Below are 230201 nucleotides of genomic sequence, written 5' to 3' on the forward strand. Positions count from 1 at the left end.
GGGGTGGCGGCCCGGTTCGGTGGCGGCCGGCGTTTGAATGTGTCGCATGCTTTCCATTCTGGGTTTATGGCTCCGGTGGCGGGTGAGTTCGCGGATGTGGTGGCTGGGTTGGAGTTCGGGGAACCGGCGTTGACGGTGGGTTCCGGGGTGGATGATCCGGCGTATTTCACGGCTCAGCTGACCGGGACGGTCCGCTTCGCCGACAGCGTGGACCGCCTGCACCGGGACGGTGTCCGCCGCTTCCTGGAAATCAGCCCTCGCTCGGTGCTGGGCGCCCTGATCCCGGACTGCGTACCGGAGGAGGTGCTGATCGCGCCGGCTTCCCGCCGCCCGGCCGGCGAGGTGGCCGGCGTGCTCGAGGCGGCCGGCCGGCTGTGGGTCTCCGGTCTCCCGATCCGCTGGACCGCGGTTCTCGACGGCCGCGGCTACCGCTGGGCCGACCTGCCCACCTACGCGTTCGACCACACCCGCCACTGGCTGACGACCCGGGCCTACCTGGCCGACTCCTGGCTGGCCGGCGGCGGGACGCACCCGTTCATCGAGAACTCCACCGATCGGGCCGCGGGGGCGCTCCTGCTGACCGGCCGCCTTTCCGCCTCGTGGCTGGCGGGACACCGGGTCGGCGGCAACGTGCTGGTCCCGGGCACGGCGTTCGTGGAGCTGGCCCTGGCCGCAGGGGCGGCCGCCGGAGCGCCCGAGGTGCGCGAGCTGACCCTGACCGCCCCGCTTCCCTGGGCGCCCGAGGGCGTCGGTGTGCGGGTCACCGTGGATGCTCCCGGAAACTCCGGCAACCTGCCCTTCACGATCCACGCCCGCACCGGCCCGGCCGATGACTGGGCGATCCACGCCACCGGGCTCCTGGCGGCCTCCACCGCCGAGCCGGCCGAACCGTCCGGACCCGCCCGGCCCGGCAGCGGGGAGCCGATCGGCCTGGACGGGTTCTACGAGGAGCTCGCCGAGGCCGGACTTGCCTACGAGGGCGCCTTCCGCGGATTGCGGAGCGCCCGGCGGGACGGGGGCGGCGTCGTCGCGGAGGTCAGCCTGCCCGGAAACCTGAGCGGAGACGGCTTCCACCTGCAGCCCGCGCTCGCCGACGCGGCCCTGCACGCGATCTTCCTGCTTCGCGGCGAGCAGGACGAGGCCGCCCTGCCGCACGTCTGGCGGGACGTGGTCGTCCACGCGCCGGGCGCCACGGCCGTCACCGCACGCGTCGAACCCGCCGGGCCGGACACCTATGCCCTGCACCTCAGCGCGGCCGACGGCACGCCGGTCGCCGAAATCGGGGCGATCGTGCTGCGCCGGACGACCGTGCCGCCGCCGGGAGCCGACGCCCTCTTCCGGCTGGCGTGGCGGCCGCTTCCCGACGTACGCCCGCGCCGCGCCGACGCCGTCGTACACCGGGTCGAGCAGACGGACGTACGCGAGGCCGTCGACGCGGTTCTCGCCCGCCTCCAGGAGCATCTCGACGACCCGCGGCCGCTCGTCGTGCTGACCCGGGGCGACCTGGCCGGTGCGGCCGTCGGCGGCCTGGTGCGTTCGGCGCAGTCGGAGAGCCCCGGGTCCGTCCTGCTGGGCGAGGCGGCCGACGAGAATCTCGTGCTCGGGGCGGGAGAGCCGGAGATCCGAGTGATCGACGGTCAGGTGTTCGTCCCCCGGCTCGTACGGGTCCCAGTGGAACCGGCCGAGGGCGACTTCGTGCCGGGCGGAACCGTTCTGCTGACCGGCGCCGGCGGGGCTCTCGCGCATCACCTGGCCCGGCATCTGGTGGCCGGGCGCGGCGTGAAAGAACTGCTCCTGGCCGGTCGGCGCGGACCCGATGCCCCGGGCGTCGGCACGCTCATCGCCGAACTCGAGCGGCTCGGGGCCCGGGTCACCGCGTACGCCTGTGATCTGTCCGACCGGGACGCGGTCGCGGCGCTGATCGACGGCCGGGACATCACCGGGATCGTGCACACGGCGGGCCTGGTGGACGACGGGATTGTCGCCCTGCTCACGCCGGAGCGGATCGGCCGGGTCTTCGCGCCCAAGGTCGACGCGGTCCGCCACCTGCACGAACTGGCCGGTGACGTCTCGCGCTTCGTGGTGTTCTCCTCTGCGGCCGGCGTGTTCGGCAACCCGGGGCAGGGCAACTACGCGGCCGCCAACGCGTTCCTCGACGCGCTGATGGCCGAGCGTCGTAGCGCGGGCCGGGCCGGGCAGTCCCTGGCCTGGGGACGCTGGGACGAGGGCATGGGCGGCGGGCACGGCGGGCTGACCGTTGCCGAGGGGCTGGCCCTGTTCGACGCGGCCACCGCCCGGGACGAGCCGGTGCTGGTGCCGATCCGACTGGAACGCGGCCGGGACGAGGTGCCCCCTCTGCTGCGGGAAGTCGTCGCGGCACGTGGTCGCGCCGGGCAGGATCCCGATCCGGTAGGCCGGGACTTGGCCGGACTGGATCCGGCCAGGCGTGAGGCGTACCTCCTCGACCTGGTGCGACGGAGGGCGGCCGCCGTGCTCGGTCACGCCGGTCCGGACGACATCGCGCCCGACCGGGACTTCCTGGAGTCCGGCTTCGACTCGCTCACCGCCATGGAGCTGCGGGCCGAACTGAACGCCGCGACCGGGCTGACCCTGCCGTCCATGGTGGTCTTCGACTGCCGGACCGCCCAGGGACTGGCCCGGTTGCTGGCCACCGAGGTGGCACCCGCGCCCGAACCCGCGCCGGACGCGGAGACGCTCAGCGACCTCTTCCGGGTCGCGGTCGCCGGCGGCCTGCTGCAGACCGGACTGACGCTGCTGCGCGCCGCGGCCCAGCTGCGTCCCGAGTTCGCGACCACGGATCGGCTTGACACGGTTCACGGGCCGGTCCGGCTCGCCGAGGGGACGGCCGAGACCATGCTGATCTTCCTCAGTACGCCGATGGCGACGGCCGGCGTCCATCAATACGCGAGGATCGCCGGCCACCTGCGGGGCAAGCGGACCGTGCTGGCGCTGCCGGTGGTCGGTTTCGAGGCGGCGGAACCACTGCCGGCGACCGTCGAGGCGGCTCTCGACGCGATGACCATGTCGGTCGGCCGGGCGGCCGGGGACCGCCCGTACGTGCTGGCCGGCTACTCGTCGGGCGGCCTGTTCGCACAGGCCGTGGCCGGTCGCCTGGAGCGGGAGGGGCACGGGCCGCAGGGCGTGGTGCTCCTGGACACGTACCGGATCGAGGACGACGACAAGGAGGACGTCTTCGGCCGGCTCGCCGCCGGACTCCTCGACGCGGAGTCCGCGTTCGGCGGCTTCACGGCGGCGCGCCTCACCGGGATGAGCCGGTACCTCGACCTCATGCCGGCCGTGCCGCTCGACGACATCGCGACACCGGTGCTGTTCGTGCGGCCGGCCGAGCTGTTCTACACCCCGCAGGACGCGGAACAGGTGTGGCAGGCGGACTGGGACTCGGCCGAGAGCGTGGTGACCGTGCCGGGCAATCACTTCACCCTGGTGGAGGACGACGCGGCGAGCACCGCGGCGGCGATCGAGAGCTGGCTGACCCGATGACGGAGGGGCCGGCGGATGGTTCCGCCGGCCCCTCCAAGTCGTGATCGGGTCAGAGCATGTTCGCGAAGACCTCGCGGGCGCTTTTCCCGTGCAGCGTCAGCGGGAACTCGGCCAGCACCCGGCACACGGACGGAACCTTCGCCGGCTCCAGCCGGGACCGCAGCTCCCGCAGTACGGTCTTGGCGGTCACCTCACCCTCCACGAAGAGCGCGAGGTCGTGCCGGTCCGAGGGCGGCACCGCGGCGGCGGCCAGCACACCCGGAACGTCCATGGCGGCCGCCTCGATCTCCAGGACGCTCATCCGGATGCCCTTGCGTTTGAACATGTCGTCCCGGCGTCCCTGGAAATAGAGATAACCGTCCTCATCGAGGTGGCCGTAGTCGCCGGTACGCAGCAGCCGGCCGGTGCGGCCGAACGTGCGCTCGCTGATCTCGTCCGCGTTCCAGTAACCGGGCATCACGTGGGGGCCGGACACCACGATCTCGCCGATCTCGCCCGGCGGCAGAACCTCGTCGCCCGGGCCGAGGATCGTGACCGTCGTGCCGGGCAGCGGGCGGCCCACCGATCCGGGCCGCTCGAGCTCCTCGTCGGGCGGCATGATGCTGATGCGTTTGCACTCGGTCTGGCCGAACTGGCGTACGACACGAGCGCCCGGGAAGCGCTCGCGAAGCGCCTCCACGATCGAGGGGGACAGGGCGGCCCCGGTGTTGGTGAACATGCGGATCGGCGGCCGGGCGCCGGTGTCCCGCTTGGTGAGGGTGGCGATCATCTTGGCCAGCGACGGCACGATCGGCACGATGGTCGCGGCGGTATCGCGCATGCGCCCGAGCAGGCTCAGGTCCGACTCCTCGCCGGCCAGCACCACCTCGGCGCCTACCGCGCAGGTCATCAGTACCTTGTAGAGCCCGTAGTCCCAGGACATCGGGAACCGGCACAGCACCACGTCGTCGGCGCGGTAGCCGAGCATCGTGGTGATCGCCCGGGTGGCGAAGACGACCTGCGCGTGCGGGCAGACGACCGCCTTGGGCCGGGCCGTGCTGCCCGAGGTGTAGACCAGCGCGGCCACGTCGGACGGCTCGACCGGGACCGGTGCGGCCGCCGGCACCCGGTCCAGCTCGGCGGTCACCTCGGGCAGCGGGCGAACCGGTGCCGAGGTGAGGGCCGTGAACGCGGGCGCCCTCTCCTCGTCGGTGATCACGAGTTCGGGCTTGGCATTGGCCGTCACCCAGGTCAGGTGGTACGGCTTCATGGCCGGGTTGATCGGGACGAAGATCGCTCCCCGCGCGACCGTGCCGAAGAACATCGCGACCAGTTCCCGGGTCGTCGGCAGCTGGACGAGCACTCGGTCACCGGGACTGGCGCCCTGAGCGGACAGCCAGCCGGCGAATCGCCCGGCCTGATCGGCCAGTTCGGCGTACGTCCACGCGCCGGTGGCGTCCCGGACCGCGACCGCGTCCGGTGTCCGCCGAGCGGTTTCGGCCAGAAGATCGTGTATGAGATCCACGGATGCGGCTGCCCTTCGTCGTAGTGGTCAGCCCTGCGGCCGGGCCAGGTCGGCGGCCATGGCTCGGAGGTACTCCCCGTAGTCGTTGCCGCCGTAGCCGGCGGCGAGGCGCTGGCAGGACTCGTGGTCGATGAAGCCCATACGCAGCGCCACCTCTTCGAGGCAGGCGATGCGCAGTCCCTGGCGCTGCTCCATCGTCTGTACGTACTGACTGGCCTGGAGCAGGTTGTCGCGGGTGCCGGTGTCGAGCCACGCGAAGCCTCGGCCGAGGTTGACCAGGCGGGCCCGGCCCTGCCGGAGGTACTCCAGGTTCACGTCGGTGATCTCCAGTTCGCCGCGCGCCGAGGGCCGCAGGTTCTTGGCGATGTCGACCACGTCGCTCGGGTAGAAATAGAGGCCGGTGATGGCCAGGTCGGATCGCGGCCGGACCGGTTTCTCCTCGATCCCGATCAGCCGCCCGGCCGCGTCCAGTTCGGCGACGCCGTAACCCTCCGGATCGTGCACCCTGTAACCGAACAAAACGCAACCGTCGACGTGGGCGGCCTGCTGCACGAGGGTTTGGGAGAAATTGAGTCCGTGGAATACGTTGTCGCCGAGAATCAGGGCGACATTGTCGTCACCGATGTGATCGGCGCCGATCAGGAATGCCTCGGCAATGCCATTCGGCCGGGGCTGCTCGGAGTAATCGATCTTCAGGCCCAGGTGGCTTCCGTCACCCAGAAGAGCCTCGAACATCGGCAGATGAGCACGTGACGAGATGACCAGGATCTCGCTGACACCGGCCAGCATCAGTACCGACAACGGGTAATAGATCATCGGTTTGTCGTAGACCGGCAGCATCTGCTTCGAAATGACTTGGGTAAGCGGTCGTAGCCGCGTGCCGGATCCACCGGCCAGAAGGATTCCCTTCATGGACGACGAAGCTATCAGCCGGCGCGCCCGGTGCGAACCTTTCCGGCCGTTGTTAGGGGCTGTGCATGGGGTAGGGGTTGACAGTAGGAGCGATTCCGAAACTATTTTTTCCAGGTTCGGTGGCCACAGATCCGCGCGGGGTGGGTTGATGAGAAAGACGTCCGATCAGCACGGTCCGGATCTCGCCGGGCTGCCGGCCGGTGAGCAGCATCGGGTGCTTCTCGACCTGGTCCGTGAGCAGGTCGCGGAGGTGCTCGCCGGTATCGACCCGGAGGCGCCACGGGACGCCGACCCGGATCGGCCGCTGCTCGAACAGGGTGTCGGCTCGCTCGGCCTGGTCGCTCTCCAGAGCCGGCTGGCCGAGGCGACCGGCCTGTCCCTGCCGCCGTCGGTCGGATTCGACCACCCCACCCCGGCCCGGCTCGCCACGCATCTGCGCGAGCTGCTCGCCGGGGACACGGCCGGGGAACCGGCGCCCGCCCCGGCCCCGGCGCCGAGCGGCGGTCCGATCGCGATCGTCGGCGTCGGCTGCCGTTTCCCGGGCGGAGTCGGGTCGCCCGAAGACCTGTGGCGAATGCTCGTCGAGGAGCGGAACGCGTTCACCGGCTTCCCCGAGAACCGTGGCTGGGACCTCGGTTCGCTCTTCTCCGACGATCCCGGGACACCCGGCACCACGTACGTGCGCCGCGGCGGCTTCCTGGAGGGAGCCGGCGACTTCGACGCCGCCTTCTTCGGCATCGGGCCGCGTGAAGCGTCCGCAATGGACCCGCAGCAGCGGATCGTGCTGGAGACCGTGTTCGAGGCGCTCGAACGAGCCGGCATCGACCCGGAGTCGTTGCGTGGCAGCCGGTCCGGCGTCTTCGTCGGCGCGGAACCCCAGGACTACGCGATGCGCCTGCACGAGGCGCCGGACGGGCTCGACGCCCACCTGCTCACCGGCAACGCGCCGAGTGTCATCTCGGGCCGGGTCGCGTACACCCTCGGACTGGAAGGCCCGACCCTGACCGTCGACACCGCCTGTTCCGGCTCGCTCGTCGCCCTGCACCTGGCCACCCGTGCGCTCCGGCAGGGCGAATGCGGCCTCGCGCTGGCCGGGGGTGTTGCCGTCATGGGCTCGCCCGGCACGTTCACCGCGTTCAGCCGCCAGCGGGGCCTGGCCCCGGACGGTGTGCCGAAGCCGTTCGCCGAGGCGGCCGACGGCACCGGGTTCGCCGAGGGCGCCGGCATGCTCGTCCTGGAACGGCTCGAAGACGCCCGGCGCAACGGGCATCCGGTGCTGGCCGTGATCGCCGGGTCGGCGGTCAACTCCGACGGCGCCAGCAACGGGCTCACCGCGCCCAGCGGGCGCGCACAGCAGCAGGTCATCCGGCAGGCGCTCGCCGACGCCGGACTCCGGCCCGGCGACGTGCAGGCGGTCGAGGCGCACGGCACCGGCACCGAGCTCGGCGACCCGATCGAGGCGCAGGCGCTGCTCGCCGCGTACGGACCGGACCGGCCGGCCGGCCCGCTGCGGCTGGGGTCGGTCAAGGGCAACCTGGGACACACGCAGGCCGCCGCCGGCGTCGCCGGAGTGGTCAAGATGATGGAGGCGATGCGGCACGGCCTGCTGCCGCGAAGCCTCTGGATCGACGCCCCGACGTCGCGTGTGGACTGGAGCTCGGGTGCGGTCGAGCTGCTCGCCGAGGCCACCCCGTGGCCCGCGGGCGACGCCCCGCGGCGTGCCGGGATCTCGTCGTTCGGCGTGAGCGGCACGAACGCCCACCTCATCCTGGAATCGGCGCCCGAGCACGGGGGCGACCCCCTCGACGAGGACCCGGCGCCGGCCGGGTGGTCGGCCGCCGTCGTCTCGGCCCGCGACGAGGCCGCCCTGCGTGACCAGGCCGCCCGCCTCGCCGACGCGGTCCGGGCCGACGAGCGGATCACCCCGGCCGACCTCGCGCACTCGCTGGCGACGACCCGGGCCACCCATCCGTTCCGGGCCGGGATCGCCGCCCTCGACCGCGACCATCTCCTGCACGAGCTCGCCGCGGTGGCCTCCGGCGAACGGGCGCCCGACCTCGCCGAACCTCTCGGCCCCGCCCTCCTCTTCACCGGGCAGGGCAGCCAGTACCTGCGGATGGGGCGCGAGCTGCACGCCGCCTCCCCGGTGTTCGCCGACGCCTTCGACGACGCCGTCGGCCACCTCGACCTCCAGCTGCCACGCCCGCTGGCCGAGATCCTCGACGGCGACGACCCGGAACCGCTCGACGGGACCGCGTACGCGCAGTCCGCCCTGTTCGCCGTCGAGCTCGGCCTCTATCGGCTGCTGGAGTCGTACGGCGTCCGTGCGGGCTACGTCGCCGGCCACTCGCTCGGCGAGCTGACCGCCGCGCACGTCGCCGGGGTGTTCGACCTGGCCGACGCCGCCCTGCTGGTGGCCACCCGTGGCCGGCTCATGCAGGCGCTCCCCGGAGGCGGCGCGATGGCCGCGGTGGAGGCGTCCGAGGACGAGGTGCGGCCCCTGCTCGGGCCGGACGTCGACGTCGCCGCGATCAACGGGCCCCGGGCGGTCGTGGTGTCGGGATCGGCCGGCGCCGTCACCCGGGTGGCCGCCCATTTCGAGAGCCTGGGTCGCCGCACCAAGCGGCTGCGGGTCAGCCACGCGTTCCACTCGCCGTTGATCGAGCCCATGCTGACCGAGTTCGAGCAGGTCGCGTCGCTGCTCGATCTCCGGGCGCCGAAGATCCCGCTGGTCTCGACCCTGACCGGCGCGATCGCCTCGGCCACCGACCTCACCGCTCCCGGCTACTGGGTGCGGCACGTCCGCGAGGCGGTCCGGTTCCGCGACGCCGTCGGCTGGCTGTCCGCCCACGGCGTACGCACGTTCCTCGAGGTCGGCCCGGATCCCGTGCTGACCGGGCTGGCCGCGGAAATGGACGTGACGGTCGTCCCGACGCTGCGCCGGGGCCGCGATGAGGCCCGCGCGGTCGCCACCGCTGCCGCGACGGTGATGGCGCGCACCCCGTCGGCCGCCACCGATCGGCCCGGCCGCCGAATACCCCTGCCCACCTATCCTTTCCAGCACCGCCGGTTCTGGCTGGCCGACGTGCGCCGGACGGCCGGATCCGATCACCCCCTGCTCGGTGCCCCGGTCGGGGTGGCCGGCACCGGCACGGTCGTGCTGACCGGGATGATGGCCCCCGGGTTCTTCGCCGACCATGTCATCGCCGGGACGAACCTGGTGCCGGGGACCGCCTTCGTCGACCTCGCACTGCGCGCCGCGCAGGAGGCCGGCTGCGGCACGGTCGACGAGCTCGTGCTCGGCACCCCGCTCGCCGCGCCGGCCTCCGGGCAGGTCGCCCTGCAGGTGACGGTCGGTCCCGCCGACCCGGACGGGCGCCGCGAACTGGCCGTCTGGTCCCGCCGGCCGCAGGGGGCATGGACCCGGCATGCGCACGGAACGGCCCGGTCCGGGCACGTACCGCAGGACGTCTCCGACGTCGCATGGCCACCACCCGGGGCCCGGCCGGTCGAGGTCGGCGACCTCTATCCGCGGTTGGCGGCCCAGGGGTACGAGTACGGGCCCGCCTTCCAGGGGCTGCGTCGCGTGTGGAAGACGGCCGGCGCGGCGTACGCCGAAGTCGTGGTGCCCGACGGCGAGCCGGCCGGGTTCGGCCTGCACCCCGCGCTGCTCGACGCGGTTCTCCAGGCCGCCGACTTCGCCCTGCCCGAGCCGGGGACGACGGGCGTCCGGATTCCGTTCTCCTTCGGCGGCGTCACGCTTCACCGGCCGGGCGCCACCATGGTTCGCGCCACCATCACCGCGACCGGACCGGAGACCGTGGCGCTGAGCCTCGCCGACGGGCGCGGCAACCCGGTCGCCACGGTGCTGTCGTTCACGGTCCGCCCGGTCGACGGGGCCGTGCTGCGGGCGGCCGGCCTGGTTCCCGACGACCTGCATGTCGTGCGCTGGCACCCGCGGCCACTCGCCGCCGCCGAGGCGCCCGGCGAGATCGTCCTGCACCACTGCCCGCCGGCCGCCGCGACCGGCGTTCCGGCGGCGGCCCGCGAGGCCGTGGCCGGGGTGCTGGGTGCGATACAGGCGTGGATCGCCGCCGATCACCCGGCCGCCGACCGGCTCGTGGTCGTCACCCGTAACGCCACCGGTGATCACCCCGACCCGGCCCAGGCGCCGGTCTGGGGCCTGGTGCGGGCGGCGCTCGCCGAATACCCGGGCCGGTTCGGGCTCGCCGACGTCGACGGCACGGATGCCTCGGCCGCGGCCCTGGCCGACGCCGCTCGCACCGGCGAGCCCGAGTTCGCGCTGCGCGACGGGCGGCTGCTGGTGCCCCGGCTGGGCCCCGCCGCCCCGGCCGGGCCGGGCGCACCCTGGGATCCGGACGGCACCGTCCTGGTGACCGGTGGAACCGGGGGACTCGGCCGGCTGCTCGTCGAGCACCTCCGGAGCGTCCACGGCGTCCGCCATCTGGTCGTCGCCGCCCGTACGCCCGCCGACATCCCGGGCGCGCGGGTGGTCGCCTGCGACGTGGGCGACCGGGACGCCGTAGGCGCACTGATCGACAGCATCCCCGACGACCGTCCGCTCACCGCCGTCGTGCACGTGGCCGGCGCCATCGACGACGGCGTGATGACCGCGCTGACGCCGGACCGGTTCGAGACCGTGTTCCGGGCCAAGGTCGACGGTGCGTGGCATCTGCACGAGCTGACGCGCGACCGGCCGCTCGCCGCGTTCGTGCTCTACTCGTCCACGGCCTCCCTGATCGACGGGGCCGGCCAGGGCAACTACGCCGCCGCGAACGCGTTCCTGGACGCGCTGGCCGCGTTCCGTGCCGCCGAGGGGCGGCCCGCCACCTCGCTGGCCTGGAACCTCTGGGCGGACGCCGGCGGTATGGGCGCCGGCCTGGACGCCGCCGCGCGGGCCCGGATGGCCCGGTTCGGCCTGCATCCGTTGCCGGCCGACGCGAACCTCGCCCTGCTCGACACCGCGCTGGCCGGTGCCGATCCGGCGGTGGTGCCGATCCGGGTGGACGTGCGGACCTCGCGCACCGATGTCCCGGCCGTGTTGCGTGGCCTCGTTCCGCGGGCCCCCGCGGTCGCGCGAACGCCGGTCCGGCTGGACGCCGAGGCGCTGCTGGACCTGGTACGCGCCGAGGCCGCCGCCGTGCTCGGCCACGACGGCCCCGGGGACGTCCAGCCGGGCCGCGCGTTCCAGGAGATCGGCTTCGACTCGCTCGCCGCGCTCGATCTGCGCAACCGCCTGATCGCCGCCACCGGCCTGCGGCTGGCGCCGACCGTCACGTTCGACTTCCCCAACCCGGCCGCGCTGGCCAGGCACCTGAACGAACTGTCCGGCGGCGCGGCGACGGCCGAGACACGGCCGGTGACAACGGCGAACGACGAGCCGATCGCCATCATCGGCATGGCCTGCCGCTACCCGGGCGGCGTGGAGTCACCCGAGGATCTCTGGCGGCTGGTCCGCGACGGCGGTGACGCCATCGGCGACTTCCCGGACGATCGAGGCTGGACCGTGGAGGGAGCCGGCGGCTTCCTCCACGACGCTCCGCTGTTCGACGCCGGATTCTTCGGCATCTCGCCGCGGGAGGCGCAGGCCATGGATCCGCAGCAGCGGCTGCTGCTGGAGACGGCCTGGGAGACGATCGAACGGGCTGGCCTCGACCCGCACACGTTGCGCGGCAGCGACACCGGGGTGTTCGCCGGCGTGATGTACCACGACTGGGGACTGCGGCTCGGCCCGCTCCCCGAGGACCTGGCCGGCTATCACGGCAACGGGAGCCTCGGCAGCGTCGTGTCGGGCCGGGTCGCGTACGCCCTCGGCCTCGAAGGGCCGGCTGTCACCGTCGACACCGCCTGCTCGTCCTCCCTGGTCGGGCTGCACTGGGCTGCCCAGGCGCTGCGCCACGGCGAATGCGGACTCGCCCTCGCGGGTGGTGTCACCGTGATGTCCACGCCGGACACGTTCATCGACATGCGGCGGCAGGGCGGGCTGGCCCCGGACGGGCGCTGCAAGTCGTTCGGGGCCGGGGCGGACGGCACCGGCTGGAGCGAGGGTGTCGGCCTGCTGCTGCTGGAACGGCTCTCGGACGCCCGCCGCAACGGTCACCGCGTGCTGGGCGTCGTACGGGGTTCGGCGGTCAACTCGGACGGTGCGTCCAACGGGCTGACCGCGCCGAACGGGCCGTCCCAGCAGCGGGTGATCGGGCAGGCGTTGCGGGCGGCCGGCCTGGCTCCGGACGAGGTGGACGCGGTGGAGGGGCACGGTACGGGTACTCGGTTGGGTGATCCGATCGAGGCGCAGGCGTTGCTGGCCACGTACGGTCAGAACCGGCCGGTTGATCGGCCGTTGTGGCTCGGCTCGGTCAAATCGAACCTGGGACACACACAGGCTGCGGCGGGCGTGGCCGGCGTGATCAAGATGGTGCTCGCCATGCGGCACGGCGAGCTTCCCCGCACGCTGCGCGCGGAGACGCCGTCCGGCCAGGTGGACTGGGATGCGGGCGCGGTCCGGCTGCTTCACGAGCCGATCCGGTGGCCGTCGGTGGGCCGCCCGCGCCGGGCCGGTGTCTCCTCGTTCGGGATCAGCGGCACCAATGCCCACGTCATCCTGGAGCAGGGCGACGCCGTTGCGCCGGAGGGCCCGGTGCCGGACCACCCGGCGCCGGACCACCCGGTGCTGCCCTGGCTGATCTCCGGTGCCACGCCGGCGGCGCTGCGGGCCCAGGCCGGGCGGCTCGCCGGCGTGAGCTCCGACGTCCGGACGGCCCGCGCGCTGGCCACCACCCGGGCGCGGCTCGCCTGCAACGCGGTCGTGGTCGCGGCCGGCGACGACGAGCTGGCGGCCGGACTTGCCTCGGTGGACGGCGGACGGACACCGAGGGACGGGAAGCTCGCGTTCCTCTTCACCGGCCAGGGCGCCCAGCGGCCGGGCATGGGGATGGAGCTGCATCGGCACTATCCGGCCTATGCGGCCGCGTTCGACGAGGTCTCGGCCGAGCTGGACCAGCATCTGGACCGGCCGCTGGCCACCGTGCTCGGCGAGGAGGACACGAAGTACGCCCAGCCGGCGCTGTTCGCCGTCGAGGTCGCGCTGTTCCGCCTCCTGGAGTCCTGGGGCGTACGGCCCGACCTGGTGGCCGGACACTCGATCGGCGAGCTGGCCGCCGCGTACGCCGCGGGGGTCTGGTCCCTCCCGGATGCGGCCCGGTTCGTGACGGCTCGCGGACGGCTCATGTCCGAACTCCCCGGCGGCGGTGCGATGGCCGCGATCCGGGCGTCCGAGGCCGAGGTCACGCCGCTGCTCGGCCCGTCCGTGGGCCTGGCCGCCGTGAACGGGCCCGAGTCGGTGGTGATCTCCGGCGAGGCGGACGCGGTCTCGTCGGTGGCGGCCCGATTCCCCGGTTCGCGCCGGCTCTCCGTCTCGCACGCGTTCCACTCCGCGCTCATGACGCCGATGCTGGACGAGTTCCGGGCGGTGGCGGCCGGGCTGACCTTCCACGAACCGCGGATCCCGATCGTCTCCACGGTCACCGGCGAACCCGCCGACCCGGTCACGCCCGACTACTGGGCCGGGCAGATCCGCGAGCCGGTACGGTTCGCCGACGCCGTCCGGAACCTGACCGAGCGCCGCGTCACCACGTTCCTGGAGCTCGGCCCGGACGCGGTGCTGTCGGCTCTCGGGCCTGCCTCATCGGACGGGGACGCCGTTTTCCTCCCGCTGATGCGTCGCGATCACCCCGAGCCGCGAACCCTCGTCCGAGCCCTCGGCGACCTGCACGCGACCGGCGGCACCGTCGACTGGGCCGCCTTCTTCGGGGGCCCGGCCACCCCGGTCGAACTGCCGACCTACGCCTTCCAGCGCAGCCGCTACTGGTGGGACGGCGTCGGCGGCCCGGACGTGCGCGAGGCCGGCCTCGAACCGGTCGCGCACCCGCTGCTCACCGCCGCGATGACCGCGGCCGGCACCGGCGAGGTCACGTTCACCGGTGTGCTGGCCGCGGACGGCCGGTCGTGGATCGGCGATCACCGGGTGCTCGGCCGCGTGTTGCTGCCCGGGACGGCGTACGTCGATCTGCTCCTGACCGCGGCGGCCCACGTCGGCTGCGGCCGGATCGACGAGCTGGTCCTGGAGAGTCCGCTCGTCCCGGCCGCTCGTACGCTGATCCAGGTCGTGCTGAGCGCACCCGGCGCGGCCGGGAGCCGGCGGGCCGCCGTCCACGCCCGCCCGGAGGATGGCGACGCCTGGATCCGGCACGCGACCGGCCGCGTCGGGCCGGCCCGGGCGACGGCCGGTGATCCGGTCGCCTGGCCTCCGGCCGTCCCGGAGATCGCGGTCGACGACGCCTATGCGTTCCTGGCCCGCCGCGGCTACGACTACGGGCCGGTATTCCAGGGCCTGCGCCGGGCCTGGGCCGGCGAGGACGAGCTGTTCGCGGAGGTTGAACTGCCCGCCGACCGGCACGCCGAGGCCGCGCGCTACGCCCTGCATCCGGCGCTGTTCGACGCCGCTATGCACGCCGATCTGCTCGAGCCGGGCGAGACGCTGCTGCCGTTCTCGTTCGCCGGCGTCACCCTGCACGAGCGGGGTGCCACCGGCCTGCGGGTGCACGTCCGCCGGATTCGCGGGGCCGAGGTGTCCGCGATGGAGTTCGCCGACCGTACGGGCCGGCTCGTGCTCACGGTCGAGTCCATGGTGTCCCGGCCGGTCACCGCGACCGCCGCGGCCCTGCACGAGATCGTGTGGGAGCCGGCCGGCCCGGTGTCGCCGGGCCGCCGCCTGGAGTTCTTCCGGGTTCCGACCGGCGACTTCCGGGAGACCACGGGCGCGACCCTCGACGCGGTCCGCGCGTGGCTGCACCAGGACTCGGGCGACCGGCTGGCCGTGGTCACCGACGGCGGGGATCCGTTCCAGGCCGCGGTCTGGGGGCTGGTACGGGCCGCCCAGGCCGAGAGCCCGGGGCGTTTCACGCTGCTGGAGGTGGACGGCGAGCCGGGCGCACTTCCGGACGCACTTCCCGACGAGGACGAGCTGGCGCTGCGGGGTGGCCGTTTCCTGCGCCCGCGTCTCGTCCGCGTCCCCGACCCCGAGCCGGCCGGCAACCCGTGGAACACCGGGACCGTACTGATCACCGGAGGCCTGGGCGGGATCGGTGCTCTGCTGGCCCGCCATCTGGTCGGCAAGCACAGTGCCCGGAGTCTGCTGCTGGCCGGCCGCCGCGGGATGGACACGCCCGGCGCGGCCGAGCTCGTGGCCGGGCTGGAGGCCGAGGTCACGGTCGTCGCCTGCGACGTCACCGACCGGGCGGCGCTGGCCGCTCTTCTGGAGCGCACCGACATCACCGCGATCGTGCACGCCGCCGCCGTGGTCGACAACGGACTGGCCGGCGATCTCGACCGGGAACGGCTCGGTGCGGTGCTGGCCCCCAAGGCGGAGGCGGCCCGGCACCTGCACGAACTGGTCGCCGGCCGGCCGCTGACCGCGTTCGTGATGCTCTCCTCGGCGGCCGGCCAGGTGCTGGCCGCCGGGCAGGCCGCCTACGCGGCGAGCAACGTCGCCCTCGACGCCCTCGCCGTGGAGCGGGCCGCCGGCGGGTTGCCGGCCACCTCGATCGCCTACGGCATGTGGGCGTACGACACCGGGCTGGGCGGAGCACTCACCGACGCCGATCTGGCCCGGATGCGCCGGCTCGGCCTGCCCGCGCTGACCGTGCCGCAAGGCCTCGACGCGTTCGACCGGGCCGTGGCGTCCGGCCGTCCCGTGGTGACCCCGCTCGTCGTGGACCTGGCGTCCCGGACCGATCCGGTGCCCGCGCTGCTTCGCGGCCTGGTCCCGGCCCGGCCCCGGCCGGTGGCCACCACGCCCCGCGCCGAGGTTCCGAAACGTGATCTGCTCGACCTGGTGCGCAGCGAGGCGGCTCGGATCCTCGGCCACCCCGGGCCGGAGGCGATCGAGCCTGGCCGGGCGTTCCGGGACCTGGGTGTCGACTCGCTGGCCGCGGTCGAACTGCGCAACGCACTCGGCGCCGCGACCGGCCTGACCCTGCCCGCCACGCTGGTGTTCGACCAGCCCCACCCGCGGGCGGTGGCGGAACTGCTCAGCGGGATGCTGGCCGGGCCGGCCGCGCCCCGCGACGGAACCACGGCCACGCCCCGCGACGAAACCACGGCCGCGGTGGACGCCGCGGAGCCGATCGCGATCGTCGCGATCAGCTGCCGTTTCCCGGGCGGTGTACGGTCCGCCGAGGATCTGTGGGCGCTGGTCGACCAGGGACGCGACGCGATCGGCGAGTTCCCGTCCGACCGCGGCTGGGACACCGCGGCGCTCCACGATCCGGAGCCTGGGACCCCCGGCCGCACCTACGTGACGAGCGGCGGCTTCCTCTACGACGCCGCCGAATTCGATCCGGAGTTCTTCGGGATCATGCCTCGGGAGGCGCTCGCCATGGACCCGCAGCAGCGGCTCCTGCTCGAGTCCTCGTGGGAGGCGCTGGAGCGCGCGGGCCTGGATCCCCGGGCGGTGCGGGGCAGCCGCACCGGCGTGTACGCGGGCCTGATGTACCACGAGTACGGCAGCCGCCTGCGCGAGGTACCCGACGACCTCTCCGGCTATCTGGGCAACGGCAGCGCGGGCAGCATCGCGTCGGGCCGGGTCGCGTACGTGCTCGGCCTGGAAGGACCGGCCGTCACCGTCGACACCGCCTGCTCGTCCTCGCTGGTCGCGATGCACATGGCCGGTCAGGCCCTGCGCGCGGGCGAGATCGACCTGGCGCTGGCCGGCGGTGTCACGGTGATGCCCGACCCGGACATCTTCGTCGACTTCAGCCGTCAGCGCGGGCTCGCCCCGGACGCGCGGTGCAAGGCGTTCGCCGCGGCCGCCGACGGTACGGCCTGGGCGGAGGGCATCGGCATCCTGGTCCTGGAACGGCTGTCGGACGCCCGCCGTAACGGGCACCCGGTGCTCGCCGTGGTCCGGGGGAGCGCGGTCAACAACGACGGTGCGTCCAACGGGCTGACCGCGCCGAACGGGCCGTCCCAGCAGCGGGTGATCGGGCAGGCGTTGCGGGCGGCCGGCCTGGCTCCGGACGAGGTGGACGCGGTGGAGGGGCACGGTACGGGTACTCGGTTGGGTGATCCGATCGAGGCGCAGGCGTTGCTGGCCACGTACGGTCAGAACCGGCCGGTTGATCGGCCGTTGTGGCTCGGCTCGGTCAAATCGAACATCGGTCACGCGCAGGCCGCGGCCGGCGTCAGCGGCGTCATCAAGATGGTGATGGCACTGCGGAACGGCCGGCTCCCGCGAACGCTGCACGTGGACGAACCCAGCCCCCAGGTGGACTGGAGCGCGGGCGCGGTACGGCTGCTCACCTCGCCCGTCCCGTGGCCGGTCACCGGCCGGCCGCGCCGTGCCGCTGTCTCGTCGTTCGGGCTGAGCGGTACCAACGCGCACGTTGTGCTGGAGGAGGCGCCGGCGACGGAACCGGTCGATGCCGGCCCGGACACTCTGCCGATCGTGCCGCTGGTCCTGTCGGCCGCCGGGCACAACCTGCCCGAGCAGGCCGCGGCGTTGCTGGAGCAGTTGGAGGCACGGCCGGAACAGCGGCTGGCCGACGTGGCGTACGCCCGTGCGACCTCCCGCAGTGCGCTGCGCCACCGGGCCGTGGTCCTGGCCGCCGACCGTGCCGGCGCGCTGGCCGGGCTGGCGGCGCTGGCGTCCGGAAACACCGTGCCCGGCGTCGTCACCGGCGTCGTCGCGCCTATGGAGGCCGCGCCCGCCTTCCTCTTCTCCGGGCAGGGCGGCCAGTGGCCCGGTATGGGTCATGACCTCTACCGCGATCATCCGGTGTTCGCCGACGCCCTCGACGAGGTCTTCGCGCTGCTCGATCCAGGGCTGCGCGACGTCATGTTCGCCGAGCCCGGTACCGCCACCTCGGCGCTGCTCGGCGCCACCCGTTGGACCCAGCCGGCCATCTTCGCCCTTCAGGTGGCCATGTGCCGTCTGCTCGAGTCGTGGGGCCTGACGCCGGGGGCCTGTCTCGGGCACTCGATCGGTGAGATCGCCGCGGCCCACGTCGCGGGCGTCCTCGACCTGGCCGACGCCTGCGCGATGGTCACCGCCCGGGGCGCCCTGATGCAGGCGCTGCCGGAGGGCGGTGCCATGGTCTCGATCCAGGCCACCGAGGACGAGGTCACACCGTTGCTCGGCCCGTCGGCCGGCCTGGCCGCGATCAACGGGCCGCGGTCGATCGTGGTGTCGGGGGATCGGGCGGCGGTCGAGGAGATCGCGCTGCGGTTCCGGGCCGAGGGTCGCAAGGTCACCTACCTGGACGTGTCACACGCCTTCCACTCGCCGCTGATGGCGCCGATGACCGAGGAGTTCCGCGCGGTGGTCGAGCGACTCGCCTTCCACGAACCATGCGTCCCCATCATCACGGACGGCGACGTCACCTCCCCGGAGTACTGGGTCCAGCACATCCTGCGCCCGGTGAGGTTCGAGGCCGGCGTACGCCGCCTGGCCGCCGGACCCTGCCTCGAGATCGGCCCTGACGGGGTGCTCGCCGCCCTGGCCGCCGCGATCCGCGGCGAGGAACTGGCCGTGCCGGCCCAGCGCCGGGACCGTCCCGGCTCGGCCGTGCTGCTCGACGCCCTCGCCCGGCTGCACGTCGCCGGGGCCGGACCGGACTGGGCCGCCTACCTCGCGCCCGACCACCCGCACCGGGTCGACCTGCCCCCGTACCGGTTCGAGCGCCACCGGTTCTGGCTCGACGCCGGCCCCGAGGCCTCCGGCGACCCGGCCGGGCTGGGCCAGACCCCGGCCGGCCACCCGCTGCTCTCGTCCGTGGTCCCGGCCCCCGGCGAGGACACCGTGACCCTGACCGGCCGGCTCGCCGTTGCCACCCACCCGTGGCTCGCCGACCACGACGTCCTCGGCACGGTTCTGTTGCCCGGCACCGGCTATGTCGAGCTGGCGGTCCGGGCCGGCGAGGAGGTCGGCTGCGACCTGGTCGAGGAGCTCACCATCGAGGCGGTGATGCCGCTGCCGCCGCGCGGCGGGGTGGCCGTCCAGACCGTGGTCGGCGCCGCCGACCCCCGGGGCCGCCGCACGTTCGTCGTCTATTCGCGCCCCGAGACCGCGACGTCCTGGTCGCGCAACGCCTCCGGTGTCCTCGGCCCGGACGGCGCCGAGGTTCCGCCTCCGGTCCTGCCGGACGCGACCTGGCCGCCGCCCGGCGCCGAGCCGGTGGACATCAGCGGCGTCTACGACTATCTGACCAGCCAGGGCTACGGCTACGGCCCGATGTTCCGCGGCCTGCGGGGCATCTGGCTGCGGGGCGAGGAGACGTTCGCCGAGGTCGCACTGCCCGACGGCGCCGCCGCGACCGGCTTCCGGCTGCATCCGTCGATCCTGGACGCCGCGCTGAGCGCCACCGACTTCATGTACGGCCGCCGGCCCCAGGACGTCGGTGGCACCCAGCTGCCGTTCGCCTGGGCCGGAGTGACCCTGCACGCGACCGGCGCCACCCGGCTGCGGGTACGGATCACCGCGGCGCCCGCGGCCGGCCCCGGATCGGACGCCGTACGCCTGGAGTTGTTCGACCCGGCCGGCCGTCCGGTGGCCACCGTCGGGTCGCTCGTGGTCCGACCGGTCACCGCCACACGGGTGAATCAGGCCGCGGCCGCGATCGGCGGACGGCACGACGCGCTCTACCTGCCGGCCTGGCAGCAACTGCCGCTGGGGGCGGCGATCCACGCCGCACCCGACCCGGAGGTAACCGTCCTGCGTACGCCGAAGGGCGACCTCCGCGACGTGCTCGCCGGGGTGCTGAGCGCGATCCGCGAGCTGCCGGCGCGCGGACGTCTGCTCGTGTGCACCCTCGACGCCACGGCGGACGTCCCGGATCCCGCGCAGGCCGCGGTCTGGGGTCTGGTCCGGGCCGCCGCCGAGGAGATGCCGGACCGGTTCATCCTGGTCGACACCGACGGTACGGCCGAGGCGGACCGTCTCCTGCCCGCGGTGACCGCCACCGGGGTGACCGAGGCTGCGATCCGGGGGAGCAAAGTACGCGTGCCGCGGCTGGCACCGGCTCCCCGCCGGCCGGCCACGCCGGTGGTCTGGCCCGCCGACCGCGCGGTCCTGATCACGGGTGGAACCGCCGGCCTCGGGGCGCTCATCGCGCGGCACCTGGTCGCCGAGCACGGCGTCCGGCGGCTGTTGCTGGTCAGCCGGCGCGGCCCGGCGGCCCCGGGCGCGGCCGAACTGGTGGCCTCGCTGGACGCCGAGGTCACCGTCGCCGCGTGCGACGTCGGCGACCGGGACGCCCTCGCCCGCCTGCTCGACGAGCACCCCGTCGGCGCCGTCGTGCATGCGGCCGGAGTCATGGACAACGCCCTCGCCGGCGACCTCACTGAGGACCAGATGGAGGCGGTGCTGCGGCCCAAGGCCGACGCCGCCCGGCACCTGCACGAGCTCACCGCGGACCGGAACCTGACCGCATTCGTGCTGATGTCGTCCTGCGCGGGCCTGCTGGTCGGGGCCGGTCAGGCCAACTACGCGGCCGCCAACCGCTATCTGGACGCGCTCGCCGTCGCACGCCGGGCCGCGGGACTGCCCGCGACCGCGCTGGCGTTCGGCCTCTGGCGGGAGCGGACCGCGCTGGGTGGCGGCGTCACCGACGAGGATCTGCGCCGGATGAGCCGGCTCGGCCTGCCCGCGCTGGACACCACCGACGCGCTGACCCTGTTCGACGAGGCGCTCGCCCTGGACGAGCCGGTCGTGGTGCCGATCCGGATCGAGCCGGCCACCGATGAGCGGCGGCCGGCGCTGCTGGCCGGCCTGGGTGCGCCGGTCCCGACCCGCCCGCAGCCGGCGGCGCCGGCTCCGGCCACCGGGCTGGCCGCGAGGCTCGAGGCCCTGGACGACGGTGGCCGCCGCCGTGCGGTCGCCGAGGTGGTACGTGCCGAGGTCGCCGCCGTTCGCGGGAACGATCCGGCCGAGGCCGACATGACCCGGGGCTTCACTGAACTCGGCCTGGACTCGCTGGCCGCGATCGACCTGCGTAACCGGCTCCAGACCGCGACCGGCCTGCGGCTGCCCGCCACCATGATGTTCGACTACCCGTCCCCGGCCGTGCTGTCGGACTTCCTCCTCGCCGAGTTGAGCGAGGAGTTCGCACCCGATGCCCCGGCACCCGATCCCCCGGCGGACGAGGCCGCGGTACGCGCGGCGCTGACCGGCATCCCGCTCCAGCGGCTGCGCGAGAGCGGCCTGCTCGACCGGCTGCTCGAGATGGCGAACCCGGCGCCGGTCCCGGTCGAGGAGATGTCGGTGGACGACCTGGTCCGCGCCGCGCTGGCCGCCGACGAGTGAACGAGAGGCTGTCATGGAGAACTCGGTCAATCAGATCGTCGAGGCGCTGCGCCGGTCGGTACGCGACAACGAGAACCTGCGCCGGGCCGCACGTGAGCCGCTCGCCATCGTCGGCATGGCCTGCCGCTATCCCGGTGGAGTCACCTCACCCGAAGAGCTGTGGGAGCTGGTCGAGGCGGGCGGTGACGCGGTCACGCCGTTCCCGGACGACCGGGGCTGGGACGTCGTCGGCACCTACGACCCGGAGCCCGGAAAGCCCGGCCGCACGATCACCCGCGAGGGCGGATTCATCGAGAACCTTGCCGACTTCGACCCGGAGTTCTTCGGTATCTCACCGCGCGAGGCCCTGGCCATGGATCCCCAGCAGCGGGTTCTGCTGGAGGTGGCGTGGGAGGCGGTCGAACGGTCCGGAATCGAGGCGCGTTCGCTGCGCGGCAGCCGGACCGGGGTCTTCGCGGGTGTGATGTACCACGACTACGGCCCGGGCACGAGCGACGGCAGCATCGTGAGCGGCCGGATCGCCTTCCACCTGGGTCTGGAGGGACCGGCCGTCACCGTCGACACCGCCTGCTCGTCATCATTGGTCGCCCTGCACTGGGCCGGCCAGGCGCTGCGCCGGGGCGAGTGCGACCTGGCCCTGGTCGGCGGCGTGACCGCGATGACCACGATGGACATGTTCGTCTACTTCAGCGGTCAGCGCGGGATGGCGGCCGACGGGCGGTGCAAGTCCTTCTCCGCCGCGGCCGACGGCACCGGCTGCTCGGAGGGGGCCGGCCTCGTCGTACTGGAGCGGCTCTCCGACGCCCGGCGCCACGGCCACCGGGTCCTGGCCGTGGTCACCGGCAGCGCGGTCAACTCGGACGGTGCGTCGAGTGGCCTGACCACTCCGAACGGGCCCTCCCAGCAGCGTGTGATCAGGGCGGCGCTGGCTTCGGCCGGGCTCGCGCCGGCCGATGTCGACGCGGTCGAGGCCCACGGCACCGGCACGCGGCTCGGCGATCCGATCGAGGCTCAGGCGATCCTCTCGACGTACGGGAAGGACCGTCCCGCCTCGCTCTCCCCGCTCCTCCTCGGCTCGGTCAAGTCCAATCTCGGCCATACGCAGGCAGCGGCCGGAGTCGCCGGGATCATCAAGATGGTCAAGGCGATCGAGCACGGCGTCCTGCCCCGGATCGTGCATCTCACCGAACCGACCCCGCACGTCGACTGGAGCGCCGGGCCGGTGAGCCCGCTGACCGGGACCGTCCCGTGGCCCTCGCACGGTCGTCCGCGCCGCGCCGCGGTGTCGTCGTTCGGGATCAGCGGCACCAACGCCCACGTGATCATCGAGCAGGCCCCGGCCGCCGAACCCGGCCGCTCGGGCAGCGAGCGGCGGCCGGTCGTGCCGTGGCTGGTCTCGGGCCGGACGCCGGCGGCCCGCGACGCCCGGCTGGCCCGGCTGCCGGCCGCCGGATCGAGGCCGGCCGGGCCGGCAGCGTCCGACGTCGCATTCGCGCTCTGGTCGACGAGGACCGCCTTCGAGCACCGCGCCGCCGTCGTCGGCCGCGACGTCGCCGATCTGCGAGGTGCGCTCGAGGCGCCTCTGCTCGGGGACGCCTCCGAGCCCCGGACGGCGTTCCTCTTCGGCGGCCAGGGCGCCCAGCGGGCCGGTATGGGGGAGGGCCTGCGGCGTGCCTTTCCGGTCTATGCGACCGCGTTCGACGAGGTCTGCGCCGAGATCGACCGGCACCTCACCGCGCCCGTGGCGGAGATCATCCGTACCGGCGGTCCCGCGCTCGACCGGACCGAGTTCACCCAGGCCGCCCTCTTCACGCTCGAGGTGGCCACGTTCCGCCTGCTCGAATCGTGGGGGATGCGGCCCGACCACGTGGCCGGTCATTCGATCGGCGAGATCGCGGCGGCCCACGTGGCCGGGGTGTTCACCCTGCCCGACGCCTGTGCGCTGATCGCCGCGCGGGGGCGGCTCATGCAGGCGCTGCCCGAGGGCGGCGCGATGGCCTCGGTGCGCGCCTCGGCCGAGGAGGTGCGAGCCGTCCTGCCCGGCGGGGCGGTCATCGCCGCGATCAACGGGCCGCGGGCCGTCGTCGTGTCCGGTACGGCCGAGGCCGTTCAGGCCGTGGGTGGCCGGCAGCTGCGGGTCTCGCACGCGTTCCACTCCCCGCTGATGGAGCCCATGCTCGACCGTTTCCGGACCGTGCTCGACGGGCTCACCCCGGGCCCGATGCGCATCCCGGTGGTTTCCACCCGGACCGGATCCCCGGTGACCGCCGAGGAGCTGGGTTCGGCCGACCACTGGATACGCCACGCGGTGGAACCGGTCCGGTTCCTCGACGCCGTACGGCGGTTGCGTGAACTCGGCACCGGCACGTTCGTGGAGATCGGGCCGGACGCGACGCTCAGCACGCTGGGCGAGTCCTGCGTCGAGGGCGCCGCATTCGTGCCGGTGCTGCGGCGCGAGGGCGATGAGGAACATCACGCCGTCACGGCGGCGGCGACCGCCTACGTACGCGGCGTGCCCGTCGACTGGTCGGCGTTCTTCACCGACCGCCCGTACGCCCACGTCGACCTGCCCACCTACCCCTTCCAGCGGCGGCGGTTCTGGTCCGACGAGCATGCGGCCGGCCACCCCGGCCCGTCGCTCTCCGGTTCGCCGGCCGCCGGGCACCCGCTGCTCGGCGCGGCGATCGCGAACCCGGCCGACGACGGGATGATCTTCACCGGGCGGCTCTCGCCCGGCAGCGCTCCCTGGTTCGCCGACCACCGCATGCTCGGATCGGTGGTGCTTCCCGGTACGGCGCTGGTCGAGCTGGCCTGCTGGTCCGGTGCCCGCTGCGGGAAACCGGTGCTGGCCGAGCTCGTGCTGTCGGCGCCGATGGCGGTGCCCGCGCTCGTCGACGTACGGGTGGCTGTGAGCGGGGACGGCCGGGTGAGCATCCATTCCCGCCCGGCCGGCGACGAGTCCGGGCCGTGGACGAGGCACGCGACCGGTACGGTCACCGCCGACGAGCCCGCGCCCGGACTCGAGATCGGGCCGTGGCCACCCGCCGCCGAGCCGGTCCCCGTCACCGGGGTCTACGACGAACTCGCCGGCCGTGGCTATGCCTACGGCCCGTCGTTCCGGGCCCTCACCGCACTCTGGCGTTCCGGTGACGACACCTATGCCGAGCTCGAACTGCCCGGCGTGCTGGCCGCCGACACCGGATACGACCTCCACCCGGCGCTCTTCGACGCCGTGCAGCACGGCGGGATGGTGACGGCGGGCGACGAGAGCGGGGTCATGCTCCCCTACGCGCTCGCCGGTGTACGGATCGCCGCTCCCGGTGCCACCTGGCTGCGGGTGCGGATCCGGCGCCACGACGGCGACCGGGTGTCCATCGCGATCGCGGATGCGGACGGTCGGCCGGTCGCCCAGGTCGGCGAGCTGGTCTCGCGGGCCGCCGGTGCGGTCGAGGTGGCCGCGGCCGGCGGCACCGGCTTGTTGCTGAGGCTGGACCGGGTGCCGTGCCCCGAAGGTCCGCCGATCGGGGAACACGAGATCGTGACGGTGGAGACGGGTGACCTGGCCACGACGGCCGCCTGGGCCCTCGAGACGGTTCAGGAGCGGATCGCGAGGCCCGGCCCGCTCAGCGTGATCGTCACCCGGGGCGCGGACGTCGATCCCGCGCAGGCCCTGGTCCGGGGTCTGGTCCGGTCGGCCCAGCTGGAGAACCCGGGACGCTTCCTCCTCGTGGACACCGACGGCAGCCGGCCGGACGACGAGCTGCCGGCCGGGGAGCTGTCGCTGCCGGCGGGGGAGACCGAACTATTCGTACGCGAGGGCCGGCTGCTCACGTCGCGCCTGGTCCGGCTGCCGGCGTCCGGTGGAAGCGGTGGCGGCTTCGGAGACGGGACCGTACTGATCACCGGTGGCACGGGCGGGCTGGGCGCCCTCACGGCTCGCCACCTCGCACGGCACCATGGCGTACAGGACATGCTCCTGATCAGCCGGCGGGGGACCGCCGCGCCCGGGGCGGACGTCCTGGCCGCCGAGTTGACCGCTTCAGGCGTACGAGTGGAGATCGCCGCCTGCGATGCGGCCGACCGTCCCGCTCTCGCCGCGCTGCTGGCCGGTCGGGCGCTGACCGCGGTCGTGCACCTGGCCGGTGTCCTCGACGACGGCGTGCTGACCTCGCTCGACCGGTCCCGCCTCATGCCGGTACTGCGGGCCAAGGCCGTCGCCGCCGAACACCTGGACGAACTGACCCGCGACCAGCCTCTGTCGGCGTTCGTGCTGTTCTCGTCGGTCGCCGGTGCCCTGGGCGCGGCCGGTCAGGCGGCTTACGCGGCGGCGAACGCGGCCCTGGACGCGATCGCGTGCCGACGCCACGCACTCGGCCGGCCCGCGGTCGCGATCGCGTGGGGGCCCTGGGCGGAGAACAGCGGGATGACCGCCGGCCTGACCGACCGTGACCGGTCGCGGATGGCCCGGGCCGGGATCGGCGCCCTGTCCACCGAGGAGGGCCTGGCCCTGCTCGATCTGGTGATGGCCGGTCCGGAACCGGCGGTCGTGGCGGCCCGGCTCGACCTGCGTGCGATGGACTCGGAGCAGCCGGTGTTCCGGACTCTGCTCGCAACCGGGGCGGCCGGAACTGGGGTAGCCGGAACCAGGGCGGCTGAGGCCCGGGGCGATCGAGGGCCGGCCGGCGGGAGATCGCCGCTGGCCGCGCGCTTTGCCGGCGTGTCCTCGATGCCGCCCGCCCGTCGCCGCGAGGAGCTCCGGGCATTCGTGCTCGACGAGGCCGCGGCGGTGCTCGGATACGGCGACGGGAGCGACCTCCCGGCCCGGCGGGGCTTCCTCGATGCGGGCTTCGACTCCGTCTCCGGCCTGGAGCTGCGTAACCGGCTCGCCGCGGCCACGGGAACCACCCTGCCGGCCACCCTCATCTTCGACGCTCCGACCCCGGAAGCGGTCACCGAGCTGCTCGACGGCTTGCTCGCGCCGCCGCCGGCCGCGCTGCTCGACCGGGAGCTGACCGCGGTTCGCGACACCCTCGAGGCCGCGTTGAGCTCGGGCCCGGACGCCGAGCAGCACCGTCGGATCACCGACCACATCCAGTCCCTGGCCGCTCGCTGGGCGGAACGCGAATCGCCTCCGGAGAAGGACGGCGACATTGCCTCGGCGAGCGCCGGCGAGCTCTTCGACATCCTCGACCGCGAACTGCGTGCCTAGTCGCGCGTCAGTGCCCCTAAGTCTCGTAGTGGTCGGGTTAGGGGCCGGATCCGAAGTGGATCGTTGTCCAGGGCGTTCGTCGGCTCGGTGCCGCGTCGAGGGGTGAATTTCGGTCGTCCGCTCTTTGCCGACGCTGCCTATATAAACGTATGTACATCTGGCCGGCGTCCGGCGTGACTGAATGTGAGAGACGTGCGACGGCACTCGCGCCGGCGACGTCGGATCGTTCACTTCGGGTCGTGCGTCGCATTAGTCCATTTGGCCGCAGGGCGTGCAGTAGCGCTGCATGTTCACGTTCCGTGAGCGTCGGGCGCTGCCTCGCGGTAAGTTTCCGTGCTCTGGTGACACTGGGTTATTTGAAAGTTTGGCTACATGGGATCACATCGACCGGCCGGCCGAAATGGATTCGTGTTACCGGCTAATTTCAAGCTCTCATTAATTGTCTTTGGTCGATCACAAATAATGACCGGCGGGGCGCGGCAGATTCTCGGTCGTTCGTCGGGACGGTCTCGGTGAAAAATGGTACGAATGAAAGGCCGGGACATTTGACGACGACGTAGACGGTTCGCAGAGTCGGCCGAGTTATGGCCGTTATTATACTGGCAATTCCGGTATTAAACGGACAAAGCTCGTCCTTATGCAGGTTCAGTTCAACGCTCTCATAGAAGTGTCGAGCATCGCGTTTCCGACCCCTAAAGCCCTTGTTTATCGCTCACCGAATAGGCTAGCTTCGCTTCGAAAGCGATGTTGACCGTCGTGCTGCGTGCACGAGTTCAGCCGCCAACGGGGGAATGTAAGTGGACGACAACGAGTTCGCGGCCGTCACCGATGTGCTCTTTCAATTGTTGATCATCTGTGGGGCCGGGCAGGGACAGGTGGCACTCATTTCCGGCCCGGGTGCCACCGGAAAGAGTCAGCTGTTACGGGACTTCAGCGACCACTCTCGGCAGCGAGAGGCACTGGTCCTCACCACGTTCGGGTCGCGCGCCGAGAAAGGCCGGGCGCTCGGCCTGCTTCTGCAGCTCTTCCGCACGCCCGGCCTGCCGCCCGAGATCGAGGAGCGGGTCCAGGAGATCGTCGGGTCGGCCGGCGCCGATCTGTCGAAACTCGAGGAGCAGCTCTGCGCGCTGCTGCTGAGCATGGCCCGCGATCGCACAGTGGTCCTTGCGATCGACGACGTGCAGTACGCCGACCCGGAAAGCCTCGACGCGCTGCTGTACATCCAGCGCCGCATCGCGTCCGCCCGGGTGATGATGGCGATCACTGAGTGGGGTCACCCGGGCGCCGAGCGGCAGGCGTTCCACGCCGAGCTGACCCGGCTGCCGCGCTGCACCCGGCTCCGTCTCGCTCCGCTGGCGCCGGCAGGGGTCGGCGCCCGGGTCCGCGAGGCGCTGGGTGAGCGGGTGACGCCGCGGCTGGCGAGCGGGTTCGCGGCGATGAGCGGGGGCAACCCACTTCTCCTGTCCGCCCTGATCGAGGACTACCGGGCGGCGACGACCGGCGGGGAAGAGCTGGCCGTTCCGGCTCCCGGCCCGGTCTTCGGCAGCACCATCGCCGACTGCTTCAATCGCTGGGGTCCGCAGGCGCGCGACGTCCTGGGCGGCCTGGCACTGCTCGGCGACTCCGCGTCGCCGGCCGCGCTCAGCCGCCTGCTCGGGGTCGACCAGCTCACCGTCCGGCAGATGGTCGAGGCACTCGAAGCGACCGGCATGGTGAAGGGCGGCCGCTGCTGTCATCCCGCCGTACGCGAGGCGGCCCTGCAGGGCCTGGTGCCGGAGGCGGGTCCCGAGCTCTACCGGCGAGCCGCCGTTCTGCTGTACGAGGAAGGGGCCGGCGCCTCGGCGGTGGCGCGCCACCTGCTCGCGGCGGACTCCGTCGGCGACCTGCCCTGGGCGGTCGACGTCCTGCAGCGCGCCGCCGGCCAGGCGTTGACCGGGCGCGACCTGCAGCGTGCCGTCGACTGTCTCGACCTGGCGATCCGGTCGTGCCCCGGTGGCCCGTCGCAGGCGGTGGTCACGGCCGCGCTGGCCCGGGTCCGCTTCCTGATGAACCCGGCGTCGATCGGGGGCCTGGTCGACTGGCTTCGCGAGGAGATCGAGGAGCGACAGCTCTCCCGGTCCGACATCGCGTTCTACGCCGGTTGCCTGCTGTGGCGGGGTGAGGCGTTGGCCGGCGGCCCGGTCAGCGGGCTGCCACCCGAGGTGATCACCGAGAGCGACCACCGTCTCGGGCTCGATGTGCGGATGGCCGAGGACTGGCTACGGCTCACGTTCCGGGCCGAGCGTGGCGCCGGCCTGGGCGACGACCTTGCCCGGCAGGTCGCCGACGGCATGACCACCGAACACGTACGCGCGGCCGAGCAGGTGCTGCAGCGGGCGACCGTCCACGGCACACCGATCGAGGCGGTGCTGTCCGCGCTCTTCACCCTCCAGCACGGGGGACGGGCGGCCGAGGCGGCCCACTGGTGCGCCGTACTCACCGGTCAGGGCGAACGCCTCGGCGCCGCTACCTGGACGGCGATGCTGCATGACTTCCGGGCCGAGACCTGCCTCGGCCGGGGCGATCCGGCGGCGGCCGAGGTGCACTCGCGACGGGCCCTCGCGCTGCTGCCGCCGCAGGCGTGGAACTGGGCGATCGGGCTGCCGGCGGCCCATCTTCTGATGGCCCTGACGTGGCAGGACAAGCACGGCGAGGCGGAGGCCGAGGCACTCGCGTCCACGGTGTTGCCGACCGGTGTCGCCAACACCCGCTACCGGCTCGATTTCCTGCGGGCCCGGGGGCATTACCATCTGGCACACCATCGGGCCTACGCGGCGCTGGCCGATTTCGAGACGTGCGGGGCGGCGGCCGCCGAATGGGAGCTGGACGTGCCGGTGCTGGTCCCCTGGCGGGCCGACGCGACGCACGCGCTCATCGACCTGGGCCGGCTGGACGAGGCCAAGGCGCTCGTCGAGGAGGAGGCGGCCCGCCCCGGGGGTGGCTCGGCGGCGGCCCGTGCGGCGGCGGTGCGGCTCCAGGCGGCGGTCTCCGGCAACGCCGACCTGATCCGGCCCCGGCCGGCGTTGCCCGCTCTGGTGGGGTCGAGCCCGGTCGCCCGGGTACCGCGGGAGTTCCGGCCGCACGAGCACCTGTTGACGGCCGCGGAGCATCGAACGCCCAGTCTGCTGAGCCAGGCCGAGCAGCGGGTGGCCACGCTGGCCGCCCGGGGTTACACCAACCGGGAGATCAGTCGCCTGCTGTTCATCACGATCAGCACGGTCGAGCAGCATCTGACGCGGGTCTATCGCAAGCTCAACGTGCGCCGCCGGGCCGACCTGGCGGAGCTGTCCCCCCAGGCGGACAGCGCCTGACCCCGCATGAGCGGCATCCGGGTGCGGCCGGCTCGACCGGCCGCACCCCGGACGGTCAGGCCGGCGGCCCGAGATCCTGGACGGGCAGCATCAGCCGGGCGCGACAGAGTTCCTCGACGAAGTCGGCTAGATTCCGGCGTAACTGATCGGGCGCGCGGTTCCAATGGGGAGCGAGCGCTTCGGCCGCGAGGTCCACGTCGCCGTTGTGCTGACGCAGCGCCATCCACATCGCGGCGGAGGGCTCGTCGATCACGACCCGGCGACCGGTGTGGCGCACGAGGAGCTCGAGCGTGCCATCGGCCCGCAAAGCGACGGTGACGTCCGAGACTGGCCTGAATCGCACGATCCCACCCCGATCGATCAATCGAGCCGACGTCGCGGAACTCGGCTCGTGGTCCGATCATACACACGTATGTATAGGATTGGACAAGGGAGTGTCCCTCGCTCGAGCTAGGCCCCGCCCGCCGGCTAGTCCGGGGACGCCTGGAGTTCGATCAGCGTGCCGGCCGGGTCGCGCAGGTAGGCGATGCGGATCTCGGGACCCCACTCCGGCCGGTCGGCCGCCGGGCTGATCACGTGGCCCCCGTGCGCCTCGCAGAGCGCTTGAGCGGCGTCCACGTCGGCCAGGCGGAACACCAGGGCGGCGCGATCGGCCGACGGGGCGGTCGTCTCGCCGCCCACCATCGCGGCCATCTCGACGTTGTCGAGCAGCGCGAGCACGGGATTCCCGTCGCGGTTCCACCGGGCGTACGGCCCCGCGGCGCCGCCCTCCGACAGGTGGGCCCTGGCCAGGACGGGCAGCACGTTGTCGTAGAACACGAAGCACTTGTCGAAGTGGTCCACCAGCAACCGTGGGTGGAGTGTCTGCACGAACAGGGGCGGGCGTCCGGTCATCGATGACTCCTCGGGCGGGGGACGGGGCGATCCGAGCGTAAGTGCACCGCGAACAGGCCGAACCCCTGAACGGACCCCTCACGCACCCCTCCGGGGGCGGGGGCCGAAAGGGGATGCCGAAGTGGTGCGTACGTATGTTCATGGTTGCTTCGCGTTGGGGTACCGTAGCCCGCGTGGGACACCGTGAGGATCTGCTTGAGGGTGCGAAGCGCTGCCTGATCGAGAAGGGTTTCGGGCGGACGACGGCCCGCGACATCATCTCCGCCTCGGGGGCCAACCTGGCCTCCATCGGCTATCACTACGGCTCCAAGGAAGCGCTCCTCGGCGTGGCGATGATCGAGGCCACCCGGGAGTGGGGCGAAAAGATCGCCGCGGCGACCTTCAAGTCCGGCGAGCCCGCCACCCAGGAGCGCTTCGAGCAGTTCTGGGACGAGCTGATGAAGCCCCTGGCCGACAACCGCGCGCTGTGGTCGGTCAACTTCGAGATGCTCTCCCAGATCGAGCGGGTCGAGACACTGCGGGCCGGCCTCACCTCCGGTCTTGAAGAGGCACGCCAGGGCCTGGGCGGGGTGTGGAGCGGCGACCAGGAGTCCGATCCGGCGACCGTCGCGGCCGTCGGCGCGGTCTTCCAGGCTCTGCTCACCGGCGTGATGGCACAGTGGCTGGTCGATCCGGACAGCGCGCCGAGCGGTGCCGTGCTGACCCAAGGTCTGCGTGCACTCGTCGAGGTGCTCAGCCGGCGACCGGCGGCGGCGCAGCCCGCAGGGGTCGAATAGGGGTCGCGCGTTCTCGACGGCCGATCCGGCGGATCCCTACTGTTCGGGGCATGGCTGACCACGACATCGACCGGGCCGAGTTCGACCGGCTGCTGCTTCCTTTCCTCCCGTTCCTCGAGCCTGGAGAGACGCTGACCGAGGATGCCGACCTGCGCGATCTCGGCCTCGACTCGCTCAACGCGGTGGAGCTGCTCGCCCGCCTCGAGAACCACTTCGGCGTCCGGTTCGTCGATGACGCGTTGCGGCTGGAGACGTTCGCGACCCCGCGGAGGCTCTGGTCGGTGCTCGGCTCGCTGCGGACCCCCGTGAGCTGACGCCGATGACCACGGTGTCGAACACGGATCTGTGGTTCCGGCGTTTCCGGCCCGCGGAGCGCCCGGCCGCCCGGCTCTTCTGCTTCCCTCACGCCGGCGGCTCGGCGACGTACTTCTTCCCGGTCGCCAAGGCGATGCCGGCCGGCGTCGAGGTCGTCGCGGTGCAGTACCCGGGCCGCCAGGATCGGCGCGGCGAGCCCTGCATCACCGACCTGCGAACCATGGCCGACGCCGTCGCCGCCCGGCTGGATGATCTGCTCGGCGTCCCGTTCGCCCTCTTCGGCCACAGCATGGGCGCGACCGTGGCGTACGAGGTGGCGCTGCGGCTCGAGAAGGGCGGCCGCGATCCGCACGCCGTGTTCGCCTCCGGCCGGCGCGCACCGTCGAGGTTTCGCGACGAACGCGTCCACCTGCGCAGCGACGACGGGCTGCTGGAGGAGATGAAGGCGCTCGGCGGCACGGATCCGCGGATGTTCGACGACGAGATGATCCGCGCGATGCTGCCGTCCCTGCGTGCCGACTACCGCGCCGTGGAGACCTACCGGGGCGATCCCGGCGAGAAGCTGACCTGCCCGCTGGTAGTACTGACCGGCGACGCCGACCCGCACGTCAGCGACGACGAGGCGCGGGCCTGGCGGGAGCACACCACCGGCCGGTTCGAGCTGTTGCGCTACCCCGGCGGTCACTTCTTCCTGAACGATCACGTGTCCGCTGTGCTGGCCGCGATCTCCGGGCGACTTCCGCTCTGACTGCCCTCCCACGTGCGGCGCGAACCGCACGGCATACAGGGTCGACGTCCTATACGGACGTATGTATTATCTCCTCGAGAGACGCACGGCTCACCACAGATAAGGGAGATGCCATGAACGTCGATGGCAACGACGGGGCTCTGGCCGGACGTCGCGAATGGGGCGGCTTCGCCGTCCTGATGCTCGTCCTGCTGGCCGTCTCGATGGACACCTCGGTGCTCTACTTCGCCGCCCCGTTCATCAGCGAGCAGATGCATCCGTCCGGTTCCGAGCAGCTCTGGATCTTCGACATCTACGGCTTCGTGCTTTCCGGCCTGCTCCTCACCATGGGCGGCCTGGCCGACAAGATCGGCCGGCGACGCCTGTTGCTGCTCGGCGCCCTGGGCTTCGGCGCCTTCTCGGTGATGGCGGCTTATTCGTCGAGCACCGAGATGCTGATCGCCGCCCGGGCCCTGCTCGGCATCGGCGGTGCCACGCTGATGCCGTCCACGCTGGCCCTGGTGCGCAACATCTTCACCAACGAGAAGCAGCGGGGCACGGCCGTCGTGATCTGGACGAGCGTGCTGAGCCTCGGTGTCACCATCGGCCCGGTGGTCAGCGGTGCCCTGCTCAACCACTTCTGGTGGGGCTCCATCTTCCTGGTCAACGTGCCGGTGATCGCGCTGCTGCTCATCCTCGGCCCGATCCTGATCCCCGAGTCGCGGAATCCGGCGGCCGGCCGCTTCGACATCCTCAGCTCGCTGCTCTCGATGGCCACGGTCCTGCCGATCATCTACGCGATGCAGCATGCCGCCTCGAACGGATTCAGCAACGACCTCTACCTCTACATCGTCGGTGGCGCCGTCTTCGGCGCACTGTTCATCCTGCGGCAGTTCAGGGCCCGTAATCCCCTGATCGACATCCGGCTGTTCAAGGATCGGGGTTTCAGCGGCTCGGTCGTCATCCAGACCCTGGCGATGTTCGTCCTGATCGGGTTCGTCGTCTTCACCACCCAGTTCCTGCAGCTGGTTCTCGGCCTCAATCCGCTCCAGGCGGCGCTCTGGGCCCTGATCCCCTCCGGTGCGATCATCGTGGCCGCACCCATCGGGGCGATCGCCGGCATGAAGCTCAAGCGGTCGCACGCCATCGCGGTCGGATTCCTCATTGCGGCGGCCGGCTACTTCGGCCAGTCGCGGGTCCAGCCCGACACCAAGTTGTGGTACCTGCTGGTCGTCGCGTTCGTCTCGTCGGCCGGCGTGATCACCCTGCTTGCCCTGGTCGGCGATCTGATGCTCGCCAGCATCCCGGCCGATCGGGCCGCCTCCGCCTCCTCGGTCTCCGAGACCGGGCAGGAGTTCGGCGGGGCACTGGGCACGGCGGTGCTGGGCAGCATCGGTGCGCACGTCTTCCGTGAGGCCGCGGCCGACAAGCTGCCGTCCGGCCTTCCGGCCGACGTGGCGGCCAGCGCCGGACAGACCATCAGCAACGCGGTCTCCGCCGCGCAACAACTGGGCGGATCGGTGGGTGACGAGCTGCTCCGGGCGGCCCGGTCGGCATTCTCCGACGCGATGTCAGTGGCCGGCCTGACCGCCGCCTGCGTGATGGTCGCCGGTGCCCTGCTGGCCCTGGTCTACCTGCGCAACGTCCGTGTCGCCGCGCCGGCCCAGCCCGGGGCGGAAGACGCCACGGCCGTGCAGCCCGAGCCGGGCGACGCCACGGCCGTGCAGCCTGACGAGGTCCGGCCGGGCGTCGTGAGCGAGGCCTCCTGACCCTCTTCGCCCCCGATGGCCGCCGCCCATCACCCTCTTCATCGGGTGGTGGGCGGCGGCTGTTTCGCGCGTCCGTCCCCTACTCGCGTTAGTGGACGGGTAGGGGCTGCCAAGCCTGGTGGCGCCCCGTCCGCGGCCGGTTCAATGAGTGCTGAGCCGGCCGTCGAGCCGCTCGTCCCGCGTGAGTGTCCCGCGAGGGATCCGAAGAGGACGGTGCCTCCCATGACGCAGACCAACGGGGTGGATCAGCTGCCCGCGTTCCCGATGCCGCGCGGCTGCCCGCTGCACCCGCCGGAGCCATATTCGCAACTGAGGGAGCATGCGCCGGTCTCCCGGGTGATGCTGGACGTGACCGGCCGCCCGACCTGGGTGATCGCGCGGCACGAGCACGTCAAGGAAGTACTCGCCTCGCCCGCGATGAGCTCGAGCTGGAAGGACCCGGGCTATCCGCTGCAGGTCGCACTGCCCGCCGAGTTCCTGGAGAACTACGAGCTGCCGCTGATCGCGATGGACCCGCCGGACCACACGGTGCGCCGCCGTCTGATCATCCCCGAGCTGACCGCGCGCCGCATGCAGGACCTGCGGCCACGCATCCAGCAGCTGGTCGACGAGCGGATCGACGCGATGCTGGCCGCCGGTCCGCCGGCCGACCTCGTCACCGCGCTCGCCGCGCCGGTGCCCGGCCAGGTCTTCGCCGAACTGGTCGGCGCGTCGGCCGAGGACGCGGCCTTCTTCCGGCGGCACGCCGAGGCCACCATGACCCGGGGCGTGAGCGGAGAGACGCTGGCCTCGATGCAGGCCGAGATGGAGGCCCGCCTGGACGCCATGGTGACCGCGAAGGAGAAGACGCCGACCGACGACGTGCTCGGCCGGATCGTCCGGCGCAACCAGCAGGACGGCGCGCTCGCGCACGAGAGCGTCGTCGCGGTAGCCCGGATCCTCATGTTCGGCGGGTTCGACACGGTCGCCAACATGATCTCGCTCGGCGTCGTGACCCTGCTCCGCCACCCTGATCAGCTCGCGGAGCTGACCGCGCAGGAGACGTTGCTCCCGCAGGCGATCGGTGAACTGCTGCGCTTCCTCAGCATCAACGACTCGGCAAGCCGTCGTGTGGCGGTGGCCGACGTCGAGATCGGCGGGCAGCTCATCCGTAAGGGCGAGGGAGTCATTCTGCTCTACGGATCGGCCAACCGCGACGAGCGGGTCTTCACCGACCCGGACGCGTTCGACATTCACCGCGACACCCGTCACCACGTCGCGCTGGGCGGCGGCATTCACCAGTGCCCGGGCGGCAGCCTGACCAAGGTGGAGCTCGAGGTGGTCTTCGGCACGCTCTTCCGCCGGATCCCCGGCCTGCGCCTGGCCGTGCCGTTCGAGGAGCTGCCGTTCCGCAACGAGACCCTGATGTACGGCCTGCACGAACTGCCGGTGGAGTGGTGACCGTCGAGGTGGACCGCGAGCGCTGCGCCGGCACCGGCGGCTGCGTGTTCGCGGCGCCCGGCGTCTTCGACCAGAACCCGGAGGACGGCCGTGTGGTGGTGCTGGACCCCGAGCCCGGCCCCGCGCTGCGGGACGAGGTGCGCGAGGCAGCCGAGGTGTGCCCGGTGCAGGCGATCCGGCTGAGTGCCTGACGCGGCCCACCGGCGATCGAGACACGAAACCCAGCCGGCGCACGCGCCGGGAAGGAGAGCCGATCATGACTACGGTTGCAGTCCTCGGTGGCGGGTTCGCCGGCATGCTGGCCGCGGCGGCCCTGTCCTGGAAGGCCGACGAGATTCTGGTGGTCGAGGAGGATCAGCTGCCCGACCACCCGCAGCCCCGCAAGGGCGTGCCCCAGGGCCACCACAGCCACATGCTCATGGGCGGTGGCGCGGACGCGCTGGAAAGCATGCTGCCGGGGATCCTCGACGAGATCTACGCCGCCGGCGGGTTCCGGCGCGGCATGCCGGAGGGGATGCTGACCCTCTCGGCCGCCGGCTGGCATCGGCGGCACGACGGCCCGGCGTACGTGGTGATGTGCAGCCGCCCGCTCCTCGACCAGCTGATCCGGCGGCGGGTGACGGCCCGGCCCGGTGTCACGGTGCTGACCGGCGTCAAGGTGACCGGGCTGACCGGCTCGGCGGCCCGGGTGAACGGCTTCCGCACCGAGGGCGGTGCGAGCCCGGTCATCGAGGCCGACCTGATCGTGGACGCGACCGGCCGGCGGTCCAAGGCTCCGGAGTGGCTCGCCGAGCTGGGCCTGACGCTGCCGCCGGACGCCGTGGTCGATCCCGGCATGGCGTACGCCACCCGGCTCTACGACGTACCCGAGGGGGTCGGCGACGACTTCCCCGCGGTGCTGATTCAGCCCGAGGTGGCGACCGGACGGCCCGGGCGCGGTGCGACGCTGTTCCCGATCGAGGGCCGCCGGTGGATCGTCACGATGTGCGGCACGCGTGGCGGGGAACCACCCTCCGACGACGAGGGCTACCGGGAGTTCGCGTCCGGCATGCGGCACCCGATGATCGCGAAGCTGATCGCCGGAGCCGAGCCGATCGGCGGGGCCCGGCCCTATCGGGGCACGGCCAACCGGCGGCGGCACTTCGAGCGGCTGGCGATGCCGGACGGGTTCGTGGCGGTCGGCGATGCGGTGGCGGCGATGAACCCGGTCTACGCGCACGGCATGTCGGTGGCCGCGCTCGGCGTACGGGTGCTGGCCGCCGAAGTGGCGAGCCGGGGGTTCACCGACGGCCTGGCCGCCGCCGCACAGGCCGGTATCGCCGGTGTCACCGAGATGCCGTGGGCCATGGCCTCCGGGCAGGATCTCGGGTTCCCGGGCGTGACGACGAATCTGACGCCCGAGCCGCCCGACCCGGAGATGACCGCTGTCCACCAGCGGATGGGTGTCCTGGCGCTGACCGAGCCGCCGGTCGCCAACGCGGTCTTCGGGATGTACACGCTGTCGCTGGCCGCCGACCGGATGGTCACCCCGGAGGTGGCCGAGGCGCTGCAGAACGGTGCCGGCCGGCCGCCCCTGGACGCGGACGAGGCGATCGCCCAGTTCCCGGTGGTCGAGAAGCTGCTGTCCTGACCGGAACGTAGGAAGGGCCGGCCCGGATAACCGGACCGGCCCTTTACGCGTGCTACGACTTCCAGCGCAGGTAGATCACCGGCGGCTCGCGGCCCGGGATCTGGTGCAGAGCGGATTCGCCCAGGTCGAGCGACTCACGGATGGCGACCGTCTCGCCGGGCCACTTGGGGTGGATGAACTCGTCGAACGCGACGATGCTGCCCTTCGCCAGGTAGGGCTGGATCATCTGCAGCACGTCCCGGGTGGGCTCGTACAGGTCCATGTCGAAGTACGCCATGGCGATGACCGTCTGCGGGTTCTCGGCCAGGTACTGCGGCAGCGTCTCGCGTACGTCGCCCTGGATGGCGAACGAGCGCTGCACGTGCCCGAGCGGCTCGCCGAGCTCGTGGGCCCGCAGCACCGCGCGAAGGTGGTCAGGATAGCCGTCGGCCGTACGGAACCGGCCGACCACCGCGCTCGAGCTGACGTCGTCGATCTCGTTGATGTCGGGGAAGCCGGTGAACGTGTCGAAGCCGACGATCCGGCGCAGGGAGTTGTACGGCTCGTAGATGCCGCGCAGGGCGGTGAACGCCGCCAGGTGCCGCCCGTGCAGCACGCCGAACTCCATGATCACGCCGGGCAGCGGGACCACCTGCTGGTACAGCTCGTTCATCGTGAGCAGATCGCTGAGCTGATGGCGGCGCAGATAGACCGGCAGGTTGTCGATGAGGTACTGCGGCGGGATCGGCGTCTCCTCGAGCAGCGCCGCCATCTGTTCTCGTGCCTCGCGTTCGGTAACCGACTCGTGCGGCACGATCCGCGGGTCGGTGTGGGTCGATTTCGTGGTCATGTGCGGCGTGCCTCCCGTGTATCCGGTGGTCAGAAGAGCCAGGCGTCGGGTGCGGGGCCGCCCCGTCCGACCGGCGGAAACGTTTCGTCGAGGCGGCGCAGCTCGTCCTCGCCGAGCGGCCGTTCCCCGGCCGCGACGCTGTCGTCGACATGCCCGGTGGTGCGTGGCCCGACGATCGCGCCGGTCACGCCGGGCCGAGACAGCACCCAGGCCAGCGCCACCTCGGCCGGGTTGCGCCCGAGGTGGTCGCAGAACGTCTCGAACTCCTCGACCGCGGCCCGGTGTGCGGCCAGCGCGGTCTGCGCCCGCCCCTGCGCCGATTTCACCGCGGTGCCCGCCCGCTGCTTGCGGAGAGCACCGCCGAGCAGCCCGCTGTGCAGCGGCGACCAGACCAGGACCCCCATGCCGTACGCGGTGGCGGCGGGCAGGATCTCCAGTTCGGGCTGTCGCGTGACGAGGTTGTAGAGACACTGCTCGGAGGCGAGCCCCGGCCCGTTCCGCCGCGCGGCGGTTTCCTGCGCGGCGGCGAGGTCCCGGCCCGCGGCGTTCGACGAGCCGACGTACCGGACCTTGCCCTGCTCGATCAGGATCTCCATCGCCTGCCAGATCTCGTCCCAGGGCACCGCCCGGTCCATCTGATGCAGTTGGTAGAGGTCGATGCGGTCGGTCCGCAGCCGCCGCAGCGAGGCCTCGCACCCGGCGACGATGTGCCGCGCCGACAACCCGCGGTCGGCCGGGTCGTCGCTCATCGGGCTGCCGACCTTGGTGGCCAGCACGACCTCGTCGCGGTGCCCGCCGGCGGCGAGCCAGCGGCCGATCAGTTCCTCGGTGTAACCGCGGTGCTCGCGCCAGCCGTAGTTGTCGGCGGTGTCGATCGTGGTCAGTCCCCGGGCGAGGGCGTGGTCGAGCAGCGCGCGGGCGTCGTCCTCGCCGACCCGTCCGCCGAAGTTGACCGTGCCGACCACCAGGCGACTCACCTGCAGGTCGGTATGCCCCAGGCGAGCGAGCATCAACGGTTCCGCTCCACCAGGCGCTCGAGGTCGATGACCAGGTCGTGCGGGGTCGGCGTGGCGAGCACCTCGTCGCGCAGGAAGCGCGCGCCCTCGGCATAGCCCGGGTCGTCGAGCAGCGCGACCAGGTTGTCTCGGACGGCGGCACCGGCGACCTCGTCCGGCATCACGTGCCGCCCGGCGTGCAGGCGATCGAGGTGCTGGAATTTCAGCGGCGCGTCGAGGGCCGTACTGATCAGCAGCTGGGGCACGCCGTACAACGTCGAGGTGTTGAACGACCCGGTCCCGCCATGATGAATCACGGCCGAGCAACTGGGCAGGATGGCCGGCATCGGCACGTACGCGACGACCCGGGTGTTCTCCGGCGTGCGCAGCCGGTCGCGCAGTTCGTCCGGCACCGTCAGCACCAGCTCGATGTCGAGACCGGCGAGAGCGTCCAGGATGTCCTGGATCCGCTCCAGGCCGACCACCCGCAGCTCGGGCCAGTCGTTCACCGACAGCCCCGAGGTCATCAGCACCCGCCGCTTCGACGGTGGCTCGGAAACCCACGCCGGCACCACGGCCGGGCCGTTGTACGGCACGTACCGGCAGGGGAGGACCGGCAGGCCGGTCGGCAGCCGGAACGCGGGCGGCATGGGATCGATGGTGACCTGGCCGTTGACGAGATCCTCGGAGAACTCGGCGCCGTACTTCTCGACCCAGCCGGTCATCCACTCGCGCAGGCCGTCGCGACGTTCCTCCGGCGGCTGCTCGGCCTGGACGACCAGGTAGTCCTCGCGGATGCGGGTGTAGACGTCGATGGAGTAGAGGACGCGGGCCTGCGCCGCGCCGACCGCCGCGGCGGCGATCGGGCCGGCGAAGCTGGCGGCGTTCCAGACGACGAGATCGGGCGTCCACTCGCGGCAGTACGCGACGAGGTCGTCGATCATCGGGTCGTTGCTGAGTTCGGCCCGCGGAACGACCAGAGTGTCGTAGAGGCGCTGGAGCTCTTTCCAGTCGAGGCGGGGACGATCGGGGGAGAGGTCGAACAGCTCGACCGGCTCGCCGAGCGGCGGCGCCTCCTCGACCGGCGGCAGCGTGTGGTCCTCCCACGCCTGCCGGATCCGGTCGCCGATCGGTTCCGCGCCCGCGCCGACACCGACCGCGGTCAGACCCGCTCCGGTGATGGTGTCCAACAGGTACGGTTCGCTGGCCACCCGCACCTCGTGACCGGCCGCCCGCAGTGCCCAGCCCAGCGGCACCAGGCTGAAGAAGTGGGTTTTCCAGGGGAAACACACGAGAAGGACACGCACCGGGAGTTCTCCTGTCGGCTCCGGGGACCGGGCGCTTTGGACGCTAGACGCGGCCGGTTGCCCGGCCAACCCCGGAACCGCGCCGCCCGGCCCCTAGCCTCGCGCAACCCCTAGCCGCGGCCCTTAAAGGGCTGTGCCGGACGGGGATCGGGCCGCTAGAACTGAATTCCGATGGCGATCCGACGGGAGTGGTCGACGATGGCGGTGAACAAGGGACGGGTACCCTTCCGGGGCTTCCAGACCTGGTATCGCCGGACCGGAACGCCGGGCGGCGACGCGCCGGCCGTGGTGGTGGTCCACGGCGGACCGGGAAGCACTCACGACTACCTGCGAAACCTGGCCGGCCTGGCGGCCGCCGGCTGGCCGGTCGTGCACTACGACCAGCTCGGCGGCGGCGGGTCGACCCGGCTGCCGGACGCCGATCCCGGTTTCTGGACGCCCGAGTTGTTCGGCGACGAGCTCGACAACCTCCTCGTCCGGCTCGGCATCGACGGGAACTATGTGCTCTACGGTCAGTCCTGGGGCGGCGTCCTCGCGGCCCGGCACGCTGCCACGCGACCGGCCGGTCTGCGGGGTCTGGTCATCGCCAACGCTCCCGCGTCGTACCCGCTGTGGCGCCGGGAGATGGAGGTGCTCCGCGCGCAGTTGCCTCCCGGGGTCGACGAGGTGCTGCGCCGCCACGAGGCGGCCGGCACCACCAGCGACCAGGAATACACGGACGCCATGCGGGTCTTCTACGCCAAGCACGTCTGCCGTCTGCGCCCCTGGCCGGCCGATTACCAGGCGTCGTTCCTGGAGGTCGCGGACAACCCGACGGTGTACGCCGTGATGAACGGCCCGAGCGAGTTCCACGTGACCGGCACGCTGCGCGACTATTCGGTGATCGACCGGCTCGCCTCGATCGCCGTGCCCACGCTGCTGATCTCCGGCTGCTACGACGAGGCCGGCCCGGCGGTCGTGCAACCGTTCCAGGACCACATTCCCGACGTGCGGTGGGTGATGTTCGAGGAGTCGAGCCACCTGCCGCATCTGGAGGAGCCGGAGCGCTTCTTCCGCACGATGATCGAGTTTCTGGGTGGTCTGCCGCGCCGGGCGCCCACGAGCGAGGGGATGGTGACCCATGGAGGCTGACCGACGACCGGCGGCGATGCTCTTCCCGGGCATGGCACCGACCCGCTTCGCCGATCTCGGGCGGTTCCTCCTCACCAACCCGATCGCCCGCGACATGGTCGCTACCGCCGACGAGCGGCTCGGCTGGCCGGTCCTGGAGAGGTTCCGGGCCGCCGACGGGGATTACTCGGCCGCCGGGCAGGTCGCGTTCCTGCTCAGCTGCCTGGCCTGCGCGAGCTGGGCGGAGCGGGAACTGGGCATCGAGACGACGTTCTGTGCCGGGGCGAGCTTCGGGGGAAAGGCGGCGGCCGTCCACAGCGGTGCGCTGGACCTGGCCGATGCGATCTGGATGACGGCCGGGCTCGCCCGGTGCATGGAGGAATACTTCGCCGCCGAGCATCGGGACGTGGTGATCCACTCGTTCGTCCGGATCGGGGCCGGGACGCTGGCCGAGATCACCGCCGAACTCGCCGCCCGTGGTGAGTGGAGCGAGGTGGCCTGCCACGTCGACACCGAGATGTACATGCTCTGCCTGCGGGAGCACAACCTGGAGTGGCTCGAGCGGCGGGTCCGCGCGGCCGGGGGGCTGTCGCTCTACACGATGCGCCCGCCGCTGCACTCGCCCGCGTTCGAAGGGCTGCGCCGGCTGGCCGCCGAACAGGTGCTCGACCGGATCACCTTCGCCGATCCGGCTCGCCCGGTGATCTCCGACCGGGACGGCGCGGTGCTGAGCCTCGGCGACGAGATCCGCACCCTGCTGCTGGACAGCATTGTGGCGCCACTGGACTGGCCCGCCGTGGTCGCCTCGCTGCGTGCTCAGGGCGTACGTCGGGTCTGCGTCGCCGGCCCGGACAGCCTATTCGGCCGGGTCCGGGTCACCACCGAGGCGTTCGAGGTGATTGCGGCGAGTCCGGTGGCCGCCCTGCGTCCCCGCCGCGCCCGCGCCGGCCGGCCGGCCGCCTGACCCCGGAGGACGCTGTGCCGTACTCGAGATTCCTGCGCGGGCTGGCCCGCAACCCCGGCGGCGTCGCGCTGCGCACCGAGGCCGGGACCACGACCTACACCGAATTGCATGCTCTGGCGTTGAGCTGGGGCGGGGCGCTGGCCGAGATCCCGGCCCGCACGGTCGGCGTGCTCGCCGGCAAGAACCTCACCGGCTACGCGGGTCTGCTCTCCGTGCTGTACGCCGGTGCCGCCGTGGTCCCCGTGCGCGCGGACGCCCCACTTCCCCGGATCCGGCAGACCTTCGACGCCGCCGGAATCGACGCGGTGATCGCCGACGACGAGGGATTACGCGCGCTCGACCGGCTGGATATGAAGCTGCCGGTGCTGGCCCCGCCGGCGTCCTGTCCTCCGGGCAGCCTCCGGGCCGGCCGCGGCCGCCGCCTGGCCGAACCGGTCGGTGTCCGCGCCGAGGACCGGGCCTACCTGCTCTTCACCTCCGGCTCGACCGGGCGGCCCAAGGGCGTGGCGCTCACCCACGGCAACATCGACCACTACTTCGGGCTGATCGACCGGCGCTACGACTTCCACGCCGGCGATGTCTTCTCGCAGACGTTCGACCTCAACTTCGACTGCGCGATGTTCGACCTGTTCGCGGCCTGGGGCGCGGGCGCCGAGGCGTGTGTGGTGCCGCCGATGGCGTACCGGGATCTGCCGGACTTCCTGACCGGGCACGGGGTCTCGGTCTGGTTCTCCACGCCGAGCGCGATCGATGTCGTCCGCCGCATGGGTGGCCTCGCCCCGGGCGCGCTTCCCACCCTTCGCTGGAGCCTGTTCGCCGGCGAGGCGCTGCTCTGCCGGGACGCCGCGGACTGGGAACGCGCCGCACCGGGTTCCACCGTCGAGAACCTCTACGGTCCGACCGAGCTGACCGTGACCGTGGCGGCCTACCGCTGGGCGGCCGCCACCGCGGGCGTCGCCGTGAACGGCGTGGTCCCGATCGGCCGGGTGCACGAGGGCCACGCCGTCCTGCTGCTGGACGAAGCCGGGCGGGCCGCGGCGGCCGAGGGCGAGCTGTGCGTCGCGGGCCCGCAGCTGACGCCGGGATACCTCGACCCGCAGGACGCGGCCGGACGCTTCTTCGAGCACGAGGGCCGCCGCTACTACCGCACCGGTGACCGCGTCCGGCTGACCGGCGGCGGCCTGACCTACCTCGGCCGGCTCGACGGCCAGGTGCAGGTGCGCGGGGTCCGGGTGGAGGTCGCCGAGGTGGAGAACGCCATGCGCGCCTGCGGCGTGGACGACGTGGTGGTGGTGCCGGTCCGCCGGGCCGGGACGACCGAGCTCTTCACCTTCTACGCCGGCCCGGAACGACCCGTACGCGCACTGGTGCGCACGCTGCGCGAGGTGCTGCCCGCAACGATCATCCCGCGGTACTTCCGCCACATCGGGGAGTTCCCGCTCAACGGGAATCGGAAGATCGACCGCACGCTGCTCGCCGCGACGGCGCAGCGCGAGGTCGACGCGGAACCGGCCGATTCGCTCGCCGCCCGCTGACCTCTCAGGAGCCTGCCATGCCCACGATACTGATCACCGGAGGCGCCGGGTTCATCGGTGCCAACTTCGTTCGCTACACGGCGGAGAACCGGCCGGAATACACGATCCGGGTTCTCGACGCACTCACCTACGCCGGTGATCGGAGCAACCTGACGGGCGTTCCCGGCCGGGTCGATCTCGTGCACGGTGACATCTGCGACGCCGACCTGGTGAACGCGCTGGTCGCCGAATCGGACACGATCGTGCACTTCGCCGCCGAGTCGCATGTGGACAACTCGCTCGACGATCCCGAGCCGTTCCTCCGCACCAACGTGACCGGTACGTTCCGCCTGCTGGAGGCGGTCCGGCGGCACGACCGGCGGCTGCATCACATCTCCACCGACGAGGTCTTCGGCGACCTGCCGCTGGATTCGGACGCGCGGTTCACCGAACAGACCCGGTACGACCCGTCCAGCCCGTACTCGGCCACCAAGGCGGCCTCCGACCTCCTGGTCCGCGCGTGGGTCCGGTCGTACGGCGTCCGGGCGACCCTGTCCAACTGCGCCAACAACTACGGGCCGTACCAGCACGTCGAGAAGTTCATCCCGCGCCAGGTCACGAACCTGCTGACCGGGGAACGCCCGAAGCTCTACGGCGAGGGGATCAACGTGCGCGAGTGGACGCACGTGGACGACCACAACGCGGCCGTCCACCTGATCCTCGACGGCGGCCGGATCGGCGAGACCTACCTGATCGGCTCCGGTGACGAGCGCAGCAACCGGCAGGTGCTCGATCTCGTGCTGACGCTGATGGATCGCCCGGCGGGGGAGTACGACCACGTCGGTGACCGCCCCGGCCATGACCTGAGGTACGCGAACGACAGCACCAAACTGCGTACCGAGCTGGGCTGGCGTCCCCGCTACGCCGACCTGGCCGACGGCCTCGCCCCGACCATCGACTGGTACCGGACGAACGGCTGGTGGTGGACCGGGCCGAAGGAAGCGGCGGAGGCCCGTTACCGCCGGCAGCTGGCCGGTCGGTGACGCCGTGACGAGACGGAGGTGTGTGCCGTGGTCCACGTCCTGACCCTCACCGATGACGACGTGACCGGGGCCGTCGCGTGGTACGCCGACCTGTTCGGCGCCGTCGAGATCGGCCGCGAGTGCCTGCTGGACGGCTACGTCCTGAGTGCCGACATCGCGTTCGCCGGTCACGTCCTGACCCTGACCGGCTTTCCCGAGCCGTCCGACGTCCCCGGCGACGTACTGCCGTTGTCCATCGAGCACGACGACGCCCGCGGGCTGGTCGCGCGCATGCGGCGGCACGGCGCCCGGCTGGTGCCCTCGGCCGGCGGGGCGGGTGTCCTGGTCAGTGACCCGTTCGGCCAGCGCTGGCTGGTCGTCGAGCACCCCTAAATGGTGACTTAGGGGCGTGCGAAAGCGGCCCCGACCGCTAGGAATTAGCTGCCGACCAGCGAAGGAGTTGTGCCATGGGCCGAGTCGAGGACAAGATCGTCGCCATCACCGGGGCCGCACGTGGCCAGGGCCGCAGCCACGCGGTGCGGCTCGCGGAGGAGGGCGCCGACATCATCGCCGTGGACGTCTGTGCCGACCTGGACGTCACCGACTACCCGCTCGGCACCACCGACGAACTCGCCGAGACCGCGCGGCTGGTCGAGAAGGCCGGCCGGCGGGTGGTCGTCCGCGAGGTGGACGTGCGCGACCGGAAGGCGCTCGCGGAGGCCCTCGCGTCGGGGGTGAACGAGCTCGGCCGGCTCGACGCGGTCGTGGCGAACGCCGGGATCCTCCCGATGGGACCGGGGCGCGGGATCAACGCGTTCGTCGACACCGTCGACACCAACCTTCTCGGCGCGATCAACACCGTGCACGCCGCGCTGCCGCACCTCGGCCCCGGCGGGTCGGTCATCGTGACCGGGTCGGCGGCTGGCCTCATGCCCGGGCACGGAGACGTCGGCAGTGCCGGATCGGGCTTCGCGGCCTACAAGTACGCGAAGCGCACCCTCGTCGACTTCGTGAACACGCTCGCGGTCCAGCTCGGCCCGACCGGCCGGCGGATCAACGCGATCCACCCCACCAACGTCGACACCGAGATGCTGCACAACGAACCCATGTACCGCGCGCTGCGGCCCGATCTCGACGAGCCCACCCGGAGCGATGTCGAGCAGGGTGTCATCGGCATGCACGCACTGGCGGTGCCTCACGTGCCGGTGGGCGACGTCTCGCACGCGGTGGTCTACCTGACCTCCGACGAGTCCCGGTACGTGACCGGTATGCATCTGAAGATCGACGCCGGGTCGCTGGTCAAGAGCGGACTCTGAATTGACTACCAGCCGCCAGGCGGAGCTGGCCGAGCGCTTCGGTACTCCGCTGTACGTCTACGACCTCGACGAGGTCGACGCCGCCCGCGACGAACTGATGGCCGCGCTGCCGGCCGAGTTCGAGCTGTTCTACGCGCTCAAGGCCAACCCGCACCCCGACCTCGTCCGTACGCTGGCGGCCGGGCCGGGCCGATCCTGCCGGCCGGAGATCAGCTCGCTCGGTGAGCTGGACGCGGTGCTCGCGGCCGGCCTCCCGGGTGACGGCTGTCTCTACACCGGACCGGGCAAGACCCCGGACGAACTGGAGACCGCGCTGCGCCGGGGCGTACGCCTGTTCTCGACCGACTCGGTCAGCGACGTCGAGCACGTCGGCGCGGCGGCCGGCCGGGCGGGCGTGCTCGCGGACTGCCTGCTGCGCGTGAACAGCGCGTCGGCGAGCGCCGCCACCAGCATCCGGATGACGGGTACGCCCTCCCAGTTCGGGTTCGACAGCGAGGAACTGCCGCGGGTGCTGCCGCGGCTGCGTGAGATCGACGGCGTACGGCTGGCGGGTCTGCACTTCTTCCCGCTCAGCAACGCCGCCGACGATGAGAGCCTGATCGGGGAGTTCCGGCACACCATCGGGCTCGCCGCCGAGCTGGAGAAGGATCTCGGTCTTCCGCTGCACGTGCTCGACATCGGCGGCGGCTTCTCGGCGCCCTACGGGGTCCCGGGCGACCGCGGCCGTTATCCCGAGCTGGCCGGTGAGCTGGCCACCACACTGGATGCCCACCTGCCCGGCTGGCGTTTCGGCACCCCCCGGATCGCTTGCGAGTCGGGGCGGTTCCTCGTCGGGCGCAGCGGCACCCTTCTCACCCGCGTCTCGAACGTGAAGGTCAGCCGGGGGCGGCGCTTCGTCATCCTCGACGCCGGGATCAACGTGTTCGGCGGCATGTCCGGCATCGGGCGCCTGCTCCCGGTCGCGGTCGAGGTCGTCGCCGAGGGGGAGCACGGCAGCCTGGTCGGCCCGCTCTGCACGCCGGGCGACGTGCTGGGCCGCGAGATCACGGTGCCCGCCGGCCTGGCGCCGGGCGACCTCCTGGCGATACCCAATGCCGGTGCGTACGGTCTCACGGCCAGCCTGCTCGCCTTCCTGAGCCGCCCGGCGCCGGCCGAGCTGGTGGTACGAGGTGACGCGGTCGTCTCCGCCACCCGGCTCGGCCTGGTCCGCGCCGGACTGCCCGCCCGCGAGATGAAGGAATCGGTGGCATGAACAACACCGTGGTCGTCAGCTCCCTCTCCTCCGACGCGCACACCTGGAACCTCGTCTTCCTCCAGCTGTTCATCGAGGAACACGGGTACGACGTGGTGAATCTGGGCCCGTGCGTCCACGACGATCTGCTGGTCGAGGAGTGCCGTGCGATCCGGCCGTCGATGGTGGTGCTCAGCAGTGTGAACGGGCACGGCTGTCTGGACGGGATGCGGGTCGCGCCCCGTCTGCGCGAGGCGCTCGGCGGCACTCCGATCGTCATCGGCGGCAAGCTCGGGGTGACCGGCGAGCTACGCGAGGCGAAGACCGCGGCGCTGCTCGAGGCCGGATTCGACGACGTCTTCCCGGACGACGGGTCCGCGCTGCACCGGTTCCGGGAAATGCTCGAGGCGGTGCCGGAGGCCGCCGCCACGGCGGCATGAGGGCGGGCTTCGGGTCGCTGGTCCGGTCGATGAGCGCCGGGGGCGGCCTGGTCGTCCAGCCCCGGATGGGCTTCAGCGATCCGGTCCGGATGCGGGCCGCGCTGCTCGCCACCAAGCGCGCCCGTGGCGGCACCGTCGGCACCATCACCATCGACGCCTATACCCGGGTCGGCGACCTCGAAGCGGCCCGGGAGGCGGTGCGGGCGCGGGCGCCTCTCAACGGCTATCCGATCGTCACCCATCCGGTCGAGGTCACCCGCGGCGTGCTGGCCGGGGTGCGCGACTCCGGGTTCCCGGTCCAGGTGCGGCACGGATCGGCGGCGCCGCAGGACATCTTCCGGGTCATGACGAGACTCTCGCTGGATGCGACCGAGGGCGGGCCGGTCTCCTACTGCCTGCCCTACGGGCGTACGCCGCTGGAGGCCGCCGTACGCAACTGGAGCGAGGCGGTCAAACTCCTGGCCGGCATGCGGAGTGAGGGGTTCGAGCCGCATCTGGAGACCTTCGGCGGCTGCATGCTCGGTCAGTTGTGCCCGCCGAGCCTGCTGGTCGCCATCAGCGTGCTCGAGGCCCTCTTCTTCCAGCAGCGCGAAGTGCGGTCGGTGTCGGTCAGCTATGCCCAGCAGACCCATCCCGGGCAGGACGAGGAGGCCGTGGCGGCTCTGCGGCGGCTCTGCGCGGAACTGCTCCCGACGCTGGACTGGCACGTGGTCATCTATGCGTACATGGGGGTCTATCCCGCGACCGAGCACGGCGCGTACGGACTGCTCGGGGAGGCGGCGCGCCTGGCCGTCCGCACCGGGGCGCATCGGCTGATCGTCAAGACGGTGGCCGAGTCCCGGCGCATCCCGGAGATCAGCGAGAACGTGGCCGCCCTCGAGTACGCGGCGGCGGTGGCCGCACGCACCCGGCCCGAGTCGGCCACCCTCGCCGTCGACTCCCAGTGCTACCGGGAGGCCCGCGCGCTGGTGGGGGCCGTACTCGACCTGGACCCGGACGTCGGTGTGGGCCTGCTCCGCGCGTTCCGGCAGGGCTACCTGGACGTGCCGTACTGCCTGCACCCCGACAACCAGGGACGCACCCGCAGCTATCTCGACGACGAGGGCCGGCTGTGCTGGGCGGCCACCGGCTCGCTCCCGATCGGCCACCTGGTGCCGGGCGGACTCGACCGCGTCGCGACCTCGACCGGGCTCCTGCGCGACCTCAACTACGTGCGGTTGCGGTTCGACGAAGCGCGGTAACGTCGAATAGGGGTGCCCAGCCGCGCCCGCGGTGAGAAGGATCGGTGCGAGCAAACACTCCGACGGAGGGAAACCCATGCTCGTCTACGACACCCCCGCCCCGATTTCGGTGAGTCTCGGCCTGGGCTTCGCCGCCGCGACCGTCCACGTGGTCGCGGAGGCCCGCGGCGACACCGAGGTCGACGTACGACCGGCGAAAGCGGGCCGCTCGGCCGACCGGAAGATCGCCGAGCAGACGGTGGTGGAGTTCGCCGACGGGGTGCTCAGCCTGCGGGCACCGAAGGTCGGCGTCGTCGGCCGGCACGGGGCCATCGACGTCACGCTCAAGCTGCCGGAAGGATCGGCGGTGCACGGCGAGACCGGCATGGGCGAGGTGACCAGCCGGGGCCGGCTCGGCGAGTTCCGGTTCGTCTCCGGATACGGCGACATCCGGGTCGACGACGCGTCCGTGCTGCGTGTCGAGAGCTCCAGCGGCGATCTGGCCGTCGGCCGCGCCGACCGCGCCGAGATCGTGGTCCGCGACGGCACGGTGCAGGTGGAGGTGGCGGACGGGCCGGTCACCGCGGAGACCAGCAACGGCGACATCCAGATCGGCGAGGCCCGCGGCGAGGTGCGGGCGACGAGCGAGAACGGGCGGGTGGAGGTGGGCCGGGCGCTCGGTGACGTCATCGCCCGTACGGTCAACGGGAACATCCGCATCGGCGAGGCGCGCGGGGGCGAGGTACGCCTGGACAGCTCCGACGGGTCGCTCGATATCGGCCTGGCCGAGGGGGTGGCCGCCCGGCTCGACCTGGACACCACCGGCGGCCGGTTGCGCAACGAGCTGACGAACTCGCCGGCCCCGGCCGCCGGCAGCGGCACGATCTCGGTCCGGATGCGGACGTCGAACGGTGACATCGTCGTCCGCCGGGCCGGCTAGACGATTCAGACCGTGGGTGGCTCGCCGGTGGTCGCGTAGGACTCCAGCAGGTCGGCCGCCCGGGACGCGCCTCCGGCGGCCACGATGTCCTTCTTCATCCCCGCCACGGCGGCCTGGACCTCGGCGTCGTTGCGGAGTCCCACGACGGCGTTCCGGAGGCCGTCCGCGGTCACGTCGCCCGGCTCGATCATCTCGCCCAGGCGAAGCTCGGCGACCCGTTCGGCGACCGGGTGGCCGTCGCGGGCCTGGGGGACCACCACCACCGGCACGCCGATCGCGAGCGACTCCATGAGGCTGCCCATCCCGCCGTGCGTGACGAAGGCCGCCGCGTGCTCCAGCACGGTCAGATGCGGCAGCCACCGGTGCACCTCGACGTTGGCCGGGAGCGGGCCGATCTCGCCGATGTCGAAACCGTCCCCGGTGGTGATCACGACGTGCCACGGAACGCCGGTGAACGCCTGCACGACCGTACGGAAGAACTCGGGCTGGCGGTTGTTGACCGTGCCCAGCGACACCAGGACGAGCGGCGCGTCGCCGGCTGGCGGTGTCCACTCGCCGAGGAAGGAGCGGGTCGCGAGGCTGGGCCCGACGAACGCGAACCGGCCGTCGAAGGTGTCGCCGGCGATCTGGAATTCCCTCGGCACCGACACGATGTTGAACCGGTGCGGCGCCATCAGCACCTTCTCCGGATCGACCATGCCGTGCTTGGTGGTGAACTCGACCACCTTGGCGTAGAAGGCCGCGAAGCTGCTGGTGTCCATCTGGGCGGCGTGATCGGCGTCGATCATGGCGCTCGCGTACGACCAGTGCTCGTTGGACGCGAGCGACGGCGACAGCTCGACCGACGGGACCTTCCACTCCTGATCGAGGACGCGGGCCGGCTGGAACGTGAACTGGTCGAACGCCAGCAGGTCGGGCCGATCGCCGTCGAACCGGGAGGTGATCGCCTCGTACATGGCGACGCTGTCGTCGAACATCAGGTTGAGGATCGTGGCCACGTCCGGCGAGGTCACGGCGTCCCGGACGTTGACCTCCTCCATCCGGGACGGGCAGATCAGCGGTGTCCCGCCGGCGTCCTCGATCGCCTTGGCCATCGACGCGCCGGTGGCGAAGGTGACGCGATGCCCGCGGCGGACCAGCTCCCCGACGACCCCCAGGTGCGGGAAGATGTGCCCGCGCTCGGCCAGGCCCATGAACACGAAGTGTTTCGGCATCTCAGTCCTTTCGAAGGGGACCCTGGTTCGCCGGAAACGTATCGGCCGCTCAGCGCGGGCCGGTACCCCTATAGGGCCCCTCAACGGACTCGTGCTTCGCGGCGTCGGCGAGGATGTCGACCAGGCCGAGGGCGGGACGCCAGCCGAGCATCTCGTGGATCGCGGAGATGTCGGCCACGCTGGCGTCGTTACGCGGCGGGCTGGGCTTGACGACCGCGGGAACGGTCCGGCCGAGGGTTTTCTCGAGTCCTTCCAGGACGTCGGTTGTGGTCACACCGGCGCCCGACCCGACGTTGACCACCCGGTGGACGCCGGCCACTGGGTCCGACTCGAGAGCGAGCCGGAACGCCCGCGCGACGTCGGCCACGTGACAGTAGTCCCGCACCGATCCCGGTGACTCGATGGTGGGCGGCGGCACCTCGCCCCGAACCGCCGCGAGCAACCGGGGGATGAGCCGGTCGAGGTCGGGATCGGTGATGCCGGCCAGCCCGCCCGAGATGTTGAAGCAGCGCAGCGACCACGCCGACATCCCGGACTCGGTGCAGAGCAGGGAGACGAGCCGCTCGCAGAGAACCTTCGAGACGCCGTACGGGTTGGACGGGCTGGTCTCGGCCGTCTCCGGGGTGCCGGTGGTGCCTCGAGTCGAGTAGACCAGCCGGCTGGACGCGAACACGAGGGCCGGACGTTCCCCGGGCGGCAGCATCTGGACGGCGGTGAGCAGCCCGATCACGCCGCCTACGTTGACGTCGAAGTAAAGTCCCGGCTGGGTCACGGAGTCGCGTACGCCGGTGAGCCCGGCCAGGTGGCAGACGCGTTCCACCTTGGCGTTGCGCATGACCTCGAGCAGGATGCCGGCGTCGCGTACGTCGCCGCGGACGATGCCGTGCATCTCGGAGCCGGCCGGTTCGGGGTGCTGGTGGAGCATGAGCGTCAGCTCGTGCCCGGCTGCGGCCAGTTCACGAGTTATCGCACGGCCGACGAAGCCTCCGGCCCCGGTGATCAGAATTCGCACGGGCTCCTCCGCATCGCCGCGCATCAGCGTAAGGCGGGTGCCGGGGCGGTCAGATACCCCGGAAACCCCTGAAAAGCCCGGTGTTGTCCCCGGTGACCGCAAGGGGTTGCTATCGGGGCTCGAGGGCGTTCACAATGCCGACCCGCACGGGACGCGAGGGCCGGGAACGACGCCTGTTCGTAAAGTGCCGGTAACAAGGTCTTGAGCCATCGCCAGATCGGGGCGTAGCCTCTGCTTAATCGATGAAGCAGCCGTGAGCTGCAGATTCGGTACCCCTTGCGTGCGAAGAAACGGCCAAGGCCGCGCCGTCGGCGTGCTGGGCTGTCATGAAGGAGAGCCATGAGGAACAAGCGAGTCTTTGCCGTCCTGGCGAGCGCCGCCGCGGCCGGCCTGCTGCTCAGCGCCTGCGGAAGCGGCGGCGGCGATTCGGGATCGTCGGGCCCGGTGAGCCTGACCGTCTGGACCGGGTTCACCGGCGGTGACCGGCCCGGCTACGAGCAGATCGTGAAGGACTTCAACGCCGCCCACCCGGACATCAAGGTCACCATGACCGTCCAGCCGTGGGACACGATCACCCAGAAGCTGCCGTCGGCCTGGCTGACCGGCCAGGGACCGGACATCGCGGCGCCGTCCTCCGACCCGAACGCGATCGCCCAGTACGTCAAGACGAACTCGGTGCTGCCGATCACGGCCACCGGCACCGGCGACGACAAGGTGAACGTCGACCAGTTCGCCCCGGCGCTGGTCAAGGAGTTCACCTACAACGGCAAGCTGTACGCGGTACCGGCCAACTACGCGACGCTGAGCCTGTACTACAACAAGAAGCTTCTGCCCACGGCGCCGACCACGGTCGCCCAGATGCAGCAGGACGCGGCCACGGCGACCACCGGCGGCAAGTACGGCCTGGTCCTGGCCGACAACAACACCATCCAGATGTGGCCGGTCCTGCAGTGGCTCGGCGGTGGTGACATCGTCGGCACCGACAACTGCAGCACGATCTCGTCGGCCGAGAGCGTCGCCAGCCTCCAGCCCTGGGTCGACCTCGTCAAGAACAAGAAGATCTCCCCGGTCGGCCTCACCGGCGCCGAGGCGGACTCGATCTTCTCGGCCGGCAAGGCGGCCATGGAGATCAACGGTCCCTGGGCCGCGCCCGGCTACAAGTCGGCCGGCATCGACCTCGGCATCGCGACGATCCCGGCCGGCGCGAACGGCCAGTCGGTCACACTCGGCTCGACCGCGCCGCTGGCGATCTCGGCCAAGACCAAGCACGCCGCCCAGGCGCAGGAGTTCCTGGCCTACTGGACCAGCAAGGCCGCCCAGCTCAAGTTCTCGACCACGACCGGCTTCCCGCCCCTGCGTACCGACCTGGCCGACGACGCCACGCTCAAGGCCGACCCCACCGTCAGCGTCTTCGCCGGCCAGGTGCCGAACGCGAAGCTCTACCTGCCGCAGGTGCCGAACGCCACCAAGGTCGACAGCGACGCGTACGTGCCGCTGATCCAGAAGATCACCCGGGACGGCGACGTCGCCGGCGGGACCGCCGCGGCCGACAAGCAGATCAACCAGCTCACCGGTTGCAACAAGTGAGTAGGGCTCGCCCCTGGTTCTTCATGGGTCCCAGCCTGCTGATCCTCGGCGTGTTCGTGCTCTGGCCGATTCTGCAGTCGCTCTGGTACAGCCTGCACGACTGGACGGTCGGGGCGAGCGAGCAGCCGTGGGTGGGGCTCGGCAACTACACCAAGCTCGTGCACGACCCGCAGTTCCAGCGCGCGCTGGCCAACACGCTGATCATCACGGTCGCCTCGACGGCCGTGCTGGTCGTGGTCGGCCTCGGCCTGGCCCTGGCGCTCACTTCGGAGAACGTCGTCACCCGGGTGATCCGGTCGGCGTTCTTCTTCCCCACGGTCATCTCGCTGACCACGGTCGGCATGGTGTGGCGCTTCCTGCTCGACCCGGACATCGGCCTGGTCGGCGGGATCAGCCGGGCGCTCGGGCTGGGCGCGGTCAACTGGCTGCAGTCGACCGCCCTGGCCCTGCCCACGGTCATCTTCGTGAACGTCTGGAAGAACGCCGGCTTCGTGATGATCGTGCTGGTGGCCGGGCTCAAGGCCATCCCGCGCGAGCAGTACGAGGCGGCCGGGCTGGACGGCGCCGGGCGTCTCCAACTGCTGCGGTACGTGACGCTGCCGGGGCTGCGCCCGACGATGCTGTTCGTGACCTTCATGGTCACCGTCCAGTCGCTGCAGTTGTTCGACCTCGTCTACGTGATGACCGGCGGCGGGCCGCTGTTCCACACCGAAACCCTGGTCACCAAGCTCTATCGGGACGGGTTCACCAACTACGAGACCGGCTACGCGGCCGCCACGTCGTGGGTGCTGTTCATCGTGGTCGTGCTCGTCTCGGTCTTCCAGCTGAGGATTTTCAGGTACAACGATGCCGACTAGAACCGCCAAGTGGGTGTACGTAGGCATCGGTCTCGTACTCGCCCTCGTCCCCATCATCTGGACCGTGGCCGGCTCGTTCCGCACCGAACAGGACCTGTTCGGGCACCCGGCCGGCCTGATCCCGCATCAGTGGACGCTGCACGGCTACAAGGGCGTCTGGGACCAGTTGCCGTTCCTGCGGCTGCTCGGCAACAGCGTGATCTTCGCGGGCGTCACGACCCTGCTCACGCTGCTGTTCGACTCGCTGTGCGCGTACGCCCTCGCCCGCCTCGAATTCCGCGGCCGTAACCTCGCCTTCTGGCTGGTTCTGGTGACCCTGATGGTGCCGTTCCAGGTCACGCTGATCCCGGTCTTCGTCGAGCTGTTCCACCTGGGCTGGCTCAACACCTACCAAGGCCTGATCATCCCGCGGGCGACCAGCGCGTTCGGCATCTTCCTGTTCCGCCAGTTCTTCATGAGCATCCCGCGCGAACTCGACGAGGCCGCGCGCATCGACGGCGCCGGGCACCTCCGCATCTACTGGCGGGTGATCCTGCCGCTGGCCAAGCCGGCCATCGCGACGGTCGCCCTGCTCAACTTCACCAATCTCTGGAACGACCTGCTGTGGCCACTCGTGGTGAGCAGCTCACCCGACATGCAGACGCTGCCGGCCGGCCTCGCCCTGTTCGGCGGCCAGCACGTCACCGATCACGCGGTGCTGCTGGCGGGCGCCGTCATCTCCCTCCTACCGATCGCGGTCGCCTTCTTCCTCGCGCAGCGCTACTTCGTTGCCGGCATCTCGACCAGCGGCCTGAAATGAGCGCACAGTGCCCGATTTAAATGCAGGGTCATATCTGAACAACGACGATCTCCGCTGGCTGGTGGGGATCGAGGACACCTGTGTCTACCCACCGGCCGGTTCCGCGATGGCCCGGCTCGACGAGCACGCGCTGACCGGGCACGACCGCCATTGGGCTTCGGACATGGGTGCGGCTTCGCGCTTCGGCGCGAGCGGTTTGCGGTACGGCGTGAGCTGGCCCCGGGCCTGCCCGGCGCCCGGCGTCTACGACTGGGCGGAGCTCGACGAACGGCTCGGGTACGCCGTGCGCGAGCTCGGCCTGACGGTCATCGCCGACCTCGTGCACTACGGCACCCCGACCTGGCTGGACGGCGCCTTCGCCGACCCGCTTTACCCCGGGGCGATCGCCGATTTCGCGTCCGCGTTCGCCGCCCGGTACCGCGGACTGGTCGACCACGTCACGCCGCTGAACGAGCCGCTGACCACCGCGTCCTTCGCCGGCCTGCGCGGCGTCTGGCCGCCCGCTCTGACCGGCTGGCCGGGCTGGGCGACGGTCACCATGTCGATTGTGGACGGAATCCGGCGCACGGTCGCCGCGGTCCGGGCCGCCAACCCGGACGCGGTGATCGTCCACGTCGAGGCCGCCACCCTGTACGAGACGCGCGACGAGTCGCTGACCGACCACACCCGACTGCTCGCCGGGATCGGTTGTCTGCCAACCGAACTGCTGCTCGGCCGGGTCACAGCAGACCACCCGATGCGGTCCTGGCTGTCCTCGCAGGGTGCGCCCGAGGCCGTACTGGACGGCTTCCTGGCCGATCCGCCCGCGCTCGACGTGCTCGGGGTCAACTACTATCCCGACCTGACGCCCCGGGTCGTCGACCGGGTGGACGGTGCGATCCGGCAGGTCACCGCCAACCGCTGGACCGAGGGCCTGGAGCACGCGCTGCGCGCCGCGGCCGACCGGTTCGGCCTGCCGATGATGGTCACCGAGACGAGCATCGAGGGCGACGAGAGCGTCCGTCGCAGCTGGGCCGAGGAATCCATCGCCACCGTGCGGCGGCTGCGCGAGGAGGGCCTCGACATCCGCGGCTACACCTGGTGGCCGCTGCTCGATTTTGTCGACTGGTCGTTCGCGTCCGGGGGCCGTAACGTCGAGGAGTTCGTGCTCGACCCGGCCGGCGGTGCTGCCCCGACCACCGAGATGTATGGCGATGTTGCCGACGGCGTCACGCCGTTCCTTCGCCGGATGGGGCTGATCGCGTTGACGGAAGACGCCGGGGGAGACCTTCTGCGCTCGGACACCGAGGCGGCCGCCGCGTACACGAAGGAAGCCGACGCATGACCGCTCAGCGTGCCTCTCGCCAGGTTTCGCCGGCTCCGCGGCCGCAGCTGATCCGGGAGCACTGGACCGACCTGTCAGGGGAGTGGCGTTTCGCCTACGACGATCCCGGCGTCTGGGACCGGACCATTGTGGTGCCTTTTCCGCCGGAGTCCGCGCGGTCCGGGATCGGTGACCCCGGTTTCCACGATGTGGTGTGGTACCAGCGGGGTCTGAGCTGGGACGACATCGAGGCGGCGGGGTTCGACGCCGCCGCGCGGCCACGGCTGGTGCTGCGCTTCGGCGCGGTCGACTACCGCTGCACGGTCTGGCTCAACGGGGTCCGGCTGGGTGACCACAAGGGCGGCCACACGCCGTTCGGCTTCGACATCCAGGACCACCTGCTTCCCGATCAAGATCAAATCCTTACGGTACGCGCGGAGGACCGCGCCGAAGATGTCGGACAGCCCCGGGGCAAGCAGGACTGGCAGCGGGACGCGCACGTCATCTGGTACGACCGCACGACCGGTATCTGGCAACCGGTGTGGCTCGAGGCGACCGCAGCAGTGGCCGTCGAGAGTCTGCATTGGACCGTCAACGTGCCGGACGGGACCGTGCGCGCCGAGATCGGGCTCAATCGGCCGCCGCCGCCCGGAACCACCTGCGACATCGAGCTCCGGCACGACGACGAGGTGCTGGGCGCGATTCGATTCCCGGTCGCCTCCCAGCGGTCCCTCGCCACGGTCACTCTTCCCGCCCTGGCGAACGGTCAGGCGTCCGAGGAACTCCTCTGGTCACCCGCGCGGCCCACGCTGATCGACGCGGACGTGCGAGTCGGTGGCGACGCTTTGTCGTCCTATGTGGGTCTGCGCTCGGTGGCGGTGGCCGACGGGCAGTTCCTGCTCAACGATCGCCCGCTCTACCTGCGATCGGTGCTGAGCCAGGGATTCTGGCCGGAGTCCCACCTGGCCGCGCCGTCACCGCAGGCACTGGAGGACGAGGTCCGGCTCATTCTCGACCTCGGCTTCAACGCGGCCCGGGTGCACCAGAAGGTCGAGGACCCGCGCTTCCTCTACTGGGCCGACCGGCACGGGCTGCTGCTGTGGGGCGAGGCGCCGGCCGCGTACGAGTTCTCGGCGGTCGCGCTCGGCCGCACCACGCGTGAATGGCTCGAGGTGCTCGAACGCGACCGCTCGCACCCCTCGATCGTCACGTGGGTGCCGCACAACGAGAGCTGGGGCATCCAGCAGATCGCCCACGATCCGCGGCAGGCCGCCTTCGCCCGGGGACTGGCCGAGCTGACCCGCGCCGTCGACGGCACCCGGCCGGTGATCTCCAACGACGGCTGGGAACATGCCGGATCCGACATCGTCACCGTGCACGACTACGAAGCTTCCCCCGCGGCCCTGCGCGGGCGGTACAGTTCGCGCGCCTTCCTGGCGAGCGGCATCGGTCCGGCGGGGCGGCGGATGAGCGTACGGGAAGAATTTGATCCTTCGGCCCCGGTGATGCTCACCGAGTTCGGCGGCATCAAATACGCGCCGGGTTCTTCGTCGTGGGGCTATTCGGTTGCCGCGTCCGACTCGGAGTTCGAGACACAGCTGCGGGCGATGTACGAGGCGCTGCGGGCGTCGCCGCTGCTGGCCGGCACCTGTTACACGCAGCTGACCGACACCATGCAGGAGGCGAACGGCCTGGTCACCGCCGACCGGAAGCCGAAGATCGACCTCGCGGTGATCCGCTCCATCGTCGAGGGGCTCTAACCACAACCGCACGAGGCCCGGTAGCGGAAGGTGACGTCCATCTGCTGCCGGGTCCAGCCGCCGGCGCGGCCGTCGACGAGTTCCAGCAGCCGGGCGGTCGCCACCGCGGCCATCTCCTCGGCCGGCACCGCCACCGTGGAGATGGCCGGGGTGGTGACCCGCGACAGACCGAAGTCGTCGAACCCGATCAGCGCCACGTCTTCCGGCACCTCACGGCGCTGCTCGCGCAGCGCGGTCAGGGCACCGAACGCCATGTCGTCGTTGGCCGCCACGATCCCGTCGAAGGCGTCCGTCCCGCCCTCTTCGATGAGCCGCCGCCCGCACTCCTCGCTGAAATCACCCTCCAGCGCTTGCGCCTGCACGCCGTGGGCACCGACCGCGTCGTAGAAGCCGTCGCGCCGGTCGACGCCGGTCTGGTGGTCGAGCGGGCCGGTCAGATGCAGCAGACGCCGCCGGCCGTGCGCCACGATCAGGTGCTCGGTCGCCATTTTCGAGGCCGTCCGGTCGTCGACCCCGACCGTGATCGCCTCGGCCAGCTGCGGAAAGTTGCCGATCAGCACCAGCGGCAGCCCGCTCGCCAGCAGGCGGTCAACGGTCTCGTCGGCGATCGCCGCACTGGTCAGAATCGCTCCGTCGGCACTGTGCGACCGCATCACCCGCTCGTACGCCGTGAGGCCGCGCGCCTCGTCGGCGTTGGTCGCGATGAGAACCTGGGTGTCGTGGTCGTTGGCCACCGACGTCACGCCGCTGAGCACATGCATGAAGTAGCTGTGGCCGAAGACGTGCTTCGAGGTGGTCGGCACGATCAGGGCAACCGCGCCGGCCCGCTGCCGCCGCAGGGCCCGGGCGGCGGAGCTGCCCACGTAACCCAGCTCGGCGGCGACGGCGCGCACCTGCTCCTTGGTCGTGGGGCTGATCCGGTCGCTGTCCCGCAAGGCCATCGAGCAGGCCGCCGCGGTAATGCCGACGCGGTCGGCCACATCCTGCAGGGTGACCCGCTTCATCGATTAATCGTAGCCGGTTCTCACCGGTTTTCCACGAAGCCCAGTTGTGTAAAATGGCCGCGTGTTGGAGCGCCCGCGCGGCCGCCGGGCCGAGGTTCTGGCCCTCATGCGAGAGGCCGGTTCGGCGATGAGCATCGTCGAGATCGCCGAGCGCCTGGACGTCCACCCCAACACGGTGCGCTTCCACCTCGACACGCTCGTCCGGGGCGGTCAGGTGGCCCGGGTCGAGGTGCCACCGGCCGGGCCGGGCCGCCCACCGCAGCTCTTCCAGGCCCATCCGGGCATGGACCCGGCCGGCCGGCGCAACTATCTGTTCCTCGCCTCGGTGCTGGTCGAGAACCTGGCCGACGGGCCCCAGCCGATCGGGCGGGCAACTGCGGCCGGCGAGGCCTGGGGCCGCAAGATGGCCGCCGAACGTGGCGTTCGGCCTCACCCGAGCCGCCCGCAGGCGGTGCGGGCGCTCGTCGATCTGCTCGACGAGGTGGGCTTCGCACCCGAACAGGCGCCGCCCGGGCGGCGGCGCGAGATCGGCCTGCGGCACTGCCCGTTCCTCGACCTGGTCGACTCGCGCGAGATCGTCTGCGCGATCCACCTGGGCGTGATGCGCGGGGCGATGGAGGCGGTCGACGCGCCGGTCGCCGTCACCCGGTTGCAGCCGTTCGAGCGCCCGGACCGGTGTCTTGCCTATCTGGGTGCGCCCTAGTCCCGGCGCCATGCAGGGGTGGTGCCGCCGGTGGCGGCTAGGCCGCGTTTCAGAAGTCGCTACACGCCGGTCGTACCATCGATGCGCTCGCGCAGGATGTCGGCGTGACCGTTGTGCCGGGCATATTCCTCGATCATGTGCAGATAGACCCAGCGCAGATCCATGGTAGTACCGCGGGTACTGATGAACTTTTCGTCCAACGACCGATCTGCCGTGGTCACCCGCGCGGCCTGCACTTCTGCGGCGTAGGTCGCGAAGTCCGCATCCACGTCCGCTTCGTCGACCGCCATGAAGTCGCCGTCGTTGTCCCAATAGATGGCGGTGACAGGCGCCGCGGCGAACTGACGCCGGAACCAGTAACGCTCCGAGTCGGCCATGTGCCGGACCAGGCCGAGCAGCGTGAGCGAAGATGGCTCGGCGGCGCGCATCTTGAGCTGGTGCGCGTTCAGCCCGGCACACTTGATCAGCAGCGTGCTCCGATGGAAGTCGAGCCAGGCGTCGAGTTGCACACGTTCGTCGCCGTGTCGGGGCGGATCAACCCGGTTGATCTCCTTAGGTATCGCCACGCTGCCACGGTACAGAAGACCAGCTGTTTCCTGGCGACCCGCAAGTCCTGCCCAACCAGTGTCAGGGCGTGTCCGTGATCGATAAATGGCGAGGTGACCAATACCCCGGAGACCTCGTGGACACCATACCGGTTGCCGCGCGGGCGGACCTGACTGACGTGCAGTGGGCGGTGCTGGGGCCGTTGCTGCCTGAGGGCAGGAAACAGGGCCGCCCGCCGAAGTGGACCAAGCGGCAGCTCATCGACGGTATTCGCTGGGGAATACGGGTGGGTTCACCGTGGCGGGAGGTGCCCCCGCAGTACGGACCTTGGCAGACGGTGTGCGGCCTGTATCGCCGTTGGCAGCGCGACGGGACCTGGGTGCAGGTCCTGACCGGATTGCAGGCCCACGCGGACGCGGCCGGGCTGATCACCTGGGATGTGAGCATAGATTCGACCATCGCTCGGGTGCATCAGCACGCGGCGGGTGCACGTAAAAGGGGGATCTGCAGATCGAACCACCCGGCGGAGCCGGTGCAGTCGAGCCTCCGGATCACGCGTTGGGGAGCTCACGGGGTGGGTGGACCACGAAGCTGCACCTGGGTTGCGAACAGGGTCGCAAGCCTTTGTCGCTGCTGATCACCGCCGGTCAGCGCGGAGACAGCCCGCAGTTCGCCGCCGTTCTCGAACGCATCCGGGTTCCCCGCCTGGAAGTGGTCGGCCACGTACTCGACCGGACCGGGTATCGCCGTGCGCTACGAAGCCACCATCCACGTCGCAGCGATCAACATCTGGCTCCGCTGTCTGGAACGGAACTTATGAAACGTGGGCTAGCTCGACAGCAGGAGCACGCCGCCGGTGACCAGGGCGGCAACCTTGACGATCTCGGTGGCCACGTAGGCGTAGTGGCTGGTGGAGCGGGGCGCTTCCGCCCCGCCGAGAATGCGGTCGGAGCGCCGGGTCAGCCGCGGCCGCACGACGAACATCTGCAGCACCAGCACGACGACGGCAACCGCGCCGGCCACGACGGCGCCGGTGCGCAGCGGCCCGGCGATCGCTGACACCAGCCACGCCGCGGCGAGCACCGCCTCGACGGCGTTCAGGGCCCGGAACACGAGCCGGCCGATCGCGACCCCGATGGCCAGGGTGATCCCGGGCGCCCGGAACTTGAGCGGTGCCTCGAGGAACGAGATCGCCACCACCATGCCAGCCATACGTACGTGACCGCGACTGCCTGCTTTTACACAACTAACACTTGAATAAAAGCCGCCAGGGCAGTTCGGGCAAGTCATGGTGACGAACGGTCATGGGCTCGATCTGGACGTGACCGGAGGCCGAGTCATGCTGAGATCATTGACCGTAGTCGATTTCCTTCGGACGGAGGCATGCGATGCCGGGTCTGCAGCTCTTGGTCGCCGCGGCGCTGGTGGTGACGGGCACGGCCGACCCCGCGGCGGCCACGACCGCCGGGCTCGACTACGTGGCGATGGGTAGTTCGTTCGCCGCCGGGCCGGGGATTCCGCCGGCGCAGTCCGGAAACGGGGCCGCTGCCTGCTCGCGCTCGGCCAACAACTACGCCGGCATCGTCGCGCGGGAGATCGGCGCGAACCTCACCGACGTCTCGTGCAGCGGCGCGACCACGGCCAATGTGCTGACCGACAGCCAGTCCGGCCAGCCGCCCCAGATCAGCGCTGTGACCAGCGCGACCAAGGTGGTGACCGTGACCATCGGCGGCAACGACGTCGACTACCTCGGCAGCCTGGGCGCCTACACCTGCCAGGACGACGGCGGCAGCGGGTGCGCGGGCGTCGACCGGAACGCCATCGACCAGGCGTTCACCGCGCTGCCCGGCCGCATCGAGAACGTGGTGAACGCCGTGCACGGTGCCGCCCCGGGCGCCCACGTCTACCTGGTCAACTACTTCACCATCCTGCCGGACTCCGGCGCCTGCACCGGCGTCCCGCTCACCGCCGACCAACTGGCGTACGAACGCAGCATCGCCTCCCGGCTCGCGACCGCCACCTCCACGGCGGCCGCGGCCACCGCGTCGACCCTGGTCGACCTCGCCGCGGCCAGCCACGGGCACGACGCGTGCTCCGCCGCACCGTGGGTGGAGACCGGGCATCCGGCCGCCGGCCGATCTCAGTACCACCCGAACGAGGCCGGCATGCGCGGAGCGGCCGGCGTGGTGGAGACCGCTCTCGTCTCGGCCGGGCAGTTGCACACCGGCCCGGTACGCTCCGGCATCGCCGGCAAGTGCGCGGACGTCTCCAACTCCGGCACCGCGGACGGCACCCCGGTGCAGCTGTGGACTTGTAACGGCACCGGCGCCCAGGCCTGGACGTACGCGCCCGGCGCCGGCGGGGCCGTCCGAGCCCTCGGCAAATGCCTCGACGTCAGCAACGGCGGAACGGCGAACACCACCAAGGTTCAGCTGTGGACGTGCAACGGATCGGGCGCCCAGCGCTGGGTAACCGGGGCGAACGCGGCGCTGGTCAATCCGCAGTCCGGACGCTGCCTCGACGACCCGGGCAGCTCAACCGCGGACGGCGCGCGGCTGCAGATCTACGACTGCAACGGCACGGCCGCGCAGCAGTGGACGCCGGCGACCTGACCAGCCGTGCTCCGGTGACCTTCGCGCGCGGGAGCATTCAGGCGCGGCGGCGGCCGGCCGATGACGATGGCGCGAAACCTTCACGGTTGTCTCACCAAGGCCCTCGTACTGTCCGGCGCATGAGAAGCGATGCCGTGTACCTGCACGTCGGCGCCTTCCTGTTGGGGATTGCCCTTTTCCTGGCTGTCGCCGAGTGGCGACCGTGGCGGCGCCGACGCAAATAGCGCAGATATCAGACAGGCGCGACGGGCGCCGGTGAGCTGCAATGGGGGTGGGCGGCGAACGGGGACGACGATGCGGGTCTACTACCAGGATTCCGAAATCTGCATCACCCCCTCGGCGTTCCGGGTCGGCGGCCAGGCTTACCCGCTGCGCGACATCGAGCAGGCGTGGCGCGTGCGCCGGCGGGCCCTCGGCAGCCGGGTGAAGGGCGCCGGGTCGGTGCTCGGGGTGGTCGTCCTGATCCAGGTGGTGCTGGTCCTGATCGGACGCTGGGTGCTGGCGCTGACCAGCGGCGGCATGGTGCTCGTCGGCGGGGTCGTGCTGTTCGTACGGTGGATGATCCACCTGGCGGCGGGCGCGCCCGCCCTCAACGCGCTGGAGGATCTTCGCCGCTACGGCTCACGCCTCGAGCTGTGGGCGGTGGTCGCCGGCGCCGACGTGCTGCTGTTCGACACCGACGACGCGGTACGGCACGGCCAGGTCTGCCGGGCGCTGTCCCGCGCGATAGCCGACCGCCACGCTGCCCAGCGGGCCTGGCGGAACCGCAGACGAAATACGTAGACCGCCGGCCGGCGGTCGCGCCGGTCGCCCAGCGCATAGGCCGAGACGCGGAGCCCGGTGGCCCGCCCGAACGTCTGCGGCCGCCTAGCGCAACCATCAAGGGGCGGGCCACCGGGGCGTGCTCAGACGGTCGCGCCGGGCCAGCGGTCGACGTGGACCGCAGCCTGCCAGGGGCGGCGCCGGCGCCAGCCGTGCTGTTCCAGGTCGGGGACCTCGTTGAGGTGGCTCACCGGACCCAGGCAGAGCCAGGCGACCGGCCGCACCCGAGCGGGCAGGTGGAGCAGTTGCCGCAGGAACGGTTCCCGATAGAACGAGACCCAGCCAACCCCCAGCCCCTCGGCGGTGGCGGCCAGCCACAGGTTCTGGATGGCCAGGCAGACCGAGTACAGCCCGGCGTCGGCGATCGCGTGCCGACCGAGGACCGCTGGGCTGCCCCGGTCGGGGTCGTACGTCACCGCGATCGACAGCGAAGCCTCCCGGACGCCGTCGATCTTGATGCGGGCGAACCGCTCGGCCTCGGCGCCGGTCAGACCGGCCGCGAAGGTGTCGCGCTCGTCCTGGACGTGAATGTGGAAGGCCGCCCGCAGGCCGGCATCCTCGACCAGGATGAAGTCCCACGGCTGGGTCAGCCCGACGCTGGGCGCGGCGTGGGCGGCGGCCAGGACGCGGTCGAGGGCATCGCGGGGGATCGGCGCGCCGGTGAACTGAGCGCGCACGTCGCGCCGGCGGTGAATGACGTCGTAGAGGTCGCTGAGATGGTCGGACATGGGCAGGCTCCCGCTGCGTCATGGGCCCTGGGGCATGCCCCAGGGCCGGTCAGACGCGAGGCCGGTCTTCGGACTCCCGGATCTTCACCTGACCGCCCGCCTTCCCAGCCGTTCGGCCAGTGGCTGCGCTTGTCGCGCGTGGGCGGCGGCTCCCCGGTCACCGCGGCGGGCCCGTGCCGGATTCACACCGGCTTCCCGATTCTCCCCGCCCGAGGGTGGGGCACCTCGCTGACTAGTTCGTGCCAACGGGCACTCTACGTGTACAGGTTGAGCTCGGCGATGGACCACCACGACGATGCCGAGCCGGTCTGGGTGATGCGCAGATAGCGGGCGGTCTGGCTGCCGATCGTCGCGGTCACCAGGGCCGCGCTGCCGGTGCCCGAACCCGCGGTGCGCCAGGTGCTGTTGTCGGTCGACACATCGATGCGGTAGCCCCGGGCGTAGTCGGCGGTGCTGCCGCCCGAATCCATCACGACCTTGCTGAAGGTCCGGGCCGCACCGAGGTCGAGCGTGACCGTGTTGCCGTTGGCCATCGGCGTTCCCGAGCTCCAGCGGGTCCCGTTGTCACCGTCCAGCATCCGGGCCGGCACATCGGAGGCACTCGACGGCGATGCCGTCGCGGTCCATCCCGTACGCGCGAGCGCCGTCGACCCCGAAGACCCGGTCGTCACCGAGCCGGTCAGGCGGATGTCGCGCGACGAGGCGCCGACCAGGATCTGGCTGGTGCCGCCCGCACCGGCCCAGCCGCCGTTCCAGTACTGGAAGCTGCGCGGGTCCAGGGTGACGGTCACCCGCTGGGACTGCCCCGGGTTGAGGCTGACCTTGGCGAAGCCGCGCAGGTTCCTGGGCGGCTCGCCGGTCGAGGCCGGTTGGCCGACGTAGACCTGGGCGACCTCGGCACCGGCCCGGGTGCCGGAGTTGGTGATGTCGAACGAGACGGCGACGTTGCCGGCGGCGTCGGGTGCGGCAACGGTCAGATTCGCGTACGCGAAAGAGGTGTAGGAAAGGCCGAACCCGAAGGGGAAGGCCGGGGTTTTGTTCTGCCGGTCGTACCAGCGGTACCCGACGTCGATGCCCTCGGAGTACTGCACGGTGTTGTTCTGTCCCGGCCATTGGGCGGCGGTGTGCGCGGGCACGTCGGCGAGCGAGGCCGGGAAGGTGACGGGCAGTTTCCCGGACGGGTCGACGTCGCCGAACAGCAGCGAGGCCAGGGCGTTGCCGTACTCCTGACCGGGGTACCAGCTCTCGATGATGCCGCGGACCGAGCCGGCCCACGGCATGACCACCGCGGAGCCGCTGTTCACCACCACGACCGTGTTCGGGTTGGCCGCCGCGACGTCGGTGACCAACTGGTTCTGGTCGGCGGGCAGGTTGATGTCGGACAGGTCGCTGCCCTCCGACTCGAACTTGCCGACGAACACCACCGCCAGATCGGCGGCCCGGGCGGCCGCCACCGCCTGGTCGTGGGCGTTCGTGCTCGGCGGCGTCCACTTCTGACCGGCCGAACCGTTGCACGTGCTGATCTGCAGCTGGGTGCTGTTGGTCGAGGCCGGCGCGGTGAGGCACTTGCCGGAACCGGTGTTGACCAGGGTGCCGCCGGTGGCGGTCCACTTCTGGGCCGGACTGCCGTTGCAGTCGTAGAGCTCGATCCTGGTGCCGTCGGCGGTGCCGGCCCCGGTCACGTCCATGCACTTGCCGAGCGCCTGCAGGCTGCCGTCCGCGGCGGCGGTCCACGACTGCGCGCCGCTGCCGTTGCAGTCGTACAGCTGAACCGCAGTGCCGTTGGCGTTGTTGGCTGCGGCCACGTCGATGCACTTCCCGGCCAGGCCGGTGATGCCCGCGCTCGCGGTGCCGGGGGAGTTGGTGACGGTGACGCCGCTGCCGGCCCGGGTCACGATGCCCTGGTACGGGCTGACCGAGCCGGACGAGTTCACGCCCGCGCTGCCGCCGCCCTGATAGAGAGGCGCGCCCAGGACCGCGATCGACTTCGTGGTCGCCGGCACCGGAAGGACGGCGTTGCTGTTCTTCAGCAGGACGCTGCCTTCGGCCGCGACCTGCCGGGCCAGGGCGGTGTGCGAGGCCGAGGTGACGGTCGCGGCCATCGTTCCGGTTTGCGTACGGTCGAACAAGCCCTGCCGGAACATCGACGTAAGAATGCGGCGGACGTGGTCGTCGATGGTCGCCTGCGAAACCTGCCCGTTGGCGACCGCCGTGGTCAGGGCATTTCCGTAGTAGGTGCTGCCGGGCATCTCCATGTCGAGACCGTTGTTGGCCGACGCGACCGTGGAGTGGGTGCCGCCCCAGTCCGAGGTGATGAAGCCGTCGAAGCCCCAGTCGCCTTTGAGAACCTGGTTCTGCAGCGGCCCGTTCTCGCAGGCGAACGGCCCGTTGATGGCCGAGTACGAGCACATCACCGAGTCGGCGCCGCCCTGCTTCACCGAGGTCTCGAACGCGGGCAGGTAGATTTCCCGCTCGGCCCGGTCGGAGACGATCGCGTTGTCGGCCGAGCTGTTGCGGCTGGTCTCCTGGTTGTAGACGGCGTAGTGCTTGACCTGCGCCATCGGCCCTTGGCTCTGGATGCCCTGGATGTCGGCGGCACCCATCTGCCCGGCCAGGTAGGGATCCTCGCCGAACGACTCGAACGCGCGTCCCCACCGGGGGTCACGGACGATGTTGATGGTGGGCGCGAGCACGACGTTCGTGCCCTTGCCCCACTGCTCGGCACCGAGCGTGCTGCCGTACTGCTTCATCAGTGCGGTGTCCCAGCTGGCCGCGCCGGCGACCGGGGCGGCCAGCTGGGTGACCCCGGTGGCGCCGTCGCCGACGCCGACCGGGCCGTCCTGCAGGCGCAGGGCCGGGATGCCGAGGCGGGTGTTGGCCGGTATGCAGCCCGCATAGCCGCAGGAGCCGCCGCCATGCAGCATGGTCAGCTTCTCGGCCTGGGTCATGGCCGCGAGCAGGAGGTTCGCCCGGTCGACCGGGGCGAGTGCGGTGTTCATCCAGGGCTGGTCGGCCGCCATGGCCGGGGCAGCGGGGAGGGCGACGATCGCCAGAAGGACAGCGAGGATCGCCGCGAGACGACTTCGAAGCATGGGGGACTCCGAGCATCGATGCGGTATGTCGACGGGGAAATCGACCGGATTTCCAGCATCGCTTCTTTTACGCCGCGATGGAAGTGGGCCGTGGTTCCGGGATTGCGACCAAGAACTCCAGCTTCGGGATGTTCAGTGACCATCCGGCGCGGCAAGATGACCATAGATGCCCGGTGGAGAGGCGGTCGGCGATGGCCAGTACGCAGACGATGGCGGGCGGTCCCGGCGGGATCGAGCTCAAGGGCATCGAGATCGTCGCCGAGCACGAGCGGTCCGGAACACCGCGGTCACTGTTCTGGCCCTGGTTCGCGTCCAACATCTCGGTGCTCGGCGTCAGCTACGGCGCGTTCACGCTCGGCTTCGGCATCTCATTCTGGCAGGCCGTGATCGCCGGGGTCGTCGGCGTCGTGGTGTCGTTCGCGCTGTGCGGCGTGATCGCGCTGGCCGGCAAGCGCGGCTCGGCGCCGACCATGGTGCTTTCGCGGGCCGCCTTCGGGGTCAACGGCAACCGCCTCACCGCCGGGCTGTCCTGGCTGCTCACGGTCGGCTGGGAGACCGTGCTCGTGATTTTGGCGACGCTGGCCACGGCGACCGTGTTCGACCGGCTGGGCTGGGGCGGCGGCACCGGCACCAAAGTCGTCGCGCTCGTCGTGGTCTCGCTGGTCACCGTGCTGGCCGGGGTGGCCGGTTTCGCCGCGGTCATGCGCCTGCAGACGATCATTACGGTGGTGACCGCGGTTCTCACAGTGGTCTACATCATTCTGGCGGCCGGGCACATCCACTGGTCGACGGTGTCGGCCCTGCCCTCCGGGTCGACGCAGCAGGTCATCGGCGCGCTGGTGTTCCTGATGACCGGCTTCGGACTCGGGTGGGTCAACGCGGCCGCCGACTACTCGCGCTACCTTCCGCGTACGGCATCAAGCCGAGGCGTTTTCGCCTGGACCACCTTCGGGGCCGCGCTCGGACCGGTCGTCCTGCTGATCTTCGGCCTGCTGTTGGCCGGCTCGTCCAAGGACCTGTCCGCCGCGGTCGGCGCCGACCCGATCGGCGCGCTGACCACGATCCTGCCGACCTGGTTCCTGGTGCCGTTCGCGATCGCCGCGGTGCTCGGCCTGATCGGCGGCGCCGTCCTCGACATCTACTCGTCCGGGCTCGCCCTGCTCACCGCCGGCGTCCGCATCCCGCGCTACCTGGCCGCCGGCGTCGACGGCATCATCATGATCGCCGGAACGATCTACGTGGTCTTCTTCGGCAGCAGCTTCATCGGCGAGTTCCAGGGCTTCCTGATCACCCTCGGCGTTCCGATCGCGGCCTGGTGCGGCGTCATGCTGGCCGACGTGGCGCTACGCCGCCGAGACTACGCCGAGGACGAGTTGTTCGACCCGCGCGGCCGCTACGGCAGCGTGCGGCCGCTGCCCCTGGCGCTCGTCATCGTGGGCACGGCGATCGGCTGGGGCCTGGTCACCAACACGTACGCGGGCTGGCTCAGCTGGCAGGGCTACCTGCTCGGACCGTTCGGGCTCGGCGGCAAAGACGGCGCCTGGGCCTTCGCCGGGCTGGGCATTCTGGTCGCCCTGGCGATCGGCCTGCTGGGCACGCTGCTCGGCAGCGCCCGCCGGGTGCGTCAGGAAGAAGCGTCGCGGGCCTGACAAAGATTGGCGAGCGTTGCCGCGGCGCCCGCGCGCTGATCGCCGAAAGTGGCAGGCTGCTCTGCGCCGAGTTCGTCGAAGTACGCGACGCCTTCCGCCGTCAGCGCGATCACGTCATCGTCGATCTCGCCGGACACGAGGGCGATAGAGCCCACGTTCCACAGAGCGTTGGCCAGGCCGGGCAGGTGGGCGTCGCGGTTATCGGCGACCAGCTCCCGGTAGAGATCAACGGCTTGCCGGCCGGTCACCAGCGCTTCACCACCCTGACCGGCCCGCCCGAGCTGGATGGCGTGGTTTCTCACCGAAGTGGCCAGGTCGGGCAGGTAGACGTTGCGGTTGCTCGTGGCCAGCTCCCGCCGCAGGTCGACGGCCTGTCGGCTGGCCACCAGCGCCTCAGCGTCCCGGCCCACCCCGGCCAGCTGGGCGGCGTAGTTGTTCACCGAGGCGGCCAAGCCGGGTAGGTAAACCTCGAGATTACCCTCGGCCAATTCCCGGTGAAGGTCGACGGCCTCCTGCCCTGCGGCCATCGCCTCGACGGGACGGCCTGCCTCGACCAACCGGATGGCGTGGTTGTTCAGCGAGGAGGCGAGATCGGGCAGGTAGGCGTCGCGGTTGTCCGCGGCCAGCCTCCGCCGCAACTCGACGGCTTGCCGGCTTGCCTCCATCGCCTCGACGCGACGGCCTGCCTCGGCCAACCGGACGGCGTAGTTGCTCACCGACCAGGCCAAGTCGGGCAGGTGGGCGTCGGGGTCATGCTCGGCCAGTTTCCGGTACAGATCGACGCCCTCCTGGCCGGCGGCCAGTGCCTCAACGCGGTCTACGTTGGCCAATCGGACGGCGTGGTTGTTCACCGACCGGGCCAGGGCGGGCAGGTGGGCCTGCGGGTTGTCCGCGGCCAGCTCTCGCCGCAGGTCGACCGCCTCCTGGCTGGCCGCCATGACCTCATCCCTCCGGCCCGCGTCGGCCAACCGGCCGGCGTGGTTGTCCAATGAGGCGGCCAAGTCGGGCAGGTGGGCGTCGCGGTCATGCTCGACCAGTTCCCGGTACAGGTCGACTGCTTCCTGGCTGGCCGCCAGCGACTCGGCCCGCCGACCTGCCTGCGCCAAGTGGATGGCGTGATTGGCCACCGACCCGGCCAGGTTGCCAAGGTGGGCCCCCCGGTCATCCGCCGCCAGCTCCCGCCGCAGGCCCACTGCGTCCTGGCTGGCCGCCATCGCCTCATCCCGCTGACCCACCTGATTCAACCGCATCGCATGCCGATGCACCCACCGGGCACGCTCGGCGGCCGAGGTGCCGGACGGAAAGGTAGAAACGATGCGGCTGGTCAGCGCGGCCGCGAGCCGGCCCAGTTCCAGCGTCGGATAGGGCACCTGCTCGGCCACGGCGCACAACGCGGGCCAGTCGATATCCGCCGTGGCGAGCAGGACTGTCATCCGGGTCGTGAAGCGGCCCGGAAACTGGACCGCCACCCGCACAACCGCCCGGGCCATCAAGACCACGTCCGCCGCCAGCACGACGTCGATGATCGCGTCAGCACCCGGCTGATGAGCGCATGCCCGGCCCAGCACCGTCAAGGCCCGCACGGCCTGTTCCAGGCTCGCCCCGGTGAAGAGCGCCGAAAGCATCACGGGCCGATAACCGCTCAACACTCGTACGGCGAGAGCTTCGGCCAGCAGGTCAGGCTGCACACCGACCCATCCGCCACCGGCCGGGTCCCGCGGGTACAACCCGGTCAGCCACCCGGTGTACCGGTGCACCAGCTCCTCGTCGGCGTCCGACAGTGCCGGCACCCGTCCCACCACGTCGGCGGCCTGCTCGTCACCGTCGGCGCCCAGCAACGCCGCCAACCCGACCAACTCCTGCAGGACCGCATCGGAACCCGGCTGTGCACCGGCCACCAACCCCGCCCGGCGGGCCGCGCCCCGCCAGTAACGAGCCTCATGCCCCAGCACCTCGGCCAGCACATCGACCCGGTCCTGGCGGTACGCACCGCCCAGCACTGCCACCAGCGCTGCAGCGTGCAACCGCAACACCGGGGTGTCCACATCCCAGCCGCGCGCCGGCACCGCCACGGCCGGCCGGCCGAGACGGTCGGCGAACGCGGCCGCCGCCTGCGCCACGACCTGGTCCGGCGAACCTTCCTCGACCTGCGCCGAAAGCTCCACGACGCCGGCTGGCCCGGTCAGCGCGTCCACCAGGTGCGCCTGCTGCGGGTACGCCGCCGACAACGTCTCCCACCACAAGCCGGCAACGCGGCTGAGCAGCAGCACCCGCGCCCCCGCCTGCTGCGCCGCGCACAACAGTGCCGCCAGCCCAGCCCGATCCCGTGTCTCGGCATAGTCGACCAGTAGCAACTGGCGTTCCCTCGACGCACCGGACACGATCAGCTCGGCGGTCTCCGCCTCCGCTTCCGGCCGGACCAGAATCACCTGCCAACCGGGGACCCGGCCGGCGAGTTGCAACGCCAACCGGGTCTTCCCTACGCCACCGGCACCGACCAGCAGCCGCACGGCTGTCGCAGCGCGATCAGTGAGCCAGCTCTCCAGCTCTCGCAGGATCCAGCCACGACCGAAAAATGGCACCACCTGCCGACGTGGATGCAGCAACCACGCCACCGACTCGGGCAATTCTGCCGACACCACGCGCTGCAGCGACCGCGATCGCTCATCGCTGCGTTCCCGCCGTCTCGCCCATCGATCAGTGACTGTCGGGCCGAACGCACCGAGGACCGCGGCAGCCGACGCGGATACCACGGTCCAACCGGCCTTGTCGTCCGCGAGCGCCGCCCACGCGCCTGCGCCGGCGACCAGCGCGGGCACACCGGCCCACCACAGCCGCCGCCCGATCCAGTCCGACACGCCGCCACGCACCCCTGAACCGTACTGACGGCGATCGAAGAAACACAGCAACGTGGTTGTCGGCGATCGTTCTGCATGAGGGCCTCACGGGCAGCCGCGGGCCGGTCCGGGCGTGGGCGGTCCCGGCGCGGCGGCGTTCTCGGGCCATCTGACCTGCCAGATCTTCGGCTTGCCGGGGCCGGTGACACGGTAGATCGCCGTCTTGTTCGCGAAGCACAGTTTGTCGACGACCGAGGGATCCGGCATTTGCAGAACCAGCTTGGTCGGACGGGCGGCGTCCGGGTTCTGGTTGCCGGCGAGCACCTCGAGCTGTTCGCCGGCCGGATCTTTGGCCGACTTGCATCGCATGACGAGGAACACCTCGTCGCGACTGTCCCCGTTCAGATCGTAATGGTCCTCGCGGACCTTCAAGACATCGCCGAGACAGCTGATGTCCGCCTTGTGGAACGTCGCCAAGTCGGTCCTGGCGGAGGCGTCCGGAGTGCCGAACTGGCACCCGGCCAGCAACCCCAGAGCCGCAATTGTTGTCACCGATGCCAGACGACGCATTTCATCAACCCTTTCGCTTCCGGTGTGGTCACCTTTCAGGCTGTGACCGCCGGGAAGCCGCGGGCCAGGGATGCGCTGTCAGTTGCCAATCGCCTGCCAATGAACGATCAATCCAGCACCACGTGATCGGTTTCGCGGTAGGCGACCTCGGCGCCGTCGAAGCGCACCACCGTCCAGGCGAAGAGTGCGCCGTTGCCGGTGATCAATATATCGCCCCAATGGTTGTCGGCGCCGTAGTCGGTCCGATAGCCCAGGCGCTGGTCATCGGCGTCTCGCGCGATGCCGATGGTGAGATCCACATGGTGGCGATGCGCGGCCAGCCAATCGAGTCCCTTCTCCCCCTGGAACCGGCCCCATGCGGCATGCCACCGCGGGGAGTATCGCAACTCGACCCGCCCGATGATGTGCCGCTTGGTTTCGAGGGAGACCCGCGCGACCCGGACCGTGATCGCGTCGGCGTCGCATCCGGCGTCCATCGGATCGCTTCCGTCCGCGACCGCCTGCGTCGGCCACGGCGAGGCGGCCCGTTCGTTGAGCGCCGCATAGACCAGCCTCCATCGCCGCTCCCATTTCTCCAGGTCGCCGCCGCACGCCTTGACAATGGCCAGTGTCACGGCCAGCGAGGGAAGTTCCTTGCCTGACTCCGCGGCCCAGATGGTCGTGTGGGAGACAAATGCGCGGCGGGCAAGCAGACGCTGGCTGGTGATGCCGGCCGACCGACGCAGCTGTTTCAGATCGTCGGCGAACAGCTGAAGATCGGCGCTCATGGTCGGGCTGCTCCGGGGTGAGTCCGTCGTTCCGCCAATTGCATCCCGGAGCCGCCTCGCGTGGCAACCGTTTGGCAGCCTGCCACGAGATCGCTTTATTCGACCTTGCGGACCTGGGAGGCTGACGATCCCTTGACAAAGCGAGGATCAAGCATGAGAACGCCGACCCGATGCCGCGCGCTAGTCGCGATCCTTGCCGTCGCGTCGGTGCTTTTCCTGAGCCCTGCGCCCGCCGTCGCTGACATCGGCGGCTACACCGTGACCGGCACCGGCGGCCAAGGGCTCAAGGTCCGGGCCGATCCGTACGATGCGACGACGCAGCCGGTCTCGGTGCTGGCCGACGGGACGCCTTTCTCGGCGGTGTGCGCGGTACGCGGGCGCGATGTTTTCGGCAACAACGTCTGGCACCGCATCAGCGTGCCGGTCCAGGGCTGGATCGCCGACTTCTACACCACGACGCCGGGCTTCAACCAGTACCTGCCGGGCGAGCCGGAGTGTTACCACCGCACGACCGCCCGGGACTGGGCCTACGCGCACTACCTGGACGACGAACGATTCCCGGGCAACGACTGCACCTGGTTCGTCTCACAGGCCCTCTGGGCCGGTCAGGTGCCCCGCACCAGTGCCTGGACCGATCAGCCGGCGCCGACGGTTCCCGCTGTCCGCGCCGACGCGCTCAAGAACACCGTGGTCCAGGCCGGATACGCGACGATCCGCGAGGTCGGGTGGACCGATGTCACCGCCGGAGGGGCGCAGGTCGGCGACCTCATCGCGTACGACTGGGCCGGCGCACCCGACGGCGTGATCGACCACCTCGCGATCGTCACCTCCCTCGACGCTCAGGGCGCCCCCTCGGTGACCCAGCACAGCCTGGCCCGGAAGGATCGCTACTGGTCGTGGGACCCGGGCGAGAACAAGCCCATCAGCGCAAGCCATCCGGGCTCCCGCGTTTACCTGATCCACGTAACCCGATGACGTTACGGATCGGCGTCGTTATCGGTCAGCCGAAGTTGGTGCCCAGCCATTTGCCGAGGCAGTTGAAGGTCTCCCCGACGGTGTCGCCGAACTCGCCCGGGGTGGTGGCGCAGGCGGCGCACGGGGTGACAGGAACGATTTCGCGCTGAAGTCACCCTTCGAGCGGTCCCGGACGTTGTTGTCGGCCGGGTCCGCCGGCGGCACCCGCACCGAGGCGACGACCTCTGGGGCACTGCCGTCCGGGTGCTCCGGAGAGAGCAGCGGATAGGCGCCCCGGGTGTGGGCGATCAGCGCGGTGCCGGCCTCCCAGATGCGGGCACTGTCCCGGCCGACCGGCATGGGGGTGTCGTCGGTGTACTGCCCGTTGCCGCCGGTGATGATGGTCTGATCATTAGGTCAGAAGTCCTCGATGATGGTCAGCCGCTCACGTGGGCCGTGTTGTCGAGCCAATGCTGGGCCAGGCCGGTGTCGCCCTCGACGCTGATGCCGGTGACCTCGCGGCCGGTGAGCGGGAGCCGCCGGGTCAAGGCCAGCAGCAGCGATCGTGCCGGGCCGGTCACCGTCACCTCGGCCGGGCGGGTTGCGGGCTGCCAGATTGCCCCGTCCGGCCGCCGTTCGACGAACCAGGCGTCCGCGGTGTCGGTGGCCAGCCACTGCAGGGTCTGTCCGGTGCCCCGGATGGCGTGGGCCGATTGCGGCCGCTGCATCTCCCACGTGGGGGAGGTGAGCATCGCGAGGTGGTTGCTGATGAGCGCGGCCGCGATGTCGGCGTCGACGTCGGCCGGCCGGCCCGCCGCGCCGGCCGCGTCGGAGCCGTGGACGACGGATTCGTTGAGCATGCTGGACATCCAGAATCGCGTGCCGGACCGCCCGTCCGCCGCGGGGTTGAACACCGGTGCGTCGAGTGCGTCGTCCGAACAGGCCCTCACGACCCGCTGCGCGGCCTCCGACAGCCACGCCGGCCACTCATCGGGCCCGGCGGGCAGCGCGGCCATCTCCGTGGGCAGCCGTGCGGGGTCGGTGATGCGACGCTCGATGATCTCGGCGACCCAATGCTGGGTCTGACCGACGTGCTCGACCAGGTCGGTGACGGTCCACTCCGGGGCGGTCGGCACGGCGGCATCGGGTCCGGCCGTGGTGGCTGACTCCGCCAGCCGCCGGGTGTGTTCGACGATCGCCTGCCGGGCGCGTTCCGCGTTCAGCTCGGTCACCGGATGTCCTCTCCGTAGGTGTCTGTGCCGGGTATGACCCGGCGGCCCGGACGAACTCATCGGTGACGCGGCAATTGACTGCGGGCCGCTTGCTAGGTTGCGGGCTATGGCTGATGGTAAGCGGACGGGCGGGATCGCCCTTGCGGCCGCGATCGGCGCGGCGGCCGGCGCGACGCTCGTCCGGCGGCGGAAAGGCCGCGCGGCGGCGATCGGAGCGGCGGCTCTGGCCGCGACCGACCTCGTGGCGCGGGCCCGGCAGCGGCCGAACGAGATTCCGGCCTGGTGGTCGCGGGTCGTCATGAGCGGGGCGCTCGCGGCCCCGGCGGGCTGGGCCGGCGCGAAGGCGACCGGAGCCGGGCCGATCGCGGTCGGCGTCGCCGCCGGCTCGGTGGCCGGTGGGCTCGGGCTGCGGCCGCAGAAGGTGGCGCTGGGCCCGGTGGTCGGTGCGGCCGTCGGCGCGGCCTGGCGCCTTGCCGCCGGGCGGGACGCGCCGCCCGCCGCTGTCGCCGCGTCCGCGGTGGTCGGCTTCCGGGCGCTCTCGGCCGCGGTGTTCCGCGATCCGCAGGTGAGCTTGCTGGCCGAGAGCGTGCCGGCCCGGGAACTGCCCTTCGTGGTGCCGCTGGAAGCGCGCACCGGCTACGTCGGCACCGGCTACGTGCGGCAACTGGCCGAGGTGATGGGTGGGAAATATCAGGCCGACGCCGCCGACGTCGGGATCGTCGCCTCGCTCGACGACCTGGCCGGGCCGCAGTTCGACCCGGCCGGGGTCGGCCCGCTGGTGCGCGAGTTCTACGAGCACACGACCCGTTTCCGGCTCGACATCGTGCCCGAGTGGCGGCTCTGGGTGCGGCCCGGCTACCTGCTCTATCGCACCCTGGTCGCGCGGCGGCTCGGGCAGGCCAACGTGCCGATGAACCAGCGCGAGGCGCTGCGGGGCGTCCGCAGCCGGATCGACACCATCACGCCGGACGACAGCGACCTGATCGGCGTACGCGGGTGGATCCGCTCGTTCGCCGACACCGACGAGCCGATCTACGTCGGCATCTACACGACCTACCGCCACGAGGGTCGGGGCTACGTGAGTGTCGGATTCCCGGTGCCGCAGGGCAACTTCACGGCGACGCTGCTGCCGCTGCCGCGTCCGGATGGCGGCCTGGTGCTGACCAGCCGGGGCGATCTGGCCCACCCCGGGCACTACATGTCGTACGTGGATCGCGAGACCAGGGAGCTCACGACGCTGGCCGTGCACGGTTTCGCCGAGCGGCTCGACGTCTATGTCAAGGACGGCCAACTGCTGGCCGAGCATGCTTTTTCGGTCTATGGCCTGCCGTTCATGGTTTTGCACTACACAATTCACCGCAAAACCGCAGCATAGCGCGACAGCCTAGCAAGCCCGGTCCACATCGGCCGGTGTGATTTCGATCAGCTCGTCGCATGCCCGACTTTGCCGTCCGCCGACCGTGTCGACGAGGTTACTGTCACCGGGTGCCCAGCCATACCGAGGCAGTTCAGGTGCGGTTGCTCGGCTCGGTCGACGTTGTCGTCGGCGGTGAGGCCCGTCCGCTGCCCGGGCTGCGACGCAAGGCGCTGCTGGCCGCGCTCGCGCTCGAGCGTGGCCGGATCGTCAGCGCCGACCGCCTGATCGACATCGTCTGGAACGACGAGGCGCCGGCCGGCCGGGCGAACACGCTCCAACGCCATGTCTCCTACCTTCGGCAGATGGTCGGCGGCCGCGACGCCATCGTGTCGCGCCCGCCCGGCTATGTGATGGACCTGCCGCCCGGCTCGGTCGACGCCGAGCAGGCGGCCGGCCTGGTGCAGCGCGCCCAGCAGTCGTCCGATCCGGACGCCCGGGTCCGCTGGGCACAGGAGGCGCTGCGGCTGTTCCGCGGTGCCCCGCTGATCGAGGTGAACGACCTGCCGTGGCTGCGCGAGGAGGCGCAGCGGCTGGACGGGCTGCGGGTGCAGGCGGTCCGGACGATGGTCGACGGCCGGCTGGCCCTCGGGCAGCACGCCGAGCTGCTGCCCGAGCTTCAGCGGCTGGCCCGCGAGTTCCCGCTCGACGAGCACGTGCACGGCCAGCTGATCCTCGCGCTCTACCGGTCGGGACGGCAGACCGAGGCGCTCGACGCGTACGGCCGGGTGCGCCGCACCCTCGACGACGAGTTCGGCATCGAGGTCGGCCCCGAACTGCGCCGCCTCGAGACGGCGATCCTGCGGCAGGACGCCGGATTGACCGTGCCGGTCAAGACGCTCGAGCCGGCTCGTGTGCCGGCCGTGGGCGGCTCACCGCTCATCGGCCGGGAGCGGGAGCTGACGGCGCTCAAGGACATGGTGGACAGCGCCGCCAAGGAGACCGGCGGGGCCGCGTTTGTCGTCGGTGAGGCGGGCATCGGCAAGACCCGGCTCGTCAGCGAGGTGGCCCGGTACGCCGAGGAGCGGGGCCTGCGTGTGCTCCGGGGCCGTGCCGCACTGCCTCAGGTGCAGTTCCGGGCGTTCACCGAGGCGCTGCAGTCGGCGGTGCGGCGGTTCGGTCTGCCGGCCGACGAGGCGCTGCCGGTCGACGAGACCCTGCTGCCGTACCGGTCGACCCTGGCGCGTCTGGTGCCGCAGCTGCGCAAGATCGATCCGGCCCACCCGACCGGGTCGGCGGTGATCCTCGGCGAGGCGGTGCTGCGGCTGCTCACGGTCCTCAGCGGGGGCGACGGCTGTCTGCTGGTGCTGGAGGATCTGCACGACGCCGATGCGGACACCCTCGCGGTGGTCGACTACCTGGTCGACAACGCGCATGCCGAACGGTTCCTGCTGCTCGTGACCTGCCGGCCCTACCCGCGGCCGGCCCTGACCGTCGCCCGGTCGGCCCGGCGGCGCCGCGCGGCCCACCTGGCCGAGCTGTCCCGGCTGGACGAGGAGGGCGTGCGTGAGCTGGCCGCGGCCTGCCTCGGCGTGTCCACCGGGCAGGTGCCCGAGCCGGTTCTCGCCCGGCTGCTGGGCAGCGCCGACGGCGTGCCGCTGCACGTCGAGGAGTTGCTCGCCGGGTTCGCCGACGAGGGCACGCTGAGCTGGGACGGCCGGGGCTGGGCGGTCAGCGGGCCGGTGGGCTCGGCGGTTCCGCCCAGCCTCGGCGAGACGCTGGCCGCCCGGGTCGACCGGCTCGGCCCGGCCGCCCGGGGCGTGCTGCGCTCGGGCGCCCTGTTCGGGCGGCAGTTCCCGGCCGCGGCGGCCGGCGCGGCCGCCGGGCTCTCCGAGGCGGAACTGTTCGACGGGCTGACCGAGGCGGCCGCCCATCAGCTGGTGTCCGTTCAGGACGATCCCGAGTGGTACGCCTTCCGGCACGCCTTGACCGCCGAGGCGTTGCGCGCGTCCATGCTGCCGACCGAACGGACCGGCCTCGCCCGGCGGGCGGCCCAGTTCCTGGCCGCGCCGGCGGTCGGCCGGTTCTACGGCAGCGACCAGCTCCTGGCCGAGCTGTGGAGCACGGCCAGCGAGCCGGCGCAGGCCGCCACCCGGCTGGCCGCGGCCGGGCGGCAGGCCGCCACCCAGGGCGCGGTCGCGACCGCGATCGTCCTGTTGGAACGGGCCCTTTCCATGGTCGATCGCGACCTGAGCGGCGAACTCGCGTCCGACCTCGGCGAGGCGCTCGTCGACGCCTACGCCGCGGCGGGACGGATCGGCGACGCGTACGCCCTGGGGGACCGCCTGGCCGTCGGCGTGCTGCCGGGCCGCCAGGCCTCGCTGCACCTGCACCTCGCCGACGTCGCGACCGCGGCCGGCGACTGGGCCGAGGCCCGGCGCCGGCTCGGCGAGGCGCGGCGGCATGCCGGCACCGACCCGGCGCGGTCCCTGGCCGCCCGCCTCGACGCGATCGAAGCGCAGATGACCGTCGGCGACGCGGCCCTGCCCGATCGGCTGAACCGCGCCCGGCGCCTGGCCGACCGGGCGCTCGCCACCGCGATCGACATCGGCCGGCCGGAGACCTCGTGCAGCGCACTCAACACGCTCGGACGCTGTGCCCGCCTGCGGGACCTGGCCGAGGCGGACGTCGTCTACGAGCGCGGGCTGACGATCGCGACGGCCCACGACCTGACCGGCTGGCGCATCAATTTCCTCTACCAGCTGGGCACCGACGAGGGCATCCGCAACGGCGACCCGCGGCGGCTCGTCGAGGCGCTGACGGTCGCCCGGGAGGCCGGTGCCGTCATCACGGCCCTCGACATCGAGCTGGAGCTGTCGGTGGTGCGGCTCTGCCGGGGCGAGACCGCGGTGGCCGCCGAGGGCGCGGCCCGCTGCGAACGGGACGCGATCCGGCTGCGGCTCGGCCACATCCGGCTCGAGGCGCTCGGCGTACGCATCATGGTCGCGGCCCACCAGGGGCAGCGGACGGTCGTGGCCGAGTTGCTGGAAGCGTTCCACGAGCTCGGCGGCGAGCGCGACGACCTGGCCAGTGCCGTGCACGGCTTCGGCGTCGTCTTCTGCCACCTGCACCACGACGATCTCGACCAGGCCCTGGCCGAGGCCGACCTGGCCGCCGAACAGGAGTCGCGCCGGCCCGCCGCGTACGTCTCCTATCTGCACGGACCGCGACTGTTCCTGCGGGTGCTGGCCGGCCGGGCCGGCGCCGCGGAATGCGCCAAGATGGCCTGCTCGGCGCAGGCGCAGGCGCGCTGGAACCGGCAGTTCGTGCCGCTCGCCGAGGCGGTTCTCGCGGGCCGGGACGGCCGGCACGCCGACGCCGAGGCGGCGATCACCGAATTTCTGAGGCTCTCCGAGCCTTACCCGCTCGCCCGCCGGCTGGGACTCCGGCTGGCCGGGCCGATTTCCGACAGGAGCACACCATGAAAATACGTATGGCCGGGGCTGCGGTCGCAACCCTGGCGCTCGTCGCCGCCGCGGGGGCGGCGACGCCCAAGTGGAACCTCCTGCCCGCGGTGCCGTTGCCCGCGGGTGCGAGCAGCAGCCAGCTGCAGGGCGTGACCGTCGTTTCCCCGCAGGACGTCTGGACCGCCGGTGCCTGGTGGGACAAGACCGACGTGCATCCGCTGATGACCCACTGGGACGGCGCCGGCTGGAAGACCGCCGACCTGCCGGCGCTACCGCACGACACCTACCTGGGCGGCGTCGACGCGCTCGGCCGCTCCGACGTCTGGGCGGTCGGCAGCACGGACACGAGCGTCGCGGCCAGTTCGCCGGGGGCACCGAGCGTGTTGCACTACGACGGTTCCTCGTGGCAGACCGTCCCGACGCCGGCGTTCCCGGCCGCGACCGACAACGACCTCGACGGCCTGGACATGCGCACCCCGGACGACGGCTGGGCGGTGGGCGAGACCTCGTCCACGACGCTGACGCTGCCGCCGCCCCCGAAGCAGCCGCTGATCCTGCACTGGCAGGGCGGCAAGTGGAGCGGCTCGGCGGTGCCGAAGTCGGCGGTCGGCTCGGGCGGGCTGGTCGCGGTCGCCGCGGCCTCGGCCGATGACGTCTGGGCGGTCGGGAGCCGGGCCGGTCTGTCGCCGGTCTCCCGGCTCACCTTCGGGCTGGTGATGCACTTCGACGGCAGCACCTGGTCGGCGGTGAACGTGCCGACGCCGCTCGGCACCTCGTTGAACGCGGTCGCGGTGGCCGGTCCCGGCGACGTCTGGGCGGCCGGCGAGATCTGTGTCTCCGGCTGCCGCGGGGCGGTCTGGCACCTCACCGCGGGCGTCTGGCAGCAGGTGCCGACGAGCGCCGCCGCCGATCTGCTGGCCGTCGTCGCCCAGGCGCCGGACGATGTCTGGGTGCTGGGCTATTCGCAGCTGCTCAGCGGCGACAAGGCCGACCACGTCGAGCACTGGGACGGCAAGCAGTTCACGGCCGAGGACACCGGCCTGCCGCCGATGACCGGAACGATCGGCAACAACGGCGAACTGGGGTCGGCCACACCTATCTTCGCGGCCGACAACGACGCCGCGAGCGGTGAGCTCTGGGCCGTCGGCTGGTCCAACCCGCCGTCGATCACCCCGCGGGTCATCCACCGCGGCTGAGCCGCTTCCGCGCCGTTTCAGCGCCGTTTCAGCCCCTCCTGCCACCGTGTTGTGCGCGCCGCGAGAAGTGGCGGGCCGGCCAGGAGGGGGGCCGGTCCTCCGATGAGGTCACCCCTACCGGACGGGGGGTGACCTCATCATGCGGTTCTACCGGCAGATGGACGCGTCGACCGCGTCGTCGACGTCGATGACCATCTGGTCGGTGGTCGGCAGGCCGGTGACCGCCACGACCGCGCTGCGCCCGTCGGTGGTGACCAGATCACGGCTCTCGAAGCCCTGGATATCGCCGCCGTGGCCCCAGGCATAGCCGCCGCAGGACAGGCGGTAGCGGGCGAGGCCCAGGCCGTACTGCCAGTCGCCGGTCGGCTCGAAGCCGGGTGCGGGCACGGTCGTCGTCATGGCCTTCTGCTGGGCCGGCTTGAGCAGCCGGCCACCGACCAGCGCCTCGAAGAAGGCCCGCAGGTCGCTGGGCGTCGAGACGATCTCACCGGCCGACCAGCCGAGGGAGGGGTCCATGTCGGTGACGTCGACCCACGGCGAGCCCGTGGCCACGGCGACGTAGCCGCGCGGGTGGGTGCCGCGGATGCGCTGCTCGCCAACGCCCGGCCAGTACGTGTCCCGCAGCCCGAGCGGCTCGATGACCCGCTTGGTGATCTCCTCGCCGATCGGGCGCTCGGTGACCTGCTCGACGATGAGCCCGGCGAGGATGTAGTTGGTGTTGCTGTACTCCCACTTCGAGCCGGGCGGGAACTCGGCGGGCCGGGTGAGCGCGGCGTCGAGCAGCCGGCGTGGCTCGTAGTACGAGTGCGCCTTGTCGACCAGGTCCTGCGGCTTGGTGAACAGAACGTCGTCGTAGTCGGGCAGACCACTTGTCTGCTGCAACAGCTCGCGGACGGTGATGTTGCCGCCGTTGGGCACGAGGCCGGGCAGGTAGTGCTCGACCGTGGCGTCCAGGTCGATGCGGCCCTCCCCGACCAGCTGGAGCGCGACGACGGCGGTGAACGTCTTGGTGTTGCTGCCGATGCGCACCTGGCCGTTGACGGGAACCCCGGGCCCCGAGGTGTAGTTCCGCACCCGGCCACCGGCGTCGCGGACCGAGGCCAGCGCGCCGGGGAAGCCGTCCTTGTTCACCAGGCTGTTCAGCTGGTGCTGAACCGGGTCCGGCCGGGCGCCGGTCGAGGCGGACGGGATGGCGAGGGTGGCGGCGGCCAGCGCACCGGCGAGCAGACGTGAGACGAGCATGGGGACCTCCTCGAAGGAATCGGTTGAACACCTTCGATCCTTCGAGAATCGGGGCCCGATCACGATCCCGCCTGCTGCCCGACCGGGGTACAGCCTGCGCTACCTCAGTCGATGCGCACCGGCAGCGCCTCGAGACCGACCTCGCCCATCCCGTCCATGGTCATCACGGCTCCGTCCTCGGGCCCGGGGTCGTCGAGGCCGCCCCGGCCGCTGGTCACCACCAGCCGGTCGCCGACCAGGCAGACGCTGGTCGGCTGCCGCGCCGGCACCGCGATCGTGCGGTCGAGCACGCCGTCGGACCGGTAGCGGTGAACGGCCGCTCCGCCGAACAGTGCAACCCAGAGATAGCCGGCGGCGTCAACGGTGATGCCGTCCGGCGAACCCTGGTCCGGGTTGATGCGCAGGAAGGGCGCCCGGCCGCTGAGTTCGCCGGTGGCCGGGTCCACGTCGAAGCGGTCCACGTGGCCGAGCGGGGTGTCCGACAGGTACATCACGCGGCCGTCGGGGCTGAACGCGGGCCCGTTCGCGATGGTCAGGTCGCGCAGCACCGTGTGCACGCGGCCGTCCGGGTCGAGCCGGTAGAGCGCACCCGCACGCGGACTCTGGTCGCATGCCATGCTGCCGGCCCAGAAGCGCCCGGCCGGGTCGGCCACGCCGTCGTTCATCCGCCACGGCCGGTCGGTCACCGGAGGCGGTGCGGCCAGCGGGCGTACGCGGTCGCCCTCGATCAGCGAGAAGCCGGTCCCGGCCGCCGCCAGCCACGCATCCGGCCGGCCCGAGACCGGCGCGACCGCGGCGAGCGGCACCGGCAGCTTGGCCAGTTCGGTCAGTGACCGGGTGCCGGCGTCGGCCGGGGCGCTCAGCAGGCGGCCGGCCGGGATGTCGACGAGGACGATGCGGTCGCCGACCCAGCGCGAGCCCTCGCCCAGTTCGAGCCGGTCCGGGGCCAGTATTTCCACGTGGTTCATGCCGGACGGTGTTGCCCTTTTTCCGCGGTCTAATCATCGCTGTTCCCGACCGTATGACTGTCATACAATGTGCGGATGGAGCTGAGCGCTATTGTCACCGGGGCGGCACGGGGGATCGGGCGGGACGTGGTGCTCCGGCTGCGCGCCGCCGGTTACCGGGTCGTCGCGGTCGACATCCGGCCCGCGGTGAGCGACCTGGCCGAGGCGGGCCGGGTCGTGCCGGTGGTCGCCGACGTGACGGCGGACGGAGTTCCACCGGCCGTGATCGACCGGGCCTGGACCGAGTTCGGCCGGCTCGACCTGCTGGTCAACAACGCCGGGCGGTTCCTGCGCCGCCCGTTGCTCGAGACCACCGACGACGACTTCGACGCGCTGTTCGCGGTCAACGTGCGGCCGGCGTTCCGGTTCAGCCGCGCGGCCCTCCCGCACCTGATCGACACGCGAGGGTGCATCATCAACACCGCCTCGATCTCCGGGCTCGTCGGCATCGGCAACCAGAGCGTCTATGCGATGACCAAGGGCGCCATCGTCCAGCTGACGCGGCAACTGGCCGTCGAGTGCGCGCCCCGCGGCGTACGGGTGAACGCCGTCGCGCCGGGCGCGGTCGACACCGATTTCATGGCCGAGGCCCGCGCCGCCGACCCGGATCCGGCAGCCAGCCTGGCCGCCACCCTGTCCAACCATCCGATCGGCCGGATGTCGACCTCCGACGAGGTGGCCCGTGCGATCGTCTTCCTGGCCGCGCCGGAATCGGGCGGCATCACCGGAACGATCCTGAGTGTGGACGGTGGTTATGTCGCCCGCTGACGAATACCAGGTCACGATCGTCAAGTACGGCACCCGGCAGACCGTCCGCAGCGACGTCTTCCTCAACTACCACCTCTACGACGAGCCCGACGGCCCGATCGGCATGGACTACTTCTTCTGGGTGGTGCGCAACGCTTTCCGTACGGTCGTGGTCGACACCGGCTTCTCGGCCGCCGGCGGCGCGCGGCGCAAACGGACCACGCTGATCGAGCCGGCCGCCGCCTTCGACGCGCTCGGCGTCGATCGGGCGGCCGGGCCGACGGTCGTCGTGACCCACGCCCACTACGACCACATCGGCAACCTCGACCTGTTCCCCGCCTCGCCGCTGGTCATCGCCCGCGCCGAGTACGACTTCTGGACCGGCCCCTACGCCGATCGCACGCTGCTGCACCACTCGGTGGAGGACGAGGAGATCGCGTCGTTGAGAACGGGCCGCCTGGAGACCTTCGACGAGGAGCTCGAGGTGGCGCCGGGCATCCACGCGATCCGCATCGGCGGCCACACGCCCGGCCAGTCCATCGTCACGGTCGACACCAGCGACGGCCTCGTCGTGCTCGCCTCCGACGCGGTCCACTACTACGAGGAATACGAACGCTCGATGCCCTTCACCCAGGTCGCCGATCTGGTCGGTATGTACGCCGGGTTCGAGCGGATCCGCGCCCTGGCCAAGCGCCACCTCGTCGCCGGACACGACCCGGCGACCCTGGGCCTGTTCACACCGGTCGAAGGCTCACTGCGCGGCCTCGCCGCCACCATCGGCGACCTCCGCTAGGAGAATGGGCGCGGCCGCCAGTACGCCGTGGATGCCGAGCACCGACGCGATCTCCATGACCTCGAGGATCTCCTTGGGCGTCGCGCCGTAGCCGATGGCGTTCTCGATGTGCAGCTTGAGCCCCTTCACGTAAAGGTGCGTCGCCGCCGTGTCGAAGGCGATGTAGATGAACTCCTTCACCTTCGGTTCCAGCGTGCCGGTGCGCCACGGCACCGACGAGAACTCGGTGTAGGCCGCGAACATCTCCGGGTCGAGCTCGAGCATCTCGTCCCAGAAGCTGTGCCAGTAGCCCCGCGTGCGGGTGAAGTCGACCTTCAGCCGTTCCTGCTCCTCGGTCAGCGGCGCCGGGCCGGTGCGCAGCCCCTTCTCGGTGAGCACCTCGACCAGGATCGGCACGCCGATGTTCATGGCGTGGATGCCGAGCGTCGCCGACAGCTCCAGCACCTCCATGATTTCCGCCGGGGTCACGCCCAATTGGAGTGCGGCCCGGATGTGCTGGCGCACGCCGGGAAGGAACATGTGGGTCGCGTTGGCGTCGACCGCGATGTAGATGAGCTCCTTGACCTTCGGGTCGAGCACGCCCGACCGCCACGGCACGGCCGAGAAATCGAGGTACGCCAGGAGGAAGTCGGGGTCGAGGCGGAGCACGCCCTCCCAGGTGTCGCTCCAGCTTCCGCGTACCCGGATGAACTCCTGCTTGATCTCTTCCTGCCGGGCCGTGAGGCTCATCGGGTCTGATCCTTTCGCAGCCAGTTGACGATTTCGGTGTGGTCGGCGCCGGCCTCGAGCACCTCGGCCGCCCGCGCCCAGAGCTCGGTGGCCGCCCGCCCCAACGGGTCCGGGGTGCCGACCTGCTCGGCGAGCCCGACCGCGATGCCCATGTCCTTGAGCATCAACCGCAGCCCGAAGCCGGAGTCGAACGTGCCCGGCAGGATGAAGTCGGGCCACTTGTTCTCGGTCGAGCCGCTGCGGCCGCTGGAGCGGTTGAAGATCTCCAGCATGACCTCCGGGTCGAGGCCGAACTTCTCGCCGGCCAGCATCGCCTCGCTGGTGACGAGCAGGTGGGTGGCGGAGAGCAGGTTGTTGAGGGCCTTCACGGCGTGGCCGCTGCCGACGTCACCCGCCCGCGTGGTCGTTCCCATGGCCGAAAGGACGGGCGAGACCCGGGCCAGGTCGGTCGGATCGCCGCCGGTCATGATGGTCAGCGTGCCGGCGCGGGCACGGGTCACGCCGCCGGAGACCGGCGCGTCCAGCAGCGTGACGCCGCGCTCCTTCAACTCGGCCGCGAGTTCCCTGGTGCGCAACGGTTCCGACGAGCTCATGTCGACGACGACCGTGCCGGGCCCGGCCACGAATCCCTCGTCGCGCACCGTCGCCGAGACGATGTCGGAGTTGGGGAGCATCAACACGACGGTCGCGGCACCGGCGACGGCGCCGGCCAGCTTCGGTACGGCGGTGCCGCCCGCCTCCGTGAGGGCGTCCCGGGCGTCGGCCGCCGGGTCGAAGCCGTTCACCCGGAACCCGGCCCGCACCAGCCGGGCCGACATCGGGCCGCCCATGTTGCCCAGCCCGACGAAGCCGACGGTCTCACTCATCGGCGACCTCCTCCTCCCAGCGTGTGGTGCCGAGCGAGATCGCGGTGTGCGACATGAACGAGCCGGGGGCGGCGCCGTGCCAGTGGCGTTCACCCGGCGGCACCCAGACCGTGTCGCCGGCGCCGATCGGGCGCGGCTGTTCGCCGGCCGTGCAGATCAGGCCGCGCCCGGACAGCACCTGGAGGATCTGGCCGTTCTCGTGGCGGTGCCAGAACGTGCGGGCGCCCGGGCTGAAGAACACCGTCGTGATCATGGTCCCGTCGGTGGCCGGCAGCACCGGGTCGAACCAGGCCTCCCCGCTGACCGTTGCCGGGCGCTGTTCCGACTCGGCCGACTCGGCCCGTCCGTGCACGATTCTCATGCGTCCTCCCCGGTGTGCAGCCGCACGCCGCCGGAGAGGTCCCCGATGGCGTCGACGACGGTGTTGCTGATCTCGTCGGCGTACCCGAGCGCGCGGGCCATGCCGAAGGTGGCGACCGGCCCGGCCGAGTTGAGGCTGGCGACGCCGAGCTTGGCCGCCAGTTCGACGTAGAGGTTGACGTCCTTGAGCATCAGCGAGTTGGTCAGACCGCCCTTGAGGTAGTCGCCGTGGATGATCTTCGGGAACCGGTTGAGCGTGGCGAAATTGACTCCCGAGCTCGCGTTGAGCACCGCCAGCAGCACCTCGAGGTCGAGGCCGGCCTTCTTCCCGGCGACCATCACCTCGGCCGTGGCCGCCAGCGCGGTCGCGTTCAGGAAGTTGTTGAGCAGCTTGACCGTGTGCCCGGCCCCGCTCGGTCCGCAGTGGAAGACCTTGGCCGAGAACAGATCCAGCACCGGGCGGGCCCGCTCGAGAGCCTCCGGCTCGCCGCCGACCATCAGTGTCAGCGCGGCCTTTTCGGCGGCGGCCGCGCCGCCGGAGATGCCGGCATCGAGGTACGCCGTGCCGCGCGCGCCGAGCAGCCCGTGGATGCGGGTCGTCGAATCCGGCGACGAGGTGGACAGGTCGACGACGATCTGGCCGCTTCTCGCGTGTGCTCGCAGCCCGTCCTCGCCGAGGACCACGGCCTCGACCACGCCGCTGTCGGGCAGGGAGAGCAGCACGATGTCGGAGCCGTCGGTCACCTCGGCCACCGAACCGGCTGTTTTCAAGTCGGCGGCGTGCACGTCATAGCCGAGCACCGCGTGGCCGGCCCGCACGATACAGGCGGCCATCCGGCCGCCCATGTTGCCGAGTCCGATGAATCCGATCCGCATGGCGGTGATTGTATGATCAGCCGACAACTTTAGCTAGTTTGCTGGGAGGCTCAAATGCGCGGTCTGGCTGGGAAAGTCGCCGTCGTGACCGGGGCGGCCGGGGGAATCGGGGCGGCGACCGCTCGCCGTCTGGCTTCGGAAGGGGTGCACGTCGTAGCGGTCGACCTTTCCCAGGCCTCCGCTCTGGTCGAATCGCTCGCGTCACCCGGTCTGGCCGTCAGTGCCGACGTCTCGACCCCGGAAGGCGTTGACGCCTACATGTCGGCCGCCGTCGCGGGTTTCGGCCGGGTCGACCTGCATCACCTCAACGCGGGCATCGCGGGGTCACTGACGCTGTTGCCCGACCTGTCGGTCGAGGAGTTCGACAAGGTGATGGCGGTGAACGTGCGCGGGGTTTTTCTCGGCGTGCGCGCGGCCTTCCGGCAATATGCGGCCCAGGGCGGTGGCGGCAACATCGTGCTGACCGGGTCGATCGGGAGCCTGCGGGGGAGTGCCGACCTGCTGGCCTATCAGACCTCCAAGCACGCGGTGCTCGGCATCCTGCGGGGCGCGGCGGTTTATGGGGGCCCGCTCGGCGTACGCGTCAATGCCGTGGCGCCGGGCATCGTCCCGACCGAACTCTTCGCCGCCACCCCCGGCGCCGCCGGCGGCAAGGACGACATGTCGCGCCGGGCGAGCAGCACGCCGCTGCGCCGGGCCGGGACCGGGGACGACATCGCCGGGGTGGTGGCGTTCCTGCTCAGCGACGACGCGGCGTACATGACCGGGGAGGTGGTCTCGGTCGACGGCGGCGCGAGCATCGTGAGCACCGTACGGCCGTCGGGGGGCGCGGGCGCGTGGGACTTCGCCGCCTACGACCGCGCCCTCTACGGCCGCGACCTCCCCGGCGGCCCCTGAGCTCAGCCGGTCAGTTCGACCGCGGCGTGCTCCTGCTCCTGGCGGACCTCCTCGATGACGCGGGCGGCGAGCCGGAAGGACTCCAGGGCGGCCGGTGCCCCGCAGTACGCCGCGGTCTGCAGCAGGACCTCCTGGATCTCGGATTCGGCGACACCGTTGCGCAGGGCGCCCCGCACGTGCACCGAGAACTCGTGGGGCCGGTTGAGCGCGGTCAGCATCGCAAGGTTGAGCAGGCTGCGGGTGCGGCGGTCGAGCCCCGGCCGCGACCAGATGTCACCCCAGCACGCCGCGGTCACATATTCCTGGACCGCGCGGGTGAAGTCGGTGGCCTGCGTCGTCGAGCGGTCCACGTGGGCATCGCCGAGCACCTCCCGCCGCACCCGGTCACCACGTTCGAGGCGGCTCTGGTCATCGCTCATGGACCGCTCCTCAGTTCGGTTTTACGTACGATCATCATACAATCTGCGGCCTTCATCGGAAGGGCCCGCCGCTTCTGTACGATTGTCAGGCCATCAGACGCGTGGAGGATTCATGACCAACGCCCCGTCGCTGCGGGTCGAACGCACCCCCGCGCCGGTCCGTGCCCAGCTGGTCGACAACCTGCGGCAGGCGATCCTCGACCACCGGTTCGCCCCCGGGCAGCGCCTCATCGAGCGCGAGCTGGTCGAGTTGACCGGGGTGTCGCGCACCAGCGTCCGCGAGGCGCTGCGCGAGCTGGCCGCCGAGGGCCTGGTGCAGACGATCCCCAACCGCGGCGTGGTCGTGGCCACGCTCGAGGCCGACGAGGCCCTCCAGCTCTATCAGGTGCGCGGCGTCCTCGAAGGCCTGGCCGGCCGCCTGTTCGTGGAGAACGCGTCCGACGCCCAGCGCAGGGCGCTGCAGAAGCAGATGGCCGTGATCGAGCGCCTGGCCGCCCGCGAGCAGTCGATTCTCGAGCCGAAGGACCGCTTCTACGAGATCCTCTTCACCGGCGGGGGCAACCTGGCGCTGCACCAGACCGCGAGCAGCCTGCACGCGCGGGTGCGCGCGCTGCGGTCGCTGTCGTTGTCCGTGCCGGGCCGCACCGACGAGAGCCTGCGCGAGCTGAAGGAGATCATGGCCGCGATCGACGCGGGCGACGCCGAGCGGGCGGCCCAGGCCTGTCAGCGACACGTGGCTCGAGCGGGCGCCGTCGTCGCCGAGGCGCTGGATTCCTGAGGGCCCGGGCGCCTGAAGATTGTTTCCGGTCCCCCGCGGCGGGGAAGAGCTAGGCGGAAGGGTGATTCGGTCGTTTTGAGGAGATGAGATGACTGCTGTGGCCAACCCCGCAACCGTCGGTGAGTGCCTGCGAGTCGGTGCGGGATTCTCGCAAGGGGACCGGAACTGGATCGCCGAGCAGTTCGCCACCCTTGACGGCCGCTTGGCGTCGTTCTACGCCGACACGACCGAGCTCGAGGTGTCGGTGAAGGACCGCGAGGCGAAGGGCCAGAAGGTCACACTGGAGTGCTGGATCGCCGGGCGGCAGAAGATCGTCACGACCTCGTCCGAGGAGGTCCTGCACGACGCGCTCAACGACGTCCGCGACGACCTGCGCCGCCGTCTGAACGACTCGAAGAACCGGCAGGAGCCGCGGCACAACCGCCACCTGCGGGAGCACGTCGAGCCCGAGTCCACCGACCTGGTGGAATGAGCCTGCAAGGAGAAAGACCGGTCACACCACCGGGACCGGGGCGATGACGTCGATGTCGGTGTGTACGTCGATGACCACGGGGCGCCCGGCCGACAGTCCGCGGTCGAGCGCCCCGGCCAGCTCCGACGGCTTGTCGACGCGGATGCCCAGGGCGCCCATCTCCGAAGCGATGCGGGCGAAGTCGACCGGGTGGAAGGTCCACATCTCGCGGGAGCGGTCGGTCGCCGCGCCCTCGTAGGCCCGGTCGAAGCCGCGCTTGCTCTGGTTGCCGCCGTCGTTGTTGTTGACCACGATCACGGTGGCCAGGTTCCAGCGGACGGCGGTCTCGATCTCGGCCAGGTGGTAGTAGAGGCCGGAGTCGCCGGTGAAGACCACCACCGGCCGTGACCCGGCGGCCGCCTTGGCCCCGATGCCGGCCGGGACGGCCCAGCCCAGGTGGCCCGCGCTGCGCAGATATGACTGGCCGGCCGCGGTCATGTCGTGGAACTGGGCCATCCACATCCCGGCGTGCCCGGTGTCGGTGACGAGCACGGCATCCGAGGGCAGCCCGTCGGTCAGGGCGGCGCAGATGCGCTCGGGCCGGATCGGAATCGCGTCGCTGGTCAGCACGTCGCGATAGCGGGCCGCCCAGGACGCCTTGATGCGGCCGACCTGGGCCAGCCAGCCGTCCCGGGCCGGGGTGGCGGGAGCGAGACGCAACAACTCTTCCAGCGTCCTCCGGGCGTCGCCGGCCAGGGCGACGGCAAGCGGATAGTTCTGCCCCAGGACCGAAGGGTCGATGTCGATCTGGATCGCCCGCACGCCGGGCGCCGGTACGGTCCAGAAGTGTGTGGTCATGCCCCCGGCCCGGGTGCCGACGAAGCACACCAGGTCGGCCGCGTTGACGACCTGGTTGGCGCTTTCCCGCGAATAGGTTCCGGCCACGCCGACCGACAGCGGGTGGGTGCCGGGGATGGTGTCCTTGCCGTTCGGCGACGTGGCGACCGGAATCGACAGGGCCTCGGCCAGCGCCACCAGCGCCGCACCGGCGTGCGAGGAGCGGACGCCGCCCCCGGCGACGATCACGGGTCGTGCGGCGGAAAGCAGGGCCTCCAGTGCCGCGTCCAGCGACGCCTGCTCGGGCAGCGGCCGAAACGGTGGCACGGCGGCAAAGAGCGGATCGATCCGGGCTGGCTCGTCGGTGAGGCCGGTGTCGAGCTGACCCTCGTTGCCCTGCACCTGAAGATGCACCGGGCCGGGCCGTCCGGACACCGCGACCCGGAACGCCTGGCGCAGCATGTCGGGGAACCGGTCCGGGTCGTCGATCGACGCGTTGAACTTGGTGACCTCGTCGAACGCCGGCCGGTCGTCGACCTCTTGATAGACGTGCCTGAAGGCGGTTGCGGGCAGCCGGCCGCCGGTCAGGGCGAGCACCGGCGACCCGGCCAGGTGCGGCTCGCGCAGCCCGGCCGCGAGGTTGAGGGCGCCGACCACCTGCGCCGCGCACACGCCCGGTCGCAGCGCGACCCGCGCGTATCCGTCGGCCATGTAGGCCGCCGCCTTCTCACCGTGCGTGGTGATGCGGGCGATGTCGGGGTGGCGGCGTTCCAGCTCGGCCAGGGTGCGGCGGAGAACGGCCGGCACCTGGAACAGATGGGTCACGCCGTAGGCGGCCAGCATGTCGGCCAGGACGATCGCGGCGGGCGCAGGCATGAGATCTCCTCTTGAAGTTCCGTCTGACTGTCATACAATCCTGGCACCGCGAGATGGCGGCCGCTAGATGTCAAACCTGTGTCGAATCAATTTCAAAGTCGACCGTGTGGGTCTTGACGATTGTCCGACAATAATGCAAAGCTGTGCGCAAATGAAGGCAGCTGTGCGCACTGCGCACAGCGGAGAAGGCGTCCAGCTCGAAGCCGAGAGGACCGCAAGCCATGACCGAGGTGCACCAGACTTCACATAACCGGCGATGGATCGCAGCAGTTGGCGGCATCGTCCTGGCCGGGTCGCTCGCCGCGTGCGGCTCGAGCGACCCGACCGGCAGCAGCGGCGGCAAGGGCGGCACCGTCAAGATCGGGCTCGCCATCGGCAAGACCGGCTATCTTGCCGCGGTCGACACTCCGTTCGGCAACGGCGTGCAGCTGGCCGCCGACTACCTCAACAAGAACGGCGGGATGGGCGGCAAGAAGGTCGAGGTCGTCCCGCTCGACATGCAGTCCAACGCGGCCAAGGCCGTCCCGGTCACCAACCAGCTCATCAACCAGCAGAAGGTCGGCGTCATCATCGGCGGCTCCACCTCGGCCGCGACCGCCGCCGACGCGCCCATCATCGCACCGCGCAAGGTGCCGATGATCGCCGCATCGGTCCTGCCGGCCGGCTCCAAGTGGGTGTTCTCGACCCTCCAGCCGGTGTCGAAGACCAACCAGATCGACCTCGACTTCGCCAAGTCGCTCAAGGCCACCAAGGTCGCGGTCCTCTACTCGCAAACGCCGTACGGTCAGAGCGCGGCCGCCTCGATGGGCGCGGCGGCCAAAGCCGACGGCCTGACCGTCGTCGCGTCCGAGGCGGTCGAGACCAGCGCCACCGACCTCACGCCGCAGCTGTCGAAGGCGAAGGCGGCCGGGGCGCAGGCCATCATCGACGTGCTGTCCGGCCCGGTGCACATCGTCGAGGCGAAGGGCGCGGCGACGCTCAACCTCACGGTCCCGCTCATCATGGGCACCGACGAGGTGGCGACGTTCGAGCCGGCCGCACAGGCGTACGCGGCCAGCTACATCACCGGCATCGCGCCGCAGGTCTACCCGAAGAACACCGACCCGCAGATCAAGGCGGCGAACGAGAAGTTCCTGCCGATCTACCAGGCGGCGTACGGCGACAAGCCGGGCATCGCCTCGGCCGGCCGGGGCTGGGACTCCGTGATGATCCTGGCCGAGGCGGTGAAGGCGAGCGGCGCGACCACCGGCGACAAGCTGCGCGACGCGCTGGCCCAGGTGACCTACACCGGCACGATGTCGGCCTACAAGTTCTCCGACGACGACCTCACCGGTCAGGTCAACACGCCGAACCCGCTCGGCATCGTCAAGGAGAACGCGGGCAAGCTCGAGGTCGTCTTCACCCCGACGGCGTCATGACGGCCCCCGCGGAGGCACCCGTCCTTCAGGTCGACGAGGTCGGCGTGCGCTACGGCAACGTACACGCGCTGTCGCCGCTGAGCTTTCAGGTGCGGCCGGCCGACCTGGTCCTCGTCCTCGGCACCAACGGCGCCGGCAAGACCAGCCTGGTCAACGCGATCGCCGGCCTGGTTCCGGTGTCGCAGGGGGACGTGCGGGTCGAGGGCGTCCGGGTCACCCGGGTGCCGGCCTACCGACGGGTGCGCCGCGGGATCTCGCTCGTGCCCGAAGGCCGCGGGCCGCTGCCCGGGGTCAGCGTGTCCGACAACCTGATTCTCGGCTGGCGGGCCCGCAAGCGCGGGTCCTACCGGAGGCACCTCGACCGGGTGATCGGGCTGTTCCCCATTCTCGGCCAGCGGCTCGACCAGGACTGCGCGACGCTCTCGGGCGGCGAGATGCAGATGCTCGCGATCGCGAGGGCGCTGCTCAGCGATCCGTCGGTGCTGCTGCTCGACGAGCCCTCGCTCGGCCTGGCGCCGCAGCCGGTCGGCCAGGTCTACGCCGCCCTCGGGCAACTCGCCGCCGAGGGCCTGTCGATGATCGTCGTCGAGCAGAAGGCGGTGCCGCTGCCGGTGACCCCGGCGCTCACGATCGTGCTGCACCACGGCGAGGTACTCGAGCGCCGGGAAGGCGGCCGGCCGTCGGACGCCGAACTGGCCGACCTCTATCTGGGCGGAGGTGACGGGAATGCGCGTTGACTTCCGTAAGTACGTCGGCCCGCTGCTGGTCGCGATCGTGCTGCTGGTCTTCTACGCCGGCAACGACTCGTTCTGGATCTACAACCTCACGCTGGTCGCGATCTACGCGATCATCGTGGTCGGGCTGAACGTCTTCGTCGGTTACATCGGCCTGGTGACGTTCGCCCAGACGGCCTTCATGGCCGTCGGCGGCTACAGCCTGGCGATCCTGACCGTACGCCACGGCTGGAACCCCTGGGCGGCCACGCTCGCCGGGATCCTGCTGACCGTGGTCCTGGCCGCGATCGTCGGCGTACCGCTGCTGCGGCTGCGCGGGCACTACCTGACGATGGCCACGTTCGCCCTGGCGCTCGGCACGTTCGGCTACCTCACCGGCGCGACCGGGTTCACCGGCGGCAGCGTCGGCATCTCGGGCGTGCCGCCACCGGCGATCGGCTCGTTCTCGTTCGCCGATCCGCGTCAGGCCTTCATCGGCTGCTGGGTCGTCCTCGCGATCGCGACGTGGATCGGTGTGCGGCTGCGGGATTCGCACGTCGGCCGGGCCTGGCAGACCATCGCCAGCCGCGAGGAGGCGGGCACCAGCCTCGGCCTGCGCGTGCAGCGCTACAAGGTGATCGCGTTCATCCTGGCCGGGGTGTTCGGGTCGGTCGGCGGCGCGCTCTACGTGGGTTTCACGACCTATGTGAGCCCCGACCTCTACGACTCGACGATCGGGGTGAACCTGTTCGTCATGCTGTTCCTCGGTGGCCGGGGGCGAACGCTCGCCCCGGTCGTCGGTGCGGCCGTGCTCCTGCTGGTGCCGCAGGAGTTCGCCTCGATCTCCGACTATCAGGCGATCCTGTTCGACTGCGTGCTGCTGCTCATCATCCTGTTCCGGCCGGGCGGCCTGCTCGAACCTCCACAGTGGCTGCTGCGGTTGGGGCGTAGGGACGGGCGTACGGAAAAGGAGCCGGCGGCGGCCGGCGAACCTCTCCCCACGCCGATCGGAGCCGACCGATGAACCTCACCGCGACCGCGGTCGGCAAGCGCTACGGCGGCGTGCACGCGCTGCGCGGCGTCGACCTGGCGATTCCCGAGCGCAGCATCGTCGGCCTGATCGGGCCGAACGGGGCCGGCAAGTCGACGCTGCTCAAGTCGCTCTCCGGTTTCGTGGTGCCGGACACCGGGACCATCATGCTCGATTCGCTCGATGTGGCCGGCCTCGCGCCGTCGCGCATCGCCCGGGCCCGGCTGGTGGCCACCTTCCAGCACGCCACCCCGATCGCCGGGCTCAGCGTGCTCGGCAACGTGCTGGTCGGCATGACGGAGAAGCACACCGGCGGCCTGTTCGCGGCGCTCTGCGGCACGCCCGGCTATCGGGCGAGCGAGCGCCGGCAGCGTGAGCGGGCCCTCGAACTGCTGCGCTCGTTCGGGCTCGAGCGGATCGCCGGTCTGGACGCCGGCGGCCTGAGCTTCGGCCAGTTGCGGCTGCTCGAGATCGCGCGCGCGGTCGCGGCCGAGCCGGCGATCCTGCTGCTCGACGAGCCGGCGGCCGGGCTCAACCGGGTCGAGATCGACCGCATGAGTGCGGCCATCCGCAGCCTGCGCGACGAGCACGGGATGAGCGTGCTGGTCGTCGACCACGACGTGCCGTTCGTCTTCGGCATCTCCGACCGCATCACCGCGATGAACTCGGGCCGGGTGATCGCCGAGGGCACCCCGGCCGAGATCGAACGGGACGACGCGGTGCGAGCCGCCTATCTGAGCGTGGGAGGGGACTCATGACGGTCCTGGTCATCGGCATCGCCACCGGATTCGTCTACGCGCTGGTCGCGGTCGGCTACTCGCTGATCTACCGCACGACCGGCATCGTGAACTTCGCTCAGGGTGCCTTCGTGATGGTCGGCGGCATGGCGACCTGGTGGCTGACCCGGCACCACTTCCCGTACGCCCTGGCGGCGCTCGGCGGGGTGGTCGTCGCGGCCGCGGTCGGCGGCGTGCTCTGGGTGGCGCTGGTGTCGCCGCTGTGGCGCCGCAACAGCCCGGCGGTCGTCGTCATCCTGGCCACGCTGGTCTTCGGCGACCTGGTCGCCAACGTCGTCGCCAAGGGCATCAGTGCCGACCCGCAGACGTTGCCGCGCTGGATCCCCGGCTTCCGCATACCGATCGGCGGCAACAGCATCGACGGGCAGTACGTCATCGTCATCGCGGTCGCGCTGGTGTCGATCGTCGCGATCGCGGCCGCCCTGCAGCGATCCAACATCGGCCGGGCGATGCGGGCCTGCGCCGCCAACACCCAGACCAGTCAGCTGCTGGGCATCGCGCCCCGCCGGGTCGGTGCCGCCGCGATGATCTTCACCGCGGGGCTGGCCGGGCTGGCCGGCGTGGTGTTCACCCCGGTGCAGTACACCGACTACAGCTCGGCCCTCAACTTCGGCATCTACGGTTTCGTGGCGGCGACCATCGGCAGCTTCGGCGACCTGTGGGGATCGCTGCTCGGCGGCCTGCTCCTCGGCGTGGTCACCCAGCTGACCGGCCGCTACATCAGCACCAACTACGAACTGGTCATCGCCTTCGCGATCCTGCTCGTACTGCTGGTGCTGCGGCCGCAGGGCCTGCTCGGGCGAAGGAGCGCGGTCAGTCATGCCTGAGATCAACCCCCGGGACCGCGTCATCTCCCTGGAACGCGGCCTGGACGTCCTTCTCGCGCTGGGTCAGGGCGAGCGGATGAGCCTGCGCGAGGTCGCCGAGGCGGCCGGGGTCAGCCGCGCGGCGGCACGGCGGTCGCTGCTCACGCTGATGAACCTCGGGTACGTGGGTGAGAGTCCCGACGGCTACGAGATCCGGCCACGGGTGTTCCAGTTCGGGTACGCGTACCTGGGGCGTCAGCCGTTGACCGCGGTCGGTACGCCGTACCTGCTCGAGCTGGTCGGCCGGATCGACGAGTTCGCCTCGATCGCGGTGCTCGACGACGCCGACATCGTGCACATCGTGCGGGAGACGCCGGCCAACCGGCTCATCTCGGTCGACATCAACGTGGGCAGCCGCTTCCCGGCGTTCTCGACCGCGCAGGGCCGGGTGCTGCTGGCCGGCCTGACCGATGAGCAGTGGAAACAGGAGTCGAGCCGGCTCGAACTGCGCCGCTACACGCCGCACACCCTCGAGACCATCGACGAGCTGGAGAAGCAGCTCGATTCCGTACGCCGCCTCGGCTATGCCACCAACGACCAGCAGATGGCGAGCGGCGTCCGCTCGGTCGCCGTCCCGATCATCGAGAAGTCCGGTACGACCGTGGCCGCCCTCGGCTCGATCGTCAACGCCGCCAGCTGGACCTTCCGCGCGATCCGAGCCCAGCTCGTGCCGGAGCTGCGTCAGGTCGCCGAAAAGATCAGTGACGACCTTCGCGCCGCACCCGTTCAACGCCGCAGGACCCGTTAAGAAAGGCGCTTTCATGCCCGACGCCATCGACAAAGTCCTCCACGGAGCCGTCGACCTGCACTGCCACTCGGGTCCGTCGCCGATGCCCCGGCGCCTCAACCACGTCGAGGCGGCACGGCAGGCCCAGGCGGCCGGCTTCCGGGCCATTCTCGTCAAATGCCACTACCACAGCACGGTGTTCGACGTGCTGGCGATGGAGGACGAGCTGTCCGGCCTGACCACCCAGGTCTTCGGCGGCGTCGCGCTCAACAGCCAGGTCGGCGGCCTCAACCTGCACGCCGTCGACCTGAACCTGAAGATGGGCGGCAAGATGATCTGGTTCCCGACCATCTCGTCGAGCGCCCACCTGGAGAACTCGGAACGGGACCCGCACATCAAGGAGCACTTCGTGCCGCGCGGGATCCGGCAGAGCGAGCTGGTCGACATCCTCGACGAGAACGGCGACCTGCGCCCCGAGGTGCCGCAGATCCTCGACCTGGCGCTCGAGGCCGGAGCGTTGGTCAGCGCCGGCCACATGGCTCCCGACCGCACGCTGGCCATGCTCACCGAGGCACACGACCGCGGGTTGACCCGGCTGCTCGTCAGCCACCCCAACTACGTGGTCAACGCCGAGACCGGCGACGTGCAGAAGTTCGCGGCGCTCGGTGCGGTCATCGAGCACTGCGTCGTCATGTACGACCACGAGCGGCACTTCCCGTTCCAGACCCTGCTCGACTGGATCGACCTGATCGGGCCGGAGAACACCTCGCTCGGCTCCGACCTCGGGCAGGTCGGCAACCCGCTGCCGATGGAGGCGTTCCGGCGGGTGGTCGGGCAGTTGCTCGACAGCGGGATCGGCGAGAAGGACATCCGCACGATGATCGTCGACAACCCGGTCCGGCTGCTGGGGCTGGACGCGTGAGCGCCCTGGACGTGCTGCGGGGCGGCGACAAGCCGGCGCTGGGCACCTGGGTGAAGCTGCCCAGCCTGGAGATCGTGGAGATCATCGCGCGGACCGGGTTCGACTTCGTGGTGGTCGACAACGAGCACAGCCCGCTCAGCCTGGAGTCGACCTACAACGCGATCGCGCTCGGGCAGGCGCTCGGCCTCACGATGCTGGTGCGCGTGCCCGACCGCAGCGGGAGCACCGTCCAGCGGGTGCTGGACGCCGGGGCCGACGGGCTGCTGGTTCCGCAGGTGGCCGACCAGGCCACGGCCGAGGCGGTGGGCGCGCAGATGACCTTCTCCCGCCACGGCGGCGTCCGCGGCATGGGCTCGACCTCGCGGGCCGGTCTGTGGGGCCTGCGGTCCGGCGCCGAGTACATGGAACGGGAGACCGTGCACGCGATCCAGCTGGAGGAGGTCGCGGCGCTGGAGAACGCTTCCGGGTTGCTCGACGCGCCCGGGGTCAACGCGGCCTTCGTCGGCTACGGCGACCTCGGCCTGTCGTCCGGGCTGACCGCCGACTCCCCGACACTCGAGGACCTGGTGCGGCAGGTGGCCGATGCCGCCCGCAAGCGCAACATGCCGCTCGGCACCGCGGTCGGCACCGCCGCGGCGGCCGCCGCCATGGCCGCCCGCGGCTTCACCTACGTGCTCGTCAGCAACGACGCATCACTGTTCGCCTCGGGCGCCCGGAAGCTGGTCGACGAGGTCCGGGGCGCGTGGTGACGTCGCTGAAGGAAGCTCAGCCACAGTATGCCGTGACCACCGGCGACCTCGACCACCTCACCACGCAGCAAGCCCAGGACTACGTGCGCGGGGTGGAAGAGGCGGGGTTCGGCATGCTGTGGCTGGCCGAAGTGCTCGGGCGGGAGGCGTTCACCACCGCGCAGATGGCCCTCTACGCGAGCGAGGCGCTGACCGTCGGCAGTGGAGTCGCGCGGGCCCTGGAACGGGTGCCGAAGAACGCGGCCGCCGCGGCCGCCGGTCTCAGCGAGGCGTTTCCCGGACGCTACGTGCTCGGCCTGGGGGTGAGCGGAGCCGTTCGGGAGCGCGGCATCGGGCCGGTGCCCTTCATGGCCGACTACCTCGACTCACTGGGAGCGCCGAGCACGTGGCGGGTGCTCGGTGCCTACTCGAAAGGACTTACTTCGCTGGCCGCCGAGCGGGCCGACGGCCTTCTGACCTTCCTCGTCACTCCGGAGCACACCACCTGGGCCCGGTCGGTGCTCGGCCCCCGGTCGTTCCTCTCGGTCGCGCAATGGGTCGTGCTCTCGACCGATCCCGACGAGGTGCGTGCGGTGGCCCGGGAGAAGCTTGCGTACTACCTCGGACTGCCGCACCAGATCGCCAAGCTGCGCCGGCTCGGCTTCGAGAACCGCGACCTCGAGCCGCCCGGCTCGGACCGGCTGATCGACGAACTGGTCAGCTCCGGCACCCCCGACGACATTGCCGCCTCGCTGCGCAAGCACCTCGACGCGGGCGCCGATCAGGTCGCCGTCTCGCTGCTCGGGCCGGCGCTCGGCAAGGACTACCGCGCCCTAGCGAGCCTGCTGTGACTCCGCCTCGAGCGCGGCCAGGGCGACCCGGCCGGCCTCCTCGACATGACGGGAGCAGGCCGCCGCCGCGGCGTCCGCGTCGCCGGCCCGCACCGCGTCGACGATCGCATGCAACTCGGCCAGACTGTGCGCGGTGCGGCCCGGAACCGACAACGACAGCGAGCGCAGGACGCTCACTCTGGCATGCAGACCCTCGACCACGGCACGCAGGGCGGCATTGCCGCCACCCTCGAAAAGTACGTCGTAAAAGGCGTCCTTCGCGGCCAGTATCGGGGCCTTGCGTGCGGCCAGGCGGTCGATCCGGTCGAGCGCGCGGACCAGGGCCCGGCGCTGGGCCGGCCCGGCGCGCTCGACGAAGAGCCGGCCGGCCAGGGCTTCGAGCGCCGAGCGCACCTCGTAGAGCTGGCGGGCGTCCTCGGCGCTGACGCTGGTGACCACGGTGCCCCGGTTGGGGATCGCGGTGACCAGGCCCTCGGCGGCCAGCTCGCGCAGCGCCTCGCGGACGCTGGTGCGGGACACACCGGTCAGCTCGACCAGTTCCCGCTCGATCAGCCGCTGACCGGGCACGAGACGCCGGTCGAGGATGGCCTGCCGCAAATTGTCCGTGACCTGGGAGCGGATCAGGGCCGGCGCCCGCTCCACACGCAACCCATCGGCTCGTGTCATGACTTCAGATCGTATGACAACTAGGGGGAATCCCGTGGCCTACGACGCCTCAGATCTGCGTTCCACCCTCCCGTCGAGCACCGCGACCGTGGCCGCCCCGGAGCGGTTCTCCGGCTCCGAGCACGTCCAGTTCCGCGACCTCGCCCCGGTCGAGAAGGGCACCGGCGTCTCGACCTGGTACGCCCGCGGCCAGAACTTCGTGGTCGGCTACTCCGAACTGGACGGTACGGCGACGTTCAGCCGCCGCGACCAGCCCGACGAGTACGTCGTGCTGCTGACCGACGACGACCTGAGCGCCACCGTGCAGGACGTCTCGGTGAGCGGCAAGACGATGATCGTGGTGCCGCCCGGCGACAGCACGGTGACGATCACCGGGAAGGGCCGGGTCGTACGCCTGCTGACCACCCGGTCCGCCGACATCGCCGCGTTGGCCGTCAACGCCGGTTCCTATGACGAGCCGCACGAGAACATCCCGCCCTTCCAGCCCTGGCCGGAGCCGGTCGGTGGCTATCGCGTCCGCACGTACGACCTGACCGTCCCGCCGCTGTCCAACCCGCCGTTCCGGCTCTACCGGTGCACCACCTTCATGGTCAACTTCATCGACCCGAAGCAGGGGCCGCGCGACCCGGCCAAGATGTCGCCGCACAAGCACGACGACTTCGAGCAGTGCTCGATCGTGCTGGCCGGGCAGTACGTGCACCACATCCGCTGGCCGTGGACGACGAACAAGGCCAACTGGCGAGCCGACGAGCACGAGAACGTCTTCGCCCCGGCGGTCACCGTGATCCCGCCGCCGTCGCTGCACACCAGCGAGGCGATCGGCCCCGACACCAACCATCTCGTCGACGTCTTCTCGCCGCCCCGCTTCGACTTCTCGGCCATGGAGGGCTGGGTCTTCAACGCCGACGACTACCCGGCGCCGAGCGGCGCATGAGGGTCGCGATCATCGGGGCCGGGCTGGGCGGCATCGCGGCGGCGGTCAAGCTCCGGAAGCTCACCTCGGCGACGTTCGTGATCTACGAGCAGTCGCCGGGTGTGGGCGGCACCTGGTTCGACAACCGTTACCCGGGGTGCGAGGTCGACATCCACTCGCACGCCTACTCGTACTCGTTCCTCAGGTACGACTGGCCCCGCACCCACGCCACCCAGCCCGAGTTGCTGGCCTACGCCGAGCACGTGGTCGACCGATTCGGGCTCCGGCCGCACCTGCGGCTCAACACCCGGGTCACCGACCTGGTGTGGGAGGAGTCGACCAGCACCTACCGGCTGCAGACCGAGCACGGCGAGAGCGCCGAGTACGACGTCGTCATCTCGGCGCTCGGCCTGCTCAACGTGCCCCGCTACCCGGACTGGCCGGGCCTCGACACCTTCGCCGGGCCGTGCTTCCACACCTCGCGTTGGGAGGAGCACGACCTGACCGGCAAGTCGGTCGCGGTGGTCGGCACCGGCTCGACCGCCGTGCAGGTCGTCCCGGCGATCGCGCCGGCGGCCGGGCAGGTGTACGTCTTCCAGCGTCAGCCCGGCTGGATCGAGGCCAAGCACGAGCGCGAGTTCACCCCGCGCGAGCGCTGGGTCTATCGCCACGTGCCGCTCGCCCAGCGGCTGCACCGGGCCCGCATCTTCCATCAGGGCAACCGGCGGTTCCGCGGATACGACGTCAATTCCGGGCACCAGCAACGGATGCGGGCCGGGTGCGAGAACTTCATCGCCGAGGCGATCGACGACCCGGCGACCCGGGCCGCGGTCACGCCCGACTACCCGTGGGGCTGCAAGCGGCCGGTCATCTCGTCGACGTTCTATCCGTCGCTGAACTCCGACAACGTCGAACTGGTGCCGCACGCGGTGAGCCGCGTGACCCCGACCGGCGTGGTCGACGCGACCGGCCGGACCCGCGACGTCGACGTGCTGATTCTCAGCACGGGATTCCAGCCGACCCGGTTCCTGGCCGGAGTCGACGTCAAGGGCCGCGACGGGCGGAGCATCCACGACGCCTGGCGGGAACGCGCCAGCGCCTTCCTCGGCATCACGGTGCCGGGTTTCCCCAACTTCTTCATCCTGTACGGCCCGAACACCAACGGCGGCACCTCGATCATCGCCCAGTTGGAGCGGCAGGCCGATGTGGCCGTGCGGGCGGTGCGGCGTCTCGAAAGGAGCCGGAAGCGCAGCGTCGACACGTCGCCGGTGGCGGCCCGGCGGTTCGTCGACTGGATCGATCGCCGGATGGCGACCAGCGCCTCGGCCATGAACGCCGGCTGCCACAACTATTACCACGACGCGGCAGGGCACAACGTGACCCAGTGGCCGGCCGGCCACTTCACCTACGCCCTGGCGACGAAGCTGGTGAGCCGTCTCGGCCTGAAAACGGCACGCTAGCCTCGTTCAGCTCGCCATGCTGGTTCCGTGGATGACTACGACCGGCTGGTCGAAGCCCGGGCTCGGCTACGTGCGTACGGTGAAGACCCGGACCGCGACGCTGAGGCCTTCGAGGCGACCGGCGACGGCGGTTGGGCGAGCTATGGCGTCGACGACGAGCGGCTGCTCGCCTCGGGCTGGAGCGGCGCGGAGCTGTACGAACACGACCCCACGCTCGTCTTGGCGCTGGCCGACGCGGACAAGCGCACCCCTGGCCGTGGCGGCCGCCATCACCCTGTACGCCCTCCGGCGAACCGCCCGGTCCAACAGGTAGGGCCATACTGGAACGGCTCAGCCGACCTCGCCGCCCATGACAAGGATCCCGCCTCATGTCGTCCATAGCCGGCGAGTTCGTCACCGAGACGCTCGAGTACGACGGCGGACGCCAGGTCACGGCCTACGTCCCGGCGGACGCGGCCGAGGCCGTTGTCTTCTCCGGTGACGGCCGGCTGATCAGCTCGTGGGGAGGCGTTCTGGAGGCCGCCGGCCTGCCGCCCACGATGATTATCGGCGCGCACCGGCTCGACGACGAAACGCTGCGGCTGCAGGAATACTCGCCGGGCGAAGACACCGAGGCGTTCGCCTTCGATCCGCGGCGGTTCGCGGCGCACGAGCGGTTCTTCTTCGAGGACGTACGCCGATGGGCCGCGGCACGCCTGGGTGTCGCGCTGCCGGCCGACCGGACCGCGGTGTTCGGCGTCTCGGCCGGTGCGGAGCTCGCGCTGGCCATGGGGATCCGCCATCCCGACGTCTACGGCGCGGTGTTCTGCGCCTCGCCCGGCGCGGGGTACCGGCCGCCGGCCGTGCTGCCCGGCAAGCTTCCGCGCACCTACCTCGTCGCCGGCACCCAGGAGCCGTTCTTCCGCCGCAACGCGACCCGATGGGCGAACGCGCTGCGCGACGCAGGCGCCGAAGTGATCATGACCGAACGGACCGGCTCGCACGGCGACGCGTTCTGGAGACAGGAGTTTCCACTGATGGTGGCGTGGGCCTTCGGAGCTGACCGCGACGAGGGCATCGATGGGAAAGGACAGATCAGCGTATGAAGGCAGCGGTCGAGTGGATCAGCGTGGACGATGCCCTACCCGGTAACAGCGCGTCGGTTCTGGCGGCCGTAACCGGTCGCTATCCGAGCGGCGAGGAGTTCTGGCTCGTGCTTCCGATGTTCTTCCGGTGGCTCCACCCGGTGGAAGCGACCGGGGAAGTCCTGGAGAACTGCTTTGTCGACCCTGACTACGTCGTGCGTTTCCCCCGCGGCGGTCCGAGCGGCGAGGTGGTTACCCACTGGGCGGAGCTGCCGAATCTTCCGGGTATGAGCGTCGGCGAGATCCGCGGTGACGGCGTCGAAGACGCCCTTCGCCGGGTGTGCGGTCATGACTGATGGACCGGCTCGCTTTGGTGGACGACAAGACGTGGAGCTGGTGGTGGTGCTGGACTGTTCCGACCTGGATCGGTCTGCCGCCTTCTGGTGCGGTGTGCTCGGATACCGAGCCGCGCCCAGCTCGTCCGGCACCTATCGGCAGTTGACGCCCGCCGACGGCCACGGCGTTGAGCTGCTGCTCCAGCGGGTGGCCGAGCTCAAGGTGACCAAGAACCGGGTGCATCTGGACCTGCGCGTACCCGACCTGGCCGCGGAGACGGCCCGCGTGATGGCGCTCGGTGCGCGGCGGGTCACGGACGACCCGATCGAGGAGTACGGCTGGGGCTGGCACGTGCTCACCGATCCCGACGGCAACGAGTTCTGTGTGCTTCAGCCCCCTGGCGACGGCGACGGCGACGGCTGACGGCCGCGGAGGACGCTGGGGTGGCCGGCGGCCAGGGAAACCTCGGCCAGGTGCAGGCCGTCGGAGAAGGTGGCCGAGGGAAAGACGTCCCAGACCGCCGCCTCGTGGAACGGCAGGATGCGGCGGGCCTCTCCGCCGACCGTTGCCAGCATCTCGTCGGCCAGGTCGAGCCACGCGGTGGCGCTGCCGGTGGTCATTGCGATCGGGGCCAGGACGCCGTCGCCGTGGAGGCCGTCGAGGTTTTCGTAGGCGTAGACGTTGTCGCCGGCGAAGAGCCAGGTGCCGTCGGCCTCGTTGTCGACGACCACGAGCTGGGAGCCGGCGGTGTGGGTGTCGTGGGCCGGCCGCAGTGACAGGCCGGGCGCGACGACCGCGGGGCCGTCGGCCAGGGTTGACCGGCGGGCGGCCAGTTGGTCCGGCAGGCCGGCCTGGCACGATCGGGTCAGGAACTCGAAGCGGGCGGGCCGGGCCGCCGCCGCCTGGTAGGCGGCGATTTCCCGCTGCTGGATCCAGACGTGCGCGGCCGGGAAAGCATCGACGCAGCCGGCATGGTCGAAGTGGTTGTGGGTCAGCAGGATAGTGTCGATGTCCGAGGCCGCGAGGCCCATCCGGGCCAGCACGTCGACCGGCGCCGCCCAGCGTGTCGAACCGTATTTCGCGGTCAGCCGGTCGTAGACCACCGGGTCGGCGAATCCGGTGTCGATCAGCACGGTGCGGTCGGCCGAGCGGGCCAGGCCGAAGCAGTACGGCATGCGCCGGTGCCCCTGGTTGGGCTGGGCGGCGAACAGGTTGCTGGCCGGGAAGCGGTCGACGTAGCCGTATTCGAGGATCCAGAGCGACCAGTTCACGACGGCCGCACATCGAAGACGGCGAGCTGCCAGGCGACCATGGTGTACCAGCCGACGATCGTGACCAGCTCGAACAGGCCGCCCTCGCCGAGCACGCCGGCCGCCGAGCGGAACTCCTCGTCGGTCAGCGTCCCGCGGTCGAGTACGGCAACGGCCGTACGGAAAACGGCGGCCTCCAGGTCGGAGGCGGAGGCGAACAGCGATCCGGAAGCCAGGGCGGCGAGATCGGCCTCGGAGAGGCCGGCCGCCGCGCCGGCGAGCCGGTGCGCATAGAGCTCGAACGGGCTGTTCTGGTGATGGGCGACCAGCAGAATGGCGATCTCGCAGGCCCGGGCGGGCAGCTGCGAGCCGAACCGGACCGCCCCGCCGACCTGCTGCAGCGCCAGGCCGAAGCGCGGGCTCAGCATCCAGACCGCGGGCGGCCCCTGCAGGCGGCCGTCCGGGCCGACCAGCGAGAACGGGCTGTCCGGGGCCGCGCGACGCCCCGACGCGAACTGCTCGTAGAGGGACCGCTGGTCGTCGGTCATGTCCGCGGGATCGACATCGTCGACTCTCATGCCGGTTCTCCCAGAAACGCTCGCGGATTGGTGGACACCATCGTGGCGATATCCTCGGCGCTCCAGCCGAGGTAGGCGAGCTGTTCGACGAACATGCGCAGGCACTCCGGCTCGGGCGGCACCCAGCGCGAGAACACGTCGGTGCTCAGGATCGCGCGGGACGGCCCGATGAGCGACAGGGCCGCGTGCACGTCCCGGATCGTCAGGTGCCCGTCCGGATGCAGCAGCGGCGCCGCGGCGAACTCCACGAAGGCGCCCATGTCGGCGAACTCCCGCAGGTCGGTCGTGTAATGCAGCGGGTGGGTGATGAGCAGCTGCTGCCCGACCTCGGCGCAGTAGGCGGCGACCGCCCGGCTCTCGCCGACCGAGGCGTGACCGGTGGCCAGTGAGAGGCCGAGCGCGTGGCAGGCGTCGATGACTGCCCGCGCCCGGCCGGTCAAACGGCCGGCGCTGTCACACAGCTCGATGACCGATCGCTCGGCGTACTCCCGGAAAGCGGGCGAGATCCGGCCGAGCAGATCGGCGATGTAGCCGCCGCGGGCGAAGTCGGCGGCGGCGCCCCAGGTCGGCAGGAAGACCACCCGGGCGCCGTGCGCGGCCGCGAGCTCGACGACGCTCGGTTCGAGACCGCCGGTCGGCGGATTGAGCGTGATGCTGCCCCAGACCGGGAACCCGAGCTCGTCCCGGATGCGGCGGGCCCGGTCCATCGTGGACCACAGATGGGATTTGAGGACCCAGCCCGCCATCCCGTACTCCTGGGCCATCCGGGCGACCTCGACGTCGTCGCCGCGGTTCTTCAGCGACTCGGACAGGTCCGGCTGACCGTGGACGTGGACGTCGATCGCACCGTGGATCAGCCGGTCGAAGCCCTCGGGGTTCATCCGGGATCCCCGGCGTGTGCGTGCTCGAGGATGTCGAGGAGCAGGCCGTGCGACGGCTCGATCGGGGCGATCGCGATCAGCCGCCGGGAGGCCAGGGCCAGCTCGGCGATGCGCGGGAGCTGCTCGGCGCCGACACCGATCTCGGCCAGCGTCGACGGCACGCCGATGGCGCGGTTGACCTCCGTGACCCGGTCGACCGGATCGCCGTCGAAGAGGGTGGCCAGGCGGGCGGCGACGGTACGGTCGCGGGTGAGGGCCCGGATCGCGTACGGGAGGAGCAGTCCCGTACCCAGCCCGTGTGGTGTCTTGGTGAGCGCGCCGATCGGGTACTGCAACGCGTGGCAGAGGTGGGTTCCGGTCGATCCGAAGGCGATTCCGGCCAGCAGAGCGCCCTGCGCGACCTCGTGCCGGGCCAGCCGGTCGCCGGGCTGCGCCACCGCGACCGGCAACCAGCGGGTGATCTGCCGGGCGGCCTGCAGCGCGATCGGTTCGGTGAGCGCGTTGCGCCCGGTGAAGACGGGCGGTGTCGCGGTCCAATCCGGGTCGAATGCCCGGGCCGTGTAGGACTCCACGGCGTGCACCAGCGCATCGATGCCGGAGAACGCGGTCACCGAACGCGGCGAACCCAGCGTCAGCTCGGGGTCGACGAGGGCGGCGGCCGGCACGAGGAACGGGCTCGAGATGCCGACCTTCACCTCGCGGGCCGGATCGGCGACCACGGCGACCGGGGTGACCTCCGAACCGGTGCCGGCCGTCGTCGGCAGGGCGATGACGGGTACGCAAGGGCCCGGCACCTGATTTTCGCCGTAGTAACGACTCAGCGGCCCCCCGTGGGCGAACAGCAGCGCGATCAGCTTGGCCGCGTCGAGCGCGCTGCCACCTCCGATCCCGACGACCACCTCGGGTTCGAAGTCGCCGACCAGGGCGACGTCGAGCGAGTCGGCCGGCAGCTCCGGGGTGACGCCGTCGAAGACCCGGACGTTGCCGAGGTTGCCGACGGTCTCGTCGTAGAACCGGGTGCCCTTCAGGAACGGGTCGACGACGGCCAGGACGCGGCGGCCGCCGACGAGGGCGGCCAGCTGCGCGCGTACGCCGAAACCGAAATGGAGACGGCCCGGCAGCCGGAGGGTGCCGTTGGCGTCCTCAGGCAAGGAATCCGCCGTCCACCGGAAGGACGACGCCGCTGAGGTGGCTCGCGCGGTCGCTCAACAGGAAGGAGACCGTGTCGCCGACCTCGGCCCCGGTGCCCGCCTTCCGCAGCGGCGTCGCCTTGATGCGCGCCTCGACGCCGCCCGGCAGGTCGCGCCGCAACTTCTCGAGCATCGGCGACTCGGTGGGCCCGGGTGCGATCACGTTGACCCGGATGCCGAGCGGCCCGAAGTCGTGGGCGGCGGTGCGGGTCAGGCCTATGACCGCATGTTTGGTGGCCTGGTAGACGCCCATGCCGGGGCTGCCGCGCAGCCCGCCGATGCTGCTCACGTTCACGATCGAGCCGCCGCCGGTCATCGCCTTGACCTCTTCGCGCAGGCAGAGCCAGGTTCCCTTCACGTTGACCGCCATGATGCGGTCGAACTCGTCCTCCGGCACCTGGTCGAGGCGCCCGGCCTGGCCCATCGCGGCGTTGTTGAAAGCACCGTCGAGCTTGCCGTAGCGTTCGACCGTGGCCCGCACGAACGCGGCGACGTCATCCGCCTTCGAGACATCGCCGACGTGGTAGGCCGCTCCGAGTTCGGCGGCCAGCTTGGCCAGGGGCTCCTCGGTGCGGGCGACCAGCATCAGTTTCGCGCCGTCGGCCGCCAGCACCCGGGCCGCCTCGACGCCGATTCCCGCGCTGGCCCCCACGACCAGCACCGCCTTACCTTCCAGCATGGGTTACCTTCCCTTGAGGGCCAGCATGGCCCGGGCGTCGGCCGGTTTCGCGATCTCCTTGCCCAGGTCCTCGACCGCGGCCCGGATCTTCTCGACCTGCTGGGCGTTGCTCTCGGCGAGCCGCCCCTTGCCGATCCACAGGCTGTCTTCCAGCCCGACCCGGACATGCCCGCCGAGCCAGGCGCTGTGGGTCGCGAACTGCATCTGGTCGCGCCCGGCCGCAAAGGCCGAGAACGAGTAGTCGTCGCCGAACAGCTTGTCGGCGATGCGGACCATGTGTTCCAGGTTCTCGTGATCGGCCCCGATGCCGCCGAGAATGCCGAAAACTCCCTGGATCAGCAGCGGCGGCCGGGCCAGGCCCTTGTCGACGAAGTAGGCCAGGGAGTAGAGGTGGCCGATGTCGTAGCACTCGTACTCGAAGCGGGTGCCGCGCGCGCCAAGGGTCCGCAGGGTGTGCTCGATCTTGTCGAACGAGTTGATGAACGGGTGGGCGTACGTGTTGAGCACGTACGGCTTCTCCCAGTCGAACCGCCACTGTTCGACCCGGTCGGCGATGCCCGAGTAGACGAAGTTCATCGAGCCCATGTTGAGCGAGGCCAGTTCCGGCTCGAACCGGTTGGCGGCGGCCAGCCGCTGCTCCATCGTCATCGCCGACGAGCCGCCGGTGGTGATGTTGATGACCGCGTCGGTGCGCTCCATGATGCGGGGCACGATCTGGTCGAAGATCTCGGGTTCGAAGGCGGGCCGCCCGTCCGGATGCCGGGCGTGCAGATGGACGACGGCCGAGCCGGCCTCGACCGCTCCGAGCGCGGCCTCGACCACCTCCTCGGCCGAGAGTGGCAGGTAGGGGCTCTGGGACGGGATGTTGACCGAGCCCGTGACCGCCGTGGTGATGATGACCTTCTCGGCGCGGCGCATGCGGTCCTCCTGACGTTCGGATGCTGGACCTGTTGTTCAACATACGGACGAGTTTTCCCGGCGTCCAGCCCTGGTTTTCCCAGCTAGAGATAGTGCCTGTTCGCTATGCGCACACGACGTTTGTAATATGAACGCCATGAGCATCCAGTCCATCGACCGGGCGGCCAACGTGCTCGCGCTCCTCGACCAGAACACGCGCCGCCTCAGCCCGGCGCTGGTCGCCGAGCGGCTGGGGCTCAACCGCAGCACCGCCCACCGTTACCTGCTGTCGCTGCAGCACGCCGGCTTCCTCAGCTCGTCGTTCGGGCCCGGGCCGCTGCTCGACCAGCTGGCCTCGCTGGCCTCGGTGCGCCAGCAGATCCTCGCGCTCGCGCCACCACTCATGCGGCAGCTGTCCGAGACGACCGGCACGACGTCCGTGCTCAGCTTCCTCGGCCGCGACGGCGCCGTGGTCACGCTGGTCGAGGAGCCACGTGAGGGCACCATCATCCTGACCGTGCACGTCGGCACGGTGCTCGAACCCAAGGCCGCACAGACCCGCATCCTGCTGGCCTTCCAGAACGATCCGGCGGTCGCCGAGCGCCTGCACGACCCGCTGTCCGGCGGCGAGGCGCGGGTCCTCGCGAACGCCCGCCGCAACCGGCTGGCCTGGGCCGAACTCGACCACGAGGGCCTGGCCTCGGCCGCCGTGCCGATTCTCGCCGGCGACGAGGTGCAGGCCGCGATGGCGCTGCTCGGCACGATCCCGATGCTGCGCCACAACGCCGAGCGGGTCGAACAGCTGCGGGAGGCCGGCCGGTCCCTGAGCAACACGCTCGCCGGAAGCTTCGGTTAGGCCTCTCGCCAGGCCCCGCGTTCGGCGGCCGCCGCCGCGACCAAGTGGGGTAGTAGGCCCCCTTCGGAACGGGACCCAGCACCAGTGTCCGCATCGGCCGGGGCGAGCAGGCTGATCCCTGACATCGGCACAGGCGGACAGGGAGAGCCTCATGCAACGGCGGACCATTCTCACCGGCACAGCACTCGGCGTCGCGGGCGCCGCCTTCGGAGTCTCACGGCCGGCTGCCGCCCGGTCCGGCCGGTCGGCCACCGAGGTCGTCGCGGTGCGGGGCGTGACCGTGATCGACGCGTCGGGCGGCGTCCGGCGCGGCCAGACCGTGCTCATCCAAGGCGACCGCATTCTCGACGTCGGCCCGGTGCAACGGGTGCCGGCGTCGCACGCCGGCACGGTCATCGACGGCTCCGGGAAATATCTCATCCCCGGCCTGGCCGACATGCACACCCACGCGACCGGCATCGACGACACCGACCCCGAGCTGTACGCGGTGAACGGCGTCACGACCACACGGCAGATGTCGGCCAGTTCCGACGCTCGCGAGTGGCAGCGGCAGATCGCCGCCGGCACCCGTCTCGGTCCGCAATGGTCGATCGGCAGCAAGATTGTCGATGGTTCGCCGTCGTTGTGGGACGGCCTGGACGCGGACGGGTCGGTGCACCTGACGGTGGCCGACCCCGGGCAGGCTCGAGCCGCCGTGCGGCAGCAGCAGGCGGCCGGTGCCGCCTTCATCAAGACCTACACGCGACTCACCCGGGAGTCCTTCCTGGCCATCGCCGACGAGTCGGCCCGGGCCGGCCTGCCGTTCCTCGGCCACGTGCCCGACTTCGTCCAGCTGACCGAGGCCAGCGACCGCGGCATGCGCACGGTCGAGCACCTCTTCGAGATCTGGTACGACACGTCGGCCGAGGAGGACCGTCTGCGCCGCGGCGTCACCGCCGTCCCGATCGCCGGCGGTGACTACAACGGCTGGTTCAACCGGATGCAGCCGTACGAGTACGCCGCGGCCCGCACCTACGACCGGCGCAAGGCGGAACGGGTGTTCCGCCGCGTCGCCCGCAACGGCACCTTCGTCACGCCTACGCTGGTGCTGCACGAGACCAACGACATGCCCGAGCGGATCGACCGGCAGGACCCGCGGTTCCGATACTTCAGCGCCGACATGATCGGCTACTGGGACTGGGCGCTCGACAACCTGTACCTGCCCGGCCGTACCCCGGCCCAGATCGCCGAGTCGCGGGACCTCTTCCGGCGCCGTCTCGGCCTCACCGCCGAGCTGGCCGCGGTCGGCGTGCCGCTCATGACCGGCACCGACCTCGGCACGACGTACCTCATGCCCGGCTTCAGCCTCCACGACGAGTTGGCGCTGTTGGTGCGAGCGGGCCTCCCGCCGATTCAGGCCCTCGCCGCCGCGACGCTGCACCCGGCGCGCTACCTCGGCCGGCACGACCAGGGGATGATCGCCCGGGGCGCGGTCGCCGACCTGGTGCTGCTCGACGCCGACCCGCTGCACGACATCCGCAACACCACCCGCATCAACACCGTCTTCGTACGCGGCCACCGCATCGACCCGGCCGCGCGCGCCCGAATGCTGGCCGACATCGAAGTCGCGGTCCAGCAGCCGAGGCCGCCCGCCACGACTCCGGTCGCCTACCGTGGCTGCCCCTGCCACGGCGGCGCCACGGCGTCCACCCGCGTGGCCGGGCGAGTCAGCCGATAGTCCGAAAGGCGTGCTCGTCGGCCGCCGGGCGTAGCCGCCTGTGCAGGGTGTCGAAGAGCTGGCCGGCCGCGATGCCGTTCCAATCCGGGGGCAGCAGGTCGAGGGCGGAGGCTCGGGTCGCGGTGGCTCGGGGCGACCCAGGCGCCGACCCGCTATCCTTTCCGGCATGAAAAGCCCTTTTTGCACTTTTCTTGAGTGCTCCCGGAAGGTCTTCGCTGCGGCGTTGTGCCAGCGGCACTACAACCGGAACCTCAAGTACGGGCATCCAGGGTGTGAGCGCTGCCGAATCAATGACCCCCGGCCGAACCAGGGTCTGTGTACCCCCTGCGTGGCAGCGGAGTTCGTCGAGTACGGTCACGAGCTGATCAACCAGCAGGACTACCGCACCAGCAACAAACCCGTTCCGGTCCGGTGTCTCGCGTGCGGGGTGCAAAGCACCAAGTGGCTGAACAACCTCCGGGCCGGCCACGGCTGCGAGTCCTGTTACGCGCCGACGCGGGCGGCGATCGGCGACCAAAGTCGGTTCAGCCAGGCCGACGCAGAGGCGATCGCGATCAGCATCGGGCTCACCCCCACCGGTATCTACGTCAACGCGCTCACCCCGTTCCCGTGCCGGTGCGGTCGGTGTGGCCGTGACGCCGGGCCCCGGCTGGGAGATGTCACGGCGAAGCTGCGAGCGGGTAAACGGGTGTTCGGGTGCGAGCCCTGTGCCCACCTGCAGGTCGGCATCGACGCCCGAATCGGTGAGGCCGAGATCCGCGATGATCTGCTCGCCGCCGGCATCGAATATCTGGACGGATATGTGAACACCCAAACCTCCGTCCGCGGCCGATGCCTCACCTGCGAGCGCATCGTGTCCGTCCGGCCCGGGCACATCCGCGCCGGCCACAGCGGCTGCTTCAACTGCGCCGCAACGGGATACTTCAGCCTGCGGAGGCTGAAGCGGCGAACCGACCTCGCTCAGCGTCCCGCATACCTCTACCTCGTGGAATTCGTCGACTACAACGGCACGACGTTCCACAAGATCGGCATTTCCACGACCGCGGATCGGCTCCACCGACACATCGTCCTGAGCGGCGGGACTCTGCTGGCTCGTCAGGATGACAATTTGCTCACCTGCTGCCAAGCGGAGCAGTTGATCCTTCGCCACGTGGAGCAGCGGGCCTACCGCCCCGGTCAAGGCAGAATCAAGGGCGGTGACACCGAGTGCTTCCTCCCCGGCGAGCCGATCGATTTGCCGCGGTGGATTGCCGCTGCCCACGCCGTGACGACACCGTCACCGGCCGCAGGCGCGTTATCGGGGAGGGGCGCTGCCCCGGCCCGTACCGCCTAGACCGGCATCGCGGGCCTTCGCCACCGCGGCCGCTCGGTCGCTGACCTGAAGCTTGAAGAGGATCGCTGCGACGTTGTTGCGGATCGTCTTTTCGGACAACGTGAGCCGGCGCGCGATCTCATGGTTTCGCTGCCCGGCGGCGACCAGCTCCAGGATTTCCCGTTCCCGGCCGGTGAGCTCGGGGAACACGGCCTTGGCGTAGTTCTTGTGGGTGCCGGTGAAGAAGTCCACGATCCGCTGAGCGACGCCGGTGCCGTAGACGACGTCGCCACGGGCCACGGTCAGCACCGCGCGGACGATGTCGGCGCTGTCTGCTCCCTTCAGCAGATAGCCTCGCGCGCCGGCCCGCATGGCCCCGAACAACGCCTCGTCGTCCTCGTGCATGGTGAGGACGAGAACTTTGACCTGGCCGTGCCGCGCGGTGATGGTGGCGGTGGCAGTGGCGCCGTCGGTGCCTGGCATCGCGAGGTCGGTGACGACTACGTCGGGCGGGTCCCGGTCGACCAGTTCGATCAGCTCGGCGCCCGACGCGGCCGTACCGATCACGTCGATCTCCGGTGCCGCGCCGATGGCGGCGTTCAGCCCGAAACGGAACATGGGGTGGTCGTCGGCGATCATCACCCGTACGCGATGGGGCGCGGACATCAGGCCCTCCTCAGCGGAAGCGTGGCGGTGATCGTCGTTCCGGCGCCGTCGGTGCGGACGGCGAAGCCGCCGCCGAGCGCCTCGGCCCGGCGGCGCATGGAAGTGAGGCCGACGCCGGCGCTGCTGGTCGCGTGGATGCCGCGGCCGTCGTCGCTGACCGCGATGTGCAGGGCGTCGCTCGCTCTGATGACGACGCGTGCGTGGTGGGCCTGTGCGTGCCGGGCCACGTTGGTCAGCGCTTCGGTGACGATCCGATAGGCCGCCGTCTCGACGTCGGGGGTCAGCACGGGCAGCTCGTCGGCGGTGACATCCACCGGGACCGCGGCGTTGAGGGTGCCGGCGTGGCGTTCGATGGCTTGAGCCAGCCCGACCGTGTCGAGAATGCTGGGCCGGAGACCGTCGATGATGCGGCGGATGTCCTGCACAGCGACGTCGGTCTCGGCGCGCAGCCGCTCGACCAGCGTCGCGGCGGGCGCCGCGGGAACCATGCCGGTGAGCGCCTGCAGGCCGAGACTCATGCCGGCGAGCGAGGGCCCGAGGCCGTCGTGCAGATCGCGTCGCAGGCGGTCGCGTTCGTCGCGGGTGGCCTCGACGACCCGGTTCCGCTCGGCATCGAGGGCCTCGGTCAGCTCGGTGGCGCTCGCGACCACGGCCAGCTGGGCGGCGAGGGCGGTCAGCAGGCGGCGGTCCGCCTTGGAGTAGGGCTCGCCGGCCTGCGGCTTCGCGAGGCGGAGCTCGCCGATCTCGCGGCCGCCGAACCGCAGCGCGAAGGCGACGTGGTCGTCCAGGTCGACTCCCGTGCGGGCCAGTGTTCTGCCGTCCGGGCTGATCACCGCAGCGCCCTGCGCCTGTACCGAAGCGGCGACGGCGGCGACCGCGGTCGGCAGCAGGCCGGAATGGTCCGTTACGGCGACACTCGTGCCCAGGTCGTTCAGAGCCCTAAGGGGGTCGCTGCGGGCGCCGAAGACGAGCCGGTCCACGCCGCGCTGGATCCAGTCCCGGGCCGGCAGCAGGACGACGGCGACTACCACCCCGGTCAGTACGCTCGGCAGCGCGCGACCGAGTGCGGAGGTGAAGGCCGTGGTGAGGAAGAGGTAGAGCCCCAATACCAGCACGGTCAGTGCGCCGTAGACGAGACCCCGACGCAATACCGCCCGAATATCGAGCAGGCGATAGTGCAGCACGCCGAAGGCCACGGCAATCGGCATGATCAGTAGGGGATCCAACAGCGTATTGGAAAGCGTATAAAAACCACCCATGGCGGCGATATTCGACAAGCTGAAGGGTCCGACCAAGCTCATCAAGAACCAGCCCAGTTGCTGGCGATACGGGTAGACCGCGTGATTCCACCGCATGACCGTGCCGATCAGGATCGTTGCCGTCGCGGGTAGGAGCAGCGTGAAGGCGATGACATCGCCCAGTAATCCGAGATGCCAGCTCTGCAACTGCGGCTCGGCGAGGTCGAACGCCGCTATCAGCACGAGCCCGGCGACGGCGGCGACCATCGGCAGACGCCACCGCCGTGTGGGCAGACGCCCCTGCGGATAAAGAGCAAGCACCACGGTCAGCAGGCCCCAGAAGGTCACGGTGTTCAACTCGTCGGAGATTCGTGTCGCCCACGAGCCCGGCGGTTCGTCGGCCATGTGCACGATCAGCGACCGAGTCGTCGTACCGAACGACAGCATCGCGCCGTAGGCGAGGAACAGCCAGCCGAGGGCGTTACGCGGTCGGAGAACGGCTAGCGCGCAGCCGGCCGCACACCAGGCCAACGCGGGCAGGATTCGAGTCAGCTCAAGAGGCAGTGAACCGTGGAAATCGCTCGCGATCTGCGTTGGATACCACCGCAGAGTCTCCACGGTACGAAGCGTGACACCGGCCGCTGTGACCAGCACGAACGCTCCGATCGCCAGCCATCGCCTCATGCACACAGTCTGCGGCTGAAATCTCCCTTAGAGCCATATTTTGCCCCGAACTGGTCGGGCGCTTGCCCGGGCAACCCGGGACACCTGCCTCTCGCGCCCGCGGACGCGGGCGCCCGAGAGTGGGAGTCACCCCCCACCCAGCAAACTCTAGGAGCATCCCATGGAAGCGCTGCTTGACCGCGAGACCGAACTGCGCAGCTTCATGACCATGGCAACCCACGACCTGAAGTCGCCCCTCGCCGCCGCCTCGGCGCACCTGGAGATGCTGCGCGAAGACCACGCCGCGATGCTCGGCGAGCAGGGCGAACGGGACCTGAACGGAATCGAGCGCGGCCTGCGCCGGATGGACCGGCTGGTCGAGGATCTGCTGCACTACGCGAAGGCGGACCAGGCCGCCGTCGCGCTCACAGCCGTTTCATTGACCGATCTGGTAGCCGAGGTAATCGCCGATCACGCCACGACCGGCAGTGCCGAGGTGCGAGTCATCGGTGATCTTCCGGCGGTCCGCGGCGACGCGAAGCTGCTGCGCCATGTCATCGACAACCTGATCGGCAACGCCGTCAAATACACCCTCGCCCGGTCGGTGGCCGAGGTCCGGGTCTCGGCCCGGGCCGAGACCGATGGCACCGTACGGGTGGAGGTGGCCGACGACGGCATCGGCATCCCGGAAAGCGACCGCCCGCACGTGTTCGACGCCTTCCACCGCTCGGCGAACAGCGGCGCCTACCGCGGCACCGGGCTGGGCCTGGCCATCTGCCGCCGCATCGTCGAGCGCCACCACGGCCGGATCGGAGTCGAGGCGAACGCGGGCGGCGGCAGCCGCTTCTGGTTCACCCTGCCGGCCTGAGGAGGCGGATCGGGTTCATGTCGCTGGTTGACGGTGGGATCAGCCGATGGTCCGAAAGGCGTGCTCGTCGGCCGCTGGGCGTAGGTCCTTGTGGAGGGTGTCGAAGAGGTGGCCGGCGGCTACGCCGTTCCAGCCGGGGGGCAGCAGGTCGAGAGGGAGACCCGGGTCGCGGTACGGCAGGCGGCGCCACTGGCTGAGCATCGGTACGTAGGTGCGGAACGCCTCCAAGGCCGTCGCGGCCGGGGTCAGGCGGTCGTAGCGCTGGAGGAACTCGTCGTAGAGCGCCGCCAGTTCGGTCAGGTCCCACCACTCGCGAACCTTCGTGGGCAGGTCGCCGAAGGCGAGGTGGCGGGCCGCGAAGACGTCGACGTAGGCGGTCAGCCCGCGGCGGTCGATGGCCTCGCGGACCGGTTCGGACAGGTGGCCGGGAGCGACCCAGACGCCGGCCGTCACCGTGCCGAAGCCCAGGCGGGTCAGCGTGGTGCGCAGTTCGTGGCGTTTCTCGCGGTCGGACTCCGGCACCGAGAAGACCACCATCACCCAGCCGTCGCCGGTGCCCGCGCGGTCGTGCTGGAAGATGCGGACGTCGCCCTCGGCCAGCAAGCGCTGGGTGGGTTCGGCCGGCGAATATCCGGCCACCCCCGAACGCTTCTCGCCGATCAGGATGCCGCGGCGCTTCAGGCGCGAGATCGAGGAGCGTACGGCCGTCCCGTCGACGCCGAGGTCGGCCATCAGCGAGACCACGGCCCCGATCGGCAGCCAGTTGTCGTCGAGCCGGGCGTACATGCCGAACAGCGTGATGATCCACGGCGTCGGTCGGCCGGGTTCCGCGGGATCGGCCGTCAGCACCGGCCTACCGTACGGGATCACCGCGCCGGCACCCAGCGCACGTGCACGTTCCCGGCGCGGTCGCCGGCCCGCAGCAGCGCGAGCCGGGGCGGAATCTTGTCGGTGCGGGATGCGGGCGGCCTGCGGCGGCCGGCCTCGAACGGCTTCGGCCACTCGGCCCCCGGCCCCCGATATCCCTGTTCGGCCGCCGCCTGAAGCGTCCACTGCGGGTTGTAGAGGTGGGCCCGGCCGAGCGCGCACAGGTCGGCCCGCCCGGCCAGCAGGATCGAGTTGACGTCGTCGTGCGACGAGATGGCGCCGACCGCGATCACCTTGACCCCCGCGGCGGCGGCCACCTCGTGGCGGATCAGGTCGGCGAACGGGGTCTGGTACGAGCGGCCATATGCTGGTTTCTCGTCCTTGACCACCTGGCCGGACGAGACGTCGATCGCGGCGGCGCCGTGCGCGACGAAGGCCCGCGCGATTTTCAGCGCATCGGTGGCGGTGTTGCCGTCCGGCGCCCAGTCGGTCGCCGAGATGCGCACGGTCACCGGCAGCGTCGACGGCACCGCGGCCCGGACGGCGTCGAACACCTCCAGCGGGAAGCGCAGGCGGCCGGCGAGCGATCCTCCGTACTCGTCGGTCCGCCGGTTGGCCAGCGGCGAGAGGAACGAGGAGAGCAGGTAGCCGTGCGCCGCGTGGATCTCGACCAGGTCGAAGCCGGCGTCCACGCCGCGCCGCGCGGCCGCGGCGAAATCGGCGACCACCGCGTCCATCTCGGCTCGGGAGATCTCGCGCGGGACGTGCGCGTCCACGCCGTACGGAATCGGAGAGGGACCGACCACCTCCCAGTTACCGTCGTCGAGGGGTTCGTCCATGCCTTCCCACATCAGTTTGGTCGAGCCCTTGCGGCCGGAGTGGCCGAGCTGGAGCCCGATTTTCGCGGTCGTGCGCCCGTGGACGAAGTCGGTGATGCGGCGGTAGGCGTCGCGTTGCTCGTCGGTCCAGAGACCGGTGCAGCCGGGCGTGATCCGGCCGTCGGCCGAGACGCAGACCATCTCGGTCATGACCAGTCCGGCGCCGCCGAGGGCTTTCGAGCCGAGATGGACGAGGTGGAGTTCGTTGGGTACGCCGTCGCACGCCGAGTACATGTCCATCGGTGAGACGACGACGCGGTTCTTCAGTTCCAGCGGGCCGATTCGCACCGGCTGGAACATCGCCGGGACGACGTCGGCCTGCCCCTGCGAGCGCGCGAAGTCGGCCTCGATGCGGGCCGCGAACTCGTCGTCGCGCTCCTTGAGGTTCTCGAACGTGATGCGGCGCGAGCGGGTGAGCAGGTTGAAGCAGAACTGGGCCGGTTCCTGGCGGGCGTACATGCCGATGTTCTCGAACCATTCCAGCGACGCCTGGGCGGCGCGCTGGGTCGACTCGACGACCGGCTTGCGTTCCGCCTGGTAGGCCTCCAGGGCGGCGTCCACGTCCGGTTGCTCGTGGAGGCAGGCGGCCAGCGCGAGGGCGTCCTCCATCGCGAGTTTGGTGCCCGAGCCGATCGAGAAGTGCGCGGTGTGCGCGGCGTCCCCGATCAGCACGACGTTGCCCTCGTGCCAGCGCTCGTTGCGTACGGTCGTGAAATTGAGCCACCGCGAGTTGTTGGTCAGGACGTGGTGGCCCGTCAACTCGCCGGCGAAGATCTCGGCGATCCGCGGTACCGCGTCGGCGTCGTCGAAACCGGCCTGCTGAAAGACGTCCTCGTGCATCTCGACGATGAACGTGGATCCCCGGTCGGAGAAGGGATACCCGTGGATCTGCATGGTGCCCCAGCCGGTCTCTTTGACGACGAACTGGAACGCCTCGAACACGAGGTCGGTGCCGAGCCAGATGTACTTGTTGCGGCGGCGGTCGAGGGACGGCCCGAACGCGTCGGCGTACTTGGTGCGGATGCGGGAGTGGACACCGTCGGCCGCGAGCACCAGGTCGTGGCCGGCGCGCAACGTGTCGGCGTCCGGCGCCGGCGTACGGTAATGAACCGTGACGCCGAGGTCGGCGGCCCGCTCCTGCAGGATGTGCAGCAGTTCCTTGCGGCTCATCGCCGCGAAGCCCTGCCCGCCGACGGTGAACCGGTGGCCGTGGAAGTCGATGTCGATGTCGGTCCAGCGGGCGAAGCGCGCGGCCATCTTCTCGTAGATGACGGTGTCCGCGTTCTCGATGCCGCCCAGGGTCTCGTCGGAGAAGACGACCCCGAAGCCGAACGTGTCGTCGGGCGCGTTCCGCTCGAAGACGGTGACCTCGTGGGCCGGGTCGAGCTGTTTCATGAGGGCGGCGAAGTAGAGACCCCCGGGGCCGCCGCCCGCGATGGCGATCCTCAATGGAGCGTTCCTTCCACGATCCGGCGGAGCATGAAGTGCTGCAGTTTCCCGCTGCTGTTGCGCGGAAGCACGTCGATGAAGCGGACGTCGCGCGGGTACTTGTAGGGCGCGAGCTGGTGCTTCACGAAGTCCTGCAGCTCAGCGACCTTGGCCGGGTTCCGGTCGACGCCGTCCTTGAGCACGACGAAGGCGCAGACCACCGCGCCGCGCTCGGAGTCGGGCCGCGCCACCACGGCCGCCTCCACCACGTCGGGGTGGTCGTCGAGCGCGGCCTCCACCTCCGGGCCGCCGATGTTGTAGCCCGACGAGACGATCATGTTGTCGGTGCGGGACCGGTAGTGGAAGTAGCCGTCCTCGTCGCGCAGGAAGGTGTCGCCGGTGACGTTCCAGCCGTTCACCACGTACGCCTTCTGCCGCTCGTCGTCGAGATAGCGGCAGCCGACCGGCCCGATGACCGCGAGCCGCCCCTCGACGCCCGGCCCGGCCTCCTCGTCGTCCGGGCCGAGGATCGTGGCGCGGTAGCCGGGCACCGGCTTGCCGGTCGCGCCGGGCCGGATGTCGTCGCCGGCCGCCGAGATGAAGATGTGCAGCAGCTCGGTCGAGCCGATGCCGTCGATGACCCGCAGGCCGATCTCGTCGCGGAGCCGGGTCCAGACGCCTTCCGGGATGTGTTCCCCGGCGCTGACCCCGGCTCGCAGCCCGGCGAGCTGCTTTGCCTGGCCCGCCTTGAGGATCTGCTTGTAGGCGGTCGGTGCCGTCGCCAGCACGGTGACGCCTTCGCGCTCGACCAGGTCGGCCAGTTGCACCGGCGTCACCGTCTCGGTGAGCAGCGAGCAGGCCCCGGCGCGCAGCGGGAACACCATCAGCATGCCGAGGCCGAAGGTGAAGGCGAAGGGAGCCGAGCAGGCGACGACGTCGTCCGGCGTGAGTTTCAGGTAGTGGCGACCGAACGTGTCGTCGATGGCGAGGATGTCGCGATGGAAGTGCATCGTGATCTTCGGAACGCCGGTGCTGCCGGAGGTCGGGCAGAGCAGCGCCACGTCGTCGGACGAGGTCCGGACGTCGTCGAAGGTTTCCGGTTTGCCCTCGGGAAAGGAGGTCACCACCGGCAGGCCGGGTGCGGCTGCGACGACGTCGTCCACGAACCGTGGGTCGACGAGCGCGACTTGGGGGCGCGTCTTGGCGATGATCGGGGCGAGCTCGCGGGCCCGGATCGCGGCCATGGTCGTGACCACGATGCCGCCCGCCTTGAGCACACCGAGCCAGGCGGCCGCGTTCCACGGGGTGTTCGGCGCGCGGAGCAGGACCCGGTTTCCCGGCACCAGACCGTAGTCGTCGACCAGCATGTGGGCGATCTGGCCGGCCCGGCGGCGCAGATCGGCATAGGTCCACGTCTCGCCGTCGGCGGTGCGCAGCGCGGGACGATCGAGGCCGGCCGGGGCGCGGAGAAGCTCGGTGGCGGCGTTGATCCGTTCGGGATAACCCGGCGCCTCGATGACGGGCCACAGGTGATCGGGTGGCAGGTGGTCGCGCGCGAACGTGTCGACGTGCGCGGACGGTAAGAGATCCATCGGGACGTCCCTTCCGCTCAGGCGGTGCGGATCATGCCCTCCTGCGCGACGGTGGCGAGGTGGTGGCGATCGGGGGTGAAGAAGCGGCCCGTACCGAGGCCGCGGCCGGCGCCCGCGGCGCCCGCCTCCTGCAGGTAGAGAAGCCAGCCGTCGAGCTCGCCGGGCCGCGGCGGCCGGTGGAACCACATCGAGTGGTCGAGGCTGGCGGTGACGAGCCCGGGCCGGGCCCACGGCAGATCGAGGACACGCAGAACCGGTTCGAGAACGGTGTAGTCGCAGACATAGGCCAGCGCGGCGAGGTCGCGTTGCTCGTCGGTCAGCCCCTCGACCGGCCGCAGCGGGTCGAACGGCCTGACCCAGACCGCCTGGTGCGGCGCCGATCCGCCCTCGACGTCCAGATAGACCGGTCCGGGCACGTGCCGCATGTCGAAGCTGCGCCCGCCCGACCAGTAGGCCTTCGACTCGTCGGTCATCGTGCCGCCCTTGCGGTCGGCCAGATAGTCGGCGGAAGTCGGGAGTCCGGCGGGACCGGGCAGATCGCCGGGGAACGCGGCCTCGTAGGTGCCGCTCCGGCCGCCGGCCGTGAAGTTGGTCAGCGAGGCGTAGACCGTCTTGCCGTGCTGGTAACCGCGGACGCCCCGGGTCGAATATCCGCGGCCGTCGCGCATCACCTCGACCTCGTAGCGCACCTCGGCGCCGATGTCGGCGGGTCGCAGGAAGTAGGAGTGCGTCGAGTGCAGGGTCTTGCCGTCGGTCACCGATCGCATGGCCGCGGCGGTCGCTTGCGCGACGAGGTCGCCGCCGTACGCCTTGGGCCACGGGCAGTCCTGGGTCGTGGCCGTGAAGGCGAGGTCGGCGTGTTCGGGCTCGCAGGGAGACAGGCGCAACGCGTCGGTGAGGATCGACGACGTGGTCACGGGCGCTCCAGCCAGTCGCGGAGCGAGGCGTCCGGCACGTCGTCGAGGTTGACCACGATGTTGTCCGGCGTGCGGGTGGTCATCCAGGTGAGCGGGTGGTTGCGGTCGAGGTTGCACTCGACGTGGGGCATGTTGGGCGGCACGAAGACCCAGTCGCCCTCGGCCATGTCGAGGTAGTCCTCGAACTTCTCGCCGAAGTAGATGCGGGCGCGGCCGGAGAGCACGTAGCCGCCGGTCTCGGCCTCGCCGTGGTGGTGGGGGACCGAGCGGAAGCCGGGTTCGTTGCGAACCTTGCCGAACCACAGTTTCGTGGCCGGGGTGTGCTGGATGCTGACGCCCGAGATCCGGCTCGCGCCGCCGGACTGTCCGGCGCTGTCGGGTTCCTGGCCGCCGCGGGTCACGACCGGTATGACGAGTCTTTGATGCGCGTCCATGATCGGCTCCTCGTCGTCGAGGTTGTATGTTGTTTTTCTCACGACCGTCACAAGACGTCAATAGGAGGTCCGGTCGATGGCTCCGATGCCGGTCAACCCTTCCGCGCTCCCCAAGCCCCGCGGTTACTCGCACGGCACCCTGGTCGGCAACACGCTCCATCTCGGCGGCCAGACCGCGCTGACGGCCGATATGAAGATCGTTCCGGGCGGCATCGTCGAGCAGTTCCGGCAGGCATTCGGCAACGTCCTGACTACTCTCCGTGAGGTTGGCGGCCGACCGGAAGATCTGGTCAGCATCACGATCTATTTGACCGACATTCCCGACTATCAGGCGCACGGCCAGGAAATCGGGCAGGTGTGGCGGGAACTCGCCGGCCCGGTCTATCCGGCTATGGCCGGCGTTGGGTGCACCACGCTCTGGCAGCCCGAGGCGATGATCGAGATCCTGGGCGTCGCAGTGATCCCCGACGATCGGCTCGTCGCGCCGGAGAACTGAGGATTGAGTAGTATCGTTCGGGCGCGATGGTCACCGAGCGTATCGGGGAGCAGTATCCATGAGGGGGCAACTGCGGCCGACCGATCCGCGTCGGCTCGGGCGATACCGTCTGGAGGCGCGTCTCGGGCAGGGCGGCATGGGCACGGTCTATCTCGGCCGCAGCCGTGAGGGACGGCCGGTGGCCGTCAAGGTCATCAAGTCCGAGTTCGCGTACGACCACGAGTTCCGTGGCCGCTTCCGCAGCGAGGTCAACCGGGCCCGTCAGGTCCCGCCGTTCTGCACCGCCGAGGTGATCGACGCCGACGCCGACCACGAGACCCCCTACCTGGTCACCGAGTACGTCGACGGGCCCAGTCTGGCCGAGGTGGTCGCCGAACAGGGCCCGCTGACCGGGGGCAGCCTGCACAGCGTCGCCGTCGGCGTGGCGACCGCGCTGGCCGCGATCCACGGCGCCGGCGTCATCCACCGCGACCTCAAACCCCGCAACGTGCTGTTCGCGCTCGGCACGCCCAAGGTGATCGACTTCGGGATCGCCCGGGCGTTCGAGGCGACCAGCCAGCACACCGCGACCGACCAGATGGTCGGCACGGTGGCCTACATGGCGCCCGAACGCTTCGACACCGCGACCGACCGGGCGCTCGGGCCGGCCGCCGACGTGTTCGCGTGGGGCGTCGTGGTGGCGTACGCGGGCACCGGCCGCACGCCGTTCAACGCCGACTCGCCGGTCGCCACCGCGGCCCGCATCCTCACCCAGCCCCCCGACCTGAAAGGTCTGCCCGAGCCGCTGCGCGACCTGGTCGCGGCGTCCCTCGACAAGGACCCCGATCGCCGGCCCACCGCAACCGAACTGCTCGAGCGGCTGGTCGCGACCGGCGCGCCCGACCCGGTGGCGGCCGATCTCGCGACCCGGGCCGTTCAGCAGTCCCGCCCGCCGGCCTGCCCGAACGGGTCCGGTGGCGATCGGGACCCGGCCGAGTCGGCGACGGTCACGCGGACCACGTCCCGGCGGTGGCGCCGCGCCGCGCCGGCCCTCACCGCCGCCGCGGTCGTCGGGATCGTGGCTGCGCTCTTCGCGTTCACCCCCATCCGGGACCTGCTGTCGACGGCCGGGTCGCCGGGACCGCGCAAGAGCGCCCCGGCCGCACTCGCCGTACCCGAGCCGATCGAGAGCGCATCCCCGAGTGGCCAGGTCTCGGCGAGCACCGGTCCCGAGCCCACCCGGGTGACGTCGCGGAAGACCACCTCGGCGCCGAAACCGGCCGGCGGCGGCGTGACCGTCACCGCGGCCCCGCCGACCAGGGTGCGGCTGTGCGGCAACGGCGACATCACGGTCGCCATCTCCGCCCAGAACGACGACATCACCGTGATCGGCACCCAGAAGGGACTGGTCAACGTCGTCAACCGGTCCCACACGTCGTGCCGGGTCGACGGGCGCGCCTACTTCCGCCTCTACAACGCGGCCGACGAGCGGGTCGACGTGCCGACCAGACCGGTCGACGAGCCGGGCGAGGCCCTCGACATCACCCTGCGGCCGGGCGGCGGCGCCTTCGAGGGCATCAAGTGGCAGGCCTGCGACCGGGACGACGCCGACTGCCCGACCGGCAACACGATCCGGGGCAGCCTCAGCTCCTCGAGCGCCGGCGTCGTCGCCGACCTGGACGGCTTCCCGGCCGACGAGGACAGCCGGATCACCATGAGCTCCCTCCAGTTCGGCACCTTGCAGCCGAGCACGGAGGGAGTCGTGGCGTGGTGACGCGTCAGCCCAGCCGGAACTTCTGGGCCGCCGAGGTGTTGCAGTCGTAGATTTCCAGGGCGTCCCCGGCCTGCTGCTTGTTGCCGGGATCGTCGAGGCAACGCCCCGACTGCGGGTTCTGCAGCGTGCCGTCGGACCGGCTCGTCCAGGTCTGCGACCCGGTCCCGTTGCAGTCGTACAGCTGCACCGGGGTTCCGTTGGCCGAACCCGCGTTGGCGACGTCGAGGCACTTGCCGAACACCCGGATCGTGCCGTCGCCCGGCGTCGAGAAGCGCTGGGCGTCACTGTTGTTGCAGGTGTAGAGCTGTGCCGCGGTCGCCGATGACGGATCGGCTCCGGCGATGTCCGCGCACAGGCCGCCCGGTCCGGTGACCGGCCCCGGCGGCAGCCGCCAGATCTGGCCGTCGGTGTGCACGCAGTCGTAGATCTGCAGCTGCACCGCCCCCGGCGTGCTGTTCGAGTCCGGCACGTCCAGGCAGCGCCCGGAGGCCGGGTTGAGCAGGGTTCCGTCGGCCCGCCGGGTCCACAGCTGCGAAGCGCTCGCGGCGCAGGCGTTGGTCGTCACCAGGGCCCGGTTCGCGGTGCCGCCCGCCGTGAGGCAACGGCCGAGCACGCGCACGGTGTTGTCGGCCGCGTAGGACACCTGCTGGGCGGTCGAGTGATTGCAGCCGTACACCTGCAGCGCCTGACCGTCGGCCGCGGTGCCGCCGCGGACGTCCAGGCAGAGCCCGCCGACGCCGACGGTCTCACCGCTGGTCGGGTTGTCGGTCGCGCTGCCGCTCAGCGCGACGGTGTGCGCCGAACCCACCGGGAGCTTGGCCGTGGTCACGGTGACCGTGCGGCTGTCCTTGTTGTAGGCCCAGGCCGTCTCCGGCACCTGCACCCCGTCGACCGCCACGGCGGTCGGCGCGGCACTGCCGCTCACCCGCAAGGTGTACGCCCGGGAAGCCGGAGCACCCGTGAAGGTGCCCGTGGTGGCGCCGACGGTGAACGTCTTCGAGCCGTCGTTCCAGGACAACGGGGTCGTCGTCGACGCGCTGCCGGTCCCTTCGCCCGCGTCGGCGTACAGGGAGAAGCTGCCGTTGGCGCCGGCCGCGACGTTCACGGTGAGCTGATCCGCGGCGCCCTGCTTCTGGTTGTTGACGTAGTCGGTGCGGGTCGGGACCATCCCGCCCGCCTTGACGAGCACCGGCATCCGGTCGAGCGGCGCCGTCATGGTGACCGTCGCCGGGCCGGTGTAGGACGCCCCGGTGAAATAGTCGTTCCACGTGCCCGGCGGCACCCAGACCGACGTCGAGCCGGCGGCGCTGGTGATCGGGGCGACCAGCATGTCGTCGCCGTACATGTATTCGCCGGTGGCCGAGTAGGCCGCGTCCTGGCCCGGGTAGTCGAGGTACATCGGCCGGACGATCGGCAGGCCGGTCTGGTTCGCCTCCCGCGCCATCGTGTACGTGTACGGAACCAGGGCCTCCCGCAGCCGCAGGAACTTCTCGGCGCTCGCCTGCGCTGCCTCCGGGTAGTCCCACGGCAGACGGTCGCCGTGGTCCGAATGCATCCGGTCGACCGGCTGGAAGGTCGCGAACTGCATCCAGCGGGCGTACATGGTGTCATCGAGATGGCCGCCGTGGAAGCCGCCCATGTCGTGGCTGACGTTGGAGATGCCGGCTGCCGCCTCACCGGCCGTGTACTTCACCTCGTAGGCGAGAGTGTCCCAAGTGGAGTAGGTGTCGCCGGTGAACGCCAGCGAGTTGCGCCGCTCCGACCACGGGCCGGAGGCGAAGCTGGTGCTGTCGCCGGTGCCGTGCTCGGTGCCGCCGATCCGGCTGAACGCGAAACCGCGCAGGCCACGGGCCCGGTCGTGGTCGGCGTAGGCCTGGTTGATGAGGTTGTCGGCGCCGATGTGCGGGTCGGAGGAGATGGACGCGCCGCAGCCGCCGCAGTAGTCGAGCCACCAGGCGCGGACGCCCTGCTGCTCGAACGGCTGGTGCAGACCCTGATAGGTGGCGAGGTGCGCGGGGTTGGCCCAGTCGAAGTAGTGGGTGTGCCCGTCCGACTGCACGGGCAGGCCGCCGGCGGACGAGTTGGCCGACGCGAACTTCGGGTCGGTCTGATCGATCTCCGGGTGGACGTTCATGCTGACGTCCAACCCCTGCTGCTTGGTCCAGTTGAGGAACCCCTGCGGGTCAGGGAACAGGTCGGTGTTCCAGTTCCAGCCGTCCCACTCGACCGGCTTCTTCCAGTCGGTGTCGACGACCAGCCAGTCGAGCGGGGTGAAGTTGTTGCGGAAGGCGGGCAGCAGCGTGTTCTGGTAGTCGGCGGTGCTGTAGCCCCAGAAGCGGGAGAACCAGACGCCGTACGCCGACTGCGGCAGCAGATCGATGCCGCCGGCAAGCGCGTTCAGGTCGTTGAGCGCCTGCTTGTAGTCCTGGCCGTACCCGAAGAAGTAACCGTCCTCATAGGGCTGCGTGCCATGGCCCGGCCGGTCCTTGAGCGGCAGCAACGCCGTACGGGTGTCATCGAGCAGATACCAGCCACCCCGGTTGAGCACCCCCGGGTGCAGGCTCTGCGGCAGGCCGCCCGGCAGGTTGTCGAGCGAGCGGTACCAGCCGCCGAGCTGACTGTTCGGCCCGGCGCCGTAGCCGGTGGTCTGCAGATCCGTTGCCCCGGCGGGATAAGAGGTCGTCGACGTGGGCGTGACGGCGAGGCTGTCGACGTTCACCCGTCCGCTGTCGGCCGAATCCTGGTTGACCGCGATCGAGTTGATGCCCGCCCGCAGGGTGACCGTCACCGCCGCGGTCGACCACGTGTCCCAGCTGGCCGTCGGGGCGAGCGAGAACCGTGGCCCGGTCGTGCCGTTGACATGCGCGGTCAGCGTGCGGGTGGCGCTCTGGTTGTCGCTGCCGACCGCGTTGGCGTAACGGATCGCGAGCCGCCAGCTGCCGGCGGTCGGCACGTCGACGTCGTACTGGACGCCGCTGCCGGTGCTCTCGAACCCGGCGGCGAACCCGGTGCCGGTGAAGCCGGTGTGGTCGTAGCCGGTCGAGGCGTTGCCGGTCAGCAGCGCGTTCTCGCCCTCGCAGGCGGTCGAGACCGCACAGTAGGACGGAAATCGCGGGTGCGCGGTCGCGCCGGTCGAGTTGATGGCGACACTGAGGTTCGAGGCGGTGAACGGGCCGCTGTTCTGCTTGTAGCGCAGGGTCAGCGCGCTGGTCCGGATCTCGCGGTAGCCGTCCGAGGTGACGGACGTGGTGTAGGCGGCCGCGGGGAACGACCGGTTGATCGCGTTGTACGTGGTGGCGTCGTTGAACACGCCGTCACCGGCGTATTCGGTGCGGATGAGGGTCGGGGTGAGGACCTGGAACCGCGCGTTGCCGTCGGTGACGGCGACGGTGGCGGCAGCGGTGGCGGCATGGGCCGGGCCTATGGGGACGACGATCGCGGTGGCGGCGAGGACACCTGCCGCCACGGCCAAGCGGGAGAGGCGCATACCGACATCAGAACACTTTCCATCGATGTAAATGGATTTTATGGCCGAGTGTGCCGTCATTGTGTCCCGCCGGGCAGTCCACCACGCCGGCCGCGAGCCGAGCCCGCCGCCTCAGCTCCCACGGACGATTTCCCCGGCCGAGCAGGGCTGTCTTCGAGGGGCGTGGTCCTCGTGGCGATCCTCGGTTGCGTCGGCTTGTTCACGCCCGTGATCGGCGGCACCGCGAAGGTGGCCTCCAACCTGGACGACAACCAGAAGGGAAAGAACGCGGTCGCGGGGAAGATGGGCTCACCGGCCACCGACGGCAAGTTCCAGTTGACCGTGACCGCCATGCACTGCGATGTGGCCGAGGTGGAGGACCGGCTCAGCGGACGATGGTGGCCAGCACCTCGTTGAAGCCCTCGGTGGTGCTCGGGTGGGTGTAGATCGCGTCGCGCAGGGTGGTGGCTGTGGTGCCGGTGCGCATGGCCAGCGCGACCGTGTTGATGAGTTCCTGGGAGTCGACGTTGAGGAGCGCCGCCCCGAGGATCTCGTCGGTCGACGCGTCGATGACGAACTTCATCATGCCGCGGATCTCGTCGACGATGCGTACGCGGGGCATGGCCGCGCTCGCCGCGATCGACTTGGCCGCCACCTTGATTTCGCGGCCGGCCGCGCGGGCCTCGGCCTCGGTCAGGCCGACGCGGGCGAGCGGTGGCGTCATGAAGAGCGTGTACGGCACCGCGACCCGGTCGGCCGTTGAGCGCCGGCCCGTGCCGGTGATCTGGTCGAGGACGATCCGGTAGTCGTCGAGCGAGATGTACGTGAACTGGGGGCCGCCGTTGACGTCGCCGATCGCGTAGATGTGGGGCCGGCTCGACCGCAGGTGTTCGTCCACTTCGACCGCGCCGCGGCCGGTCGTTTCCACGCCGGCCGCGTCGAGCCGCAGCCCGGCGGTGTTCGGCGTGCGCCCGGCCGCCGACAGCAGCGCGTCGGCTTCCAGCGTGTGCTCGACGCCGCCGGCCGAGTAGAGGACGGTGGCGTCGTCGACCCGCGTGATGTGGGCGCCGGTGACGAAGGTGACGCCCTCGTCCTGGAGGATTTTCGTGGCCTCGGCGGCGATGTCGTCGTCCTCGCGGGCGAGGATGCGGCTGCCCTTCTCCAGCACGGTCACCTGCGTGCCGTAGCGGGCCAGCATCGCCGCGAACTCGATGCCCTGGTAGCCGCCGCCGATGACCGCGATCCGCCTCGGCAGGTCGGGCGAGACGACCCGTTTCTCGTCGAGGAAGGCCGCGGTTCCGGTCACCACGGTCACCGAGTCGAGCGAGTCGAGCATGCGGAAGTTGTTGCCGCGCACGAACGACGTCAGGTTCGCCGTCCAGGCCACCGAATCGGCGAACCACTGCTGCGGGTCGGCGTCACCGGGCCGGGCCGACGCGCGGTGGATCAGCGCCTTGGTCGGCACGCAGCCGATGTTGAGGCAGGTGCCGCCGTACATCAGCGCGGACTGCTCGACCATCACGACTTGCTTGCCTTGTCGGCCGAACGGCTCATGGACGCGATCAGCAAACTCATCCGGATGGCCCGCCCCGAGGGGGCGGTCGACGTTCGCTGCCTGCTCGCCGGCGGCCACGTCCTCGACAACCCGCCGTCCCGGCCCAGGCGGGTGCCGTTCCACCTTCTGCTGTCCGGCCACTGCATGGCCGAGGTCCCCGGCCGTACGCTCGAGCTCCGCCCCGGCGACGTCCTCATGCTGCCCCGTGGCTGTGGCCACCGCCTGCGGGTCGCGGCCGACGGGCCGCCGAGCCCCTTCGTGCGCCACGTCGGCTCGATCGCGACCGAGCGCAGCGAGGACGAGCCGGTCATCGACCTGTTCTGCGGCCACTACACCTATCAGCCGGGCGCCGGTGAGCTGCTGTTCGGCGGCCTGCCCGCCATCGTGCACGCGTCCCTCGGCGTGGGGGAGGGCTCGCCGCTGCACCTGCTCGGCGAGCTCATGCGGGCCGAGGCCACTCTCGACGGCCCGGGCGCCGGTGCGCTGCTGGCGTCGCTCTGCGAGGCGCTGCTCGCATTGGCGCTGCGCGGGGCCACCACCAACCCGGTCCCGCCCTGGACCGCGGTGACCGATCCGGGTCTGCGGGCGGTGGTCGACGTGGTGGCGAGCGAGCCGGGGAAGCGGTGGACGATCTCCGGGCTCGCGCGGGTCGCCGGGGTCTCGCGGGCCACCCTCGTACGCCATTTCTCCGCCGCCACCGGCATGGGCGTGGCCGAATTCCTCACCCGCACCCGCATGACGATCGCGGCCGACCTGCTGACCGGAACCGACCGGGGTCTCGACGACATCGCCGCGGCCGTCGGCTATCGCTCGGCCTCCGCGTTCGGCAAGGCGTTCCGCGAGGCGACCGGCAGCACACCCGCAAATCTGAGGCGCGCCGCTGAGCGTCGCTGACGCGCGCTCCACTCCGCCGCGTCACATCTTCGGGAGTACGCGACCGGCGGTGCCCGGGTCCTCGACCAGTTCGTGCGCGCGCACGATCTCGGAGAGCGGCAGCTCGGCCGCGATCGGGTAGCGCAGGTCGCCGGCGACCAGCGCCTCGGTGAGATCGCGGGCGGCGTCCTGGTTGGCCGCCTCGGGGAAGTCGTCGTTGCTGAGGAAGCGCACGGTGAGGTTCTTGAACGCGTATGGCCAATAGGGCACGCGGGGGGTGCCGTTACCGGTCGCGTAGGTCGCGATGACGACCGATGTGGATTCCGGACTCGGGGACGCGTACGCGAACCTCGCCCGGACCCGCGTGCGGGTCCGCCGTCTCACCCACCTGGAGCACCTCGGCCGCCGGCCCTTGCTTCTCGTACCACGCCGCGCGCATGGTTCCTGCCGCAAGTTAGTCCCGCGACGATGTCAAACGCTAGGCTGCGGTCGTGTCCGAAGACGCTGAGAGGCGGCCGGACGGGCTGCGCTTCCTGTCCGGGATCATCCTGGTGTCGGCCGAGCCCGAGCGGCTGGTCGGCTTCTACCGCGACGTCCTCGGGGTGCCGCTGGCCGAGGAGCAGCACGACGACAGCCAACCGCACTGGGCGTGCGAACTCGGCGACGTGCACTTCGCGATCCACCCGCAGGCCGACTACCCGGGCGAGGCTGCCGGCGTCGGCTCGGTGAAGCTCGCGTTCATGGTGTTCGAGATGGACCGTCTGGTCGCGTGGCTCAGGGGGCGCGGCGTCGAGCCGCTCTATCCGCCGGTCGAGTTCGGCGAGTCGTCGCGCATCACCGCGGTCCGCGACCCGGACGGCAACACCGTCGAGCTGACCGAGCTCGGGCCGGGCTGGCTCGACCACCTGAAAACCCACCGTGCCGCAGGGGGAGACCTGGTCGCGCAGTGGGGTGCCCGGCTTTCGTGACCGCGGGCCCGGCGACGGCCGGCGCCGCGACCGGGGTGCTCATAGGGGTTGCCGGATAGGATCGCACCGGTGAGTTCCGTGTGCTCGGCCCGCTCGAGGTGGTCGCCGGGGGCCTCCGGCTCGACTCGCACGGCGCCGGCGCGACGCACATCCTCGAGCGGTTCCTGCGGACGCTCGGCGTGCCCGGCGGGTCGGTGCCGAACGGTTTGGCGGAACGGGCCGAGGCCTATCGCGCACTGCTCTCCGACCGCCGGATCCTGGTGGTACTCGACAACGTGGCGAGCGAGGACCAGGTGTTTCGGGTGCTGCCCGGCGGTCCGAACAACGCGGTGCTGGTCACCAGCCGGCGCCGGCTCGGTGGCCTGCCCGGCGCCGTGCACGTCGAGGTCGACGTGTTCGAGCCGCAGCAGTCGGTCGACCTGCTCTCCCGCATCGCCGGTGACCGCCGGGTACGGGCCGAGGGCGACGCGGCGGCCGGCCTGGCCGCGCTCTGCGGCCAGCTGCCGCTCGCGCTGCGGATCGCGGGCGCCCGCCTGTCGTCGCGTCCGCACTGGACGGTCGGGCAGCTGGCCGACCGGCTGGCGAACGAGTCGCGCCGGCTGGACGAGCTCGAACACGGCGCGCTCGGCATCCGGGCCAGCTTTTCGCTCACCTACGACAACCTCGGCGACCGCGCCGCTGGCCGCCGACGGGTACAGCAACCGCGAGATCGCCCGGAAGCTGTTCGTCACGGTCAGTACGGTCGAGCAGCACCTGACCCATACGTACCGGAAGCTCAAGGTGACCCGCCGGGCCGACCTTCCGGTGGTTGTTCGTGTGCCGGCACCGCGATCGCGGTGAGGATCAGCCCGCGCCCGGCGGTCCAGCGCCCGGCGAAGCCGGCCGGGCCGCCGGTCGCCGACAGCCGCGCCGAGAAGGTGCCCGCCGCCGGGTCGATGACCAGGTCGGCCTCCTCGAAGTCGAGCCACCGCGCGGTCAGCGGGAACCACGACTTGTAGACCGATTCCTTGGCGCTGAACAGAAGCCGGTCCCACCGGATCGACGGATGTTGGCGCAGCAGGGTCTCGATGCGCGCCCGCTCGCTGGGCCCGGCGACCGTCTCGAGCACGCCGTCCGGGAGCGGCTCGTCGGGTTCCGCGTCGATGCCGATCGTCGCGTAGGACCCGTCCTCAGCCACCACCGCGCCGCGATAGCCCGCGCAGTGGGTGATGCTGCCGACCAGACCGGCCGGCCAGAGTGGCTGGCCGCGATCGCCGCGCAGCAACGGTGCGGGCGGGCGGCCGAGCTCGGCCATCGCGCGGCGCGCGCACCACCGGCCGGTCGTGAACTCGAGCCGGCGCTTCTCGACCGCCCGTTCGACGAGCGCCGCCTCCGCCGGGAACAGAGCCGCCCCGGGCGGGTCGATGAACGTGTCGACCGCGACCGTCCCCTCCGGCAGAATCGACTCGATCACGCCTCGGATCCTATCGATCGGGCCCCTAAGGTGGGCTCATGGAGGTCGTCCTCGGCATCGATGTGGGCGGCACCGGCCTGCGCGGCGCGCTCGCTCCGGCGTCCGGCGAGCCGGTCCCGTTCGCGCGGGCAAGTCAGGCGATCGGCCTGCGGCGCGGCGCCGGCGGCATCGAAGGGGTGGTGCCCGCGGCGGCGGCCCTGGCGGCCTCGCTTCTGGCCGGCCGCGACGTGCGGGTCAAGGCGGTCGCGCTCGGCTGCGCCGGCGCCGCCGACCTCGGCGCCGAACTCCGGATAAGCCTCCCGGCGGCCCTGCGGGCGGCGTGCGGACCGGCCACTGTGGTCGTCGCCTCGGACATGGTGACCGCGTTTCTCGGTGCACTCGCCGGCTCGCCCGGTGTCACGCTGTCGGCCGGCACCGGCGCGGTCGCGTTCGGCGGCGACCTGTCCGGCGAATGGCGGCGGGCGGACGGCCGCGGCGACCTGATCGGGGATCTCGGCGGGGGCGCCTGGCTCGGCCGGGCCGGCATGACCGCCGCGCTGCGCGCGTCCGACGGGCGTCGCGGTGGGTCACCCCTGCTGCTTCGGCACCTGCTTGCGGCGTACGGCGATCCCGCGGCCCTGATCCGCGAACTGAACGCTCGCGCGGATCGGGCGGCCGTCCTCGCCCGCTTCGCTCCGGCCGTCCTCGAGGCCGCCCGCTCCGGCGACCGGGTGGCGGCCGACATTCGCGCCGAGGCCTGCCGGCACCTGGCCGACACGGCTCTCGCGGCCCGGCCGACCGGCCTGCTTTCGCCGGTGCCGCTGGCGGTCGTCGGCGGCCTGCCCGACCATCACCCGGACTTCCGCGCCGCACTTCTCGGCGCGCTCGACCCCGGCTTCGCGGTGCGGCCCGCGGCGGGCAGCCCGGTCGAGGGCGCCCTGCGTCTGGCCGCCTCGGCCGACCGCCTGCCGCCGGGCCTTTCGAGCTGGGGAGTGCAGGTCACGGCTTGACCGGCGCTATTGAGCCACCTTCGCCATCTCGCGGATGGCGATCGCGGCGCGGACGAACGTGTTGTCGGCGAGGTCGCCGATGGTCTCGATGCCGAACGCCTGACGCAGGCCCTCGGCCTCGGCCTCATCGATGCCGGACAGGGCCGAGACGGGTGCGGTCACGAGGTCGGTGACCGAACTGGACTGATATTGCGGGTCGAGAACGGCGTCGAGGTTCACGGAGACGGCCATGCTGTTTCCTCCCGTGGTCGGTCACTCGATGCTTTCATGTGGTTGCGTTGAGTCAAGACCCTTTGTGTACGGTCGTCAGCATGCGACGAGTTGACGCCGACAATCTCGGCGCCTGGCTGATCAAGGGCAACGCCGACCACGCCGATCTGACGGGCCGATTCGCACGCGAGCCCCGGGTGACCCGGTGGTGCGTGCAGCCGAGCTACCGCCTGGAACTCATGCGGGCCGGTCAGCCCGTGCTGTTCTGGGCCAGCGGCAGTCGCCGGCGCGACATCCCGTACGGGATCTGGGGCCTCGGCCGGCTGGCCGGCCCGCCGGATCGGGACGCCGCCGAGGGTGGCTGGTCGGTGCCGCTCGACCTGGTGATCTCGCCCGAGGCCGGCCGGGTGCGCCGGGAACTGCTGCGGGCCGACACCGAACTGGCGGCCCTCGAGGTCTTCCGGCAGCCGCAGGCGGCGAACCCGTCGTTCGTCACGCGGCGGGAGTTCGCGGCGATAGCTCGGCATCTAGCCGCCTGACGTGGGCCTCGATCGCCTGGGTGCTGCGGCGGGGCGAGGTGGTCAGCACGTTGTGCGCGGCCTGCGGGACGGTCACCGCGACGCCGCCGCTGAGGGCCGCCACCTCGAGCCGCCAGCGCAGCGGGGCGATCGGGTCGAGCCCGCCGCCGAGCACCAGCGGGGCGACCGGCAGGCGCACCAGGTCCGTCTCGATCGCGTTGCCCAGCGAATGCCCCACGGTGGCCGCGACCCGCCACGGCCGGGCGGCGGCGATGCCCTCGGCCAGCAGGGCGGTCTGCCACGGCTGCTCGACGAGCACGTCGCCGGCGAACCGGGCCACCAGCCGCGGCCAGGTGCGGGCGGCCGGATCGGTGGTCGGGCCGGCCAGCACCAGGGCGGCCACCACGTCCGGGCGCCGGACGGCGAGCCGGGCCGCGACCTCGGCCCCGAATGAGTGGCCGACCAGGCAGATCCGGTCCAGCCCGCAGCGGTCCAGCCACTCGGACAGGGCTTCGGCGTGCCGGCCCACGTCGTACGCCCGGCCCGGTTTGTCGCTGCGCCCGAACCCCGGCAGGTCCGGAACCACGACGGAACGCCGGGCGGCGAGCGCCCGCGCCGTCGGCATCAGGTAGCGGCGAGAGACGGCGAGGCCGTGCAGGAGTACGGCGGGAAGCCCACCCCGCACGGTGTGGGAGAGCGCGTGGATGCGGCCACCGTCTGCGCCGGTCCAGCGGCTGAGGAAGCCGTCCATGGGCATGCCCGGTACCCGAACGGCGCAGGTCCAACCCCTTACGACTGCTTCGCGACCGGTTCGGCACTCGCCGGGCCGGTCGCGGAGGCGTTGAGCAGTTCGCGGAAGCGGGGCGCGAAGTCAAGCGCGACGTGACCCCACTCCGGCACCCGCGCATAGAGGGCGGCCAGCGTCGGCGTCGGGTGAGCCATCTGCCGGAGGTAGGCGGCCAGCGCCGGCGCGGTGACCATCAGGCTCCCGTACGACGCGGTTGTCGACTCCGCACGCCTGCCCGGCGAGAGCTTCGACGTCATCATCGACCCGGTCGGCGGTGAGGTCCGGACCCGCAGCCTCGACCGCCCACGAGCGGATGGAAACCCACGCGGCGACAGGCCGCCTCCTCCTCGCGACGGAGTAAAGGGGTAAGTTCGGTTACTGTCATGATTACAGATAACTACGCTGTAGTCATGACAGCTCCGCGATCGGTTCGCTTCGATGAAGGGGTGTTGTCCCGGCTGGATCGCTACGTCCGGGAGCACCCTGGATCCTCCTCGTCGTCCGTGGCCAATATGTTCATCGACGAGGCTTTGCGGTCTTATGAGCATCCTGGCGTCATCTTCCGGCCCGGCCCGACCGGCCGCCGAGCGGCGCTGGCCGGCGGACCGGATGTGTGGGAAGTGATCGCATCCCTCACTGCTATCCGAGAGGAAGACCCGGATATCGGGCGCTTGGCGCTGCTGGAGGAGCTCAGTGGCGTGACGGGCCTGAGTTCGGCGCTGGTAGGTGTCGCGTTGCGCTATTACGCGGCCTATCCCGACGAGATCGACGAGCGGATCGTCCTCAACAAGGAAGTTGCGGATCGGGAGGAGCAGCTATGGGAAGCCCAGCAGAAGCTTCTGCAGAAGCCGAAGCCCTGACGGGCCTCCTTCTCGACGAGATGTATCCCCCCGCGCTTGCACAGCAGTTGCGAGCCGGTGGCCACGATGTCCTCGCCGTTCTCGAGGTCGAAGTCGGTCTGGCGGCCAAGACGTATGAGGATGTCCTGGCGTGGGCCGCGCGAAACGGGCGCTGTGTGGTCACCGAAAACGTCTCGGATTTCGCGCGGCTGGCACATCAGGGCTTCGGCCACGCCGGTTTGATTTTCTTGTCGAGCCGCCGCTTCCCGAGGACCAAATCCGGTCTTCAGCGCCTGGCCAAGACACTGGCCGATTTCCTGTCCTCCGACGGGTTGCCCGGCCGGGACGGCGTCACCTGGCTGCAGTGAGAACGGTGGCCACCCCGGCCGGGCCGGCTGCCGCTCGATCAACCCACGAACCGAGTCCGGCGGCGGAGCAGCACGAACGCGGCCGTGCCAACTGGCACCGGAGACAGCCTGGCGCCGATCGTGGCAGTGTCCGCCCCGGCGATCGGCGGGCCTGGGCCGTGGTCGGCGTCCCGCTGCCGTCGGCGCCCGTTCTACCGGTCGCTCCGCCGCCTGAGGTGTCGACGACGACCGTGTTGCCGTCCAGGAAGGCGCCCGCGTGCGCTGCTGCAGGTTCGTCGTGCGCACGCTGAGATGGTCGGTGCCCGGCATGCTCGGGCCGGCGGCGGAATGCGGCCGCTGAACCCGTCGACCGGTCGACCCGTCGATGCCCCGGGCCGCCGTGCCCCGGCGCCAACAGGTCGGGCTCTCCCGGAGTGAGCGGGTCGCCCGCCCGGTCGCCGGGGTAGGAGAGCCCAGGCGATAGGCGCCGGGCGGGGTCGCCGGTGGCCGACCAGAGTTCGTGGTCCGCGGGCTGAGCGGCGGCCGAAGTCGGCCCGGGCCCGTCAGCGGGTCAGGCGCACGGTGCGTACCTCGAACGGGCTGAGCGAGAGTGGGAGCGAAGTGCCCGAGACGGCCACCTCGTCGTTGAGCGGGCGCTCCAACAGGGAGACCGTGACCGCCTCTTGGGTTTCGACGTTGGCGGTCAGGGTGCCGACCGCGCGGCGGCCCAGTGACTCGTACAGGCGGACGATGAGGTCGCCGCTGCGGTCGTCGGCCAGTTTGACGCTCGACACCAGGATGCCGTCGCCGGTGACCGTGACCAGCGGGTCGAAGCCGTGGTCGCCGGGCACCACTCGCTCGGCCAGGTTCAGGTCGAGGCCGGCCGCGGTCGCGTCGGCGATCGAGGAACCGATCACCAGGCCGTACGTGCACGTCTGCGCGCCCTGGTCGGTCTGCGGGTCGGGGAAGCGCGGCGCCCGCAGCAGCGACAGGCGCACGGTGGTGGTGACGCCGCGGTCCGGGTCGGAGTCGCGGGTCAGGTCGTAGCCGTACGTCGAGTCGGTGACCAGCGACGCCCCGAAGCCCGGCTCCTCGACGTGCACGAAGCGGTGCATCGACGCCTCGAACTTGGCCGCCTCCCAGCTGGTGTTGGTGTGCGTGACCCGCTTCTGGTAGCCGAACTGGGTCTCCGCCGCCACCTGCTCGGCCCGCACGTCGAACGGGAACGCGACCTTGAGGAACTTCTCGGTCTCGTGCCAGTCGGTTTCCTGCGCGATCCGGAGCGTACGGCTGCCGGCCGCCAGCGAAATGGCCTGCCGCACCCGGGATTTAGAGAACGAGCGCTCGATGACGACGCGGCCGGCCTCGACCCGGAGCACGTCGACGGAGCGCAGGTCGGAGACCCGGTTGCGGTAGAAGCGGTCGACGTCCCACGCGTCCCACTTGTTGGGGAAGTCCTGGTGGAGCTGCAGCAGGTTGGCCGGTTGGCCGGCCGCGATCGCGTCCCGGCCGGTGGTCAGATCGACTGCCGAGGTGATCAGTCCTTCGGCCGAGATCGTCACCGACACGAGCTCGTTGGCCAGCACGAAACCGCCGGCCCTCGGCGCCGGCTCGACCAGGGCCGGCGGGGTGGACGGAGCCGCGGATAGGGCGGCCACGCCGTTGCGCCCCAGCGGGGCCGGGTTGAAGGCGATCTCCCGATCGCCGTCGCCGGCCAGGACCTGGGTCGCGGTCGCGATGACCGCCTCCGTCCGGTCGCGGATCTCCGCGTACGCCGCGACAGCCTCCCGATGGACCCACGCGATCGACGTGCCCGGCAGGATGTCATGGAACTGATGCAGCAGCACCTGCTGCCACAGCTCGTCGAGCTCGTCGTACGGATAGGGCGCCCCGGTGCGCACCGCGGCCGTCGCCGCCCACAGCTCCGCCTCGATCAGCAGGTGTTCGCTGCGCCGGTTGCCCTGCTTGGTGCGGTGCTGGCTGGTCAGCGTGGCCCGGTGCAACTCGAGGTAGAGCTCGCCCACCCACACCGGCGGGTGCGGCAGTTCGGCCGCCGCGTCGGCGAAGAACGCGTCCGGATGCTGCCACTGCACCCGCGGGCTGCCCTCGAAGTCGGCCAGCCGCCGCGCACGCCCGGTCATCTCGCGGGTGGTGCCACCGCCACCGTCGCCGAAGCCGACCGGCGCCAGCGACCGCGTCGCGACGCGCGACTCCCGGAACTGCCGGGTGGCTTTGGCCAGCTCGACCCCGGACAGCTGCGAGTTGTAGGTGTCCATCGGCGGGAAGTGGGTGAACACCCGCGAACCGTCGATGCCCTCCCACAGGAAGGTGTGGTGGGGGAACTTGTTGACCTGGTTCCACGAGATCTTCTGGGTGAAGAACCAGTCGAACCCGGCCCGGCGGATCAGCTGTGGCAGCGCGGGGGAGTAGCCGAAGCTGTCCGGCAGCCACACCCCTTTGCACTCGACGCCCAGTTCGTCGCGGAAGAACCCCTGGCCGTACGTGAATTGCCGGACCAGCGCCTCGCCGGTCGGCATGACCGTGTCGCTCTCCACCCACATGCCGCCGACCGGGATGAACCGGCCCTCGCCGACCGCCTTGACCACGCGCTCCCAGACCTCGGGCCGGTGTTGTTTGATCCAGGCGTATTGCTGGGCGCTCGACATCGCGTATTTGAAGTCGGGTTCGGTCTCCATCAGCGAGGTCATGCTCGACGTCGTGCGCGCGACCTTGCGGATCGTCTCGCGGATCGGCCACAGCCAGGCCGAGTCGATGTGGGCGTGGCCGATCGCCGAGATGCGGTGGGCGCTCGCCTCGGCCGGTGACGCCAGCACGTCGGCCAGCCTTTCCCGCGCCGCCACGGCCGTGCCGGCGATGTCCTGCAGGTCGAGCGCGTCCAGCGCGTCGTCGAGCGCCTGCAGGATCCGCATGCGCCGAGGCGTGCTCTCGGGCAGGGTCGCCTGGACCTCGAGCAGCACGTCGAGGTCGAGGGCCAGCTCATAGGTCGACTGGTCGAGCACAGCCAGGTCCATCCGCCGGATCTGGTAGAGCGGCCGCGGCGACGACGTCTCGATGTCGCCCTCCTGGGTCGGCAGGAAGGGGTGGTAGTCGAGCAGCACCGGGTTGGACGCCGCCTCCAGATAGAGCTCGACCTCGTCGCCGTCGACCGGGATCCACTGGTTGCGCGGGTTGATCGACTTTATCGGGCTGCCGTCCGATCGATAGACCAGCGCCTCGGCCTGGAAGCCCGGCATGTTGCGGTCGAACCCGAGGTCGACCAGCACCTCGACGTGCCTGCCCGCCCACGAAGGCGGGACCGTGCCGCGCAGCCGGAACCAGGTGGTGCCCCAGGCCGGGCCCCACGACGAGCCGACCGCGAACGGCTCGTAGGAGAGCGCGAGCCCCTCGGCGGGCGGGATCGGCTCGCCGGGCAGAGCGTGCGCCTCGACCTCCAGCGGCACCGACAACGGGTGGACCGCGGGCAGGATGCGTTCGTTGAGGACGCGGGTCGCGCGTCCGACGGTGAGCGGGATGTCGTCGTGCACGGGGGTCCCTTTCAGCTGTGGGAGGCGAGCGTGATCCGTGGTCCGGGGCCGTCGCCGGCCGCGTCGAGCCAGGCCCGGTAGAACTCTCTCCGGGGCCCGGCCGCGGCGCGGTGGCCGTAGACAGTGTCGTCCAGCACCAGTGTCAGGACGGTGTCAGCGACCGGAACCTCGCCGGCCTTGAGCCGGGCGATCATCTCGGCGAACCGGCGGCCGGTCGGCTTGATCTGCCCGTCGCTGGTGAACAGGCCGAGGTCGTACTCCAACTCGGGGAAGTCGAGCAGCTCACGGCCCACGTCGTGGGAGCACCACCAGGTGATGCCGTAGAGGCCGTCGACCGCCGCCACGTGCCGCATCGTCTCTTCCAGAAATAACGGGCCATCATCGACGACATTGGTCGGTGCGCCGACTTCCTGCAACCACACCGGCCGGTCCGGCCGGACATGCCAGGCCGCGGCCAGGCGGCAGAGATATTCGGCATGCCGCGTCGAGCCGCGGCCCAGACCCCCGTACGCCTGTGCGGCCCCGTTGAAAACCCAGGAGTGCGTGATCGTCGCGTCGCCGTGGTCGACCGCGTGCCGGGGCTCGAACGGCTGGGTGTCGTCGTACCAGGCCGCGTCGTACATCGCGTGCGTGACCAGCGCACCCGGCGGCGCCTCGGCTCGTGCCGCCGCGGTCAGCCGGCGCAGCCATTCCGCGGCCCCGGACGGGGTGACCGGGTGGGGCGTCGGGTGGGGCGCCGCCGCGAACTGGTTGACCTCGTTGCCGAGCGTGATGCCGAGCAGGTTGGGCCGCTCGGCCACGGCCGCGGTCAGTGCCCGCACGTAATCTTCGAGAGAACCGACCACCGCCGGATCGGTGAACATGTTGCGACGGTGCCAGCTCTCCAACCAGGAGGGCACGAAGTCGAAGCTCGACAGATGGCCCTGCAGCGCGTCGACGTTGACGTCGAGGCCGAGGTCGCCCGCGATGTCGACCACCGTGGCCACGTCGTCGAGCGCCTTCCGCCGGATGACACCGCGGTTGGGCTGGATCAGCGGCCAGAGTGGCATCAGCCGGATGTGGTCGACGCCGAGCCCGGCGATCGCGGTCAGGTCGCGTCGTGTGTCGGTGGCCGAGAAGTCCAGCCAGGAATGGAACCAGCCGTTCGAAGGGGTGTAGTTGACACCGAATCTCACCCTTTGACTCCACCCTCCTCGACGCCCTTGAAGAAGTAGCGCTGCAGCACGCTGAAGATGACCGCGATCGGGATGAAGGCGATCATGGTGCCCGCTGCGATCATGCGCTGGTCCTGCACGAACGTGCCGGAGAGATACTGCAGACCCACCGTGAGGGTGTATTTCCCGGGTGTCGTGATGACGATCAGCGGCCACAGGAAGTCGTCCCACGCACCGATGAACGAGAAGATCGCGACCACGGCCAGGGTGCCGCGCACCGCGGGCAGGGCGATGAGGATCAGTCGCTGCCAGGCGTTCGCGCCGTCGACGATCGCGGCCTGGTCGACGTCGTCGGGCAGCATCCGGAACGCGTTGTAGAGCAGCAGCACGTTGAGCGCGCCCACCATACCGGGCAGGGCCACGCCGAGCAGCGAGTCGGCGAAGCCCATGTCCCGCACGGTCACGAACTGCGAGATGATGGTGACCTCGCCGGGCAGCACCAGCGTCGACAGGAACAGTCCGAGCACGAGCTTGCGGCCCCGGAAGCGCAGCCGGGCGATGGCGTAGCCGGCCAGGGTCGCGAAGATGATGTTGCCGCCGACGGTCAGCGCGGCCACGATCAGCGAGTTGCCGATGTAACGCCAGACCGGCACGGCCTCGGCGACCCGGACGTAGTTGCCGAACGTCGGCTGGTGCGGGATGAGCTGCGGCGTCGTCGTGTAGATGTCTTCGCCCGCGCCCTTGAGCGAGGTCGACAGCTCCCAGAGGAACGGCCCGACCGTGATCAGCAGGACGAAGACCAGCAGCGAGTAGCGGAGCGTCTTCATGATTCGCGCCGGCTGTTCAGACGGGCCAGCACCACCATCGGCACGAGCGTCACCACGAACAGCAGCACACTCAGCGCGGACGCATAGCCGAGGTCGCCGAAGAACCCACCCGCGTACTGCTGGATGAGCATCACCAGCGAGGTGTCCTCTCCGCCGGGGCCGCCCTTGCCGCCGGTGAGGATGAACAACTCGGAGAAGACCCGCAGTGCGGCCACGCTCACCAGGATCGCGACCAGGAACATCGTTCCCCGTACGCCGGGCACCGTGACCGAGAAGAACCGGCGCACCGCGCCGGCCCCGTCCATCGCCGCCGCCTCGTGCAGTTCCTTGCGGACGTTCCCGAGGGCCGCGAGGTAGACGATCATGTAGTACCCGAGACCTTTCCAGACGGTCAGGCTGATCGCGCTGAGCACCACCAGCCAGCGGTCGGTCAGGAACGGCAGCGGGTGCTGCAGGATGTGCAGCGCCTGCGCCACGTTGTTGATCACGCCGCGGTCGTCGAGCAGCCAGGTCCAGATCAGGCCGACCACCACCGCCGACGCGATCACCGGCACGTAGTAGGCGGTCCGGAAGATCGCGATGCCCGGCAACCGCCGCTCGACCAGGACCGCCAGCAGCAGCGGCAGCACGGTCAGCAGCGGCAGGCAGACGACCATGTAGACCACGCTGTTGACCAGCGCGCTCCACACCTGGCTGTCATGGATCAGGTCGGTGTAGTTGCGGGCACCGACCCAATCCACGTTCCCGCCGAGCGGCTTCGCGTCGGTGAACGACAACCGCAGCGTGTTGATCGACGGCCAGACGCTGAAGAACAGCAGCCAGACGAGCGCCGGTGCGACCAGCACCCACGGCGTGAACCAGCGGTTTCTCTTCACTTCTGCCGGGAGAGCATCTGGTTGAGCTTGGCCACCGCGTCGTCGAGTGCCTTCCTACTGGTCGTCGAACCCTTCAGCGCCAGGGCGATCTGCTGGTCGAGCACGGTCTGCATGTCGGAGTTCAGCTCGTACGGCGCGAGCGACTTCGCGGTCTTCAGCTCGTTGAACGCGAGCACCCGGGCGTGCGCGAGCTCGCTGCCGTCGTCCTTGGCGAAGTACGGGTCGGAGGCCGACGCGGTGGTCGACGGGAAGATGTTGACCAGGTGGCCGAACTTGTTCTGGTTGTCGGCGTTGGTGACCCACTCGGCCAGCGCGGTGGCGGTCGCCAGGTGCTTGCTCTTGGCGGAAACGCTGACGCCTTGCACGTACAGCGGCGGGGTGTCGAGGGCGTTGGTGACCGCGATGTTGCCTTTGAGGCTCGGGTTGTCCTTCTGGAAGTCGGCCAGGCCGGTCGCTCCGCCGGTGCTCCAGGCGACCTTGCCCTGGGTGAACAGCTTCGAGTTGCCCTGGTAGTCGCTGTTGAGCACGCTCGAGGGCAGGAAACCCTTCTGGTACGCGTCCTTGTAGCGGTCGACGAGCGCGGCCGCCTGGTCGGTGTTGAAGACGAACTTCTTGCCGTCGTCGCTGAGGATCGGGATGCCGGCCCGGGTGAAGTCGGTGGCGTCCGGCTTGCGGCTCATCAGGAAGTTGTCCGGGCACTTGGCGTGCATGGTCGCGGCCTGCACGAACAGCTCGTCGGTGGTGGCCGGCGGCTTGGCCGGGTCGAGCCCGCAGGCCTTGAACTGCTTGGTGTTCCAGTAGTCGAGGTCGGTGTTGAGGTACCAGGGGTAGCTGTAGACGGCATCGCCCAGCCCGCTGTACCGGTAGGCGTCGAGGCCGCCCGCGACGTAGGTGGCTTTGAGATCCACTCCGGCGCCCTTGCTGATGTCCTTGAGCAGGCCCTGGCGCGCGAGCGGCAGCGCGAAGTCGGGCGGCAGGTTGATCACGTCGGGGAGCGTGTTGGACGCCGCCTGCGAGAGCACCTTGTCGGCGTACCCGTCGCCGGGCTGGTCGAGCAACTGCACCTTGGTGCCCGGATATTTCGCCTGGAACCCGCTGATCAGCTGGTTGAGGTAGTCGGTGAACTTCGGGGTCAGGGCCCAGGTCTGCAGCGTGACAGTGCCAGTGACGCTGTCACTTGTGGATTTGTCGTCGGATCCGCCGCAGCCGGCGAGCCCGAGGGTCATCGTGGCCAGTACGGCGACGGCGGCGTGCCTGAATCGCATGGCTCCTCCAGAGGTCGGCGAAGCCATCGTCGGCAACTAAAGCGATATAGTCAATGACTTACATGCATCGATGTCGGCGCACTACAGTCGTTCTAAATCGGTGTATCCCAATGAGAGCGTGCCGTGGCCAATCGTCCGACGATCGCCGACATCGCGAAACGCGTCGGAGTGTCGCCCGGCGCGGTCTCGTTCGCGCTCAACGGCCGGCCCGGGGTGAGCGAGCAGACCCGCGCGCGCATCCTCGAGGTCGCCCGCGAGATGAACTGGCGGCCCCATCGGGCGGCCCGCGCGCTCGGTGGCTCGCAGGCCGGGGCGGTCGGCCTGGTGCTCGCCCGCGATCCGCGGACGCTCGGCTCCGAGCACTTCTACACCCAGATCCTGTACGGCATGCAGGAGGCGCTCTCGGACCGCTCGATCGCCGTCCAGATGCAACTGGTGCGCGACACCGGCGCCGAGATCGCCCTCTATCGCGACTGGGCCTCCGAACATCGCGTCGACGGGCTGGTGCTGGTCGACCAGCAGGTGTCCGATCCGCGCATCGCCGTGGTCCGCGAACTCGGCATCCCGGTCGTCACCCTCGGGCTCCCGGCCGAGGACGGGCTGCTGCCGAGCGTCTGGGCCGACGACCACGAAGCGATGATCACGATCGTCGACTATCTGGCCGCCCTCGACCACCGGCGGATCGCCCACGTCGCCGGCCCGCCGATCTATCAGCACACCGCCCGCCGCATGCAGGCGCTCCGCGAGCACGCCGCCGCCCGCGGTCTCGAGGCGAGCGAGTCGCTGCCGACCGACTTCAGCGACGCCCAGGGCGCCGCCGCCACCCGTACGCTGCTCTCCCGCCCCCGGCCGCCGACCGCGATCGTCTACGACAGCGACCTGATGGCGGCGGCCGGCCTCGGAGTCGCGCTGGAGATGGGCGTGCCCGTGCCGCAGGCGCTCTCCATCGTCTCGTTCGACGACTCGGTGCTCACCCGCATCGTCCACCCGGCACTGACGTGCCTGTCCCGCAACACGTACGCGCTGGGCGCCCAGGTCGCCGAGAGCCTCCTCGAGGTGATCGCCGACCCGTCGCGCAAGCTCAGTGTGCGCACCGAGACGCCGCGCCTAGTGGTGCGAGGCAGCACCGCCCGTGCCTAGGAAGGCCTCCAGGTGCTCGGCGAACATCGGCCGGCCCAGCAGGGAACCCTGGCCGAGGCGGCACCCGGCCGAGCGTACGGCCTCGAGATCGGCCTCGTTCTCGAGGCCGTCGGCGATGATCTCCAGGCCCAGCCGCCGTCCCAGCGCGACCGTCACGTCCATGACCGCGCCCGCCTGGGAGGTGTCGAAGACCTCGCGGTCGATCTTCAGCAGGTCGATCGGCAGGATCCGCAGTCGGCTCAGCGAGGTCGGCCCGGCCCCGAAGTGGTCGACCGCCGTGCGGATGCCGTCCGCCCGCAGCCGCCCCAGCTGGCCGGCCAGGTCGTCGGCCGACGGCTCGGCCAGGTCGCGCTCCGCGATGCCGATGACCAGGGCGGCCGGCGGGATCTGAAAGAGCTCGAGCGCGTTGTGCAGGCCGGCCTGGAAGGTGGGGTCGGAGAGTGCGCGCGGGCGCACGTTGAGCGCCAGCCACAGCGACTCGTGCCGCTCACGCCAGCTCAGCAGCAGACGGCACGAACGGTGCAGGGCCCACTGCGTGACCTGGCCGAGCAGGCCCAGATCGTCGGCCAGCGCCAGCAGTTCGGTGCCCGGCACCCGGCCGAGCGTCGGGTGCCGCCAGTCGACCAGCGCCTCGACGCCGACCGCGCGATTGCTCGACAGGTCGACGACCGGCTGAAACGTGAGCTCCAGGTTACCCCGGGCGACCGCCAGCGGAAGATCCTGTTCCAGGGTGGACCGGCGGAGCAGCCGGGACTCCATCTGCTCGTCGTACCACTCGGCGGCGCCCGGCGGCCCCGAGCGGACGGATCGCAGCGCCAGCACCGCCTGGCGGATGACCTCGTCGGTGCCCGCCGCAGGCACCAGGTCGGCGAGGCCGGCCCACGCCGAGAGATGGGCGACCGTGCCGGCCGCCGTGTACGGCGCGGTGAGCGCGTTGACCAGCTGGCTGGCCAACAGATGGGCCCGCACGGCGCCGCAGCGGGTCAGCACCGCGAACCGGTTCTCGCTCAGCCGGGCCGGCACGTCCGCGCTGTCCACCCCGGTCCGCAGGCGGCGGGCCGCCTCGGCCACCACCACCTCGGCCAGGTCGGCACCGTGCACGTCGCCGATCGCGGTCAGCCCGGCCAGCTCGATGACGATCACCGCGCCGGCGTCCGGTATCAGCTCACCGGCCCGGCGCAGGCCCTCGCGGTTGGCCAGGCTGGTCTGCGGGTCGAGCGAGGTCGCTTCGCGCAGCGACTGCTCGAGGTCGCGCAGGTTGCCGACGTCGCGTACGTGCACGACCAGGGTCTGCCCGGGCTCGGCCGGGTCGGCGCCGCTCGTCGTCCACTCGGTGTCCCGCCAGCGGCCGAAGCCGTCCCGCAGCCGCACCGCCAGCTTTTCCGGCGCATCCTTCTCCGACATCCGCGCCCGCAGGTAGGCGTGCACGGCGTCGGCCTGATCGGGGTGGACCAGCGCCGGGACGGTACGCCCGAGCACGTCCTGATCGGAGAGTCCGAACTGGCGGGCGGCGGCCGGCGACTGCCAGCGCACCGCCAGGTCGGCGTCGAGCACCATGGCCACGTCGGCCGAGCCGAACACCAGGTTGCGCAGCCGGTTGCCCTGGTCGGTGAGGTGCGCGGCGTGCCGCCGCAGTGCGATCGAGGACACCCACTCGCGGGCTGCCACCGCGGTGATCCCGGTGATCCCGACGACGATCGACACCGAGTCGAGGCCGCCGCCGTTGACCAGGTGGAAGATGGCGACCAGCGCGGCGCCGAGCATCGGCACGGTGAGCAGCGGCAGCCCGGCCGGCGGCTCGCTGCCGGCGTGCGGGATCGGGCGTACGTCCGGCCGGATCCGCACCGAACCGTGCCAGAGCAGCGCGGCGGCCACGTTGCTCGCCCCGGCCGCGGCCAGGGCGGCAGTCGACGCGTTCGGTTCGCCGGTGAAATCCTGCGCGATGACCAGCGCGGTCAGCGCGACCAGGGCGAGCGCCGCGCCGGGTGCGCACCACTGCAGCGCCGACCGGTGCCGCACGGCGTGCGCCCCGGCCACCGCGACGATCGCCGCCGCCCCGCCGCCGAAGATCAGCGCGGTGACCGCCGCGCCGCGCGGCTCGTTGCCGCTGAACAACAGCAGCCAGACCGGGAACACCAGGCAGGCGCTCACCCCGAGCGTGTCGAGCGCGAACCGCAGCCGGCCCAGCAGGTCGCGGCGTTGATGCGGGCGCAGGACCGCCGGCACCAGCAGGCCACCCACGAAGAACAGGCTGACCAGGGGAATCTCGGCCGGCAGCGGCACCCCGCCGGCGACCAGCGCGTCGGGGGCGACGAGGGCGGCGACACCGCTGGCCGCGCCGGCCGGCGCCAGGATCGCCAGGCCCGCGGCCAGGGCGAGCGCGCGGGGGCGCGGTCCGGCCGAACGGCCGGTCACGACCGCGCGGAAGATCAGGGCGGCGAAGACCGCGGAGCCGGCGGTCAGCAGCCCGGCCGCGGCGGCGGGCGGGAGCAGCACCAGCACGACGATCACGGCACCGGCAAGAACCAGCGCGGAGATGACGGTGATCGCCGCACGGGGGGTTTCCATCGGCTTCATTCCATGGGGTCCGAGGGGTGGACAGGGTGACGCTGCATCGCTCAACGAGCGGCTCGCCGCGACGGTAACGGCCTCCGGCCAGAAACCGGCCGATCACTGGCCACCACTCTGCTCGGTCAGAGCGGACGGAACAAGAGGAAGTCCCGGATCACGGCGAGATGCTGGGGTGTCATTCCGGGGCAATGGATCATGAGCTCCTCGGGGAACCGGAAGCCGCCCGGGCGCTGCCGCGCGGCCACGATCCGGTCGGCCAGGTACGGCGGGATCTGCAGCGAGTACGCGATCCACCCGGCCGGCACGTGATTGACGTCAACCAGGCCGCCGTCGTCGTACTGCCGCCCCGGGAGGTCGGGCCGCCCGATCTTGAGCTCCCAGGCCATGGCCGGATCGGTCTCGGTCAGGCGGCGGGCGTGCGCCCGGATCGCCGCGCGGTGGACCGCGACGGCCATCGCCGGGTCGGCCGGTACCGGCATCGGTGTCCTCGAGGCAGCCCATTGCAGGTAGAGCGTGTGGAGGGTGCCCAACAGCCAGGTGATGGCAAGGAACGGGTACGCCATCAGGCTGACCACCTTGCTGGGTTCACCGAGCAGCCCGTCGCCCGGGCCGGCCGGGTTCAGCGCCGCGATGCCGAAATAGGCCACGTTGACCAGCAGGTAGCCACCGGCGGCGAACATCTGCGGCCGCGACCTCAGCGTGGTGGCGCCGATGAAGACGCTGACGAACGCTCCGAACCCGAGGGACAGGGCCGGAATCAGGAACCACCACCACGTCGGGGGGCGGCGATAGGCGGCCGGGTACACCCGGGCGATCCTATGACACCCCCTTGACACCTATCGGCCCGTACCGTGGCGTCCTGAGTCTTTTCCCGACGTAAGGTTTGCCCATGATCATCCGGCGGCCGGCCGAACTCGACCTCCACGTGATCGACGAGGTCGCCCGGGGCGTGCGCACGATCGAGCTGGCCCCGGCGCTGCTCGACGAGCTGGCGGCCGACCGGGCGGCGATGCTCGCCGCCCTGCAGGGCGACGACCCGGTGTACGGCGTCAACACCGGGATGGGCGCGTTCTCGGGCGTACGGCTGGACGCCGAGGCCCAGGCGCAGCATCAAAACACGTTGATGTCGGGCCGGGCGGTCGGGTCGGCGCCGTGGTTGCAGCGGGTTGACGCCCGTGCGGTTGTGGCGGCGCGCCTGCGTACTCTCATGAACCCGGCGGCCGGAGCCTCGCCGGAGCTCTGCCTCAAGCTGGTCTCCCTCCTCGACCTCGATGTCGTGCCGGCCGTGCCGGCCCGGGGTTCCGGGGCGGCCGGCGAGATCATCCCGCTGGCCCATCTCGGAGCGGCCCTGATCGGGGCGGGCGAGTTCGTGGTCGCCTCACCGGAGTTCGAGCCGCGGCCGTTCGAGGCCAAGGAGGGCGTGGCTTTCCTCGAGGGCGTGCCCGGCCTGACCGGCATGGCCGCCGTGGCCGCCGTCGCGACACGCGCCCTGCTCGCCCACGTCGTCACCGTCTCGGGGCTGGAGCAGGCGATCGTCGGGGCGAGCCTCGACCCGCTCCACCCTTCGCTGGGCCGCGGCGACGAGCAGCTGGCCGGAGTGCTGGCGGCACTTCGCAGCGCCCGGGGTGACGCCCCGGCGCGCGGCCTGCAGGCTCCGGTCTCGTTCCGCGTCACGGCCCCGGCGCTGGCGGTCGCCCTGCGTTCGGTGCAGGCCCTCGAAGACGCGGTCGGCCGCTCGCTCGACACGGTGACCGACTCCCCGGCGTTTCTCGACGGCCGTTTCGTCGGAACCGCCGGCTTCGCCGGAACCGAGCTGACCGCGGCCTGCGGGGCCCTGACGACCGCGCTGGTGCATCTGGCCGAGCTGGGCGCCACCCGCCTGCACCGCCTGCTCGACGACGCGCGCACCGGCCTGCCCCGCCAACTGGCCGACACCCCGGGCCGGCACGCCGGCATGGCCACCGTGCACAAGCGGGCGGTCGGGGTGGCTCACCGGCTGCGCCGCTTCGCGATGCCGGCCCTGGTCGGTGCCATGGAGACGTCCCTGGGCCAGGAGGACGCGCAGAGCTTCACGTTCGAGGCCGCCGAATGTCTGCGCGAGGCCGTCGACGGGCTCCGCGAGGTGTCGGCGTGCGAACTGCTCGCGATCCACCAGGCCCGGTCGCTGGGCGCTTCGCTGCCCGCCGCCGACCTTCTGGAGCGGGCGGCCGCGCTCCTGCCGCCGGGCACCGCCGACCGCCCCTTCGGCCGCGACATCGATGCCCTGACCACGCTGCTTCGCCGCAGCCCGGAGCAGAGTCGGTCATCGCCCTAAAAAGGCCGCCCGTCCTGCCGAATGGGCAGATGACCACCCGCTTCCGGCCGGGAAGAGGAGATGCACGAGGGATGATCAGGACCCGCCTGCGCTCCGACGGTGGCTTCACCCTTCTCGAAGTCATGGTGGCGATGGCCGTCATCAGCACGATGATGCTGTCGCTCTCCCCGATGTTCGTGACCACCATGCGGGTCAACAACCAGCAGAGCGACCGGCAGGCCGCGATTCAGGCGGCCGACGACGCGATGGAGCGCGTCCGGGCCATTCAGGCGAACGCGCTGCTCACCGGCCGCGACCCGCAGAGCACCGTCGACCAGGCGGTGGCCGCGCCGGCCGAGGTGAAAACGCTCCTCGCCGGCAACGGCAACACGGCCGTCCTGGGCAACGCGACCCTGGCCGAGGCATACCTGGCGTGGGACGACGGTGCCGCGCTGGGAGCCGGTCCGACGGCTGCCCTGCCCACCGCGTCCAATCCGCTCGTGATCAGTGGGGTGCCTTACCAGCAGCAGTGGTTCATCGGCAAGTGCGGTCTCGCCCCACCGGCGGCCGACGGAAGCCAGGCCTGTGTGCCCGGGCTGGCAGGCGCCAGTAACACCCCGCTGTACCGCATCGTGGTCGCGGTCGGCTGGACCGACCGGTTGTGTCCCGCCGGATGTACGTACGTCACGACGTCGCTGATCAGCAGCAAGACCGAGGAACCGGTGTTCAGCATCCGCGACTCGATCCAGCGCGTGAAAATCACCTCGCCGGCCGTCACGCAGACCAACGAGATGTCTGTCCCGGTCAGCGTGCCGTTCGCGGCCAGCGGCTCCGGCGTCACGTGGAAGGCCACCGGACTGCCGACCGGCCTGACCATCGACCCGACCACCGGCGTGGTCAGCGGCGTGCCGACCGTGGCCGCGATCTTCAGCACCCAGCTCACCGCGACCGACGCGAGCGCCCAGGAGGACTACCTCTCGTTCAGCTGGGTCGTCAACAACCTGCCGACCATCCCGTCGCAGGGCACCCTCACCACGCCGGGCAGCGTCGCGTACACCAAGACGTTCGTGGTCACCAAGAGCACCGGCACGGCGCCGTTCACCGGCACCGCGCCCTACACGTGGTCGTGGTCGGGTGTCCCGACAGCGACCTGGACCACCGGCACGCCGCCCGGCCTGACGATGGATCCGGCCACCGGCACCGTCTCGGGCACCCCGAACGTGGGCGGCAGCACGACGGTCACGGTCAGCGTCACCGACTCGTTCAAGCAGGTCGGCACGCGGTCCTTCACCTGGACCGTCACGCCGCTGTCGGTGGGCACGTTCACCGTGCCCGCCTCGAAGGCCGGCACCGCCATCACACCGGTCACGGTGACCGCCGCCGGCGGCATCCCGCCGTACGTCTCCTTCAGCGCCACCAACCTCCCCACCGGCCTCGCCATCGACCCGGCCACCGGCACCATCAGCGGCACCCCGACCCAGGCCAAGACCTTCGCCAACGTGGTGCTCACGGTGACCGACTCGTCGGCCGACGCGGGTTCGCGGACCGCAAGCCGCACCATCAGCACCTGGAAGGTGTCATGACGCGGCGGGGCGACGCCGGCGTGACCCTCATCGAGGTCATGGTCGCGATGGGGCTGATGTCGGTGATCACGGTCCTCGCCACCTCGGCCATCACCGAGATCTACCACTCGGTCAACGAAACCGACAACACCGCCGCGGCGCAGACCCAGGTGACCACCGCTTTCGCCCGCCTCGACCAGGAGGTCCGGTACGCCCGGTCGATCAGCACCCCGGCCGTGGTGGAGGGCGACAACTACGTCGAATACCTGTTGAGCGTCAACAACGTGGACACCTGCGTGGAACTGCGCCTGCGGACGTCGACGAACCAGTTGCAGCGCCGGCAGTGGACCAAGAACGTCGACCCGCCGGCGCCGACCGCCTGGACCACGCTGGCCGACGTCGTCACCTCGGGCGTGCCGTTCACCACGCTCCTGCCGGACAAGGTCGGGATAACCGGCTTCCGTTTCCAGCGGCTGCGGCTCACCGTGAGCGCGGTGCTGGGCGGCGGCAGCGGCGGCGGCACGACCACGACCGGCGGCACCACGCGCAAGACCGACGTCACCTTCACCGCGCTCAACGCCACCGCCGGCAAGACCAACAACGGTGACGACCCGAACGCCGCCACCTGCACCGAGGCCAGAGGAATCCCGTCATGAGACGACTCGGCGACCGTGGATCCATGCCGCTGGCCATGCTGGTGGTGACCGTCGGTGTCACGTTGAGCGGCACGCTGGCCGCCATGGTGATCACCCAGGTGAAGACCGGCGACTTCGAAGCCCGGCGGGTGCAGGCGTTGCATGCCGCCCAGGCCGGCCTCGACGTCGGCCTGGCCGCCGTACGCGGAGCCGTGGACGCGAAGGGTGCGGGCGACACCTCGCTGCTTCCGTGCGGCCCGCTCAAGGGCAGCCTCGGTGACGGCAGCACGGCGTCGTACGTCGTGACGATCAGCTATTTCGGCAAGGACCCGCAGGGTAAACCGGTCGACACCACCGACGGCCTGATCGCCTGCACCGACGCCCGGGCCAAGAATCCCGGTCCGGCCTTCGCCCTGTTCGACTCGATCGGCACCGCGGTCAAGGGTGAGACGGCGAAACGGGAACTGCGCGGCACCTACGTCGTGCACACCGACAACACCAACATCTCCGGTGGCCTCGTCCACGTCTATCGCAACGCTTCCAACCTCAAGGACCTCTGCTTCGATGCGGGCACCGCCGAGCCGGCCCCCGGCACTCCGCTCACCGTGCAGTTCTGCAACGCAGGCGGCACCTCCCAGACGTGGGCGTACGCCGAGAGTCTCCAGTTCGTCCTGGTCGCCTCGCAGACACCGGCGCGCCCGTTCGGCATGTGCGTGGACGCCGGCGGCTACCCGCGGGCGGACCCGACCAAGGTCACCATCCCGGTGCTGATGCAGCCGTGCCAGAGCGATACGCCGGCCCTGTACCGGCAGATGTGGAGTTTCAACGACAGCGCGAACCTCGTCGGCAGCAACAACGTCGGCAGTAACACCGACGGGTACTGCCTGAACGTGCAGAACCCCGACACCCCGGGCAGTGCGGTCATTCTCAACAAGACCTGCGCCGGCGGGTACAACAACGTCAACACGTTCTCGGCCGACGCGAACGTGGGTGCCGGGCAGGCGGGGTCCCAGAAGCCCGGCAAGTACGTCGGCCAGCTGATCAACTACAACCAGTTCGGCCGCTGCCTGGACGACACCGGCCAGAACCGGAACGCCGCGTACATGATCGCGTGGCCCTGCAAGCAGAACCCGAACCCGGCCAACGTGCTGTGGAACCAGCGCTACGTGTTCCCCGCGCTGCCCTCGGCCGCGGATCCCAGCAAAGAGGGCACGGACGCCAACCACGTCACCGGGCCCATCATCATGACCTGGCCGGACACCTCGACCTCGCCGGCCACGCCTGTCTCGTACTGCCTGCAGAGCCCGCTGTCGACCGCGCTCTACCAGTACGTCACGACGAAAGTCTGTGACGGCACCGCGGCCCAGCAGTGGACCGTCTACGGGCACACCATGCACTACGCGACGAGCTACACGATCGTCGACCAGACGGGCGTTAACTGCCTGCAGCCGCGCGACCCGACCACCGCGACGCCCGACATCTACCAGGCGGTCAACCTGATCAGCAAGATCTACGTCGGCAAGTGCAGCGGCTCGACGCTGCAGAAGTGGAACGCCGACAAGAACGTGGTCGGCGCGATGGCTCTGAAGGACGTCACCGAGACCCCGAAGAAGACCAGCTAGATTCAGGCGGCCCGGGCGGTCGCGTCCGTGCTGCAGACCTCGACGCCGTCGCCGCCCGAGCGCTTGACCTGGTACATGGCGGCGTCGGCCTGGATCAGGGCGGCCGGCAGCTCGAGGGCCGGCCCGTCGGCCACCCCGATGCTCACGGTTGCCGGGCAGTTCGGCAGGTCACGCACCGCGCGTACCATCCGGCGGGCGATCTCGGCGCCGGTCGCCGAACCGATTCCCGGCAGCAGCGCGCCGAACTCGTCGCCGCCCAGCCGGGCGATCAGGTCTTCCTCGCGGACCTGCGCGGCGAGCGCGGCCGTGATCGCGCGAAGCGCGTCGTCGCCGGCCGCGTGCCCCTTGGTGTCGTTGATCTGTTTGAACTTGTCGGTGTCGATGACCAGCACCGTCGCCCGGCCGCGGGCCTCCGCGACCGCGCGGTCGAAGGCGCGCCGGTTGGCGATGCCGGTCAGCGGGTCGAGTTCGGCGGCGCGGGCGACCTGCTCGTGCCGCGCGCGCAGAGCCTGAAGGTCGCGGATAGTCTCGGCCGCGTGCAGCGTCTGCTGCCGTTGCAGCCAGAGCGTGGCGGCGAGGGCGTCGCCGTAGGCGAGGGTGCTGGGGGTCTCCCGGGACCCCCGACGATTCAGCAGCACCGCGTAGGTGCGATGGGTGCTGGCCTTGACCAGCCAGTCGGCTTCCGGCGGCAGGTCGGCGACCGCCCGCTCCATCACCTCGAGCGCCTCCTCGGCGCGCCCGGAACGCGACAGCGCGACCCCGTAGAACGGCCAGGCGTAGGCCAGCGCGGCCGGGCTGAGACCGCGTTCCTGCAGAATCGGCAGCAACCGCGAGATGGCGGCGGCGGCGCCCGCCGGGTCGTGCCGGTCGGCGCGTGAGCAGGCGGCGGCCAGCAGCGCCATGTCCCGCCAGGTGCAGGCGTCGGGCCCGGAGACCTCGGCGGCCGCCTGCAGGGCATATCGCTCGGCCTCGGTGGTGTGCTCCTCGGCCGGCTGAATCTGGCCGACCTGGTAAAGCTCGAGCGCCCAGCGCAGGTGCAGCTCGGCCAGGTTGAACAGCCACATCGAGCAGTTGCCGTTCTGCTCCCGGTGCGCCGTGCTCATCGCGTGCGCGGCCCGGAACTGCGGCTCCACCAGCTCGTAGAGGCGCAGCTCGTACCAGCCGATGGCGATCGCGACGGCGGCGTTGACCGCGGCCACCGGGTCGGGTTCGCCCCCGGTCAGCCGTTCGGCCGCGACCAGGTCGCGCAGCGAGGCGTCGATGTCGTAGGCCGCCGGGTCGGACGCACCGAGCTTGAGCCGCTCGGCGGCGCGGGAGCCCAGGGCACACGCCTGCCAGCCGCGGCTGCCCTCAAGGACAGCCGCGGCCAGCATCGGTTCGAGCGCGGCGAGCGAGCCCGCCGGGTCGGCCTCCGCGATGTAGGTGACGACGTTGACGAAGTGGTGTGCGGCCGACGGATCCGCCGCCAGGAGATCGGCGGCGACCGCCCGCACCTCGAGCGCGTCCCCGGCTTGGGCGCGCTCGAGCAGTTGCACGACGTCTTGCGGCATGTCGTCTCTCATCGGCGGCATGCCGGTCGACTGGAGGAAATTCAGGAGCGCACGAACACCGGCATCGTGTCGAGCGTGGTCGTGACCTGAGCGGTGGTGCCGCCCTGGTGTACCTCTGAAGTGAAGTAGTCCTTCCAGGTGTTGCCGGGCGGGAACCAGACCGACGTGGTCACCGCACCCATGCCGGGTGTGGTCACGGGCGCCACGAGGTAGTCGGAACCGTAGAGATATTCGGCGCCGGCCAGGGCATATGCCTCCTGCTGGCTGGGGTACGCGAGGTAGAGCGGCCGCGCGATCGGAAGTCCCGTGGCGGTCGCGTTCTTGGCTGCCGCGTATGTGTAGGGCAGCAGCTTCTCCCGCAGGTTGAGGAACTTCTCGGCGCTCGCCTTGGCGGCCGGCCCGTACTGCCAGGGCAGCCGGTCGCTGTGGTTGGAGTGCAGCCGGTCGATCGGCTGGAACGTGCCGAACTGCACCCACCGGGCGTACAGGTCGTCGGGGAGCTTGGTGCTCCCCGGCTCGGCGCCCGGCGACTGGTTCAGGCCCTGGGTGTGACCGCCGATGTCGTGGCTGACCGCGGCCAGGCCGGTCGACGCCGACTCGCCCGGGGTGTAGCCGACCTCGTACTGCAGGGTGTCCCAGTCCGAGATCGTGTCACCGGTGAAGTGCAGGGTGGTGCGCTTCTCGGCCCACGGTCCGGTCGGCACCGCGGTCGGGCCGCCGTAGCCGCCGGCCTGCAGCGAGCCGTAGCCCCGGGAGAACGCGAAGCCGTTGCGGTCGGCGTACTGCAGGTTGATCCACGAGTCCGGGGTGACGCCGGCGAGCGACGACTTCGAGCTGTCGCAGCACCAGTCGAGCCACCAGAAGTCGACGCCCTGCTGCTCCATCTGCTTGTGCAGGCCGAGGTAGGCGTTCAGCTGGTCGGGGTCGCCCCAGTCGAAGGTGTAGCAGTCGGGGCTGGAGTTGCAGCCGGTCTTCTGCAGTTTGCCCTTGGCGGTCGCCTGGGCCGCGGCGAACTGCGGGTCACTGCCAAGGATGCTGGGGTGGATGTTGAGCGTGGTGTGCAGGCCCTGCGCGTGCACCCAGTCGAAGAACGCTTTGGGGTCGGGGAACCTGGTCGGGTCGATCTCCCAGCCGTTCCACTGGTCGGGCGTCTTGAAGTCGGTGTCGACGACGAGTACGTCCAGCGGCACGCCTTCCGACTTGAACCGCGACACGATCTGCTCGAACTGGGCCGCGGTGCGGTCGTAGTACTCGGAGTACCACACGCCGTAGGTCCACTGCGGGAGCAGCTTGGTCGGGCCGGTCAGGGTGGACAGTTCCTTGAGCCCGCGGGCGTAGTCCTGGCCGTAGCCGAAGACGTACCCGTCCTGCTCGTTCTCCGTCCGCTGCGTGACCTTCTCGGTGGCCGGGTCGAAGAGCGCCGAGGCGCTGTCGTCGAGCAGGCTCCAGCCGTCCTGGTAGAGCAGGCCGGGCTGGGTGAGCGCACCGCCGTCGACGCCGTCCAGGCCACGCCGGTAGCCGCCGAGCGGGGCGTGCGGCGCGAGCAGGGGTGCGGCGGGCAGCACCACGGCGACGGTGTCGATGTTGACGTTGCAGCTGGTGTCGGTCGGGCATTGCACGGCGACCGTGTTGGTGCCCGGCGACAGCGTGACCGGCACGCTGACCGTGCGCCAGTAGTCCCAGCCGCTGGTCGGCGGGAGGGTCGCGGTCACCGGCGCGCGGGTACCCGACTGCACGGCCACGGTGCGCGACTGCAGGGGCTGGCTGCCCGCTTTGCCGTTGGCGTACCGCAGTTGCAGCCGGTAGCTGCCGGGAGCGGGAACTCCGGTGACGGTCAGCGTGTCGGCGGCCCCCGCGTGCTCCAGGCCGGCGACGAACGCCGTACCGGAGAAGCCGTTGTGGTCCGCCGCGGTCCGGCCGCCGCCGGCCAGGTTCCCGGTCTCTGCTTCGCAGAGATTGCCGAAGGCACAGGGTTTCGGCGCCGATTGCGCCGGTGCCGGGTACGCGTCCCCGGGCCGCACGACGGCAAGGCTGTCGACGTTGACGTTGCCCGAGTCGGTGGCCGTGCGCTGGATCGTGACCTCGTGCCGGCCGCTGGGCAGGCTGATCGGCAGCGTGGCCAGGGCCCAGGTGTCCCAGGAACCGGTGGGCGGCAGGCTGAGCTTCTGCCCGGCGCCGCCGTCGACCGCAACGGTCAGCGTGCGGGTCGTGTTCTGGCCGTCGCCGCCGGTCGCGTTGGCGTAGCGGAGGTCGAGCTGGTAGCTGCCGGCGGCCGGGGCGGTGACCCCGAAGCTGAGCCCGTCGCCGGTCGACTGGAAGCCGGCCGCGAAGCCGCGCCCGGTGTACCCACTGTGGTCGGTGGCGACCGACGGCCCGTGCAGCGCCATGCTCTCGGCCTCACAGAGAGTGCCGAAGGCGCAGTCGGGAGTGCCGTGCCCCGCCCAGGGTGCCGCGTCGACGTTCTGCGAGCCGCTGTGCAACTGGACGGTGAGGTTGTCGGCCGTGAACGGCCCGGAGCCGGTCTTGTAGCGGAGCGTGACCTGTCCGGTGTCGATGGTCAGCCAGCCGTTGCTGGTGGTGCTGGTGAACTTCGGCGGGGTGAACGCGTTGCGTCCCACCACGTTGAAGGTGCCTGCGTCGACGAAGTGCCCGCTCGGCGAGTACTCGGTGCGGATCAGGGTGGGGGAGAGAACCTCGAAGCGGGCGTTACCGGCGGCTACCGTCGCGCTCGGTTTCGCGGCCTCGGCGGGTGTGGTGGCGGTGAGCATCAGACCTGATGCGATGAGAAGAGCTGCGGTGCCGGCGGTCCATCGTCGGGGCAACTTCCGACTCCTTCCAACGTTGTAAGACAACGCTGTCATCGAGCAATGAAGACTGTCAATGGTGGTGATCGGAAGTGCCCGTTTCCCCACCGGCCGCCGATCTTCTCGCTACGTTCCGTTATGAGACGGAACGGAGTGTGGGCATGCAGGCAACCCTGGTGCGGCAGATGACCGACCTGGAAGAGGACCACTGGTGGTTCCGCGAGAAGCGGCACCTGCTCGCTCGCGAACTGCGCCGCATGGGCACCCCGCGGCGGGCCCTCGACATCGGGGCGGCCGGCGGCGGCAACACCACCGTGCTCAGCGAGTTCGGCTGGAGCCCGGTCGCCGCCGACCTCTCCGAGACCGCGGTCGAGATCGCGCGGAGCCGGGGCTTCGACGCGGTACGGGCCGACGTCCGCCGCCTGCCCTGGGCGAACGGCGAATTCGACCTGCTCACCGCGTTCGAGGTGCTCGAGCACGTCGACGACGACGTCCGGGCGGCCGCCGAGTGCCACCGCGTGCTGCGGCCCGGCGGCACCGCCATCTTCACCGTGCCGGCCGACATGAAGCTCTGGTCGTCCCACGACGTCGCCTGCGACCACTTCCGCCGCTACGACCGGGACGGTTTCCGCCGGCTGCTCGAAGGGGCCGGCTTCGTCATCCAGTCGCTCTGGAGCTGGAACGTGCTGCTCCGGCCGGTCGCCGCCTGGCACCGCCGGCACTCCGAGGGCAGCGACATCGACGACCGGCCGCCGGCCCTGCTCAACGCCGCCCTCTCCACGATCATCCGGGCCGAGCGCTACCTGCCGGTCAAGAACCTGCCCGGAGTCTCCCTGATCGCCCGCGTACACCGAGTCTGAGCAGGCGGACTAAGCGCCTGCGGCCCGCCGCCACTCCCGGTCCCAGCCGTCGCAGGCGTCGTCCGACTCGTCGGCCAGCACGTCGAGCAGATCGGGACCCCGCTGACCGACGTCGATCGTGCCGCCGACCAGGCCGAGCATCGAGGCGCAGTCGCGGCCGAAGCCCTTCACCATCCGGTCGGCCCGGGTCAGATGCCCGCAGCGGGCACAGCGCTTGAGCGGCCGGGCCGGCGGATCGGGAAACATGATCTCAGTTTGCCGCCGTACGCTCCGCTTTTGATGTTTCCGCGCCGTCGGCGGTCGATGACGTCTTCGCCTCGACTCTCGGCCGCGCCTGATCCGGGGCCGGTGCCGATGACGGATGCTGGTAGGCATGACCGCCACCATGAACGCCCTGGTCGGCATCCTCGGCTGGGGCACGCACAGCCTCGCGCCGCTCTCCTTCCGCGGCGCCGGCTATTCCGGCGTCTTCACGCTGCTGCCGCTGATCACCGGCGAGGGCCGGGCCCGCCACGGCGAAATCCTCACCGAGGCGGCCCGCCCGGCCGACGCGGGCCGGCTGACCCCGATCGTCCATCCCGAGGTGTACGACTGGGACACGAGCACCGAGCCCTACGAAACGGTGGGTTCCGGCGCCGCCCTCGGCAAGGTCGTCCTCGATCTGACCGCGAAGCGGTGACCGACGCGCTGCTGCGGCTGCTGGCGATCCGGTCGACCGCGGGCCGGCCGGAGGATCTGCGGCGGGCGCTCGACCTCGTGCTCGGGGTCGTTGGGCCCGGGTTCACCGTGGAGCGGTTCGAGTCGGGCGGCAAGCCGTCGGCGCTGCTCTATCCCGGGCCGGAGCGGCCACACTTCCGGGTGTTGTTCAACGGGCATCTCGACGTCGTGCCGGGCTCCGCGGAGCAGTTCCGGCCGCGGCGGGCCGGGCCTTTCCTGTACGCGCGGGGCGCGCACGACATGAAAGCGGCCGCTCTCGTCCTCGCCGAGGTGTTTCGCGACACCGCCCGCCGGCTGCCCTTCCCGCTCGGCCTGCAACTGGTCACCGACGAGGAGGTCGGCGGGTACGACGGCACGGCCCATCAGGAGGTCGACGCCGACTTCGTGCTGATCGGCGAGCAGAGCGGGCTCCGCGTGGTGGCCGAGTCGAAGGGGATCCTGCAGGTGCGGCTGGTGGCCCGGGGCAGGTCGGCCCACGCCGCGTACCCCTGGCTGGGAAGCAATGCGCTGGTGGCGCTCCAGGCCGGCGTCGGCGCCGTGCTGGCCCGCTATCCGACGCCGGAGGCGGAGGTGTGGCGGACGACGGTCAATCTGGCGCGGATCGAGACCGGCAACCGGGCCGTCAATCAGGTGCCGGCCGAGGCCACGGCCTGGCTGGACGTGCGGTTCCCGCCGGACGACCCCGATTTCGCCGGCCGCTCGAAGGAGGCGATCGCGGCCCGTCTGCGGGAGCTTTCCGGCCTCGAGGTCGTCGTGGACAGCCTCGGGGCGCCGCATTCCGCCGATCCCTCGTCCGCCGACGTCCGGCGACTGCAGGAGGCGGCCGGGTCGCCCGGCACGCTGCTGCGCAAACACGGGGCGGCGGACGGGCGGTTCTACTCGGCGCGCGGCATCGACGCGGTGATCTTCGGCCCGGGCGGGGCGGGGCAGCACGGGCCGGACGAGCACCTTGACCTGCGGACGCTCGAGCCGTATAGAGAGGAGTTGATTGATTTTCTGCGGCGGGTAGCCTCTTCCGGTGAGGGGGGCGGAGTGCCGTGATCCGAGTGCTCGTGGCGCGCAACAGCGGATACTTCGGTGTCGAGGTGCGGGTGCTGCTCAGCGCGCAGTCCGATCTCGAGATCGTCGGCACGCTGCCGTTCGACAGCGACCTGGCCGGCGCGGCGGCGCCGCTCACGCCCGACGTCATCGTGGTCGACACCGAGCTGATGGTCGGGCAGGTGCTGCCGGTCGCGGCCGAGGTGCGGGCGCGGGTGCCGTCGTGCGCGGTGCTGGTGCTGTGCGACCCGGCCAAGCGGGGCATGCTGCCGCCGCGGCGCCGGGGCCGGCAGGTGAGTTTCCTGCTCAAGGAGGCGTCGCCGGCCTACCTGGCCGACTCGATCCGGCGCCTGGCGGCGGGCGAGCGCATCGTCCATCCCCGCCTGCAGATGGCGTCGATGGCCGTCCAGCGCGATCTGAGCACGCGCGAGCTGGAGGTGCTGGCCCTGGCCGCCGAGGGCGATTCGGTCAGCGACATCGCCCGGCGGCTGTCGCTGTCCGGCGGCACGGTCCGTAACTACCTGTCCGCCGTGATCACCAAGACCGGGGCCCGCAACCGCATCGACGCGATCCGGATAGTCCGCCGGGACGGCTGGCTTCACTGATCGGTTACGCTGCGTAGGTGGAACTCCCGACCGTCCTCGGCCGCGGCTGGGCGTTGCTGGTGCTTGTCGCGTACCCGTTCGCGGTCCTGGCCATGCGGCAGCGAAACCGCTGCCGGGTCGCGCTTTCCGGTCTGCTTTTCCTGTACGCCACGGCGGTGGTCGCCGTGACGATCTTCCCGATCAGCGTGGTCCCGTCGTCGTGGCGCGTGGCCGAGCGCTGGTGGGACGTGTTGCGACCGATTCCGTTCATGGTGCCGCCGGTCGGGTTCGCGCTCAACATCGTCATGTTCATGCCGTTCGGCGTCCTGGTGCCGCTGTTGTGGCCCCGGGCCGCGACGATCCGCCGGGTACTCGGATGGTCGCTGGCGTCGAGTGCGCTCATCGAGTTCACCCAGTTGGCGATGTGGGTCGGGCTGGGCAACCGCCGTTACTTCGACGTCAACGACCTGTTCTCGAACACGGTCGGCGCGGTCTTCGGCTTCGTGTTGTTCCGTACGCTGCGGCCCGCGGCGGCTGCCGAGCGTGCCGCTGTCTCAGCGGGCTCGCCAGACGCGTAGGTGGCCCTCGGCGGTGGCCGGGCGGCCAAGGTCGGGGCGGCCGGGGCGGCCGGGGCGGGGGCAGCCCGGGCGGCGGAGGGTGAGCAGAGCGGACAGCGCGCCGGCGAGCAGTCCGGCCGACGTGCCGATCACCAGATCGCACCGCAGGTCGGGCGAGGACAGATGGGTGGGGACGGCCGCGGCCGCCGGGGCGGACCCGTCGGCGGCCAGGGCGCGGGCGGCCGCCGCGGCCGCGGCCGCCGCGTGGGTGGCCGACCCCGAGCGGGCGGTTATCTCGACCGGGGGACCGTCGCTGGTGACCACATAAGCCCGTGCGATGTATTGCGGCGGGACCGTCACGCCGTACATCAGACCGGCGAAGCCGCCGATCAGCGCGAGCAACAGCACCAGGCCGAACCGGCCGACGGGCCGGCGGAGCAGCGGCGGGGGCATGCCGGAATCGTGGCACCTGCCCGGGTCAGGCCGAAAGTCGCAAATGTCACCGAGAACGTGAGGGTTATTCGAAGAGGTCGTGCAGGCGGGGCGGGGGAGGCGGACTGTGCCGGCCCCGGTTGGGCGGCAGCGGCGGCATCGAACCGGGCGACGGGCGGGCTGTGGCCAGCAGGGCGTGGACGTGGGCCCGGGCGACGAGACGATCGGCCTGGTCCTCGGAGGTGGCCTTGGACGCTTCGGACAGCAACCGCTCGGCCTCGGCGTAGTGCTGATGGGGTGTCATCGCGGTGCCTCCGAGGTCGCGATCAAGGTCTCATGATCCCAGTCAACCCCGCGGCCCCGGGATCGTCCACCGCCTGTCGCCCGCCCGAGAAAATCTTGGAACAGTCCTGAACTATCCACAGTCACGCTCCGTACCCGTGTGTAAGCGGAAAGAGAACATGGGGGAACGGACATGACGACGAGCTGGTGGGAGCGGCAAGGCGACCTGATCATGCGCAGGCCGTTCAACGAGTGGACCTTCACCCACATGAACCGGGTGCTGCCGAGTGAGCCGATCACCAAGGGCGAGCCCCGGCCGTTCCCGGTCGAGCCGGCCGATCTGGGCGGCCTGCGGTACGGCGCCGGCTACAACCTCGACGACCTGCACCGCCGCACCTTCACGACCGCGTTCGTGGTGCTGCGCGACGGGATGCTCGTGCACGAGGCGTACCCGGGGGTCTTCGCCCGCCCGGGCGCCCGCATGCAACTGTTCTCGCTGTCGAAGTCGGTGTTGTCGATGATGGTCGGCATCGCGCTCGCCGAGAAGCGCATCGCGGGCATCGAGGAGCCGGTGACGGCCTACCGGCCCGACTTCCGGGGTACCGCCTACCAGGACGTCACCATCGCCCAACTGCTCGACATGACCAGCGGCGTCGGCGACCTCGAGGTCTGGGACGTCGAGGACAGCGGCATCAAGCGCTTCGAGCGCGCGGTCGCCGGCGGCGGCGACGTCCTGGAGATCGTCAAGGGTGCCGTCCGCAGCCGGGAGGCCGGGGAGCGCTTCAACTACTCGACCTTCGACAGCCAGGTGCTCGGCTGGGTGCTCGAGGCGGCGACCGGCGAGAGCCTCGCGAGCTATGCGACGCGCAAGCTGTGGCAGAAGGTCGGCGCCGAGCACGACGCGTACTACTGGCTGACCCGGCGCCGGCCGCGGACGGCGATCGGCGCGGGGTCGCTCAACGCGACCGCGCGCGATCTCGCCCGCCTCGGCCAGGTGATGGCGGACGACGGCTTGGCGGCGGGTGAGCGGGTGGTTCCGGCCGATTGGGTACGCCGGAGCCGGATGCCGCGGCACGGGGTCGGCACACTGGGCCCGAGCGGATATCCGCACTACGGCTACGCCAACCACTGGTGGACCCTCGACAACGGCGCGTTCACCGGCGTGGGTGTGCACGGCCAATATCTGTACGTCGACCCGGCGGCCCGGATCGTGATCGTCAAGTGCAGCGCCTGGCCGACGCAGGACGATCCGGAGCGAGACTCCGAGACGATTACTGCCCTCAAAGCGGTCGCTTCACACCTTTCTGCCGGCCGGTTGATCACGACTTAGCCGAAAGTATTACCGCGAAAAGGGTGTTCCCGCCCCGAACAGGCGACCGTCTCGGCGATCTTCGGCCAATCGTCGCGGCGAACTGATCTCCTCTTTCCAGCAAGACTGAATTTCGGAAATATGAGGAGAAAAGTGATGAATCGCTTCACGCGTCTGCTGGCTATCACCGGCATGGGTCTCGGTGCCGCTGTCGCGCTCGCCGGACCGGCCCAGGCGTCCACCGCCGGCGCCGCCCACAAGGCGCCGGTTTCCACCAAGGCCAGCTGGGGCAACGACGACCGGGTCGTGGCCTTCTTCAACGACCCGTTCACCTGCAACCGCGTCGGCCGCCTGGGCGAGATGCGGGACCGCTGGGACGACTACGACTGCATCCGCGTCCACGGTGACTGGGCGCTCTCGGTCTCGGAGAACGACTGGGACGACTGGAACCGTCCGTTCGACCTGGGTGGCCACCACTTCGGCGGTCACTGGGGCGGCTTCCGGCAGACCCGCCAGTTCTTCCCGTTCCACCACGGTCGCCGCTGAAGTAACTCAGTAGCTCAGTAGCTCAGTAACTCAGTAAACGAAGCGGGTCACGCCCTCCCCAGAGCGTGACCCGCTTCCATTGTGGAGAGACTTTACCGCGGTGACACCGGCACCTGGATGGCGTCGATGTCCGGCGAGTAGACGGCCGAGCTGCTGTCGATCTCGACCGTGTTGCTTCCGGCGTGCAGATCGAGCGGCACGGTCGCGGTGGCCGCCCGGTCCCAGGCGCCGCTCGACACGAAGCCCAGCGTCACCGGGGACTGCCCGTTCGCCGAGACCGTCGCCGAGCGCGGGTCACCGCTGACGTACCGGATGTTGACCTGATAGGTGCCGCTGCGGCTCACCTTGACGTTCTTGAACTGCACCGCGCCGCCGTTGTACAGGTTGCCGATCTTCTTGCCGCCCGAGCAGTTCGCGCAGTCGGCCGGGCCGGCCCCGTTGATCACCGCGTTGGCCGGGCTCTCCGCCTCGTACGCCGTGACGCCGGTGCCGCCGTGCCTGGCCGGTGTGACGCGGTAGAGCATCGTGCCGTGCGCCGGGATCGTCGCCGAGATGCCACCGTCGTGCGAGCCGATGTTGCGCTGCGCCCACACGTCCCGGACGTCGGCGCGGCCACTGAAGCCGAGGCTGGTCCAGTTCGCCGACACCTGAGCCGGGAACGAGCCCATGTTGAACAGGGCTACGGTGTAGGAACCGTCCTTGTCGGGCGCTCCCCAGACCTGCGCGGTGCCCTGCGGGGTCACCGGACGCGCGGCGACTCCGGCCTGGTCGATGCCGATCACCTCGCGGTTGGTGAACAGCGATTTCCCGTACGCGTCGAGCTGCGAGACGTCGTCACCGGTGTAGAGCGGCGCCGCCGAGATGGCCCACAGCGTCATGTACGCGCGTCGCTCGTCGTTCGTGAGCCCGTCGACCTCGCCGTTGCCGACGTCGAGCGAGTCGAGGTCGTTCCAGCCGCCGGGTCCGGCCCAGGGCTGCCACGCGGGCACGTCGTCCCACCGGATCTTGACCGAGTTGTTCCAGGTGACCAGCGTGTTGCAGTAGCACTCCACGTCGGTGTCGATGCGCCAGCCGTTGGAGTTGGCCTTCCAGTCGGCGGCGTAGTTGCGGTCGAGTGACCACGAGATCAGGAACCGGATCGGGCGGCCGGTCCGGCCGATCGCGGCCTTCCACGCCTGCACGTCGGCGACGTTGTTGTAGTTGTCGCCGCTCTTGAACGAGCCCGGCCCGACGCCGTCCAGCTTGAGGAAGTCGAAGCCCCAGGAGGCGATCAGCGCGGCCTGCGAGTCGATGTACTTCTGCGCGCACGGCTTGCTGAAATCGATCTTGTAACCGATGTCCCACCCGTTGGTCGTCCGCAGGTCGGGGTAGACGATGTCGCCGGTGGTGCAGCCGGGCGCGTCGGCAATCGGCGTCTTGCCACCGTTGTAGGCCGGGATGTCGAGGCCGACCGCGAGGTAGATGCCGGCCTTGAGCCCCTTGCTGTGGATGTAGTCGGCGACCGGCTTCATCCCGTTCGGGAAGCGCTGCGGCGAAGCGATCTCGCGGCCGTTGTCGTCGAAGTGAAGAGCGTCCCATCCGCCGCCGGTGATGTCCCGCGACCAGCCGGCGTCGATGTCGATGTACTGGTAGCCGTACGGCTTGAGGTTCTTGGCCACCGCGTCGACCTGCTTGAGCAGGTTGTCCTGGGTGAGCCAGGAACCGCCGCCGTTCGGGTTGAGGCCGGGCCGGGTCGACGACTCCATGCTCCAGCTCGACCAGCCCATGAGCGGGGTGTCGGCGACGCCGGCGGCGGCCTGCTGAGCGGCGGCGGCCATCGCGCTGGACCGCTGCGCGGTGGAGGGGTCCTTGGTTTTGGCGCCGGGGGTGACGGCGTTGGACCTCGGTGTCGGCTTCGGGAAGGGTGCGCCGCCGGCGGAGGCCGGGGTGGCGCCGAGGGCGAGCGCCAGTCCGGATCCGAGGAGCGCGAGTGCTACGTGAGCGGGTCTCACTGCTGGTCCTCCAGTTGAGCAGGGGGTATCGCTCGTCCACAGTCGGGCCGCCGGGGGGCGACGACCCGACTGTGGACGAACTTCAGAGGGAGAAAGGCATTAGGGAAGCGGGATGACGCGCGACTGGATGCTGACGGCGGCGGCCCCGCGCGCCCACTCCTCGAACGGCAGGGGCCGGATGGAAAGCGGGCAATCGGCCGCAGCCCCGAAGGCCTGCCGCTCGAAGCCCGCGCGGATCGAAGTCTCGAACAGGTCGTAGGCGGCCAGTCCCTCGCCGGATACCACGATCCGGCTCGGCCCGACCAGGTTGGCGACCGCTGCGATGCCGAGCCCGATGGCCTCGCCGGCCCGGGCGAACACCGCCTTGACGCCGGGGTCCCCGCCCCGGGCCAGCGCGACCGCGTCGTCCAGGGAGAGGGAAGGCCGCGCGGTCACGGTGCGAGCCTGGGCGACCAGGGGCTCGGTACCCGCGATCGCCTCGACACACCCCCGGCCCCCGCAGTAGCAGACCGGCCCGGCCGCGTCGACCGAGAGGTGGCCGATCTCGCCGGCCACCCCGTGACCGCCGGCGACCAGCCGCCCGTTGACGACGAGCCCGCAGCCGATGCCGGACCCGACGGTGACCAGGGCGAACGAATCCGCCCCGGCCCCTTCGCCGAACCAGTGCTCGGCCGTGGTGAGTGCCTTGACGTCGTTCTCCACGGTCACCACCAGGCCGGTGGCGTCCGCGACGAGCTTGGCCAGGCTGACGTTGTGCCAGCGCAGGAAGGGTGAGTAGCGCACGAGCCCGGATTCGCGGTCGACGTCCCCCGAGACCGCGAGACCGAGCCGTCCGGTCCGACCCTGGAACGGACCGGAGCCGAGCAGGGAGGTGACCAGGGCCGAGATCGACGCGATCACGTCGTCGACCTCGGCGCCGGCCAGCCGCCGGTGTTCGACCGCCCGCACCTGGGCGGTCAGGTCGCACACCACACCGATGAGCTCGTCGCCGGTCAGCTTGATGCCGACGAAGAACTCCCGGTCCGGGCACACCGACAGGGGGGCCGCCGGGCGTCCGGCCCCGGGGCCGGTGCGCTCGGTCGCGGCGTGCTCGGTCAGGTAGCCGGCGTCGATCAGGGGCCGGGCCGCCTTGGTGACCGCGGCCGATGAGAGCCCGAGCTTGCGGGCCAGGCTGACGCGGCTCTGCGGGCCCTCGATGACCAGTGCGGTCAGGATGGCCGCGGCGGCGGGGGACCCGGCCAGAACGGCGTCGTCTACCGGAGGCATGTCCCGAAAGCTAGGACTAATAATTAACTTCGTCAAGTATTGATTTCCGGGAATCCCCGGTCCTAACCTCGCCCCACGTCATCGATCTGACATCGACGTGTAACCGCGAGGACTCCATGCCTGTCGCCTACGAGCCCCACCGCCGCCTCTGGCTGCTGACCGGGCCGTCCACCTCCTACGCCGTCCGGCTCGCCGCCGACGACGGGGTCCGGCACGTCCACTGGGGCGTGCCGATCACCCTGGACCAGGCGGCCGAGCTGGCCGACCGCGACGAGCGGACGCCGCACCCGGCCGCCAGCAGCTTCGAGCACGGCGTCGGCCCCGAGGAGCTGCCGGCCGAGGGCGGCCCGCGGTTCGGCCCGGCCGCGCTGCAGGTGCGCTTCGCCGACGGCGCCAGGGCGGTCGAGTGGCGCCACACCGGCGCCCACGTCGAAGAGAACAGCCTGCGCATCGACCTCGCCGACCGGCACTACCCGCTCGCCGTCGCCCTGCACTACCGGCTGGCCGGCGACGTCGTCGAGCGGTGGACCGCGGTCACCAACCACGGCACCACCGGCATCACGGTGCTGCGCTGCGACTCCGCCGCGTGGACCGTCCCGGCCCGGTCGCGGCACCGGCTCAGCCACCTCGTCGGCGCCTGGAGCAGCGAATTCCGCCTGCAGCGGGCCGACCTGCCGACCGCCGAAACCGTGCTGACCAGCCGGCGCGGCGTCACCAGCCACCACGCCAACCCGTGGCTGGCGATCGACGACGGCACCGCGGGCGAGGAGCACGGCGAGGTCTTCAGCGCCGCTCTCGCCTGGAGCGGCAGCTGGCGCATCACCGTCCATCGCGACCCGTCCGGCCGGGCCGGCTTCACCGGCGGCTTCGGCCACGAGGGCCTGACCTGGACCCTCGCGCCGGGCGAGACGCTCGAGACGCCGGCCTTCGCCGGCCTGCACACCATGTCGGGGTTCGGCGCGGCGAGCCGGTCCTGGCACCTTTACGTACGCGACGAGATCCTGCCCGAAGCGCAGGAAACCCGTCCCGTGCTCTACAACTCCTGGGAGGCCACCGGCTTCGACGTGGACGAGGCGGGTCAGCTCGCCCTCGCCGCGCGCGCCGCCGGCCTCGGTGCCGAGCTGTTCGTGATGGACGACGGCTGGTTCGGCGCCCGCACCAGCGAGCGGGCCGGCCTGGGCGACTGGACGCCCAACCCGCATCGCTTCCCCCGCGGCCTGGCCCCCCTGGCCGCCGAGGTACGCCGGCTCGGCATGCGCTTCGGGCTCTGGCTCGAACCCGAGATGGTGAACCCGGACAGCGACCTCTACCGCGCGCACCCCGACTGGGTGCTGCACATGCCGCACCGGCGGCGTACCGAGATGCGCCACCAGCTGGTGCTCAACCTGGGCCGCCCGGACGTCGCGGCCTGGACACACCGGTGGCTCGACGCGCTCGTCGGCGACCTGGGCCTCGACTTCCTCAAGTGGGACGCCAACCGGCCGTTCACCGAGGCCGGCTGGCCCGGCCACCCCGACCCGGACCGGGTGCACCTGGCACACACCCGGGCCGTCTACCAGATCATGGACCGGCTCCGCGCCGACCATCCCGGCCTGCGCATCGAGTCGTGCGCCGGCGGTGGCGGCCGGGCCGACCTGGGCATTCTGCGCCGCACCGACCAGGTGTGGCCGTCCGACAACACCGACGCGGCCGACCGGATCGCGATCCAGCACGGCTTCGGCCAGCTGTTCCCGGCCCGGGTCATGGGCGCCTGGGTCACCGACAGCCCGAACGTCACCACCGGGCGGGTTGTCCCGCTGCGGTTCCGCTTCCACGTGGCGATGGCGGGGGTGCTCGGCCTCGGCGGGGATCTGACCGCCTGGACCGCCGAGGAACTCAAGGAGGCGGCCGGCCTGGTCGCCGCCTACAAGCTGGTGCGACCGGTCGTGCAGCAAGGCGCGGCCTACCGGCTGAGCGGCGGCGGGACGCTCACCGGGGTGCACTACGCGCTCGGGGACGACCACGTGATCCTCGCCTGGTGCCCGAGCCGCCCGTACGGCCACACCCCCGGGCCGTTGCGGCTCGCCGCGGTCGACCCCGTGGGCGTCTACCGCGATCTCGACACTGCCGCGACCCACTCCGGGGCGGCCCTGCTCACCCAGGGCCTGCCCCTCGATCTCCCGGCCGGCGACCACGCGAGCGCGCTCGTCCGCCTCAAACTTGTCAAGGAGTAAGAATGAGCTACTCACGCCGTACGGTAATAAAGGGCGCCGCCGCACTCGGCGCGATACCGATTCTCGCTGCTTGCAGCGGCGGTAAGCCGCCGGCGAGCGCCGACAGCAAGGCCACCTCGCTCGGCTCCGGTCTCGCCGACGCCGTGCCGAAGTCGGGCATCCAGGCGATGGCCGACGGCTTCCAGGCCTCGTCCGGCGACACCGTGCGCCTCAACGTCATGCCACGCGACCAGCTGGTCAACAACATCAGCAGCTACCTGCAGTCGAACCCGGAGGACGTGGTCACCTGGTTCGCCGGCTACCGGATGCGCTACTACGCGGCGAAGGGCCTGCTGGCGCCGGTCGACGACGTGTGGGAGACGATCGGCAGGAACTTCGGGGCCGGCCTGGCCGACGCTTCGTCCAACGACGGCAAGAAGTACCTGGTGCCCAACTACAACTACCCGTGGGCCGTCTTCTATCGCAAGAGCGTCTGGCAGCAGCACGGCTACCAGGTGCCGGCCACGTGGGACGCGCTGATCGCGCTGTGCACCCGGATGAAGAAGGACGGCCTGAGCCCGATCGCGTTCGGCGACAAGGACGGCTGGCCGGCCATGGGCACCTTCGACTACCTCAACATGCGCACCAACGGCTACCAGTTCCACGTCGACCTGACCGCGCACAAGGAGTCCTGGAGCTCGCCCAAGGTGCAGGCGGTCTTCGACAACTGGAAGCAGCTGCTGCCCTTCCAGGACACCGGATCGCTCGGCGCGACCTGGCAGCAGGCCGCCCACAACATGGCCAACAAGAAGTCGGGCATGTACCTGATCGGCACGTTCCTGCTCCAGGAGATCACCGACAAGTCCATCGTGGACGACCTGGACTTTTTCCCGTTCCCGGCGATCGCGGTCGAGGGCACCGACGCGATCGAGGCGCCGATCGACGGGTTCGTGCTGTCGGCCAAGGGCAAGGACAACCCGGCCGCCAAGGCGTTCCTGAAGTACCTGGGCACCGGGGCGGCGCAGGACGCGTACGCCTCGAAGGACCCCTCCAACCTGCAGACCGCGGCCGACGCCGACACGTCGAGCTTCTCGCCGATCCAGAAGAAGGCGGCCGAGATGATCGCCCAGTCCAAGAACGTCAGCCAGTTCTTCGACCGCGATGCGCTGCCCGCGATGGCGACCAACGTGATGATCCCGGCGCTCCAGAGCTTCCTCAAGGACGGCAAGATCGACCTGAACAGCATGGAGACGCAGGCCAAGACCCTCTACGCCTCCGCCTGATGTCCGGTCGCGTCCGCCGCCTCACCGGGGGCGACCGAGCGGTGCTCACGGTCATGGTCGCCATCCCCACGCTGATCCAGGCCGTGCTGATCTGGATCCCGACGCTGCTCTCGATCGGCCTGTCCTTCACCCATTGGAACGGGCTGGCCGTCTCCGACATCAAGTCGGCCGGGCTGGGCAACTACCGGTTCGCGCTCGAGGACTACCCGCCGTTCTGGCCCGCCATCTGGCACAACGTCATCTGGCTGGCCTTCCTGGCGCTCGTCGCGACCCCGCTCGGCCTGCTGCTCGCGGTGCTGCTCGACCAGCAGATCAAGGGCACCCGGCTCTACCAGAGCATCTTCTTCACCCCGGTGATGCTCTCGCTGGTGCTGGTCGGCATCATCTGGCAGCTGGTCTACGCCCGCGACGAGGGCCTGCTCAACAACGTGCTCGGCACGGCCGGAAAACCCAACGCGGTCGACTGGTTCGGCGATCCGCACGTCAACCTGTGGGCGGCCCTGGTCGCCACCGGCTGGCGGCACGCCGGGTACATCATGATTCTCTATCTGGCCGGGCTGAAGGGCCTCGATCCGACCCTGCGCGAGGCGGCGTCGGTCGACGGCGCGAACAGGCGGCAGACGTTCTTCCGGGTCGTCTTCCCGGCCATGCGCCAGATCAACATCCTGGTCGTGGTGATCACGTTCATCGAGGCACTTCGCGCGTTCGACATCGCCTGGGTGATCAATCACGGCACCAACGGGCTGGAACTGCTCAGCATCCTGGTCATCCAGAACCTCGTGGGTGAGGGCCAGGTGATCGGCGTCGGGTCGGCGCTGGCCGTACTGCTGCTGATCGTCTCGCTGATCCCGATCGTCATCTACCTCATGCGGACGTTCCGGAGGGCCGACTGATGCATCGTCCGCGCTATGGCACTCACCTGTTCTTGCTGGTCATGTCCGCGTTCTGGCTGACACCGTTCCTGTGGACGCTATACACGTCGTTGCGGCCCAAGTCCGATACCGACAAATACGGCTACTGGAGCCTGCACGGGTCGTTCAACTTCGGCAATTACCGCACCGCCTGGACCGAGGGCCAGCTGCCGACGTACTTCGTGAACTCGCTCTACATCGCCGTGCCGGCGGTCATCCTCACGCTCGTGCTGGCGTCGATGATGGCGTTCGCGGTCAGCCGCTACACGTGGAAGTTCAACGTGACGCTGCTGGTGCTGTTCACCGCCGGCAACATGCTGCCGCCCCAGGTGCTGGCCGCGCCCCTGTTCGAGATGTTCAAGCACACGTCCCTGCCGTACGCGATCAGCTCCTCGGGCTCGCTGCTCGACACCTACTACGCGGTGATCGCGGTCGAGACCGCGTTCCAGCTCGGCTTCTGTACGTTCGTCCTCTCCAACTACATGAAGACCCTGCCCGGCGAGCTCACCGAGGCGGCCCTGGTCGACGGCGCGGGGGTGTGGCGGCAGTTCCGCCGGATCGTGCTGCCGCTGACCCGGCCCGCGCTGGCCGCGCTCGCGACCCTCCAGGTGATCTGGCTGTACAACGACTTCTTCTGGCCGTTGCTGTTCATCCAGAGCGGCGACCGCCTGCCGATCACGACCGGGGTCAACAGCCTCCAGGGCCAGTTCCTGATGAACTACAACCTGATCGCGGCCGGCGCCACGATCACGGTCATCCCGACGCTCGTCGTCTACCTGGCGTTGCAGAGACATTTCGTCGCCGGGCTGACCTTGGGCGCCAGCAAGGGGTGAGAATGATCTTTTTGGAGGAGACCTGATGGCTCAATTCGACCTGCCGGTTGAGCAACTTGCGGCATTCAACCCTTCCGTCGCGGCACCGGATGATTTCGACGAATTCTGGAGGTCGACGCTGGCCTCCGCCGGCGAGCACGACCTGGGGGCCACGTTCACCGAGGTCGACGTGCTCCTGCCCGAGGTCAGGGTCTACGACGTGCGCTTCGCCGGCTACGCGGGGCAACCCGTCGCGGCCTGGTTCCTCACCCCGGCTTCCGGGGGCGGCCCACGCCCCTGCGTGGTCAACTTCATCGGGTACGGCGGGGGCCGCGGCCGGCCGCACGAGTGGCTGGTCTGGCCGGCGGCCGGCTTTTCGGTGCTGGTCATGGACTCGCGCGGCCAGGGCGACGGCGACACCGAGGACGTGCCCGGCGTCGGCGTGCAGCACCGGGGGCTGATCACCCGGGGCGTCCTCAACCGCGACGACTACTACTACCGCCGGCTGTTCACCGACGCGGTGCGCGCGGTCGACGCGGCCCTGACCCGGCCCGAGGTCGACCCGTCCCGCGTCGTGGTGGCGGGCGCCAGCCAGGGCGGCGCGCTCTCGCAGGCGGTCGCCGGCCTACGCGCCGACCTGGCCGGCGCCATCGTCGACGTGCCGTTCCTGACCCACTTCCGCCGGGCCACCGAGATCACCGACGCCTACCCCTACCGCGAGCTGTCGGACATGCTGCAGCTCAACCGCGACAAGGTCGACGACGTCTTCGCCACCCTGTCCTACTTCGACGGCCTGCACTTCGCGGCCCGCGGCACGGCACCGGCGCTCTACACGGTCGGCCTGATGGACGCCATCTGCCCGCCGTCGACGGTCTACGCGGCCTACAACCGTTACCCGGGCCCGAAACAGATCCAGGTCTGGCCCTACAACGGCCACGAGAGCGGCGCGACCTTCCAGCCGCCGGTCAACCTCCGCTGGCTGCGCACAGTTCTCGGGAGCTGATCCGACGGCCGGCAATCGGTGTTCGAGCCACCGGGACACCGGGATTCCCTGGGGCGTGGGCCGGGGAAGTCTGGGGGCACGCCGGTTTCCCGTCCCCCAAGGAGTTGGTCCCATGTCGACCGTAGCCTCCGGCCCCGCCCTCGTCGCCCGGCTCGACCGCCTGCCGCGCCATGCCGTGGCGTTCGCCGCCACCGGGATCGTCGGGCTCGGGATGTTCGTGGCGTTCTACTGCAACTTCAACATCAACGTGTCGTTCATCCAGACCTGCATGGCGATCAAGCCCGGCTGTACACCCGGGAACGCGGGGGAGTTCCTGTCCCGGCCGGTGGTGCTGTTCCTGGTCGGCTACATGGCCGGGTGCCTGGGCCTCGCTCCGCTGTCCGACCGGCTGGGCCGCCGTCCGCTCCTCGCCGTCGTGCTCGGGTTCGCCCTGGTCGGCTCGCTCGTCACCGCGGTCGCCACCACCTACCCCGTGTTCGTGCTGGGACGGGCCATCACCGGTGTGGTGCTCGGCGGCATCCTGGCCGTCGGCAACACGTACATCGGGGAGACCGCGCCGGCCGCGGCGCGTGCCCGTTACACGGCGATCACCTTCATCATGTGCACGCTCGGCGCCATGGTCGGGATCGGCCTGGGCCTGCTGCTCACCACCGAGCCGGCCTCGTTTCCGGACGGCCTGCCGGTCGCGCTCGCCGGTCCGGACTTCGGCAGCGGGTGGCGGTGGATCTACGGCATCGCCGCTGTGGTCGCGGCGATCGCCGTTCTCAACTCGCTGCGACTCCCCGAGTCGCCGCGCTGGCTGATCGAGCACGGTCGCCTCGCCGAGGCGGAACGGGTGGTGAGCGCGCTGGAGGAGCGAGCCCTGCGCCGCGGACCGCTGCCCGAGCCGGCCGCTCATGTGGTGCTGCCCGAGCACGAGAAGCCGGTCGCCGCCGCCTACCGCGAACTGTTCTCCGAAGCCCGATATCGAAACCGGACGATCCTGCTCGTGTTCATGTGGATCTTCGGGTACGCCACCGTCTTCGCCTACTCGACCGGCTCTACCTCGGTCCTCACCGGCCTGGGCTTCACCCCGCCGGTGGCCGGCATGATCTCCGCGGTGGGTGGTATCGGGTTCTTCGTGCAGGGCCTCTTCTCCGCCCGATATTCCGAGGCGGTCGAAAGGCGGTTCTGGCTTCCCATCGGGGCGGCCCTGACCATCGTGGGGGCGGTGTTGATCGCCGCACTCGGCGACTCGATCGGCTGGGCCTTCGCCGGCTCGTTCATCGTCTTCTTCGGTTTCAACGTCTGGGTGCCGGCGACCTTCGCGCTTTCGGCCGAAAGCTTCCCGACCCGCATCCGATCGGCCGGGTTCGGATTGGTCGACGGTCTCGGTGTCACCGGCGGCATGATCGGCGTGCTGGTCATCGCCCCGCTGGTCGGGCATCTGGCCGCTCTAGCAGCGCTGCTGCTGATTTCGGGTTTCCAGATCGTCGCCGCGGTCCTGGCCCAGTTCACGCCCCGTACCCGTAACCGGGCGCTGGAAGACGTCTCCCCCTGAAAGGCCACCGAGGGACCGGGCCGGGCGAAGGCCCGGCCCGGTCCGATCAGCGGAAGGCGGTCACGAAGGAGCCGGACGGCGTACCGAGGCCGGTCACGTCGTCGAAGCCCGGGGTCACAGTCAGATTGAGGTCGAGTCCGTACGAGGTCAGGCACGGCTCCTTGTCGGCCTCGCCCTGGCAGTACCTCGAGCCGGCCGTGATCGGTGGGCCGGCCGGGTCGACCGGGCGGATGTCGTGCAGGGCCGGGGTGCCCGCCAGTTTGTAGAGCGCCGGATTCACGAAGCCCAGAGCGTGCCCGCTCGCCTGCCCGGCATCGGCGAAGAGCGCCGCCAGCAGCGGCGACGACCCGCTCGTGCCGCCGCCCATCGGCTGCTCCGAGTAGACCGGCGGCCCCGGGTCGGGCCCGCCGTCGGCCGGACCGGGATCGCCCGGATCGACCGGCGCCACCTCACTCGGCGCGGTGAAGCCGACCAGCCAGAGGGTTCCGGCGTCGGCCGAGACGTCCGGGACGACGCGGCGCGGGCCCGATACCACGGCCCGCTGATAGGCCGGCCGGGCGATCTTCTGGCTGACACCGCCGCCCGAGCCCATCAGAAACGTGCCGGGCGGCGTCGAGCCCAGCGGGGTGACCGTGTCGCCCCAGCCCCACTCGGCCTTCCGCTTTCCGTCGGCGCCGATGGCCAGGCTGGTGCCGCCGACGCCGGTCGCCCAGGCGTCCGAGGTCGGGAACGGCACCTTCGCCTCGCCGGTGCTGTCGTCGCTGCCGTCGCCGTAGTCGCCGGAGGAGAAGTTCATGCCGATGCCCTCGATCGCGCCCTGCTGCAGCACGATCTCCCAGGCCGCGATCAGCGCGGGCGAGCTGTCGCCCTCGATGCCCGGCCATGAGTCGGACACCACGTCGGCGAGGTGGGAGTCGACGACGCGGGTGTGCGCGTCGAGGAAGTCGTACGGGCCGTAGTTGCATCCGGCGCTCACGAAGACCACCTTCGCGTCCGGCGCGATGATGTGTACGGTCTCGACGTCGAGGGCCTCTTCCGGGTTGTCGCCGTCGGGCCAGTCGGTGCAGTCGAAGTCGGGCGGCAGGTTCTCCGTGTACTGGCCCGGCTTGAAGCCGGCCATCTTGTGGTCGGCGAAGAACCGGTTGGCGTCGGCCAGCATGGTCGGAGAGCGCGCGTCGAGCACGATCGCGACGGTCGAACCCTGGCCGGTGTAGGGGCTGCCGGTCACGCCGTAGGCCGACTGCATCTGCTGCGGCGTGTAACCGCAGGTGTCGGTCGGCGCCGACGTGTGCCCGTAGGCCGCCGGTATCGTCACCCGATGCTCACCCCAGTAGTGGGAGCAGGGAAAGGACGCGGCCGAGGCGGCACGCACGGCCGAGGGGCGACGCACGGCCTTCTTTGCTTGCGGCCCGGGCACGTACGCGGCGAGCCCGTCGACCGAAAGCACGGCCTGCCCGAGGGAGGCCGGCACCGACACGTCCCCGACCGGCGCAACCTGATACCACGGGAACTTGTCGTCGCCCTGCCGGTACGTCTGGAACGACGTGCCGAATGCCGCGGCCGCCTGGCCCACGGTCGCGTCGACGGCCAGGTAGTGGCCGGTGCCGCCGGTGACCGTCATGCCCTGCCCGGTCAGCCAGGTGCGGACCGCAGAGATCTGGGCGTCCGTCGCCCCGTAGCGCTGCCGATACTCCTCGGGCGTCAGATAGTGGGCGTACGCCGCGTTCTCCGGATCCGAGACCGCCTGCGCGGTGCGTACCCGGCCGGCCGCGTCCCGCCCGCCCAGGAACACCCGGAACTGAAGTTGGGCGCTCAGGTCGGTCGGCACGACGTCGCCGGTGATCGGCCCGGCGAGCGGCGACGGCAGCGTCACGCGCCCGGTGGGCGCCGGCGAGGCGTACGCCGTCCCGGCCCCTCCCGCCAGCGCGGCCACCGCAACGCCCACGACCACGCCGCGCCACGACCACCGCAGCATCGGTTCATGAGATGTCATGCCCCTAACGACGCAGTGGACGATCGATCTGTGGCGTCGGTGCCGATCGACCATGGCCGGGCCGTGACGTTGCCGGCGCGTACGCCCCGGCGTCGCACCCGGCAGAAGGTCTTCACCCGTCGTGGGCCGCGAAGGTCTGGCGCAGCTCGCCCACACCGTCGAGGCGGCTGATCAGGGTTTCGCCCGGCCGTAGGAAGCGCGGCGGGGTGCGCCGGTTGCCGACGCCCGCCGGCGTGCCGGTGAAGATCAGGTCGCCCGGCAGCAGCGGGCAGATCGCCGAGATCCGCGCCACCAGGTCGTCGATCGGGAAGATCATCTCTGCGGTGCGTCCGGACTGCAGCGTCTCGCGCGTGCCGCCGCTCAGCAGCGTCGACTCGAAGCCGATGTCGTCGCGGTCCGGGAAGGCGTCGGGGGTGACCGCTACCGGCCCGGTCGGGCCGAAGCCGGGGAACGACTTACCGAGCGAGAACTGCGCCGGCTTTCCCTGGGACTGGGTCAGTCGCTCGGACAGGTCCTGTCCGCAGGTCAGGCCCGCGACCGCGGCCCACGCCGAGGACCGCGGGATGCGGTGACCGCCGGCGCCGATCACCGCCACCACCTCGATCTCCCAGTCCACGTTGCCGGGTGGCAGGGCGACCGTGGTGACCGGGCCGGTGATGCAGCTCGGGAACTTGGTGAAGACCAGTGGCGCGTCCGGTGCGGTGAATCCCGCCTCGGCCGCGTGCGGGCGATAGTTCAGCGCCACCGCGAAGACCTGACGCGGGTCGGGCACCGGCGGTCCGAGTTGGGCGCCGGTGACCGGGACCGCGCCGGCCAGGTCGGCGGTCGCTGCCCAGGCCCGCACCTCGTCCCAGCGGGCGAGCGCGGCGCGGACGTCGGACGGCAGCACCCCGCCGGAGGCCGTTGCCACGTCGAGCGCGCGGTCGCCGGACACCAGGACCAGGCGGCCGTCGAGCGTGCCGAACCGCATCAGCCGGCCGTCTCCGAGTACAGGTCCGTCGTGTAGGGCGGGGTGTCGTGGGCCGCGCTCCACGGCACCACCCGGTTGCGCAGCACCCCGATGCCCTCGATCTCGGCCTCGATCTCGTCGCCCGGCCGCAGGTAGAAGTCGAACGGGTCGGGCTGCACCGCGGCGACCCCGGAGATGGTGCCGGTCGTGATGATGTCGCCGGCGCTGTAACCCTGCGCCGAGTGGTGCGCGACCAGGTGCGGGATCGAGATGACCATCTGGGAAGTGTTGCCCTGCTGGCGCACCTGACCGTTGACCCGGAGCTGCATCGCCAGCTTCTGCGGATCGGGAACCTCGTCCTTGGTGACGATCCACGGCCCGATCGGGCAGAACGTGTCGATGCCCTTGGAGAACGAGAAGACCCCGGACTTCATCTCCCGCCGCTGGATGTCCCGGGCGGTGATGTCGTTGAAGACCAGATAGCCGGCGATGTAGTCCTCGGCCTCGTCCGGCGAGAAGAACTTCCCGCTGCGGCCGATCACGATCCCGAGTTCCAGCTCGTAGTCGAGCTCCCTGGTCAGCCCCTCGGGATAGACGATCGCGTCGTCCGGCCCGATGATCGCATCGACGTTCTGAAAGAACACGATCCCTTTGTGTACCGGGTGGGACCAGTTCACCGCCTGCAACTCGGTGTGGTGCTCGGTGAAGTTGCCGGCGGTGTGGAAGAACTTCTTCGGCACGATCGGCGCGCGCAACCGGACCGCGGAACGTTCGAGCCGCTGGCCGGTCTCGTCGACGTGGCCGCCCCGCTCGAAGAACTCTCGCGTCGATCCGCAGCCCAGCTCCACCACCGTGTCGCCGTCCAGGCGGCCGACCCGGCCGTCGTCGAACGTGATCAGCTTCATCGCCATCACCGTAACTCTCGAAGTGTGAAAGTCGATTGCGTCAAACGGAAGCGTGCCGCGCTCGCCCGCGCGGTGTCAAGAAACCCGGAAGACCCGCAGCTGCATGGCCAGGGCCTGGTAGTACCCCACGATCGTCAGCAGCTCGAACACCCCGGCCGGTCCGACCGCGCCGACCGCCCGCCGGTATTCCTCGTCATCGAGGTCACCGCGGACGCACAGCGCGGACACGGTCGCCGCGACCAGCCGGTCGTCGTCGGCGAAAACATCGAATCGGCTCGTACGCAAGGCATCCAGCTCATGGTCGGTCAGCCCGGCGTGCCGCCCGATCGGCTCGTGCGAGCGCCACTCGAAGGCGGCGTCCGATGCCGTGGCGGTCACCAGGATCGCGATCTCGCGGGCCCGGTCGCTCAGCGCCGTCTCGTAGCGCACCGCCGCCCCGAGCGCCTGCCACGCGAACCCGAGCCTGGGCTGCAGGAGGAACGCGTTGAACGGCCCTTCGAGCCCCCCGCCGGCGTCGACCAGCGGGAACAACTGCGGCCCCTGAGCCCGGCGGCCGCCGGCGATCGCGTCATAGACGGCGCGCTGGTCGTCGTCGAGCCGGGCGGGGAAGAGCTTGCCGAGCCGGTGCTCCGGAGGGCCGCCGCCCGGCGCCGACGGGTGCAGCTCTGCGGGGTCTGGCTCGGTGCCGCCGGTCATGCGCCCGCGCTCCCGGCCGCGGCCAGCTGGGAGATCTCGGCGCAGGTCGCCAGCAGCACCGGCTTGAGCTCGCGCACGATGCGCTGGGTCGACCAGTCGCGGGCCTGCACCGCGAGGTTGACCCCGGCGACGACCCGTCCGCCGGCGCCGGTGATCGGCCCGGCCACCGAACGCAGCCCGTGGGCCAGTTCCTCGTCCTGCATCGCCCAGCCCTGGTCGCGGATCTGGGCGAGCTCCTGCCTCAGCTCGTCCAGCGAGACCTTCGCGTTGGGGCCGTGCTGGCCGGGGAACGAGGCGTCGGTGATGCGCTCGCGCAGGTCGGTCTCGTCGAGCCCGGCCAGCATCAGTTTGCCGATCGAGGTGTGCACCGCCGGCAGCGTCGAGCCGACCTGGATGTTGGCCGTGACCAGGTCGGAATTGCGCAAGCGGACCAGGTAGAGCACCCGGTCGCCGGTGAGCACCGCCAGGTTGACCGTCTCGCCGGTGGTCTCGCCGAGCCGCTGCAGCTTGGGCGTGGCCAGCGCGACCAGGTCGAGGCTGCGCAGGGCGGCCCCGCCGAGCGTCAGCGTGCGCACGCCGGGCCGGTAGTCGCCGCCCGGCAGGTGATCGAGGTAGCCCTCGGCGGTCAGTGTCATCACCACGCGGTAGACCGTGGGCATCGGCAGCCCGGACGCGGCGGCCAGGTCGCTCACCCGCCAGGTGGGCCGCTGCTCGTCGAAGAGGCTCAGCAGCCGCAGCCCCTTGGCGAGCGCCTCGACCCGGTATTCCGGCTTCTCGCCGCCCGTGTTCGGGCTCGTGTCCCGAGCGGCGACGGGGGTGGGATTTCGCCGGCTGGCGGCCATGGATCACCTTCTCGAAAGCGGATTTCATCGACCGCGCCCAGCTTAGGGCGTCGCAGCTGCCCGCCTGGACAGTGCCCGGCGGCTGGTTTAGCTTATCGGATAGTGACTTTCACAGAACGAGAACACAAGCGTGAGGTGCTTATGGACTGGTTGTCGCTCTCCGACCGGCCGGCACTCGTCGCCGGCGCCGGCGGTCTGGGAGCCGCCAGCGCGGTGGCCCTCGCCGCCCAGGGCGCATCCGTCGTCCTCGTCGACGTGGACGAGGAGCGGCTCGCGTCGGTGGCCCGCACGGCGAAGGAAGCCGGCGGCGGCGTACGTACGATCGCGGCCGACCTGCGCTCGCCGGACCGGTGCCGGGAGGTGGCGGCCGAGGCGGCCGGGCTGGTCGGCGTGCCGCAGATCTTCGTGCACGCGGTCGGGCGGAACGTCCGGCGGCCGGTGCTCGAGCTGGGCGACACGGACTGGGCCGGGATCGTCGAGCTGAACCTGTCCACGGCGTACTGGCTGGGCCAGGCGGTGGGCCGCCAGATGGTCGGCGCCGGCTACGGCCGGATGACCTTCGTCTCCTCGGTCTCGGGCCTGCTCGCGCACGCCGATCACGCGCCGTACGCCGCCACCAAGGGTGGTCTCAACCAGCTCATCCGGGTGATGGCCCGGGAGTGGGCGACGCGCGGCGTGACCGTCAACGCGGTGGCGCCCGGCTACATCGAGACCGACCTGACCCGGGACCACCTGGACCGGGACGGCAACCGGGAGGCCCTGGAAAGCCTGGTGCCGGCCCGCCGCCTGGGCGTGCCCGAGGAGGTCGCCGACGCGATCACGTTCCTCTCCTCGGACCGGGCGCGCTTCATCACCGGGCAGGTCCTCTATGTCGACGGCGGCCGGGTCCTGGTCTGAGAGAGTAAAACCGACAAATCCCCTGAATCGGAGGACCATCCGTGCCACTCACCCCTCTCCCCATTCCCCGCCGTTTCCAAGGCCGGTCCGTCGTCGTCACCGGTGCGGGCACCGGATTCGGGGCGGAGATCGCGGTCCGCGCCGCCCAGGAGGGCGCCCGTGCGGTCGGCGTGCACTACCGGTCCTCCAAGGCCGGTGCCGAGGCCACCGCGGAACGGGTTCGCGAGGCCGGCGCCGAACCGGTCCTGCTGACCGCCGACATCGTCGAATGGGCGCAGGTGGCGGCGTTGGCCGAGGACGCGTTCACCCGGCTCGGCGGCGTCGACGTGCTGGTGAACAACGTCGGCGACGTGGCACGCACGCAGATGTCCTGGCGGGACATCACCGAGGAGTCGATCGACCACGTCCTGGCGGTCGACATCAAGGGCACGATGGCCTGCATCCACGAGTTCGGTCGCCGGATGCTCGACCAGGGGCACGGCGCGATCGTCAACATCGGTTCGACCGTGATCGTGCGGGGGAGCGCCCGGGCCCCGCAGTACGCCGCCGCGAAGTACGGCCTGCTCGGCGCCACCAAGTCGTACGCGCACGCGTTCGCGCCGACGGTCCGGGTCAACGTGTTCGCGCCCGGCTTCATCGAAACCGAGGCCACGCTGGGCCGCGCGGACTGGAAGTCGGGCCGCGGCGACCAGCTGCGCGAACTCACCCCGATGGGCCGCATCCCGGTCCCGGCCGAGCTGGCCGGCACCGCGCTGTTCCTGGCCACCGACGACGCGAGCCACATGACCGGCGGCTACCTGGTGGCCGACGGCGGCTACAACATGGTCGGCGCCTGATGCCCGGCCACCCCCGGGACCTTCCGCTCGCCGAGGCGCGCGAGCTGGTGCAGCGGGCCGTCGACAAGGCCGAGCAGCTCGGGCTGCGCGGTGGCGTGGCGGTGGTGGGCGCGAGCGGTGCGCTGATCACGGCGTCCCGGCTCGACCACGGCGGTCCCGGCGGGATGGCGCGGGCCCGGTCCAAGGCCTGGATCGCCGCCACCCAGCAGATCACCAGCACCGAGCATCTGCACCGGATGACGACGTTGCCGGCGCCCATCTCGGCCGGCTTCGTGGGGGTGAGCCCGGAGGCGGTGTTCCCGGGCGCGGGCGGGATCCCGGTGCGGGACAAGGACGGTGTGGTGGTGGCGGGGGTGGCCGCCTCCGGGGCGACGGTCAGCCCGTTCCTGCCCGAGGGGGTGGCGCCCGAGGTGGTCAGTGCGGCCGGTGAGCCGGCGAACCCGGAGGACCTGCTGATCGCGTACGCGCTGGACATCCCGTACGCGGGCCAGCACGGCGACGACGCGGCCCGCTGGAAGCAGCGCTTCGGCGATCTGATGGTGCCGCCGGAAAACAGCCTCGGCATGCGCCCCGCCCCGCCCGCCGCCGCACAGCACGAGCTGGCCTGGGCGAAGGACCTGTGCGACCGCGTGCTGGCCGGGGCGCGCAGCCGGGGTCTCCTGGTGAGCGTGGCGGTGGTGGACCGCGGCGGCGACCCGATCCAGCTGGACCGCATGGAGGACGCCCCGGCCGGCGGCGTCGACATCGCTCTCGGTGTGGCCGCAGCCGCCGCGCGCTTCGGCGTCCCCAGTGAGCGGGTGGCTCAGTGGTACGGCAACGTCGTCACCGACCTGAACCCGGTAAAGGTGCTCGGCATCCCGGGCGGCCGGCCGCTGCACGACGAGAGCCGGCTCGTCGCCGGGCTCGGGGTAGGCGGCGCCGATCCGGCCGAATGTGCGGCCCTCGCCGAGACGGTGTTCCCGTGAGCGGCCGCGGCGTGGCGGCCTTCGCCCGGGCGGCGAGTCCCGTGAGCGGCCGCGGCGTGGCGGCCTTCGCCCGCGCGGCGAGTCCCGTGAGCAGCCGCGGCGTGGCGGCCGTCGCCCAGGCGGTGGGCCGGTGAGCGGCACCCGGATCGCAGTGCTCGGGTGCGGCGCGATCGGCAGTCTCTACGCCGCTCATCTGGCCCGCGTGCCCGGGGTCGAGGTCTGGGCGGTCGACCCCTGGCGCGAGCACGTCGAGGCCATCGAGTCGGGCGGCCTGACCGTCACCGGGCAGGCCGCGTTCACCGCGCCTGTGCACGCCCGGACCAGCACCGCCGGCCTGCCCCGGTGTCACCTGGGCATTGTCGCCACGAAGTCGCTGCACACGCGGGAGGCGGTCGTGGCCGCGAAAACCGTTCTCGCCGACGCGGCCGTGGTCAGCGTGCAGAACGGCGTCGGCAACGAGGAGCTGATCGCCGGTTTCGTGCCGCGGGTCATGCGGGGCACCATCGTCACGGCGGGCGCCGTCACGGCTCCCGGCACCGTCCGGTACGACGCTCCGGGTGACTCGTGGCTCGGACCGTTCGAGCCGAAACCGGCGTCCGCCGATGAGATCGAGCTGCTCGCCGGGCTGCTCAACGCGGGCGGCCTGAAAACCCACGCGGTAGCGGACGCCCGCGGTCCGCAATGGACGAAAGTGGTCTTCAACGCGGCGACCAGCCCGCTTGCCGCACTCACCGGGCTGACCGTCGGGCAGGTCTGCACCGATCCGGCGCTCCGGGCGCAGGTGGGGATCCTGATCGACGAGGCCCGGGCGGTCTGCGCGGCGGCCGGCATCGTGCTGACCCGCGACCCGGCCGAGGCGGTCGAGGAGGCGATCCGGGAAGCGTTCCGGCACAGGCCGTCGATGCTGCAGGACGTGCTGGCCCGGCGCCCGACCGAGGTCGACGTGCTGAACGGCGGGATCGCCGCCGAGGGCCGCCGGGTCGGCGTGGCGACGCCCGCGCATGACGCGATGGTCGCGCTGGTCCACGGGCTCGAGAGCTCCTGGAATTAGTCATGGACATCCTTCCGGGTGTCGTTTACGTTTCTCGCATGCAAGACAGAAAGTAGTTTTCGCTAGGTGAAAGTCGGGAGTCCGGCCGTGAGAATTCACCACCTGCGCCCAGCGGGCGCCATAGTCACTCTGCTGTTGCTGGCGTCCTGCAGCCACGCCTCGGATGCCGCCGGCTCGTCGGCCGGCAAACCGGCCGCGCTGCCCAAGACCCTGGTCTTCTCGCCGCTGTCGCTCGCCCCGCCCGCCCTCAAGGGCCTCTCCGAGGGTGTGAAGGGCTACGCGGGCGGCAAGGGCTGGGAGGTCATCGTCCAGGATCCCAACTTCGACTCGAGCACACAGACCCAGCAGCTCACCGAGGTGCTCAGCTCCGGCCGGGCCGGAGCCGGCTGGATCATCGCGGTGGCGCCGCCGGCCATCCTGCCGATCATCAGGACGGCCCAGTCGAAGGGCATCCCGCTGCTGGTCAACGGCCGCCCCGACGAGTACGGATTCGCCGGCCCCCAGCCCGGCATCACCTTCGACTACGTCGACTACGCGGCCGGCGGCAAGGCCCTCGGCGAGCAACTCGGCAACTGCGTCAACCAGAAGATGGGCGGCAAGGCCGAGGTGCTTGCCGCGCAGAGCTCCGCAGGGCAGGCCGGCAAGAAGGAGTTCGAACAGGCCGCCGCGGCCGCGCTCAAGGCCACCGCGCCGGGCGCCACGATCGTGCAGAGCGTGATCGCCAAGGACCGGGCCGGCGCGCAGACCGACATCGGCAACGTGTTGCAGGGCAAGCCCGGCCTGAGCGCGGTGATGGCCTCCAACGACGAGGGCGCGCTCGGCGCGATCGGCGCGTTCGCCGCCGCCGGCAAGACACCGCAGTGCGTGACCGACTTCGGCGGCAACGACGAGGTGCTGAAGAACGTCACCGGCGGCAAGATCTACGCCTCGATTGCGCTGCAGTTCCAGGCCGATATGACGCAGTCCTTCGACACGCTGGTGACGATGCAGGCCAATCCCAGGGCGAACGGTCAGGTGCTGATCGTTCCGCAGAAGGTCGTCACGGCCAAGGGATGACTGTGACGGCCGGAATCGTCAAAGCGTCCGCCGGGCCGGAGAGCGACCCGGCCGGCGTCCGCTGGCTCATCTTCGCCCGTGACCGCGGCATTCTCGTGCTGTGGGTGCTGCTGCTGGCCGGCTTCAGCGCGTGGGCCAGTCCATACTTCGCCAGCCTGGACAACGCGCTCCTGATCGCCAACGCGGCCGCGCTCACCGCCATCTTCGCGGCCGGCATCGCGGTCGGCGTCATTTGCGGCGCGCTCGACCTGTCGATCCCGGGCACGGCGGCGATGGCCGGCTGCGTCTGCGGATGGCTGATGACGCACGGGCTCCCGGTGTGGCTCGGCATTCTCGCCGGGCTCGCCGTGGGCATCGTGGTCGGGCTGGCGAACGGGTTGATCGCGCTGCGCGGCTTCAACCCGATCATCGTCACGATCGGATCGTTGTCGGTGCTGTCCGGGCTGGCCGCGGCGCTGGCGGGCGGATACACGATCCCCGGGCTGACCGGGCTGACGTTCCTCGGCACCGACCGCTTCGCCGGCGTCCCGGCGCCGGTCTGGGTGGTGGCCGCGCTGTTCCTGGCCGGCACCGCGTTCCTCACCCGCACCCGCGACGGCATCCGGCTGATGGCGGTCGGCGGCAACGCCGAGGCGGTGCGGCGGTCCGGCATCAACGCCGACCGCTACCGCGTGCTCGGGTTCGTGGTGAGCGGCTTCTGCGCGGCACTCGGCGGGCTGATCACGGCCGCGCTGGTCACCGAGGCCAACCCGGCCGCTAACCCGGGCATCATCTTCAACGCGCTCACCGCGGTGGCGCTCGCCGGGGTCTCGCTCAGCGGCGGCCGGGGATCGCTGCCGCGGGTGCTGGTCGGCGCCCTGATCCTCGGCACGATCTCGAACGGGCTGACCATCAAGGGCATCGAGCCGTACTGGGCGACCGCCGTGACCGGCGTGCTGCTGCTGGCCTCGCTCGGCCTGGAGAAGTGGGTGTCGAACACGGTCTCCCGACGGTTGGTCGCCACCGCCCAGGCCTCCGCCCACACTTCAACGAGGTGACCATGACCGATACCGGGCCCGCGCTGGAACTGCGTGGCATTGACATGCACTACGGCTATGTCCGCGCGCTGGACGGCATCGACATCGCGGTGGCGCCGGGCGAGGTCGTCGGGCTGCTGGGCGACAACGGGGCGGGCAAGTCGACGCTGCTCAAGGTGATGTCCGGGGTGCATCAACCGACCAGCGGCACGATCCTGGTGCACGGTGAGCCGACCGTGTTCAGCTCGCCGAGCCGGTCCACCGCGGCCGGGGTGCAGATGGTCTATCAGGACCTGGCCCTGGTCGACGCGCAGGACATCGCCACCAACCTCAACCTCGGCCGGGAGATCCTGCGCCGGGGCCCGCTCGGTTGGCTCGGCTTCGTCGACCACAAGGCGCAGCGCAGGCGCGCGGCCGAGGAACTCGACCGGCTGGGCGTGCGGACCGCCGCGGTGACCCGCCCGGTGGAGATGCTCTCCGGTGGCCAGCGGCAGGTGGTCGCCCTGGCCCGCGCCGCGACCCGGGTCACCGGCGACCGTAACGGCGTGCTGCTGCTCGACGAGCCGACCGCCGCGCTGGGCTACGAGCAGACCCGGCAGGTGGAGGCGCTGATCCGGCGGATGGCCGAGCACGGGGTGGCGTGCGTGCTGGTCACCCACAACCTGCCGCTGGCCGCCGCGGTGTGCGACCGGATCGTGGTGCTCAACCGCGGCCGCAAGGTCGCCGACGTGGCCGCCGCCGACACCGACAACGACCAACTGGTCGGCTGGATAACCGGGGCGCGGGGGTCGATGTTCGAATGACTTTTCTCTGGGGTGTCGCGACGTCGGGGTATCAGACCGAGGGCGGCAACACGACCAGCGACACGTGGTTCGCCGAGCACGTCACGCCGACGGTCTTCCGGGAGCCGTCCGGACCGGCCTGCGACGGTTACCGCCGCTGGCGCGAGGACCTCGACCTGGTCGCCGGGATGGGGCTGTCGGCCTACCGATTCTCGGTCGAGTGGTCACGGGTCGAGCCGGCCGAGGGTGAGTTCTCGGCCGAGGCGCTGGACCACTACGCGGCGATCGTCGACGGGTGCGTCGAACGGGGCCTGGCGCCGGTCGTGACGTACAACCACATGACCGCGCCGCACTGGTTCGCCCGGCGTGGCGGGTGGCTCGATTCCGGCTCGGCGGAGGCGTTCGCGCGCTATTGCGGCGTCCTGACCGACCACATCGGAGACTCGATCGCCTACGCGGTGACGCTCAACGAGCCGAACCTGCCGCGGCTGCTCGCCTGGGCCCCGATCCCGCGGAAGGTGCGCGACCTGGAACGCGCCACCCTGGAGGCGGCAAGCCGGGCGGCCGGCGTCGAGCGCTACCGGCTCGCCAACGTCGCGCTGCCGGAGGAGTTCGACGCGCTCGAGGACGGCATGGCCGCCGGGCACGTGGCCGGCCGGGCGGCGATCAAGGCACGCCGGCCCGACCTGCCGGTCGGGCTGAGCGTGGCGGTCGTCGACGATCAAGCGGTCGGCGATGCGACGACGGTCCGCGACCAGAAGCGAGATGCGGTGTACGGGCGCTGGCTGCAACTGGCGCGCGACGACGACTTCGTCGGGGTGCAGAACTACGAACGCGCCCGCTACGACGGCACCGGGTTGGTGGCGGGCCCGGACGTTCATCCGTCATCGCTGGGCAATGCGGTCCGCTACGTGCACGCCGAATCGGGCGTCCCGGTCTTCGTCACCGAGCACGGCATGGCGACCGACGACGACACCCGGCGCGCCGCGTTCCTGGCACCCTCGCTGGCCGGCCTGCGCGAGGCGATCGGCGACGGCGTGCCGGTCCTCGGCTATCTGCACTGGACGCTGCTCGACAACTTCGAATGGATCTTCGGGTACGGCCTGAAGCTCGGCCTGGTCGAGGTCGACCGGGAGACGTTCGCGCGGACGCCGAAACCGAGCGCGGCCGAGTTCGCCCGGATCGTGCGGGAAAGCCGGGGTGGCTGACCGTGCCGGGACCTCATCATTTCGGGTACTGGGTGCCGGACCTCGCGGCGGCCGTCGAGGAGAAGGTGCGAACCCTGGGCATCGGGCCGTTCCTGGTACACCGGCACGTCGCCTTCGACACCTTCCGGCTGGCCGACGGCACCGAGATCACCGACCCGGCCTTCTTCGACCACACCGCCGCCTTCGCCGCCTGGGGGCCGATCGTGCTCGAGCTGGGCCAGGTGCACTCGGTCGACGATCGCCTGGCCACGGCGTACGGAATCGGTTTTGACCGGATCGGTCATGTCTCGTGGGTGACCGACGATCTCGAGGCCGAGGGCGCGCGGCTGGAAGCCGCCGGCTGCCGGCCGATCCACCAGGTCCGCAGCGGTGACGTTCAGGTGGCCTGGTACGACGGCGGCCCGCTCTTCCCGCACCCGATCGAGCTGCATCGGGCCGGACCGCCGATCCTCGGCATGCACGCCCGGCTGGCCGCCGCCGCGCGCGGCTGGGACGGCCGTGACCTGATGCTGGACCTTTGACAACGGAAGTTAGGAGCGTCGACGTGACCCGACCGCTGCACGTGCTGATCGCCGGAGGTGGCCTGTCCGGCCTCGCGGTTGCCCAGGGCCTGGTCAAGAACGGGCACACCGTCGAGGTCTTCGAACGAGACCGCGACCTCAACCGGAAGCAGGGCTACTACCTGCACATGAACGCTTTCGGCGGCGAAGCCCTGCGTGCGCTCCTGCCGGACGACCTGTTCGCGCTCTACCAGGCCACGTCGCGCGTCACCTACGAACGGCGGGAGTCGGTCGTCCTGCACGACCATTTCGGTGAGCTCAGCTCGCAGCCGCACCTCGGGCCGCCGAACGAGGGCGAGATCCCGCACACCGGCGTGCACCGCCGGACGCTGCGCCAGATCCTCAGCGCCCGCCTGGGCGACGCGCTGCAGGTCGGCGCCGCGGTGACCGGATATACCGAGGACGCCGACGGGGTGACGGCCACGCTCGCGGACGGCCGCACCGCCCGCGGCGACGTGCTGGTGGGCGCCGACGGCATCCGTTCCGCGGTCCGGGCCCGGAAACTGCCGGACGTGCCGATCATCCCGACCGGCGTCCAGGGCATCGGCGTCTACGGCCGGGTGCCACTCACGCCCGAGCTTCGCGAGATCGTGCCGCCGAGCCTGATGGACGGCGTCGTGATCGCCGTCGACCGGGCCGGCAGCCGGATGCTGGTCGGTGTCTTCGACCCGAGGCAGCCGGTGCACGAGGCGGCGAAGGCGATCGCGCCGGACGTCACGCTCGACCCGGTCGGGCCCTACATGATGGTGTCCTGCAGTGTCGCCCCGGGCACCGAGGTGCCGCCGTCGGCCCAGTGGACCGCCGAGACCCCGGCGTTGCTGCGCGACTCGATGCGGCGAGCCGTGTCCGCCTGGCATCCGGCCGCCGCCGAGATCGTCGGCCGGATGGACCTCGACTCGATCTTCATGATCCCGTTCGGCTTCATCATGCCGGCCGAGACCTGGGAGCCGTCCCGGGTCACGCTGGTCGGCGACGCCGCGCACGCGATGCTGCCGACCCTCGGCATGGGCGCCAACCTGGCCCTGCGCGACGCCGCGAAGCTGGTCGAGCAGCTCGTCCAGGGAACCGATCCGGTCGGCGCGATCGGCGAGTACGAGCGGGACATGCGCGCGGTGGCTTACCCGTTCCATGCGATGACGCTCGACCACGACAAGAACTTCGGAGGCGGCGCGCTCGCCACCACGAGCGACGCCGGATGATCCGCCGCGGCGATCCCGGGTACGAGCAGGCCCGGGTCGGCCGGATCTTCAACGCCCGGCGCCCGGACCGCTACCCGGCCGCGATCCTGCTCGCGGACGACGCCGGCGACGTGGCGGCCGGCGTGCGCCTGGCCCGCGCCGAGAACCTGACCGTCAGCGTCCGGTCGGGCGGCCACTCCTGGGCGGCGTGGAGCCTGCGCGACGACGCGCTGCTCATCGACCTCGGCGGCCTGAACGGGCTCGACTACGACGAGGCGACCGGCGTCGTGGTGGCCGGCCCGGCGGTGCGTGGCGGCCTCGACCTGTCCCCGTTCCTCGCCGAGCGGGGGCGGGCGTTCCCGGGCGGCCACTGTCCGTCGGTCGGTCTCGGCGGCTACCTGCTGCAGGGCGGGCAGGGCTGGAACGGGCGCCGGACGGGCTGGGCCTGCGAGAGCGTGGTGGCGGTGGACGTGGTCACCGCCGACGGCTCGCTCCTGCGCGCCGATGCCACCCGGCACAGCGACCTCTTCTGGGCCGCCCGCGGCGCCGGCCCCGGCTTCCCCGGCATCGTCACCGCCTTCCACCTCCGGACGTACGAGGCCGCGGCCGTCATGTGGCACGACACCCGGACGTTCCACCCCGACGAGGGCCCGGCCCTGCTGGCCTGGCTGCACGATCTGCTGCCGACGCTGGACCGGCGGATCGAGCCGGTCCTCGCGGCGACCCGGCTGCCCGGCGAGCTCACGCTGCTGCTGCACACCACGGCGATGGCCGGCTCCGACGACGAGGCGGCCGCGCTGCTGGGGGTGTTCGCCGAGGGGCCGCTGGCCGGTCGGGAACTCAGCCGGGTCACCGGGCCGACCTCACTGGCCGAGGAGTGCGCGGCGCAGGACGCGCAGAGCCCTCCGGGCCATCGATATGCCGTCGACTGCACGTGGACCGATGCGCCGGCCAACGTCCTGGCGCCGCTGCTCGGCCGCCTGTGGAGCGAGCTCGACACCGAGCACTCGTTCTCGATCTGGTACGGATGGGCCCCCGAGCGGGAATTGCCGGACATGGCGTTCTCGGTGCAGGGCAACGTCTACATTGCCACCTACGCGATCTACACCGACCCGGCCGACGACGACCGATACCGCTCGTGGGTGCACCGGCGGACCGCGGACATCGCGCGGCACGGCACCGGGGTCTACCTCGGGGACACCGACTTCACCAGCCGGCAGGACCGGTTCCTGTCCGGCGAGAACTACCGGCGGCTGGAGGAGATCCGGGCGCGGCGGGACCCGTACGGGATCTTCGCGTCCTATCTGACCGCCGACCCGGACCGGCTGAACGTCCATGGCTGAGCCGCGCCTCGGCCACGTGGCGTTCGACGTGGCCGACCTGGACGCGACGTTCGAGCACGTGGTCCGGCTCGGCGCCGGGCCGGTGATAACGCCGTGGCCGTCGCCGGAACCGGGCGTGCGGATGGCCTTCGTCGCCGGCCCCGAGGGCAACCTGGTCGAGATCCTGTCGCGAGGAGCGCAACCATGAAGGTTCTGGGGCTCGGCTGCGGCCGGCCCGGAGGCAGCGCCGAGATCTTGCTGACCGCGGCCCTGCGCGCGGCCGGCGACGCGCAGCTGGTCCGGCTCACCGACCTGACCACCGACGACCACCTGTGGTGGCTGTGGGAACGGCTGGTCGACTGCGACGGACTCATCGTGAGCACGCCGATCGTCAACCGCACCATCGCCGCCCGGCTCAAGAACGTGATCGACTTCCTGCTCGGGCCGAACGCCGACGCCGCGATCATCGAACACCTGGTTGCCGTACGCGGTGAAGGCATCGAGCCGGCCGTCCCGTTCCGGGTCGACGAGCGGGTGCTCAAGCCTCGGGTGGCCGGCCTCATCGCGGTCGGCGGCTCGCTGACTCCACAGTGGAAGACGCTGGCGCTCCCACTGTTGCACACCACCGCGTTCTCGATGCACATGGCGGTGGTCGATCAGGTCGTGTTCGGCGGCGCGGGCACCCCGCAGTCGATCGTGCTGGACGACGCGGCGATGCAGCGCGCGGCGCGCCTCGGCGGCAACGTGGCGTCCCAGCTCGGCCGGGCGTTCGACGACGTGCGTTACCTCGGCCCGCCGGGGCTGTGTCCGATGTGCCACCTCGACGTTGTCGAGCTGAACGGAGGCGCGGTCACCTGCGCGACGTGCGGGAGTGCGGGCGAGTGGGCGGACGGCTCGATCCGGTGGACCGACCTGACGTCGTCGGTCATCTCGATGGCCGAGAAGCGGGCGCACGCCCGGGAGATCCAGGAGACCGCGGCGGCGCACGCGCGGATGCGGGCCGAGATCGACGAGCGGGCCGCCCGCTTCGGGACGTTCGAGCACGTGGCGCGGCCGTGATCCGGTACGGGGGCATCCACACCGCCGCCTGCTGGTCGCCCATCGCGGCCCCGGCATCCACACCCTGCGGCGGCCCGGCCCAGCCGATTCCGCTGGGGCGAGTGGCTGGTTCCGGGGGAGGAGCCGGTCCTGAGCGGCCTCGATCACGCGGATGTGGCGACGGCCTATCCCGCGTACTCGGCCGGGCGGATGGCGCGGATCGCCCGTATCCTGGGGCGTTCTCTTCAACGTGATGGGCCTGCAGATCGGCGCCCCGACCAGGTTCCGGACGGGGCGACGCGGCACCTCGCCCCTGGCGTTTCTAAGCTCGGAGGCGGTGCATGGCCTGTTCCATGAGCCAGGGGAGAGCGGTCCGGGCGACCCGGCCGTCGCCCGTCAGGTTGGCCACGACGGTGATGTCGCCGGTTCGGTAGACGCCGATGTCGCCGTTGATAAGGAAACCGGCCGGGTGTTCGACGCCGCGTGCCGAGTTGAGGCGCCAGGCGAGGCGGCCGCCCATGCCCGACACCGACTGGACCATCAGCAGCATTTTGCCGTTGTCGGCCGCGCAGTACTGGGTGCCCCACGGGATTGCGGATGCCGTGACCGGGCGGCCGAACATCTGGCCCACGTCGGAGACCCGGAAGAGTGGCGGGGCCGGTTCGGCCGTCGGCCTCTGGAGAAGGGGAGCCGGGACGACGTCGCGTTCGCGGCCCTGGCCGGTCACGGTCAGGGTGATGACCCGGCGTGACCACGGCCGCGCCGTGACCGTCACCGTGTCACCGTCCTGGCAGGACGTCGACGAGGAGATCGGCACGCCCCACGCTACGGTGCGGTCGCCGGTGCCGTCGTCGATCGCCAGGTAGTCGAGCCACGGGACCGGTGGCCGCGCTGGCCAGCCGGGTCGCCGTAACCCAGGTAGCGGTCCCAGATCGCCACCGACGCGGGCGGCAACTCGCCGAACTGGTCGTGTCCCCGCAGCCAGTCGCGCACCCCGAGCCAGCGCGCGGCGACCTTGCGGCCCGACGGCGTGTCGCGCTCGCCCATCGCCCGCCCGGCGATCGCCGACAGGATGCCGAAGGCGACGATGCCGGCACCGAATCCCGGCTTGTCGTCGTCGGAGCGCCCCAGGCCGTACTGCACCGCGGTCAGGCCGATCACGACACCGGCGACCGCGGCCGACAGCACGAGGAAGGTGACGACGCCCTTGCCGAAACGCCGGCGGGACAGGCCGGCCGCCCGCGCCTCGTCGATCACCGCGGTACGCAGCCGCGTGTTCCACGCCTTGGACTCGGCCTCGTTGCGGAAGGTCAGCGCGGTGATCGGGACAACCCCGCCGCGGCTGAGGCCGCGGATCCGGTCCAGCAGGAGTTTTTCGTACGGCCGGAGACCGCTGCCGTCCGGTGCCGCGGCCGGCACGTGGACCGTGGTCTGCATCGGGTCGAGGCCGGGCTGGCGCAGCTCGAAGAACCCGCGGGCGGCCAGGTCGAGCAGCGTCGACTCGGCCGCGTCCTCGGTCACCGACCAGCGCCCGACCAGGAAGCTGACCAGCGCGGGCGATTCGGGACCGAGGTCCATGGTGGCCGGTTCGGCCGCCGGGAGAGCCGGGTGGGTCGCCACCCGGCACATCGCGTAGATGCCGAACCAGACCGCGAGGGTGGCGGCGACCGCCACAAGATCGACCACCGCGGCTTCAGAACCGGACCTGAACCGGGCCGCGATCCTCGCCGGCCGCCTGGAAGAACTCGCGGGCGTGGAAGCCGGTCAGGCCGGCGATCAGGTTGGTCGGCAGCGTCTGCACCGCGTTGTTGTACGACTGGACCGCGCCGGTGAAGAACTGCCGCGCGTACGCGATCTTGTCTTCGGTGTTGGCCAGTTCGATCTGCAGCGCCGCGAAGTTGTGGCTGGCCTTGAGGTCGGGGTACGCCTCGGCGACCGCGATCAGGCGGCCGAGGGCCTGGCTGAGCATGTTTTCCGCCTCGGCGCGCCGGGCCGGGCCGGCGCCCTGGGAAAGGTTCATCGCGTTGCCGCGGGCCGCCACGACCGCCTCGAGGGTGCCGCGCTCGTGCGCCGCGTAGCCCTGCACGGTCTGGAGGAGGTTGGGGATCAGGTCGTACCGCCGTTTGAGCTGCACGTCGATCTGGGCCCAGGACGCGTCGGCCTGGTTGCGCAACCGGACCAGCCGGTTGTACGCCGCGATGACCCAGATGATCACCGCGAGGATCAGAACCAGTAACACGCCACCGACGACCGGGGTCGCCGCACTACCGCTCATGTCACCCTTTCCCGCATCGATTGAAGCGCTTATGCCACGCAACATAGTGGTGATACACATTGCGACGGGATTGACCGAACGGTCATGTCGTGGCGGCGCTGCCCAGCGTGCTCTGCCGGGCGATGAGCCGGTGCCGGGCGAGCAGTTCCACGCCGGCCACCGGTTCGCTGCTGCCGATCCGCATGATCAGGCGTTCCACCGCCATCTGGGCGATCGCCTTCTTGTCCGGCGAGATGGTGCTGATCGTCGGCCGGCCGTACCGGCCGTCCTCGATGTCGTCGTAGCCGATGATCGCGACGTCCTCGGGCACGCGAAGCCCGCGGGCGAGCAGGGTGTGGATGGCGCCGGAGGCGACCAGGTCGCTGTAACAGAAGACGGCGTCCGGCGGGTCGTCGAAGTCGAGCAGGGCGGCCATCGCGGTCGCGCCGTCGATGCGGTTGAACCGTGGTGTCCCGATGATCAATGATTCGTCGACCGGCAACCCGGCCGAGGCGTGCGCCTCGCGGAATCCTTCGGTACGCCGCTGGGCCGCCTCGCCGGTCGGGTAGGGCTGGTCGCCGATGGCCGCGATCCGCCGCCGCCCGAGTGAGATCAGGTGATTTACGGCGTCGCGGGAGGCGGCCACGTCGTCGATGCCGACGTGGTCGAAGACGCCGTCCGAGCGGCGCTCGCCGAGCACGACCAGCGGCAGCGTGCTGTCGCGGACGGCCAGGTCGTCCTGCGAGAGGCCGAGCGGGCTGATGATCATGCCGTCGAAGAGGAAGCCGCGCGAGCCCCGGCCGATCAGCTCGCCCTCGTGCTGCCGGTCGCCGTCGGTCTGGTCGATGAGCACGTTGTAGCCGCCCTGCCGGGCGGCCGGGATGATCGCCTGCAGCAGTTCGGCGAAGTACGGCGTGTCCAGGTAGGGCACGACGACCGCGATCTGCCCGGACCGTCCGTTGGCGAGGTTGCGGGCGAGCACGTTGGGCCGGTAGCCGAGTTCGGCGATCGCCCGCTCCACCTTGGCCTGGGTCGCCGGCGTGACTTTGGCGTAGCCGTTGACGACGTTCGAGACCGTGCGCGGGGACACCCCGGCGAGCTCGGCGACGTCGCGCAGCGTCGTTTCGCGCATCCCGCGCCTCCCAAGGGTGTGGCTGATTGTGACGACAGTATTTCGGTGCGATTGCCTCTTGCCAGAGCTGAACGGTCGGTGCATAGTCCTTTGCAGCGCTGCAATCGGAATTTACAACACACTTCACCGGCGAGTGGTGAGCTCCCCCTCCCCTCGGACCTAATCATCCACGCGCGACGTCGGCCGCTCCCTTGATGACGCCTCGTAATGGCGCACGCCCGCCGTCGAAGCGCTTCCGCCGAGGCCCCGATGGAGGCCGGAAGTATGCGAATTTCCAGAATGATGACGATCGCCGGAACCGTCTCGCTCGTGGCCGCCCTGGCCGCCTGCGGGGGCGGCAAGGGCGGCGGTTCGTCGGCCAGCCGGCCGAAGCCCACCAACTGCACCAACAAGATCGTTCACGAGGACGCGACCCGGGTCTCGGTCTGGGCCTGGTACCCGAACATGGCCAAGGTCGTCGACAACTTCAACAACGCGCACACCGACGTGCAGGTCTGCTGGACCGTCGCCGGACAGGGCCAGCCCGAGTACGCGAAGTTCCAGACCGCGATCTCGGCCAAGAAGGGCGCCCCCGACGTGGTCATGCTCGAGGCGGACCAGCTGGTCGGCTTCGAGATCCAGGGGGCGCTGGTCGACCTCAGCCAGTACGGCGCCAACGACGTGAAGGCCAACTTCAGCGCCGGCGCCTGGAAGGACGTCTCGCAGGGCAGCGCGGTCTACGCGATCCCGATCGACGGCGGCCCGATGGCGATGATCTATCGCACCGACGTCTTCCAGAAGTACGGCATCAAGACCCCGCCCAAGACCTGGGCCGAGTATGCGGCCGACGCCAAGAAGGTGCACGACGCCGGCGGCCCGGCGTTCGGCGACTTCGGCAGCAACGTGCCCGCCGCGACGACCGCCCTGATGATCCAGAAGGGCGCGAACCCGTTCGTCTACGACCTGAAGAACAAGCAGGACATCACCGTCAAGCTCGACGACCAGGCGACCAAGGACGTGCTCTCCTACTGGGGCGACCTGGCCACCTCCAAGGAGGTCGGTACTGTCGACCAGTTCACGACCGACTACATCGCGGGCGTGGTCAACGGGAAGTACGCGACGTACATCTCGGCCGCCTGGGCGCCCGGCTATCTGACCGGGGCCGGCGTGGGCAAGGGTGGCGAGAAGGGCAAGTTCGCGGTGGCGCCGCTGCCGCAGTGGGACCCGGCCAAGCCGGTCTCGGTCAACTGGGGCGGCTCGACCTTCGCGGTGACCAACCAGGCCGCCGACAAGAAGGCGGCCGCCGAGGTGGCCAAGGGCCTGTACGCCGACGACGCCTCGCTGACCGACGGCTGGAAGACCCAGACGATCTTCCCGCTCAACCAGACCGTGCTGAAGTCGGACGCGTTCGTCAACGCCAAGATCGACTTCTTCAACGGGCAGACCGCCAACAAGGACATCTACATCCCGGCCGAGAACGCCTACCAGGGCTTCACCTACAGCCCGTTCACGGTCTACTACTACGCCCAGTTGCAGGCACAGATCGCGAAGATCAACCAGGGCCGGACGACCGGCGCCCAGGCGGCCACCGACCTTCAGCAGATCATCGTGAAGTACGCCCAGAGCCAGGGCTTCAAGGTCAGCTGAGAATGGCCATCATCGAATCGGCGGCGACGAACGCCGGTGCGGCCCACGACGTACGGAAGAAAGCCGTGCCGGGATCCTCCCGGCGCGGTGCCGTGGGGTGGCTCTTCATCCTGCCCTTCCTGGTGGTCTTCGCCGCGTTCCTGGTCGCGCCGCTGGTCTACGCGGGCTACCTGAGCCTCTACACCAAGGGCCTGGCGACCGGCACTACGTTCGCCGGCATCGACAACTACACGCGGGCGTTCACCGACCCGTCGTTCCTCAAGGGTCTGTGGCTGGTCGTGCGGTTCAGCGTGGTCGTGATCCCGCTGCAGATGATCGTCGCGCTGGCCGCGGCGCTGCTGCTCGACGAGATCACCGGCCGGCTGGCCCGCTTCTCGCGCCTGATGATCTTCCTGCCGTACGCGGTGCCCGCCGTGATCGGCGCGCTCATGTGGGGTTTCCTGTACAGCCCGACGTTCGGCCCGCTGCAGCAGATCTCCGGCCTGTTCAACGTGCAGGCACCGTTCCTGCTCAGCCACGGCAACATCTTCTACGGCCTGCTCAACGTGGTGACCTGGCAGTGGTCCGGCTACTACATGGTGATCCTCTACGCCGCGCTGAAGAGCATCGACTCGACGATCTACGAGGCGGCCCGGATCGACGGGGCGGGTGCCCGGCAGATCGCGCTGCGGATCAAGGTCCCGATGATCTCGAGTGCGTTCGCGCTGATCATCGTCTTCTCGCTGATCGGCACCCTGCAGTTCTTCACCGAACCGCAGGTGCTCGGTCCGATCGCCAACGGCTCGGTCACGCCCGACTTCACGCCCAACATCTACTCGTTCAACCTGGCCTTCACGTACGCCCAGTTCAACTACGCGTCGACGATCTCGTTCTCGCTCGGCTTCGTGGTTTTCCTGGCCGTCGGCGTCTTCATGTTCGCCACCCGCAAGCGAGGGAGCCTGTTCACGTGAGCCCGCCCCAGCACCCGAGCTCACCCCGGCATGTCTGGGCGAAGCTGCTGCTGCTCGCCCTGGTCTGCTATTTCCTGGTGCCGGTCTGGTGGCTGGTCGTGGCCAGCACCAAGAACGCGCAGGGCCTGTTCTCGGGCTCCGGCGCGCTCTGGTTCCACGGCTTCCACCTGTTCGGCAATCTCAAGGAACTGTTCACCTACAACAACGGCGAGTACCTGCGCTGGCTCGGCAACTCGGCGCTCTACGCGGTGACCGGCGGCGTCGGCGCCACGGTCATCTCGGTGCTGGCCGGGTACGGCTTCGCGAAGTACAGCTTCCGCGGCCGTAACGCGATCTTCGCGCTGGTGCTCGGCTCGGTCATGGTGCCGCTGACCGCCCTGGTCATCCCCACCTTCGTGATGATGAGCAACGCCGGGCTGACCGACACGATCTGGGCGGTCATCCTGCCGTCGCTGCTCAGCCCGTTCGCGGTCTACCTGATGCGGATCTACGCCACCGCCTCGGTGCCCGACGAACTGCTCGACGCCGCCCGCATCGACGGAGCCGGGGAACTGCGCACCTTCGTACGGGTAGCCCTGCCGCTGATGCGGCCCGGCGTGATCACCGTCCTGCTGCTGTCGGTGGTCGCCACCTGGAACAATTACTTCCTGCCGCTGACCATGCTGTCGGACTCCAAGCTCTACCCGCTGACCGTCGGCATCAACCTCTGGGAGCAGCTGGCCAGCAGCAACAACGGCGGCGGCACCTCGGTCTGGGGACTGATCATCACCGGCTCCCTGGTCTCGATCATCCCGTTGATCATCGCGTTCCTGACCCTGCAGAAGTACTGGCAGGGCGGTCTGGCCGTAGGGAGCCTCAAGTGACCTCAGCTTCGTTTTCCCTCGACCCGGCGTTCACGGTCGCCCCGGTGTCGCGCCGCACCTTCGGCACCTTCGTCGAGCACATGGGCCGCGGCGTCTACACCGGCATCTACGAACCCGGCCATCCGAGCGCCGACGCGGACGGCTTTCGGCAGGACGTGCTCGACCTGACCCGCGAACTCGGCGTCACCGTGGTGCGCTACCCGGGCGGTAACTTCGTCTCCGGCTACCGCTGGGAGGACGGGGTCGGGCCGCGGGCCGACCGGCCGGTGCGGCGCGACCTGGCCTGGCACAGCCTGGAGACCAACGAGGTCGGCGTCGACGAATTCATGCGCTGGGCGCGCAAGGCCGGTGTCGAGGTCATGTACGCCCTCAACCTGGGCACCCGGGGCGTCCAGGAGGCCCTCGACGTGCACGAGTACCTGAATCATCCGGACCGCACCCGGCTGGCCGAGCAGCGCCGGTCCAACGGGGCCGCCGAACCGTACGGGATCAAGCTGTTCTGTCTCGGCAACGAGCTCGACGGGCCCTGGCAGACCGGGCACAAGACCGCCCACGAGTACGGGCGGCTGGCCGCCGAGACCGCCCGCGCGCTGCGCAGCGCCGACCCGGACCTCGAACTGGTGGTCTGCGGCAGTTCGGGCTCCGGGATGCCGACGTTCGGAGCCTGGGAGTCCGAGGTCCTTCAGCTGACGTACGACGCGGTCGACTTCATCTCGGCACACGCGTACTACGAACCGGTCAACGGCGACCTGGGCAGCTTCCTGGCGTCCGCGGTCGACATGGACCACTTCGTCAACAGCGTGGTCGCGACCGCGGACAGCGTCGCCGCCCGCCTGAAGTCCGCCAAACGCCTGATGATCTCGTTCGACGAGTGGAACGTCTGGTACCTGAGCGAGTTCCAGGCCAAGCGGGAAACCGGGTGGGAGGTCGCCCCGCGGGTCATCGAGGACACCTACAACGTGGCCGACGCGGTGGTGGTCGGCAACCTGCTGATCTCGCTGCTCCGGCACAGCGACCGGGTCACCGCGGCCTGCCAGGCCCAGCTGGTCAACGTCATCGCGCCGATCCGCAGTGAGCCGGACGGCCCGGCCTGGCGGCAGACGATCTTCCACCCGTTCGCGCTGACATCCCGGCTGGCCCGGGGCGACGTGCTGCGGCTGGAGATCCACGCGCCGACCTACGAGACCGCGCGGTTCGGTGCGGTTCCGCTGCTCGACGCGGTCGCCACCCACGATCCGCAGACCGGTGACCTCACGGTCTTCGCGGTCAACCGCCACCTCACCGACGGCCTCGACCTGACGGTCTCGGTCGCCGGGTTCGGACACCCGATGTCGGTCGCGGAGGCGTGGACCCTCACCGACGAGGACCTGTACGCGGTGAACACCGCCGACCAGCCCGACCGGGTCGTCCCACGCCCGGCCTCCGGGGTGGCCGTCGACGGTTCGGTGCTGAGCGCGACCCTCCCGCCCGTGTCGTGGAGCGCGATCCGACTGGTCCGGGCCGGCTGACGACGCGTACGGAAAAACGCCGGGTCACGCGATCGCGTGACCCGGCGTCGGAAAGATCTTTATCGGCCGGCGTGCCGGAGTACGTCGGTGAGGCGGCCGGCCGAGCGCATTCCGGCCAGCTGACCCTCGTGCAGGACGGTCAGGTCCTCGACCGCGCAGGCCGGCGGGGTGTGCCCGACCGCCGAGGCGAGCGCCGGATTGTTGCGCGCCCACGCCGACAGCACGTCGATCAGCGTGGCCTCCAGGCCCTCGCGGGTGGTCCCCCCGCTGAGCCACCGCGCGATCAGCTGCTGCCGGTACGGCCAGAACGACCACACCTTGGTCTCGTCGATCAGCTGCTCGACCGGGTCGGTGCGCAGGTAGCGCAGGGCGATCTGCATCGCGTCCGGGCCGCCGTCGGCGATCAGGTCGTCGACCATGCGGTGCCGGGCGTGCGCCCCCGCCACCTCGTAGAACGTGCTGCGGCAACCCCGCGGACGGGCCGCGCCAACCACGCTCTTCCAGGTCAGCGGGTGACCCGGGCGGGCGGCGAGCAGTTCGGCGGCGGCCTGGTAATAGACGACCTTGGTCTGCCAGTGATTGCGCCGCGGCGACTTGTTGTCGGCGAGCCGGCGGTGCCACTTGCCGATGACGGTGTATCGGAAGTCCTCGATCGTCGTTGACATCGCCCTGTGCCTCTCGGGTATGACCGGCCCTCTCGGGTGTGTGACTGGTCCAGCGATGTCGAGAGTGGCTGGTGCTGCCGCTGTGCCGCATCACGTGTTCACGTGGTTGTGGGGATGGCGGCCGGTGACCACGTCCAGAACCGCCTCCCAATCGGACGGTGATCGGTCGGCATGCCACGCGACGTGCTGGTCCGGGCGGATGAGGACCAGGCGGCTGGCCCAGCTCGCGCGGACCGCGGCATCCGCGAGTCCGAAATAGGTCATCGGCACGCCCCGGTCCTCGGCTGCCGCGACCAGCGGCTTTCCGACCGCCTGGTCGGTGAGGTCGACAAGCGTGAACTGGGGGCCGAGCCGGTCGAGCAGGGGCTCGCCCCCGGCCAGCCGCACGGCCGGCGGCCGCACCCCCAGGCGTACGCCCCGGCGTGCGGGCCGGGCACCCGGACGCTCCTGCCACAGCACCGGGGAGCGGGAGTCGGCCCCCGACCGCACCGTGCCGGCCGGGTCGAGCTGGGGCGGCTCCTGGATCACGAAGCGGGCCAGGAAGTCGGCCGAGGCGCCGGCCGCGGCCAGCCGGCCGAACCGGCGCCGGGTCTCGACCGCCCGCACCAGCAACTCCCGGTCGAGCAGCGCCTGCTGCCGGCGCTCGCCCTCATAGCTCGCGAGCAGGGCCGGACCGGCCCAGCCGTGCACCGCGGCGGCCAGCTTCCAGCCCAGGTCGACCGCATCGCCGACGCAGGTGTCGACCCGGCTGCTCGGCGGATGGAACCGGTGCGCCGCCTGCCCGGCCAGGAACGTCGTGCCGCGCCGGAAGTGGCCGGCCACCCCCAGGCCGTCGTCCCACTGGGCGACGCCGAGCAGGTCGGGGCCGTCGAGGTCGATGCCGAGCCGGTCGCGCAGCAGGCGGGCCGGGTCGGTCGCGGCGGCGTCCTCGCACTCGAGCGGCACCTGCGCGACCCAGGCGTCGGACGGGCCGCGCCGGCTCAGGGTGATGCCACCGGCGACGATCATCGTCGGGCCGGGGCCGTCGGTCTCCAGCGGCCCGGTCTCCGAGTCCCCGGCCAGGGCATAGTGGAACGCGATGCTCAGGTGATGACCGGCCGGTTCCAGCTCGTCGATCGGCACGCCCAGGCACCGGCGTACGGTGCTGTGCGCACCGTCGCATCCCACCAGGTAACCCGCCTCGATCAGATGGCGGGTGCCGGACCCGGCCTCGAGCGCGGTCGCTACCGTGCCGCCCGGCTCCTGGCGCAGATCGGTGCAGGTCCACCCGGTGCGCAGCTCGGTCAGCGGGTGCGCGCGCACCGCGTCGAGCAGCGCCGCGGCCAGGTCGGCGGCGGTGACCAGCAGATAGGGCTCGACCAGCGCGTCCTCGTCGGTCGCTACCGCGTAGGCCCGGGCCAGCTCGTCGGGGGAGGGCAGGTTGGAGATGTGCACCGGGGCCTGGTCGAGCCGGCGGCTCCAGAGCACCTCCACCGGGCGGCCCGGGTCGACCGCGGCCGCGCGCACGCGGTCGGCCAGGCCGAGCCGGCGCAGCAGTTCGACGCTGCGGCCGTCGACGAGCGTCAGGTCGGGGTGGCGCGGCGGCCGGGCCGCCCGCTCCAGCACCACCGTGGACACCCCGTGATGGGCGAGTTCGAGAGCCACGAGGCAGCCGGTCACCCCGGCGCCCACCACGAGCACCGGCGTGCGGAAGACAGGCGTCATCATCGAGTGCACCTCCGGCGCCCATACTCGTCTCGCGACTACCCCGCGCGCATCACGTAGTCGAGCCATTCCCGGCGCGCTCCTGGGCGACGACCTTGGCCAGTTCGACCCGCCGCCCGATGCCCAGTTTGGAGAAGATCTTGCGCAGGTGGCTGTCGACGGTGTGCCGCGACAGGAACAGCCGCTCGGCCACCTCGACATTGGTCAGCCCCTCGGCGACCAGCAGGGCGACGTTGCGCTCGGCCGGTGAGAGCTGCGGCAGGAAGGCCGGCGGGGCCTTCACCCTCCGCACCGGCCCGCGCCGCTTCTCCAGCCGCTCCTGCGCCTGGCGCGCGCCGCACCCGACGGCCAAGGTCAGCGCCTCCTCGGTCCAGGCGCGCGCGGTCGCCGCATCGATGCCCGCCCCCGCGGCATCTTCCAGGGCGGTGGCCAGGGCGAGTGGGCGCGGGGTGCCGCGGAACTGCTCGACCGCCGCCCGCAGCCGCCCGGGATCCTCCTTGAGCAGGCCCTCGGCGTGGTCGGCCGCGGCGGCCGCCGACCGGGAGCCCGGGTTGCGGCCGGCCAGCTCGCGGGCGGCCCGGGCGGCGCTCCCGGCCCGGCCGCGGTCGCCGGCCGACAGGGCGAGCGCGACCAGCGGACCGGCGGCGGCCGGATCGGCGGCGAGCAGGGCGGGCCGGGCCGGCATCGCGTCGTAGAGGCCGGCGACCAGCGCGACGGCCTCGTCCGGGGCGCCGGTCGCGGCGATCAGCAGCGCCTCCGGCCAGAGCACGTCCTCGGGGGCCGCGGTGATGCCGTCGTCGGTGTATCGGCGCATCCGGACCAGGCAGCTCTGTGCGGTCTCGAGGTCGGCCCGGAGCACGGCCAGCCGGATGAGCGAGCCGAGCAGCGGGACCGCCAGCTGGTTGGCGGTCAGCGCCTCGGCCGTGCTGACCCCGGCGTCGGCCTCGGCCGCCGCCTCGTCGAGCCGGCCGCGGGCGGTCAGCAGCGCGGCGTTGTAGTAGTGCCAGAGCGGCTGGGCCCAGTTGGCGCCGAACCGCTCCGACTCCTCGCGGCCCCGGCGCAGCGTGATCCCGGCCTCGTCGAAGCGGTCGAGCGAGGTCAGCGCGCTGCCGAGCCAGATGCGGGGATGCCGCGTGCGACCGGCGGCTCCGCCGCTGTCGGCCAGGTCGGTCGCGGCGCGGGCGTGGGCGTACGCGTCGGTCAACCGCCCCTCGGCCTGGGCGACCAGGGTGCGCGCGGTGCCGCCGAAGACCGCGGCGCCGGACTCCCCGGCCGCGCGCCCCAGCCGGTCGGCTTCGGTACCGGAGGCGTCGGCGCCCGCCAGGTCGTCCACGTAGACCAGAGCGTGGGCGCGGATCGCGTGCAGCCCGGCCCGCAGTCCGTCAGAGATGCCGTCCAGGCCGAGGCCGCGGTCGGCGTATTCGACCGAGGCCTGATTGTGCCCGGCGTGCTTGCACGCCTCGGCCAGCCCGAGCAGCAGGGCGGCCTCGTGTTCCGGGTCGAGGCCGGAGCGCAGCGCCTCCTCACCCAGCCGGCGGGCCTCGGCGATCCGGGCCGCGGCGGCGAGCAGGCCGACCGCCTCGGCGGCCAGTGTCGGCCGCTGCGGATCGTGCTCGCCGATCGCGCCGAGCGCGTGCAGGATCAGGTCGGCCGCGGTGGCCGGAGCGACCTCGGCGACCTCGGCCGCCGCGTCCCGCAGCGACCGGACCGCCTCGGCCGAGCCGGCGCGGCCGCTGTGCAGCAGGTGCTCGGCCACCTCGCGGGCCGGGCGGTGCTCGGCGCGGGCGATCGCGGCGGCGTCGCGGTGCAACTGCTCGCGGACCGCCCGGCGCAGACCGTTGTAGATCGCCTGGCGCACCAGGTCGTGCTTGAACGAGAGCCCGTCGATGTCCTCGACCAGCAGGCCGGCCGCCGACGCCTCGTCGATCAGCGGGAACAGGTCGGCCGGGTCGCGCCGCATCAGCCGGGCCGCCGCCTCGATGCCGAACGGCCGCAGCGGCACCGAACCGGCCTGCAGCAGCAGCCGGGTGTCGGGGGTCAGGCTCTCGAGGATGTCGCGGACGGTGTTGACGAAGCTGGACGGCAGGTCGCCGCCGATCACGGTGGCGGTGTTGTTGCTGACCACCAGCTGGCCGGTGCGACGCAGGGCGGTGACCAGCTGCTCGACCCGCAGCGGGTTGCCGCCGCAGCCGGACGCCAGGGCGAGCACGGTGTTGTCGACCTCGCTGCCGACCCGCTCGGCGCAGAGCGCGGCCACCGCGGGATCGCCGAGCACGTCCAGCCGCATCGGCTCGGTGACCCGGCGGGTCAGCCAGTCCAAGGTGTCGCGCCCGGTCGAGTCGCGCCCGGTCGAATCCCGCCGGCCGTCCCGGGCGGCGAAGATCCACCGCACCGGGAACGACTCCAGCGCCGGCACCAGCTCGCGAAAGGCGAGCGCGCTCAGCTCGTCCATCCAGTGGGCGTCGTCGATGACGACGAGCAGCGGGCGGCGGGCGGCGAACGTCTCCAGCGACGCCCGCAGCTGCTCGAGCACCAGATAGGAGTCGGCGTGCCGGTCGGGGCGGCCCAGCCAGCGGAACTCCCCGGTCGGCGGGCTGCAGTTGCGCAGCGCCCCGGCCAGGGTGACCAGCGGGGCGGCCAGGTCGTGCTTGAACGCCTCCCGGTGCGCGACCGCGATGCCCAGCTCGTCGGCGATGTCGCCGGCCCGGCGGAGCAGCCGTGACTTGCCGATGCCGGCCGGGCCGGTCAGGACGTGGCAGCCCCCCGCACCGGCCGCGGTGTCCTCGAGCGCCCGCCGGATGGTCGCCAGCTCGGCGTCCCGGCCGAAGATGTCGTCCTTCATGACGGCAGCCCGGACGCTATCGAGCCGGCGGCCGGCGGCCGGTCGGCTGCTGTGCAACGGCAATACCTGGTCAGAGCGATCTCCATGGCGGCGTCACGGATGTCTGCATGTATCTGGCGGACCGATCCGGCCGATCTTGTCGATCGGCGAATGACCCTTTCGGACAGACGTGCGCCCCGACCGGTGGCTCGGTGGCGGCCGTATGCCAGTTTCGCCCGGACTTTTCGGCTCGGCGGCGGGCCGACCCATCCGGGCGACAGAAACTCACCGAGGCGTCGCGGCGCATCTTGACATCAGCCCCGTCAAGAAATCCAGTCGATCATTTTCGATGGGGTTCAGCATCACCCGACGGACGGTCATCCACCCCCGGAATTCATCCGTACGAGTGGCCCAAAAGTCGGGAACCGCAACGGTTCCCGATTCGTCGTGTCCAACCCGGACACGTCTGCGCATGTTCACACGTCCTTTGACGTTGGTCAATGTTTGATAAATCGTGTCGCAGTGCCCGGCACCTACTCGTTCCGGCCTTGGTGACCTGCTTGTTCCGAAATACCTACTCATTCGAGTAGTGGGACCGCGGGACGCCCGTCGATAGCGTGCGAATTGCTTCATGGCAAAAGGGGGAAAGCGGTGCTCGGCAACGAATCCGGTGGCCGCCGGCGACGTCTCGGCCGCCTTTATCGGCATGACCGGTCGAGGCTGCTCGTGGTGCCGCTCGACCACGCGATAACGGCCGGCCCGATCGCGGCCGACCTCGACGACCTGGTCGGCCGGCTGGCCGCCGGCGGGGCCGACGCGGTGGTGCTGCACAAGGGGGCGCTGCGCCGGGTCGCCGCCCACCGGTTCCGCGACCTGGCCCTGGTGCTGCACCTCAGCGCGAGCACCGCGCTGGCCCCCGACCCGGACGCGAAGTTCCCGGTGGCCACGGTCGAGGAGGCGCTGCGGCTGGGCGCCGACGCGGTCAGCGTGCACGTCAACCTGGGCGCGGCGACCGAGGACCGGCAGATCGCCCACCTGGCCGCGGTGGCCGGCGACTGCGACCGTTGGGGCGTGCCGCTGCTGGCCATGATGTACGCCCGGGGTCCCGCGATCGCCGACCAGCGCGCGCCCGGGGTCGTCGCCCACGCCGTGGCGGTCGCCACCGAACTCGGCGCCGACCTGGTCAAGACCGCACTTCCGGGCGACGAGGCGGCTGTCGCCCGGATCGCCGCCGGCTGCCCGGTCCCGCTGCTGGCGGCCGGCGGAGCGGCGGGCCGGCCCGACGCGGTGCTGTCCGCACTGGCCGGCTCGCTGCGCGCCGGCGCCGGCGGTGTCGCCGCCGGCCGCCTGATCTTCACCTCCCCCGACCCGGACGCCGCGATCCACCGCCTGGCCACGCTGGTCCACGGCCGCACCCCGGCGGCGATCCGATGACCGCGCCCACCGGCTCCGCCGCGGCCGGATCGGCCTTGCGTGGGGAGAACTCGCGCGGGGCGAAGCAGTGCTGGCTTGACCTGCGGGAGCTGCCCGGCTGGCGGGCGGCCGCCGCTGAGGAGGCGCTTCACCAGCGCTTCGATGCCGTTGTCGCTTCCGAGGTGGCCGACCTGGAGACGCTGCCACCGACGATCACGCGGGTGCTCGCGCCGATCGGGCTCGATCTCCCGGACGACATCGGCAACGCGGACCTCCTGCTGGTCGACCCGGCAATGCACGGTGATCCGGCGGCGCTCAAGGGCCGCTTCCCGGACGTTCTGGTCGGGGGGCGGCACGAGGTCGTCGACGCGGTGACGCTGGAGCGCGCCTGCGAGGGGGTGCGGCGCGATCCGGTGACGCTGATCCGGTTCCGGGATCCGACGAACATCCCGATGGAGATCGTGCTGGCGGCGGCCGACGGGGCGAGCGGCACGATCGTGACCGCGGTCGACCGGGTCGAGGACGCCGAGGTGCACCTGGCCGTGCTCGAGCACGGGCCGGACGCCGTGCTGCTCGCCCCGGCTGCGCCCGGTGACGCGACCCGGCTCGCCGAGGTGGTGCGCTACCGGCCGGCCCGCCTGGACCTGACCACGTTCACGGTCACCGCCGTGCGGCACGCCGGGCGGGGTGACCGGGCCTGCGTCGACACCTGCTCCTATCTGCGGACCGACGAGGGCATCCTGACCGGGTCGCGGTCGCGGGCGCTGCTGCTCTGCGTCAGCGAGACCCACCCGCTGCCCTACATGCCGACCCGGCCGTTCCGGGTCAACGCGGGGGCGGTCATGTCGTACACGCTGGCCGGGCCGGAGCGCACGCGTTACCTGAGCGAACTGTCGGCCGGCGACACCGTGCTGGCGGTCGGGGCGGACGGGCGCACGCGGCGGGTGACCGTCGGGCGAGTCAAGATCGAGACGCGGCCGCTGCTGAGCATCGAGGCGGTCGCGCCGAGCGGCGAGCGGGCCAATCTCATCGTGCAGGACGACTGGCACGTGCGGGTGCTCGGACCGGGCCCCACCGCGCAAGAACCGGCCGTGCTCAACTCGACCGAGCTCAAGCCGGGTGACCGGATCCTCGGCTACCTGCCCGGGCGGGACCGGCACGTCGGCTACCCGATCGACGAACAGTGCTACGAGCAATGAGCGTCTTCGACTTCCACGCCCGCCTCGTCCCCGGCGGCGGCGACCGGCTGCTGCAGGCGATGGACCGGGCCGGCATCGACCGGGCCGCGGTCAGCGCCGGCGGCCTGATCGGGCTGGACGAGTTGTCGGTGCAGATCACGTACGGCGGACGGGCCGAGACGCCGGCCGACAACGCCGCGGTCGCGCAGGCGTGCGCGCGGTCGGGGGGACGGCTTCTGCCGTTCTACTTCGCGGATCCGCGGCGCGATGCCGACGCGTACCGGAAGGAAGCGGAAGCCTTCCGCGGCCTGGAGATCTCCCCGGCCGTGCACGGGTTCCGGCTGGACGAGCCGGTCGTGGCCGAACTGGTGTCGGTCGCCGTCGCGATGCGGCATCCGGTCTACGTCGTCACGACCGGGCGTCCGGGCTGCCGGCCGGCCGATCTGGCCCGGCTGGCGTTCGAGTTTCCGCAGGCCACTGTCGTCTGGGGGCACTGCGGTCACACCGGGCTGGAGGTCGCCGGGCTGGCCGAGCTGGCGCCCCTGCCCAACGTGGTGGCCGAACTGTCCGGCTGCCTGACCGTGACCGCGCGGACCGCCGTCGAACGGCTCGGCGCCGGTCGGGTGCTGTTCGGCACCGAGTTCCCGCTGCAGCATCCGGCGGTCGAGCTGGCGAAGTGCGCGGCGCTCGGGCTGGCGCCGGCCGACCACGACCGGCTCATGTGGACGAACGCATGCCGTCTGCTGGGGGAGGACACGACATGGTGACACGCCCGCACCTGGGGGACTGGACCGACGCGGTCGGGCTGCGACGCCTGCAACAGGCGCAGCTCGCGCACACGCTGGAGGCCGCCGAGCGGTCGCCGTTCTATCGGAAGCTCGGCCTGTCAGCGCTCGACGACATGCCGCTCACCACCAAGCAGGACCTGCGCAACGCCTACCCGTTCGGGATGCTTGCGGTCGACCGGTCGGAGCTGGCGACCTATCACGAGTCGAGCGGCAGCACCGGCGCGCCGACCGCGTCCTACTACACCGCCGACGACTGGCTCGACCTGGTCGACCGCTACGCCCGCAAGCACGTCGGCATCGAGCCCTCGGACACGTTCCTGGTCCGCACGCCGTACGCCCTGATGATCACGGGGCACCTGGCGCACGCGGCCGCCCGATCGCGCGGGGCGACCGTGGTTCCGGCCGACAACCGGTCGCTGGCCACGCCGTACTCCACCGTGGTGCGGCTGCTGCGCGACCTCGACGTGACGCTCACGTGGTCGCTGGCCGCCGACACGCTGCTGTGGGCGGCCGCGGCCGACCTGGCCGGAATCCGCGACTTCCCGGCCCTGCGCGCCCTCTTCGTCGGCGGAGACCCGCTCAGCCCGGCGAAGCGGGCCCGGATCGAGAAGATCTGGGGCGTGCCGGTGGTCGAGGAGTACGGCGCGACCGAGACCGGCAGCCTGGCCGGCCAATGCCCGCACGGCCGCCTGCATCTGTGGGCTGATCGGGCGATCTTCGAGGTGCTCATCTCGGGCCGCCTCCGGCCGGCCGGGCGCGGCCAGCTGGTGGTCACGCCGCTCTACCGGTCGGCGATGCCGTTGTTGCGTTACAACACCGAGGACGAGGTCGAGGTCTCGCTCGACGAATGCCCGTGCGGCTGGGCGTTGCCGACCGTGCGGGTCCTCGGGCGCACCGCCTTCGCGGCCGGCGAGCTCACCCAGGTCGGGGTCGAGGAGCTGGTGTTCGGGCTGCCGCCGGAGTACGGCGTGCTGTTCTGGCGGGCCCGCCCGGCCGGCAACCGGTTGACGATGCAGATCGAGGTGCCGCCGGAGCACGCCTCGGCGGCCGCGGCTGCGCTTCGGGATGCGGTCGGCGCGGCGTACGGCATCGAAGCCGGCATCGAAACGATGTCGCCCGGTTCCCTCGTGCCCTTCCGGCTGCTGACCGCCGGGCCGGAGCTGATGAAACCGCGCGGGCTCTTCGCGGCGGGTGAGGACTGGGATCGGGCCCTGCGGTACTACTGATCGGGAGTTCGGATGAGGATTGTCGTGGCCGGCGGCGGCATCGGGGGCCTAGCGCTGGCAATCGGTCTCCGGCGCCGGGGCATCCCGTGCGTGGTGCTGGAACGCGACCGGGTGCTCGGCTCGTCCGGTGGCGGCCTGCAGCTGTCGCCCAACGCCACCGCGGTCCTGCGCCGGCTCGGGCTGGGTGCCGCGCTGGGCGGCGCGTTCCGGCCGGCCGGGCGGCAGTTCCGGCGCTGGCGCGACGGCGGGCTCCTCGGCCGGGTCCCGCTGGGACGGGCCGCGCTTTCCCGGTACGGCGATCCGTACGTCACCCTGCGCCGTTCCACGCTGCGCCGGCTCCTGTACGACGTGGTCGCCTCGTCGGTGCGGCTGGGCCGAGCGGTGACCGCCGTCGCCGGGCCCGGCGTGACCCTGCCCGACGGTACGTTCGAACCGGCGGACGTGCTGATCGGCGCCGACGGCCTGAACTCGACGGTCCGGCCCGGCCTGATCGCCGACCCGCTCCGCTTCAGCGGCCACGTGGCCTACCGGGCCGTCGTGCCGGCCTCACTGCTCTCTACTGTGGACGTCATCGTGTGGCTCGGTCCGGGCCGGCATTGCGTCTGCTACCCGATCGACGAGGGCCGGAGTCTCAACGTGGTCGCTACGCTGCCCGCGGCTGTGCCCCCGCGGCCCGCGCGGGGCGTCCGGGCCGACGAGCTTCTCCCGGCGTACGCCGGTTGGGATCCGACCGTGCTCGGGTTGTTGTCGGCGGCCGGTTCGTTCGACCGCCACCCGCTGTTCGAGCGCCCGGCGCCAAGCCCGCGGGCGCGGGGCAAGATCGCCCTGCTGGGCGACGCGGCCCGGCCGATGTTGCCGTTCCTGGCCCAGGGCGCCTGCCAGGCGCTGGAGGACGCCGAATCGCTGGCCGCGCACATCGCCGGATCGGGCGGTCTCGCCGCCTACGCGGCCGAACGTCACGAGCGGGCCGAGCAGGTCGCCGCCGCCTCCCGGGCCGGGGCACACGACAACCACCTGGCGGACGGCGCCGAACAGCGGCGGCGGGACCGGCACCTGGCCGGTCTGACCCTGACCGACATGGACTGGATCTATGCGTCGCCCGGGCGGGTGCCGGCGTGACCGCGGCCGGTGAGACCGGCCAGTTCGACGCGGGAGCTGATGCCGAGCTTCCGGAAGATCTGGCGCAGGTGGTAGTTGACCGTGTGCGGCGAGCGGTTCAGCCGGCCCGCGATCTGCTGGTTGGTCAGTGCCTGCCCGGCCAGTTCGGCGATCTCGCGCTCGCGCACGCTGAGCACGGCCAGGTCACGCGACCCGCCCCGGCGAGTGGGTGCGGCCGGTGGGTGCGGGCGGCGCGTTCCGGTACGCGGTTGCTCGCTGCGCAGCGCCGCCACCACCGGCCGGGGCATCGTCGCCTCGACCGCGGCCCGCACCAGTTCGTGCCGGAACGCCAGCAGATCGGTGTCGCCGTCGAGCAGCCCGGCCGCGATCGCCTCGTCGAGGGCCGGCAGCAGACTGACCAGACCCGAGCGCATCAGCCGGGCCAGGCGAGCGAGCGGGAACCGCCCCCGCAACGTGGTCGCCGCCTGCACCAGGTGCCGGGCGGACGGCGAGAGCAGGGCCACCTGCCGGTGCAGCCGCGACTCGGTACGCCGGGGGAGCCGCGTCGCCACCAGGCTCAACCGGCCGTCCGCGGCCCGCACCAGGCCTTCCTCGCGCAGCCCGTCGAGCAGGTCGGCCAGCGCGCCCGGCCGTCCGGCGGCGACCCGGCAGAGCTGCAGCACGTCCTCGGCCGGGCGGCCGCCGAGCGCGGCGGCGACCAGCGCGGCGACCTCGGCCCCGGTGAGGGGTGGCAGGTGGATGTGGTGGGTCTCGCCGCCGAGCAGATGGTCGGCCGCCAGCGGGTCGGTCTCGATGCGGCCGGTGACCGTGACCAGCACCGGCACCGACTGGGCCAGGCGGTCGAGGGCGGGCCACGTGCCGGCACCGATCCGATGTGGATGATCGCAGGTCAGCAGCAGCGGGCCGGGATCCCGGCGGGCCCGCTGCAGCAGCCGACGGGCCCGGTCGGCGGTGATCCAGCCGATCTCGCCGACCGTGCGCCATCCGCGGTCGCGGGCCCGGACCGCGATCTCGGCCAGCAGGCGGCTCCGGCCGCTGCCCGCCGGCCCCTCGATGACCAGCACCGCCGGCCGGCCCACCGGCAGCGTGCCGAGCAGTTCGAGTGCCCGCCGGATCTGTTCGTCGCGCCCTACCAGAGACACCATGACCCCATGGTGGTCTCGGCTTCTTCCGGGAATCTGCTCGAATCAGGTGATTGACGATCCGTGTATCGGCGTCGCCAGCTCGGTCAGCGGACGACCGGTCCCGCCCGACGACCGCGCGATGATCTCGGCCGCGATCGCCACCGCGGTCTCCTCGGGGGTGCGGGCGCCCAGGTCGAGGCCGATCGGCGCGGACAGCCGGGCCAGCGCACCCGCGGTCACGCCGGCCTCCCGCAGCCGGTCCAGCCGGTCCTCGTGCGTGCGCCGGGAGCCCATCACGCCGATGTACCGGGCCGGGGTCCGCAGTGCGACCTCGAGCAGCGGGATGTCGAACTTCGGGTCGTGGGTCAGCACACAGAGGACGGTCCGCTCGTCGACCGGGGTGTTCGCCAGGTAGCGGTGCGGCCACTCGACGACCAGTTCGTCGGCGTCCGGGAAGCGCTTGCGGGTGGCGAAGACGCCGCGGGCGTCGCAGACGGTCACGCGGTAGCCGAGGAACCGGCCGATCCGGGCCACCGCGCCCGCGAAGTCGATCGCCCCGAAGACGATCATGCGCGGCGGGGTGGCGTACGACTGCACGAACACCGGCACGTCGCACGCGCTGATCGTCCCGGTCGTGCCGGCCGCCAGCATCCCGGCCGCCTGCGCCGCCGCGGAGTGGTCGACCTCGTAGTCACCCAGGCTCCCGCGGGACGTGAACGGCCAGACCACGAGCTGGGCGTTCTCAACCGACGCGGTGGCCACCGGCCGGCCCTCGAGGATCGCCGCGATGACCTGGTCGATGTCGGTCAGCGCGGAGTCCGGCTGAATCAGCACCTCGATGGTTCCACCGCAGGTCAGACCGACCTCGAACGCCTCGTCGTCGCTCACCCCGTACGTCTGGGTCTGTGCCTTTCCGGTGCGGAGCACCTCCTCGGCCGCCGCATAGACGGCGGCCTCGACGCACCCGCCGGAAACGCTGCCGAGCGCCTCGCCCCGGTCGTTCACGGCCATCGCCGCGCCCGGCTGCCGGGGCGCCGAATGCCAGGTGCGCACGACCGTGGCCAGCGCGAACGCGTGCCCGGCGGAGCGCCAGGCGGCCAGGCCGTCCACGATGTCGCGCATAGTGGCACCATCCGTGATCGCCCGGTGCCGCGTCAACAGCGAGTTAAGAGATCGCTTAGGTCGCTGTTGACTTTGCCGCACGTCGGCGCAAGATTCGGCGAAACCCGGAGGGTGCAGCAGTGCCGCGGCCTGGAGTGCGGATTCTGTACGCCCGGGATGATGATGACCGCCCGGGCCCTGCTCAACAACAACCCCGACCCGACCGGCGCCGAGATCCGCGAGGGGTACGACACGGCCCTGACCGTGGCGGCCGCGGCACTGCTGATCGGTGCGCCGGCCGGCCAGACCGTCCCCGGCCGCCGACGACTACTTCAGGCGGCGGCTCGGCGAGAAGGTTCGCTAGGGGTGCCCGGCCGCGTAGCGGTACCGGAGCCGCAGCCCGACCAGGCTGGCCCCGATGAGCAGCCCGAGCACTCCGATGGCCTTGAGTACGGCGTCGAGCACCAGCGTGTGGCCGCTGCGTCCGTCGACCAGCGACGCCACCCCGATGATCACGATGCCGAGGAGCAGTGTCGATGCGCCCACCGCCATCGGGCGCCGGCCGGTGCGGGCCCGGCTCCATTCGCGGAGGTACGGGAAGAGGATGAAGAACACCGGCACCAGCGCGAACAGCCCGGCCACCAGGTACAACGGGGCGAACCGGGGGCTCCACATGGACACCGCGGGGGCGTTCGGAACCTCTTTGGCGTTGACGCCGAGGAAGGCGATGACGAAGCCGACCGAGACGCCGAGCAGGCTCAGCACACCGGCGGCGAACGCGTTCCACTTCTGCCGTTCCTCGTCGCGCCGTCGCTCGCGGACGTCGATCGCGGTGATCTCGGACCGGACGCTGCCGCCGAGCTGACCGAACATCTGGCTCAGCGCTCGCGCCTGCCCGGACAGGTCCATCGCCTCGTACAGGGCGGTGTGGAAGGTCTCGATCCGCATCAGCGGGAACTCCACGCTGAACGTGAGGTCGAACTCCAGGTTGCCGAGGTTGTCGGCCAGCCCTTCCAGGGCGTCCCGGGTCTGTTCGCCTGCGACCTGGGCCTGCCCCGTCATCCGGAACTCGCGGACCTGCCGGTACGAGTCGTGCCAGATCTGCCGGAAGATCGACGCCGTGCCGACCGCGTGGACCGTGGACAGATAGATGCTGTCCTCGACCTCGCGCTGGTGGCCGTACAGCAGCGACACATAGGTGCTGACCACGCCCAGTGTCACCCGGTCGGTGGTGGTCTCGTTCAGCTGTTCGGGGCGCAGGACCCGGGCGAATTCCTTGCTGTACGGCCGGGAGTGCCGGAACAACAGGTTGTCGATCTCGCCGTCCCGGGGCTTGTGCGCATCGGCCGGTGGCGTCACGAAGATCAGCTGATGGCGTTCCGGTAACAGGCCGCCGTTACCGGTGCTCTTCCACCTTTCCCCGGTGTCGGACCCGAAGGGAAAGCCCATCAGGTGTTGGTTGAGTGTGTTGTCGGCGACCTTGAACCGGCCCTCGATTCCCCGATCGAGGATGTCCGACATCGATCCGATGCCCAACGCGGAATCGAGGTCCTTCGTCGTGAAGCTCAGCGTGATGGCGAGGACGACCTGGTTCGACGGCAGTACGAAGAGGGCGGCCTTGGTGGCACGGCCCGATCAGTGGCTGCATCACCCGTTCAAGGGAGCGATTCCGGGGTTCAGGTCGCCGACGCGTCGTAGATCGCGGTGATGGCGGCGGCCAGGGTCCGGTCGAACGCGGCGTCGTCCTGGTCGTGGCGCAGGTCTTCCATCAGCGCGCGGGAGAAGCTCGCGATCAGACCGTGGTTGCGGGTCAGGCGGGCGTCGGCTTCCTGCTGGCTGTAGCCGCCGGACAGGGCGACCACGCGCAGCACCGACGGGTGGCCGATCAGGTCGGCGTAGAAGTCGTCGACCGCGGGGATCGACAACTTGAGCATGACCGGCGACGGCACGCCGGCCAGGCGGTCGAGGATGCCCTGTTTCAGTAGTTCCTCGGCCTTTTCCTGCTCGGGGCTGTGGATGTCGACCTCGGGTTCGAGGATGGGCACCAGGCCGGCGCCGAGGATCTGCTCCGCGTACCGGAACTGCTGGTCGAGGACCGCGCCGACGCCGTCCGGGGCGGCGCGGCTGATGAACGAGCGCATCTTGGTGCCGAAGACCCGGCGTTCGGCGGCCCGTTCGAGCAGCCCTTCGAGGCGGGTGAACGGCTTCATCAGGCGTACGCCGCCGGATTCGTCGGCGAGCCCCTCGTCGACCTTCACGAACGGGACGATGTTCCTGCGTTCCCACAGGTATTGCGGGGTCGGCACGCCGTCGACGTCGCGGTCCATCGTCTGCTCGAACAGGATCGCGCCGAGGATGCGGTCGCCGGTGAAGGCCGGCGCCGTGATGATCCGTTGGCGGAACTCGTGCATGAGGTCGAACATCTGCTCGTCGTCCGCGTACGCCGAGGAGGGCACGCCGTAGAGCTCGAGCGCCTTGGGGGTGCTTCCGCCGCTCTGGTCCAGCGCGGCGAAGAAGCCGGCTCCGTGCGCGATCTTCGATTGCTGTTGCTGATCCATGACTCCCATCCTGACACCGCCGCCGGGGCGGCGTCAGGCGCGGAAGCGGGCGACCGCGCCCTGCAGCCGGTTGGCGACCTGGGCCAGCTCATCGGCTGATTGTTTGGTGTCCTCGACCCCGCGGGCGGTGTCCCGGGCAGCCGAGGCGACCCCGGTGATGTTGGCCGCGATGTCGGCGGAGGCGGTGGCGGCCGCGTTGACGTTCCGGTTCATCTCGGCCGTGGTGGCCGTCTGCTGGTCGACGGCGGAGGCGATGGTGGCCTGGAAGTCGCTGATCCGTTGGATCACCGCGGCGATCTCGGTGATCGCCTCGGTGGCGGCGCCGGCGTCGGCCTGGATGGTCTGCACCCGGCGGCCGATGTCCTCGGTGGCCTTGGCGGTTTCCTGGGCGAGGTCCTTGACCTCGGTGGCGACGACCGCGAAGCCCTTGCCGGCGTCCCCGGCCCGGGCGGCTTCGATGGTCGCGTTGAGGGCGAGCAGGTTGGTCTGCTCGGCGATCGAGGTGATCACGTTGATCACGTTGCCGATCTCGGAGGAACTGGTGCCGAGCTTCGAGACGGTGGCGGTGGCGGCTTCCGCGCTGTGCACCGCGGACGTGGCGACCTGGGCCGCTTCGCTCGCGTTGGTCGCGACCTCCCGGATCGAGGCGCCCATCTGCTCGGACGCGGCCGCCACGGTCTGCACGTTTTCCGAGACGGTGCCGGCCGCCTGGGAGACGACGTCGGCCTGGGCCGAGGTCTGTTCGGCCGCGGCGGCGATGCGGGTGCTCGTGGTCAGCAGGTGGTCGGACGAGTCGTTGAGGGAGCCGGAACTGGTGATCAGCGTACGGATCATGTCGCCCAGCCCGTCCAGGGCCCGGTCGAGTTCGCCGGCCATCCGGCCGAGTTCGTCGCGTTGACGGACGTCCGCGCGCGTGGTGAGGTCGCCGGCGGACAACGCGCCCACCACCGCCGAGACGCGCGCCAGTGGCCGGCCGATGAGCCGGGTGACCAGCATCGACAGGGCGACGGCGAGCGCGACGCCGATCACCAGCGTGAGGGCGATGTTGCGGATCGCCGCCGCGGACGCGTCCTGCGCCCGCTTCTGTACGGCCGAGCTGCGCGTTTCGATGGACTTCGCGAGCGCCCCGGTCACGTCGACGATCTTGAAGTAGAGGTCCCATGACGGGCCCATGATCATGGCGCGGGCCTGTTTGACCGCCTGCGAGGTGTTCTGCCGGTAGGTCGCGGCGATCTTGTCGTCCTGGGCCACCAGCTGGTCGAACATGCTCTGCAGGGAGGCGAGTTGGGCCCGCTCCCCGGCGGTCAGGTACTGCGTGTGTGCCGCCGCCAGGTTGGCCTTGATGTCGGCCACGATGCCGAGGAAGCCTTTGCGGTTGTCGGTCTGCGGATCGACCGCCTTGGCGCCGCCCCAGAAACTCGCGTCCCAGGCGTAACTGATCTGGTAGCCGCTGAAGTCGGCGTTGTTGGTCTTCAGCGTGTCGATCTCGTGGCCGACGATGCGCAGGTCGGCGAGTTGCTGGACCAGATGTCGCTGCGCGATGGTCGACTGGTAGCCGGTCGTGGCGACCGCCAGGGTCACCACGACCAGTACCGTGGCCAGGACCGTCAGCTTCGTGGTGACCTTGCGGTCCGCGAACCAGCGTGTCAACTGCATCGTGCGTTACCCCCGTGCGCGGCCTCTTCTCCCAATCATCTGCGCATTCCGGGCGGTATGGGTGCGGAACGCGAGGATCAGCGGAGCTGCCAGTCCTGGTTCGAGCCGCCGTTGCAGGTGAACAGCTCGGCCAGGGCGCCGTTGGCCCGGCCGGCGTCGTTGTTGCCGCCGATGATGTCGAGGCAGAGGCCGGACTGAACGCCGGTGATGGTGCCGTCCGGGTTGAGCCGCCACTGCTGGTTGGTGCCACCGTTGCAGGTCCAGATCGTCACCTTGCTGCCGGAGGCGCTGCCGTTGGCGTCCAGGCACACGGTGCCGTTGTAGGCCCGGAGCTCGCCGGCGGCGGTCGGGGTCCACTTCTGGTTGGCGCCGGTGTTGCAGTCCCAGTTCTCGACCGCGGTGCCGTTCGCGGTCTCGTTGTTGTAGACGTCGAGGCAGCGGTTGGCGACCGAGCTGACCAGCTGCCTGGCCACGCCGATGCTGGTGCCGCTGCCCGGCGAGACCCGGTACGCGACCACGCCGTGCCCGGGCACCGAGGCGCTGATCGAGCCGGTGGTGGTCGTGACCACGTTGGACCACAGGTTGGTCAGCTTGTACTGCGACGAGGCCGCCATGCCGACCGCGGACGCCGAGGTCGAAATGGTCGCGCGCCCGGCGTTCTCGTTGAACAGCGTGACCGCCACGTCGCCGCCGGCCAGCGGCTTGGCCAGCACGTCCAGTCCGCCGGTGGTGGTGACCGGTCGGCCCTGCACCCCGGCCGAGTCCTGGTCGACCCCGATCACGCCGGCGTTGCGATAGATGCCGAGCGTCTGCGGCGTCGCGTTGCGCAGGTCGGCACCGATCAGCAGCGGCGCCGCCATCGCCGACCAGAGCGTGAACTCGGAACGGTCCTCCTGGTAGGACATGCCGTTGCCGATCTCGAGCATGTCGGGGTCGTTCCAGGCGCCCTTGGAGGCGTACGGGTAGAGCCCGACGTTCTGGTGGTAGATCGACAGCATGCTGTTGTAGTTGGCCTGGATGTCATCGGTGGTCCGCCACAGGTTGCCGGTGCCGGCGCCCCACGTCCACACGCTGTCCTGACCCCACTCGCAGAGGCTGTAGACGATCGGCCGGCCGGTGGCGGCCAGCGCGTCGCGCATCGCGTTGTAGCGGACCTTCCAGTCGACGCCCTGGTTGTTGCAGTTGTCGTACTTGAGGTAGTCGACGCCCCAGGCGGCGAAGTCGGCCGCGTCGGTGGTCTCGTGGTTGAGGCTGCCCGGGTAGCCGGCGCAGGTGGCGGTGCCCGCGCTCTCGTAGATGCCGAGTTTGAGGCCTTTGCCGTGCACGTAGTTGGCGACCGCGGTGATGCCGCCCGGGAACTTGGCCGGGTCGGGCACGAGGTGGCCGGAGGAGCTGCGGGACGACGACATCCAGCAGTCGTCGATGTTGACGTACTGGTAGCCGGCCGCCTGGAGGCCGGCCGCGGCGATCGTGTCGGCGGTCTGCTCGACCAGCTGGGCGTTGACGTTGCAGCCGAAGGTGTTCCAGTCGTTCCAGCCCATCGGCGGGGTGAGGGCGAGACCGTTGCCTAAGGCGGCGGCGGGGGCAGCGGGGATGAGGACGGTAGCCGCGACGAGAGACGCGGCGGCGAGGACATGCCGGACTGAGCGCATTCGTGCACCTCGATGTGTGTCCGTGTGGGAACACGTCTCATTAGGTGCCGTTACATGGACTCGTGTCAATATGCGGGGCGGTTAGCTCCACAGAGTTACATGAACGGACGGCTTGAAGTGCCCGACGTTGACCCCGGTGCCCCGCATCATCGCCTGGATCGCCCGCGGCGTGGAGGCGAACCGGCCAGCTCGGCCGCCGCCGACGGCGCACCCTTCTCGGCCAGGGTCAGCGTGTGCCAGACCGCCTCGACCGTCGCCTGGGGACCGGCGAGTTGCACGAGCCGGCCCGCGCGTACGTCCGGAGCGACCGCGAAGGTCGGAGCCGGAGCGACGCCCTTGCCCCGTTTCGCCTCTTCGAGGGCGGCGGGTGGGGGTCATCACAACTGCAATCATGCACCGCGGTGCTATCCGTGCAGCGCCCCCTGGGCCGAGCGGCGGACGAAGAACTCGCGTAGCCGTCGTTCGGCTGGTCGTTCAACGGCGATGTAGAGAAGATGTGCGGCGCCGACGGAGGCGGCCAGCAGGCCGATCGCAAGCGCCAGATTGACGGTGTGATCGAGTTTTCGTCCGGCCACGCCGGCATGGAAGGCGGTGATCAGCGGGACGTGGATCAGATACAGGGCGAATGAACGGTCCCCCAAGGCAACCAGGGTGCGCGATCGCAGTGGCGTATTCCGGCCGCTGATGTCGGCGGTTGCCGCCGCGGCGATGATGGCGAACAGAAACGGCAGCAGCGCCGAGTCCGCGAGGATTCTCGGTATCGCCCCCTCACTGTCGTGCGGAGCGAACCTCAACAGTGCCGCGTAGACGCATGCGCAACTGGCGACCGGGACCCAGGTCGGCCACGGTGCCCGCCAGCCGCGCCGGATGGCCATGGCAAGGAGCATGCCGAGCGCGAATTCGCCGATGCGGTAAAGAGGGTTCAGGTAGAGCAGGAATCCCCATGCGGTATCGGGTACCACGAAAACAACGGCAAGCGCGGCTGCTGCCATCATCGCTACGGTGACGGCGGCGAGCCGGCGCAGGCGTTGCTGCTGCCATCGGGCGACTCGGATCAGCGCGGGGAAAAGGGCGTAGAAGAACGCTTCGGCGCCGAGCGACCAGGACGGTCCGTTGAAGGCGTAGTGCCAGGCCGGGCTGGGGATCCAGACGTGGGTGAACGTGAGCACGAAAGGAAGCGCACCCCATACCGGTGTGCCGCCGGCAAGCAAGATAACGGGAATGGCGAGTGCGGTTACCGTGGCGTGCGAGGGCCAGATCCGGGCGAATCGGCGGCTGTAGAAGCGACGGGCGTCCTCGCCCGGCCGGGCCGTCCAGGCGAGGACGAAGCCGGACAGGGAAAAGAAGAAGGCGACCGCCACATATCCGAGGCCGGCCGCCAGGCCGATGGCGTCCGGCAGAACGAATTGCAGGCTGAGGTGCAATATCACGACTGCCCCGGCGGCGAAGAACCGAAGGCTGGTCAGGGAGTCCAGGCGGTTCGGCGGGGCGGCGTTCGCTGGTGTCGTCATGGCGTCCGCACATCGCGACCGGCCGGCCGGACCGCGGCGAGCACCAGCAGAATCCACATGAGCCGGGCGTCGTAGTAGTCGCCGGAGAAAAGCGAGGCGCCACCGACGAAGACGCCGCAGTAACCGGCGGCCCGGGCCTCGAGCGACCGCTCGGCCCGGGGCACCCGGCCGAACTGGTGTCGCAGTTGAACAAATGCGTTGATCAGCAGGAACAAGCCGACGATGCCGCCCTCGGAGGCGACCGCGAGCGGCAGATTGTGCACGTACTTGTCGTATTCGCCGAGGCTGGAGACCACGCTGAAGCCGTTCACCCCGGTGCCCAGGAAGGGCCGTTGCAGGAACAGCTGCAGCGCGTATTTGAACAGTTCGCTCCGGCCGGAGGTGTAGCCCTGCTGGAAGGTCTCGGTGACGAAGCGCTGCTGTACGAAGCTGCCGATCGCCCGGCCGGCGACCGACCAGGTGACGCCGGCCAGCGCGACCGTCGCCAGGATCGGCTTGGTGAGGCTGCCGCCCCGCTTGCCCAGCCGCTGCAGCGCCGAGGGCAGGGCGAGCACCAGCGTAATGATCAAGGCCACCAGGCCACCGCGGGAACCGGAGGCGAGCGCTCCGGTCAGGAACGCCGGGAGGCCGAGCAGCCAGATGGCCCGGCGCCGGCCGCGGAAGTAGAAGTAGACAGACGTGAACGCGCCGATGACCATCATCCGGACGAACACGTTCGGGCCACCGCCCGGCACCGCCCAGCGGCCGTTCGCGCCCCGGCCGAAGCCGGCCGCCGCGACCAGGAAATAGAGCCAGGCGGTGACCTGGAAGCAGCCGAGGGTCAGCTGGACCACCCGGTCACGGTCCCATTCGGCCAGCATGACGTAGATGAAGACGAGGATCGCGACACAGGTCAGGTCGATCATCACGGGGCCGAGCACGGCGTTGCTGGGCGTCCACGTGGCCGAGACGATCTGGTAGCCGATCAGCAGCAGGATCGCCATCAGGGCGCCGGTGCCGGTGCCCGCCGGCCGGTGACCGGACTGGCTCAGTTCGAGCGCGAAGCTCATCAGCAGAATCGCGAACAGCGGCACCCGGACGTCGTTGAGCAGCAGCGGCAGGTCGAAACCGAGCCGGTCCAGGGTGAACCGCCCGGCCAGGGTCACGACGAAGGCGAGCACCACGACCAGGCCGGGTTGCCGCCGGGTGCCGGGAGTGACCATCACCGAGGTCATACCGACCGGGCCGCCATCGCGCGCACCAGCATGAAGTAGGCGGAGCCGCCCAGGGCGGCGGCGGCCAGGCCGAAGGCGAGGACCGCCGCGTACGGCGGGTGGACCACCGGCCGCAGGGCGTACGTCAGCGGCACCTCCAGCGCGAGCGCGCCGACCAGCAGCCAGGTCGTCATCGGCACGTCCTGCAGCGCGTCCAGGGTCGGCCGGATCGCGTAGAACATCGCCACCGGCACCGCCGCGAGCAGGCCGAGCCGCAGGACGGGCTGCGCGGCGGTGAACTCGGCGCCCAGGAACCACCGGATCAGCATCGGGGCGAGCAGCGCCACCACCGCTCCGGTCACCGCCGCCACTCCGGCCGCCGCGAGCGGCAGCACGAGCAGGCCGCGGTGCAGCGAGGCGCCGCCGCCCGGGTTGTGGAACAGGCCGCTCAGCCGGGGCAGCAGCACCGGCGAGAGCATCGCGAAGACCGAGCAGACCAGCGTGACCGCCGAGGTCATGAAACCCACGTACCCGGCGTCGCCGGTGCCGGGCAGGGCGTTCGCCACGGCGAACGTCGGGAAGGCGAAGAGCGCCGGGAGCGCCAGGTCCCCGGGCGTACGCCCCAGGCCGTAACGCACCAGCCGGCGCAGCGACGGCGAGCCCTCCTCCGGTCCGGTCCGGCCCGGGGCCCCGATCAGCGCGATCGCGCACGCCGCCGCGGCCAGCATCCCGGCGCCCTGCAGGACCAGGAACGATTCGATGCCGGGCGCGACGAAGAACGCCACCACCGGCACCACCGCGAGCCCGGCCAGCGACGTCGCGTTGGCGAAGACCACCTGTCCGGTGCCGCGCAGCGCCGCGACGGCGATGGTGCACAGGCAGTTGCCGGCCAGCATCACGGTGATCACCCCGACCGCCCGGCGGCCGTGCAGCCCGAGCAGGTGCGAGAGCGGCCCGGCCAGGGCGTACCCGGCCAGCGCGACCCCCACCATGATCGCCACCTGGACCGCGAACGCGCGCCGGGCCAGCCCGGTCGCCCGGGCCCCGCAGCGCGGCAGGTAGCGCTGGAGTCCGGTGCCGAGCCCGGTCATCGCCAGCGGCTGCACGGTCGACACCGCACCCCGCGCGATCTGATAGAACGCGAACCCGTCGACGCTGCCGCGCACCGCGACCAGGTGGAAGAGCACCAGTTGCAGGGCGAGCGAGAACCACTGCACGGCCACCGAGACCAGGTAGTCGTGCCGGACCGCGGCCGGCACCGAGAGCAGCAGCGAACGCAGGCGTCCGGCTGTCTCAGACATGAACCCGGGCCGGCGGCAGGGTCCGTTCCAGCAACTCGTCGACCCGCCGGTAGCCGATCACGGCCAGGGCGGTCAGAAACAGGATGCTCAGGTCGGTCCGCAGGCTGCGGTGCTCGACGTACGCCAGGCCGAGCTCGATCTTGCGGGGCCGCACGAGCTGGTCGTACGCCCGGTCGGGGTCGGGGCCGGCGATGATGTCGCCCTCGTTGCGGAAGACGATCGACGCCCAGTCGGTGATACCGGGGCGTACCTCGAGCAGGCGCCGCTCGGCCGGGGTGTAGCGGGCCACGTCCCACGCGACCTGCGGGCGGGGGCCGACCAGGCTCATCTCGCCGCGCAGCACGTTGACCAGGTTGGGCAGTTCGTCGAGCTTCCAGCGGCGCAGCCACCGCCCGGTGCGGGTGAGCCGCGGGTCGTCGGCCGCGGTCGAATCGCCGCCGAGGCGTCCCGCGTCGACGACCATCGTGCGGAACTTGAGCATGGCGAAGGTCTTCCCGTGCCGGCCGATCCGGGTGCCGCGGTAGAGGATCGGGCCGCCGTCCTCGTGCCTGATCCGCCACGCTGCGACCACCGTCAGCGGAACCGTGGCGGCGAGCGCGGCCGCGGCGACGGCGATGTCGGTGGCCCGCTTGGCGGCGTCGTAGCCGCGCTTCCGGTCGGCCGCCCGGCCCGCGGCGGCCCGCTTCGCCACGTCGTGGCCGGTCACGAACGGTCCACCGAGTAGACGTAGACCCGGGAGCCGACGCCGCGGTGCACCGAGGTGTGGCCTTCCAGACGCGCGCCGGACTTCTCGTAGAACCGGTGCGCCCGGGTCAGCTGGTCGCCGCTTACCGCCTTGACCGCGGTGTCGCCCTGCTGGGCGAACCAGTCCATCAGCCGGGACAGCAGCTGCTCGGCGATGCCGCGGCCGCGCCAGGCCGGCTGGACCACGATGTTGATGACCTCGGCCTTGGGCAGCCCGGCCGGGGCGGCGGACGGGTAGCGCAAGGTCTCGGCGGCGCGCCGGATCCGGGCCGGGCTGAGCAGCCGCGGCAGCAGCACCCGGGCCGCCGAGGCCCAGCGCCGGAGCGCGAACTCGCGGAACAGCGCCGAGGTGTCGCGGCAGCCGGCGATGTAGCCGACGGTCTCCCCGTCCGGGGCGAGCGCCACGAAGACCTTGCAATGCCGGCTGGTCGCCACGTGCCGGTAGAGCAGGCGCAGTGCCGGTTCGCCCAGAGTGGACAGGAAGCCCTCGGTGACCCCGTCGCGGTGCATCCGGGCGATCGTGGCGATCTGCCGGCGGGTCAGCGGGCCGTCGCCGATCCGGACGTCGCCCTCGGTCAGCGGTGCGTCCTCGACGACCGGGGCGGGCAGCGGCGAGACGATGCCCCACACCGAGCCGACGCCGTAGACGGTGTGGGTCAGCACGAAGGCGACCGGCATGGCGGCGAGCAGGCCGGGGTCCCGCTTGCGCCAGGCGAGATGGGCGGAGGCGGCGAGCACGGCACTGCCGTACGTCAGCAAGCCGGCGCCGGTCAGGCGGCGGAGGACCACCGACCGGGGTGCGAGCGCGAGGCCGGCGGCCGAGCCGGCGACGAAGGCCACCGGGACGAAGTTGCGCCACCCGCCGATCCAGCGGCCGACCAGCCGGCTGGCCCGGAACGGCCAGTAGCCGGCCTCGAAGATCCAGGCGCCGTAGTCGCGCCAGCCGCTGCGGGCGTAGTAGGTGCAGACGATGTCCGGGATCAGCAGGACCCGGCCGCCGGCCGCCCGCAGCCGCTGGTTGAACTCGCGGTCCTGCGCCCGCGTCAGCTTCTCGTCGAAGTAGCCGATGCGGTCGAACACCTCGCGGCGCCAGCAGCCGCCGAACACCGTGTCGACCCACTGCGGCTTGGACGCGCCGACCCGGTACTTCGCGTTGCCGGCCGCCAGCGGGTGCGTGGTCGCCAGCGCGAGCGCCCGGCCGAGCAGGGTGTCCTTGCGCGGCAGCGACTTGCGGATGCCGCCGACGTTGTCCGCCTCCGGGTGGTCTCGCAAGGCGGACACACACTTGCGGAGATAGTCGTCCTCGTAGAAGGCGTGGACGTCGAGCCGGATGATGAATTCGCCCTTCGCCTCCCGGATGCCCAGGTTGAGGGCCTCCGGCTTGCGATGGCCGGGATTGTCGAGCATCCGCAGCGACGGGTGGCGGACGGCGTACCGGCGCACGACGTCGCGGGTGCCGTCGTCGCTCATGCCGTCGACGAGCAGGATCTCGAGGCGGTCGGCCGGATAGGTCTGCTTCATCACCGAGTCGAGGAACTCGGCCACGAACGGGGCCTCGTTCCAGCAGGGGACGACGACCGAGACGAAGGGCAGATCGGACATCAGGGCCTCCCGAAGAAGCGGCGGATGCTGCCCGCGACGTACTCGACCTGCCAGTCCTCCAGCTCCGGGTTCATCGGCAGCGACAGCACGCGGCGGCAGAGGCGCTCGGTGTGCGGCAACTGCCAGTGGTCGAGGCCGAGGCCGCGCTGCCGGTGCAGCGGGGTCGGCCAGGAGATCAGCGTCTCGATGCCGTCGTCGCGCAGGTGCTCGGCGAGCGCGTCCCGCCGGTCGGTGGTGACCGGGTAGTTCTGGTAGACGTCGAAGCGGCGGTGATCGGCGTCCGGCCCGACCGGTATCCGCAGGTCGGGCAGGTCACGCAGCATCTCGTCGTAGCGGGCGGCCAGCGAGCGACGGCGCTGGATCCACTCCGGGAGCCGCCGCAGCCGCCAGTCGAGGATCGCCGCCTGCAGGTTGTCGAGCCGGCAGTTGTAACCCCAGCCGTCCAGGTCGCTCTTGCTGACCCGCCCGTGGTCGCGCAGCGCCAGCAGGCGGTCGGCCAGGGCCACGTCGTCGGTCAGCACCGCGCCGGCGTCGCCGAGCGCGCCGAGCATCTTGGCCGGATAGAACGAGTACGTGCTGGCCAGCCCGAACGTCCCCGCGGTACGCCGTTCGAAGGCCGCACCGAGCGCCTGCGCGGCGTCCTCCAGCACGACCGCGCCGACCTCGTCGGCCGCCTTCTGCACCGCGTGCATATCGACCGTACGGCCGTTGAGGTGCACCGGGATGATCACGCGGGTCCGCTCGGTGACCAGATCGGCCAGCTGATCGGTGTCCATCAGATGGTCGCTGCCGATGTCGGCCAGCACCGGTTTGGCCCCGCGCAGCACGAACGGCGAGAGCGTCGCCACGAACGTGTGGGCCACGGTCACGACCTCGTCGCCCGGTCCGACGTCGAGTGCGTGCGCGAGCAGCCGCAGCCCGTCGGTGCAGTTGCTGACCCCGACCGCGCGGCCCGAGCCGATGAAGCGGGCGAGGTTGTCCTCGAAGTCGTGCAACTGCTGCCGCAGCATCAGATCGCCCCGGGCGATGGTGTCCTCGATGATCGGCAGCAGTTCGTCGCGCTGGCGGCGCCACTGCAGCGGGTAGTCAACGAACCTGACTCGCCAGTCCACGGCTCGCCTCCCTGTGGTCGAGCACG

At 71.1% G+C, this 230201-nt stretch carries 194 protein-coding genes, 4 pseudogenes and 1 riboswitch (1 of these 199 running past the window's edge); of the genes and pseudogenes, 112 read left to right on the forward strand and 86 right to left on the reverse strand.

Annotated elements, in window-relative coordinates; all coding sequences use genetic code 11:
- The first annotated feature begins 66 nt into the window (after nt 1-66).
- Nucleotides 67-3522, forward strand: a complete 3456-nt coding sequence (locus ACIA5C_RS10695) for an SDR family NAD(P)-dependent oxidoreductase (RefSeq protein WP_396053112.1) — start codon at nt 67-69, stop codon at nt 3520-3522.
- Nucleotides 3523-3571: 49 nt separating this feature from the next.
- On the opposite strand, the gene ACIA5C_RS10700 is transcribed toward ACIA5C_RS10695, so the two are convergent.
- Complete coding sequence (locus tag ACIA5C_RS10700; protein WP_396053113.1) at nt 3572-5026, reverse strand: AMP-binding protein; 1455 nt, start codon at nt 5024-5026, stop codon at nt 3572-3574.
- A gap of 27 nt (nt 5027-5053) precedes the next feature.
- Nucleotides 5054-5938 carry a glucose-1-phosphate thymidylyltransferase RfbA gene (gene rfbA / locus ACIA5C_RS10705; protein WP_396053114.1) on the reverse strand — a complete coding sequence of 295 codons (885 nt, stop codon included), beginning with the start codon at nt 5936-5938 and terminating at the stop codon, nt 5054-5056.
- A gap of 148 nt (nt 5939-6086) precedes the next feature.
- On the opposite strand from rfbA, the gene ACIA5C_RS10710 reads away from it, so the two are divergent.
- From ACIA5C_RS10710 to ACIA5C_RS10720, 3 genes are all read left to right on the forward strand, one after another.
- A complete protein-coding gene (locus ACIA5C_RS10710; protein ID WP_396053115.1) occupies nt 6087-21317 on the forward strand; it encodes an SDR family NAD(P)-dependent oxidoreductase in 15231 nt (5076 codons plus the stop codon).
- A gap of 13 nt (nt 21318-21330) precedes the next feature.
- A complete protein-coding gene (locus ACIA5C_RS10715) occupies nt 21331-26526 on the forward strand; it encodes an SDR family NAD(P)-dependent oxidoreductase (RefSeq protein WP_396053116.1) in 5196 nt (1731 codons plus the stop codon).
- 797 nt (nt 26527-27323) lie between these two features.
- Complete coding sequence (locus ACIA5C_RS10720) at nt 27324-29876, forward strand: AAA family ATPase (protein WP_396053117.1); 2553 nt, start codon at nt 27324-27326, stop codon at nt 29874-29876.
- Nucleotides 29877-29931: 55 nt separating this feature from the next.
- Here the strand turns inward: ACIA5C_RS10720 and ACIA5C_RS10725 are convergent, their stop codons facing one another.
- The gene (locus ACIA5C_RS10725) at nt 29932-30219 is read right to left on the reverse strand and encodes a PqqD family peptide modification chaperone (RefSeq protein WP_396053118.1); all 288 of its coding nucleotides are present in this window, start codon (nt 30217-30219) and stop codon (nt 29932-29934) included.
- Nucleotides 30220-30344: 125 nt separating this feature from the next.
- Nucleotides 30345-30770: a VOC family protein gene (locus tag ACIA5C_RS10730; RefSeq protein ID WP_396053119.1), complete on the reverse strand. Its 426-nt coding sequence runs from the start codon at nt 30768-30770 to the stop codon at nt 30345-30347.
- Nucleotides 30771-30943: 173 nt separating this feature from the next.
- On the opposite strand from ACIA5C_RS10730, the gene ACIA5C_RS10735 reads away from it, so the two are divergent.
- From ACIA5C_RS10735 to ACIA5C_RS10765, 7 genes are all read left to right on the forward strand, one after another.
- Complete coding sequence (locus ACIA5C_RS10735) at nt 30944-31546, forward strand: TetR/AcrR family transcriptional regulator (protein ID WP_396053120.1); 603 nt, start codon at nt 30944-30946, stop codon at nt 31544-31546.
- A gap of 50 nt (nt 31547-31596) precedes the next feature.
- The gene (locus ACIA5C_RS10740; RefSeq protein ID WP_396053121.1) at nt 31597-31860 is read left to right on the forward strand and encodes an acyl carrier protein; all 264 of its coding nucleotides are present in this window, start codon (nt 31597-31599) and stop codon (nt 31858-31860) included.
- 5 nt (nt 31861-31865) lie between these two features.
- Nucleotides 31866-32609, forward strand: coding sequence for a thioesterase II family protein (locus ACIA5C_RS10745; protein ID WP_396053122.1), 744 nt, complete (start codon nt 31866-31868; stop codon nt 32607-32609).
- A 113-nt stretch (nt 32610-32722) separates the two neighbouring features.
- On the forward strand, nt 32723-34357 hold the full coding sequence (locus ACIA5C_RS10750) for an MFS transporter (protein ID WP_396053123.1): 1635 nt from the start codon (nt 32723-32725) through the stop codon (nt 34355-34357).
- Between the two features lie 222 nt (nt 34358-34579).
- Complete coding sequence (locus ACIA5C_RS10755; protein ID WP_396053124.1) at nt 34580-35797, forward strand: cytochrome P450; 1218 nt, start codon at nt 34580-34582, stop codon at nt 35795-35797.
- Nucleotides 35794-35988 carry a ferredoxin gene (locus ACIA5C_RS10760; RefSeq protein WP_396053125.1) on the forward strand — a complete coding sequence of 65 codons (195 nt, stop codon included), beginning with the start codon at nt 35794-35796 and terminating at the stop codon, nt 35986-35988. Before ACIA5C_RS10755 ends, ACIA5C_RS10760 begins: the two co-directional genes overlap by 4 nt.
- 65 nt (nt 35989-36053) lie before the next feature.
- The gene (locus ACIA5C_RS10765; protein ID WP_396053126.1) at nt 36054-37427 is read left to right on the forward strand and encodes an NAD(P)/FAD-dependent oxidoreductase; all 1374 of its coding nucleotides are present in this window, start codon (nt 36054-36056) and stop codon (nt 37425-37427) included.
- 52 nt (nt 37428-37479) lie between these two features.
- Here ACIA5C_RS10765 and ACIA5C_RS10770 read toward each other — a convergent pair whose 3' ends face one another.
- From ACIA5C_RS10770 to ACIA5C_RS10780, 3 genes are read right to left on the reverse strand one after another with little or no spacing between them, the layout of a single operon-like run.
- Nucleotides 37480-38256 (reverse strand): class I SAM-dependent methyltransferase, encoded by a 777-nt coding sequence (locus ACIA5C_RS10770; protein WP_396053127.1) that lies wholly within the window; start codon nt 38254-38256, stop codon nt 37480-37482.
- Between the two features lie 29 nt (nt 38257-38285).
- Complete coding sequence (locus ACIA5C_RS10775; protein ID WP_396053128.1) at nt 38286-39266, reverse strand: aldo/keto reductase; 981 nt, start codon at nt 39264-39266, stop codon at nt 38286-38288.
- Complete coding sequence (locus tag ACIA5C_RS10780; protein ID WP_396053129.1) at nt 39266-40558, reverse strand: activator-dependent family glycosyltransferase; 1293 nt, start codon at nt 40556-40558, stop codon at nt 39266-39268. The genes ACIA5C_RS10775 and ACIA5C_RS10780 overlap by 1 nt, the downstream gene beginning before the upstream one ends.
- A 171-nt stretch (nt 40559-40729) precedes the next feature.
- Between ACIA5C_RS10780 and ACIA5C_RS10785 the strand changes: the two genes are divergently transcribed.
- The 10 genes from ACIA5C_RS10785 to ACIA5C_RS10830 all read left to right on the forward strand — a co-directional run bounded on the left by ACIA5C_RS10785 (nt 40730) and on the right by ACIA5C_RS10830 (nt 50315).
- Nucleotides 40730-41689, forward strand: a complete 960-nt coding sequence (locus tag ACIA5C_RS10785; RefSeq protein WP_396053130.1) for a proline iminopeptidase-family hydrolase — start codon at nt 40730-40732, stop codon at nt 41687-41689.
- A complete protein-coding gene (locus ACIA5C_RS10790) occupies nt 41679-42632 on the forward strand; it encodes an ACP S-malonyltransferase (RefSeq protein WP_396053131.1) in 954 nt (317 codons plus the stop codon). Before ACIA5C_RS10785 ends, ACIA5C_RS10790 begins: the two co-directional genes overlap by 11 nt.
- A 14-nt stretch (nt 42633-42646) precedes the next feature.
- Nucleotides 42647-44167: an AMP-binding protein gene (locus ACIA5C_RS10795; protein WP_396053132.1), complete on the forward strand. Its 1521-nt coding sequence runs from the start codon at nt 42647-42649 to the stop codon at nt 44165-44167.
- Between the two features lie 17 nt (nt 44168-44184).
- Nucleotides 44185-45189, forward strand: a complete 1005-nt coding sequence (rfbB, locus tag ACIA5C_RS10800) for a dTDP-glucose 4,6-dehydratase (RefSeq protein ID WP_396053133.1) — start codon at nt 44185-44187, stop codon at nt 45187-45189.
- A 27-nt stretch (nt 45190-45216) separates the two neighbouring features.
- Complete coding sequence (locus ACIA5C_RS10805; RefSeq protein ID WP_396053134.1) at nt 45217-45561, forward strand: VOC family protein; 345 nt, start codon at nt 45217-45219, stop codon at nt 45559-45561.
- A gap of 74 nt (nt 45562-45635) precedes the next feature.
- On the forward strand, nt 45636-46484 hold the full coding sequence (locus ACIA5C_RS10810; protein WP_396053135.1) for a mycofactocin-coupled SDR family oxidoreductase: 849 nt from the start codon (nt 45636-45638) through the stop codon (nt 46482-46484).
- Between the two features lies 1 nt (nt 46485).
- A complete protein-coding gene (locus ACIA5C_RS10815) occupies nt 46486-47736 on the forward strand; it encodes a type III PLP-dependent enzyme (protein WP_396053136.1) in 1251 nt (416 codons plus the stop codon).
- The gene (locus ACIA5C_RS10820) at nt 47733-48155 is read left to right on the forward strand and encodes a cobalamin B12-binding domain-containing protein (protein WP_396053137.1); all 423 of its coding nucleotides are present in this window, start codon (nt 47733-47735) and stop codon (nt 48153-48155) included. Before ACIA5C_RS10815 ends, ACIA5C_RS10820 begins: the two co-directional genes overlap by 4 nt.
- Nucleotides 48152-49396: a methylaspartate mutase gene (locus tag ACIA5C_RS10825; protein ID WP_396053138.1), complete on the forward strand. Its 1245-nt coding sequence runs from the start codon at nt 48152-48154 to the stop codon at nt 49394-49396. The genes ACIA5C_RS10820 and ACIA5C_RS10825 overlap by 4 nt, the downstream gene beginning before the upstream one ends.
- Nucleotides 49397-49472: 76 nt before the next feature.
- Nucleotides 49473-50315 (forward strand): DUF4097 family beta strand repeat-containing protein, encoded by an 843-nt coding sequence (locus ACIA5C_RS10830; protein ID WP_396053139.1) that lies wholly within the window; start codon nt 49473-49475, stop codon nt 50313-50315.
- A gap of 5 nt (nt 50316-50320) precedes the next feature.
- Here the strand turns inward: ACIA5C_RS10830 and ACIA5C_RS10835 are convergent, their stop codons facing one another.
- Together ACIA5C_RS10835 and ACIA5C_RS10840 are read right to left on the reverse strand one after the other, a co-directional pair.
- Nucleotides 50321-51529, reverse strand: a complete 1209-nt coding sequence (locus tag ACIA5C_RS10835) for a macrolide family glycosyltransferase (protein WP_396053140.1) — start codon at nt 51527-51529, stop codon at nt 50321-50323.
- Nucleotides 51530-51578: 49 nt separating this feature from the next.
- Nucleotides 51579-52541: an NAD-dependent epimerase/dehydratase family protein gene (locus tag ACIA5C_RS10840; protein WP_396053141.1), complete on the reverse strand. Its 963-nt coding sequence runs from the start codon at nt 52539-52541 to the stop codon at nt 51579-51581.
- Nucleotides 52542-52880: 339 nt separating this feature from the next.
- On the opposite strand from ACIA5C_RS10840, the gene ACIA5C_RS10845 reads away from it, so the two are divergent.
- Genes ACIA5C_RS10845 through ACIA5C_RS10865 form a run of 5 tightly spaced genes read left to right on the forward strand, consistent with a single transcriptional unit; the run spans nt 52881 to nt 58847 of the window.
- A complete protein-coding gene (locus ACIA5C_RS10845; protein WP_396053142.1) occupies nt 52881-54128 on the forward strand; it encodes an extracellular solute-binding protein in 1248 nt (415 codons plus the stop codon).
- Complete coding sequence (locus ACIA5C_RS10850; protein ID WP_396053143.1) at nt 54125-54985, forward strand: carbohydrate ABC transporter permease; 861 nt, start codon at nt 54125-54127, stop codon at nt 54983-54985. The genes ACIA5C_RS10845 and ACIA5C_RS10850 overlap by 4 nt, the downstream gene beginning before the upstream one ends.
- The gene (locus ACIA5C_RS10855; RefSeq protein WP_396053144.1) at nt 54975-55784 is read left to right on the forward strand and encodes a carbohydrate ABC transporter permease; all 810 of its coding nucleotides are present in this window, start codon (nt 54975-54977) and stop codon (nt 55782-55784) included. Before ACIA5C_RS10850 ends, ACIA5C_RS10855 begins: the two co-directional genes overlap by 11 nt.
- A gap of 7 nt (nt 55785-55791) precedes the next feature.
- On the forward strand, nt 55792-57108 hold the full coding sequence (locus ACIA5C_RS10860; RefSeq protein WP_396053145.1) for a family 1 glycosylhydrolase: 1317 nt from the start codon (nt 55792-55794) through the stop codon (nt 57106-57108).
- The gene (locus ACIA5C_RS10865) at nt 57105-58847 is read left to right on the forward strand and encodes a glycoside hydrolase family 2 protein (protein WP_396053146.1); all 1743 of its coding nucleotides are present in this window, start codon (nt 57105-57107) and stop codon (nt 58845-58847) included. The genes ACIA5C_RS10860 and ACIA5C_RS10865 overlap by 4 nt, the downstream gene beginning before the upstream one ends.
- Here ACIA5C_RS10865 and ACIA5C_RS10870 read toward each other — a convergent pair.
- On the reverse strand, nt 58844-59851 hold the full coding sequence (locus ACIA5C_RS10870; protein ID WP_396053147.1) for a LacI family DNA-binding transcriptional regulator: 1008 nt from the start codon (nt 59849-59851) through the stop codon (nt 58844-58846). The genes ACIA5C_RS10865 and ACIA5C_RS10870 overlap by 4 nt on opposite strands.
- A 61-nt stretch (nt 59852-59912) precedes the next feature.
- Here ACIA5C_RS10870 and ACIA5C_RS10875 point away from each other — a divergent pair, with 61 nt between their 5' ends.
- Nucleotides 59913-60554, forward strand: coding sequence for a helix-turn-helix transcriptional regulator (locus ACIA5C_RS10875; protein ID WP_396053148.1), 642 nt, complete (start codon nt 59913-59915; stop codon nt 60552-60554).
- 59 nt (nt 60555-60613) lie between these two features.
- On the opposite strand, the gene ACIA5C_RS10880 is transcribed toward ACIA5C_RS10875, so the two are convergent.
- Nucleotides 60614-61120 (reverse strand): DinB family protein, encoded by a 507-nt coding sequence (locus ACIA5C_RS10880; RefSeq protein WP_396053149.1) that lies wholly within the window; start codon nt 61118-61120, stop codon nt 60614-60616.
- A 116-nt stretch (nt 61121-61236) separates the two neighbouring features.
- Here ACIA5C_RS10880 and ACIA5C_RS10885 point away from each other — a divergent pair.
- Nucleotides 61237-61843 (forward strand): annotated as a pseudogene (locus ACIA5C_RS10885) (IS5 family transposase); the annotation flags it as partial.
- An 85-nt stretch (nt 61844-61928) separates the two neighbouring features.
- Here ACIA5C_RS10885 and ACIA5C_RS10890 read toward each other — a convergent pair.
- Nucleotides 61929-62312, reverse strand: a complete 384-nt coding sequence (locus ACIA5C_RS10890) for a hypothetical protein (protein WP_396053150.1) — start codon at nt 62310-62312, stop codon at nt 61929-61931.
- Between the two features lie 176 nt (nt 62313-62488).
- Between ACIA5C_RS10890 and ACIA5C_RS10895 the strand changes: the two genes are divergently transcribed.
- Complete coding sequence (locus ACIA5C_RS10895; protein WP_396053151.1) at nt 62489-63712, forward strand: ricin-type beta-trefoil lectin domain protein; 1224 nt, start codon at nt 62489-62491, stop codon at nt 63710-63712.
- A gap of 294 nt (nt 63713-64006) precedes the next feature.
- The gene (locus ACIA5C_RS10900) at nt 64007-64495 is read left to right on the forward strand and encodes a DUF6232 family protein (protein WP_396053152.1); all 489 of its coding nucleotides are present in this window, start codon (nt 64007-64009) and stop codon (nt 64493-64495) included.
- A 122-nt stretch (nt 64496-64617) separates the two neighbouring features.
- Here the strand turns inward: ACIA5C_RS10900 and bluB are convergent, their stop codons facing one another.
- Together bluB and ACIA5C_RS10910 are read right to left on the reverse strand one after the other, a co-directional pair.
- On the reverse strand, nt 64618-65262 hold the full coding sequence (gene bluB / locus ACIA5C_RS10905; RefSeq protein ID WP_396053153.1) for a 5,6-dimethylbenzimidazole synthase: 645 nt from the start codon (nt 65260-65262) through the stop codon (nt 64618-64620).
- A gap of 41 nt (nt 65263-65303) precedes the next feature.
- Nucleotides 65304-65505: riboswitch (cobalamin riboswitch) on the reverse strand.
- An 11-nt stretch (nt 65506-65516) separates the two neighbouring features.
- On the reverse strand, nt 65517-68354 hold the full coding sequence (locus ACIA5C_RS10910; RefSeq protein ID WP_396053154.1) for a glycoside hydrolase family 3 C-terminal domain-containing protein: 2838 nt from the start codon (nt 68352-68354) through the stop codon (nt 65517-65519).
- A 191-nt stretch (nt 68355-68545) separates the two neighbouring features.
- Here ACIA5C_RS10910 and ACIA5C_RS10915 point away from each other — a divergent pair, with 191 nt between their 5' ends.
- Entirely contained in the window at nt 68546-70003 is a 1458-nt protein-coding gene (locus tag ACIA5C_RS10915; protein WP_396053155.1) for a purine-cytosine permease family protein, read from the forward strand.
- On the opposite strand, the gene ACIA5C_RS10920 is transcribed toward ACIA5C_RS10915, so the two are convergent.
- From ACIA5C_RS10920 to ACIA5C_RS10930, 3 genes are all read right to left on the reverse strand, one after another.
- The gene (locus ACIA5C_RS10920; RefSeq protein ID WP_396053156.1) at nt 69979-72873 is read right to left on the reverse strand and encodes a hypothetical protein; all 2895 of its coding nucleotides are present in this window, start codon (nt 72871-72873) and stop codon (nt 69979-69981) included. The genes ACIA5C_RS10915 and ACIA5C_RS10920 overlap by 25 nt on opposite strands.
- Before the next feature lie 72 nt (nt 72874-72945).
- Nucleotides 72946-73410, reverse strand: coding sequence for a hypothetical protein (locus ACIA5C_RS10925; protein ID WP_396053157.1), 465 nt, complete (start codon nt 73408-73410; stop codon nt 72946-72948).
- A 107-nt stretch (nt 73411-73517) separates the two neighbouring features.
- Complete coding sequence (locus ACIA5C_RS10930; protein WP_396053158.1) at nt 73518-74177, reverse strand: helix-turn-helix domain-containing protein; 660 nt, start codon at nt 74175-74177, stop codon at nt 73518-73520.
- 153 nt (nt 74178-74330) lie between these two features.
- Between ACIA5C_RS10930 and ACIA5C_RS10935 the strand changes: the two genes are divergently transcribed.
- Complete coding sequence (locus ACIA5C_RS10935) at nt 74331-75152, forward strand: amidase domain-containing protein (RefSeq protein WP_396053159.1); 822 nt, start codon at nt 74331-74333, stop codon at nt 75150-75152.
- Between the two features lie 416 nt (nt 75153-75568).
- Here ACIA5C_RS10935 and ACIA5C_RS10940 read toward each other — a convergent pair whose 3' ends face one another.
- Nucleotides 75569-76363, reverse strand: coding sequence for a maleylpyruvate isomerase family mycothiol-dependent enzyme (locus ACIA5C_RS10940; protein ID WP_396053160.1), 795 nt, complete (start codon nt 76361-76363; stop codon nt 75569-75571).
- A 106-nt stretch (nt 76364-76469) separates the two neighbouring features.
- Here ACIA5C_RS10940 and ACIA5C_RS10945 point away from each other — a divergent pair, with 106 nt between their 5' ends.
- From ACIA5C_RS10945 to ACIA5C_RS10955, 3 genes are all read left to right on the forward strand, one after another.
- The gene (locus ACIA5C_RS10945; protein WP_396053161.1) at nt 76470-77738 is read left to right on the forward strand and encodes a hypothetical protein; all 1269 of its coding nucleotides are present in this window, start codon (nt 76470-76472) and stop codon (nt 77736-77738) included.
- 110 nt (nt 77739-77848) lie between these two features.
- Nucleotides 77849-81202: a BREX system ATP-binding domain-containing protein gene (locus ACIA5C_RS10950; RefSeq protein WP_396053162.1), complete on the forward strand. Its 3354-nt coding sequence runs from the start codon at nt 77849-77851 to the stop codon at nt 81200-81202.
- Nucleotides 81199-82380, forward strand: coding sequence for a hypothetical protein (locus ACIA5C_RS10955; RefSeq protein WP_396053163.1), 1182 nt, complete (start codon nt 81199-81201; stop codon nt 82378-82380). The genes ACIA5C_RS10950 and ACIA5C_RS10955 overlap by 4 nt, the downstream gene beginning before the upstream one ends.
- A 147-nt stretch (nt 82381-82527) precedes the next feature.
- On the opposite strand, the gene ACIA5C_RS10960 is transcribed toward ACIA5C_RS10955, so the two are convergent.
- Together ACIA5C_RS10960 and ACIA5C_RS10965 are read right to left on the reverse strand one after the other, a co-directional pair.
- The gene (locus tag ACIA5C_RS10960; protein WP_396053164.1) at nt 82528-83622 is read right to left on the reverse strand and encodes a serine hydrolase domain-containing protein; all 1095 of its coding nucleotides are present in this window, start codon (nt 83620-83622) and stop codon (nt 82528-82530) included.
- Nucleotides 83623-83726: 104 nt separating this feature from the next.
- Nucleotides 83727-84590 (reverse strand): SMP-30/gluconolactonase/LRE family protein, encoded by an 864-nt coding sequence (locus ACIA5C_RS10965; RefSeq protein WP_396053165.1) that lies wholly within the window; start codon nt 84588-84590, stop codon nt 83727-83729.
- A 75-nt stretch (nt 84591-84665) separates the two neighbouring features.
- On the opposite strand from ACIA5C_RS10965, the gene ACIA5C_RS10970 reads away from it, so the two are divergent.
- Nucleotides 84666-85397, forward strand: coding sequence for an SDR family NAD(P)-dependent oxidoreductase (locus tag ACIA5C_RS10970; RefSeq protein ID WP_396053166.1), 732 nt, complete (start codon nt 84666-84668; stop codon nt 85395-85397).
- The gene (locus ACIA5C_RS10975) at nt 85369-86169 is read left to right on the forward strand and encodes an N-acyl homoserine lactonase family protein (protein WP_396053167.1); all 801 of its coding nucleotides are present in this window, start codon (nt 85369-85371) and stop codon (nt 86167-86169) included. The genes ACIA5C_RS10970 and ACIA5C_RS10975 overlap by 29 nt, the downstream gene beginning before the upstream one ends.
- Here ACIA5C_RS10975 and ACIA5C_RS10980 read toward each other — a convergent pair.
- The 4 genes from ACIA5C_RS10980 to ACIA5C_RS10995 are packed head-to-tail and all read right to left on the reverse strand — an operon-like array spanning nt 86128 to nt 89000.
- The gene (locus ACIA5C_RS10980; protein WP_396053168.1) at nt 86128-86898 is read right to left on the reverse strand and encodes a carboxymuconolactone decarboxylase family protein; all 771 of its coding nucleotides are present in this window, start codon (nt 86896-86898) and stop codon (nt 86128-86130) included. The genes ACIA5C_RS10975 and ACIA5C_RS10980 overlap by 42 nt on opposite strands.
- Nucleotides 86895-87764: an NAD(P)-dependent oxidoreductase gene (locus ACIA5C_RS10985; RefSeq protein ID WP_396053169.1), complete on the reverse strand. Its 870-nt coding sequence runs from the start codon at nt 87762-87764 to the stop codon at nt 86895-86897. The genes ACIA5C_RS10980 and ACIA5C_RS10985 overlap by 4 nt, the downstream gene beginning before the upstream one ends.
- Entirely contained in the window at nt 87757-88125 is a 369-nt protein-coding gene (locus ACIA5C_RS10990) for a cupin domain-containing protein (RefSeq protein WP_396053170.1), read from the reverse strand. Before ACIA5C_RS10990 ends, ACIA5C_RS10985 begins: the two co-directional genes overlap by 8 nt.
- Nucleotides 88122-89000, reverse strand: coding sequence for an NAD(P)-dependent oxidoreductase (locus ACIA5C_RS10995; RefSeq protein ID WP_396053171.1), 879 nt, complete (start codon nt 88998-89000; stop codon nt 88122-88124). Before ACIA5C_RS10995 ends, ACIA5C_RS10990 begins: the two co-directional genes overlap by 4 nt.
- 54 nt (nt 89001-89054) lie before the next feature.
- On the opposite strand from ACIA5C_RS10995, the gene ACIA5C_RS11000 reads away from it, so the two are divergent.
- The gene (locus ACIA5C_RS11000; RefSeq protein WP_396053172.1) at nt 89055-89897 is read left to right on the forward strand and encodes an SDR family NAD(P)-dependent oxidoreductase; all 843 of its coding nucleotides are present in this window, start codon (nt 89055-89057) and stop codon (nt 89895-89897) included.
- Between the two features lie 2 nt (nt 89898-89899).
- Here ACIA5C_RS11000 and ACIA5C_RS11005 read toward each other — a convergent pair whose 3' ends face one another.
- Complete coding sequence (locus tag ACIA5C_RS11005) at nt 89900-90316, reverse strand: carboxymuconolactone decarboxylase family protein (protein ID WP_396053173.1); 417 nt, start codon at nt 90314-90316, stop codon at nt 89900-89902.
- A gap of 112 nt (nt 90317-90428) precedes the next feature.
- Between ACIA5C_RS11005 and ACIA5C_RS11010 the strand changes: the two genes are divergently transcribed.
- Together ACIA5C_RS11010 and ACIA5C_RS11015 are read left to right on the forward strand one after the other, a co-directional pair.
- Nucleotides 90429-91094 (forward strand): GntR family transcriptional regulator, encoded by a 666-nt coding sequence (locus ACIA5C_RS11010; RefSeq protein WP_396053174.1) that lies wholly within the window; start codon nt 90429-90431, stop codon nt 91092-91094.
- 88 nt (nt 91095-91182) lie between these two features.
- On the forward strand, nt 91183-91566 hold the full coding sequence (locus tag ACIA5C_RS11015; protein ID WP_396053175.1) for an HPF/RaiA family ribosome-associated protein: 384 nt from the start codon (nt 91183-91185) through the stop codon (nt 91564-91566).
- A gap of 21 nt (nt 91567-91587) precedes the next feature.
- Here ACIA5C_RS11015 and ACIA5C_RS11020 read toward each other — a convergent pair whose 3' ends face one another.
- A complete protein-coding gene (locus ACIA5C_RS11020; RefSeq protein ID WP_396053176.1) occupies nt 91588-93258 on the reverse strand; it encodes a thiamine pyrophosphate-binding protein in 1671 nt (556 codons plus the stop codon).
- Between the two features lie 221 nt (nt 93259-93479).
- On the opposite strand from ACIA5C_RS11020, the gene ACIA5C_RS11025 reads away from it, so the two are divergent.
- The 9 genes from ACIA5C_RS11025 to ACIA5C_RS11065 are packed head-to-tail and all read left to right on the forward strand — an operon-like array spanning nt 93480 to nt 101310.
- Nucleotides 93480-94676 (forward strand): ABC transporter substrate-binding protein, encoded by a 1197-nt coding sequence (locus ACIA5C_RS11025; RefSeq protein ID WP_396053177.1) that lies wholly within the window; start codon nt 93480-93482, stop codon nt 94674-94676.
- Nucleotides 94673-95413, forward strand: a complete 741-nt coding sequence (locus tag ACIA5C_RS11030) for an ABC transporter ATP-binding protein (protein WP_396053178.1) — start codon at nt 94673-94675, stop codon at nt 95411-95413. The genes ACIA5C_RS11025 and ACIA5C_RS11030 overlap by 4 nt, the downstream gene beginning before the upstream one ends.
- Nucleotides 95403-96413 carry a branched-chain amino acid ABC transporter permease gene (locus ACIA5C_RS11035; protein ID WP_396053179.1) on the forward strand — a complete coding sequence of 337 codons (1011 nt, stop codon included), beginning with the start codon at nt 95403-95405 and terminating at the stop codon, nt 96411-96413. The genes ACIA5C_RS11030 and ACIA5C_RS11035 overlap by 11 nt, the downstream gene beginning before the upstream one ends.
- Complete coding sequence (locus ACIA5C_RS11040; protein WP_396053180.1) at nt 96410-97177, forward strand: ABC transporter ATP-binding protein; 768 nt, start codon at nt 96410-96412, stop codon at nt 97175-97177. The genes ACIA5C_RS11035 and ACIA5C_RS11040 overlap by 4 nt, the downstream gene beginning before the upstream one ends.
- Complete coding sequence (locus ACIA5C_RS11045) at nt 97174-98043, forward strand: branched-chain amino acid ABC transporter permease (protein WP_396053181.1); 870 nt, start codon at nt 97174-97176, stop codon at nt 98041-98043. The genes ACIA5C_RS11040 and ACIA5C_RS11045 overlap by 4 nt, the downstream gene beginning before the upstream one ends.
- Nucleotides 98036-98830, forward strand: a complete 795-nt coding sequence (locus ACIA5C_RS11050; RefSeq protein ID WP_396053182.1) for an IclR family transcriptional regulator C-terminal domain-containing protein — start codon at nt 98036-98038, stop codon at nt 98828-98830. Before ACIA5C_RS11045 ends, ACIA5C_RS11050 begins: the two co-directional genes overlap by 8 nt.
- 13 nt (nt 98831-98843) lie before the next feature.
- Complete coding sequence (locus ACIA5C_RS11055) at nt 98844-99731, forward strand: DUF6282 family protein (RefSeq protein WP_396053183.1); 888 nt, start codon at nt 98844-98846, stop codon at nt 99729-99731.
- Nucleotides 99728-100480 (forward strand): HpcH/HpaI aldolase/citrate lyase family protein, encoded by a 753-nt coding sequence (locus ACIA5C_RS11060; RefSeq protein WP_396053184.1) that lies wholly within the window; start codon nt 99728-99730, stop codon nt 100478-100480. Before ACIA5C_RS11055 ends, ACIA5C_RS11060 begins: the two co-directional genes overlap by 4 nt.
- Nucleotides 100474-101310 carry a TIGR03620 family F420-dependent LLM class oxidoreductase gene (locus tag ACIA5C_RS11065; RefSeq protein ID WP_396053185.1) on the forward strand — a complete coding sequence of 279 codons (837 nt, stop codon included), beginning with the start codon at nt 100474-100476 and terminating at the stop codon, nt 101308-101310. Before ACIA5C_RS11060 ends, ACIA5C_RS11065 begins: the two co-directional genes overlap by 7 nt.
- On the opposite strand, the gene ACIA5C_RS11070 is transcribed toward ACIA5C_RS11065, so the two are convergent.
- Entirely contained in the window at nt 101293-101976 is a 684-nt protein-coding gene (locus ACIA5C_RS11070) for a GntR family transcriptional regulator (RefSeq protein WP_396053186.1), read from the reverse strand. The two genes, ACIA5C_RS11065 and ACIA5C_RS11070, sit on opposite strands and share 18 nt — an antisense overlap.
- Before the next feature lie 34 nt (nt 101977-102010).
- On the opposite strand from ACIA5C_RS11070, the gene ACIA5C_RS11075 reads away from it, so the two are divergent.
- Genes ACIA5C_RS11075 through ACIA5C_RS11100 form a run of 6 tightly spaced genes read left to right on the forward strand, consistent with a single transcriptional unit; the run spans nt 102011 to nt 106172 of the window.
- Nucleotides 102011-102910, forward strand: a complete 900-nt coding sequence (locus tag ACIA5C_RS11075; protein ID WP_396053187.1) for a hypothetical protein — start codon at nt 102011-102013, stop codon at nt 102908-102910.
- Nucleotides 102907-104349, forward strand: coding sequence for a flavin-containing monooxygenase (locus ACIA5C_RS11080; protein WP_396053188.1), 1443 nt, complete (start codon nt 102907-102909; stop codon nt 104347-104349). Before ACIA5C_RS11075 ends, ACIA5C_RS11080 begins: the two co-directional genes overlap by 4 nt.
- A 27-nt stretch (nt 104350-104376) precedes the next feature.
- A complete protein-coding gene (locus ACIA5C_RS11085; protein WP_396053189.1) occupies nt 104377-104730 on the forward strand; it encodes a hypothetical protein in 354 nt (117 codons plus the stop codon).
- On the forward strand, nt 104718-105434 hold the full coding sequence (locus ACIA5C_RS11090; RefSeq protein WP_396053190.1) for an alpha/beta hydrolase: 717 nt from the start codon (nt 104718-104720) through the stop codon (nt 105432-105434). Before ACIA5C_RS11085 ends, ACIA5C_RS11090 begins: the two co-directional genes overlap by 13 nt.
- The gene (locus ACIA5C_RS11095; RefSeq protein WP_396053191.1) at nt 105431-105769 is read left to right on the forward strand and encodes an AQJ64_40280 family protein; all 339 of its coding nucleotides are present in this window, start codon (nt 105431-105433) and stop codon (nt 105767-105769) included. The genes ACIA5C_RS11090 and ACIA5C_RS11095 overlap by 4 nt, the downstream gene beginning before the upstream one ends.
- Before the next feature lie 31 nt (nt 105770-105800).
- Nucleotides 105801-106172 (forward strand): VOC family protein, encoded by a 372-nt coding sequence (locus ACIA5C_RS11100; protein ID WP_396053192.1) that lies wholly within the window; start codon nt 105801-105803, stop codon nt 106170-106172.
- On the opposite strand, the gene ACIA5C_RS11105 is transcribed toward ACIA5C_RS11100, so the two are convergent.
- The 6 genes from ACIA5C_RS11105 to ACIA5C_RS11130 are packed head-to-tail and all read right to left on the reverse strand — an operon-like array spanning nt 106139 to nt 111245.
- Nucleotides 106139-107020, reverse strand: coding sequence for an N-acyl homoserine lactonase family protein (locus tag ACIA5C_RS11105; RefSeq protein WP_396053193.1), 882 nt, complete (start codon nt 107018-107020; stop codon nt 106139-106141). The genes ACIA5C_RS11100 and ACIA5C_RS11105 overlap by 34 nt on opposite strands.
- The gene (locus tag ACIA5C_RS11110) at nt 107017-107577 is read right to left on the reverse strand and encodes a carboxymuconolactone decarboxylase family protein (RefSeq protein ID WP_396053194.1); all 561 of its coding nucleotides are present in this window, start codon (nt 107575-107577) and stop codon (nt 107017-107019) included. The genes ACIA5C_RS11105 and ACIA5C_RS11110 overlap by 4 nt, the downstream gene beginning before the upstream one ends.
- Nucleotides 107574-108458: a DUF6282 family protein gene (locus ACIA5C_RS11115; RefSeq protein ID WP_396053195.1), complete on the reverse strand. Its 885-nt coding sequence runs from the start codon at nt 108456-108458 to the stop codon at nt 107574-107576. The genes ACIA5C_RS11110 and ACIA5C_RS11115 overlap by 4 nt, the downstream gene beginning before the upstream one ends.
- Nucleotides 108455-109609, reverse strand: coding sequence for an iron-containing alcohol dehydrogenase (locus ACIA5C_RS11120; protein WP_396053196.1), 1155 nt, complete (start codon nt 109607-109609; stop codon nt 108455-108457). The genes ACIA5C_RS11115 and ACIA5C_RS11120 overlap by 4 nt, the downstream gene beginning before the upstream one ends.
- Nucleotides 109602-110327, reverse strand: coding sequence for an SDR family NAD(P)-dependent oxidoreductase (locus ACIA5C_RS11125; protein WP_396053197.1), 726 nt, complete (start codon nt 110325-110327; stop codon nt 109602-109604). Before ACIA5C_RS11125 ends, ACIA5C_RS11120 begins: the two co-directional genes overlap by 8 nt.
- 3 nt (nt 110328-110330) lie before the next feature.
- Complete coding sequence (locus tag ACIA5C_RS11130) at nt 110331-111245, reverse strand: 3-keto-5-aminohexanoate cleavage protein (protein ID WP_396053198.1); 915 nt, start codon at nt 111243-111245, stop codon at nt 110331-110333.
- A gap of 136 nt (nt 111246-111381) precedes the next feature.
- Here ACIA5C_RS11130 and ACIA5C_RS11135 point away from each other — a divergent pair, with 136 nt between their 5' ends.
- The 3 genes from ACIA5C_RS11135 to ACIA5C_RS11145 all read left to right on the forward strand — a co-directional run bounded on the left by ACIA5C_RS11135 (nt 111382) and on the right by ACIA5C_RS11145 (nt 115130).
- Nucleotides 111382-112080, forward strand: coding sequence for an IclR family transcriptional regulator (locus tag ACIA5C_RS11135; protein ID WP_396053199.1), 699 nt, complete (start codon nt 111382-111384; stop codon nt 112078-112080).
- A gap of 151 nt (nt 112081-112231) precedes the next feature.
- Nucleotides 112232-113797, forward strand: a complete 1566-nt coding sequence (locus tag ACIA5C_RS11140) for an amidohydrolase family protein (RefSeq protein ID WP_396053201.1) — start codon at nt 112232-112234, stop codon at nt 113795-113797.
- Between the two features lie 166 nt (nt 113798-113963).
- A complete protein-coding gene (locus ACIA5C_RS11145; protein ID WP_396053203.1) occupies nt 113964-115130 on the forward strand; it encodes a hypothetical protein in 1167 nt (388 codons plus the stop codon).
- Here the strand turns inward: ACIA5C_RS11145 and ACIA5C_RS11150 are convergent.
- Nucleotides 115092-115775 (reverse strand): response regulator, encoded by a 684-nt coding sequence (locus tag ACIA5C_RS11150; RefSeq protein WP_396053205.1) that lies wholly within the window; start codon nt 115773-115775, stop codon nt 115092-115094. The genes ACIA5C_RS11145 and ACIA5C_RS11150 overlap by 39 nt on opposite strands.
- Nucleotides 115775-117280 (reverse strand): sensor histidine kinase, encoded by a 1506-nt coding sequence (locus ACIA5C_RS11155; RefSeq protein WP_396053207.1) that lies wholly within the window; start codon nt 117278-117280, stop codon nt 115775-115777. Before ACIA5C_RS11155 ends, ACIA5C_RS11150 begins: the two co-directional genes overlap by 1 nt.
- Before the next feature lie 577 nt (nt 117281-117857).
- Here ACIA5C_RS11155 and ACIA5C_RS11160 point away from each other — a divergent pair.
- On the forward strand, nt 117858-118544 hold the full coding sequence (locus tag ACIA5C_RS11160; protein WP_396053209.1) for a sensor histidine kinase: 687 nt from the start codon (nt 117858-117860) through the stop codon (nt 118542-118544).
- Between the two features lie 39 nt (nt 118545-118583).
- On the opposite strand, the gene ACIA5C_RS11165 is transcribed toward ACIA5C_RS11160, so the two are convergent.
- From ACIA5C_RS11165 to ACIA5C_RS11185, 5 genes are read right to left on the reverse strand one after another with little or no spacing between them, the layout of a single operon-like run.
- Nucleotides 118584-119393, reverse strand: a complete 810-nt coding sequence (locus ACIA5C_RS11165; protein WP_396053211.1) for a PaaX family transcriptional regulator C-terminal domain-containing protein — start codon at nt 119391-119393, stop codon at nt 118584-118586.
- Between the two features lie 17 nt (nt 119394-119410).
- On the reverse strand, nt 119411-121738 hold the full coding sequence (locus ACIA5C_RS11170) for a bifunctional salicylyl-CoA 5-hydroxylase/oxidoreductase (RefSeq protein WP_396053213.1): 2328 nt from the start codon (nt 121736-121738) through the stop codon (nt 119411-119413).
- The gene (locus ACIA5C_RS11175; protein ID WP_396053215.1) at nt 121735-123309 is read right to left on the reverse strand and encodes an AMP-binding protein; all 1575 of its coding nucleotides are present in this window, start codon (nt 123307-123309) and stop codon (nt 121735-121737) included. The genes ACIA5C_RS11170 and ACIA5C_RS11175 overlap by 4 nt, the downstream gene beginning before the upstream one ends.
- 17 nt (nt 123310-123326) lie before the next feature.
- Complete coding sequence (locus tag ACIA5C_RS11180; RefSeq protein ID WP_396053217.1) at nt 123327-124226, reverse strand: acyl-CoA thioesterase; 900 nt, start codon at nt 124224-124226, stop codon at nt 123327-123329.
- Complete coding sequence (locus tag ACIA5C_RS11185) at nt 124223-124702, reverse strand: cupin domain-containing protein (protein ID WP_396053218.1); 480 nt, start codon at nt 124700-124702, stop codon at nt 124223-124225. Before ACIA5C_RS11185 ends, ACIA5C_RS11180 begins: the two co-directional genes overlap by 4 nt.
- A 34-nt stretch (nt 124703-124736) precedes the next feature.
- Between ACIA5C_RS11185 and ACIA5C_RS11190 the strand changes: the two genes are divergently transcribed.
- Nucleotides 124737-125156: a RidA family protein gene (locus ACIA5C_RS11190; RefSeq protein WP_396053220.1), complete on the forward strand. Its 420-nt coding sequence runs from the start codon at nt 124737-124739 to the stop codon at nt 125154-125156.
- Nucleotides 125157-125214: 58 nt separating this feature from the next.
- Nucleotides 125215-126909, forward strand: coding sequence for a protein kinase (locus ACIA5C_RS11195; protein WP_396053222.1), 1695 nt, complete (start codon nt 125215-125217; stop codon nt 126907-126909).
- A gap of 4 nt (nt 126910-126913) precedes the next feature.
- Here the strand turns inward: ACIA5C_RS11195 and ACIA5C_RS11200 are convergent, their stop codons facing one another.
- On the reverse strand, nt 126914-130396 hold the full coding sequence (locus ACIA5C_RS11200; protein ID WP_396053224.1) for a ricin-type beta-trefoil lectin domain protein: 3483 nt from the start codon (nt 130394-130396) through the stop codon (nt 126914-126916).
- Nucleotides 130397-130567: 171 nt separating this feature from the next.
- On the opposite strand from ACIA5C_RS11200, the gene ACIA5C_RS11205 reads away from it, so the two are divergent.
- A complete protein-coding gene (locus tag ACIA5C_RS11205; RefSeq protein WP_396053226.1) occupies nt 130568-130792 on the forward strand; it encodes a hypothetical protein in 225 nt (74 codons plus the stop codon).
- On the opposite strand, the gene ACIA5C_RS11210 is transcribed toward ACIA5C_RS11205, so the two are convergent.
- On the reverse strand, nt 130761-131894 hold the full coding sequence (locus ACIA5C_RS11210; protein WP_396053228.1) for an FAD-dependent oxidoreductase: 1134 nt from the start codon (nt 131892-131894) through the stop codon (nt 130761-130763). The genes ACIA5C_RS11205 and ACIA5C_RS11210 overlap by 32 nt on opposite strands.
- Nucleotides 131895-131900: 6 nt before the next feature.
- Between ACIA5C_RS11210 and ACIA5C_RS11215 the strand changes: the two genes are divergently transcribed.
- Nucleotides 131901-132824, forward strand: a complete 924-nt coding sequence (locus ACIA5C_RS11215; RefSeq protein ID WP_396053230.1) for a cupin domain-containing protein — start codon at nt 131901-131903, stop codon at nt 132822-132824.
- Nucleotides 132825-132845: 21 nt separating this feature from the next.
- Here the strand turns inward: ACIA5C_RS11215 and ACIA5C_RS11220 are convergent, their stop codons facing one another.
- Complete coding sequence (locus ACIA5C_RS11220) at nt 132846-133187, reverse strand: hypothetical protein (RefSeq protein ID WP_396053232.1); 342 nt, start codon at nt 133185-133187, stop codon at nt 132846-132848.
- Nucleotides 133188-133294: 107 nt separating this feature from the next.
- Here ACIA5C_RS11220 and ACIA5C_RS11225 point away from each other — a divergent pair, with 107 nt between their 5' ends.
- The 3 genes and pseudogenes from ACIA5C_RS11225 to ACIA5C_RS11235 all read left to right on the forward strand — a co-directional run.
- Nucleotides 133295-133771 carry a VOC family protein gene (locus ACIA5C_RS11225; protein WP_396053234.1) on the forward strand — a complete coding sequence of 159 codons (477 nt, stop codon included), beginning with the start codon at nt 133295-133297 and terminating at the stop codon, nt 133769-133771.
- 194 nt (nt 133772-133965) lie between these two features.
- Nucleotides 133966-134310 (forward strand): annotated as a pseudogene (locus ACIA5C_RS11230) (NB-ARC domain-containing protein); the annotation flags it as partial.
- 133 nt (nt 134311-134443) lie between these two features.
- Nucleotides 134444-134611 (forward strand): annotated as a pseudogene (locus tag ACIA5C_RS11235) (helix-turn-helix transcriptional regulator); the annotation flags it as partial.
- On the opposite strand, the gene ACIA5C_RS11240 reads toward ACIA5C_RS11235, so the two are convergent.
- Nucleotides 134547-135224: a 4'-phosphopantetheinyl transferase gene (locus tag ACIA5C_RS11240; RefSeq protein ID WP_396053236.1), complete on the reverse strand. Its 678-nt coding sequence runs from the start codon at nt 135222-135224 to the stop codon at nt 134547-134549. The pseudogene ACIA5C_RS11235 and the gene ACIA5C_RS11240 overlap by 65 nt on opposite strands.
- A 38-nt stretch (nt 135225-135262) precedes the next feature.
- On the opposite strand from ACIA5C_RS11240, the gene ACIA5C_RS11245 reads away from it, so the two are divergent.
- Nucleotides 135263-136213: an N-acetylglucosamine kinase gene (locus tag ACIA5C_RS11245; protein ID WP_396053238.1), complete on the forward strand. Its 951-nt coding sequence runs from the start codon at nt 135263-135265 to the stop codon at nt 136211-136213.
- A gap of 6 nt (nt 136214-136219) precedes the next feature.
- Here the strand turns inward: ACIA5C_RS11245 and ACIA5C_RS11250 are convergent, their stop codons facing one another.
- On the reverse strand, nt 136220-136444 hold the full coding sequence (locus ACIA5C_RS11250) for a hypothetical protein (RefSeq protein WP_396053240.1): 225 nt from the start codon (nt 136442-136444) through the stop codon (nt 136220-136222).
- Between the two features lie 80 nt (nt 136445-136524).
- On the opposite strand from ACIA5C_RS11250, the gene ACIA5C_RS11255 reads away from it, so the two are divergent.
- On the forward strand, nt 136525-136962 hold the full coding sequence (locus ACIA5C_RS11255) for a hypothetical protein (protein WP_396053242.1): 438 nt from the start codon (nt 136525-136527) through the stop codon (nt 136960-136962).
- Here the strand turns inward: ACIA5C_RS11255 and ACIA5C_RS11260 are convergent.
- Both ACIA5C_RS11260 and ACIA5C_RS11265 read right to left on the reverse strand, forming a co-directional pair.
- The gene (locus ACIA5C_RS11260) at nt 136916-137698 is read right to left on the reverse strand and encodes an alpha/beta fold hydrolase (RefSeq protein WP_396053244.1); all 783 of its coding nucleotides are present in this window, start codon (nt 137696-137698) and stop codon (nt 136916-136918) included. The two genes, ACIA5C_RS11255 and ACIA5C_RS11260, sit on opposite strands and share 47 nt — an antisense overlap.
- 32 nt (nt 137699-137730) lie before the next feature.
- Nucleotides 137731-137922, reverse strand: coding sequence for a hypothetical protein (locus ACIA5C_RS11265; RefSeq protein ID WP_396053246.1), 192 nt, complete (start codon nt 137920-137922; stop codon nt 137731-137733).
- A gap of 216 nt (nt 137923-138138) precedes the next feature.
- On the opposite strand from ACIA5C_RS11265, the gene ACIA5C_RS11270 reads away from it, so the two are divergent.
- Nucleotides 138139-138588, forward strand: coding sequence for a hypothetical protein (locus ACIA5C_RS11270; RefSeq protein WP_396053248.1), 450 nt, complete (start codon nt 138139-138141; stop codon nt 138586-138588).
- Entirely contained in the window at nt 138546-138935 is a 390-nt protein-coding gene (locus tag ACIA5C_RS11275) for a DUF5615 family PIN-like protein (RefSeq protein WP_396053250.1), read from the forward strand. The genes ACIA5C_RS11270 and ACIA5C_RS11275 overlap by 43 nt, the downstream gene beginning before the upstream one ends.
- Before the next feature lie 542 nt (nt 138936-139477).
- Here the strand turns inward: ACIA5C_RS11275 and ACIA5C_RS11280 are convergent.
- The 5 genes from ACIA5C_RS11280 to ACIA5C_RS11300 are packed head-to-tail and all read right to left on the reverse strand — an operon-like array spanning nt 139478 to nt 146580.
- Nucleotides 139478-142459 carry an alpha-mannosidase gene (locus tag ACIA5C_RS11280; RefSeq protein ID WP_396053252.1) on the reverse strand — a complete coding sequence of 994 codons (2982 nt, stop codon included), beginning with the start codon at nt 142457-142459 and terminating at the stop codon, nt 139478-139480.
- 11 nt (nt 142460-142470) lie between these two features.
- Complete coding sequence (locus ACIA5C_RS11285; protein ID WP_396053254.1) at nt 142471-143634, reverse strand: glycosyl hydrolase; 1164 nt, start codon at nt 143632-143634, stop codon at nt 142471-142473.
- Nucleotides 143631-144440 carry a carbohydrate ABC transporter permease gene (locus ACIA5C_RS11290; protein WP_396053256.1) on the reverse strand — a complete coding sequence of 270 codons (810 nt, stop codon included), beginning with the start codon at nt 144438-144440 and terminating at the stop codon, nt 143631-143633. Before ACIA5C_RS11290 ends, ACIA5C_RS11285 begins: the two co-directional genes overlap by 4 nt.
- Nucleotides 144437-145315 (reverse strand): carbohydrate ABC transporter permease, encoded by an 879-nt coding sequence (locus ACIA5C_RS11295; protein WP_396053258.1) that lies wholly within the window; start codon nt 145313-145315, stop codon nt 144437-144439. Before ACIA5C_RS11295 ends, ACIA5C_RS11290 begins: the two co-directional genes overlap by 4 nt.
- Complete coding sequence (locus ACIA5C_RS11300; protein ID WP_396053260.1) at nt 145312-146580, reverse strand: ABC transporter substrate-binding protein; 1269 nt, start codon at nt 146578-146580, stop codon at nt 145312-145314. The genes ACIA5C_RS11295 and ACIA5C_RS11300 overlap by 4 nt, the downstream gene beginning before the upstream one ends.
- A 123-nt stretch (nt 146581-146703) precedes the next feature.
- On the opposite strand from ACIA5C_RS11300, the gene ACIA5C_RS11305 reads away from it, so the two are divergent.
- Nucleotides 146704-147720 (forward strand): LacI family DNA-binding transcriptional regulator, encoded by a 1017-nt coding sequence (locus ACIA5C_RS11305; RefSeq protein ID WP_396053262.1) that lies wholly within the window; start codon nt 146704-146706, stop codon nt 147718-147720.
- Here the strand turns inward: ACIA5C_RS11305 and ACIA5C_RS11310 are convergent.
- Both ACIA5C_RS11310 and ACIA5C_RS11315 read right to left on the reverse strand, forming a co-directional pair.
- Nucleotides 147688-150288, reverse strand: a complete 2601-nt coding sequence (locus tag ACIA5C_RS11310; RefSeq protein ID WP_396053265.1) for an EAL domain-containing protein — start codon at nt 150286-150288, stop codon at nt 147688-147690. The two genes, ACIA5C_RS11305 and ACIA5C_RS11310, sit on opposite strands and share 33 nt — an antisense overlap.
- A 125-nt stretch (nt 150289-150413) precedes the next feature.
- Entirely contained in the window at nt 150414-151097 is a 684-nt protein-coding gene (locus tag ACIA5C_RS11315) for a helix-hairpin-helix domain-containing protein (protein ID WP_396053267.1), read from the reverse strand.
- 83 nt (nt 151098-151180) lie between these two features.
- Between ACIA5C_RS11315 and ACIA5C_RS11320 the strand changes: the two genes are divergently transcribed.
- From ACIA5C_RS11320 to ACIA5C_RS11335, 4 genes are all read left to right on the forward strand, one after another.
- A complete protein-coding gene (locus tag ACIA5C_RS11320; RefSeq protein WP_396053269.1) occupies nt 151181-152605 on the forward strand; it encodes an aromatic amino acid lyase in 1425 nt (474 codons plus the stop codon).
- Nucleotides 152606-152676: 71 nt separating this feature from the next.
- Nucleotides 152677-154167, forward strand: a complete 1491-nt coding sequence (locus tag ACIA5C_RS11325) for a putative Ig domain-containing protein (RefSeq protein ID WP_396053271.1) — start codon at nt 152677-152679, stop codon at nt 154165-154167.
- Complete coding sequence (locus ACIA5C_RS11330; RefSeq protein ID WP_396053273.1) at nt 154164-154802, forward strand: type II secretion system protein J; 639 nt, start codon at nt 154164-154166, stop codon at nt 154800-154802. The genes ACIA5C_RS11325 and ACIA5C_RS11330 overlap by 4 nt, the downstream gene beginning before the upstream one ends.
- On the forward strand, nt 154799-156403 hold the full coding sequence (locus ACIA5C_RS11335) for a hypothetical protein (protein WP_396053275.1): 1605 nt from the start codon (nt 154799-154801) through the stop codon (nt 156401-156403). The genes ACIA5C_RS11330 and ACIA5C_RS11335 overlap by 4 nt, the downstream gene beginning before the upstream one ends.
- 2 nt (nt 156404-156405) lie before the next feature.
- Here ACIA5C_RS11335 and ACIA5C_RS11340 read toward each other — a convergent pair whose 3' ends face one another.
- Both ACIA5C_RS11340 and ACIA5C_RS11345 read right to left on the reverse strand, forming a co-directional pair.
- Nucleotides 156406-157953: a diguanylate cyclase domain-containing protein gene (locus ACIA5C_RS11340; RefSeq protein WP_396053277.1), complete on the reverse strand. Its 1548-nt coding sequence runs from the start codon at nt 157951-157953 to the stop codon at nt 156406-156408.
- 41 nt (nt 157954-157994) lie between these two features.
- Entirely contained in the window at nt 157995-160721 is a 2727-nt protein-coding gene (locus ACIA5C_RS11345) for a TIM-barrel domain-containing protein (RefSeq protein ID WP_396054313.1), read from the reverse strand.
- A 197-nt stretch (nt 160722-160918) separates the two neighbouring features.
- On the opposite strand from ACIA5C_RS11345, the gene ACIA5C_RS11350 reads away from it, so the two are divergent.
- Nucleotides 160919-161617, forward strand: a complete 699-nt coding sequence (locus ACIA5C_RS11350; RefSeq protein WP_396053280.1) for a class I SAM-dependent methyltransferase — start codon at nt 160919-160921, stop codon at nt 161615-161617.
- 9 nt (nt 161618-161626) lie between these two features.
- Here ACIA5C_RS11350 and ACIA5C_RS11355 read toward each other — a convergent pair whose 3' ends face one another.
- Complete coding sequence (locus ACIA5C_RS11355; RefSeq protein WP_396053282.1) at nt 161627-161863, reverse strand: hypothetical protein; 237 nt, start codon at nt 161861-161863, stop codon at nt 161627-161629.
- Nucleotides 161864-161990: 127 nt separating this feature from the next.
- Here ACIA5C_RS11355 and ACIA5C_RS11360 point away from each other — a divergent pair, with 127 nt between their 5' ends.
- From ACIA5C_RS11360 to ACIA5C_RS11375, 4 genes are read left to right on the forward strand one after another with little or no spacing between them, the layout of a single operon-like run.
- Entirely contained in the window at nt 161991-162296 is a 306-nt protein-coding gene (locus tag ACIA5C_RS11360; protein ID WP_396053284.1) for a hypothetical protein, read from the forward strand.
- Entirely contained in the window at nt 162293-163375 is a 1083-nt protein-coding gene (locus ACIA5C_RS11365) for a M20 family metallopeptidase (RefSeq protein ID WP_396053286.1), read from the forward strand. The genes ACIA5C_RS11360 and ACIA5C_RS11365 overlap by 4 nt, the downstream gene beginning before the upstream one ends.
- A complete protein-coding gene (locus tag ACIA5C_RS11370) occupies nt 163372-163977 on the forward strand; it encodes a DNA-binding response regulator (RefSeq protein ID WP_396053288.1) in 606 nt (201 codons plus the stop codon). Before ACIA5C_RS11365 ends, ACIA5C_RS11370 begins: the two co-directional genes overlap by 4 nt.
- Before the next feature lie 17 nt (nt 163978-163994).
- Entirely contained in the window at nt 163995-164534 is a 540-nt protein-coding gene (locus tag ACIA5C_RS11375; protein ID WP_396053290.1) for a VanZ family protein, read from the forward strand.
- Here the strand turns inward: ACIA5C_RS11375 and ACIA5C_RS11380 are convergent.
- Together ACIA5C_RS11380 and ACIA5C_RS11385 are read right to left on the reverse strand one after the other, a co-directional pair.
- On the reverse strand, nt 164511-164966 hold the full coding sequence (locus tag ACIA5C_RS11380; protein ID WP_396053292.1) for a hypothetical protein: 456 nt from the start codon (nt 164964-164966) through the stop codon (nt 164511-164513). The two genes, ACIA5C_RS11375 and ACIA5C_RS11380, sit on opposite strands and share 24 nt — an antisense overlap.
- Nucleotides 164967-165030: 64 nt before the next feature.
- Nucleotides 165031-165249 carry a hypothetical protein gene (locus tag ACIA5C_RS11385; RefSeq protein WP_396053295.1) on the reverse strand — a complete coding sequence of 73 codons (219 nt, stop codon included), beginning with the start codon at nt 165247-165249 and terminating at the stop codon, nt 165031-165033.
- A 171-nt stretch (nt 165250-165420) separates the two neighbouring features.
- Between ACIA5C_RS11385 and ACIA5C_RS11390 the strand changes: the two genes are divergently transcribed.
- On the forward strand, nt 165421-166557 hold the full coding sequence (locus ACIA5C_RS11390) for a serine hydrolase domain-containing protein (RefSeq protein ID WP_396053297.1): 1137 nt from the start codon (nt 165421-165423) through the stop codon (nt 166555-166557).
- Between the two features lie 135 nt (nt 166558-166692).
- On the forward strand, nt 166693-167082 hold the full coding sequence (locus ACIA5C_RS11395; protein ID WP_396053299.1) for a hypothetical protein: 390 nt from the start codon (nt 166693-166695) through the stop codon (nt 167080-167082).
- Nucleotides 167083-167174: 92 nt separating this feature from the next.
- Here the strand turns inward: ACIA5C_RS11395 and ACIA5C_RS11400 are convergent, their stop codons facing one another.
- Both ACIA5C_RS11400 and ACIA5C_RS11405 read right to left on the reverse strand, forming a co-directional pair.
- Entirely contained in the window at nt 167175-169073 is a 1899-nt protein-coding gene (locus tag ACIA5C_RS11400; protein WP_396053301.1) for an alpha-galactosidase D, read from the reverse strand.
- A gap of 99 nt (nt 169074-169172) precedes the next feature.
- Complete coding sequence (locus tag ACIA5C_RS11405) at nt 169173-170339, reverse strand: ROK family protein (RefSeq protein WP_396053303.1); 1167 nt, start codon at nt 170337-170339, stop codon at nt 169173-169175.
- A gap of 116 nt (nt 170340-170455) precedes the next feature.
- Here ACIA5C_RS11405 and ACIA5C_RS11410 point away from each other — a divergent pair, with 116 nt between their 5' ends.
- From ACIA5C_RS11410 to ACIA5C_RS11435, 6 genes are all read left to right on the forward strand, one after another.
- The gene (locus tag ACIA5C_RS11410; RefSeq protein ID WP_396053305.1) at nt 170456-172552 is read left to right on the forward strand and encodes an alpha-galactosidase; all 2097 of its coding nucleotides are present in this window, start codon (nt 170456-170458) and stop codon (nt 172550-172552) included.
- 2 nt (nt 172553-172554) lie between these two features.
- Nucleotides 172555-173814, forward strand: a complete 1260-nt coding sequence (locus tag ACIA5C_RS11415; protein ID WP_396053307.1) for an ABC transporter substrate-binding protein — start codon at nt 172555-172557, stop codon at nt 173812-173814.
- Nucleotides 173814-174707, forward strand: coding sequence for a carbohydrate ABC transporter permease (locus ACIA5C_RS11420; RefSeq protein WP_396053309.1), 894 nt, complete (start codon nt 173814-173816; stop codon nt 174705-174707). The genes ACIA5C_RS11415 and ACIA5C_RS11420 overlap by 1 nt, the downstream gene beginning before the upstream one ends.
- Nucleotides 174707-175558 (forward strand): carbohydrate ABC transporter permease, encoded by an 852-nt coding sequence (locus tag ACIA5C_RS11425; RefSeq protein WP_396053311.1) that lies wholly within the window; start codon nt 174707-174709, stop codon nt 175556-175558. Before ACIA5C_RS11420 ends, ACIA5C_RS11425 begins: the two co-directional genes overlap by 1 nt.
- A 25-nt stretch (nt 175559-175583) precedes the next feature.
- Nucleotides 175584-176540 carry an acetylxylan esterase gene (locus ACIA5C_RS11430; protein WP_396053313.1) on the forward strand — a complete coding sequence of 319 codons (957 nt, stop codon included), beginning with the start codon at nt 175584-175586 and terminating at the stop codon, nt 176538-176540.
- 112 nt (nt 176541-176652) lie between these two features.
- Nucleotides 176653-178080, forward strand: a complete 1428-nt coding sequence (locus tag ACIA5C_RS11435) for an MFS transporter (protein WP_396053315.1) — start codon at nt 176653-176655, stop codon at nt 178078-178080.
- Nucleotides 178081-178126: 46 nt separating this feature from the next.
- Here ACIA5C_RS11435 and ACIA5C_RS11440 read toward each other — a convergent pair whose 3' ends face one another.
- From ACIA5C_RS11440 to ACIA5C_RS11460, 5 genes are all read right to left on the reverse strand, one after another.
- Nucleotides 178127-180073, reverse strand: a complete 1947-nt coding sequence (locus ACIA5C_RS11440; protein WP_396053317.1) for a protease pro-enzyme activation domain-containing protein — start codon at nt 180071-180073, stop codon at nt 178127-178129.
- A gap of 112 nt (nt 180074-180185) precedes the next feature.
- Complete coding sequence (locus tag ACIA5C_RS11445; protein ID WP_396053319.1) at nt 180186-181043, reverse strand: fumarylacetoacetate hydrolase family protein; 858 nt, start codon at nt 181041-181043, stop codon at nt 180186-180188.
- A complete protein-coding gene (locus ACIA5C_RS11450; RefSeq protein WP_396053321.1) occupies nt 181043-181927 on the reverse strand; it encodes a fumarylacetoacetate hydrolase family protein in 885 nt (294 codons plus the stop codon). The genes ACIA5C_RS11445 and ACIA5C_RS11450 overlap by 1 nt, the downstream gene beginning before the upstream one ends.
- 75 nt (nt 181928-182002) lie before the next feature.
- A complete protein-coding gene (locus tag ACIA5C_RS11455) occupies nt 182003-182623 on the reverse strand; it encodes a carboxymuconolactone decarboxylase family protein (RefSeq protein ID WP_396053323.1) in 621 nt (206 codons plus the stop codon).
- Complete coding sequence (locus ACIA5C_RS11460; protein WP_396053326.1) at nt 182620-183465, reverse strand: IclR family transcriptional regulator; 846 nt, start codon at nt 183463-183465, stop codon at nt 182620-182622. The genes ACIA5C_RS11455 and ACIA5C_RS11460 overlap by 4 nt, the downstream gene beginning before the upstream one ends.
- Before the next feature lie 102 nt (nt 183466-183567).
- Between ACIA5C_RS11460 and ACIA5C_RS11465 the strand changes: the two genes are divergently transcribed.
- The 14 genes from ACIA5C_RS11465 to ACIA5C_RS11530 all read left to right on the forward strand — a co-directional run bounded on the left by ACIA5C_RS11465 (nt 183568) and on the right by ACIA5C_RS11530 (nt 195395).
- Nucleotides 183568-184362, forward strand: coding sequence for an SDR family NAD(P)-dependent oxidoreductase (locus ACIA5C_RS11465; RefSeq protein WP_396053328.1), 795 nt, complete (start codon nt 183568-183570; stop codon nt 184360-184362).
- A gap of 41 nt (nt 184363-184403) precedes the next feature.
- Nucleotides 184404-185198, forward strand: a complete 795-nt coding sequence (locus tag ACIA5C_RS11470; RefSeq protein ID WP_396053330.1) for an SDR family NAD(P)-dependent oxidoreductase — start codon at nt 184404-184406, stop codon at nt 185196-185198.
- Nucleotides 185198-186163 carry a heme-binding protein gene (locus tag ACIA5C_RS11475; RefSeq protein ID WP_396053332.1) on the forward strand — a complete coding sequence of 322 codons (966 nt, stop codon included), beginning with the start codon at nt 185198-185200 and terminating at the stop codon, nt 186161-186163. Before ACIA5C_RS11470 ends, ACIA5C_RS11475 begins: the two co-directional genes overlap by 1 nt.
- On the forward strand, nt 186160-186297 hold the full coding sequence (locus ACIA5C_RS11480) for a hypothetical protein (RefSeq protein ID WP_396053334.1): 138 nt from the start codon (nt 186160-186162) through the stop codon (nt 186295-186297). The genes ACIA5C_RS11475 and ACIA5C_RS11480 overlap by 4 nt, the downstream gene beginning before the upstream one ends.
- Nucleotides 186294-187214 (forward strand): ketopantoate reductase family protein, encoded by a 921-nt coding sequence (locus ACIA5C_RS11485; RefSeq protein ID WP_396053336.1) that lies wholly within the window; start codon nt 186294-186296, stop codon nt 187212-187214. The genes ACIA5C_RS11480 and ACIA5C_RS11485 overlap by 4 nt, the downstream gene beginning before the upstream one ends.
- 87 nt (nt 187215-187301) lie before the next feature.
- Nucleotides 187302-188270, forward strand: a complete 969-nt coding sequence (locus ACIA5C_RS11490; RefSeq protein ID WP_396053338.1) for a sugar ABC transporter substrate-binding protein — start codon at nt 187302-187304, stop codon at nt 188268-188270.
- 2 nt (nt 188271-188272) lie between these two features.
- On the forward strand, nt 188273-189307 hold the full coding sequence (locus tag ACIA5C_RS11495) for an ABC transporter permease (RefSeq protein WP_396053340.1): 1035 nt from the start codon (nt 188273-188275) through the stop codon (nt 189305-189307).
- Between the two features lie 2 nt (nt 189308-189309).
- A complete protein-coding gene (locus tag ACIA5C_RS11500) occupies nt 189310-190089 on the forward strand; it encodes an ATP-binding cassette domain-containing protein (RefSeq protein WP_396053342.1) in 780 nt (259 codons plus the stop codon).
- Nucleotides 190086-191276, forward strand: coding sequence for a glycoside hydrolase family 1 protein (locus ACIA5C_RS11505; protein ID WP_396053344.1), 1191 nt, complete (start codon nt 190086-190088; stop codon nt 191274-191276). Before ACIA5C_RS11500 ends, ACIA5C_RS11505 begins: the two co-directional genes overlap by 4 nt.
- Nucleotides 191277-191278: 2 nt before the next feature.
- Nucleotides 191279-191797, forward strand: a complete 519-nt coding sequence (locus ACIA5C_RS11510) for a VOC family protein (protein WP_396053346.1) — start codon at nt 191279-191281, stop codon at nt 191795-191797.
- Nucleotides 191798-191820: 23 nt separating this feature from the next.
- Nucleotides 191821-193035 carry an FAD-dependent oxidoreductase gene (locus ACIA5C_RS11515; protein WP_396053348.1) on the forward strand — a complete coding sequence of 405 codons (1215 nt, stop codon included), beginning with the start codon at nt 191821-191823 and terminating at the stop codon, nt 193033-193035.
- On the forward strand, nt 193032-194357 hold the full coding sequence (locus tag ACIA5C_RS11520; RefSeq protein ID WP_396053350.1) for an FAD-binding oxidoreductase: 1326 nt from the start codon (nt 193032-193034) through the stop codon (nt 194355-194357). The genes ACIA5C_RS11515 and ACIA5C_RS11520 overlap by 4 nt, the downstream gene beginning before the upstream one ends.
- On the forward strand, nt 194350-194544 hold the full coding sequence (locus ACIA5C_RS11525; protein WP_396053352.1) for a VOC family protein: 195 nt from the start codon (nt 194350-194352) through the stop codon (nt 194542-194544). Before ACIA5C_RS11520 ends, ACIA5C_RS11525 begins: the two co-directional genes overlap by 8 nt.
- Entirely contained in the window at nt 194541-195395 is an 855-nt protein-coding gene (locus ACIA5C_RS11530) for a flavodoxin family protein (protein WP_396053354.1), read from the forward strand. The genes ACIA5C_RS11525 and ACIA5C_RS11530 overlap by 4 nt, the downstream gene beginning before the upstream one ends.
- 301 nt (nt 195396-195696) lie before the next feature.
- Here the strand turns inward: ACIA5C_RS11530 and ACIA5C_RS11535 are convergent, their stop codons facing one another.
- From ACIA5C_RS11535 to ACIA5C_RS11550, 4 genes are all read right to left on the reverse strand, one after another.
- Entirely contained in the window at nt 195697-196191 is a 495-nt protein-coding gene (locus ACIA5C_RS11535) for a hypothetical protein (RefSeq protein ID WP_396053356.1), read from the reverse strand.
- Between the two features lie 8 nt (nt 196192-196199).
- Nucleotides 196200-197060 carry a DUF2207 family protein gene (locus ACIA5C_RS11540; RefSeq protein ID WP_396053358.1) on the reverse strand — a complete coding sequence of 287 codons (861 nt, stop codon included), beginning with the start codon at nt 197058-197060 and terminating at the stop codon, nt 196200-196202.
- 7 nt (nt 197061-197067) lie between these two features.
- Entirely contained in the window at nt 197068-197649 is a 582-nt protein-coding gene (locus ACIA5C_RS11545) for a LemA family protein (RefSeq protein ID WP_396053360.1), read from the reverse strand.
- Nucleotides 197650-197731: 82 nt separating this feature from the next.
- Nucleotides 197732-198760 (reverse strand): LacI family DNA-binding transcriptional regulator, encoded by a 1029-nt coding sequence (locus ACIA5C_RS11550; protein ID WP_396053362.1) that lies wholly within the window; start codon nt 198758-198760, stop codon nt 197732-197734.
- 264 nt (nt 198761-199024) lie between these two features.
- Here ACIA5C_RS11550 and ACIA5C_RS11555 point away from each other — a divergent pair, with 264 nt between their 5' ends.
- The 4 genes from ACIA5C_RS11555 to ACIA5C_RS11570 are packed head-to-tail and all read left to right on the forward strand — an operon-like array spanning nt 199025 to nt 203707.
- Nucleotides 199025-200386 carry an extracellular solute-binding protein gene (locus ACIA5C_RS11555; RefSeq protein ID WP_396053364.1) on the forward strand — a complete coding sequence of 454 codons (1362 nt, stop codon included), beginning with the start codon at nt 199025-199027 and terminating at the stop codon, nt 200384-200386.
- A 2-nt stretch (nt 200387-200388) separates the two neighbouring features.
- A complete protein-coding gene (locus ACIA5C_RS11560) occupies nt 200389-201336 on the forward strand; it encodes a carbohydrate ABC transporter permease (RefSeq protein WP_396053366.1) in 948 nt (315 codons plus the stop codon).
- Complete coding sequence (locus ACIA5C_RS11565; protein ID WP_396053368.1) at nt 201333-202199, forward strand: carbohydrate ABC transporter permease; 867 nt, start codon at nt 201333-201335, stop codon at nt 202197-202199. Before ACIA5C_RS11560 ends, ACIA5C_RS11565 begins: the two co-directional genes overlap by 4 nt.
- Entirely contained in the window at nt 202196-203707 is a 1512-nt protein-coding gene (locus ACIA5C_RS11570) for an alpha-N-arabinofuranosidase (protein ID WP_396053370.1), read from the forward strand. The genes ACIA5C_RS11565 and ACIA5C_RS11570 overlap by 4 nt, the downstream gene beginning before the upstream one ends.
- Nucleotides 203708-203766: 59 nt before the next feature.
- Here ACIA5C_RS11570 and ACIA5C_RS11575 read toward each other — a convergent pair whose 3' ends face one another.
- The 3 genes from ACIA5C_RS11575 to ACIA5C_RS11585 form a co-directional block, all read right to left on the reverse strand.
- Nucleotides 203767-204372, reverse strand: a complete 606-nt coding sequence (locus ACIA5C_RS11575) for a hypothetical protein (protein WP_396053372.1) — start codon at nt 204370-204372, stop codon at nt 203767-203769.
- Nucleotides 204373-204462: 90 nt separating this feature from the next.
- Entirely contained in the window at nt 204463-206079 is a 1617-nt protein-coding gene (locus tag ACIA5C_RS11580; RefSeq protein ID WP_396053374.1) for an FAD-dependent oxidoreductase, read from the reverse strand.
- 49 nt (nt 206080-206128) lie between these two features.
- A complete protein-coding gene (locus ACIA5C_RS11585) occupies nt 206129-208918 on the reverse strand; it encodes an ATP-binding protein (protein ID WP_396053376.1) in 2790 nt (929 codons plus the stop codon).
- A 630-nt stretch (nt 208919-209548) separates the two neighbouring features.
- Here ACIA5C_RS11585 and ACIA5C_RS11590 point away from each other — a divergent pair.
- Genes ACIA5C_RS11590 through ACIA5C_RS11610 form a run of 5 tightly spaced genes read left to right on the forward strand, consistent with a single transcriptional unit; the run spans nt 209549 to nt 214621 of the window.
- The gene (locus ACIA5C_RS11590) at nt 209549-210331 is read left to right on the forward strand and encodes a 2-amino-3,7-dideoxy-D-threo-hept-6-ulosonate synthase (protein ID WP_396053378.1); all 783 of its coding nucleotides are present in this window, start codon (nt 209549-209551) and stop codon (nt 210329-210331) included.
- Nucleotides 210328-211509, forward strand: coding sequence for a 3-dehydroquinate synthase II family protein (locus ACIA5C_RS11595; protein WP_396053380.1), 1182 nt, complete (start codon nt 210328-210330; stop codon nt 211507-211509). The genes ACIA5C_RS11590 and ACIA5C_RS11595 overlap by 4 nt, the downstream gene beginning before the upstream one ends.
- Nucleotides 211506-212255, forward strand: a complete 750-nt coding sequence (locus ACIA5C_RS11600) for an amidohydrolase family protein (RefSeq protein WP_396053382.1) — start codon at nt 211506-211508, stop codon at nt 212253-212255. The genes ACIA5C_RS11595 and ACIA5C_RS11600 overlap by 4 nt, the downstream gene beginning before the upstream one ends.
- On the forward strand, nt 212249-213502 hold the full coding sequence (locus tag ACIA5C_RS11605; protein WP_396053384.1) for a phenylacetate--CoA ligase family protein: 1254 nt from the start codon (nt 212249-212251) through the stop codon (nt 213500-213502). Before ACIA5C_RS11600 ends, ACIA5C_RS11605 begins: the two co-directional genes overlap by 7 nt.
- Nucleotides 213503-213514: 12 nt before the next feature.
- Nucleotides 213515-214621 (forward strand): FAD-dependent monooxygenase, encoded by a 1107-nt coding sequence (locus ACIA5C_RS11610; protein WP_396053386.1) that lies wholly within the window; start codon nt 213515-213517, stop codon nt 214619-214621.
- Here the strand turns inward: ACIA5C_RS11610 and ACIA5C_RS11615 are convergent.
- Both ACIA5C_RS11615 and ACIA5C_RS11620 read right to left on the reverse strand, forming a co-directional pair.
- Nucleotides 214591-215766, reverse strand: coding sequence for a LuxR C-terminal-related transcriptional regulator (locus tag ACIA5C_RS11615; RefSeq protein ID WP_396053389.1), 1176 nt, complete (start codon nt 215764-215766; stop codon nt 214591-214593). The genes ACIA5C_RS11610 and ACIA5C_RS11615 overlap by 31 nt on opposite strands.
- 42 nt (nt 215767-215808) lie before the next feature.
- Nucleotides 215809-216867, reverse strand: a complete 1059-nt coding sequence (locus ACIA5C_RS11620) for an XdhC family protein (protein ID WP_396053391.1) — start codon at nt 216865-216867, stop codon at nt 215809-215811.
- On the opposite strand from ACIA5C_RS11620, the pseudogene ACIA5C_RS11625 reads away from it, so the two are divergent.
- Nucleotides 216784-217086: pseudogene (locus tag ACIA5C_RS11625) on the forward strand (2Fe-2S iron-sulfur cluster-binding protein); the annotation flags it as partial. The gene ACIA5C_RS11620 and the pseudogene ACIA5C_RS11625 sit on opposite strands and share 84 nt — an antisense overlap.
- Nucleotides 217087-217206: 120 nt before the next feature.
- Here the strand turns inward: ACIA5C_RS11625 and ACIA5C_RS11630 are convergent.
- The 11 genes from ACIA5C_RS11630 to ACIA5C_RS11680 form a co-directional block, all read right to left on the reverse strand.
- Nucleotides 217207-218367 (reverse strand): hypothetical protein, encoded by a 1161-nt coding sequence (locus ACIA5C_RS11630; RefSeq protein WP_396053393.1) that lies wholly within the window; start codon nt 218365-218367, stop codon nt 217207-217209.
- A 155-nt stretch (nt 218368-218522) separates the two neighbouring features.
- Nucleotides 218523-219404: a fructose bisphosphate aldolase gene (locus tag ACIA5C_RS11635; protein ID WP_396053395.1), complete on the reverse strand. Its 882-nt coding sequence runs from the start codon at nt 219402-219404 to the stop codon at nt 218523-218525.
- Between the two features lie 33 nt (nt 219405-219437).
- Nucleotides 219438-221060: a methyl-accepting chemotaxis protein gene (locus tag ACIA5C_RS11640; protein WP_396053397.1), complete on the reverse strand. Its 1623-nt coding sequence runs from the start codon at nt 221058-221060 to the stop codon at nt 219438-219440.
- A gap of 77 nt (nt 221061-221137) precedes the next feature.
- Nucleotides 221138-222712, reverse strand: a complete 1575-nt coding sequence (locus ACIA5C_RS11645) for a glycoside hydrolase family 27 protein (protein WP_396053399.1) — start codon at nt 222710-222712, stop codon at nt 221138-221140.
- A gap of 404 nt (nt 222713-223116) precedes the next feature.
- Nucleotides 223117-224223, reverse strand: coding sequence for an acyltransferase family protein (locus ACIA5C_RS11650; RefSeq protein WP_396053401.1), 1107 nt, complete (start codon nt 224221-224223; stop codon nt 223117-223119).
- A complete protein-coding gene (locus ACIA5C_RS11655; RefSeq protein WP_396053403.1) occupies nt 224220-225425 on the reverse strand; it encodes an O-antigen ligase family protein in 1206 nt (401 codons plus the stop codon). Before ACIA5C_RS11655 ends, ACIA5C_RS11650 begins: the two co-directional genes overlap by 4 nt.
- An 8-nt stretch (nt 225426-225433) precedes the next feature.
- Entirely contained in the window at nt 225434-226717 is a 1284-nt protein-coding gene (locus ACIA5C_RS11660; protein ID WP_396053405.1) for a lipopolysaccharide biosynthesis protein, read from the reverse strand.
- The gene (locus tag ACIA5C_RS11665; protein ID WP_396053407.1) at nt 226710-227423 is read right to left on the reverse strand and encodes a sugar transferase; all 714 of its coding nucleotides are present in this window, start codon (nt 227421-227423) and stop codon (nt 226710-226712) included. The genes ACIA5C_RS11660 and ACIA5C_RS11665 overlap by 8 nt, the downstream gene beginning before the upstream one ends.
- Complete coding sequence (locus tag ACIA5C_RS11670) at nt 227420-229063, reverse strand: GNAT family N-acetyltransferase (protein WP_396053409.1); 1644 nt, start codon at nt 229061-229063, stop codon at nt 227420-227422. The genes ACIA5C_RS11665 and ACIA5C_RS11670 overlap by 4 nt, the downstream gene beginning before the upstream one ends.
- Complete coding sequence (locus ACIA5C_RS11675) at nt 229063-230175, reverse strand: DegT/DnrJ/EryC1/StrS family aminotransferase (protein WP_396053411.1); 1113 nt, start codon at nt 230173-230175, stop codon at nt 229063-229065. Before ACIA5C_RS11675 ends, ACIA5C_RS11670 begins: the two co-directional genes overlap by 1 nt.
- Nucleotides 230150-230201, reverse strand: partial view of a transketolase family protein gene (locus ACIA5C_RS11680; RefSeq protein WP_396053413.1) — the 3' end only. The gene runs 899 nt beyond the window's last position; only the last 52 of its 951 coding nucleotides appear in the window; the start codon falls outside the window, past its right edge; its stop codon occupies nt 230150-230152. Before ACIA5C_RS11680 ends, ACIA5C_RS11675 begins: the two co-directional genes overlap by 26 nt.

The sequence above is a fragment of the Actinoplanes sp. NPDC051343 genome (genome assembly GCF_044455125.1).
Taxonomy (GTDB): Bacteria; Actinomycetota; Actinomycetes; order Mycobacteriales; family Micromonosporaceae; genus Actinoplanes.

Coding starts and splice junctions, on each gene's coding strand:
- ACIA5C_RS10695 (WP_396053112.1), top strand. CDS start 67: ATGGCTCCGGTGGCGGGTGAGTTCGCGGATGTGGTGGCTGGGTTGGAG.
- rfbA (WP_396053114.1), bottom strand. CDS start 5,938: ATGAAGGGAATCCTTCTGGCCGGTGGATCCGGCACGCGGCTACGACCG.
- ACIA5C_RS10710 (WP_396053115.1), top strand. CDS start 6,087: ATGAGAAAGACGTCCGATCAGCACGGTCCGGATCTCGCCGGGCTGCCG.
- ACIA5C_RS10715 (WP_396053116.1), top strand. CDS start 21,331: ATGGAGAACTCGGTCAATCAGATCGTCGAGGCGCTGCGCCGGTCGGTA.
- ACIA5C_RS10730 (WP_396053119.1), bottom strand. CDS start 30,770: ATGACCGGACGCCCGCCCCTGTTCGTGCAGACACTCCACCCACGGTTG.
- ACIA5C_RS10740 (WP_396053121.1), top strand. CDS start 31,597: ATGGCTGACCACGACATCGACCGGGCCGAGTTCGACCGGCTGCTGCTT.
- ACIA5C_RS10745 (WP_396053122.1), top strand. CDS start 31,866: ATGACCACGGTGTCGAACACGGATCTGTGGTTCCGGCGTTTCCGGCCC.
- ACIA5C_RS10750 (WP_396053123.1), top strand. CDS start 32,723: ATGAACGTCGATGGCAACGACGGGGCTCTGGCCGGACGTCGCGAATGG.
- ACIA5C_RS10755 (WP_396053124.1), top strand. CDS start 34,580: ATGACGCAGACCAACGGGGTGGATCAGCTGCCCGCGTTCCCGATGCCG.
- ACIA5C_RS10765 (WP_396053126.1), top strand. CDS start 36,054: ATGACTACGGTTGCAGTCCTCGGTGGCGGGTTCGCCGGCATGCTGGCC.
- ACIA5C_RS10770 (WP_396053127.1), bottom strand. CDS start 38,256: ATGACCACGAAATCGACCCACACCGACCCGCGGATCGTGCCGCACGAG.
- ACIA5C_RS10775 (WP_396053128.1), bottom strand. CDS start 39,266: ATGCTCGCTCGCCTGGGGCATACCGACCTGCAGGTGAGTCGCCTGGTG.
- ACIA5C_RS10785 (WP_396053130.1), top strand. CDS start 40,730: ATGGCGATCCGACGGGAGTGGTCGACGATGGCGGTGAACAAGGGACGG.
- ACIA5C_RS10790 (WP_396053131.1), top strand. CDS start 41,679: ATGGAGGCTGACCGACGACCGGCGGCGATGCTCTTCCCGGGCATGGCA.
- rfbB (WP_396053133.1), top strand. CDS start 44,185: ATGCCCACGATACTGATCACCGGAGGCGCCGGGTTCATCGGTGCCAAC.
- ACIA5C_RS10810 (WP_396053135.1), top strand. CDS start 45,636: ATGGGCCGAGTCGAGGACAAGATCGTCGCCATCACCGGGGCCGCACGT.
- ACIA5C_RS10820 (WP_396053137.1), top strand. CDS start 47,733: ATGAACAACACCGTGGTCGTCAGCTCCCTCTCCTCCGACGCGCACACC.
- ACIA5C_RS10825 (WP_396053138.1), top strand. CDS start 48,152: ATGAGGGCGGGCTTCGGGTCGCTGGTCCGGTCGATGAGCGCCGGGGGC.
- ACIA5C_RS10830 (WP_396053139.1), top strand. CDS start 49,473: ATGCTCGTCTACGACACCCCCGCCCCGATTTCGGTGAGTCTCGGCCTG.
- ACIA5C_RS10835 (WP_396053140.1), bottom strand. CDS start 51,529: ATGCCGAAACACTTCGTGTTCATGGGCCTGGCCGAGCGCGGGCACATC.
- ACIA5C_RS10845 (WP_396053142.1), top strand. CDS start 52,881: ATGAGGAACAAGCGAGTCTTTGCCGTCCTGGCGAGCGCCGCCGCGGCC.
- ACIA5C_RS10855 (WP_396053144.1), top strand. CDS start 54,975: ATGCCGACTAGAACCGCCAAGTGGGTGTACGTAGGCATCGGTCTCGTA.
- ACIA5C_RS10865 (WP_396053146.1), top strand. CDS start 57,105: ATGACCGCTCAGCGTGCCTCTCGCCAGGTTTCGCCGGCTCCGCGGCCG.
- ACIA5C_RS10870 (WP_396053147.1), bottom strand. CDS start 59,851: ATGAAGCGGGTCACCCTGCAGGATGTGGCCGACCGCGTCGGCATTACC.
- ACIA5C_RS10890 (WP_396053150.1), bottom strand. CDS start 62,312: ATGGCTGGCATGGTGGTGGCGATCTCGTTCCTCGAGGCACCGCTCAAG.
- ACIA5C_RS10895 (WP_396053151.1), top strand. CDS start 62,489: ATGCCGGGTCTGCAGCTCTTGGTCGCCGCGGCGCTGGTGGTGACGGGC.
- ACIA5C_RS10900 (WP_396053152.1), top strand. CDS start 64,007: ATGCGGGTCTACTACCAGGATTCCGAAATCTGCATCACCCCCTCGGCG.
- bluB (WP_396053153.1), bottom strand. CDS start 65,262: ATGTCCGACCATCTCAGCGACCTCTACGACGTCATTCACCGCCGGCGC.
- ACIA5C_RS10910 (WP_396053154.1), bottom strand. CDS start 68,354: ATGCTTCGAAGTCGTCTCGCGGCGATCCTCGCTGTCCTTCTGGCGATC.
- ACIA5C_RS10915 (WP_396053155.1), top strand. CDS start 68,546: ATGGCCAGTACGCAGACGATGGCGGGCGGTCCCGGCGGGATCGAGCTC.
- ACIA5C_RS10925 (WP_396053157.1), bottom strand. CDS start 73,410: ATGCGTCGTCTGGCATCGGTGACAACAATTGCGGCTCTGGGGTTGCTG.
- ACIA5C_RS10930 (WP_396053158.1), bottom strand. CDS start 74,177: ATGAGCGCCGATCTTCAGCTGTTCGCCGACGATCTGAAACAGCTGCGT.
- ACIA5C_RS10935 (WP_396053159.1), top strand. CDS start 74,331: ATGAGAACGCCGACCCGATGCCGCGCGCTAGTCGCGATCCTTGCCGTC.
- ACIA5C_RS10945 (WP_396053161.1), top strand. CDS start 76,470: ATGGCTGATGGTAAGCGGACGGGCGGGATCGCCCTTGCGGCCGCGATC.
- ACIA5C_RS10955 (WP_396053163.1), top strand. CDS start 81,199: ATGAAAATACGTATGGCCGGGGCTGCGGTCGCAACCCTGGCGCTCGTC.
- ACIA5C_RS10960 (WP_396053164.1), bottom strand. CDS start 83,622: ATGCTCGTCTCACGTCTGCTCGCCGGTGCGCTGGCCGCCGCCACCCTC.
- ACIA5C_RS10965 (WP_396053165.1), bottom strand. CDS start 84,590: ATGAACCACGTGGAAATACTGGCCCCGGACCGGCTCGAACTGGGCGAG.
- ACIA5C_RS10970 (WP_396053166.1), top strand. CDS start 84,666: ATGGAGCTGAGCGCTATTGTCACCGGGGCGGCACGGGGGATCGGGCGG.
- ACIA5C_RS10980 (WP_396053168.1), bottom strand. CDS start 86,898: ATGAGCCTCACGGCCCGGCAGGAAGAGATCAAGCAGGAGTTCATCCGG.
- ACIA5C_RS10985 (WP_396053169.1), bottom strand. CDS start 87,764: ATGAGTGAGACCGTCGGCTTCGTCGGGCTGGGCAACATGGGCGGCCCG.
- ACIA5C_RS10990 (WP_396053170.1), bottom strand. CDS start 88,125: ATGAGAATCGTGCACGGACGGGCCGAGTCGGCCGAGTCGGAACAGCGC.
- ACIA5C_RS10995 (WP_396053171.1), bottom strand. CDS start 89,000: ATGCGGATCGGATTCATCGGACTCGGCAACATGGGCGGCCGGATGGCC.
- ACIA5C_RS11000 (WP_396053172.1), top strand. CDS start 89,055: ATGCGCGGTCTGGCTGGGAAAGTCGCCGTCGTGACCGGGGCGGCCGGG.
- ACIA5C_RS11005 (WP_396053173.1), bottom strand. CDS start 90,316: ATGAGCGATGACCAGAGCCGCCTCGAACGTGGTGACCGGGTGCGGCGG.
- ACIA5C_RS11010 (WP_396053174.1), top strand. CDS start 90,429: ATGACCAACGCCCCGTCGCTGCGGGTCGAACGCACCCCCGCGCCGGTC.
- ACIA5C_RS11015 (WP_396053175.1), top strand. CDS start 91,183: ATGACTGCTGTGGCCAACCCCGCAACCGTCGGTGAGTGCCTGCGAGTC.
- ACIA5C_RS11020 (WP_396053176.1), bottom strand. CDS start 93,258: ATGCCTGCGCCCGCCGCGATCGTCCTGGCCGACATGCTGGCCGCCTAC.
- ACIA5C_RS11025 (WP_396053177.1), top strand. CDS start 93,480: ATGACCGAGGTGCACCAGACTTCACATAACCGGCGATGGATCGCAGCA.
- ACIA5C_RS11030 (WP_396053178.1), top strand. CDS start 94,673: ATGACGGCCCCCGCGGAGGCACCCGTCCTTCAGGTCGACGAGGTCGGC.
- ACIA5C_RS11035 (WP_396053179.1), top strand. CDS start 95,403: ATGCGCGTTGACTTCCGTAAGTACGTCGGCCCGCTGCTGGTCGCGATC.
- ACIA5C_RS11040 (WP_396053180.1), top strand. CDS start 96,410: ATGAACCTCACCGCGACCGCGGTCGGCAAGCGCTACGGCGGCGTGCAC.
- ACIA5C_RS11045 (WP_396053181.1), top strand. CDS start 97,174: ATGACGGTCCTGGTCATCGGCATCGCCACCGGATTCGTCTACGCGCTG.
- ACIA5C_RS11050 (WP_396053182.1), top strand. CDS start 98,036: ATGCCTGAGATCAACCCCCGGGACCGCGTCATCTCCCTGGAACGCGGC.
- ACIA5C_RS11055 (WP_396053183.1), top strand. CDS start 98,844: ATGCCCGACGCCATCGACAAAGTCCTCCACGGAGCCGTCGACCTGCAC.
- ACIA5C_RS11070 (WP_396053186.1), bottom strand. CDS start 101,976: ATGACACGAGCCGATGGGTTGCGTGTGGAGCGGGCGCCGGCCCTGATC.
- ACIA5C_RS11080 (WP_396053188.1), top strand. CDS start 102,907: ATGAGGGTCGCGATCATCGGGGCCGGGCTGGGCGGCATCGCGGCGGCG.
- ACIA5C_RS11090 (WP_396053190.1), top strand. CDS start 104,718: ATGTCGTCCATAGCCGGCGAGTTCGTCACCGAGACGCTCGAGTACGAC.
- ACIA5C_RS11095 (WP_396053191.1), top strand. CDS start 105,431: ATGAAGGCAGCGGTCGAGTGGATCAGCGTGGACGATGCCCTACCCGGT.
- ACIA5C_RS11110 (WP_396053194.1), bottom strand. CDS start 107,577: ATGAGAGTCGACGATGTCGATCCCGCGGACATGACCGACGACCAGCGG.
- ACIA5C_RS11115 (WP_396053195.1), bottom strand. CDS start 108,458: ATGAACCCCGAGGGCTTCGACCGGCTGATCCACGGTGCGATCGACGTC.
- ACIA5C_RS11125 (WP_396053197.1), bottom strand. CDS start 110,327: ATGCTGGAAGGTAAGGCGGTGCTGGTCGTGGGGGCCAGCGCGGGAATC.
- ACIA5C_RS11130 (WP_396053198.1), bottom strand. CDS start 111,245: ATGCGCCGCGCCGAGAAGGTCATCATCACCACGGCGGTCACGGGCTCG.
- ACIA5C_RS11135 (WP_396053199.1), top strand. CDS start 111,382: ATGAGCATCCAGTCCATCGACCGGGCGGCCAACGTGCTCGCGCTCCTC.
- ACIA5C_RS11140 (WP_396053201.1), top strand. CDS start 112,232: ATGCAACGGCGGACCATTCTCACCGGCACAGCACTCGGCGTCGCGGGC.
- ACIA5C_RS11145 (WP_396053203.1), top strand. CDS start 113,964: ATGAAAAGCCCTTTTTGCACTTTTCTTGAGTGCTCCCGGAAGGTCTTC.
- ACIA5C_RS11150 (WP_396053205.1), bottom strand. CDS start 115,775: ATGTCCGCGCCCCATCGCGTACGGGTGATGATCGCCGACGACCACCCC.
- ACIA5C_RS11155 (WP_396053207.1), bottom strand. CDS start 117,280: ATGGTCGCCGCCGTCGCCGGGCTCGTGCTGATAGCGGCGTTCGACCTC.
- ACIA5C_RS11160 (WP_396053209.1), top strand. CDS start 117,858: ATGGAAGCGCTGCTTGACCGCGAGACCGAACTGCGCAGCTTCATGACC.
- ACIA5C_RS11175 (WP_396053215.1), bottom strand. CDS start 123,309: ATGGATCTCTTACCGTCCGCGCACGTCGACACGTTCGCGCGCGACCAC.
- ACIA5C_RS11190 (WP_396053220.1), top strand. CDS start 124,737: ATGGCTCCGATGCCGGTCAACCCTTCCGCGCTCCCCAAGCCCCGCGGT.
- ACIA5C_RS11195 (WP_396053222.1), top strand. CDS start 125,215: ATGAGGGGGCAACTGCGGCCGACCGATCCGCGTCGGCTCGGGCGATAC.
- ACIA5C_RS11200 (WP_396053224.1), bottom strand. CDS start 130,396: ATGCGCCTCTCCCGCTTGGCCGTGGCGGCAGGTGTCCTCGCCGCCACC.
- ACIA5C_RS11210 (WP_396053228.1), bottom strand. CDS start 131,894: ATGGTCGAGCAGTCCGCGCTGATGTACGGCGGCACCTGCCTCAACATC.
- ACIA5C_RS11245 (WP_396053238.1), top strand. CDS start 135,263: ATGGAGGTCGTCCTCGGCATCGATGTGGGCGGCACCGGCCTGCGCGGC.
- ACIA5C_RS11250 (WP_396053240.1), bottom strand. CDS start 136,444: ATGGCCGTCTCCGTGAACCTCGACGCCGTTCTCGACCCGCAATATCAG.
- ACIA5C_RS11255 (WP_396053242.1), top strand. CDS start 136,525: ATGCGACGAGTTGACGCCGACAATCTCGGCGCCTGGCTGATCAAGGGC.
- ACIA5C_RS11260 (WP_396053244.1), bottom strand. CDS start 137,698: ATGCCCATGGACGGCTTCCTCAGCCGCTGGACCGGCGCAGACGGTGGC.
- ACIA5C_RS11265 (WP_396053246.1), bottom strand. CDS start 137,922: ATGGTCACCGCGCCGGCGCTGGCCGCCTACCTCCGGCAGATGGCTCAC.
- ACIA5C_RS11270 (WP_396053248.1), top strand. CDS start 138,139: ATGACAGCTCCGCGATCGGTTCGCTTCGATGAAGGGGTGTTGTCCCGG.
- ACIA5C_RS11275 (WP_396053250.1), top strand. CDS start 138,546: ATGGGAAGCCCAGCAGAAGCTTCTGCAGAAGCCGAAGCCCTGACGGGC.
- ACIA5C_RS11290 (WP_396053256.1), bottom strand. CDS start 144,440: ATGAAGACGCTCCGCTACTCGCTGCTGGTCTTCGTCCTGCTGATCACG.
- ACIA5C_RS11300 (WP_396053260.1), bottom strand. CDS start 146,580: ATGCGATTCAGGCACGCCGCCGTCGCCGTACTGGCCACGATGACCCTC.
- ACIA5C_RS11310 (WP_396053265.1), bottom strand. CDS start 150,288: ATGGAAACCCCCCGTGCGGCGATCACCGTCATCTCCGCGCTGGTTCTT.
- ACIA5C_RS11320 (WP_396053269.1), top strand. CDS start 151,181: ATGATCATCCGGCGGCCGGCCGAACTCGACCTCCACGTGATCGACGAG.
- ACIA5C_RS11325 (WP_396053271.1), top strand. CDS start 152,677: ATGATCAGGACCCGCCTGCGCTCCGACGGTGGCTTCACCCTTCTCGAA.
- ACIA5C_RS11330 (WP_396053273.1), top strand. CDS start 154,164: ATGACGCGGCGGGGCGACGCCGGCGTGACCCTCATCGAGGTCATGGTC.
- ACIA5C_RS11335 (WP_396053275.1), top strand. CDS start 154,799: ATGAGACGACTCGGCGACCGTGGATCCATGCCGCTGGCCATGCTGGTG.
- ACIA5C_RS11340 (WP_396053277.1), bottom strand. CDS start 157,953: ATGCCGCAAGACGTCGTGCAACTGCTCGAGCGCGCCCAAGCCGGGGAC.
- ACIA5C_RS11345 (WP_396054313.1), bottom strand. CDS start 160,721: ATGCTCACCGCCACCACACCCGCCGAGGCCGCGAAACCGAGCGCGACG.
- ACIA5C_RS11350 (WP_396053280.1), top strand. CDS start 160,919: ATGCAGGCAACCCTGGTGCGGCAGATGACCGACCTGGAAGAGGACCAC.
- ACIA5C_RS11355 (WP_396053282.1), bottom strand. CDS start 161,863: ATGTTTCCCGATCCGCCGGCCCGGCCGCTCAAGCGCTGTGCCCGCTGC.
- ACIA5C_RS11360 (WP_396053284.1), top strand. CDS start 161,991: ATGACCGCCACCATGAACGCCCTGGTCGGCATCCTCGGCTGGGGCACG.
- ACIA5C_RS11380 (WP_396053292.1), bottom strand. CDS start 164,966: ATGCCCCCGCCGCTGCTCCGCCGGCCCGTCGGCCGGTTCGGCCTGGTG.
- ACIA5C_RS11385 (WP_396053295.1), bottom strand. CDS start 165,249: ATGACACCCCATCAGCACTACGCCGAGGCCGAGCGGTTGCTGTCCGAA.
- ACIA5C_RS11390 (WP_396053297.1), top strand. CDS start 165,421: ATGACGACGAGCTGGTGGGAGCGGCAAGGCGACCTGATCATGCGCAGG.
- ACIA5C_RS11395 (WP_396053299.1), top strand. CDS start 166,693: ATGAATCGCTTCACGCGTCTGCTGGCTATCACCGGCATGGGTCTCGGT.
- ACIA5C_RS11405 (WP_396053303.1), bottom strand. CDS start 170,339: ATGCCTCCGGTAGACGACGCCGTTCTGGCCGGGTCCCCCGCCGCCGCG.
- ACIA5C_RS11410 (WP_396053305.1), top strand. CDS start 170,456: ATGCCTGTCGCCTACGAGCCCCACCGCCGCCTCTGGCTGCTGACCGGG.
- ACIA5C_RS11415 (WP_396053307.1), top strand. CDS start 172,555: ATGAGCTACTCACGCCGTACGGTAATAAAGGGCGCCGCCGCACTCGGC.
- ACIA5C_RS11420 (WP_396053309.1), top strand. CDS start 173,814: ATGTCCGGTCGCGTCCGCCGCCTCACCGGGGGCGACCGAGCGGTGCTC.
- ACIA5C_RS11425 (WP_396053311.1), top strand. CDS start 174,707: ATGCATCGTCCGCGCTATGGCACTCACCTGTTCTTGCTGGTCATGTCC.
- ACIA5C_RS11430 (WP_396053313.1), top strand. CDS start 175,584: ATGGCTCAATTCGACCTGCCGGTTGAGCAACTTGCGGCATTCAACCCT.
- ACIA5C_RS11435 (WP_396053315.1), top strand. CDS start 176,653: ATGTCGACCGTAGCCTCCGGCCCCGCCCTCGTCGCCCGGCTCGACCGC.
- ACIA5C_RS11440 (WP_396053317.1), bottom strand. CDS start 180,073: ATGACATCTCATGAACCGATGCTGCGGTGGTCGTGGCGCGGCGTGGTC.
- ACIA5C_RS11445 (WP_396053319.1), bottom strand. CDS start 181,043: ATGCGGTTCGGCACGCTCGACGGCCGCCTGGTCCTGGTGTCCGGCGAC.
- ACIA5C_RS11450 (WP_396053321.1), bottom strand. CDS start 181,927: ATGAAGCTGATCACGTTCGACGACGGCCGGGTCGGCCGCCTGGACGGC.
- ACIA5C_RS11455 (WP_396053323.1), bottom strand. CDS start 182,623: ATGACCGGCGGCACCGAGCCAGACCCCGCAGAGCTGCACCCGTCGGCG.
- ACIA5C_RS11460 (WP_396053326.1), bottom strand. CDS start 183,465: ATGGCCGCCAGCCGGCGAAATCCCACCCCCGTCGCCGCTCGGGACACG.
- ACIA5C_RS11475 (WP_396053332.1), top strand. CDS start 185,198: ATGCCCGGCCACCCCCGGGACCTTCCGCTCGCCGAGGCGCGCGAGCTG.
- ACIA5C_RS11500 (WP_396053342.1), top strand. CDS start 189,310: ATGACCGATACCGGGCCCGCGCTGGAACTGCGTGGCATTGACATGCAC.
- ACIA5C_RS11505 (WP_396053344.1), top strand. CDS start 190,086: ATGACTTTTCTCTGGGGTGTCGCGACGTCGGGGTATCAGACCGAGGGC.
- ACIA5C_RS11520 (WP_396053350.1), top strand. CDS start 193,032: ATGATCCGCCGCGGCGATCCCGGGTACGAGCAGGCCCGGGTCGGCCGG.
- ACIA5C_RS11525 (WP_396053352.1), top strand. CDS start 194,350: ATGGCTGAGCCGCGCCTCGGCCACGTGGCGTTCGACGTGGCCGACCTG.
- ACIA5C_RS11530 (WP_396053354.1), top strand. CDS start 194,541: ATGAAGGTTCTGGGGCTCGGCTGCGGCCGGCCCGGAGGCAGCGCCGAG.
- ACIA5C_RS11545 (WP_396053360.1), bottom strand. CDS start 197,649: ATGAGCGGTAGTGCGGCGACCCCGGTCGTCGGTGGCGTGTTACTGGTT.
- ACIA5C_RS11550 (WP_396053362.1), bottom strand. CDS start 198,760: ATGCGCGAAACGACGCTGCGCGACGTCGCCGAGCTCGCCGGGGTGTCC.
- ACIA5C_RS11555 (WP_396053364.1), top strand. CDS start 199,025: ATGCGAATTTCCAGAATGATGACGATCGCCGGAACCGTCTCGCTCGTG.
- ACIA5C_RS11560 (WP_396053366.1), top strand. CDS start 200,389: ATGGCCATCATCGAATCGGCGGCGACGAACGCCGGTGCGGCCCACGAC.
- ACIA5C_RS11575 (WP_396053372.1), bottom strand. CDS start 204,372: ATGTCAACGACGATCGAGGACTTCCGATACACCGTCATCGGCAAGTGG.
- ACIA5C_RS11580 (WP_396053374.1), bottom strand. CDS start 206,079: ATGATGACGCCTGTCTTCCGCACGCCGGTGCTCGTGGTGGGCGCCGGG.
- ACIA5C_RS11585 (WP_396053376.1), bottom strand. CDS start 208,918: ATGAAGGACGACATCTTCGGCCGGGACGCCGAGCTGGCGACCATCCGG.
- ACIA5C_RS11595 (WP_396053380.1), top strand. CDS start 210,328: ATGACCGCGCCCACCGGCTCCGCCGCGGCCGGATCGGCCTTGCGTGGG.
- ACIA5C_RS11600 (WP_396053382.1), top strand. CDS start 211,506: ATGAGCGTCTTCGACTTCCACGCCCGCCTCGTCCCCGGCGGCGGCGAC.
- ACIA5C_RS11605 (WP_396053384.1), top strand. CDS start 212,249: ATGGTGACACGCCCGCACCTGGGGGACTGGACCGACGCGGTCGGGCTG.
- ACIA5C_RS11610 (WP_396053386.1), top strand. CDS start 213,515: ATGAGGATTGTCGTGGCCGGCGGCGGCATCGGGGGCCTAGCGCTGGCA.
- ACIA5C_RS11615 (WP_396053389.1), bottom strand. CDS start 215,766: ATGGTGTCTCTGGTAGGGCGCGACGAACAGATCCGGCGGGCACTCGAA.
- ACIA5C_RS11620 (WP_396053391.1), bottom strand. CDS start 216,867: ATGCGCGACATCGTGGACGGCCTGGCCGCCTGGCGCTCCGCCGGGCAC.
- ACIA5C_RS11630 (WP_396053393.1), bottom strand. CDS start 218,367: ATGTCGGACATCCTCGATCGGGGAATCGAGGGCCGGTTCAAGGTCGCC.
- ACIA5C_RS11635 (WP_396053395.1), bottom strand. CDS start 219,404: ATGGATCAGCAACAGCAATCGAAGATCGCGCACGGAGCCGGCTTCTTC.
- ACIA5C_RS11640 (WP_396053397.1), bottom strand. CDS start 221,060: ATGCAGTTGACACGCTGGTTCGCGGACCGCAAGGTCACCACGAAGCTG.
- ACIA5C_RS11645 (WP_396053399.1), bottom strand. CDS start 222,712: ATGCGCTCAGTCCGGCATGTCCTCGCCGCCGCGTCTCTCGTCGCGGCT.
- ACIA5C_RS11650 (WP_396053401.1), bottom strand. CDS start 224,223: ATGACGACACCAGCGAACGCCGCCCCGCCGAACCGCCTGGACTCCCTG.
- ACIA5C_RS11655 (WP_396053403.1), bottom strand. CDS start 225,425: ATGGTCACTCCCGGCACCCGGCGGCAACCCGGCCTGGTCGTGGTGCTC.
- ACIA5C_RS11660 (WP_396053405.1), bottom strand. CDS start 226,717: ATGTCTGAGACAGCCGGACGCCTGCGTTCGCTGCTGCTCTCGGTGCCG.
- ACIA5C_RS11670 (WP_396053409.1), bottom strand. CDS start 229,063: ATGTCCGATCTGCCCTTCGTCTCGGTCGTCGTCCCCTGCTGGAACGAG.